At 61.2% G+C, this 220,754-nt stretch carries 232 protein-coding genes, 3 tRNA genes and 6 pseudogenes (1 of these 241 running past the window's edge); 135 read left to right on the top strand and 106 right to left on the bottom strand.

Annotation, left to right across the window (positions count from 1 at the left end; translation table 11 throughout):
* The 3 genes from AC07SI_RS04130 to rarD form a co-directional block, all read left to right on the top strand.
* A protein-coding gene (locus AC07SI_RS04130; protein ID WP_495005177.1) for a LysR family transcriptional regulator crosses the window boundary here: on the top strand, positions 1 to 584 show its 3' portion. 319 nt of this gene lie to the left of the window's left edge; only the last 584 of its 903 coding nucleotides appear in the window; the start codon falls outside the window, past its left edge; it ends in the stop codon at positions 582 to 584.
* An 81-nt stretch (positions 585 to 665) separates the two neighbouring features.
* A complete protein-coding gene (locus AC07SI_RS04125; protein WP_106803792.1) occupies positions 666 to 1,676 on the top strand; it encodes an aldo/keto reductase in 1,011 nt (336 codons plus the stop codon).
* Between the two features lie 414 nt (positions 1,677 to 2,090).
* Positions 2,091 to 2,972, top strand: a complete 882-nt coding sequence (gene rarD / locus AC07SI_RS04120; protein ID WP_065905429.1) for an EamA family transporter RarD — start codon at positions 2,091 to 2,093, stop codon at positions 2,970 to 2,972.
* Positions 2,973 to 3,026: 54 nt separating this feature from the next.
* Here the strand turns inward: rarD and hppD are convergent, their stop codons facing one another.
* Positions 3,027 to 4,103 (bottom strand): 4-hydroxyphenylpyruvate dioxygenase, encoded by a 1,077-nt coding sequence (gene hppD, locus AC07SI_RS04115; RefSeq protein ID WP_065905432.1) that lies wholly within the window; start codon positions 4,101 to 4,103, stop codon positions 3,027 to 3,029.
* A 541-nt stretch (positions 4,104 to 4,644) separates the two neighbouring features.
* Here hppD and AC07SI_RS04110 point away from each other — a divergent pair.
* Both AC07SI_RS04110 and AC07SI_RS04105 read left to right on the top strand, forming a co-directional pair.
* The gene (locus AC07SI_RS04110) at positions 4,645 to 6,186 is read left to right on the top strand and encodes an EAL domain-containing protein (protein ID WP_495005176.1); all 1,542 of its coding nucleotides are present in this window, start codon (positions 4,645 to 4,647) and stop codon (positions 6,184 to 6,186) included.
* A gap of 198 nt (positions 6,187 to 6,384) precedes the next feature.
* Positions 6,385 to 6,750 (top strand): histone-like nucleoid-structuring protein, MvaT/MvaU family, encoded by a 366-nt coding sequence (locus AC07SI_RS04105; RefSeq protein ID WP_106803789.1) that lies wholly within the window; start codon positions 6,385 to 6,387, stop codon positions 6,748 to 6,750.
* Positions 6,751 to 6,861: 111 nt separating this feature from the next.
* Here AC07SI_RS04105 and AC07SI_RS04100 read toward each other — a convergent pair whose 3' ends face one another.
* Entirely contained in the window at positions 6,862 to 7,398 is a 537-nt protein-coding gene (locus tag AC07SI_RS04100; RefSeq protein ID WP_120448664.1) for a DUF4946 domain-containing protein, read from the bottom strand.
* A 202-nt stretch (positions 7,399 to 7,600) separates the two neighbouring features.
* On the opposite strand from AC07SI_RS04100, the gene gloA reads away from it, so the two are divergent.
* Positions 7,601 to 8,122: a lactoylglutathione lyase gene (gloA, locus tag AC07SI_RS04095; RefSeq protein WP_201144555.1), complete on the top strand. Its 522-nt coding sequence runs from the start codon at positions 7,601 to 7,603 to the stop codon at positions 8,120 to 8,122.
* A 62-nt stretch (positions 8,123 to 8,184) separates the two neighbouring features.
* On the opposite strand, the gene ahpF is transcribed toward gloA, so the two are convergent.
* The 3 genes from ahpF to AC07SI_RS04080 form a co-directional block, all read right to left on the bottom strand.
* A complete protein-coding gene (gene ahpF / locus AC07SI_RS04090; protein WP_065905443.1) occupies positions 8,185 to 9,750 on the bottom strand; it encodes an alkyl hydroperoxide reductase subunit F in 1,566 nt (521 codons plus the stop codon).
* Between the two features lie 127 nt (positions 9,751 to 9,877).
* Positions 9,878 to 10,441 carry an alkyl hydroperoxide reductase subunit C gene (gene ahpC / locus AC07SI_RS04085; protein ID WP_010210361.1) on the bottom strand — a complete coding sequence of 188 codons (564 nt, stop codon included), beginning with the start codon at positions 10,439 to 10,441 and terminating at the stop codon, positions 9,878 to 9,880.
* Positions 10,442 to 10,574: 133 nt separating this feature from the next.
* Complete coding sequence (locus AC07SI_RS04080) at positions 10,575 to 11,507, bottom strand: site-specific integrase (RefSeq protein ID WP_495005175.1); 933 nt, start codon at positions 11,505 to 11,507, stop codon at positions 10,575 to 10,577.
* A gap of 170 nt (positions 11,508 to 11,677) precedes the next feature.
* Here AC07SI_RS04080 and AC07SI_RS04075 point away from each other — a divergent pair, with 170 nt between their 5' ends.
* Entirely contained in the window at positions 11,678 to 12,685 is a 1,008-nt protein-coding gene (locus AC07SI_RS04075) for a DNA-binding protein (protein ID WP_495005174.1), read from the top strand.
* On the opposite strand, the gene gorA is transcribed toward AC07SI_RS04075, so the two are convergent.
* Positions 12,686 to 14,044: a glutathione-disulfide reductase gene (gene gorA, locus AC07SI_RS04070; RefSeq protein WP_106803785.1), complete on the bottom strand. Its 1,359-nt coding sequence runs from the start codon at positions 14,042 to 14,044 to the stop codon at positions 12,686 to 12,688.
* Positions 14,045 to 14,149: 105 nt separating this feature from the next.
* Positions 14,150 to 14,989, bottom strand: coding sequence for a UTP--glucose-1-phosphate uridylyltransferase GalU (gene galU / locus AC07SI_RS04065; protein ID WP_003173830.1), 840 nt, complete (start codon positions 14,987 to 14,989; stop codon positions 14,150 to 14,152).
* 309 nt (positions 14,990 to 15,298) lie between these two features.
* On the opposite strand from galU, the gene AC07SI_RS04060 reads away from it, so the two are divergent.
* Together AC07SI_RS04060 and AC07SI_RS04055 are read left to right on the top strand one after the other, a co-directional pair.
* Complete coding sequence (locus AC07SI_RS04060) at positions 15,299 to 15,484, top strand: hypothetical protein (protein WP_016969599.1); 186 nt, start codon at positions 15,299 to 15,301, stop codon at positions 15,482 to 15,484.
* A 144-nt stretch (positions 15,485 to 15,628) separates the two neighbouring features.
* On the top strand, positions 15,629 to 15,910 hold the full coding sequence (locus AC07SI_RS04055) for a hypothetical protein (RefSeq protein WP_495005173.1): 282 nt from the start codon (positions 15,629 to 15,631) through the stop codon (positions 15,908 to 15,910).
* An 11-nt stretch (positions 15,911 to 15,921) separates the two neighbouring features.
* Here AC07SI_RS04055 and AC07SI_RS04050 read toward each other — a convergent pair whose 3' ends face one another.
* The 4 genes from AC07SI_RS04050 to AC07SI_RS04035 all read right to left on the bottom strand — a co-directional run bounded on the left by AC07SI_RS04050 (position 15,922) and on the right by AC07SI_RS04035 (position 18,303).
* Entirely contained in the window at positions 15,922 to 16,152 is a 231-nt protein-coding gene (locus tag AC07SI_RS04050; protein WP_495005172.1) for a hypothetical protein, read from the bottom strand.
* Positions 16,153 to 16,230: 78 nt separating this feature from the next.
* Complete coding sequence (locus AC07SI_RS04045; RefSeq protein ID WP_495005171.1) at positions 16,231 to 17,145, bottom strand: c-type cytochrome; 915 nt, start codon at positions 17,143 to 17,145, stop codon at positions 16,231 to 16,233.
* Complete coding sequence (locus tag AC07SI_RS04040; RefSeq protein ID WP_495005170.1) at positions 17,142 to 17,789, bottom strand: c-type cytochrome; 648 nt, start codon at positions 17,787 to 17,789, stop codon at positions 17,142 to 17,144. The genes AC07SI_RS04045 and AC07SI_RS04040 overlap by 4 nt, the downstream gene beginning before the upstream one ends.
* A gap of 163 nt (positions 17,790 to 17,952) precedes the next feature.
* Positions 17,953 to 18,303 (bottom strand): hypothetical protein, encoded by a 351-nt coding sequence (locus AC07SI_RS04035; protein WP_065905451.1) that lies wholly within the window; start codon positions 18,301 to 18,303, stop codon positions 17,953 to 17,955.
* Between the two features lie 212 nt (positions 18,304 to 18,515).
* Here AC07SI_RS04035 and AC07SI_RS04030 point away from each other — a divergent pair, with 212 nt between their 5' ends.
* From AC07SI_RS04030 to ada, 4 genes are all read left to right on the top strand, one after another.
* Positions 18,516 to 18,818: a DUF1883 domain-containing protein gene (locus tag AC07SI_RS04030; protein WP_065905452.1), complete on the top strand. Its 303-nt coding sequence runs from the start codon at positions 18,516 to 18,518 to the stop codon at positions 18,816 to 18,818.
* Positions 18,819 to 18,843: 25 nt separating this feature from the next.
* Positions 18,844 to 19,011: a hypothetical protein gene (locus AC07SI_RS04025; protein ID WP_098467678.1), complete on the top strand. Its 168-nt coding sequence runs from the start codon at positions 18,844 to 18,846 to the stop codon at positions 19,009 to 19,011.
* A 3-nt stretch (positions 19,012 to 19,014) separates the two neighbouring features.
* Positions 19,015 to 19,680, top strand: a complete 666-nt coding sequence (gene alkB, locus AC07SI_RS04020; protein WP_065905453.1) for a DNA oxidative demethylase AlkB — start codon at positions 19,015 to 19,017, stop codon at positions 19,678 to 19,680.
* A gap of 75 nt (positions 19,681 to 19,755) precedes the next feature.
* Positions 19,756 to 20,802: a bifunctional DNA-binding transcriptional regulator/O6-methylguanine-DNA methyltransferase Ada gene (ada, locus tag AC07SI_RS04015; RefSeq protein WP_495005169.1), complete on the top strand. Its 1,047-nt coding sequence runs from the start codon at positions 19,756 to 19,758 to the stop codon at positions 20,800 to 20,802.
* Here the strand turns inward: ada and AC07SI_RS04010 are convergent.
* Complete coding sequence (locus tag AC07SI_RS04010; protein WP_495005168.1) at positions 20,799 to 21,389, bottom strand: CGNR zinc finger domain-containing protein; 591 nt, start codon at positions 21,387 to 21,389, stop codon at positions 20,799 to 20,801. The two genes, ada and AC07SI_RS04010, sit on opposite strands and share 4 nt — an antisense overlap.
* 174 nt (positions 21,390 to 21,563) lie before the next feature.
* Here AC07SI_RS04010 and AC07SI_RS04005 point away from each other — a divergent pair, with 174 nt between their 5' ends.
* The 8 genes from AC07SI_RS04005 (at position 21,564) to AC07SI_RS03970 (ending at position 29,902) form a co-directional block, all read left to right on the top strand.
* Positions 21,564 to 22,442 carry an alpha/beta fold hydrolase gene (locus tag AC07SI_RS04005; protein ID WP_495005167.1) on the top strand — a complete coding sequence of 293 codons (879 nt, stop codon included), beginning with the start codon at positions 21,564 to 21,566 and terminating at the stop codon, positions 22,440 to 22,442.
* A 109-nt stretch (positions 22,443 to 22,551) separates the two neighbouring features.
* A complete protein-coding gene (locus tag AC07SI_RS04000; RefSeq protein ID WP_495005166.1) occupies positions 22,552 to 23,610 on the top strand; it encodes an NAD(P)H-dependent flavin oxidoreductase in 1,059 nt (352 codons plus the stop codon).
* 119 nt (positions 23,611 to 23,729) lie between these two features.
* Positions 23,730 to 24,488, top strand: coding sequence for a molybdate ABC transporter substrate-binding protein (gene modA / locus AC07SI_RS03995; RefSeq protein ID WP_065905458.1), 759 nt, complete (start codon positions 23,730 to 23,732; stop codon positions 24,486 to 24,488).
* Positions 24,489 to 25,169: a molybdate ABC transporter permease subunit gene (gene modB / locus AC07SI_RS03990; protein WP_065905459.1), complete on the top strand. Its 681-nt coding sequence runs from the start codon at positions 24,489 to 24,491 to the stop codon at positions 25,167 to 25,169.
* Between the two features lie 5 nt (positions 25,170 to 25,174).
* Positions 25,175 to 26,254 (top strand): molybdenum ABC transporter ATP-binding protein, encoded by a 1,080-nt coding sequence (modC, locus tag AC07SI_RS03985; RefSeq protein WP_065905460.1) that lies wholly within the window; start codon positions 25,175 to 25,177, stop codon positions 26,252 to 26,254.
* A gap of 78 nt (positions 26,255 to 26,332) precedes the next feature.
* Complete coding sequence (locus tag AC07SI_RS03980; protein WP_065905461.1) at positions 26,333 to 27,382, top strand: DNA topoisomerase IB; 1,050 nt, start codon at positions 26,333 to 26,335, stop codon at positions 27,380 to 27,382.
* 123 nt (positions 27,383 to 27,505) lie between these two features.
* Positions 27,506 to 29,128 carry an ATP-binding cassette domain-containing protein gene (locus AC07SI_RS03975; protein WP_495005165.1) on the top strand — a complete coding sequence of 541 codons (1,623 nt, stop codon included), beginning with the start codon at positions 27,506 to 27,508 and terminating at the stop codon, positions 29,126 to 29,128.
* Between the two features lie 69 nt (positions 29,129 to 29,197).
* Entirely contained in the window at positions 29,198 to 29,902 is a 705-nt protein-coding gene (locus tag AC07SI_RS03970) for a YoaK family protein (RefSeq protein ID WP_495005164.1), read from the top strand.
* A gap of 145 nt (positions 29,903 to 30,047) precedes the next feature.
* Here AC07SI_RS03970 and AC07SI_RS03965 read toward each other — a convergent pair whose 3' ends face one another.
* The 4 genes from AC07SI_RS03965 to AC07SI_RS03950 form a co-directional block, all read right to left on the bottom strand.
* Positions 30,048 to 30,401 (bottom strand): hypothetical protein, encoded by a 354-nt coding sequence (locus AC07SI_RS03965; RefSeq protein ID WP_201144579.1) that lies wholly within the window; start codon positions 30,399 to 30,401, stop codon positions 30,048 to 30,050.
* A gap of 198 nt (positions 30,402 to 30,599) precedes the next feature.
* Positions 30,600 to 30,911, bottom strand: a complete 312-nt coding sequence (locus AC07SI_RS03960; RefSeq protein ID WP_065905464.1) for an AzlD domain-containing protein — start codon at positions 30,909 to 30,911, stop codon at positions 30,600 to 30,602.
* A complete protein-coding gene (locus tag AC07SI_RS03955) occupies positions 30,908 to 31,603 on the bottom strand; it encodes an AzlC family ABC transporter permease (RefSeq protein ID WP_065905465.1) in 696 nt (231 codons plus the stop codon). The genes AC07SI_RS03960 and AC07SI_RS03955 overlap by 4 nt, the downstream gene beginning before the upstream one ends.
* Before the next feature lie 71 nt (positions 31,604 to 31,674).
* Complete coding sequence (locus tag AC07SI_RS03950) at positions 31,675 to 31,890, bottom strand: hypothetical protein (RefSeq protein ID WP_025856028.1); 216 nt, start codon at positions 31,888 to 31,890, stop codon at positions 31,675 to 31,677.
* Positions 31,891 to 32,069: 179 nt separating this feature from the next.
* Here AC07SI_RS03950 and AC07SI_RS03945 point away from each other — a divergent pair, with 179 nt between their 5' ends.
* The 9 genes from AC07SI_RS03945 to AC07SI_RS03905 all read left to right on the top strand — a co-directional run bounded on the left by AC07SI_RS03945 (position 32,070) and on the right by AC07SI_RS03905 (position 40,686).
* Positions 32,070 to 32,426, top strand: a complete 357-nt coding sequence (locus tag AC07SI_RS03945) for a metalloregulator ArsR/SmtB family transcription factor (protein ID WP_120448675.1) — start codon at positions 32,070 to 32,072, stop codon at positions 32,424 to 32,426.
* A 19-nt stretch (positions 32,427 to 32,445) separates the two neighbouring features.
* The gene (locus AC07SI_RS03940; RefSeq protein ID WP_065905467.1) at positions 32,446 to 33,729 is read left to right on the top strand and encodes an arsenic transporter; all 1,284 of its coding nucleotides are present in this window, start codon (positions 32,446 to 32,448) and stop codon (positions 33,727 to 33,729) included.
* Between the two features lie 12 nt (positions 33,730 to 33,741).
* On the top strand, positions 33,742 to 34,227 hold the full coding sequence (locus AC07SI_RS03935; protein ID WP_495005163.1) for an arsenate reductase ArsC: 486 nt from the start codon (positions 33,742 to 33,744) through the stop codon (positions 34,225 to 34,227).
* 167 nt (positions 34,228 to 34,394) lie between these two features.
* Entirely contained in the window at positions 34,395 to 35,186 is a 792-nt protein-coding gene (locus AC07SI_RS03930) for an AraC family transcriptional regulator (RefSeq protein WP_495005162.1), read from the top strand.
* A gap of 74 nt (positions 35,187 to 35,260) precedes the next feature.
* Positions 35,261 to 35,872, top strand: coding sequence for a LysE family transporter (locus tag AC07SI_RS03925; RefSeq protein ID WP_495005161.1), 612 nt, complete (start codon positions 35,261 to 35,263; stop codon positions 35,870 to 35,872).
* Between the two features lie 318 nt (positions 35,873 to 36,190).
* Positions 36,191 to 36,484, top strand: coding sequence for a hypothetical protein (locus AC07SI_RS03920; protein ID WP_201144591.1), 294 nt, complete (start codon positions 36,191 to 36,193; stop codon positions 36,482 to 36,484).
* Positions 36,485 to 36,707: 223 nt separating this feature from the next.
* Positions 36,708 to 39,422, top strand: coding sequence for a magnesium-translocating P-type ATPase (gene mgtA, locus AC07SI_RS03915; RefSeq protein ID WP_495005160.1), 2,715 nt, complete (start codon positions 36,708 to 36,710; stop codon positions 39,420 to 39,422).
* An 88-nt stretch (positions 39,423 to 39,510) separates the two neighbouring features.
* On the top strand, positions 39,511 to 39,858 hold the full coding sequence (locus tag AC07SI_RS03910) for a DUF2493 domain-containing protein (RefSeq protein ID WP_120448681.1): 348 nt from the start codon (positions 39,511 to 39,513) through the stop codon (positions 39,856 to 39,858).
* Positions 39,859 to 39,876: 18 nt separating this feature from the next.
* Positions 39,877 to 40,686, top strand: a complete 810-nt coding sequence (locus AC07SI_RS03905; RefSeq protein ID WP_495005159.1) for a PA4824 family protein — start codon at positions 39,877 to 39,879, stop codon at positions 40,684 to 40,686.
* On the opposite strand, the gene AC07SI_RS03900 is transcribed toward AC07SI_RS03905, so the two are convergent.
* Positions 40,683 to 41,375: a tellurite resistance TerB family protein gene (locus AC07SI_RS03900; protein WP_495005158.1), complete on the bottom strand. Its 693-nt coding sequence runs from the start codon at positions 41,373 to 41,375 to the stop codon at positions 40,683 to 40,685. The genes AC07SI_RS03905 and AC07SI_RS03900 overlap by 4 nt on opposite strands.
* Before the next feature lie 125 nt (positions 41,376 to 41,500).
* Between AC07SI_RS03900 and AC07SI_RS03895 the strand changes: the two genes are divergently transcribed.
* Positions 41,501 to 42,028, top strand: a complete 528-nt coding sequence (locus AC07SI_RS03895; protein ID WP_495005157.1) for a DinB family protein — start codon at positions 41,501 to 41,503, stop codon at positions 42,026 to 42,028.
* 154 nt (positions 42,029 to 42,182) lie between these two features.
* Positions 42,183 to 42,464: a hypothetical protein gene (locus AC07SI_RS03890; protein WP_065905476.1), complete on the top strand. Its 282-nt coding sequence runs from the start codon at positions 42,183 to 42,185 to the stop codon at positions 42,462 to 42,464.
* A 47-nt stretch (positions 42,465 to 42,511) separates the two neighbouring features.
* On the opposite strand, the gene AC07SI_RS03885 is transcribed toward AC07SI_RS03890, so the two are convergent.
* Entirely contained in the window at positions 42,512 to 42,703 is a 192-nt protein-coding gene (locus tag AC07SI_RS03885) for a DUF2188 domain-containing protein (protein ID WP_065905477.1), read from the bottom strand.
* Positions 42,704 to 43,043: 340 nt separating this feature from the next.
* Here AC07SI_RS03885 and AC07SI_RS03880 point away from each other — a divergent pair.
* Both AC07SI_RS03880 and AC07SI_RS03875 read left to right on the top strand, forming a co-directional pair.
* Positions 43,044 to 43,130 (top strand) — tRNA-Leu (locus AC07SI_RS03880).
* A 165-nt stretch (positions 43,131 to 43,295) separates the two neighbouring features.
* Positions 43,296 to 43,505, top strand: a pseudogene (locus tag AC07SI_RS03875) (hypothetical protein).
* A gap of 25 nt (positions 43,506 to 43,530) precedes the next feature.
* Here AC07SI_RS03875 and umuC read toward each other — a convergent pair.
* The 3 genes from umuC to AC07SI_RS03860 all read right to left on the bottom strand — a co-directional run bounded on the left by umuC (position 43,531) and on the right by AC07SI_RS03860 (position 45,529).
* On the bottom strand, positions 43,531 to 44,805 hold the full coding sequence (gene umuC, locus AC07SI_RS03870; RefSeq protein ID WP_495005156.1) for a translesion error-prone DNA polymerase V subunit UmuC: 1,275 nt from the start codon (positions 44,803 to 44,805) through the stop codon (positions 43,531 to 43,533).
* Positions 44,798 to 45,223 (bottom strand): LexA family protein, encoded by a 426-nt coding sequence (locus tag AC07SI_RS03865; protein ID WP_495005155.1) that lies wholly within the window; start codon positions 45,221 to 45,223, stop codon positions 44,798 to 44,800. The genes umuC and AC07SI_RS03865 overlap by 8 nt, the downstream gene beginning before the upstream one ends.
* A 96-nt stretch (positions 45,224 to 45,319) precedes the next feature.
* The gene (locus AC07SI_RS03860; RefSeq protein WP_495005154.1) at positions 45,320 to 45,529 is read right to left on the bottom strand and encodes a hypothetical protein; all 210 of its coding nucleotides are present in this window, start codon (positions 45,527 to 45,529) and stop codon (positions 45,320 to 45,322) included.
* An 83-nt stretch (positions 45,530 to 45,612) separates the two neighbouring features.
* Between AC07SI_RS03860 and AC07SI_RS03855 the strand changes: the two genes are divergently transcribed.
* The gene (locus AC07SI_RS03855) at positions 45,613 to 46,293 is read left to right on the top strand and encodes an SOS response-associated peptidase family protein (RefSeq protein WP_495005153.1); all 681 of its coding nucleotides are present in this window, start codon (positions 45,613 to 45,615) and stop codon (positions 46,291 to 46,293) included.
* Positions 46,294 to 46,346: 53 nt separating this feature from the next.
* Positions 46,347 to 46,417: transfer RNA gene (locus AC07SI_RS03850), tRNA-Ser, on the top strand.
* Positions 46,418 to 46,431: 14 nt separating this feature from the next.
* On the opposite strand, the gene AC07SI_RS03845 is transcribed toward AC07SI_RS03850, so the two are convergent.
* The 16 genes from AC07SI_RS03845 to AC07SI_RS03770 all read right to left on the bottom strand — a co-directional run bounded on the left by AC07SI_RS03845 (position 46,432) and on the right by AC07SI_RS03770 (position 61,979).
* Positions 46,432 to 46,977: a lysis system i-spanin subunit Rz gene (locus tag AC07SI_RS03845; protein ID WP_495005152.1), complete on the bottom strand. Its 546-nt coding sequence runs from the start codon at positions 46,975 to 46,977 to the stop codon at positions 46,432 to 46,434.
* Entirely contained in the window at positions 46,974 to 47,663 is a 690-nt protein-coding gene (locus tag AC07SI_RS03840) for a glycoside hydrolase family 19 protein (RefSeq protein ID WP_495005151.1), read from the bottom strand. The genes AC07SI_RS03845 and AC07SI_RS03840 overlap by 4 nt, the downstream gene beginning before the upstream one ends.
* 1,048 nt (positions 47,664 to 48,711) lie before the next feature.
* A complete protein-coding gene (locus AC07SI_RS03835; protein WP_495005150.1) occupies positions 48,712 to 51,804 on the bottom strand; it encodes a TipJ family phage tail tip protein in 3,093 nt (1,030 codons plus the stop codon).
* Positions 51,805 to 51,863: 59 nt separating this feature from the next.
* A complete protein-coding gene (locus AC07SI_RS03830; RefSeq protein WP_495005149.1) occupies positions 51,864 to 52,442 on the bottom strand; it encodes a tail assembly protein in 579 nt (192 codons plus the stop codon).
* A 43-nt stretch (positions 52,443 to 52,485) separates the two neighbouring features.
* Positions 52,486 to 52,884: a hypothetical protein gene (locus AC07SI_RS03825; protein WP_495005148.1), complete on the bottom strand. Its 399-nt coding sequence runs from the start codon at positions 52,882 to 52,884 to the stop codon at positions 52,486 to 52,488.
* A gap of 42 nt (positions 52,885 to 52,926) precedes the next feature.
* Positions 52,927 to 53,697, bottom strand: coding sequence for a C40 family peptidase (locus AC07SI_RS03820; RefSeq protein WP_495005147.1), 771 nt, complete (start codon positions 53,695 to 53,697; stop codon positions 52,927 to 52,929).
* Between the two features lie 2 nt (positions 53,698 to 53,699).
* Positions 53,700 to 54,383 carry a phage minor tail protein L gene (locus AC07SI_RS03815; RefSeq protein ID WP_495005146.1) on the bottom strand — a complete coding sequence of 228 codons (684 nt, stop codon included), beginning with the start codon at positions 54,381 to 54,383 and terminating at the stop codon, positions 53,700 to 53,702.
* Positions 54,384 to 54,441: 58 nt separating this feature from the next.
* Complete coding sequence (locus AC07SI_RS03810; protein WP_495005145.1) at positions 54,442 to 54,810, bottom strand: hypothetical protein; 369 nt, start codon at positions 54,808 to 54,810, stop codon at positions 54,442 to 54,444.
* Positions 54,807 to 56,069, bottom strand: a complete 1,263-nt coding sequence (locus tag AC07SI_RS03805; protein WP_495005144.1) for a hypothetical protein — start codon at positions 56,067 to 56,069, stop codon at positions 54,807 to 54,809. Before AC07SI_RS03805 ends, AC07SI_RS03810 begins: the two co-directional genes overlap by 4 nt.
* Positions 56,066 to 56,404: a phage tail protein gene (locus AC07SI_RS03800; protein ID WP_495005143.1), complete on the bottom strand. Its 339-nt coding sequence runs from the start codon at positions 56,402 to 56,404 to the stop codon at positions 56,066 to 56,068. The genes AC07SI_RS03805 and AC07SI_RS03800 overlap by 4 nt, the downstream gene beginning before the upstream one ends.
* Positions 56,405 to 56,446: 42 nt before the next feature.
* The gene (locus tag AC07SI_RS03795) at positions 56,447 to 59,509 is read right to left on the bottom strand and encodes a phage tail tape measure protein (RefSeq protein WP_495005142.1); all 3,063 of its coding nucleotides are present in this window, start codon (positions 59,507 to 59,509) and stop codon (positions 56,447 to 56,449) included.
* 27 nt (positions 59,510 to 59,536) lie between these two features.
* Positions 59,537 to 59,809, bottom strand: coding sequence for a DUF1799 domain-containing protein (locus AC07SI_RS03790; RefSeq protein WP_248731781.1), 273 nt, complete (start codon positions 59,807 to 59,809; stop codon positions 59,537 to 59,539).
* A 47-nt stretch (positions 59,810 to 59,856) separates the two neighbouring features.
* Complete coding sequence (locus AC07SI_RS03785) at positions 59,857 to 60,237, bottom strand: phage tail assembly chaperone (RefSeq protein ID WP_058419808.1); 381 nt, start codon at positions 60,235 to 60,237, stop codon at positions 59,857 to 59,859.
* A gap of 3 nt (positions 60,238 to 60,240) precedes the next feature.
* Positions 60,241 to 60,897 (bottom strand): phage tail protein, encoded by a 657-nt coding sequence (locus AC07SI_RS03780; RefSeq protein ID WP_495005141.1) that lies wholly within the window; start codon positions 60,895 to 60,897, stop codon positions 60,241 to 60,243.
* Between the two features lie 72 nt (positions 60,898 to 60,969).
* Positions 60,970 to 61,386, bottom strand: a complete 417-nt coding sequence (locus tag AC07SI_RS03775; RefSeq protein ID WP_495005140.1) for a phage tail terminator-like protein — start codon at positions 61,384 to 61,386, stop codon at positions 60,970 to 60,972.
* Positions 61,383 to 61,979 carry a hypothetical protein gene (locus AC07SI_RS03770; RefSeq protein WP_495005139.1) on the bottom strand — a complete coding sequence of 199 codons (597 nt, stop codon included), beginning with the start codon at positions 61,977 to 61,979 and terminating at the stop codon, positions 61,383 to 61,385. Before AC07SI_RS03770 ends, AC07SI_RS03775 begins: the two co-directional genes overlap by 4 nt.
* Positions 61,980 to 62,104: 125 nt before the next feature.
* Between AC07SI_RS03770 and AC07SI_RS03765 the strand changes: the two genes are divergently transcribed.
* A complete protein-coding gene (locus AC07SI_RS03765) occupies positions 62,105 to 62,449 on the top strand; it encodes a hypothetical protein (protein ID WP_495005138.1) in 345 nt (114 codons plus the stop codon).
* A 75-nt stretch (positions 62,450 to 62,524) separates the two neighbouring features.
* Here the strand turns inward: AC07SI_RS03765 and AC07SI_RS03760 are convergent, their stop codons facing one another.
* The 21 genes from AC07SI_RS03760 to AC07SI_RS03660 form a co-directional block, all read right to left on the bottom strand.
* The gene (locus AC07SI_RS03760) at positions 62,525 to 62,917 is read right to left on the bottom strand and encodes a hypothetical protein (protein ID WP_495005137.1); all 393 of its coding nucleotides are present in this window, start codon (positions 62,915 to 62,917) and stop codon (positions 62,525 to 62,527) included.
* A gap of 2 nt (positions 62,918 to 62,919) precedes the next feature.
* Positions 62,920 to 63,297: a hypothetical protein gene (locus AC07SI_RS03755; RefSeq protein ID WP_495005136.1), complete on the bottom strand. Its 378-nt coding sequence runs from the start codon at positions 63,295 to 63,297 to the stop codon at positions 62,920 to 62,922.
* 10 nt (positions 63,298 to 63,307) lie between these two features.
* The gene (locus tag AC07SI_RS03750) at positions 63,308 to 63,613 is read right to left on the bottom strand and encodes a HeH/LEM domain-containing protein (RefSeq protein ID WP_495005135.1); all 306 of its coding nucleotides are present in this window, start codon (positions 63,611 to 63,613) and stop codon (positions 63,308 to 63,310) included.
* A gap of 55 nt (positions 63,614 to 63,668) precedes the next feature.
* The gene (locus AC07SI_RS03745; protein WP_134326529.1) at positions 63,669 to 64,646 is read right to left on the bottom strand and encodes a major capsid protein; all 978 of its coding nucleotides are present in this window, start codon (positions 64,644 to 64,646) and stop codon (positions 63,669 to 63,671) included.
* Positions 64,647 to 64,649: 3 nt separating this feature from the next.
* Positions 64,650 to 65,423: a hypothetical protein gene (locus AC07SI_RS03740; RefSeq protein ID WP_183703379.1), complete on the bottom strand. Its 774-nt coding sequence runs from the start codon at positions 65,421 to 65,423 to the stop codon at positions 64,650 to 64,652.
* Positions 65,424 to 65,506: 83 nt separating this feature from the next.
* A complete protein-coding gene (locus AC07SI_RS03735; RefSeq protein WP_495005134.1) occupies positions 65,507 to 65,992 on the bottom strand; it encodes a DnaT-like ssDNA-binding protein in 486 nt (161 codons plus the stop codon).
* Positions 65,993 to 66,000: 8 nt separating this feature from the next.
* Positions 66,001 to 67,113 carry a minor capsid protein gene (locus tag AC07SI_RS03730; protein WP_495005133.1) on the bottom strand — a complete coding sequence of 371 codons (1,113 nt, stop codon included), beginning with the start codon at positions 67,111 to 67,113 and terminating at the stop codon, positions 66,001 to 66,003.
* Entirely contained in the window at positions 67,031 to 68,491 is a 1,461-nt protein-coding gene (locus tag AC07SI_RS03725) for a DUF4055 domain-containing protein (RefSeq protein WP_495005132.1), read from the bottom strand. The genes AC07SI_RS03730 and AC07SI_RS03725 overlap by 83 nt, the downstream gene beginning before the upstream one ends.
* Entirely contained in the window at positions 68,491 to 69,828 is a 1,338-nt protein-coding gene (locus AC07SI_RS03720) for a terminase large subunit (RefSeq protein WP_138725816.1), read from the bottom strand. The genes AC07SI_RS03725 and AC07SI_RS03720 overlap by 1 nt, the downstream gene beginning before the upstream one ends.
* Positions 69,825 to 70,340 carry a DUF2280 domain-containing protein gene (locus AC07SI_RS03715; RefSeq protein WP_256346308.1) on the bottom strand — a complete coding sequence of 172 codons (516 nt, stop codon included), beginning with the start codon at positions 70,338 to 70,340 and terminating at the stop codon, positions 69,825 to 69,827. The genes AC07SI_RS03720 and AC07SI_RS03715 overlap by 4 nt, the downstream gene beginning before the upstream one ends.
* A 32-nt stretch (positions 70,341 to 70,372) precedes the next feature.
* Positions 70,373 to 70,996 carry a putative metallopeptidase gene (locus tag AC07SI_RS03710; RefSeq protein ID WP_495005131.1) on the bottom strand — a complete coding sequence of 208 codons (624 nt, stop codon included), beginning with the start codon at positions 70,994 to 70,996 and terminating at the stop codon, positions 70,373 to 70,375.
* A 1,363-nt stretch (positions 70,997 to 72,359) separates the two neighbouring features.
* Positions 72,360 to 72,704 carry a hypothetical protein gene (locus AC07SI_RS03705; RefSeq protein WP_495005130.1) on the bottom strand — a complete coding sequence of 115 codons (345 nt, stop codon included), beginning with the start codon at positions 72,702 to 72,704 and terminating at the stop codon, positions 72,360 to 72,362.
* Positions 72,701 to 73,039 carry a hypothetical protein gene (locus AC07SI_RS03700; protein ID WP_003218335.1) on the bottom strand — a complete coding sequence of 113 codons (339 nt, stop codon included), beginning with the start codon at positions 73,037 to 73,039 and terminating at the stop codon, positions 72,701 to 72,703. Before AC07SI_RS03700 ends, AC07SI_RS03705 begins: the two co-directional genes overlap by 4 nt.
* A gap of 151 nt (positions 73,040 to 73,190) precedes the next feature.
* Positions 73,191 to 73,817: a hypothetical protein gene (locus AC07SI_RS03695; protein ID WP_315412971.1), complete on the bottom strand. Its 627-nt coding sequence runs from the start codon at positions 73,815 to 73,817 to the stop codon at positions 73,191 to 73,193.
* Positions 73,818 to 73,942: 125 nt separating this feature from the next.
* Complete coding sequence (locus AC07SI_RS03690; RefSeq protein ID WP_315412972.1) at positions 73,943 to 74,488, bottom strand: hypothetical protein; 546 nt, start codon at positions 74,486 to 74,488, stop codon at positions 73,943 to 73,945.
* The gene (locus tag AC07SI_RS03685) at positions 74,485 to 75,075 is read right to left on the bottom strand and encodes a recombination protein NinG (RefSeq protein ID WP_495005129.1); all 591 of its coding nucleotides are present in this window, start codon (positions 75,073 to 75,075) and stop codon (positions 74,485 to 74,487) included. Before AC07SI_RS03685 ends, AC07SI_RS03690 begins: the two co-directional genes overlap by 4 nt.
* The gene (locus tag AC07SI_RS03680; protein ID WP_065905515.1) at positions 75,072 to 75,542 is read right to left on the bottom strand and encodes a hypothetical protein; all 471 of its coding nucleotides are present in this window, start codon (positions 75,540 to 75,542) and stop codon (positions 75,072 to 75,074) included. Before AC07SI_RS03680 ends, AC07SI_RS03685 begins: the two co-directional genes overlap by 4 nt.
* Entirely contained in the window at positions 75,539 to 76,336 is a 798-nt protein-coding gene (locus tag AC07SI_RS03675; RefSeq protein ID WP_495005128.1) for a hypothetical protein, read from the bottom strand. Before AC07SI_RS03675 ends, AC07SI_RS03680 begins: the two co-directional genes overlap by 4 nt.
* Positions 76,323 to 77,300, bottom strand: a complete 978-nt coding sequence (locus tag AC07SI_RS03670) for a phage replication protein (RefSeq protein WP_495005127.1) — start codon at positions 77,298 to 77,300, stop codon at positions 76,323 to 76,325. The genes AC07SI_RS03675 and AC07SI_RS03670 overlap by 14 nt, the downstream gene beginning before the upstream one ends.
* A gap of 1 nt (position 77,301) precedes the next feature.
* Positions 77,302 to 78,150 carry a BRO-N domain-containing protein gene (locus AC07SI_RS03665; RefSeq protein WP_495005126.1) on the bottom strand — a complete coding sequence of 283 codons (849 nt, stop codon included), beginning with the start codon at positions 78,148 to 78,150 and terminating at the stop codon, positions 77,302 to 77,304.
* A gap of 213 nt (positions 78,151 to 78,363) precedes the next feature.
* Positions 78,364 to 78,543 (bottom strand): Cro/CI family transcriptional regulator, encoded by a 180-nt coding sequence (locus tag AC07SI_RS03660; protein WP_495005125.1) that lies wholly within the window; start codon positions 78,541 to 78,543, stop codon positions 78,364 to 78,366.
* A gap of 109 nt (positions 78,544 to 78,652) precedes the next feature.
* Between AC07SI_RS03660 and AC07SI_RS03655 the strand changes: the two genes are divergently transcribed.
* The 3 genes and pseudogenes from AC07SI_RS03655 (at position 78,653) to AC07SI_RS03645 (ending at position 80,274) form a co-directional block, all read left to right on the top strand.
* Positions 78,653 to 79,309, top strand: coding sequence for a LexA family protein (locus tag AC07SI_RS03655; RefSeq protein WP_495005124.1), 657 nt, complete (start codon positions 78,653 to 78,655; stop codon positions 79,307 to 79,309).
* Positions 79,309 to 79,536, top strand: a pseudogene (locus tag AC07SI_RS03650) (hypothetical protein); the annotation flags it as partial. The gene AC07SI_RS03655 and the pseudogene AC07SI_RS03650, both read left to right, overlap by 1 nt.
* Positions 79,537 to 79,842: 306 nt before the next feature.
* Positions 79,843 to 80,274, top strand: a complete 432-nt coding sequence (locus AC07SI_RS03645) for a hypothetical protein (RefSeq protein WP_495005123.1) — start codon at positions 79,843 to 79,845, stop codon at positions 80,272 to 80,274.
* 183 nt (positions 80,275 to 80,457) lie between these two features.
* Here AC07SI_RS03645 and AC07SI_RS03640 read toward each other — a convergent pair whose 3' ends face one another.
* A complete protein-coding gene (locus AC07SI_RS03640) occupies positions 80,458 to 80,862 on the bottom strand; it encodes a winged helix-turn-helix transcriptional regulator (RefSeq protein ID WP_495005122.1) in 405 nt (134 codons plus the stop codon).
* A 47-nt stretch (positions 80,863 to 80,909) separates the two neighbouring features.
* Between AC07SI_RS03640 and AC07SI_RS03635 the strand changes: the two genes are divergently transcribed.
* A complete protein-coding gene (locus AC07SI_RS03635; protein WP_495005121.1) occupies positions 80,910 to 81,641 on the top strand; it encodes an NAD(P)H-dependent oxidoreductase in 732 nt (243 codons plus the stop codon).
* 423 nt (positions 81,642 to 82,064) lie between these two features.
* On the top strand, positions 82,065 to 82,316 hold the full coding sequence (locus AC07SI_RS03630; RefSeq protein WP_495005120.1) for a DUF1654 domain-containing protein: 252 nt from the start codon (positions 82,065 to 82,067) through the stop codon (positions 82,314 to 82,316).
* Between the two features lie 424 nt (positions 82,317 to 82,740).
* On the opposite strand, the gene AC07SI_RS03625 is transcribed toward AC07SI_RS03630, so the two are convergent.
* Positions 82,741 to 83,301, bottom strand: a complete 561-nt coding sequence (locus tag AC07SI_RS03625; RefSeq protein WP_495005119.1) for a hypothetical protein — start codon at positions 83,299 to 83,301, stop codon at positions 82,741 to 82,743.
* 82 nt (positions 83,302 to 83,383) lie between these two features.
* Between AC07SI_RS03625 and AC07SI_RS03620 the strand changes: the two genes are divergently transcribed.
* Positions 83,384 to 83,767, top strand: a complete 384-nt coding sequence (locus AC07SI_RS03620) for a response regulator transcription factor (protein WP_177141818.1) — start codon at positions 83,384 to 83,386, stop codon at positions 83,765 to 83,767.
* A 7-nt stretch (positions 83,768 to 83,774) separates the two neighbouring features.
* On the opposite strand, the gene AC07SI_RS03615 is transcribed toward AC07SI_RS03620, so the two are convergent.
* Positions 83,775 to 84,188, bottom strand: a complete 414-nt coding sequence (locus tag AC07SI_RS03615) for a hypothetical protein (protein ID WP_495005118.1) — start codon at positions 84,186 to 84,188, stop codon at positions 83,775 to 83,777.
* A 211-nt stretch (positions 84,189 to 84,399) separates the two neighbouring features.
* Between AC07SI_RS03615 and AC07SI_RS03610 the strand changes: the two genes are divergently transcribed.
* From AC07SI_RS03610 to AC07SI_RS03565, 10 genes are all read left to right on the top strand, one after another.
* A complete protein-coding gene (locus AC07SI_RS03610) occupies positions 84,400 to 84,837 on the top strand; it encodes a hypothetical protein (protein WP_495005117.1) in 438 nt (145 codons plus the stop codon).
* Positions 84,834 to 85,025, top strand: coding sequence for a hypothetical protein (locus tag AC07SI_RS03605; protein ID WP_406597052.1), 192 nt, complete (start codon positions 84,834 to 84,836; stop codon positions 85,023 to 85,025). Before AC07SI_RS03610 ends, AC07SI_RS03605 begins: the two co-directional genes overlap by 4 nt.
* Complete coding sequence (locus tag AC07SI_RS03600) at positions 85,022 to 85,216, top strand: hypothetical protein (RefSeq protein WP_406597051.1); 195 nt, start codon at positions 85,022 to 85,024, stop codon at positions 85,214 to 85,216. The genes AC07SI_RS03605 and AC07SI_RS03600 overlap by 4 nt, the downstream gene beginning before the upstream one ends.
* 389 nt (positions 85,217 to 85,605) lie before the next feature.
* Positions 85,606 to 86,283 carry a hypothetical protein gene (locus AC07SI_RS03595; RefSeq protein WP_495005116.1) on the top strand — a complete coding sequence of 226 codons (678 nt, stop codon included), beginning with the start codon at positions 85,606 to 85,608 and terminating at the stop codon, positions 86,281 to 86,283.
* Between the two features lie 42 nt (positions 86,284 to 86,325).
* A complete protein-coding gene (locus AC07SI_RS03590; RefSeq protein ID WP_495005115.1) occupies positions 86,326 to 86,700 on the top strand; it encodes a hypothetical protein in 375 nt (124 codons plus the stop codon).
* Complete coding sequence (locus AC07SI_RS03585; protein ID WP_369005374.1) at positions 86,700 to 87,443, top strand: hypothetical protein; 744 nt, start codon at positions 86,700 to 86,702, stop codon at positions 87,441 to 87,443. Before AC07SI_RS03590 ends, AC07SI_RS03585 begins: the two co-directional genes overlap by 1 nt.
* On the top strand, positions 87,440 to 88,003 hold the full coding sequence (locus AC07SI_RS03580; protein ID WP_369005373.1) for a siphovirus Gp157 family protein: 564 nt from the start codon (positions 87,440 to 87,442) through the stop codon (positions 88,001 to 88,003). Before AC07SI_RS03585 ends, AC07SI_RS03580 begins: the two co-directional genes overlap by 4 nt.
* A 7-nt stretch (positions 88,004 to 88,010) precedes the next feature.
* A complete protein-coding gene (locus AC07SI_RS03575; protein WP_495005114.1) occupies positions 88,011 to 88,256 on the top strand; it encodes a hypothetical protein in 246 nt (81 codons plus the stop codon).
* The gene (locus AC07SI_RS03570) at positions 88,253 to 88,723 is read left to right on the top strand and encodes a hypothetical protein (RefSeq protein WP_495005113.1); all 471 of its coding nucleotides are present in this window, start codon (positions 88,253 to 88,255) and stop codon (positions 88,721 to 88,723) included. The genes AC07SI_RS03575 and AC07SI_RS03570 overlap by 4 nt, the downstream gene beginning before the upstream one ends.
* A gap of 69 nt (positions 88,724 to 88,792) precedes the next feature.
* Complete coding sequence (locus tag AC07SI_RS03565) at positions 88,793 to 89,278, top strand: hypothetical protein (RefSeq protein ID WP_495005112.1); 486 nt, start codon at positions 88,793 to 88,795, stop codon at positions 89,276 to 89,278.
* 120 nt (positions 89,279 to 89,398) lie between these two features.
* Here AC07SI_RS03565 and AC07SI_RS03560 read toward each other — a convergent pair whose 3' ends face one another.
* Entirely contained in the window at positions 89,399 to 90,229 is an 831-nt protein-coding gene (locus AC07SI_RS03560; protein WP_495005111.1) for a DUF3825 domain-containing protein, read from the bottom strand.
* A 119-nt stretch (positions 90,230 to 90,348) separates the two neighbouring features.
* Here AC07SI_RS03560 and yejK point away from each other — a divergent pair, with 119 nt between their 5' ends.
* Positions 90,349 to 91,356, top strand: coding sequence for a nucleoid-associated protein YejK (yejK, locus tag AC07SI_RS03555; RefSeq protein WP_495005110.1), 1,008 nt, complete (start codon positions 90,349 to 90,351; stop codon positions 91,354 to 91,356).
* Here yejK and AC07SI_RS03550 read toward each other — a convergent pair.
* Both AC07SI_RS03550 and AC07SI_RS03545 read right to left on the bottom strand, forming a co-directional pair.
* Positions 91,353 to 91,619, bottom strand: a complete 267-nt coding sequence (locus tag AC07SI_RS03550; protein ID WP_495005109.1) for a hypothetical protein — start codon at positions 91,617 to 91,619, stop codon at positions 91,353 to 91,355. The two genes, yejK and AC07SI_RS03550, sit on opposite strands and share 4 nt — an antisense overlap.
* Positions 91,620 to 91,668: 49 nt before the next feature.
* Positions 91,669 to 92,139 carry a hypothetical protein gene (locus AC07SI_RS03545; RefSeq protein WP_495005108.1) on the bottom strand — a complete coding sequence of 157 codons (471 nt, stop codon included), beginning with the start codon at positions 92,137 to 92,139 and terminating at the stop codon, positions 91,669 to 91,671.
* Positions 92,140 to 92,188: 49 nt separating this feature from the next.
* On the opposite strand from AC07SI_RS03545, the gene AC07SI_RS03540 reads away from it, so the two are divergent.
* Positions 92,189 to 94,234: a DNA cytosine methyltransferase gene (locus AC07SI_RS03540; protein ID WP_495005107.1), complete on the top strand. Its 2,046-nt coding sequence runs from the start codon at positions 92,189 to 92,191 to the stop codon at positions 94,232 to 94,234.
* A gap of 1,574 nt (positions 94,235 to 95,808) precedes the next feature.
* Here the strand turns inward: AC07SI_RS03540 and AC07SI_RS03535 are convergent.
* Positions 95,809 to 96,039, bottom strand: a complete 231-nt coding sequence (locus AC07SI_RS03535; RefSeq protein WP_495005106.1) for a hypothetical protein — start codon at positions 96,037 to 96,039, stop codon at positions 95,809 to 95,811.
* An 86-nt stretch (positions 96,040 to 96,125) separates the two neighbouring features.
* Here AC07SI_RS03535 and AC07SI_RS03530 point away from each other — a divergent pair, with 86 nt between their 5' ends.
* Both AC07SI_RS03530 and AC07SI_RS03525 read left to right on the top strand, forming a co-directional pair.
* Positions 96,126 to 96,557, top strand: coding sequence for a hypothetical protein (locus AC07SI_RS03530; protein WP_495005105.1), 432 nt, complete (start codon positions 96,126 to 96,128; stop codon positions 96,555 to 96,557).
* 52 nt (positions 96,558 to 96,609) lie between these two features.
* The gene (locus AC07SI_RS03525; protein ID WP_495005104.1) at positions 96,610 to 97,734 is read left to right on the top strand and encodes a DNA-methyltransferase; all 1,125 of its coding nucleotides are present in this window, start codon (positions 96,610 to 96,612) and stop codon (positions 97,732 to 97,734) included.
* Between the two features lie 36 nt (positions 97,735 to 97,770).
* On the opposite strand, the gene AC07SI_RS03520 is transcribed toward AC07SI_RS03525, so the two are convergent.
* A complete protein-coding gene (locus tag AC07SI_RS03520; RefSeq protein ID WP_065908359.1) occupies positions 97,771 to 98,013 on the bottom strand; it encodes a hypothetical protein in 243 nt (80 codons plus the stop codon).
* Between the two features lie 154 nt (positions 98,014 to 98,167).
* On the opposite strand from AC07SI_RS03520, the gene AC07SI_RS03515 reads away from it, so the two are divergent.
* The 4 genes from AC07SI_RS03515 to AC07SI_RS03500 all read left to right on the top strand — a co-directional run bounded on the left by AC07SI_RS03515 (position 98,168) and on the right by AC07SI_RS03500 (position 100,511).
* Positions 98,168 to 98,638: a hypothetical protein gene (locus AC07SI_RS03515; protein ID WP_083221486.1), complete on the top strand. Its 471-nt coding sequence runs from the start codon at positions 98,168 to 98,170 to the stop codon at positions 98,636 to 98,638.
* Between the two features lie 84 nt (positions 98,639 to 98,722).
* A complete protein-coding gene (locus AC07SI_RS03510; RefSeq protein ID WP_083221485.1) occupies positions 98,723 to 98,938 on the top strand; it encodes a DUF4224 domain-containing protein in 216 nt (71 codons plus the stop codon).
* Positions 98,939 to 99,973, top strand: a complete 1,035-nt coding sequence (locus tag AC07SI_RS03505; RefSeq protein WP_065908357.1) for a tyrosine-type recombinase/integrase — start codon at positions 98,939 to 98,941, stop codon at positions 99,971 to 99,973. It abuts the gene before it with no gap.
* Positions 99,974 to 100,334: 361 nt separating this feature from the next.
* Positions 100,335 to 100,511, top strand: coding sequence for a DUF3606 domain-containing protein (locus AC07SI_RS03500; protein ID WP_106803766.1), 177 nt, complete (start codon positions 100,335 to 100,337; stop codon positions 100,509 to 100,511).
* Positions 100,512 to 100,844: 333 nt separating this feature from the next.
* On the opposite strand, the gene AC07SI_RS03495 is transcribed toward AC07SI_RS03500, so the two are convergent.
* Both AC07SI_RS03495 and AC07SI_RS03490 read right to left on the bottom strand, forming a co-directional pair.
* Positions 100,845 to 101,618, bottom strand: a complete 774-nt coding sequence (locus AC07SI_RS03495) for an NYN domain-containing protein (RefSeq protein WP_495005103.1) — start codon at positions 101,616 to 101,618, stop codon at positions 100,845 to 100,847.
* 118 nt (positions 101,619 to 101,736) lie between these two features.
* On the bottom strand, positions 101,737 to 102,300 hold the full coding sequence (locus AC07SI_RS03490) for a hypothetical protein (protein WP_495005102.1): 564 nt from the start codon (positions 102,298 to 102,300) through the stop codon (positions 101,737 to 101,739).
* Positions 102,301 to 102,824: 524 nt separating this feature from the next.
* On the opposite strand from AC07SI_RS03490, the gene AC07SI_RS03485 reads away from it, so the two are divergent.
* Positions 102,825 to 103,034, top strand: coding sequence for a hypothetical protein (locus AC07SI_RS03485; protein ID WP_065908355.1), 210 nt, complete (start codon positions 102,825 to 102,827; stop codon positions 103,032 to 103,034).
* Positions 103,035 to 103,043: 9 nt separating this feature from the next.
* On the opposite strand, the gene AC07SI_RS03480 is transcribed toward AC07SI_RS03485, so the two are convergent.
* From AC07SI_RS03480 to AC07SI_RS03465, 4 genes and pseudogenes are all read right to left on the bottom strand, one after another.
* The gene (locus tag AC07SI_RS03480; RefSeq protein ID WP_065908353.1) at positions 103,044 to 103,286 is read right to left on the bottom strand and encodes a hypothetical protein; all 243 of its coding nucleotides are present in this window, start codon (positions 103,284 to 103,286) and stop codon (positions 103,044 to 103,046) included.
* A 72-nt stretch (positions 103,287 to 103,358) separates the two neighbouring features.
* Entirely contained in the window at positions 103,359 to 103,793 is a 435-nt protein-coding gene (locus tag AC07SI_RS03475; RefSeq protein WP_495005101.1) for a hypothetical protein, read from the bottom strand.
* Between the two features lie 29 nt (positions 103,794 to 103,822).
* Positions 103,823 to 104,143 (bottom strand): hypothetical protein, encoded by a 321-nt coding sequence (locus tag AC07SI_RS03470; protein ID WP_495005100.1) that lies wholly within the window; start codon positions 104,141 to 104,143, stop codon positions 103,823 to 103,825.
* Positions 104,144 to 104,596: 453 nt separating this feature from the next.
* A pseudogene (locus AC07SI_RS03465) lies at positions 104,597 to 104,785 on the bottom strand (helix-turn-helix domain-containing protein); the annotation flags it as partial.
* A 304-nt stretch (positions 104,786 to 105,089) separates the two neighbouring features.
* Between AC07SI_RS03465 and AC07SI_RS03460 the strand changes: the two are divergent.
* A complete protein-coding gene (locus tag AC07SI_RS03460; protein ID WP_177343964.1) occupies positions 105,090 to 105,866 on the top strand; it encodes a hypothetical protein in 777 nt (258 codons plus the stop codon).
* Positions 105,867 to 105,964: 98 nt separating this feature from the next.
* Here the strand turns inward: AC07SI_RS03460 and AC07SI_RS03455 are convergent, their stop codons facing one another.
* Entirely contained in the window at positions 105,965 to 106,108 is a 144-nt protein-coding gene (locus tag AC07SI_RS03455) for a hypothetical protein (RefSeq protein ID WP_226939958.1), read from the bottom strand.
* 247 nt (positions 106,109 to 106,355) lie between these two features.
* On the opposite strand from AC07SI_RS03455, the gene AC07SI_RS03450 reads away from it, so the two are divergent.
* Together AC07SI_RS03450 and AC07SI_RS03445 are read left to right on the top strand one after the other, a co-directional pair.
* On the top strand, positions 106,356 to 106,505 hold the full coding sequence (locus tag AC07SI_RS03450; RefSeq protein WP_495005099.1) for a hypothetical protein: 150 nt from the start codon (positions 106,356 to 106,358) through the stop codon (positions 106,503 to 106,505).
* 153 nt (positions 106,506 to 106,658) lie between these two features.
* Positions 106,659 to 106,940, top strand: coding sequence for a hypothetical protein (locus tag AC07SI_RS03445; protein WP_065908332.1), 282 nt, complete (start codon positions 106,659 to 106,661; stop codon positions 106,938 to 106,940).
* A 14-nt stretch (positions 106,941 to 106,954) separates the two neighbouring features.
* Here the strand turns inward: AC07SI_RS03445 and AC07SI_RS03440 are convergent, their stop codons facing one another.
* Positions 106,955 to 107,152: a hypothetical protein gene (locus AC07SI_RS03440; RefSeq protein WP_065908330.1), complete on the bottom strand. Its 198-nt coding sequence runs from the start codon at positions 107,150 to 107,152 to the stop codon at positions 106,955 to 106,957.
* Between the two features lie 179 nt (positions 107,153 to 107,331).
* Between AC07SI_RS03440 and AC07SI_RS03435 the strand changes: the two genes are divergently transcribed.
* The gene (locus AC07SI_RS03435; protein ID WP_106803756.1) at positions 107,332 to 107,937 is read left to right on the top strand and encodes a cysteine hydrolase family protein; all 606 of its coding nucleotides are present in this window, start codon (positions 107,332 to 107,334) and stop codon (positions 107,935 to 107,937) included.
* 39 nt (positions 107,938 to 107,976) lie between these two features.
* Here the strand turns inward: AC07SI_RS03435 and AC07SI_RS03430 are convergent, their stop codons facing one another.
* Entirely contained in the window at positions 107,977 to 108,168 is a 192-nt protein-coding gene (locus tag AC07SI_RS03430) for a tautomerase family protein (protein WP_495005098.1), read from the bottom strand.
* 418 nt (positions 108,169 to 108,586) lie between these two features.
* Here AC07SI_RS03430 and AC07SI_RS03425 point away from each other — a divergent pair, with 418 nt between their 5' ends.
* Complete coding sequence (locus AC07SI_RS03425; RefSeq protein WP_106803754.1) at positions 108,587 to 108,865, top strand: hypothetical protein; 279 nt, start codon at positions 108,587 to 108,589, stop codon at positions 108,863 to 108,865.
* A gap of 9 nt (positions 108,866 to 108,874) precedes the next feature.
* Here AC07SI_RS03425 and AC07SI_RS03420 read toward each other — a convergent pair whose 3' ends face one another.
* The 7 genes from AC07SI_RS03420 to AC07SI_RS03390 all read right to left on the bottom strand — a co-directional run bounded on the left by AC07SI_RS03420 (position 108,875) and on the right by AC07SI_RS03390 (position 115,498).
* A complete protein-coding gene (locus AC07SI_RS03420) occupies positions 108,875 to 109,276 on the bottom strand; it encodes a hypothetical protein (protein WP_282396099.1) in 402 nt (133 codons plus the stop codon).
* A gap of 62 nt (positions 109,277 to 109,338) precedes the next feature.
* Entirely contained in the window at positions 109,339 to 110,274 is a 936-nt protein-coding gene (locus tag AC07SI_RS03415) for a FecR family protein (protein WP_120448698.1), read from the bottom strand.
* Positions 110,271 to 110,780: a sigma-70 family RNA polymerase sigma factor gene (locus tag AC07SI_RS03410; RefSeq protein WP_105696888.1), complete on the bottom strand. Its 510-nt coding sequence runs from the start codon at positions 110,778 to 110,780 to the stop codon at positions 110,271 to 110,273. The genes AC07SI_RS03415 and AC07SI_RS03410 overlap by 4 nt, the downstream gene beginning before the upstream one ends.
* 228 nt (positions 110,781 to 111,008) lie before the next feature.
* Positions 111,009 to 112,556 (bottom strand): MFS transporter, encoded by a 1,548-nt coding sequence (locus AC07SI_RS03405; RefSeq protein ID WP_065908320.1) that lies wholly within the window; start codon positions 112,554 to 112,556, stop codon positions 111,009 to 111,011.
* Positions 112,557 to 112,569: 13 nt separating this feature from the next.
* Positions 112,570 to 113,787: a cytochrome P450 gene (locus AC07SI_RS03400; protein WP_495005097.1), complete on the bottom strand. Its 1,218-nt coding sequence runs from the start codon at positions 113,785 to 113,787 to the stop codon at positions 112,570 to 112,572.
* A complete protein-coding gene (locus AC07SI_RS03395; RefSeq protein ID WP_262133495.1) occupies positions 113,787 to 114,464 on the bottom strand; it encodes an HAD family hydrolase in 678 nt (225 codons plus the stop codon). Before AC07SI_RS03395 ends, AC07SI_RS03400 begins: the two co-directional genes overlap by 1 nt.
* Positions 114,461 to 115,498 (bottom strand): ScbA/BarX family gamma-butyrolactone biosynthesis protein, encoded by a 1,038-nt coding sequence (locus tag AC07SI_RS03390; protein ID WP_177410334.1) that lies wholly within the window; start codon positions 115,496 to 115,498, stop codon positions 114,461 to 114,463. The genes AC07SI_RS03395 and AC07SI_RS03390 overlap by 4 nt, the downstream gene beginning before the upstream one ends.
* A 285-nt stretch (positions 115,499 to 115,783) precedes the next feature.
* Between AC07SI_RS03390 and AC07SI_RS03385 the strand changes: the two genes are divergently transcribed.
* Genes AC07SI_RS03385 through AC07SI_RS03345 form a run of 9 tightly spaced genes read left to right on the top strand, consistent with a single transcriptional unit; the run spans position 115,784 to position 127,136 of the window.
* The gene (locus tag AC07SI_RS03385; protein WP_201144626.1) at positions 115,784 to 118,477 is read left to right on the top strand and encodes a TonB-dependent receptor; all 2,694 of its coding nucleotides are present in this window, start codon (positions 115,784 to 115,786) and stop codon (positions 118,475 to 118,477) included.
* A 19-nt stretch (positions 118,478 to 118,496) separates the two neighbouring features.
* On the top strand, positions 118,497 to 119,156 hold the full coding sequence (locus AC07SI_RS03380) for a class II aldolase/adducin family protein (RefSeq protein WP_065908315.1): 660 nt from the start codon (positions 118,497 to 118,499) through the stop codon (positions 119,154 to 119,156).
* A complete protein-coding gene (locus tag AC07SI_RS03375) occupies positions 119,153 to 119,971 on the top strand; it encodes a transporter substrate-binding domain-containing protein (protein WP_495005096.1) in 819 nt (272 codons plus the stop codon). The genes AC07SI_RS03380 and AC07SI_RS03375 overlap by 4 nt, the downstream gene beginning before the upstream one ends.
* Positions 119,964 to 120,707, top strand: coding sequence for an amino acid ABC transporter permease (locus AC07SI_RS03370; protein WP_065908311.1), 744 nt, complete (start codon positions 119,964 to 119,966; stop codon positions 120,705 to 120,707). The genes AC07SI_RS03375 and AC07SI_RS03370 overlap by 8 nt, the downstream gene beginning before the upstream one ends.
* The gene (locus AC07SI_RS03365; RefSeq protein ID WP_495005095.1) at positions 120,697 to 121,374 is read left to right on the top strand and encodes an amino acid ABC transporter permease; all 678 of its coding nucleotides are present in this window, start codon (positions 120,697 to 120,699) and stop codon (positions 121,372 to 121,374) included. Before AC07SI_RS03370 ends, AC07SI_RS03365 begins: the two co-directional genes overlap by 11 nt.
* Positions 121,371 to 122,585, top strand: coding sequence for a cystathionine beta-lyase (gene metC, locus AC07SI_RS03360; RefSeq protein ID WP_495005094.1), 1,215 nt, complete (start codon positions 121,371 to 121,373; stop codon positions 122,583 to 122,585). The genes AC07SI_RS03365 and metC overlap by 4 nt, the downstream gene beginning before the upstream one ends.
* Positions 122,582 to 123,616, top strand: coding sequence for an ABC transporter substrate-binding protein (locus AC07SI_RS03355; protein WP_495005093.1), 1,035 nt, complete (start codon positions 122,582 to 122,584; stop codon positions 123,614 to 123,616). Before metC ends, AC07SI_RS03355 begins: the two co-directional genes overlap by 4 nt.
* A gap of 26 nt (positions 123,617 to 123,642) precedes the next feature.
* Positions 123,643 to 125,931, top strand: coding sequence for a TonB-dependent receptor (locus AC07SI_RS03350; RefSeq protein WP_495005092.1), 2,289 nt, complete (start codon positions 123,643 to 123,645; stop codon positions 125,929 to 125,931).
* Between the two features lie 2 nt (positions 125,932 to 125,933).
* A complete protein-coding gene (locus tag AC07SI_RS03345; RefSeq protein WP_120448707.1) occupies positions 125,934 to 127,136 on the top strand; it encodes a dipeptidase in 1,203 nt (400 codons plus the stop codon).
* 55 nt (positions 127,137 to 127,191) lie between these two features.
* On the opposite strand, the gene AC07SI_RS03340 is transcribed toward AC07SI_RS03345, so the two are convergent.
* Complete coding sequence (locus AC07SI_RS03340) at positions 127,192 to 127,869, bottom strand: nitroreductase (protein WP_495005091.1); 678 nt, start codon at positions 127,867 to 127,869, stop codon at positions 127,192 to 127,194.
* Positions 127,870 to 127,964: 95 nt separating this feature from the next.
* Between AC07SI_RS03340 and AC07SI_RS03335 the strand changes: the two genes are divergently transcribed.
* A complete protein-coding gene (locus AC07SI_RS03335; RefSeq protein ID WP_495005090.1) occupies positions 127,965 to 128,864 on the top strand; it encodes a LysR family transcriptional regulator in 900 nt (299 codons plus the stop codon).
* Here the strand turns inward: AC07SI_RS03335 and treS are convergent.
* Together treS and AC07SI_RS03325 are read right to left on the bottom strand one after the other, a co-directional pair.
* Positions 128,861 to 130,927, bottom strand: a complete 2,067-nt coding sequence (gene treS / locus AC07SI_RS03330) for a maltose alpha-D-glucosyltransferase (RefSeq protein ID WP_495005089.1) — start codon at positions 130,925 to 130,927, stop codon at positions 128,861 to 128,863. The genes AC07SI_RS03335 and treS overlap by 4 nt on opposite strands.
* 85 nt (positions 130,928 to 131,012) lie before the next feature.
* Positions 131,013 to 131,792: an AraC family transcriptional regulator gene (locus AC07SI_RS03325; protein ID WP_065908295.1), complete on the bottom strand. Its 780-nt coding sequence runs from the start codon at positions 131,790 to 131,792 to the stop codon at positions 131,013 to 131,015.
* A gap of 187 nt (positions 131,793 to 131,979) precedes the next feature.
* On the opposite strand from AC07SI_RS03325, the gene AC07SI_RS03320 reads away from it, so the two are divergent.
* The 5 genes from AC07SI_RS03320 (at position 131,980) to AC07SI_RS03300 (ending at position 138,413) form a co-directional block, all read left to right on the top strand.
* Positions 131,980 to 133,605: an APC family permease gene (locus tag AC07SI_RS03320; protein ID WP_495005088.1), complete on the top strand. Its 1,626-nt coding sequence runs from the start codon at positions 131,980 to 131,982 to the stop codon at positions 133,603 to 133,605.
* 12 nt (positions 133,606 to 133,617) lie between these two features.
* On the top strand, positions 133,618 to 134,544 hold the full coding sequence (locus AC07SI_RS03315; RefSeq protein ID WP_262133509.1) for a 4-hydroxyproline epimerase: 927 nt from the start codon (positions 133,618 to 133,620) through the stop codon (positions 134,542 to 134,544).
* Positions 134,545 to 134,584: 40 nt separating this feature from the next.
* On the top strand, positions 134,585 to 135,532 hold the full coding sequence (locus AC07SI_RS03310) for a dihydrodipicolinate synthase family protein (protein WP_065908289.1): 948 nt from the start codon (positions 134,585 to 134,587) through the stop codon (positions 135,530 to 135,532).
* A 61-nt stretch (positions 135,533 to 135,593) separates the two neighbouring features.
* On the top strand, positions 135,594 to 137,165 hold the full coding sequence (locus AC07SI_RS03305) for an aldehyde dehydrogenase (NADP(+)) (protein WP_495005087.1): 1,572 nt from the start codon (positions 135,594 to 135,596) through the stop codon (positions 137,163 to 137,165).
* Positions 137,166 to 137,168: 3 nt separating this feature from the next.
* Positions 137,169 to 138,413, top strand: a complete 1,245-nt coding sequence (locus AC07SI_RS03300) for an NAD(P)/FAD-dependent oxidoreductase (RefSeq protein WP_495005086.1) — start codon at positions 137,169 to 137,171, stop codon at positions 138,411 to 138,413.
* On the opposite strand, the gene AC07SI_RS03295 is transcribed toward AC07SI_RS03300, so the two are convergent.
* The 6 genes from AC07SI_RS03295 to AC07SI_RS03270 form a co-directional block, all read right to left on the bottom strand.
* Entirely contained in the window at positions 138,410 to 139,330 is a 921-nt protein-coding gene (locus AC07SI_RS03295) for an ADP-ribosylglycohydrolase family protein (RefSeq protein WP_495005085.1), read from the bottom strand. The two genes, AC07SI_RS03300 and AC07SI_RS03295, sit on opposite strands and share 4 nt — an antisense overlap.
* 51 nt (positions 139,331 to 139,381) lie before the next feature.
* Positions 139,382 to 140,365, bottom strand: coding sequence for a GlxA family transcriptional regulator (locus AC07SI_RS03290; RefSeq protein ID WP_213553765.1), 984 nt, complete (start codon positions 140,363 to 140,365; stop codon positions 139,382 to 139,384).
* Between the two features lie 366 nt (positions 140,366 to 140,731).
* On the bottom strand, positions 140,732 to 141,340 hold the full coding sequence (locus AC07SI_RS03285; protein WP_065908275.1) for a LysE family translocator: 609 nt from the start codon (positions 141,338 to 141,340) through the stop codon (positions 140,732 to 140,734).
* A gap of 70 nt (positions 141,341 to 141,410) precedes the next feature.
* On the bottom strand, positions 141,411 to 142,355 hold the full coding sequence (locus tag AC07SI_RS03280) for an alpha/beta fold hydrolase (protein ID WP_495005084.1): 945 nt from the start codon (positions 142,353 to 142,355) through the stop codon (positions 141,411 to 141,413).
* Positions 142,356 to 142,624: 269 nt separating this feature from the next.
* Entirely contained in the window at positions 142,625 to 142,789 is a 165-nt protein-coding gene (locus tag AC07SI_RS03275) for a hypothetical protein (RefSeq protein ID WP_282396075.1), read from the bottom strand.
* A 278-nt stretch (positions 142,790 to 143,067) separates the two neighbouring features.
* On the bottom strand, positions 143,068 to 143,778 hold the full coding sequence (locus AC07SI_RS03270) for a CerR family C-terminal domain-containing protein (protein WP_065908270.1): 711 nt from the start codon (positions 143,776 to 143,778) through the stop codon (positions 143,068 to 143,070).
* Positions 143,779 to 143,878: 100 nt separating this feature from the next.
* Here AC07SI_RS03270 and AC07SI_RS03265 point away from each other — a divergent pair, with 100 nt between their 5' ends.
* The 5 genes from AC07SI_RS03265 to AC07SI_RS03245 all read left to right on the top strand — a co-directional run bounded on the left by AC07SI_RS03265 (position 143,879) and on the right by AC07SI_RS03245 (position 148,842).
* Positions 143,879 to 144,988: an HlyD family secretion protein gene (locus AC07SI_RS03265; protein ID WP_213553737.1), complete on the top strand. Its 1,110-nt coding sequence runs from the start codon at positions 143,879 to 143,881 to the stop codon at positions 144,986 to 144,988.
* The gene (locus tag AC07SI_RS03260; RefSeq protein ID WP_495005083.1) at positions 144,981 to 146,549 is read left to right on the top strand and encodes a DHA2 family efflux MFS transporter permease subunit; all 1,569 of its coding nucleotides are present in this window, start codon (positions 144,981 to 144,983) and stop codon (positions 146,547 to 146,549) included. Before AC07SI_RS03265 ends, AC07SI_RS03260 begins: the two co-directional genes overlap by 8 nt.
* Positions 146,546 to 147,964, top strand: coding sequence for an efflux transporter outer membrane subunit (locus tag AC07SI_RS03255; RefSeq protein WP_495005082.1), 1,419 nt, complete (start codon positions 146,546 to 146,548; stop codon positions 147,962 to 147,964). Before AC07SI_RS03260 ends, AC07SI_RS03255 begins: the two co-directional genes overlap by 4 nt.
* 89 nt (positions 147,965 to 148,053) lie before the next feature.
* Positions 148,054 to 148,584, top strand: coding sequence for a GNAT family N-acetyltransferase (locus tag AC07SI_RS03250; protein ID WP_282396070.1), 531 nt, complete (start codon positions 148,054 to 148,056; stop codon positions 148,582 to 148,584).
* A complete protein-coding gene (locus AC07SI_RS03245; protein ID WP_495005081.1) occupies positions 148,585 to 148,842 on the top strand; it encodes a hypothetical protein in 258 nt (85 codons plus the stop codon).
* A 79-nt stretch (positions 148,843 to 148,921) separates the two neighbouring features.
* Here AC07SI_RS03245 and AC07SI_RS03240 read toward each other — a convergent pair whose 3' ends face one another.
* Positions 148,922 to 149,704 carry a DUF4253 domain-containing protein gene (locus AC07SI_RS03240; protein WP_495005080.1) on the bottom strand — a complete coding sequence of 261 codons (783 nt, stop codon included), beginning with the start codon at positions 149,702 to 149,704 and terminating at the stop codon, positions 148,922 to 148,924.
* Between the two features lie 136 nt (positions 149,705 to 149,840).
* Complete coding sequence (locus AC07SI_RS03235) at positions 149,841 to 150,140, bottom strand: hypothetical protein (RefSeq protein WP_106803730.1); 300 nt, start codon at positions 150,138 to 150,140, stop codon at positions 149,841 to 149,843.
* A gap of 466 nt (positions 150,141 to 150,606) precedes the next feature.
* Here AC07SI_RS03235 and AC07SI_RS03230 point away from each other — a divergent pair, with 466 nt between their 5' ends.
* Complete coding sequence (locus AC07SI_RS03230) at positions 150,607 to 151,002, top strand: hypothetical protein (RefSeq protein ID WP_495005079.1); 396 nt, start codon at positions 150,607 to 150,609, stop codon at positions 151,000 to 151,002.
* A 259-nt stretch (positions 151,003 to 151,261) separates the two neighbouring features.
* On the opposite strand, the gene AC07SI_RS03225 is transcribed toward AC07SI_RS03230, so the two are convergent.
* Both AC07SI_RS03225 and pvdQ read right to left on the bottom strand, forming a co-directional pair.
* A tRNA-Cys gene (locus AC07SI_RS03225) sits at positions 151,262 to 151,335 on the bottom strand.
* Between the two features lie 212 nt (positions 151,336 to 151,547).
* Entirely contained in the window at positions 151,548 to 153,836 is a 2,289-nt protein-coding gene (gene pvdQ / locus AC07SI_RS03220) for a bifunctional acylase PvdQ (protein ID WP_495005078.1), read from the bottom strand.
* Positions 153,837 to 154,072: 236 nt separating this feature from the next.
* Here pvdQ and AC07SI_RS03215 point away from each other — a divergent pair, with 236 nt between their 5' ends.
* Complete coding sequence (locus AC07SI_RS03215; protein ID WP_065908163.1) at positions 154,073 to 154,453, top strand: fe2+ zn2+ uptake regulation protein; 381 nt, start codon at positions 154,073 to 154,075, stop codon at positions 154,451 to 154,453.
* Positions 154,454 to 154,468: 15 nt separating this feature from the next.
* On the opposite strand, the gene AC07SI_RS03210 is transcribed toward AC07SI_RS03215, so the two are convergent.
* On the bottom strand, positions 154,469 to 154,657 hold the full coding sequence (locus AC07SI_RS03210; RefSeq protein ID WP_016978057.1) for a hypothetical protein: 189 nt from the start codon (positions 154,655 to 154,657) through the stop codon (positions 154,469 to 154,471).
* A gap of 170 nt (positions 154,658 to 154,827) precedes the next feature.
* On the opposite strand from AC07SI_RS03210, the gene AC07SI_RS03205 reads away from it, so the two are divergent.
* Positions 154,828 to 154,962 carry a hypothetical protein gene (locus AC07SI_RS03205; protein ID WP_256595088.1) on the top strand — a complete coding sequence of 45 codons (135 nt, stop codon included), beginning with the start codon at positions 154,828 to 154,830 and terminating at the stop codon, positions 154,960 to 154,962.
* Between the two features lie 172 nt (positions 154,963 to 155,134).
* A complete protein-coding gene (locus AC07SI_RS03200) occupies positions 155,135 to 158,719 on the top strand; it encodes a hypothetical protein (RefSeq protein WP_495005077.1) in 3,585 nt (1,194 codons plus the stop codon).
* Between the two features lie 63 nt (positions 158,720 to 158,782).
* Here the strand turns inward: AC07SI_RS03200 and AC07SI_RS03195 are convergent, their stop codons facing one another.
* The 5 genes from AC07SI_RS03195 to AC07SI_RS03175 are packed head-to-tail and all read right to left on the bottom strand — an operon-like array spanning position 158,783 to position 163,189.
* Complete coding sequence (locus AC07SI_RS03195; protein WP_201144764.1) at positions 158,783 to 159,544, bottom strand: ABC transporter permease; 762 nt, start codon at positions 159,542 to 159,544, stop codon at positions 158,783 to 158,785.
* On the bottom strand, positions 159,541 to 160,740 hold the full coding sequence (locus tag AC07SI_RS03190) for an ABC transporter substrate-binding protein (protein ID WP_213553755.1): 1,200 nt from the start codon (positions 160,738 to 160,740) through the stop codon (positions 159,541 to 159,543). The genes AC07SI_RS03195 and AC07SI_RS03190 overlap by 4 nt, the downstream gene beginning before the upstream one ends.
* Positions 160,727 to 161,530 (bottom strand): ABC transporter ATP-binding protein, encoded by an 804-nt coding sequence (locus AC07SI_RS03185; protein WP_495005076.1) that lies wholly within the window; start codon positions 161,528 to 161,530, stop codon positions 160,727 to 160,729. Before AC07SI_RS03185 ends, AC07SI_RS03190 begins: the two co-directional genes overlap by 14 nt.
* Entirely contained in the window at positions 161,527 to 162,588 is a 1,062-nt protein-coding gene (locus tag AC07SI_RS03180; RefSeq protein ID WP_495005075.1) for an acyl-CoA dehydrogenase family protein, read from the bottom strand. Before AC07SI_RS03180 ends, AC07SI_RS03185 begins: the two co-directional genes overlap by 4 nt.
* Positions 162,589 to 162,628: 40 nt before the next feature.
* Entirely contained in the window at positions 162,629 to 163,189 is a 561-nt protein-coding gene (locus AC07SI_RS03175; RefSeq protein ID WP_065908152.1) for a carboxymuconolactone decarboxylase family protein, read from the bottom strand.
* 102 nt (positions 163,190 to 163,291) lie between these two features.
* Here AC07SI_RS03175 and AC07SI_RS03170 point away from each other — a divergent pair, with 102 nt between their 5' ends.
* Positions 163,292 to 164,194 carry a cupin domain-containing protein gene (locus AC07SI_RS03170; protein WP_495005074.1) on the top strand — a complete coding sequence of 301 codons (903 nt, stop codon included), beginning with the start codon at positions 163,292 to 163,294 and terminating at the stop codon, positions 164,192 to 164,194.
* Here AC07SI_RS03170 and AC07SI_RS03165 read toward each other — a convergent pair.
* Positions 164,191 to 165,102 carry a LysR family transcriptional regulator gene (locus AC07SI_RS03165; RefSeq protein WP_495005073.1) on the bottom strand — a complete coding sequence of 304 codons (912 nt, stop codon included), beginning with the start codon at positions 165,100 to 165,102 and terminating at the stop codon, positions 164,191 to 164,193. The two genes, AC07SI_RS03170 and AC07SI_RS03165, sit on opposite strands and share 4 nt — an antisense overlap.
* Positions 165,103 to 165,219: 117 nt before the next feature.
* On the opposite strand from AC07SI_RS03165, the gene AC07SI_RS03160 reads away from it, so the two are divergent.
* The 27 genes and pseudogenes from AC07SI_RS03160 (at position 165,220) to AC07SI_RS03030 (ending at position 198,274) form a co-directional block, all read left to right on the top strand.
* Complete coding sequence (locus tag AC07SI_RS03160; protein ID WP_495005072.1) at positions 165,220 to 166,215, top strand: aldo/keto reductase; 996 nt, start codon at positions 165,220 to 165,222, stop codon at positions 166,213 to 166,215.
* A gap of 162 nt (positions 166,216 to 166,377) precedes the next feature.
* On the top strand, positions 166,378 to 167,937 hold the full coding sequence (locus tag AC07SI_RS03155) for a M91 family zinc metallopeptidase (protein ID WP_495005071.1): 1,560 nt from the start codon (positions 166,378 to 166,380) through the stop codon (positions 167,935 to 167,937).
* Positions 167,938 to 168,110: 173 nt separating this feature from the next.
* Positions 168,111 to 170,105, top strand: a complete 1,995-nt coding sequence (locus AC07SI_RS03150; RefSeq protein ID WP_106803712.1) for a methyl-accepting chemotaxis protein — start codon at positions 168,111 to 168,113, stop codon at positions 170,103 to 170,105.
* A 78-nt stretch (positions 170,106 to 170,183) separates the two neighbouring features.
* Positions 170,184 to 170,642: an SRPBCC family protein gene (locus AC07SI_RS03145; protein ID WP_065908138.1), complete on the top strand. Its 459-nt coding sequence runs from the start codon at positions 170,184 to 170,186 to the stop codon at positions 170,640 to 170,642.
* 111 nt (positions 170,643 to 170,753) lie between these two features.
* On the top strand, positions 170,754 to 171,200 hold the full coding sequence (locus AC07SI_RS03140; protein ID WP_213553761.1) for a DUF411 domain-containing protein: 447 nt from the start codon (positions 170,754 to 170,756) through the stop codon (positions 171,198 to 171,200).
* Positions 171,201 to 171,203: 3 nt separating this feature from the next.
* Positions 171,204 to 171,647: a YqaA family protein gene (locus AC07SI_RS03135; RefSeq protein ID WP_106803710.1), complete on the top strand. Its 444-nt coding sequence runs from the start codon at positions 171,204 to 171,206 to the stop codon at positions 171,645 to 171,647.
* Between the two features lie 45 nt (positions 171,648 to 171,692).
* Complete coding sequence (locus AC07SI_RS03130) at positions 171,693 to 172,706, top strand: alpha/beta fold hydrolase (protein ID WP_495005070.1); 1,014 nt, start codon at positions 171,693 to 171,695, stop codon at positions 172,704 to 172,706.
* Between the two features lie 26 nt (positions 172,707 to 172,732).
* Positions 172,733 to 173,686, top strand: coding sequence for a D-2-hydroxyacid dehydrogenase family protein (locus AC07SI_RS03125; protein WP_495005069.1), 954 nt, complete (start codon positions 172,733 to 172,735; stop codon positions 173,684 to 173,686).
* A gap of 589 nt (positions 173,687 to 174,275) precedes the next feature.
* On the top strand, positions 174,276 to 175,829 hold the full coding sequence (gene glgA / locus AC07SI_RS03120; RefSeq protein WP_065908128.1) for a glycogen synthase GlgA: 1,554 nt from the start codon (positions 174,276 to 174,278) through the stop codon (positions 175,827 to 175,829).
* Positions 175,830 to 175,848: 19 nt separating this feature from the next.
* Positions 175,849 to 177,594: a malto-oligosyltrehalose trehalohydrolase gene (gene treZ, locus AC07SI_RS03115; protein ID WP_495005068.1), complete on the top strand. Its 1,746-nt coding sequence runs from the start codon at positions 175,849 to 175,851 to the stop codon at positions 177,592 to 177,594.
* Entirely contained in the window at positions 177,591 to 179,675 is a 2,085-nt protein-coding gene (gene malQ / locus AC07SI_RS03110) for a 4-alpha-glucanotransferase (RefSeq protein WP_495005067.1), read from the top strand. Before treZ ends, malQ begins: the two co-directional genes overlap by 4 nt.
* Positions 179,672 to 182,422: a malto-oligosyltrehalose synthase gene (locus tag AC07SI_RS03105; protein WP_495005066.1), complete on the top strand. Its 2,751-nt coding sequence runs from the start codon at positions 179,672 to 179,674 to the stop codon at positions 182,420 to 182,422. The genes malQ and AC07SI_RS03105 overlap by 4 nt, the downstream gene beginning before the upstream one ends.
* 24 nt (positions 182,423 to 182,446) lie before the next feature.
* Positions 182,447 to 182,716 carry a DUF2934 domain-containing protein gene (locus tag AC07SI_RS03100; protein ID WP_065908120.1) on the top strand — a complete coding sequence of 90 codons (270 nt, stop codon included), beginning with the start codon at positions 182,447 to 182,449 and terminating at the stop codon, positions 182,714 to 182,716.
* 120 nt (positions 182,717 to 182,836) lie between these two features.
* Positions 182,837 to 184,996: a glycogen debranching protein GlgX gene (gene glgX / locus AC07SI_RS03095; RefSeq protein WP_065908119.1), complete on the top strand. Its 2,160-nt coding sequence runs from the start codon at positions 182,837 to 182,839 to the stop codon at positions 184,994 to 184,996.
* A gap of 1 nt (position 184,997) precedes the next feature.
* Positions 184,998 to 185,996, top strand: coding sequence for an acyl-CoA dehydrogenase family protein (locus tag AC07SI_RS03090; RefSeq protein WP_213554439.1), 999 nt, complete (start codon positions 184,998 to 185,000; stop codon positions 185,994 to 185,996).
* Entirely contained in the window at positions 185,993 to 186,751 is a 759-nt protein-coding gene (locus AC07SI_RS03085) for a PIG-L deacetylase family protein (protein WP_065908115.1), read from the top strand. Before AC07SI_RS03090 ends, AC07SI_RS03085 begins: the two co-directional genes overlap by 4 nt.
* Positions 186,748 to 187,347, top strand: coding sequence for an SAM-dependent methyltransferase (locus AC07SI_RS03080; RefSeq protein ID WP_065908114.1), 600 nt, complete (start codon positions 186,748 to 186,750; stop codon positions 187,345 to 187,347). Before AC07SI_RS03085 ends, AC07SI_RS03080 begins: the two co-directional genes overlap by 4 nt.
* Positions 187,344 to 188,003: a glycosyltransferase family 2 protein gene (locus AC07SI_RS03075; protein ID WP_495005065.1), complete on the top strand. Its 660-nt coding sequence runs from the start codon at positions 187,344 to 187,346 to the stop codon at positions 188,001 to 188,003. Before AC07SI_RS03080 ends, AC07SI_RS03075 begins: the two co-directional genes overlap by 4 nt.
* Positions 188,004 to 188,182: 179 nt before the next feature.
* Positions 188,183 to 188,953 carry a PIG-L deacetylase family protein gene (locus AC07SI_RS03070; RefSeq protein ID WP_120448745.1) on the top strand — a complete coding sequence of 257 codons (771 nt, stop codon included), beginning with the start codon at positions 188,183 to 188,185 and terminating at the stop codon, positions 188,951 to 188,953.
* 238 nt (positions 188,954 to 189,191) lie between these two features.
* Positions 189,192 to 191,729, top strand: a complete 2,538-nt coding sequence (locus AC07SI_RS03065; protein ID WP_495005064.1) for an autotransporter family protein — start codon at positions 189,192 to 189,194, stop codon at positions 191,727 to 191,729.
* Positions 191,730 to 191,861: 132 nt separating this feature from the next.
* On the top strand, positions 191,862 to 192,899 hold the full coding sequence (locus tag AC07SI_RS03060) for an alpha/beta fold hydrolase (protein ID WP_120448747.1): 1,038 nt from the start codon (positions 191,862 to 191,864) through the stop codon (positions 192,897 to 192,899).
* A gap of 166 nt (positions 192,900 to 193,065) precedes the next feature.
* Positions 193,066 to 193,203, top strand: coding sequence for a hypothetical protein (locus tag AC07SI_RS03055; RefSeq protein ID WP_495005361.1), 138 nt, complete (start codon positions 193,066 to 193,068; stop codon positions 193,201 to 193,203).
* Positions 193,173 to 193,250, top strand: a pseudogene (locus AC07SI_RS03050) (Lrp/AsnC family transcriptional regulator); the annotation flags it as partial. The gene AC07SI_RS03055 and the pseudogene AC07SI_RS03050, both read left to right, overlap by 31 nt.
* Positions 193,251 to 193,434: 184 nt before the next feature.
* A complete protein-coding gene (locus tag AC07SI_RS03045) occupies positions 193,435 to 195,594 on the top strand; it encodes a TonB-dependent siderophore receptor (RefSeq protein WP_495005063.1) in 2,160 nt (719 codons plus the stop codon).
* A gap of 203 nt (positions 195,595 to 195,797) precedes the next feature.
* Positions 195,798 to 197,291: a methyl-accepting chemotaxis protein gene (locus AC07SI_RS03040; RefSeq protein WP_106803697.1), complete on the top strand. Its 1,494-nt coding sequence runs from the start codon at positions 195,798 to 195,800 to the stop codon at positions 197,289 to 197,291.
* Between the two features lie 106 nt (positions 197,292 to 197,397).
* Positions 197,398 to 197,754, top strand: a complete 357-nt coding sequence (locus AC07SI_RS03035; RefSeq protein WP_495005062.1) for a VOC family protein — start codon at positions 197,398 to 197,400, stop codon at positions 197,752 to 197,754.
* Between the two features lie 61 nt (positions 197,755 to 197,815).
* Complete coding sequence (locus tag AC07SI_RS03030; protein ID WP_495005061.1) at positions 197,816 to 198,274, top strand: hypothetical protein; 459 nt, start codon at positions 197,816 to 197,818, stop codon at positions 198,272 to 198,274.
* A 186-nt stretch (positions 198,275 to 198,460) separates the two neighbouring features.
* Here the strand turns inward: AC07SI_RS03030 and AC07SI_RS03025 are convergent, their stop codons facing one another.
* Positions 198,461 to 199,009 (bottom strand): P-loop NTPase family protein, encoded by a 549-nt coding sequence (locus AC07SI_RS03025; RefSeq protein WP_495005060.1) that lies wholly within the window; start codon positions 199,007 to 199,009, stop codon positions 198,461 to 198,463.
* Positions 199,010 to 199,192: 183 nt separating this feature from the next.
* On the opposite strand from AC07SI_RS03025, the gene AC07SI_RS03020 reads away from it, so the two are divergent.
* From AC07SI_RS03020 to dapA, 11 genes are all read left to right on the top strand, one after another.
* A complete protein-coding gene (locus AC07SI_RS03020; protein WP_262135224.1) occupies positions 199,193 to 200,146 on the top strand; it encodes an EamA family transporter in 954 nt (317 codons plus the stop codon).
* A gap of 247 nt (positions 200,147 to 200,393) precedes the next feature.
* Positions 200,394 to 201,731: an MFS transporter gene (locus AC07SI_RS03015; RefSeq protein WP_065908086.1), complete on the top strand. Its 1,338-nt coding sequence runs from the start codon at positions 200,394 to 200,396 to the stop codon at positions 201,729 to 201,731.
* 521 nt (positions 201,732 to 202,252) lie between these two features.
* On the top strand, positions 202,253 to 203,236 hold the full coding sequence (locus AC07SI_RS03010; RefSeq protein ID WP_495005059.1) for a DUF1852 domain-containing protein: 984 nt from the start codon (positions 202,253 to 202,255) through the stop codon (positions 203,234 to 203,236).
* Positions 203,237 to 203,261: 25 nt separating this feature from the next.
* The gene (locus AC07SI_RS03005; RefSeq protein WP_065908082.1) at positions 203,262 to 204,293 is read left to right on the top strand and encodes a methionine synthase; all 1,032 of its coding nucleotides are present in this window, start codon (positions 203,262 to 203,264) and stop codon (positions 204,291 to 204,293) included.
* Positions 204,294 to 204,450: 157 nt separating this feature from the next.
* Entirely contained in the window at positions 204,451 to 204,960 is a 510-nt protein-coding gene (locus tag AC07SI_RS03000; protein WP_495005058.1) for a flavin reductase family protein, read from the top strand.
* Positions 204,961 to 205,047: 87 nt separating this feature from the next.
* Positions 205,048 to 205,668 carry a LysE family translocator gene (locus AC07SI_RS02995; RefSeq protein WP_495005057.1) on the top strand — a complete coding sequence of 207 codons (621 nt, stop codon included), beginning with the start codon at positions 205,048 to 205,050 and terminating at the stop codon, positions 205,666 to 205,668.
* 42 nt (positions 205,669 to 205,710) lie between these two features.
* Positions 205,711 to 206,430, top strand: a complete 720-nt coding sequence (locus AC07SI_RS02990; protein WP_065908077.1) for an SDR family NAD(P)-dependent oxidoreductase — start codon at positions 205,711 to 205,713, stop codon at positions 206,428 to 206,430.
* Positions 206,431 to 206,445: 15 nt separating this feature from the next.
* The gene (locus tag AC07SI_RS02985; RefSeq protein ID WP_495005056.1) at positions 206,446 to 206,838 is read left to right on the top strand and encodes an ester cyclase; all 393 of its coding nucleotides are present in this window, start codon (positions 206,446 to 206,448) and stop codon (positions 206,836 to 206,838) included.
* 33 nt (positions 206,839 to 206,871) lie between these two features.
* On the top strand, positions 206,872 to 207,351 hold the full coding sequence (locus AC07SI_RS02980) for a VOC family protein (RefSeq protein WP_213553048.1): 480 nt from the start codon (positions 206,872 to 206,874) through the stop codon (positions 207,349 to 207,351).
* Positions 207,352 to 207,546: 195 nt separating this feature from the next.
* On the top strand, positions 207,547 to 208,848 hold the full coding sequence (locus AC07SI_RS02975) for a hypothetical protein (protein ID WP_495005055.1): 1,302 nt from the start codon (positions 207,547 to 207,549) through the stop codon (positions 208,846 to 208,848).
* A 308-nt stretch (positions 208,849 to 209,156) separates the two neighbouring features.
* Positions 209,157 to 210,020, top strand: a complete 864-nt coding sequence (gene dapA / locus AC07SI_RS02970; protein WP_495005054.1) for a 4-hydroxy-tetrahydrodipicolinate synthase — start codon at positions 209,157 to 209,159, stop codon at positions 210,018 to 210,020.
* 310 nt (positions 210,021 to 210,330) lie between these two features.
* Here dapA and AC07SI_RS02965 read toward each other — a convergent pair whose 3' ends face one another.
* On the bottom strand, positions 210,331 to 211,026 hold the full coding sequence (locus tag AC07SI_RS02965; protein ID WP_495005053.1) for a GntR family transcriptional regulator: 696 nt from the start codon (positions 211,024 to 211,026) through the stop codon (positions 210,331 to 210,333).
* 2 nt (positions 211,027 to 211,028) lie between these two features.
* On the bottom strand, positions 211,029 to 212,825 hold the full coding sequence (gene atzF / locus AC07SI_RS02960) for an allophanate hydrolase (protein ID WP_495005052.1): 1,797 nt from the start codon (positions 212,823 to 212,825) through the stop codon (positions 211,029 to 211,031).
* Positions 212,826 to 213,068: 243 nt separating this feature from the next.
* Between atzF and AC07SI_RS02955 the strand changes: the two genes are divergently transcribed.
* Positions 213,069 to 214,445 carry a pyridoxal-phosphate dependent enzyme gene (locus AC07SI_RS02955; RefSeq protein ID WP_106803684.1) on the top strand — a complete coding sequence of 459 codons (1,377 nt, stop codon included), beginning with the start codon at positions 213,069 to 213,071 and terminating at the stop codon, positions 214,443 to 214,445.
* Positions 214,442 to 215,608, top strand: a complete 1,167-nt coding sequence (locus AC07SI_RS02950) for a cystathionine gamma-synthase (protein WP_120448767.1) — start codon at positions 214,442 to 214,444, stop codon at positions 215,606 to 215,608. Before AC07SI_RS02955 ends, AC07SI_RS02950 begins: the two co-directional genes overlap by 4 nt.
* Before the next feature lie 106 nt (positions 215,609 to 215,714).
* On the opposite strand, the gene AC07SI_RS02945 is transcribed toward AC07SI_RS02950, so the two are convergent.
* Entirely contained in the window at positions 215,715 to 217,913 is a 2,199-nt protein-coding gene (locus tag AC07SI_RS02945) for an OsmC domain/YcaO domain-containing protein (protein ID WP_106803682.1), read from the bottom strand.
* A 163-nt stretch (positions 217,914 to 218,076) separates the two neighbouring features.
* On the opposite strand from AC07SI_RS02945, the pseudogene AC07SI_RS02940 reads away from it, so the two are divergent.
* The 3 genes and pseudogenes from AC07SI_RS02940 to AC07SI_RS02930 form a co-directional block, all read left to right on the top strand.
* Positions 218,077 to 218,343, top strand: a pseudogene (locus AC07SI_RS02940) (PAS domain-containing protein); the annotation flags it as partial.
* A 264-nt stretch (positions 218,344 to 218,607) separates the two neighbouring features.
* The gene (locus AC07SI_RS02935; RefSeq protein WP_495005353.1) at positions 218,608 to 219,642 is read left to right on the top strand and encodes a methyl-accepting chemotaxis protein; all 1,035 of its coding nucleotides are present in this window, start codon (positions 218,608 to 218,610) and stop codon (positions 219,640 to 219,642) included.
* A gap of 362 nt (positions 219,643 to 220,004) precedes the next feature.
* Positions 220,005 to 220,608, top strand: a pseudogene (locus AC07SI_RS02930) (LysE family translocator).
* The last annotated feature ends 146 nt before the right edge of the window (positions 220,609 to 220,754 follow it).

The raw sequence follows: 220,754 nt of genomic DNA, 5'->3' as shown, positions 1-220,754 counted from the left end.
TGCTGGGCTGGCTGGATGAATTCAAGGTTGAACACCCGGCTATCCGCCTGCAACTGCTGCTCAATGACAGCAATGCCGACCTGTTTCGCGACACCGTTGACATTGCCCTGCGCTTTGGCGTGCCGCAGGACTCCAGCCTGGTGGCGCTGCCGGTGGTGCCCGGCCACCACCGCATCGCGTGCGCCAGCCCCGACTACCTCGCACGCCACGGCACACCCCGCACACCGGCGGACCTGGCGCAGCACAGCACGCTGCGCTATATGCGTCGCGGCCGCGCCAACAGCACCTGGTATTTCCGCCAGGGCGCACAGTTGCAGGAGGTCGAGGTCAGCGGTGACTACCTCAGCGATGACGGTGAGATCGTGCGGCGCTGGGCCCTGGCCGGCCACGGTATCGCCTATAAGGCCAACCTGGATGTTGCCCGCGACATCAACGCCGGCCGGCTGGTGCCGTTGCTGCCTGACTGGCAGGGCGAACCCACACCGTTCAACCTGATGTGCTCGCACCGCCTGCAGGTGTCGGAGCGGGTAAAAGTGCTGCACCGGTTTTTGCAGGCACGCTGCGAGGCGTTGCTGCACGAATGAAGAAACGCGCGCAGGGCTTGTTCCAGAGCCCTCGAGTCTGGTATTGCATAGGTCACGTTTCCCTGCTTTGAGGAGCTTTGCATGATTTACCGCACATTGGGCCAGTCCGGACTGAAGGTCAGCGCCCTGACCCTGGGCACCATGATGTTTGGCGAACAGACCAACACCGAGGACTCGCTGCGCATCATCGACAAGGCCTGGGACCAGGGCATCAATTTTATCGACACGGCGGACGTCTACACCGGCGGACGCTCCGAGGAAATCGTCGGCGAGGCCATTGCGCGCCATCGTGAGGATTGGGTGCTGGCCTCCAAAGTCGCCATCGGCCCCACCGACGGCCTGCCCAATCGCAGTGGCTTGAGCCGCAAGCGTATCTTTAATGCGCTGGAAGCCAGCCTGACGCGCCTGGATACCGACTACCTCGACATCTACTACCTGCACCGCGAAGACCACGACACGCCGCTGGACGTCACGGTGTCGGCGATCGGTGACCTGATCCGCCAGGGTAAGATCCGCTATTGGGGCTTGTCCAACTATCGCGGCTGGCGCATCGCCGAAGTGATTCGCGTCGCTGAGCGCCTGGGCGTGGACAAGCCGGTGATCAGCCAGCCGCTGTACAACATCGTCAATCGCCAGGCCGAGGTCGAGCAGATCACTGCGGCCGCCGCCTATGGCTTGGGCGTGGTGCCTTACAGCCCATTGGCGCGTGGCGTACTCAGCGGCAAGTACGCGCCGGATGTAACCCCCGAGGCCGGCAGCCGCGCGGCGCGCCAGGACAAACGCATCCTGGAAACCGAATGGCGCGTGGAGTCGTTGCGCATCGCCCAGCAGATCCAGCAGTACACCCAAGGCCGTGGCGTGGGGATTGTCGAGTTTGCGATTGCCTGGGTGCTCAACAATGCTGCGGTGAGCTCGGCGATTGTCGGGCCGCGCACGGAAGCACAGTGGGATGCCTACATCGGCGCGCTCGACGTGAAGATCTCGGCGGAGGATGAAGCCTTCATCGACTCGCTGGTGACGCCCGGGCACTCGTCCACGCCGGGGTTCAATGATGTGGGGCACTTTGTGTCCGGGCGGATAGCTCGTTTGTAAGCGGGGAATAGGGCCTTGTAGCAAGCGGGGCTTTTTGTGCTGAGCTGTTTTCTGTGGTGAGCGGGCTTGTCCCGCGTTGGGTGGCGAAGCCGCCCCAAAACCAGTCGGCGAGGAGTACCTGATCCACCGCGTGCTCGCTGACTGGGGCTGCTTCGCAGCCCAACGCGGGGCAAGCCCGCTCACCACATGAAGCCCGCTCACCACAATAACCCCGCTCGCCACAACAAACTGGCCCGCCATGGGAAGTGGGTTCATCAAAGGAGGTTTGTCTCTATCGCCCCCTCCAAACCTCACCCCATGAAAATTTTCGCGCAAAACGCCCCAAAACAGCGCAACCGTCTCCCGTCAAAAGCTCCATAATCCCCTCCTGAATTTCTCTCTTCTTTTGTAGCAACCGGTTTTGGCGAGGACAGTGTGTCTAAAGGTGTTGTTTTATCCGTGGCGGCGTCGGTGTTGTTTGCTGTGATGTATTACTTCACGTCGCTGCTCACGCCGTTGAGCGGCCTGGAGATTTTCGGCTGGCGCATGTTGCTCACCGTGCCGTGCATGACGGTGTTCATGATCGTCAGCGGCGAATGGCGCCGTGTGTGGGAATTGCTGCGCAGGCTGGCGGCCAAGCCGCGGTTGATCGGCGGCGTGGTGCTGTCTTCGGCATTGCTCGGCGTGCAGTTGTGGCTCTTCATGTGGGCGCCACTGAACGGGCGCAGCCTGGATGTGTCGGTGGGTTACTTCCTGTTGCCGCTGACCATGGTATTGACGGGACGCCTGGTGTACGGCGAGCGGTTGTCGCGCCTGCAGCAGATCGCCGTCGTGTTCGCCGCGCTCGGCGTGCTCAATGAGCTGTATCAGGCCGGCGGTTTCTCCTGGGCCACGCTGGTCGTGATCATCGGCTATCCGGTCTACTTCGTGGTGCGTAAATACCTGTCCACCGATCACCTGGGCGGTCTGTGGCTGGACATGGCACTGATGCTGCCAGTGGCCTGGTGGTTCGTGCAAAGCGGCGAACAGGGGTTTGCCGTGCTCGACGCCTATCCGAAGCTGTATGCCTTGATTCCAACGCTGGGCCTGATCAGCGCATCGGCGCTGGTGAGCTACATCATCGCCAGCCGGTTGCTGGCATTCAGCCTGTTCGGGCTGCTCAGCTATGTCGAGCCGGTGCTGTTGCTGGCTGTGGCGTTACTGCTGGGTGAAGGGATCAAGGGTGGCCAATGGCTGACCTATATCCCGATCTGGCTGGCGGTAATGGTGCTGGTCTATGAAGGCTTCAAGCATCTGGTGCGTCAGCGCAAAGCCTGATCCGCAGGCAATAAAAAGCCCGGCCAGGAGCAATCCCGGCCGGGCTTTTTACCCTCAGTCGGCGGTCAGTACACCACGACGCACCTGGTCACGCTCGATGGATTCGAACAGCGCCTTGAAGTTGCCTTCGCCAAAGCCATCATCACCCTTGCGCTGGATGAACTCGAAGAATACCGGGCCCATCAGGGTCTCCGAGAAGATTTGCAGCAACAGGCGCTTGTCGCCTTCAATCGACGAGCCGTCCAGCAGGATGCCGCGCGATTGCAGTTGATCGACCGGCTCACCGTGGTTCGGCAGGCGGCCTTCGAGCATTTCGTAGTAGGTGTCCGGCGGTGCGGTCATGAAGCGCATGCCGATGCCCTTCAGCGCGTCCCAGGTCTTGACCAGGTCATCGGTGAGGAACGCCACGTGCTGGATGCCCTCGCCGTTGAACTGCATCAGGAACTCTTCGATCTGGCCGGCACCCTTGGACGACTCTTCGTTCAGCGGGATGCGGATCATGCCGTCCGGTGCACTCATGGCCTTGGACGTCAGGCCGGTGTATTCACCCTTGATGTCGAAGTAGCGCGCCTCACGGAAGTTGAACAGTTTCTCGTAGAAGTTGGCCCAGTAGACCATGCGGCCGCGATACACGTTGTGGGTCAGGTGGTCGATGACCTTGAGGCCGGCACCGACCGGGTTGCGGTCTACGCCGTCGAGGTAGACAAAGTCGATGTCATAGATCGAGCTGCCTTCACCGAAGCGGTCGATCAGGTACAGCGGCGCGCCGCCGATGCCTTTGATCGCCGGCAGGTTCAGTTCCATCGGGCCGGTTTCGATATGGATCGGCTGCGCACCCAGCTCCAGCGCGCGGTTGTAGGCTTGCTGCGAATCCTTGACGCGAAACGCCATGCCGCACACCGACGGGCCATGCTCCGCCGCGAAGTAGGAGGCAATGCTGTTGGGCTCGTTGTTGAGGATCAGGTTGATCTCGCCCTGGCGGTACAGGTGCACATTCTTGGAGCGGTGGGTCGCGACCTTGGTGAAGCCCATGATCTCGAAGATCGGCTCCAGGGTGCCCGGGGTCGGCGATGCGAATTCGATGAATTCAAAGCCCATCAGGCCCATTGGGTTGTCTAAATGGTCGGTCATGTTCGGTGCCTCATCATTCTTGTTGGGTAGCAATTGATTAGTTGCGAGCAAGGATGAGGTCGAAGGGAGGCGCGCAGGAAAGGCCTCGCACACTGCGGGCGAGGAAATCACCAAAGATGAGGGGGGAGCCGAGTAGCTTCATGGTGTCATCAGTCTCTGACGGCCGAGGCTTGCGTGAGCGCAAGTCCATATTCTTGTATGCGTAAATCGATTCTACACAGCGTAACCGTGTTTGTCCGCTGTCTTCATCAAATCCCTATTGCCTTGGCCTGCGCAAGCGGTTTGTTGCACAGGTTACCGCCCAGCAGCGTTGCCGCGCGATCTTGACCCGCGCTACGTATACCGGCGCCTGTCGCCCGGGTGTCGCGCCGTATCGACTTGGCGTGCTGGACCGCTGGCAGTCCTCGCCTGCCGCCCAGGCCTGTATCGAGATCGCAGAATCGGTGGGGCTGACGAGCATATTTGAACCGGGCCGTCTATCATCCGGGCATCCCTGACTGCCCTACCGTCACCGCCCTCTCGCGCAACAGGCCCGGAATTCATGCCCCTGACTGTCACAGGCCCTCGAAAGTCCTTCACTCGCCATTCGATCAGTGTGCTGTGCGGGCTGCTGCCCATCCTGCTCGGTGTGCTCATCCTGCACTGGCAAGCCGAACGCACCCTTGAGAAAAGCACCGCGCAGACCGCTCAGGAAGCCGTGCGCCAATTCGACCTGATGCTCGACAACACCGCCCTCGCCGCCCAGGAATTGCTGCCACTCGCCGGGCAGCCGTGCGACAGCAGTGCACAGCTGGCACTGCGCGAGCAGGTCACACGCCGGCCGTTTGTGCGCGCAACCACATTGTCCTGGCAGAAAAATATCTATTGCAGTTCGCTGTTCGGCAGCCAGTACGAGTCGCGGGTGAACCCGGATGACTACGTGGATGGGCGGCTGTGGTTGATGAACGGCAACCCGGTGACGCCGGATACGGCCTTGCTGGTGTACCGCCTGGTGGAGGGCGACAAGGCCGCGTTTGCCTCGATCGACGGCTACCACCTGACCAATGCGCTGCGCCTGATCAGCCGTTATGCGAACCTGATCCTGCAGGTCGGACCCAACTGGCTGGGTGCCGACGGCAAAGTGCGCAACACGCAGGTACCGGTGTTTGCCGTGGCCCATCATCACCTGGCGTCCGAGCGCTATCGCTACAGTGTCGACGCCGGTATGCCGGCCGGTGAGGTGTGGCGCTATATGCAGGACCGATACCCTGCGATGTTCAGCCTGGTGGTGTTTTTTGGCCTGTTGGCCGGCGTCCTTGCGCACGCCCTGCAAAAGCGCGTGACTGCGCCAACCCATGAATTACAACGGGCGCTGGGGGCGAATGAATTCATCCCGTACTTCCAACCCGTGGTACGCGGCGACACGCGGGAGTGGGCGGGCTGTGAAGTGCTGATGCGCTGGAAACACCCGAAGGAAGGCCTGGTACGCCCGGACCTGTTTATTCCACTCGCCGAGGAATGCGGGCTGATTGTGCCGATGACGCGCGCCCTACTCCGCCAGACAGCCGCGCAACTGGCACCCCACGCGACGCGCTTCAGCCCGGGGTTTCATATTGGCGTGAATATTACCGCCCGCCACTGCCAGGACCTCGCGCTGGTGGACGATTGCCGAGAGTTTCTGGCAGCCTTTCCTGTTGGCCAGGTCACCCTGGTGCTGGAGTTGACCGAGCGCGAGCTGATCGAACCCACGGATATTACCCGCCGCCTGTTCGATGCGTTGCATAAACTGGGGGTGATGATCGCCATTGACGACTTCGGTACGGGCCATTCCAGCCTGGGCTACTTGCGCAACTTCAATGTGGACTATTTGAAGATTGATCAGAGTTTTGTCGCCATGATCGGCGCCGATGCACTCTCCCGGCATATTCTCGACAGCATCATAGAACTGTCCGGCAAGCTCGATCTGGGCATCGTTGCCGAAGGCGTGGAAACAGTCGAGCAATGCGAATACCTGGCGGCGCGTGGCGTGGACTTCCTGCAGGGTTACCTGTTCGGAAAGCCTGTGCCCAGCGATGAATTGATTAAATCCCTGGGCCACCAATGAATAGCCCGGTACTAGACAGGTTGAAATAATGTAAGTAATACAAAAGACGTGATTTACTCGTAGCGCATTAACTACTACAATTTTTCCTGCCTGTGCAGAACTCGCAGGAAGGCGTCTTTCCTGAGTTGCCTTAAAGCGCTTGGCTTATAGCTTTGTCTGTAATTGATATCAGCCAACAACACTATTGGAGTACCTATTTTGTCCAGACTCGCCGAATTTCGCGCAGCAGAAAAAGCCCTTCAAGAGCAGCTCGCCCAGCTGGAATCCCTGAAGAACGACGCCGGCCTGAAAAAAGAAATCGAATTCGAAGAAAAGCTCCAGGGCCTGATGAAGACTTACGGCAAGAGCCTGCGTGACATCATCGCCATCCTTGACCCTAACCTGGGCAAGACCAGCGCTGCAGCCACCGCCGCACCAAAACAGCGCCGCGCACGCGTCGTCAAGGTCTACCAGAACCCGCACACCGGCGAGCTGATCGAGACCAAAGGCGGCAACCACCGCGGCCTCAAGGCCTGGAAAGAAGAGCACGGTGCAGCCACTGTAGAGTCATGGCTACGCAAGTGATCAGGCACTACCCATAAAGAGCCCCGCCGATGCGGGGCTTTTTTATTGGAGGGTTCGAACACAAACTTAAATAACATTTCACCGTATTCAAGATCGATCGACATAACCGATTTAAAGTTTCAGGCTGTCGCGCACCGAACTGACTTCATCCTTGCTCGCTTCGTAGGTTTGCGCCTGCCCCGCATATGAAAAAACATAGGCCTTATCGGTATCAACAGCGCCCACCAATGTTTGTGACAGCACGTGTCGCCCGTTCTCGGTAATCACACAAGTAGTTTCCAACGCGTCAAGTCGGCTCAATGTTGTTGGGTGCATCTTGGTGCAGACGCTTTGATAGCCACCTTGGGCAAAGTCCTTCTGGATGGATTTGCGCATTTCCAGCAATACGCCCTGAAGATTAACTTTATGCCCGGCCTCGATGGGGGTGCCGGTCAGTTCCATGACCATCAAGGTCGTGCCGTTTTCATCGTTCTTGATCGCCCGTTGGCGCGACACCGTGGCGGGCGCTGCCGGGGCCTGGTCGTCAGGCACGACTTCTTCCACTTGCCAGCCGCTGGGCCAATGGATTTCCGGATCGGCCGCCATGACCACGGGGCTGGCCAACAGCACGCATACGGCACTCAACAGCGGTTTACGAAATTCGATCATTGCGACAAATACCCAAGGTTCAAGCGACAAAGTGTGAGCCCGCCACCCGCAGCTCGCAAGGCTTGCAGCGGCTTTTTCATTTGGCGCCACCGCCGAGCCTTGCGTATCATGGCTCGGCTGCACGGATGCCTGCCGCAAGCCAAGGGATCGCTCCTCGCTTTTCACTGGAGCCGCGTTTGCCCCATTTTTTTCTGGAGGGCCCATGAGCCTGCACGAATTGAACACCTTCCCGGGCGTCACCGCCCAACCTGACACCGCCACTGCAAACTTTGTGTTCAACCACACCATGTTGCGGGTCAAGGACATCACCAAGTCGCTGGATTTCTACACCCGCGTCCTGGGTTTTTCCCTGGTTGAGAAACGCGACTTCCCGGAAGCCGAATTCAGCCTGTACTTCCTGGCCCTGGTCGACAAATCCCAGATCCCGGCCGATGCCGCACAACGGACCGAATGGATGAAGTCGATCCCGGGCATCCTCGAACTGACCCATAACCACGGCACCGAAAACGACGCCGACTTCGCCTACCACAATGGCAATACCGACCCGCGTGGTTTTGGCCATATCTGCATCTCGGTGCCGGATATCGTGGCCGCGTGCGAACGCTTCGAAGCTCTGGGCTGCGACTTCCAGAAACGCCTGAGCGATGGCCGCATGAAAAGCCTGGCGTTCATCAAGGACCCGGACGCGTACTGGGTCGAGATCATTCAGCCAGCGCCGCTGTAAAAGCCCCACGCAATAAAAAACCCCATGATCGCTCATGGGGTTTTTCATTTGCGGCGCCGGATTTACGCCGGGGCGGAGGTGCGGATCAGGTGATCGAAAGCGCTCAGGGAAGCCTTCGCGCCCTCGCCTACGGCAATCACGATCTGCTTGTACGGCACGGTCGTGACGTCACCGGCGGCGAATACGCCTGGCAGTGAAGTCTCGCCACGGGCGTCGACAATGATCTCGCCACGGGGCGACAGCTCGACGGTGCCTTTGAGCCAGTCGGTGTTAGGCAGCAAGCCGATCTGGACAAAGATGCCTTCCAGGTCGATGGTCTTGAACTCGCCGCTGTCACGGTCCTTGTAGGCCAGGCCGGTCACTTTCTGGCCGTCACCTTTGACTTCACTGGTCAGCGCGCTGGTGATCACATCAACGTTGGGCAGGCTGTACAGCTTGCGCTGCAGAACCGCATCGGCGCGCAGCTTGCTGTCGAACTCGAGCAAGGTCACGTGGCTGACAATACCGGCCAGGTCGATGGCCGCTTCAACGCCGGAGTTACCGCCGCCGATCACCGCCACGCGCTTGCCCTTGAACAGCGGGCCATCGCAGTGCGGGCAGAAGCATACGCCCTTGGCTTTGTATTCCTGCTCGCCTGGCACACCCATCTCGCGCCAGCGCGCGCCGGTCGCCAGGATGACGGTCTTGGACTTCAGCGTCGCACCGCTTTCGAAACGGATTTCGTGCAGGTCGCCGGCATTTTTCGCTGGTACCAGGCTGCTGGCGCGCTGCAGGTTCATGATGTCCACGTCGTACTGACGCACGTGGGCCTCGAGGGCGCTGGCGAGTTTCGGGCCTTCGGTTTCCTGCACCGAGATGAAGTTCTCGATGGACATGGTGTCCAGCACCTGGCCGCCGAAACGCTCCGCCGCTACACCAGTGCGGATACCTTTACGTGCGGCGTAGATAGCCGCCGCAGAACCGGCTGGGCCACCGCCGACCACCAGCACATCAAAGGCGTCTTTGGCGCTGATTTTTTCGGCAGCCTTTTCGATGCCGCTGGTGTCGAGCTTGGCGAGGATTTCTTCGAGGCCCATACGGCCCTGGCCAAAGTTCACACCGTTGAGGTAGACACTTGGCACCGCCATGATCTGGCGCTCGTCGACTTCAGCCTGGAACAGCGCGCCGTCGATGGCGACGTGGCGGATGTTCGGGTTGAGCACGGCCATCAGGTTCAGCGCCTGGACCACGTCCGGGCAGTTCTGGCACGACAGCGAGAAGTACGTCTCGAAGCTGAACTCGCCTTTGAGCGCACGAATCTGTTCAATCACTTCGACACTGGCCTTCGACGGGTGGCCACCGACTTGCAGCAGGGCCAGCACCAACGAAGTGAATTCATGGCCCATGGGGATGCCGGCGAAACGCAGGCTGATATCGGCACCCGGGCGGTTGATGGAGAACGAAGGCTTGCGCGCATCGTTGCCATCGGTGATCAGGGTAATCAGCGTGGAGAGGCTGGTTACATCTTGCAAAAGGGCCAGCATTTCCTGGGATTTCGCACCGTCGTCGAGGGAGGCGACGATCTCGATCGGCTGGGTGACCCGTTCCAGGTATGACTTCAACTGAGCTTTAAGATTGGCGTCCAACATACGGGCGATTTCCTATTAATTCGGTTTATTGCAGACAAAAAAACGCCCGAGCGAATCTCGCCCGGGCGTTTTGAGGGCGGATGCAGCTTACTTAAGTGCGGAAACCCGCCCTTGATACTTCACAGACTTAGATCTTGCCGACCAGGTCCAGGGACGGAGCCAGGGTGGCTTCGCCTTCTTTCCACTTGGCTGGGCACACTTCGCCTGGGTGGGCAGCAACGTACTGGGCAGCCTTGATTTTGCGCAGCAGCTCGGAAGCGTCACGGCCAACACCACCGTCGTTCAGCTCAACGATCTTGATCTGACCTTCTGGGTTGATCACGAAGGTGCCACGGTCTGCCAGGCCAGCTTCTTCGATCAGCACGTCGAAGTTGCGCGAGATGGTCAGGGTTGGGTCGCCGATCATGGTGTACTGGATTTTGCCGATGGCTGGCGAGGTGTTGTGCCAGGCAGCGTGGGCAAAGTGGGTGTCGGTGGAAACGCTGTAGATTTCGACGCCCAGTTTCTGGAATTCGGCGTAGTTGTCAGCCAGGTCTTCCAGTTCGGTTGGGCAAACGAAGGTGAAGTCGGCTGGGTAGAAGAAGACTACCGACCATTTGCCTTTCAGGTCAGCGTCCGACACGTCTACGAAGTTGCCGTTTTTGTATGCGGTAGCTTTGAACGGTTTTACTTGGCTGTTGATGATAGGCATCGTTGACTCTCCGTCAGGGGTTAAGAAGTTGATGAGGTGAATCCTACCCACCTTCTCGGCGGTTGGCTCATTGGCAAACCTGATGCTGACGATTGGTTTTCCCTATCAGGTAACTGTATTAATAGAAGAAATCTCAAAGCAGCGGTTGCGTCGCCAAGGTCATGCCGAGAAAGGGCGTCGCTTCAACATAGCGCACGGCAGATTTCATGTCGCTCCAACCGACGTAACTCATCAATGACTTCAAGTCCCAGCCGCTGCGATGCGCCCAGGTAGCAAAGCCGCGCCGCAGCGAGTGGCTGGTGTACTGCTCGGCAGGCAGGCCGGCGCGCTCCAGCGCCTGGCGCAATAGTGGAATCACACTGTTGGGGTGCAAGCCCTCCTCGCCCAGGTTGCCCCAGCGATCAATCCCGCGAAACACCGGACCACGCACCAGGGCCGAGGCGCTGAGCCATTCGCTGTAGGCCTGCACCGGGCACAGGCGCAGCAGCGCCGGGGTCTGGTAGGTTTTGCCGAGGTTGTCGCGGTCGCTTTTACTGCGCGGCAGATACAGGCTGATACCCGCGCCGGGGGTGGCGCGTACGTGTTCGATCTGCAGGCGGCATAGCTCATCGCTGCGAAAGCCGCGCCAGAAGCCCAGCAGGATCAGCGCGGTGTCGCGCTTGGCGCGCAGCAGGCGCGGCTGATCCTGATCGGCGCTGGCGCGGGCAGCCTCGGCGTCCAGAGACGCCACCACCTGCTCCAGTTGCTGGAGCTGCAGCGGCTCAGCCTGCTTTTCCTGCGCAGGGTGCACGGCGCGGATGCCCTTGAGCACCTTGCGCACTACCGACGCCTTGGTCGGGTCGGGAAACCCCTGGCTGGTGTGCCATTGCGCTAACGCCGAGAGCCGCAGCTTCAGGGTGTTGACTGCCAGCACCCCGGCATGCGCCACCAGATACCGCGCGACGCTGTCACTGGTGGCCGGCAGGAACCCACCCCAACTCACCTCGAAATGCTCGATCGCCGCGCGATAGCTGCGGCGCGTGTTATCGCGGGTCGCCGCGTTGAGGTAACGATCCAGATCGCTCATGCAGGGCCTATTCGTACGGCTATGGGGTGTGTCGGCAACCAAAACGGCTATGACACGGGATAATACGCCAATATCCCATCTGTTAAATCATGAATTTAAAGGCGATTTCATTCATGTTATAGTACGTATATACATACTACATACCACAGTATTAAATCGACGGAGACCCCATGGCTCGCGGCGGCATCAACAAAGCAGTAGTTCAAACGGCACGCCTGGCAATCCTCGCCCGTGGCGAAAACCCCAGCATCGATGCAGTACGCATCGAAATGGGCAATACCGGCTCGAAAACCACGATTCATCGCTATTTGAAGGAGCTGGACGACAGTGAAAGCCGCCTCACCATTACCGAGGCGCCGATTGATGACGAGCTTGGCGAGCTGGTCGCGCGCCTGGCCCAGCGCCTGAAAGACAAGGCCCAGGAGCCCATCGACCTGGCCCTGGCGCAGTTCGAGCAGCAGAAAACCGCCCTGCTCGCCCAAGTAGAGGCGCTTGAAGAAGCCCAAGGCCAGCTCCAGCAGCAATTTGATATCCAGGCCGCGGCCCTGGCGGAAGAAAGCGCAGCCCTGCAAACCGCCAGCACCAGCCTGCAGACTGAGCTAACCCGCAACGCCGGGCTCAGCCAGGCCTGCAGCGATTACGAGCTACGCATCAATGACAAGGACGAACAGATTCGTTCACTGGAAGAAAAGCACCTGCACGCCCGCGATGCGCTGGAGCACTACCGCAACGCCATCAAGGAGCAGCGCGAACAGGAACAGCGCCGCCACGAGGGCCAGCTGCAACAACTGCAAGCCGAATTGCGCCAGGCCCAGCAAAGCGCCATGGTGCGTCAGGATGAAATCACCCAGTTGCACCGCGACAATGAGCGGCTATTGATCGAGCACCGGGTCACGGCGAAGGAGCTGAGCGCCTTGCAGGAGCAAAGCCGCAAGGATCAGGCTCGACAGCTCGCGTTGAGCGAACAGGTCAGCCTGATTGATAGCGAACGCACGCTGCTGCAAGAGCGTTTGCGCGTAGCCGTGCTGGAAAGCCAGTCACGCCAGGACGCGCTGACCGAACAGCAACACAACCATAAAACCCTGGAACTGGACCTGATCAAGGCCCAGGCGACGATAGAGGCGTTGCGCCTGGCCGCCGTCGTTGCAACGACGCCAGAGGCAACACCCAACGCCTGATCAGTTGGCCACAGGCGTGCGCATGGTGACGAATTCTTCCGCCGCCGTAGGATGCACGCCGATGGTCTCGTCGAAATGCTGCTTGGTCGCGCCCGCCTTGAGCGCGATCGCCAGACCTTGCACGATTTCCCCGGCATCCGGGCCGACCATGTGGCAGCCCAGCACCTTGTCGGTGTCGGCATCGACCACCAACTTCATCAGGGTTTTCTCCTGGCAATCGGTCAAGGTCAGCTTCATCGGACGGAAGCGGCTTTCAAAGATCTGGACCTTATGCCCCTTGTCCCTGGCCTCCTCTTCGGTCAGGCCAACGGTGCCGATGTTGGGCAGGCTGAACACCGCCGTCGGGATCATCGCGTAATCCACCGGGCGATACTGCTCAGGCTTGAACAAGCGCCGCGCCACGGCCATGCCTTCGGCCAGGGCCACCGGCGTCAGTTGTACACGACCGATCACATCGCCGATTGCCAGGATCGATGATTCAGCGGTCTGGTACAGGTCGTCGACTTCGACAAAGCCACGCTTGTCGAGCTTCACCGCGGTGTTCTCCAACCCCAGGTTGTCCAGCATCGGGCGGCGGCCGGTGGCGTAGAACACGCAATCAGCTTCCAGGACACGGCCGTCTTTCAGCGTAGCCTTGAGGCTGCCATCGGGCTGTTTGTCGATGCGTTCGATGTCGGCATTGAATTGCAGGTCCAGGCCGCGCTTGGTCAACTCTTCCTTCAGGTGCGTGCGCACCGAACCGTCGAAGCCGCGCAGGAACAGGTCACCGCGGTACAGCAGCGTGGTCTGCGCACCCAAGCCATGGAAAATCCCGGCGAACTCGACGGCAATGTAGCCACCGCCCACCACCAGCACGCGCTTGGGCAGCTCTTTGAGGAAGAACGCTTCATTCGAACCGATTGCGTGCTCACGGCCGGCAATCTCCGGAATCTGCGGCCAGCCACCGGTAGCGATCAGAATGTGCTTGGCGGTGAAGCGCTCGCCATTGATTTCCACCTGGTGTGGATCCACCAGGCGCGCATGCCCTTCATGCAGCGTCACGCCACTGTTGACCAGCAGATTACGGTAAATGCCGTTGAGGCGATTGATCTCGCGGTCCTTGTTGGCGATCAGCGTCGCCCAGTCAAAGTTCGCCTCACCCAGCGACCAGCCGAAACCGCTGGCTTGCTCGAAATCCTCGGCAAAGTGCGCGCCGTAGACCAGCAGTTTTTTCGGCACGCAGCCGACGTTAACGCAGGTACCGCCCAGGTAGCGGCTTTCCGCCACGGCCACCTTGGCGCCAAAGCCCGCAGCAAAGCGCGCCGCGCGAACACCGCCGGAACCGGCGCCAATTACATACAGGTCAAAATCGTAGGCCATTTCACTCTCCTCGGCAGGACATCAGCATACCGACTTACATGGGGCTGAAAAACGAAAAAGCCACCCGAAGGTGGCTTTTTTAGAGCAGGCGACGCTTACCGTGAATCAGTAAGCCTTGCCAGTCTTGTAGAAGTGCTCGTAGCAGAAGTTGGTCGCCTCGATGTAGCCTTCAGCGCCACCGCAGTCGAAACGCTGGCCTTTGAATTTGTAGGCAATCACGCAACCGTCTTTGGCTTGCTTGAGCAGGGCGTCGGTGATCTGGATCTCGCCGCCTTTGCCTGGCTCGGTTTCTTCGATCAACTTGAAGATGTCCGGGGTCAGGATGTAACGGCCGATGATCGCCAGGTTCGATGGCGCATCTTCCGGTGCTGGCTTCTCAACCATGTCGCGAACGCGGATCAGGCCATCACCAATGTCGTCGCCGGCGATAACGCCGTACTTGTTGGTTTCGGTCGGGTTCACTTCCATGACTGCAACGATGGTGCAGCGGTACTTCTGGTAGAGCTTGACCATCTGGGTCAGCACACCGTCGCCTTCCAGGTTGACACACAGGTCATCCGCCAGGACCACGGCGAACGGTTCGTCACCGATCAGCGGGCGGCCAGTCAGGATGGCGTGGCCGAGGCCTTTCATCTGGGTCTGACGGGTGTAGGAGAACGAGCACTCGTCGAGCAGTTTGCGGATACCGACCAGGTATTTTTCCTTGTCGGTGCCCTTGATCTGGTTTTCCAGCTCGTAGCTGATGTCGAAGTGGTCTTCCAGCGCGCGCTTACCACGGCCAGTCACGATGGAGATTTCGTTCAGACCGGCATCCAGTGCCTCTTCGACGCCGTACTGAATCAGTGGCTTGTTCACCACCGGCAGCATCTCTTTGGGCATGGCCTTGGTCGCTGGCAAGAAGCGAGTGCCGTAACCGGCTGCTGGGAACAAGCATTTCTTGATCATATGGGTCCTTACAAAGGGCTGTGCGTACGAATTCGGCGCAGTCTAATCAGGCCGCAGTCACCTTACAATGGGTCCTGCTGGCGTTGCGATGTCAACATAGAGAAAAAATGTCAGCGTAAGTTCCGCTTATCTTACGAAGAGCGTTATCACCAACACGGCAAAAACTGCCTGCACCTTGTCGTCACCAAGGCCTGCAACCTTTTTAGCACGCTTTTCAACCCGTAACACTGACCTAGAATAACTTGCGCTGACCCGCGACATTTGGCGCTATCATTAGGCCCTTGAACCAGACCACGAGATTCTTAATAGATGTCAGAACCAAAAGGCGTGAACGGCTACTTGATCACTCAGCGAGCAGATGGCTGGCACTTGATCAACTTCCACGGAGACAGCGTCGCAGGGACGTTCGCGACCGAGCGTGAAGCGATTGCGGTAGCCGAAGTGTTTGTGGACGAAGCTGGCCACGCGTCGAGCAAGCGCCCCAAAGGCAAGTAAGGCTCGCGACACGACCAGAAGCCCCGTTGAACGGGGCTTTTTTGCGATTGTCTGTACCTAGGTGGCAGATCGCTATAATCTGCCGAAAACGCCCAACGACACTGTCAGCGCGCCCCTCCCAACACCCTTTGACGACGAACCCACATGAACAAGATCCTGGCACTGACTGCGGTACTGGCGCTGGCCGGCTGCACCACCACCTCTGACGTCTACCTGAAAAACGGTGAACAAGGCCTGACCATCGACTGCTCCGGCGAGGCCAACTCCTGGGCCAGTTGCTACGAAAAGGCTGATGCGTCCTGCGCCGGCACCGGCTACCGCATCGTCGGTACCGAAGGCACCCCTGCGCTGAGCGAGGACGACAAGACCCTGGGCAAGGATGTCGGCAACTTCAAGAGCCGCAGCGTCGTGGTGGTGTGCAAGTAGGCACGCGTGCCCTACATGTGGATTTCGGCGAACTTGATGCCCAGGCCGCGAATGGTCTCGATCAGGTCATCCAGGCGCTCGAATGACTCGACCTCATCCTGATCATCGACCAGGAAAAAACTGCGCCCGCCGCTTTTCTTGAAGAATACGATCCAATCGCCCAGGTCGGCGGGATTCTGGATGACATGGGTGGCCGAGATCTGACCCTCGGCGTGGTGAGCTCTGACGTGTTCGCGCTTCATGAGATTATTTCCAGGAAAAGACCAATGCCGCGCAAACCCAGGGGTTGCGCGGCATTTTTGCAGTGAATGGCCGACAGTTTAACGGATGCCCTGCCCGATCAGCACGCCATCTACGGTTTGCCCGTAGAGATTGACCCCATCATTGGCATGAAACTTCACCCGGGTTTTCTCCACCGAGCCCTCGATCAGGCGCGGGTCCTGCGGCCGTTCATGGCTGTTGACGTAGGCCGCCACATCCCACGCCTGCTGATCGCTCAGGCTGCCGCCCTTGCCCAATGGCATGTTGTGCTTGATGAAGGACGCCGCCGTGTTGATTCGGTGCATGCCCGCGCCCCAGTTGTAGGAATCCTTACCCCAGAGCGGCGGCATTACGTAGCTGTCACCGACTTTTTGCCCTTGCCCTTCGGCGCCATGACACACCGCACACTGCCCTTTGTACACCTGCGCGCCCTGCGCCAGGTCGTAACCTTTGGCCGGTTGCGCCACGTCGGGATAGCCGCGCCCCGGCAACTCGACGCCCAAGGGCGCCTTGCTGGCCAACCAATAGGCGTACACCGACAGCGCAGTGATCTCGGGGCTGTCCGCTGCGGGCGGCGTACCGCCATTCATGCTGAACTGAAAGCAGCCCTGCAAGCGCTCGGCAAAGGTGTTGACCTTGTCGTTCTTCTTTCGATAGGCCGGGTACATCGGGTAAGCGCCCCACAACGGCGCCGAATTGGCCAGGCGTCCCTGGTCGAGGTGGCAATTGCTGCAATTGAGGCCGTTGCCGACAAACTGTGGCGCGAGCCGCTGGGTATCGACGAACAACGCGTAGCCTTGCCGGACCAGCTTGCCGTAGGCGTTGTCAGGCAGTTCGCTTTCCTGGGGTGGCTGGAAAGGCGCGGCTGGCGGGTGGGCGGTCGCCGGTTGAAGTTGCGACTGGTCTTCCATGGCGATGGTCGCGGCATGCGCGGGCAACACGACCAGCATTCCGAGCAACATAAAGGCTTTCATGGCTTCACCTCCGGGCTGAGCGCCGCGAAATACTCGGCCACGCTCTGTACCTCTTCTGCCGTCAGCGATTTGGCGATGTGTCCCATCAGATCATTCGGATCGTTGTGTCGGGTACCGCCCTGCCAAGCCAACAATTGCGCCTTCAGGTAAGCCGCAGGCTGGCCGGCCAACGGCGGAAAGGCATCGCCGACGCCGCTGCCGGCCGGTCCATGACAACTGACACAGGCCGGAATCTGCCGCTCCCATGCGCCCTGGAGGGCGAGCTTCTGCGCGGAGTTGCTCGGCATTTCGCTGCGCTGCGCCAAGGTCGGCGCAGGCGCGGGCATCGCGGCCAAGGCCTGGCTCACCGCATCGATTTCCGCGTCAGTCAGGGCTTTCGCCACCGGCTGCATCACCGGATGACTGCGACTGGCGCTCTTGAAGTCTTCCAGCTGTTTACGCAGGTACGCTGCCGGCAAACCGGCCAAGCGGGGAAAGCCCGCAGCCGCCATGCCCAGCCCGTCAGCGCCATGACAGGCGACACAGGGCATGGCGCCCGGCTGCGATCCTCCCTCGGTAAAAATCTTGTTCCCGTCCAGCGCGTGGGCATTGCCCAACATCAACAGCAGCGCGCTGCCCATCAGCATGCGTTCCAATGACATCATCACGACTCCATTTTTATAGTTATATGCTTAGGCATTTATGGCATAAGCCTACAAATGGTAGGGGAATGAACGCGTAGGAACAACACCCAAAAAAAAGCCTGACGCTGCCAGGGGCAGGGTCAGGCTTTTATCGAATTCGAACTTGCGGGGTAAAGGGCCGGTTTCAGCCGGAAATGCACTCTTCGCCAGCCTTCTTCACGTCACCCGGACGAATAGGCACGTTGGACATGCTCTCGTAGAGCTTGATGCTGCTGCCACTGGAGCGCTCTTCGATCTCGAAAATGGCCGACGGATCCGCCGAGAACTTCTGCGGCACGATGACCTGGACACCGTCCTTATGCGGCTCAATCTGTGGCGGTCGGCGCGTGGTGGACAATTTGCGCACGACACAAGCGGCATATTCCTGCGGTTTTTTCCCTGAGATGACAGCCAATGTCGGCGGCGTCTGCTTGATATCTGCAACCGAAGCACACCCACCTATCGCCAAGGCCAGAACCAACACACTCCACTTCATATAAAACCTCCGATAAAGACCCTACGACAGCGGGGATGGTAAATTTCTCCCGCCCAAGTAGGATTTATCCCTGATAACTCGGTAAATAACTGTTTTAAATTGTCGACGCGGTCGAACACGGGCCGATAATAAACGCGCTGGGGCTGATAAACTCCATCTTAACCTACGTATCGTTCTGATTTTTCAGAAAAAGCCCTTCTGGAGACACCCGCATGAAATTCATCCACCAGCGCGAGCACCTCAACGAGGGAGACATTGTCGTCATCGAATGCTCGCAGACTTGTAATATTCGTCTGATGAGTGATGCGAACTTTCGCAGCTTCAAGAATGGCGGCCGCCATACCTACCACGGTGGCGCCTTCGACAAATTCCCTGCCAAGATCACCGCGCCGAGCACAGGGTTCTGGAACATTACCCTCGACGTGGTCACACGCCGCGCGATCAGCGTCACCAAGAAGCCCGCGCTGTCGCACAAGATTCGCATCGTGCGCCGTACCAGTTCGAAACTGAGCTGACCCGTACCCTTTCCAGGAAATGATCGTGACTGCCACTACCAAATACGTCATCAAGTACAAACTCAACGGCGAACGCCGCTTCGAATTCGCGCAACTGCACACCAATAGCGTGGAGGAGGCCAAACAAGCCCTGGCCAAAATCCACGATGCCAGTGATGAAATCACCGACATCAATGTGAGCAAGGCGTTGTAAGCCATGCCCGGCCCCACCGCCGACCTGTTCGCCGATGACGCCCTGCAGCAACCGGCTGGGCGCGAGCAGATCGGCGAAGAGTCCTACGTCCTTAGGGGCTACGCCCTGCCCTGGATTGAGCGACTGCTGCCAGAGCTGCGCCGCGTGCTGGCACAATCGCCGTTTCGGCAGATGGTCACGCCCGGCGGCTTCACCATGTCGGCGGCCTTGAGCAGTTGCGGCGACCTGGGCTGGACCACCGACGCGACCGGCTACCGCTACACCCCCCTCGATCCGCGGAGCCAGCAGCCCTGGCCGTCCATGCCGGAGACCTTGCGCCAATTGGCCATGGAAGCCGCGGCAGACGCCGGCTTCGTCGACTTCAGGCCGGATGCCTGCCTGATCAATCGCTATGTGCCCGGCGCGAAGATGTCCCTGCACCAGGACAAAAACGAACGCCGCTACAGTGAACCGGTAGTGTCGGTCTCCCTGGGGCTGCCAGCGATTTTCCTGTTTGGTGGCCATGAACGCAGCGGCAAGACCCAGAAGATTTCGCTGTTCCATGGCGACGTGGTGGTCTGGGGCGGCGTCGATCGCCTGCGCTTTCATGGGGTGATGCCGATCAAGGAAGGCGTACATCCGGTCATGGGCCCGCAGCGCATCAACCTGACCTTTCGCGCCGCCGGCTGATTTGACCGCAAGCTTCGGAGTGCCAGGCCCTCGCGGCAGGGCTAATCTGGCCAGAATCCGTCAAGAGTGCCGAGCATGACTACCGAACAAGACCCGCGCTGGGCTGCCATTCTCGCCCGCGACCCGAAGGCCGATGGGCTGTTCGTCTACGGCGTGAAGACCACCGGCGTGTATTGCCGCCCCAGCAGCGCCTCGCGGTTGCCGCGCCCGGAAAATATCGAGTTCTTCGACACTGCTGCACACGCCGAGGCTGCTGGTTATCGCCCGAGCAAACGCGCGGCCGGCGACCAGACGCAATTGGCTGCGCACCACGCGCAAGTGGTGGCCGATGCGTGCCGGCACATCGAGTCGGCCGACACCGCGCCCAGCCTCAACACGCTGGCGGCGCAGGCCGGCCTCAGCGCTTTTCATTTCCACCGCGTGTTCAAAAGCGTGACCGGCCTGACCCCCAAGGGCTACGCCAGCGCCCACCGCTCACGCAAAGTGCGCGATGGTCTCAAGGGCCAGCATTCGGTAACGGACGCGCTGTACGACGCAGGCTTCAATTCCAACAGCCACTTTTACGAGTCGGCCAACCGGTTGCTCGGTATGAAGCCCAGCGACTACAAGGCCGGGGGCACCAACAGCGAGATCCTGTTCGCCGTCGGCCAGTGCTCGCTGGGCGCCATCCTGGTGGCGCAAAGCACGCGCGGCGTGTGCGCCATTCTGCTCGGAGATGATCCGGACGCACTGGTGCGTGACCTGCAGGATCAATTCCCCAAGGCCAACCTGGTCGGCGCCGACCGCCGTTTCGAGCAACTGATCGCCCAGGTGATCGGATTTATCGAGGCGCCCGCGCTGGGCCTGGACTTACCGCTGGACCTGCGCGGCACGGCGTTTCAGGAACGGGTCTGGCAAGCCCTGCGCGAGATTCCGGTGGGCAGCACGGCCAGCTATGCGCAGATCGCCGAGCGTATCGGCGCACCCAAGTCGTTTCGTGCCGTGGCCCAGGCCTGCGGGGCCAACAGCCTGGCGGTGGCAATCCCCTGCCATCGCGTGGTGCGCAGCAATGGCGATGTGTCGGGCTACCGCTGGGGCGTCGAGCGTAAACGCCAGTTGCTTGCGCGCGAAAGCGAAGTCTAGAGCGAGTGGCGCTTGCGAAACTGCGCAACCTTATGCCGATTGCCACACAACGCCATGCTGCACCAGCGGCGCTTGTGGGCTTTGGTGCGATCGTAAAACCACAGCACGCATTCCGGATGTTCGCAGGTACGGATCAGGTTGAAATCCCCACCCACCAGCAAACCTGCAGCCGCCTCGGCAATCGGTGCGAGAAATTGTTCAGCGGTTTGCAGTTTGCGCTGACGCTCCAGCCGCAGTTCACCGGGCGCCGGCCACGCCAATTGCGGATGGCTCACGGCCTTGCGCAGGAAACCGTTGAGGGGCTCTGGGTCGCCTTGCGAACCGGCCTTGCGCTGTTCGAGTAACAGCCGAATCACTTCACGCAACTTCAAGGCCGCCGCGAGCAAAGCCCCGTGCTCGAACGTCGGCACGCGACCCTCCTCGACCCATCCCAAACGCACCAGCCAACGCTCGACATCCGCATCGTGTTGCCAGAACTCGAAAGGCTGGCCATCGACATTGGCGCGGGTATTGAGCATGTCCAGCACCGGGTCATCGGCGAGCACGTAGGGTTCCAGCGGGACGGCAGGGGGTGGGGAAATGGCCATGGTCGATCCTCTTGAGAGCGCTGGAATGGTAACCGCTATTGGCTCGTCTGGATAGTTACTAACGACAAAACACTAACCTGATAAAACTATTTGACAGGTTACATTTTTAAGCGCAGCTTCTTAAGAAGGTAACCCGTATATCAATTTTATCAAGTTACAAGAGGCGTACTCACCATGACCACGCATGCCCCCGTTGTTCACTACCATCACGTCGACGTCGATGGCGTACGCATGTTCTACCGCGAAGCCGGCGACCCTGGCGCCCCGGTGATCCTGCTGTTGCACGGTTTTCCCAGCTCGTCGCATATGTACCGCAACCTGATCCCGCTGCTCGCCAGCCGCTATCGGGTGATCGCGCCGGACCTCCCCGGCTTCGGCTTCACCGAGGTGCCGGATGAACGCGAGTACGTCTACAGCTTCGACAACCTGGCGACTACCGTGGGGGATTTTGTCGATGCGTTGGCGTTGAGCCGCTACGCGCTGTATGTCTTCGATTACGGCGCACCGGTCGGCCTGCGCCTGGCAGTCGCGCACCCTGGGCGGGTCAGCGCGCTGGTCTCGCAAAATGGCAACGCGTACCTGCAAGGCCTGGGTGATGCCTGGGCACCGATCCAGGCTTACTGGGCCGAGCCGAGCCAGGCCAATCGCGAGGTGATTCGCAATGCGGTAATCAGCCTGGAAGGCACGCGCTACCAATACCTGCACGGTGTAGACCACCCGGAATGGGTTGCCCCCGAGTCCTACATGCTCGACGTGTTGCTGATGCAGCGTCCCGGCAATGACGAAATCCAGCTGGACCTGTTCCTCGACTACCGCAACAACCTCACGCTGTACCCGGACTTCCAGGCGTTCTTCAGGGCCACTCAAGTCCCGACGCTGGTGATCTGGGGCGAGAACGATCCGTTCTTCATCCCGCCTGGCGCCCACGCGTATAAAACCGACAACCCGAACGCGGTGGTCGAACTGCTGGATACCGGCCACTTTGCCCTGGAAACCCATGCCAGCCATATCGCCGAGCGTATCCATGCCGTGCTGGGGGATGCCATCAACTGATGGCGCACCACGAAACGCCCGCTTCGTCCAGTGAATAAAACAGACTGGCCGGGTGCCAAGGGCCCTGCTAAAACAGCGCAAAGCCTCACTATCGCTGGAGACGCACCCCATGAGCACCTGGCCAGACACGCGCATTCTCGACCTGCTGGGCATCGACGTACCCATCATCCAGGCCCCGATGGCGGGAGCTACCACCACCGCCATGGTGATTGCCGCCAGCAACGCCGGCGCACTGGGCTCGATGCCTGCTGCGGCGCTGAGCATCGAGCAACTGCGCGAGGCTCTGAGCACTATCCGCCAAGCCAGTACGCGCGCCCTCAACGTGAATTTCTTCTGCCACCAGCCGCCCCCGGCCGACGCCGCCCGTGACAGGCGCTGGAAAGCGCTGCTGGAACCCTACTACCGCGAACTGGGTGCCGATTTCGATGCGCCGACACCGGTGTCCAACCGTGAGCCGTTCAACGAAGCCGCGTGCCAGGTGGTCGAAGCGTTTCGCCCCGAGGTGGTGAGTTTTCACTTTGGCTTGCCGGAAAAATCTCTGCTGGACCGGGTAAAAGCCACCGGCGCGAAAGTGCTGTCGTCTGCCACCACGGTTGAAGAAGCGATCTGGCTGGAACAGCACGGCTGCGACGCCATCATCGCCATGGGCATCGAGGCCGGCGGCCATCGTGGGTTGTTTCTCAGCGACGACCTCAATACCCAGATCGGGCTGTTCGCGCTGCTGCCGCAAATCGTCGACGCCGTCAGCGTGCCGGTGATTGCCGCCGGGGGGATTGGGGATGCGCGCGGGATTGTCGCGGCATTTGCCCTCGGTGCTTCGGCCGTCCAGATTGGCACCGCCTACCTGTTCACCCCTGAAGCCAACGTCAGCGCCTCCCACCACCATGCATTGCGCACAGCCCAGGCCAGCGAAACCGCATTGACCAACCTCTTCACCGGCCGCCCGGCGCGAGGCATCGTCAACCGCGTGATGCGTGAATTGGGGGCGATCAACCCGGCAGCGCCGGCATTTCCCACGTCCGGCGGCGCGTTGATCCCGCTCAAGGCCAAGGACGAAGCAGGGTTCAGCAACCTGTGGGCGGGCCAGGCATTACGCCTGGGCAAGGAAACCCCCACATACGAACTGACCCGCGAACTGGCCGAACAGGCCCTGGCCAAGCTCAACTAGCGGCAGCAGCTGAAGCAACTTTGCACTGTACCGGCAATGGCCAACCGCTATATATTCCCATACATAGCGGTTAAGCCTTCTCCCTATAACAAGCCGTACAATCCTCAAGGAGCTGCTTCATGAAGATTCACGCCTCACGCCTGGCCATGCTGGTCGCCGCCCTCGCCTTCGGTTCGGCCCACGCCGATGAAGTCCAGGTGGCCGTTGCCGCCAACTTCACCGCACCGATCCAGGCGATTGCCGCCGACTTCGAAAAAGACACCGGCCACAAGCTGGTCGCAGCCTACGGCGCCACTGGGCAGTTCTACACCCAGATCAAGAACGGCGCGCCGTTCGAAGTGTTCCTGAGTGCCGACGACACTACCCCGCAAAAACTTGAAACCGAAGGCGACACCGTCAAAGGCTCGCGCTTTACCTACGCCGTGGGCACCCTGGCATTGTGGTCGGCCAAGGAAGGTTACGTCGACGCCAAGGGCGAAGTGCTGAAGAAAAACCAATTCAAGCACCTGTCCATCGCCAACCCGAAAGCTGCACCTTACGGCCTTGCCGCGACCCAAGTGCTGGCCAAAGAAGGCCTGACCGACAAGGTCAAGGACAAGATCGTCGAAGGCCAGAACATCACCCAGGCGTATCAGTTTGTCTCCACCGGCAATGCCGAGCTGGGTTTCGTCGCACTGTCGCAGATCTACAAGGACGGCAAAGTCACCAGCGGTTCGGCCTGGATCGTGCCGGCGTCCCTGCATGACCCGATCAAGCAAGACGCAGTGATCCTCAACAAAGGCAAGGACAGCGCCGCTGCCAAAGCCCTGGTCGAGTACCTCAAAGGCCCGAAAGCCGCTGCGGTGATCAAGTCCTACGGCTACGAGCTGGCCCAGTAAATGCCGCTGTCGAGTGCCGATTTTTCCGCTATCTGGCTGACCATCAAACTGGCGTCACTGACCACCGTGATCCTGCTGGTCATCGGCACTCCGATTGCCCTGTGGTTGTCGCGCACACGCTCCTGGTGGCGCGGCCCCATTGGGGCAGTCGTGGCCTTGCCGTTGGTGCTGCCACCGACGGTGATTGGTTTCTACCTGCTGTTGACGATGGGCCCCCATGGCTACTTCGGCCAGTTCACTCAATGGCTGGGCCTGGGTACCCTGACCTTCAGTTTCGCCGGGCTGGTGATTGGCTCGGTGATCTATTCCATGCCGTTTGTGGTGCAGCCGTTGCAGAACGCCTTCTCCGCCATCGGCACACGCCCGCTGGAAGTGGCCGCGACCTTGCGCGCCAACCCGTGGGATACCTTCTTTACCGTGATCCTGCCCCTGGCACGCCCGGGGTTTATCACCGCGTCCATCCTCGGCTTCGCGCATACCGTCGGCGAATTCGGCGTGGTGCTGATGATCGGCGGCAATATCCCCGACAAGACCCGCGTGGTCTCGGTGCAGATCTACGACCATGTCGAAGCCATGGAATACGCCCAGGCCCACTGGCTGGCCGGCTCCATGGTGGTGTTCGCGTTCCTCGTGTTGCTGGCGCTCTACTCCAGCCGTAAATCCAAGATGGGCTGGAGCTGATACCGATGATTGATGTGCGCCTCAATGTGAAATACGCAGGCTTTGCGCTGGACGTGGACCTGCATTTGCCCGGGCGCGGCGTGACGGCGCTGTACGGGCATTCCGGCTCCGGCAAGACCACCTGCCTGCGCTGTATCGCCGGGCTGGAGCGTGCCGAAGAGGGCTTTGTGCAGATCAACGATGAAGTCTGGCAGGACAGCCGCACCGGGCTGTTCGTGCCGCCGCACAAACGGGCCCTTGGCTACGTGTTCCAGGAGGCGAGCCTGTTTGCGCATTTGTCGGTACGGGCGAACCTGGAGTTTGGCCTCAAGCGCATCCCGCGCGCGCAGCGGCGGGTCGATATGGCCCAGGCCAGCGAATTGCTCGGGATCAGCCATCTGCTGGATCGCCATCCCCAGCACTTGTCCGGCGGTGAACGCCAGCGCATCGGCATCGCCCGTGCATTGCTGACCAGCCCAAGCCTGCTGTTGATGGACGAACCGCTGGCCGCGCTCGACAGCAAGCGCAAAGGCGAGATCCTGCCGTACCTGGAACGCCTGCACGATGAACTGGACATCCCGGTGCTGTACGTCAGCCATGCCCAGGATGAAGTCGCGCGCCTGGCCGATCACATCGTGCTGCTCAGCGACGGCAAGGCCCTGGCGAGCGGCCCGATTGGCGAAACCCTGGCGCGTCTCGACCTGCCGATGGCGTTGGGCGACGACGCCGGCGTGGTCATCAACGGCAGCGTCAGCGCCTACGACGATCATTACCAATTGCTCACGCTGCAACTGCCGGACAGTGCCCAGCACCTGCGCGTGGCGCATGCGCCGCTGGCGCTGGGCAAGGCGTTGCGGGTCAAGGTGCAGGCGCGGGATGTGAGCCTCAGCCTGCAAGCCGAGGAAGCCAGCAGCATCCTCAATCGCCTGCCGGTCACGGTCACCCAGGAAATCCCCGCTGACAACAGTGCCCACGTGCTGGTGCGCCTGGAAGCCGATGGCACGCCGCTGCTCGCGCGGATCACGCGGTTCTCCCGCGATCAACTGCAACTGCACCCGGGCCAGCGGCTGTGGGCACAGATCAAGGCGGTGGCGGTGCTCGCGTAAAAAACCTTTTGGCACGACCGCAAACGGCTGCGGTCAATCAGGAATACCGGCCTGATCTGTTGCCAAGGAACCTGCACCATGCCCGACTCCGCGCTGCCCGCCGACCTGCCCCGCGACCTGCATTACGTTGATGACACCCAACCCGGCATCCGCCGCAAGCGCCTGCGCGGCAAGTTCCAGTATTTCGATGCCAAGGGCGAACGCATCCAGGATGCCGACGAGATCAAGCGCCTGAACGCCCTGGCGGTGCCCCCGGCCTACACCGACGTGTGGATCTGCGCCGACCCGCGCGGCCATCTGCAGGCCACCGGGCGCGACGCGCGTGGACGCAAGCAATACCGCTACCACACGCGCTGGCGCGAAGTGCGTGACACCGACAAATATTCACGCCTGCAGGAATTCGGCAACGCCCTGCCCAAACTGCGCAAGCAACTTGAAGCGCAATTGGCCGAGCCCGGTTTCACCCGCGAAAAGGTGCTGGCTACCGTGGTGATGCTGCTGGATGCGACCTTGATCCGCGTCGGCAATACCCAGTACGCGCGGGACAACAAATCCTACGGCCTGACCACCCTGCGCAACCGCCATGTCGACATCAAGGGCAGTGAGATCCAGTTCCAGTTTCGCGGCAAGAGCGGCGTGGAGCACCAGGTCAGCGTCAAGGACCGGCGCCTGGCCACCGTGGTCAAGCGCTGCCTGGAGTTGCCGGGGCAGAACCTATTCCAGTACCTGGACGAGGACGGCGAGCGCCACACGGTCAGCTCGCATGACGTCAACGCGTACCTGCACAGCCTCACCGGCGCCGATTTCACCGCCAAGGATTACCGCACCTGGGCCGGTACCGCGATGGCGCTGGCAGTGCTGCGCGAATTGGAGTGGCAGCCGGAATCCGACGCCAAGCGGCATGTGGTGGCGATGGTCAAGGATGTCGCCAAGCAACTCGGCAACACCCCGGCCGTGTGCCGCAAGTGCTATATCCACCCGGCCGTGCTGGAGCATTTCAGCCTGGGTGAACTGTCCCGCCTGCCCAAGCCGCGCCTGCGCAAAGGTTTGAAAGCCGAGGAAGTTGCGCTGGCCATGTTCCTGGAGAAACTGAGCGCCGACTTGCCAGAAAAAGCCAAGGCAGGTTAGGCTTTGCCTCCCTTCTGACGCCCGGGATGACCGCCGACGTGAACCACTAAGCCTTCCAAAATGTATCTGCAACGAGCCGCCTGGCGCGCTTGTTGGCCTGTCCGACATTTTTTGGAGGTGCTGATGACTGACGTCAACCGGCTGCCTGTCCTGGTTTCACTGCAACACCTGAGCTTCCAATTCGCCAATGGCGAAACCTTGCTGCACGACCTGTCCCTGTCCATCGATCACACCCCCACGGGGATCGTGGGGCGCAATGGCCGCGGCAAAAGCATCCTCGCGCAATTGATCGCCGGGGTATTGCCGCCCTCCTCCGGTTCGCTCGACTGTTCGGCCCGCGTGGCTTACGTGCCGCAGGCCGTGGTGGTGAATGCGGGGCAAACCGTCGCCGCTATCACCGGCACCGCCGAGCCCCTTGCGGCCCTCTCACGCATGGCGGCGGGCGTGGCGCGGGTCGATGACCTTGAGGTGATCGATGATCGGTGGGACCTGGTCGAACGCTTGCGCACCGCCCTGGACGCCGCAGGCCTGGCCGCGCTTGGTTTTGACACGCGTGCCGATCAGCTCAGTGGTGGCCAGCTGGCGCGGGTCGCGGTGATCGGTGCGATGCTTGCGGAACCGCAACTGCTGGTACTCGATGAACCTACCAATCACCTCGACGGCGACGGCCGAACCTGGCTGTTGCAGGTGCTGCAGGCATGGCGCGGCGGCCTGGTGGTGGTCAGCCATGATCGGCAATTGCTCAACACCCTCGGGCGCATCATTGAGCTGTCGCCGCTCGGTACCCAGGTGTATGGCGGCAACTATGCTGCCTATCGCCTGCAGCGCGACACCGAGCAGCGCGCCGCCATCGCCGCGCTGGAACACGCGCGCCTGGAGCGCAGCCGCGAACGCCGGCGCCTGCAAAAGGATCATGACAGCCTGCAGCGCAATGCCGCGCGCTCGCGCAAACATGCCGAGACGGCCAATGTCGACCGCTTTACCAAGGCACGCTGGAAAGGCGCCGCCACCGAAATCGTCAGTACTGTGCGCAGCGCGCATCACGCGCACAAAAGCGAGCTGGATGATCAGGTGCGCGAGGCTTACGCACGCGTCGAGGACGAAACACCGACCCTGCTGGCCTTGCCCGGCTCGGCGGTGCCCAATGGCCGCCGCGTGATTGCCCTGGCCGAGGTTCAATTACCCTGGCTGTCACAGCCGCCGCTGACACTCGGTTTGATCGGGCCGGTGCGCGTGGCGGTGCAAGGGCCGAACGGCTGTGGGAAATCCACCTTGCTTAAAGTGCTGGCAGGCCTGTGGCAGCCGGTCAGGGGCGAATGTTCAGTGCCGGTACCCAGCGCCTACATCGACCAGCATCTGGCGCTGCTCGACGACCAACGCTCGATCATCGACCAACTCAACCTGCTCGACACCCCCTTGGCCGAAGCCCAGTTGCGCACGCGCCTGGCCTTGCTGCAACTGGATGCATTACGGGTCACCCAGCCGGCCGGTCAACTCAGCGGCGGCGAGCGCTTGAAGGCCGCGATGGCAATTGCCCTGTGGCGAGCAACGCCCGCGCAACTGCTGTTGCTCGACGAGCCTACCAACCACCTTGACCTGGAATCGGTGCTCGCCTTCGAGCAGGCGCTGCAGGGGTTCGACGGGGCGATGCTGGTGGTCTCGCATGACCCGGCGTTCGTGCAGGCGATCCGGCCGACGCATCATTTACGCTGGCAGCCGGAGGGGTGGCGCCTGGAGAGTGTCTGAGGTCATTGCATGGCGCCGCAAAGCGTCCTACGGTAGTGGCCGGATAATCTCACCGAGGAACCCGGCCCCATGCTGCCTTCGCCGCGCAAGCCCTTCGCCAATGCCGCACTCGCCCATCAACAGCGCTGGCGGGGTCGCGTCGGCCTGATGCTGGTGGCCAGCCTGTCGGTGCTGGCGGGCATGACCGACGCCATCGGCTTCATGGCCAGCGGTGACTTTGTGTCGTTCATGAGCGGCAACACCACGCGCCTGGCGGTGGCGATCAGCGCGGGTGATCTCGGTTTGACCGCACGCCTGCTGTTGCTGGTTGCGACATTCGTGGTGGGCAACGCCTTGGGCGTGGTGGTCAGCCGCCTCAGCCGGCGGCATGCCTTGCCTTTGCTGTTGTGCATTGCCGCCTTGCTCTGCGGCGGCGCGCTGCTGCCCTTCGCCGGCACGTTGCCCGCGCTGCTGGCGGCGATCATCGCGATGGGCATGCTCAATGCGGCAGTGGAAGAGGTCAACGGCTTGCCGGTGGGCCTCACCTACGTCACTGGAGCGCTGTCACGCTTTGGGCGTGGGCTGGGTCGCTGGATGCTCGGCGAACGCCGCAACGGCTGGCGGGTGCAACTGATTCCATGGGCGGGAATGTTTATCGGCGCGGTGATTGGCGCGCTGCTGGAACAACAGCTGGGCCTGCGGGCGCTGTGGGTCAGCGGCGCATTGGCGGGGGTGCTGGGGTTGGTGTCGCTGAAGATTCCCCGTCGCTGGCACCTGGGTTTTATGCCGCGCTAAGGGTTGAAAGGATGCTCGCCCGACGTTTAGGCCTCGACGTCCGTGTACTGGTAAAGAGCCATCATGTCGGGCGAGCGCGTGCATCATAAGCGAATGTCCGGCGGCTGTCCCGCCGGGCGATTCCTAAAAGCACTAAGGCAATGGATTACAGACAGGTCGCGAGGGCCGCCAGGCGGCGTTTGGCCGGCATGTTGTCTTGCGCTGCGTAGTACTTGACGGTCGAGCCGGCGCCGGCGCTCAGCACGTCGACAAAGTAATCGCCAGCGGTGGTGTAGACGGTAAAACCACCCGCTCCGGTGGGCTCCTTGAAGCCGCCGGCGTCGACGCCAAACACACTTTCATCCTGCCAACCGAACTGAATGCACTCGGCAACCACCAGGGTGGCCTTGTCCGAGGCCATGGTCTTGTAGGGGTTGCCGGCGCGCGCCTCTTTCATCTTCGAGCCCGCGCAACCGGCCAGGGCGGCCAGTACCAATGCGCCTATTACGACCTTGTGCATGCCATCGTTCCTTGGAAAAAAACGCGACTCTACCATTAGCGGAACCGTCGAGGCGAAAGCCAGGCAGAAACCTGCCCCGCACGCAGCATGAATTTAGTTTCACTGTGAGGGGCGATCGCGCCGCCTATAGTCGGCAGGCTCATTTTTAAGAAGTCTCCCTTCTGCCCGCTCTCCCGCGGGCTTTTTTTCGCCTGTGCGTCAGAGCCACCAACGAAACAGGTAGAACAACGCCATGCTCAGCAGCACGGTGATCAACACGTTACGCGTCCAGAACATCAGCCCTACCGCGCAGATAGCTGCCAGCAGGTAAGGGTTGGACGGGCTCAGGTTGAGCTGGTGGTCGGCAAGAAAAATGATCGGCCCGCAGATCGCCGTGAGCATGCCCGGCACCGCAAACCCCAGGAACTCGCGCGCCCCGCGATTGAGGCGCACCGGCAAGCGCGGCTCGATAAACAGGTAACGATTGAGAAACACCACCAGGCCCATGGCCACAATCATCAGGTAGATCATCGCTGCCCTACTCCCAGGCGTTTGCACACAAAACCGGCACTCATGCCCAGCACGCCGGACACCACCACCGCCGACTCCCAGTGCAGAAAACTCAACCACACTGAACACAACAATGACACGGCCACACAGACCACCGTCGGCACGTCGCGCACCACCGGCGTGATCAAGGCAATAAAGGTCGCGGCAATCGAGAACTCCAGGCCCAGTTGATCCAGGCCGGGGATGCTTTTGCCGAGCACGATGCCGGCCAGGGTGAACAGGTTCCAGGCGATGTAGAACGTCAGGCCGACCCCCAGCGCATACCAGCGATTGAAGGTTTCGCGGTCGTAGTGGCTGACCAGGGCGAAGAATTCGTCGGTCAACAGAAAGCCCAGGCTCATGCGCCAGCGGCTTTTAAGCGGGGAAATAATCGGGCGCAGGTGCATGCCGTAGAGCAAGTGCTGGGATGTCAGCAGCAGCGTGGTGAGCACGATGGAGATCAGGCTGGCGCCGCTCTTGACCATGCCGATGGCGACCAACTGCGCCGCGCCGGCAAACACGATGGCCGACAAACCTTGGGCTTGCAGTGGGGTGAATTGCGCATCGATGGCCATCGAACCGGCCAACAGGCCCCAGGGCGCACAGGCCAGGGACAGGGGAATGACGGCGATTGCGCCGCGAGCGAAGGCGTAATGAGGTAAGGCAGTAGGCATGGAGACGGCTCATCGACAGACAGTCGACAAGCATGCCAGCGCAACCCAGGGCTTGTCTTGAACGATCTTGCTCAGGCCAGGCGTACCGACACCTGCTCCACCGAATCCCGCGCTTCGCGCAGTTCGTGGGCATCCTGGTTGAGGCGGTGGATGGTATTGAGCAGACGTTGGCGCAGGACTTCATCGCCGAGTTTTTCGACGGCACGCATCAGGTCGAACGCCGCGGTTTCGTTATTTTCCGCGACGGAATCCAGGGTCTTGCGCAGGTTGCGAGTGGCACGGGTCACGCGGGGTCATCCTTCATCAGCAATGGGCAGGCACTTTAGGACATTCTTGTTTCATTTTAATTTCAAACACTTGTGGCTGATTTCCACGGATTTGATCCACGTCAATTGAAACAAGGTTTGACCAGAATATATGGATATCCGTATATTCGTATTTCCACATATTACAAACAGGCCTGCGCATGTCGGACCTCTTCTCTCCACCCACATTGTTCAAATGCCTGGCTGACGCCACCCGCGCGCGCCTGACGTTGTTGATCCTGCGCGAAGGCGAACTTTGCGTCTGCGAACTGATCCATGCCTTGGACGACAGCCAGCCAAAAATTTCCCGCCACCTGGCGCAATTGCGCAGTTGCGGGCTGGTGCTGGATCGTCGCCAGGGCCAATGGATCTACTACCGCCTCAACCCGGCGCTGCCTGGCTGGGTGACCGAGGTGTTGCAGACCACCCTGCAAGCCAACCAACCCTGGTTGCACAGCGACGCACAACGCCTGGAAGCAATGGGCGACAGACCACAACGGGCCAGCGCCTGCTGCTGAGCCAACGGAGCGTTTATTCATGCTTGTCGCAGTTGCTATTTTTATCCTCACCATCGTGCTGGTCATCTGGCAGCCCAAGGGCCTCGGCGTGGGCTGGAGTGCCACGCTGGGCGCGATCCTGGCCCTGGCCTGCGGCGTGATCAGCCTGGCCGACATCCCGGTGGTGTGGCACATCATCTGGAACGCCACCGCCACGTTTGTCGCACTGATCATCATCAGCCTGTTGCTCGATGAAGCCGGCTTCTTTGCCTGGACCGCCTTGCATGTGGCGCGCTGGGGCCGTGGACGCGGCCGGCGCTTGTTTGCCTATATGGTGCTGCTCGGTGCCCTGGTCTCGGCGCTGTTTGCCAACGACGGCGCGGCGCTGATCCTCACGCCGATTGTGATGTCGATGCTGCTGGCGCTGCGTTTTTCCCCGAGCGCGACCCTGGCGTTTGTCATGGGTGCAGGCTTTATCGCCGACACGGCGAGCCTGCCGCTGGTGGTGTCGAACCTGGTAAACATCGTCTCGGCGGATTATTTCAAGATCGGCTTCAACGAATACGCCGCCGTCATGGTGCCGGTGAACCTTGTCAGCGTCGCGGCGACCTTGGCGGTGCTGCTGTGGTTTTTCCGCCGCGACATCCCGCAGACCTACGACCCGGCTGACCTGGAAGACCCTGCGAGTGCCGTGCACGACCGCGCCACCTTCCGCGCCGGTTGGTGGGTGCTGGGCATCCTGCTGGTCGGTTGCTTTGCCCTCGAACCGCTGGGCATTCCGATCAGCGCCATCTCGGCGGCGTGCGCCGTGCTGCTCCTGGTGATTGCCGCCAAGGGCCACAAGATTTCCACGCGCAAAGTACTCAAGGAAGCGCCCTGGCAAATCGTGATCTTCTCCCTGGGCATGTACCTGGTGGTTTATGGCCTGCGTAATGCCGGGCTCACCACCTACCTGGCGACCTGGCTGGATACCTTTGCGCAGCACGGCGTATGGGGCGCCGCCATGGGCACGGGCGTGCTGACCGCGTTGTTGTCGTCGGCGATGAATAACCTGCCGACAGTGTTGATCGGCGCGCTGTCCATCGAGTCCAGCCATGCCGTGGGCGTGGTCAAGGACGCGATGATCTACGCCAACGTGATCGGCAGTGACCTGGGTCCGAAGATCACCCCGATCGGCAGCCTCGCCACGTTGTTGTGGCTGCACATCCTGGCGCGCAAAGGCATCACCATCACCTGGGGCTACTACTTCAGGGTCGGGATCGTGCTGACCCTGCCGGTGCTGTTGATCACCCTCGCCGCCCTCGCCTTGCGCCTGAGTCTTTGAAGGAATCGAGCCATGAAAGTCCTGTTCATGTGTACCGCCAACAGCTGCCGCAGCATCTTGTCCGAAGCCGTGTTCAATCACCTGGCGCCGCGCGGGTTTGCAGCGATCAGCTCCGGCAGTTTCCCCAAGGGCCAGGTGCTGCCACGCAGCCTCGGCACGTTGCAGGCGGCGGGCATCAGCACCGAGGGGCTGTACAGCAAAGGCAACGAAGCCTTTGAAGGCAGCCCTCCGGACGTGGTCATCACCGTGTGTGACAAAGCCGCCGGCGAGGCCTGCCCGGTGTATTTCGGGCCGGCGGTTAAGGCGCATTGGGGTCTGGAGGATCCCTCCGATGTGCAAGGCGATGAAGCCTCGATCCAAGCCGCATTTGATGCCACGCTGGCGATTATCGCCGCACGCTGCCGTGCATTTTTCGCCCTGCCTGTCGCCGACCTCATCCCTGCTGACCTGAAAACACAACTTGAGCGCATTGCGCAGTTGTCACCGCAGAACCCATGAGCCCCCTGCCAAACCTGGATGTATCGCTGCTCCCGCCCGGCCCACTGGATTCGACCCAGGCCCCGCGCATTCTGCTGCTGCACGGGTCGACCCGCGAACAATCAACGGTCGATTTGAACCGCGCTGCCAGCGTATGCTGAGGCCCTCATTCCTAGCGAGCCACCTCGATGAGCACCATGCAACACGCCTGGCTGGGCAACTACGAACTCAGCAGCACGACCTGCACCGGCCTGACCTTTGCGCGCCACAGCCATGATGAGTGCGTGATCGGCGTGAACCTGCTGGGCGAGGAAAAAGTCTGGCTGGACCGCCGCGAGTTTGCGGCGGGGCCGGGTTCGATCACCCTGTATAACCCCGGGCAGATTCAGGGCGGCGGCGCTGCCGAGGGCGCGCCCTGGCAGTTTGTCAGCCTGTACGTGAGCGCCGACCAATTGTCCGGTGATCTGGGTCTGGTGCAGGTGGAGTTCGACCGCTCGCTGTGTGTCCAGCCGGACCTGGCCCAGCGCCTGGCGATGGCGGTGAAAGGCGCATTGAGTGGCGATGCGCGGGTGCGCGAGTTGCACGAAGAGGCTTTGCTCCTGTTGCTCGGCGAAGTGGTCGGCCTCAGTGGTGTGCGCCTGCCCGGCACCGCGGCCACCGGCAAAAGCCTGATCGGCCGCGCCCAGGAGCTGCTTGCCGAACAGCTGCATCAGTCCGTACCTTTGGAGCAGTTGGGCGATGAGCTGGGGTTGTCCAAATTCCATTTGCTGCGCACCTTCCAGAAAGAAACCGGGCTCAGCCCCCGGCAATGGGCCATGCAATTGCGCACTCGCCGTGCCAAGGGCCTGTTGCGCAACGGTGTGGCGGCCAGTGAAGTCGCACACACGCTGGGCTTTGCCGATCAGAGCCATCTGAATCGGCATTTTCGCGCGGCCTACGGCATCACTCCCGGCCGCTACCAGAGCGTAGTGAAGCGCTGAACAGCGCAATCTGGTTCAAGACTGCACACCCATCCCTGCGCACACTGCCCGGCATCATTTGAAGGAACGCGGGCATGCTGACGATCTTCTTTTACGCGCTGGTATTCGGTTTTGTGTTTTGCCTCTCTCCCGGCGCGGTGCTGGCGGAAACCCTGCGCCGTGGCCTGTTGCACGGTTTCACCCCAGCCTTGCTGGTGCAGGTCGGTTCGCTGGTGGGCGATGCCGTCTGGGCGGTGATCGGGCTTACCGGTATCGCGTTGCTGATCCAGCATGACGCGGTGCGCGTGCCGCTGACGGTGGTCTGTGCGCTGTACCTGGCCTGGCTGGGCGTGCGCAGCCTGCTCGACGCCTGGCACCTGCCCGAAGCTGACAGCAACGTAGCCCGCTCCGGTAAAAATGCGCTGGCGGTAGGCGCGGCGATTTCGTTGGCCAACCCGAAGAACATCGTCTATTGGGGCGCGTTGGGCAGCGCCTTGTCCGGCATCGTCGGCGCGACACCCAGCCACGGGCAGACGCTGATGTTTTTTGCGGGGTTCATGCTGGCCTCGGTGTTGTCGTGCTTTTTGATTGCGGCGCTGGTGAATCTGTTGCGCCAGAACGCTTCGCCGTTGTGGCAACGCATCAGTTACGGCGCCTGCGGCGTGGTCTTGATCTATCTGGCTATTCTCGCGACACAGGGCATATGAAGTTATATAACCGGCAACTTCAGAGTGCCTCTTATCTGAATGAACTCTGAACCGCGGGTTATTTAATTAATCATCCGTTGACATTTTGTAACTGTCTGAGTAGATTGCCCGTGCCCGCTACTGGGGCCTTTTTTAAACCTCACAAAAGAAGCCAATGGACACAGTATCTAGTCGCTGTCCGAGCACCGCGTTTGCGGGCATCGGGCGCCAAACCCAGAATATGACAGGACTCGCCTTCCAGGTCCGGTAAGCTGCGCTAGAGCTTGATGCTCCTCCGTAACTGCCTCGCCGGATGCGTATCCGGTCCCGAGGTGTGTTATGACCTTCCAAACCTTTGTTTTACCTGATGTACGCACACTGGCCGCCGCCCTGCGCGCCAAGCTGTGCCGCGAGCCCGTGGGTTTTTCGCCGACCCGCTCGCCGCTTGCCGTACCTTCCCCTCAAGTGCGCCCGGCCCACCCGCTGGCGCACTGGCGTATCTGCCCAGCCACTGGCCAATTGCAGCAGCACTGGGATCACGCCGACCCTCAAGACCCACAGAGACCGACCGTTTCCCGCCTGGCGCAAGCTGGCTTGATGCTCGGTCTGTATGTGAGCGCTCGCGCAGCTTAACCCCGCTGGAAACAGCAACTATCTGATCAATACCCTGGAGTTCCTCATGAACACTTCCAGATGTAATCGGCTGCGCGTTAGTTAACTAACGCCGCCATCAAAGTTAGGTAAACACCTTATTTGAACCGATCGCAAAGTTAGCGGCTCGGCCGGCTTTCACTCGCCTGTATGCAGGCAAGTAACGGGCCTGTTTTGTCGACAACTGGCGACAGGAGTACACACCATGAGCGCCGTAAAAAACACGCCACTGCAGAAGAAAAATGGCACCGACGCCGACACCAAACTGTCGATGCGTGCCGCCCGCGAAGCCCACAACGGCTTATCCGCCACCCTCGCTAACGTTCGCGCCACCCAGGATGGCCTGACCGAACTGGACGCCGCTGCCCGCCTGCAACGCGAAGGCTACAACGAAGTGGCGCACGACAAGCCGCCTCACGCCATCGTCCAGTTCCTGCAGGCCCTGAACAACCCGTTCATCTACGTGCTGCTGACCCTGGGCAGCATCAGTTTCTTCACTGACTGCTGGCTGCCGATGCAGGATGGCGAAGAGGCCGACCCCACCAAAGTCATCATCATCATGACCATGGTGCTGCTCAGCAGCCTGCTGCGCTTCTGGCAGGAGCACCGCTCGGCCAAGTCCGCCGAAGCCTTGAAGGCCATGGTGCGCACCACGGCGACCGTGCTGCGCCGCGAGCAAGTGGGCAGCCAGCCCGCCCTGCGCGAAGTGCCGATGCGTGAACTGGTGGCCGGCGACATCGTGCAGTTGTCGGCCGGCGACATGATCCCCGCCGATATCCGCCTGATCGAGTCCCGCGACCTGTTCATCAGCCAGGCCGTGCTCACCGGCGAAGCCTTGCCGGTGGAGAAATACGACACCTTGGGCGAGGTCACGCAAAAATCCGCCAGCGCCTTGGCCGCCGACCAGGGCAACCTGCTGGACCTGCCGAACATCTGCTTCATGGGCACCAATGTGGTCAGCGGCCGCGCCAAAGCCGTGGTAGTCGCCACCGGACCACGTACTTACTTTGGCTCGCTGGCCAAGGCGATTGTCGGTTCGCGGGTGCAAACCGCCTTTGATCGCGGGGTGAACAGCGTCAGCTGGCTGCTGATCCGCTTCATGCTGGTGATGGTGCCGATCGTGTTCCTGCTCAATGGTTTCTCCAAGGGCGACTGGGGCGATGCGTTCCTGTTCGCACTGGCGGTGGCCGTAGGCCTGACCCCGGAAATGCTGCCGATGATCGTCAGCGCCAACCTGGCCAAGGGCGCCACGGCCATGGCCAAGCGCAAGGTGGTGGTCAAGCGGCTTAACGCGATCCAGAACTTTGGCTCGATGGACGTGCTGTGCACCGACAAGACCGGCACGCTGACCCAGGACAAAATCATCCTCGAGCATCACGTCAATGCCTTTGGCCAGCGGGATGACGCGGTGCTGTCCCTGGCGTGGCTCAACAGCTATCACCAGAGCGGCATGAAGAACCTGATGGACCAGGCCGTGGTGCAGTTCGCCGAGCAGAACCCCAAGTTCCAAGTGCCATTTGCCTACAGCAAAGTCGATGAATTGCCCTTCGACTTTGTGCGCCGTCGCCTGTCGATCGTGGTCAAGGACGCCGCCGACGACCACCTGCTGGTGTGCAAGGGCGCCGTGGAGGAGATGCTGGGCATTTCTACCCATGTGATGGAGGCAGGCAAGGCCGTGCCGCTGGATGAGCACCGCCGCGAAGCGTTGCTGGCGATTGCCAACGACTACAACGAAGACGGTTTCCGGGTGCTGGTGGTGGCCAACCGTCACATCCCTAAATCGCTGGCGCGCCAGCAGTACACCACCGCTGATGAACGCAACCTGGTGATCCAGGGCTTCCTGACCTTCCTCGATCCACCGAAGGAAACCGCGGGCCCGGCGATTGCCGCGCTGCAACAAATCGGCGTGGCGGTCAAAGTGCTGACCGGCGACAACGCGGTGGTCACCAGCAAGATCTGCCGCCAGGTCGGGCTCGACCCGGGCCAGCCGCTGCTGGGGGTGGAAATCGAAGCGATGGACGACGCGACCCTGCTGCGCCGCGTGGAAGAGCGCACGGTGTTCGCCAAGCTCACGCCACTGCAGAAATCCCGTGTGCTCAAGGCTTTGCAGGCCAACGGTCACACGGTCGGTTTCCTCGGTGACGGCATCAACGATGCACCGGCGCTGCGCGATGCCGACGTGGGTATCTCGGTGGACAGCGGTACCGATATCGCCAAGGAATCGGCCGACATCATCTTGCTGGAAAAGAGCCTGATGGTGCTTGAAGAAGGCGTGCTCAAGGGCCGCGAAACCTTCGGCAATATCATGAAGTACCTGAACATGACCGCCAGCTCCAACTTCGGCAACGTGTTCTCGGTGCTGGTCGCCAGTGCGTTCATTCCGTTCCTGCCGATGCTGTCGATCCACTTGCTGCTGCAGAACCTGATGTACGACATCTCCCAGCTGGCCTTGCCGTGGGACAAGATGGACAAGGAATACCTGGCCAAGCCGCGCAAGTGGGATGCCAAGAACATCGGCCGCTTCATGATCTGGATCGGGCCGACCTCGTCGATCTTCGACATCACCACGTTTGCGCTGATGTGGTACGTGTTCGCCGCCAACAGTGTCGAGATGCAGACCCTGTTCCAGTCCGGCTGGTTTATCGAGGGGCTGCTCTCGCAAACCCTGGTGGTGCATATGTTGCGCACGCGCAAGATCCCGTTCTTCCAGAGCACAGCCGCGTGGCCGGTGCTGATGATGACCGCCGTGGTCATCGGGCTGGGGATCTACGTGCCGTTCTCGCCGCTGGGCACCCTGGTCGGCCTGCAACCGCTGCCGCTGGCGTACTTCCCATGGTTGGTCGGCACCCTGCTCGCCTACTGCTGCGTGGCCCAACTGATGAAAACCCTCTACATCCGCCGCTTCAAGCAGTGGTACTGAGTTTCACCCTGCCATGCCTCGTAGGAGCCGGCTTGCCGGCAAGCCGGCCCCACACCCAGGCAGCGTTTGCATTGCAAGGAAATTTCTTATGCGCGTCTTGATCTGTGCAGGTCGTCATTACGCCGACACCAAAAAGTCCCGCCAGGTGCTGGACGCTTACCACCGCCTGCGCCCGGTGCAGGTATTGATCCACGGCGGCAACCAGTTCCTGGGCAGCGACATCGAGGAATGGGCACGCGAGCTGGGCATCGACGTGGTGCGCTACCCGCCCAACTGGCAACACCACGGCAAGCAGGCGGAACGCCAACGCAACCATTTCATGCTGACCGACAGCCGCCCCGATGTGGTCATCGCCCTGCCCGGTGGCGATGACACCTTCGAGCTGGTCAGCCAGGCCAACGCCAGCGGTGTCTCGGTACTCACCGTAGAAAGCTGAATTCACGCGAGGTGCATCATGCACAAAAAACACACCCCTCAACGCCCCGACGGGTTTGCCAAATACCGTGCGCGCCACTATCGCGGTGCGCGCAATAGCCTGCTGCTGTTGCCGCCGGCGAAACGTCGGGCGCTGCGGCGCAATTTGATCTTTATCGGCCTCACGCTGGGCCTGATCCTGCTGGTGGCCCTGGTGTCGAAAGCCCACGCGGCCGGCGGTGCCTACGTGGTCGACGACGGCGCGATCAATGCGCCAGGAGCATGCAACATAGACGCCTGGTACAGCGCCAATCGCCACGATGGCAGCACCCACAGCGAGACGCTGTCGCCGGCCTGCACCTTCGCCGCCATGCCCTCTGTGCAATGGGGCGCGGCGCTGTCACGGGCCGACCATGAGACTCAGGTCAGCCCACAACTCAAGGCCCAAGTGCTGTCCCGACAAGACCTGGGCGTGGAAATCGCCGTTTCCGCTGGCGCGCACCTGGCGCTGGATCGACAACACGGGTTTGATGGCGCTGACCTGAACGTCCCGTTCACCTGGCAAGTCCTTGAAGCCTTGCGCCTGAACCTCAACGCCGGCTGGACTCATGCCTACAACGACGGCGATCAGCAACATCGCCTGACCTGGGGCAGCGGCTTGGAGTACGAGCTTGCGCACGCCCTGACGCTGATCGCCGAGCGCTATGGCCAGGCCGGCGGCGACCAGGCCTGGCAGGCCGGACCGCGCCTGCACCTGGGGGAATTTGTCGACATCGACCTGATACTGGGGCGCAGCCTGACCGGCGCCCGCGACCAGTGGCTGACCACCGGTGCGACACTGCGGTTCTAGGCTTTGGCCTGTTGTTCCAACAGCAGCTGCAACTGCGGGTCGATCTGCAACTGCCCCGCGAGGTCATCCAGGTAGTTGCGTTCGGCTTCCTGCTGGTCATCGACCAGCAGCACACTGGCCACGTACATCTCGGCCGCCACTGCCGGGTCTTTGGCAAACTCGGCGAAATCCGCCGCATCCAGGGGCTTGGCGATTTCGGCGTCGAGCCACTGTTGCAACTGTGGGTCGTCGGTATGTCGGCGTACTTCATTCGAGATCAACTGCCGCTCTTTTTCGTCGATCTCGCCGTCGGCCTTCGCGGCCGCGATCAATGCACGCAAGACCGCGTGGCTGTGGGCTTCGGCTTCGGGGCCGTCGAGCTGGTCGACGGTCTGGAATGCTGCTTGTGGCTTGGCCGCCTGCTGGCTCTGCCAGGCCTGATACGCCTGGAAAGCCATCATTCCCAGGGAGGCCAACGCCGCATAATTCATCCCGCCAGTACGCCCCTGGGCCGGGCGCGCGGCAGCTCCACCCCCGAGCATGCTGCCCAAGCCACCCAACAACCCACCGAGGCCGCCACCCGCAGGCGCATTGGCGCTGCTGGTGCCTTTCAACAGACCACCAAGCAGCCCGCCCAGACCGCCGCCCGCGGTGCCACTGCCCGGCTGCCCGGCGCGCAGCAGTTGTTCAAGTAAGTCGCTGGTGTTCATGGTTTCACCCTCCCAGGGCGTGGTGTTGGCGTCTAACAACCATAGCGCGCCACTGCGGGAACACCATGACCGCCGGGCGGCCACGCCTTATGATGGCGCGACCCCGCCAACAAGAGACACACCCCGTGAACCGTATCGAACAGATCGCGCTGATGGCGACCTACAACCAGTGGATGAATCGCAAGGTCTATGACGCGGCCGGCACCCTGGACCACGCCGCATTGCTGGAGGACCGCCAAGCGTTTTTCGGCTCGATCTTCGGCACGCTGAACCACCTGGTGCTGGGCGATACGGTCTGGCTCAAGCGCTTTGCGCTGCACCCTGCCGGCTTTTCGGCACTGGCCCCGTTGAGCGCCATCGAGGCACCACGCGACCTCAAGCACCTGGCCTTCGCCGACCTGTGCGCACTCGCGTCCCGGCGCGCCTGGCTGGATGAACTGATCATCGAGTGGGCCCACGGCTTGAGCGATGGTGACCTTGACCATCGCCTGCACTACCACAACATGCGCGGAGTCGCGGCGGACAAGCCGTTTTTCAGCCTGCTGGTGCATTTCTTCAATCACCAGACCCATCACCGCGGCCAGGTGACGACGTTGCTGACCCAGGCCGGCGCGGATGTGGGCGATACCGATCTATTGGCGCTGATCGACTAGCCGTAGCCGCGTACCTATCCGTTTGGGGGGATAAACGAACGTCACACCACCGATGGGGTCGTAACTTCAGGTGCCGGGATTTTTCCGCTCCCGCCCTCCCCGCGCGCATTGTGGGTCTACCGATGCGCGTACCCCATAAGAAGGAGACGCTTACATGGTCATTCACTTCAAGGTCGCCGGGCATCTGGCTTGCGGCCATCACGGCACCAACCTCCCGTCCAGCACCGAGTTGAACCGGGTCAAATGCCGCACCTGCCGCAACACCGAAGCCTACAAGGAAGCGCGCCGCACCCAGCGCAACGCCGCTCGACGCGCGTCACGCAAAGCCAAGACTCATACCGCAACCGACTGGCGCAGCGCGTGGACACAACGCCTGACCGACTTGCCAGGCCTGCAGCGCCTGCCACGCGGGTTCAGCGGCCAGCCTTTCGTCTAGCTCGCCCATGCAAAAGCCCCGGCCAGGCCGGGGCTTTTTCGTTGCGTTCAATCATCATTGGACACCGGCCGGTTGCGTGCCTTGTACCCTGGCAAGGTAGCGGCATACGCAAATGCCTGTTCGCGAGAATTGAAGGTCGCCAATCGGTCCTGGGGCGTACATACCCGCCACGGTCCATGGTTGACCTGCACGATGTCGTAGCCATTCAGATGCAGCTTCGTCAGCATTGGAGCGCTCATAGTCACCTCGCTTTCCTGAGATTTTCTGGCGTTGCAGCCCCACCTTACACCCGCAACGGGCTCAGGGGTCGACCATGTGTCGTACCGAAATGGCGGCATTCATGAACACCAAGCTGCAGCTGATTTACTACCTGGCCGGCGGGTATGGCAAGTAGCCAAAGCTGTCATTTATGGCTCTTGTTCTGTCGCCAGCGGAATCGTCCGATTAGCCTCAATACCCCCTGTAGATCACTGATCTGTCGAGCTTTTTCACTCAAGCCTTCAGCAATAAAGCTACCCTTCGACCTTGCGCCCAAGCGTGCGGATCTATATATTCCCAACCCTGCTACAACGCGCTGCCGCCCGAATGGCGAAACTGGTAGACGCATGGGACTTAAAATCCCCCGCTCGTAAGGGCGTCCCGGTTCGATTCCGGGTTCGGGCACCAAAGATATCAAGGGCTTGCATGATGAACTTCATGCAGGCCCTTATCTTTTGTGTTCCGCAATTTTGGGATGTGTTCCGCAATTCCCCTCTCCGGCGTTCTGCCGACTTAATTCAAATCCCCCGTTTCACCGACTGCTACGCTGTTCACTCCACCAGAGGAACGCCGATGCCAAACTCAGACCTGCTCCCTTCCCTGCTCTCCAGGCTGTACGAAAACCAGCTGGCCCTCGAAGCCTCGATCATGGAGTTATCGAACTGAGTCGAGCAACGTGGCTCAGCCGATGTGGCGGAGAACATCCGCGGCGCTCTGCACACCATCGATGAGAACGAAGAATTCATCAAGCTGACTCTGGCGGTCCTCATGTCGCCCGAGTGAAGTTGATCTGGCGCTGAGCGCTTCATTACTTGCAAGCAACCGACCACAGCTGATCGAGCTTCGTGGTGTAGCTCTGGCTCATCATTTCCCGGCGCATCCCCCACTCAGGGTTCGTCGGCACACTGGCCGACCTCAGTGTTCCCCTCCCCCATCTTTCATTGATTTGGTCCAGCACGGTCATCACCCGTGTGGCCTCGGCCGGCTGGGACACCGCGAATAGATCGTCCGTGTATTCGCCTGGCTGGCACAGGTTGAGCAACATCACCTCGGCCTTGCTGTATTTGAATCCTGGTCGGTAGATGTGGTCGAGGGCATCGACGGCGGCCTTGGTCAGCAGGCGCACGTCGTCGGTCGGGTACGGCATATCCACCACTACCCCGTTGGCATATTTCGCCTCATCCGGATTGAACATGCCGGTGCGGATGCAGACCCGGACTTTCTTGCAGAGCGAGTTTTGCGCGCGGAGCTTTTCTGAGGCCCGCATCATGTAAGTGGCCACGGCCTCCTTGATAGGCGCCAGGTCAGTCAGCCGCTTACCAAACATGCGACTGCAGCAGATCTCTTGCTTCGGTGGGTCGGGCTCATCCAACTCGAGGCAGGAGGTGCCTGCTAGTTCCCGTGCCGTCTTCTCGATCACAACACTGAATTTCTTGCGGAGCGTCCAGGGGTCGGCCTTGGCCAGGTCCATCGCTGTCTTGATGCCCATCGTGTCCAGGTGGAGCTTCATTTTTCGGCCAACACCCCAGACCTCGGACACATCGGTATTGCGCAGCACCCAGTCCCGTTTGATTGGATCAGTGATGTTTACCACGCCACCGGTTTGGGCCTGCAAGCGCTTGGCGGTGTGGTTCGCAAGCTTTGCCAGCGTCTTTGTATTGGCGATGCCGACGCCGACGGGGATGCCGGTGCACCGCAGCACCTGCGCGCGGATCTGCCGGCCGAGCGCGTCAAGCCCTCCAATACCGGTGAGGTCAGCAAAGGCTTCGTCGATGCTATAGATCTCGACTGCGGGCACCATGCTCTCTATCAGCGTCATCACTCTCTCGCTCATGTCGCCGTAAAGCGCGTAGTTCGACGAGAACGGGACGATTCCATGCTGTTTGAGCTTCTGTTTAATCTGGAAATACGGCTCGCCCATCTTGATAAAGGGCTTGGCGTCGTAGCTTCGGGCAATCACGCAGCCGTCGTTGTTGCTCAGCACGACAATCGGCGTTTTAGCGAGGTCAGGCCGGAATACACGCTCGCAACTTGCGTAGAAGCTGTTGCAGTCGATCAGAGCGAATACTGGCGAATTAGACATGGCTGCGCACAGTATTGGTGATCACGCCCCAGATCGATAGCTCGTCGCCTTCCAGCACGTATCGCGCCGGGTACTTCGGGTTTTCGGAAAGCAGTATCACCTCCTTGCCGCGCTTGCAGAGCCGCTTGCACATGGGGTCGTTATTCAGGAGTGCCACGACTATGTGCCCGTGCGCGGGCTCAATTGAGCGATCCACCACTGCCAGGTCACCTTCGAAAATCCCCGCGCCCTGCATGCTCTCACCAGTAATCATCACCAGGTAGACATGGGGCGCCCTGATATTCAGTACTTCATCTAGGGAAATGTGCTGCTCGATGTGATCGGCCGCCGGGGACGGGAAACCGGCCGGCACATGAAACGAGCAGAGAGGCAGTTTTGCACCGCCGCCCGCAATTGGACCTAGAATGTTGAAGCTCATGGTGCTGCCTTATGCAAATACTGTACGTATGTACAGTTAATATCGCATATGGCTTGCGGTCAATTTGGTGTAGGAGATATCTGACAGGCGGCCGCGTCAGCCCAACTCATCTGCGTACGCGGCGACAGCCTCTTCTGTGAGTTCTCGCCACTCGTCGCTGTCGATTATGCCGCGCTCTTTCGTGTCGTCAGCCAGCGACAGGCGCCTCTCGTATCGCTCTTCCGGCGTGGCTGAGATGAAGTCCGGATCATTGCGCAGGGAAAACCACGCCTCCATTGCGTTGATCTGATCGATGTTGATTGCCATGACGAATACCCGGGGCCAGTGTCTACAGTGTAGAGATTGGCCTGGCCCCGGCTGTTCATTGGGGCCGACGAGCGGAGACGACTATGTGCGGAAGACTTTCCCAGTACAGCGGCATCCACGACTTTGTTGCGGCTTTGAGCATGCCCAATGCCCTGATGAACTCCGTCGGTGAATTGCCGCTCGAGCGCTACAACGTCGCCCCGACAACCCAAGTTGCCCTGCTCCACCTGCAGGGCGATCTTTTGCACGCCGACCTAGTGCGCTGGGGATGGAGACCGCACTGGGCCAAAGACCGCGCCGCCCCCATCAATGCCCGCGTCGAGAAGGTGGCCCACGCCCCGTTCTTCAGGGCGATCTGGCCACACAGGGCAATCACGCCGATCGATAACTGGTTTGAGTGGGTGGACGAAGGTGGACCGAAGAAACAGCCCTACCTGATACGCCGGCGGGATGGCGAGCCCGTGCTGTGCGCCGCCATAGGCCAACTGCCCGACAGCGATGAAGGCCCAGGCGAGCATGACGGCTTCGTGATCATCACCGCCGACAGCGCCGGCGGAATGGTGGACATCCACGACCGGCGCCCGGTAGTGCTGACGCCAGAGTTCGCGCGGGAATGGCTGGACCCTGCCACGTCGAAGGAACGCGCAGAACAGATGGTGCTGCACCAGGGTGAGCCGTCGGATGTTTTTGAGTGGTTCAAGGTCGACAGTGCCGTTGGCAATGTGAAGAACAAGGGCTCGAGCTTAATTGAGCGATCAGGTTGACAGTGGCACTTTGCCTTGCTTATAGTTTTGCTACTCCGTCTTGCACGGTAAATGGGGATTTAGCTCAGTTGGTAGAGCGGCGGCCTTGAAATCCGCGCGTCGGGGGTTCGATTCCCTCAGTCCATTCAGAAGCCCTGGCTAAAATGCCGGGGCTTCGCTTTTTCGGGGTTGATTTTTGGTCAAGGGACTTATCGCTCTGACGTAAGCCTGACACGCCCGTAGCGCGATCAGTCCTTCGTCGCCGGCATCGGTGATGGCGATAATTCTTTGAGCATGCGCTGGGTCAAGTTGGGCTCGACGGGCAGCATGAACCACGCCGACGGCGCCGGGGGCGGAAGGCACGTTGCAACCACTGGCTGGATCCTCGGCAAGGAGGACTGACAGGCGCACATCAGCAGTGGCAAGGCGATCGCGCAAAAGAGCCTGGCTGCGTTGGGCATCGGATAATTCCCTGGTGTGTTGTTGGTCCTGGGCGGCGAGCTTCTGCTCTGTGGCCAGGCGCTTGTCCTGCTCGGCGCGAGCCCCAGCCGCCGCGGCATTGCCGATTGAGGTCAGGTCGGCCTCAAACTGGGCGCCCTGCTCTGCCAGTAACTTCCCGAGGCGCCAGTCCTGCACCTGCCAGGTGCCCGCGGCGCTGATCACCATCGCCAGCAGTATCGCGGCCAGGATCTGCCCGGGAGTCATGCCAGCACCTTCAGCGCCTTTTCGTACAAAGCCTTGCGATCTTCAGCTCCGTTCGGCACACGCCCAGGCTGCCCGGTATTGATGATGCTGCCGATATCCTGGAAGGCGCCAGCGTCAGCCAGTTCGTTCAGGGCACGCGCGTCCCAGTAGTGCGCTGCAGACATTGCCGCCCACTCCGCCTGCTCAAGCAGTTCGGGCTGATTCAGCAAGTCGATCTGCAGCGCCGTGCCGGCGGCCAGGTAGTTCGACTTTCCCGTAACCTGAATCAGGCCGCGGCCGCGATACTTCCAGCCGTCGCCGGTGGCCGGTGAGCCGTTGCCCATGCGCGAGGCGTAAACATTGTTTGCGATCGCCTCCGGCTTCCCGGCCAGGCTAAGCGCCAGAGCATTGGGCTTGTTCCGTGCCGTACCCTTCACATTGACCTTCAGGTAGCCCCCCTTCCCGTCCGGCTCCGCGTAACGGCCTGGCCAGCTGTTCGCCAAACCATCTGCGCTGTAGTTCAGGTTCTCGGATACGCGTGATAGCTGACCTGACTCATGCCCGGTCTGTGCGATGAATGCGGCCTGGCGTTTCGGCGTGTCGATCTTGAAGCGGAGCATCGCCCGGTTCAGCGCAGGCAAAAAAATACCGGCTCGAGGGCCGGCACTTGGGAGTATCTGCAGCAGCTGCTGCTGAGTAATCGGCATGGCTTTCTCCTTGCAATAAAAAAGCCGCTCATGGCGGCTAAACGGGGAAACGTAGATTCAGGAAACGGGTTTGGCCCATACAACGGGCGTATACAAGGTTGTCTGTATATCAACTCCGACTACCTGCATAACTAATCGGTTATTCTCATACTCCCATACGGCATATTGATTCCCCTGCCTAGAAGTACTGCCAGCAACGTCCATTGCTATGTTGTTTATCAACATGTACTCCCCTGTATTAAGCGGAGTACTCGCAGTCCAACTCAGCCTAAGAACTCCCTGCCCAGTATTTACAGCTCCCAGGTAAGACCAAGACGTAACGGTTTTTGTAAATTGAGCACAGGGATTAGAGCTGTCAAACAGCAGCGTCGAAGCCCCGTCCCATAGCCTTAGACCGAACGTTCCAACAGGAGATGCTTTAAACGCGGCGGCGAAGTAAGTTCCCGAATATACTTGGCCAGCAATACCTCGGAACGAGAACCCGGTCCAAGCGCCAGGAGATCCGTTGATAAGGCAAAAACACATAGTGCAAGACGAGCTAGGCCTCACGAATACAAGAGGCGGCTCAGATGATGTTATTACAGAAGGGAATGACACTCCCGCCCCACCCCCGCCATTGGTCCAACTTCCCTTATGGAGGACAACAAGCCTCGCGAACTCAGAATCCAGCGTCACCACATCATTATTATTTATAAACCTTAGCCCGAAAGACATTACCGATACCTCGTAACAATAAGTCTTTGAGGCCCAATCCCTAGAGGCGCCCCCTCTCTTGTTCCTGGCTGACCAAAATACAACGTCAGCCCCCCTTCAGAGACAATAGGAATGTATTGAATGGACGCAATGTTTTGGGCGCTAGTGTCGTAGGCCGCTACAGGAAAACAAACAGCTGAGTGGTTTGCTGGCGATACTCCTGGAATGGATATCCATCTAGTTCTATTTTCGCCTCCCACTTTCTGCACAGCTGCGCTGTAAACAATCCTGACAGTGAATGAACTTTCATCAAGTTCAAGGAAGCCAGTTGGCCCCCAGATTCTCATTCCAAAGCTCATGCGGTCAGATCTCCAAGCTGGACCCTCTTAACGTTGTTCTCGTCGTAGACCTTGATCGCCCGATTGGTCATTGTCAGGCGGCCGCCACCAGGCGCCGGCCCGTTGAACTCAAGATTGCCGGCTTTATCTAGGCGCCATCCCTTAACCCCAGCAACGAAATCGTCGGACTCCAAAGCCTGACCGATTTTCAGCATGGTTATGCTGCCGTCACGGATGAACGCGGTGTCGATGTAGGCTGCGTTGTCCTGCACCACGAATGGGTAAAAGACGTTTGTGGTGTTGGGATCAACGATCGCGAACCGGCTAGCGGCTATCAGCACCTGGCTGGTGATAATCCCCTCGTTGTTTTCGACACCGACGCCGATGCCAGCGAGATAGGGCTTCCCGTCGACGGTGAGCTGCGTCTTGATGCTGTACATCGCCGCCAGTTCTGACTTGAGGGCCTCAATTTCAATTTGGGCACCGCCACCCGAATCAATCTTCTCAAGCAGGTGCTGGCTGAGCTGGGTCTCGGTGATCTGATCGTTGAGGTAGTCCAGGATAGGGCCGGCATCCGAAGACGACTGGCCGGTAACCGGGCCGTAGAAGGCACCCAAGTTTCCGATTCGATCCACCAGGCGCGCCCAGAAGAAGAACCGCTTGCCGGCGGCAAGGCCCATGATCGTCAGGTCCGTCTGCGGGTTGGCGTAGTCGCCAAACTTGGCCGCGCTGGCAATATCCGAGGTCTCGCTGTACCAGATCTCCGTGCGCTGCAGGTCAGCGGTGCTCAGGTCCTGAGGGATCGACCACTGCAGCTTGATGCCGAACACGATCGATTGGGCTGTGAACGAGGATACAGTCGGTGGTGGCGTAGTCTTCCCGTTCAGCACGGTCTCAGCCGAGGTCGCAAACACCGACCCGATATCGAGCGAATTGATCGCGCGAACCTTGGCCACGTAGCGCCCTGCGTAGATTCCGCTCACATCAATCGACGTGGTGCCGGTGCGGCCCGCAAAGATCCAATCGCCATCGTTCTTGCGCCAGTAAACCTCGTAGGCGATCGCTGATTCGGGCTTCTCCCAGGCGATCGTCATAACGCTGACCGCGGTGCCCTGGTCGACGAAGTGGTCATTGCTGACTGTCACGTTGCCAGGTGGCGGCTGCACGCTGGGCGGAATCACCGTCACGGGCGGCTGCTCGATCCGGCTCCCGTTGTCGATCGCGCTGTACTTGCTGGAGTTGTGGCGAACAGCGGTGATGTTGAACTTGATCTCCGTGTCGGAGAAATCCTCAACCACCGACATCACCCGGAACTGCTGCACCGCCAGAGTTGGCGAATCGATCGCCCACATCGAATGCATGGGAGGAAGATCAGTCAGCGGCTCGGCCAGCACCACCTGCTGCACGTCCGACGGGAACCCCGTGGTATCCATGGTGATATTGCCGTTGTCCCAAGTGATACCAGCGCTGTCCCAAGTCAGTGGGTAGCCCACGGACTTGACCGCCCGGGAGATCGCCTTACCGTTCGGCATGATCAGCGTGATGGTGTCGCCCGGGTACGCGGTCACATCGGCATCGAGGACGAGCGTATCCAGTGTTGAAGAGCGCAGGCGCCCGCCAATGCGACGGCCTGCCCGGTCGTTGTCTGCGATGCGGATAATCTGCCCTGGGCGCGCCAGGGTGCCGTCCAGGCCGACCGAGAAACCAACGCTCTCCGTCTCCAGACGGTTGGTGAGCAGAGCCCACTTACCGATCCGCTGGGCCTGGGCCTGGGATGTGCAGCCTGTGGCCGTGATTTCGGTCTGCTGAATGCCGTAGCGGCTGATCCCAGCCTGATCGTCAACATACTCGACCTTCTGACGGTAGAAGTCTGTCGGGTCGTTCCAGCTGACCAAGGCTACGGTGTAGCGAGTCTTTTTCGACGATCCGAAGTAGCTGAACTTGCCGTCTATGACGTTGGCGTTTGAATATGTGTAAACCGGATCTTCCGGCATATCGCACAGGGCAGTAACAGAGCCGCCCGCCCAGTACGCCATCCCGCGAAAGGTCGTCGAAAGGTCCTGCAGCACGCGCAGGGCGTCAGCACGCACGGACAGGTAAAGGTTGCAGGTGAATCGCGGGTGGGTACCACCCTTGCCGTCCGGTACCATCTGATCGCAGTACTGGCCGATCCTGTAGAGCTCCCACTTGTCGACCTGTCCAGCGTTCAGAAGGTGGCCCAGGCCATAGCGAAAGTGCAGCAGCAGGTCGTAGAAGATCCACGCCGGGTTATCGGTCCAGGCGCTTTTGAAGCTACCGTCCCAAACACCGGAGTAAATCCGGGTCGCGGGGTCGTAATTGCTCGGCACGCGGATAATGCGCCCGTACAAATCGAACGAACGAGTCGGGATCGACTGGAATTGAGAAGCGTCGAACTGGACACCAATCACCGCCGACCCTGGGTAACGCAACTTCGCGTCGATTACTTCCGTGATTGCGTCGATGGTAGTGGTATCGGCGATTGCGGAGCTGGTCGCGTTTGGGGTGGCTCTCACCACGCGCACCTGCCAACCACTGTTGGCGGGTGGAAGGTCAACCCGATGGGACCGCTCGTATTTCGTCGATGTTTTACCGCTGAACGACGAAATGACCATAGGCACGTATGGGCCGCCGTCGGTAGAGAGCTCAATGCGGTACTGCACGGTATAGCCGCTGGTGTCGCCGTTCGAGGTGTTTGTCTGCGCGAGCCGAGGCACTGAAATTCGAACACGCTCGGCCGACAGCTGCAGGTTGGTGACAGCCCTCACCCACGGCTGGTCATAACGAAGCTCTACGCCCACCCCTACCTCGCTCTCCACCGCCGGGAAGCCAGGGATATGCGTCTGGTCCTGGCTGCCCGTCCGAAGATCGAGCGTCACTCCGCTGAAGTTCAGTGAACCATCCGCGTTGGCCAGGGGTGTTTCACCGAGAAAGACAGAGCGCATGCCATCCACCAAACCGACGATCTCACCCTCGCTCACCAGGTCGAGAATTCGGGCGTACGCAACACTTTGCAGGTTGTCAGGGGCCTCAACTGACGGGCGCGGCTTATCCTCGCCGCCCTTGCTGCCGGCGATAGCTAGATTGGTCATGGCTTTCCTTCGGGCAAAAAAAAGCCCGCTCGGTGGCGGGCCTGGTGGTGGATGGGCTGTTACATCTGGTCTTCGGAGTAAATGCCGGCGCTGATCACCGCGCTGCCAACAATCATTCGGCCGTACAGCAGCGGGACAGGGTTGCCTTGGACACTGGTATTGACTGGGCCGTTGAAGCTGTAGCTGGGTCTGTTGTTTGGGCCATCCTGGGTGCCGAGGCCTTTCGCTTGAGGGCTCAACATTTGCATCGCGCCACCGATTGTGAGGCCAATACCGAGTTGAACGGCCCACGTTTGCCCGAAGTAGCTACCGCCGGCAATTAGAACGACCCCCACTACTGTCTGGATAAGGCCTGCGCGCTTAGATCCAGCAATTACCGGAACGATGCGAATCACGTCTCGCCCGGTTGGCTTCCCGAGGTCATCCTCGCTGACGTTCTCGCTGCCATTGAATATTGCATAGCGCAGTCCTTTTTCTGAGCTATCCACCATGTGCCGCTCAAATCCAGGAAATTGCTTTAGATACCCAACTACATCACGGAACCCGCCGGCGGTTGTGACACGATGCCGACGGCCAAAAAGCCGACCTAGCGAACCTGAAAGCAGGACGGTTTGCATCTTTTCTACCGACTGAGCCATGTTTTCTCCGGGTAATAAAAAACCGCCCGGAGGCGGCTTGTTTTCATTGCATGGTGGGGGATAGGTCCAAACTCATCGCCGAGTCCATGGATATCCTGAATTTCTTGGTCGTGCCGGGCGTGATGCTCGTCTCGCGCTCTTTGAGCCCACTTCCGCAGGTGGATACTGAGACGATGTGCTCGCCTGGCGCAACGCGGAATTTCGCAGTTTCGCCAGTACCAACCTCTGCTGCGCGAACACCATCAATGCTCACTGTTCCATTGCATCCAGACCCTACAAACCCCTTGTCCCGAGTAACGATGAGAAACGAATCTCCAGGGATTGAAGCTTGATACGCAAAAAGTCTAGCTGATGGGACCGGATTGGCTTGGCTTGAGGGTACTGGCGAAGAAGCGCAACCGGCCAGTAGCGCAACGCCCAACGCGGCGACAAAAATACGCATATCGTCAACTCCATGTGATTTGGCCAGACGATAACATTTTGATCAGGGCTTGGCGTCCCGGTGCCGCCAGTAGCCGACCGTCACCTCGGACCAGTAGCCGCCGTACACGTCGCGCTTGCTGTCTCGGTTGTACAGGTGGTGCAGAATCGACCCCGGAGCGGGGTAGTGCTCCGGCTCAGTCTTGAGCGCGCCGTCGGCCAGGTAAATCGCCGCGTGGTTGGGAACCGGTGAGCGGATCTGCATCAACACCAGGTCGCCGTGCTGCAGCGTCGAGACCTTCTCGAAGCCGGCGGCCGGCAGGTTTTCCAGGTACAGGTTGCCGCCCTTGTCCCACCACCCGTCCTCGCGATCGAAGTCGCCCAGTTCAATGCCCATCTCGCGGCGGTAGAAGTCGAGGATGATACTCAGGCAGTCACTGACGCCGTGAGCAAAAGCTCGGCCAATCAGCGGGGCCTCGTACCCGCTCGGCGCAAAACTCACCAGCTCGCCGGCGCGCACCACGTCGTCGTCTCCCTTCCGTACCTCCAGAATGTGCCAGGGCAGGCCTGATGCCTCGCAAGAGATGCGATCAGCTTCGCTGGGTGCTGCTGGGTAGTCCGGGTGGCTGTGCACCACTGCCAGGATCGCGCCACGGTCCTCGGCGCCGGCGAAGTCCTCCGGCGCAAGGCGGAAATGCTCGCTGGGCGTGGTAGCTGTGTTGCGACAAGGCACGTAGACCTCCTTGCGGCCCTCGCGCACCAACAGCCCGCAGCACTCGCGGGGGTACTCGGCGATCGCGTGGGCCTCGATCGCTGCCCTGCTTGCTTTGTTCATGGTTATGCCCTGATCAGGCCGGCGGCCGGAAACGATCCGTACGGCAGCGGGTTATTGGCGCCGAAGCGAAGCTTGCAGCTGGTGAGCCGCCCTCCGCATTTATCCTTGGCGGCATCGGTCACAATGATGTCGTTCTCGTCCGCCACCGGCGGCCCGTTGTACCCGCAGTACGGGCCGCGATATCCGCCGCAGGAAAGCCACCAGCAGACGTTGGCCACGATCTGGCGTCTGGGCAGTTGAATGCCCTGAAAGTCCAACGCAGATGCCAGTTCGAACTGCACCACCTCATTGTCTTCTGAGGCCTTGCGCTCGACGTACCAGATGTCCGGCGGCAACTCCTCCTCAGGATCTGCCTCGGGCTTCCCGTCCAGGTACTTGCCCAGCGTGCGGTGCCGAATAAGCTTCGCGCCCACCAGGTCCTCGAAGTACAGCACCAGGGCGGTGATAAACCCACCGACGTTGCCGACGGAGAGCGTCGGCGTGGGCTGCGCGCCCTGACCAGTCATCTCGAAGCCGCCGGCCTTGATAGGCCAAGGTGAGTACTCCAGGCCCTGCCAGAAGATTGAGGTCTGCTGTGGGTAGCCATGGAACCGGTAAAGCTCAGCACCCAGCGACGTGGCATCGAGCTCAAATAGCTCAACCCACGCGCCGGGCTCCAGAGTTTGGATGTCGGCCGTGATCGGCATGCTTTTCTCCAGGCAAAAAAATACCCGCTCATGGCGGGTGGCGGTGTTCGGATAGTGATCAGCCGGGCGCTACGGGCCGCTTGCTGCTGTCGGGAAAATCCGGGTTCTCCGCCGTCCACTTGCGCAGGGCCAGCCAGTACTTCTGCCACTGCTGGGCAGTTCCTGGGATATCTTCCTCGCCGTACTCGATAGCGGTGACATTCTGTTGAGCCTTGGGCATCTCGCTCTCACGCCATGCATTTTCGACCAGTGCCTGTTTGGCCGTGAGGGTTTCTTGCGTGATCGCCCACGTGCCATCGGGCTGAGCTGTAAAGTCAATGGAGTCAGGGCGCTGCTCTCTCATCAGGATCCATCCTTCTGGAGCCCCATCGCCGGCTTCATCTACAAGCTGCTCATAGCCGCCTACTTTTGCGTATACGTTCATCATTTGACTTTCCAAAGTTTTACACGGCAAGGCACGGCCGCCGTCACAGTGCCGTTACCCGTTACGTTAATTGAGCCACCGGCATAAGAAGATCCGGCATAGGTGCCAGCCCCACCGACAGTAACGATAATATTGCCGTTATCCCGTTGAGCAGCTTGAACTCCGTAACCAGAGGTAGAGCCACCCACCCATCCGGTGGTACCCCATTCCCCGCCGACTAGGATTTCCGCTATGGCAATGACCTTGACCCCAGCTCCCCAGGGATTGGTGAGGGTATAACGGGCGCCTACAGTCGCGTTGGCTGGAGCGGCTTCCGTCCCGCCGTTTGGATAAAGAATAGCGTCGGCTCCACCGCTTGGCGGATCTATCCAGATCCCTCCTCCCGACAAAACTTTGTTTTGATCACCAATCGCTGGCGGGGGAACTGAACCTCGCGAACCTGCTGTAGTGGAGCTTGCGCCAATCATTAGTGGGGCATCCCCCCAAGCCCCGCTCCCGAGAAGTACTTTGTTTTGGTCTCCCGCAGCAGGGGCAATCACCAGCCCTTTTGCCCCAGCCACAGTTGCCGAAGCACCAGTGAATGTAGGTAATTCCGTATTTCTCCCGGTTCCGCCCTGGCTTACAGAAAGGGGGGTCGTCAGGCCGTTTAGCTCAGTGATGTCACTGTTCGCTCCCTTGCCAGCTTTGCCCCCAACAGAGATTGCGATATCTGTGATCTGCCTCTGCAACTTACCGAAGGCAACAAGAACGGTATCCGTTGCAGCGATCACTGCCGGGTTCGTGGTTACCAGTCCGGTGAGGACGCTGCCAAGGGTTCGCGCAAGGGTCCAGTACTTATTGACCGCGCCCTCGGGCACAGCGTCAGTAGACCCGGGCGAAGCGGTCAGCAGGACGTACTGCGTGCCGCTCCACCGATACTGGTTGTTGTTGTCGATAGTGATGTAGATCTTGCCGGTCTCGCCGGTCGCGGGCAGCGTGGCGAAACTCCCGAACTCGAGAACGTCGTCCACGTAGCTCGGCAGTTGAACAGCCGGTACCGTGCCGTTGGCATCGAGGCCAGCCACACCATTTGGCTGACCCCTTTGCGTGGCAGGGATAGCAGCATCAGCCTTGGCCTGGGCGCCCTCTGCTGCCGCCTGAGCTGTCGCGGTGCGCTGGTCGAGTTCGGCGAAATTTGCGTTGATGACCTGTCCACCTGAACGCAGATCCTGGCCATTCCCATCGTTCGGCGCGGAGCCGATGTTGAGAGGAACAATACTCATGGGTGAAATGCCTGTTCGAAGGTTGCGGCCAGGGTGTAGACGCTGCCGCCCTTGTTGCTGGACTGATATTCCTTGCACTTAATCAAAAGGTTTTCTCCGAATGGCTCGGTCCAGTTGAAGGCTGTGGCGCCTTTGTGTCGATTCAGGAAGGCCTTGATCTGAGCGATCTTCGTCTTCTGCCCCGTAAACGTAAGCGGCCATGACTCAGACTTGTTGTTGATTCCGTCCTCCGCCGTCTGCTCGTAACCGTCGCCGAATTTGGCTGACTTGATACGGAAGCTGGTGGTGCCGGTTGGCTCCTTATCTGGAGTCCACGTGAAGGTTTCCGTAGCCATACGGCTCTCCAAAAAAAGTAACCCATACCGAAGCGGTGGTTGTTATCGACCGTTGATTGCGGCCCAAATTTGACCGCCAGGCCTCAGATCTCGCGCAATCTGCTCCTGAGCGCCCTGTTTCGCTGCCTTGGCGTAAGCCTGCGCCACCGCCTGACCCTGCGCCTCGTCGGAAGCCCCGCCGCCCTGCCCATCGGCAACAGTGAAGTTCTGCTGAATAACCACCTCGGTGCTTGAGCCCTGACCACTGCCAACAGCCATGACACCCAGCTTGCCACCGGCAGTTCGTGTCAAAGGCATGATTGCCTCGTCCCCTGCCTCGCCCATGACGCCGGTCTTGCCGTTTGCCATGCCGAACGCCGTTGGCTTGCTGACCACCGAGTTCGTAAACGCCCCTCCATCGGCGAACATCTGGACGCCATTAGACCAGGCCCCTCCAAGTGCTTGCGGAAAGTAGGCGCTGGAGTAGCCCGCCGAGGACGCGCCAAGACTGGACGAAGCCGCGCCGGCAGACCCTGCGGCCATTCCGTTTCCCGCGCCGCCGCCAAAGTAAGCACTTGCCGCAGAACTCGCTGCTCCGAACAACGAACTGAGAGCCGATGACGCCGCTTGCCTGGCAGCAATGCGCGCCATGTCAGCGATGATCGACTTGGCGAAGTCGGCAAACGAGAGCTTGCCAGTCAGCGCGAAGTTGACAATCGCGTCTTCCATGGAGCTGAAGGCATTACCGAAAAGAGTTTTCGTCTGCCCTGCCACATCCTTGGCGGAGTTCAGGTAGTTATCCCACGCCGCCGTAGCGCCGTTGGTCCAGTCGCCCTGGGCGTTCTCCACATCCGCGTAGTTCTGCCGGATCTGGTCGGTGGCCTTCTTGTTCGCATCGGCAAGCGCCTGCGATTTTCGGGCGAACTCCTCTTCCGACATATTGCGCGACGGGTCGGACTTCTGGTTGGCCAGCTCCAGCGACTGCTGAGCAAATCGGTCTTGCTGGCTATTCAGTTCGCTGCTGAGCGCGTTTTGGCGATCGCCCCGCCCCACGCCGAGCACTGCGCGCTGGCCCGCCAATTCCAAAGCCCGCTGTTGCTGCCCCAACGCCTGCACGTAAGTGCTGATCGCCCGCTCCTGTTTGGCAAGGCGGCCAGTCTCGTTGGTAGCCAGCACTTCAAGCTGACTGTCGGCATCCTTCTGCGCCTTGACCATCCCTGCGCGTGCGTCGGCGATCTTCTGGTCCAGCTGGATGCTTTGCGCGGCCGACGTGGTCTTCTTGCCCTTGGCGGCTTCCAGCGCGGCAATCTCGGCCTGGTAGGCTGCTGTCGTTTGGTCGAGTTGGTTGCCGATCAGCGCCTGGCGCCGCAGCAGATAGTCCTCCTCAGACAGCAGGCCAGCCTTCTGCGCCGCCTCCAGTTCCTTCTGGTAGTTCTTGTAGGTGTCGGTGATCGCCGCCAGGTCGTTCTTGGCGTTGTTGAAGCCGGTCAAGTCGACTTGGGTGCCAGCTGCTTTCGGGTCCTTGAACTTGTCGTTGATGTTGGCGATATTTTTGTCGATCGTTGCCTGGGCCAGGCGCGGATCGTTCGGCGCTACCTTTCGGATATCGTCGAGTTGTTTTTTGTAGTCCTTGAGTGCGTCGGTCCGCTTCTGCTCATTCGTCCAAGAGGACTTGGTGAGCGCGTCAACCTTTTGCATCGAGGTGATCGCGGCTTGTTGGGCTTTTGCCTGATCGCCTTCCAGCTTTGCAATTTCAGCCTGTGCCGCCTTCTGGTCCTCAAGCATATTCAAGCGGTTTTGATAGAGATCAATCATCTCCTGCTTGTTTTGGAACAGACCAACGTCGCCGGACTGCGCGCTCGCCAGGTCTCGGCGTGCCTGCTCAATATCTGCGCCAATGTCCGGGCGCCCGATGTTCTTGAGGCTGTCAGCAGCGCGTGCGACCGCGTTGTAACCTTTCTCCCAGAAGCTCAGATTCTCCAAAATCTTCGGCGTGCGCTCGTTGATCGCGTCAGCGTAAGACTCGGTCGCAAGCTTTACGGCGCCAGCATGGTCGCGCTGCTCTTCCAGCGCGGCGATCTGTGAGAACACCGAAGCCGTAAGATAGTGATACTGCTCATTCAGAGCAGCGGAAGCCTTAACCGGGTCGTCGGCAAGCTTCACGAACTCGGCGACTGTCTCGCTGACGGCTTTACCGGTGGCCTCCTGCATCGACACGGCGGCCTGAGTGATACCCTCGAAACTCTCGCCGGCGATCTTGCCGTTGTCCGCCAGCATTGCCAGGACTGCGGCGGCCTGGCCGGTAGTGCCCACGGTTGCGCTGACCTGGCGCGCCATTTCACCCAGTTGGCCCGCACTCACACCGGCATAGTTACCGGTGAGGATCAGTGACTTGCTGTAGTTGTCCTGTTCTTCACTGCCCTTGTGGTAGGCGTAGGCCAGTCCACCGACAGCAGCTGTTGCAAGCGCCAGCGGCCCCAGGATGGCGAGCAACCCGGCAGCGCCTGCTCCAGCCCCGGCCCCCAGTTGAGCAACCGCACGCACGCCGCTACCCCAGTCACCCGAGGAAAGAGCATTACCCAACTGAACGACGTTTTCCTGCGCCTGGCGGGTGCCGAGGCGTAGCTTGTCGAAGCCCGTGGTGGTCTTTTCGAGTTTGGCGTAGTCCTTGTCGATCTTACCCAGGGCAGTGTTGTACTGATCCTGGCTGATGCGGCCGGCGTCCAGGTGTTTGCCCAGTTGCTCGACCTGCGTATCTAGCTTCGCCAGTGCAGCACGGGCCGGGTCGATGGCACCCAGAAGGCTGTTCAGGGCCTTTTGCTCGTCCATGGCGGACTTGGCCAGGGCTACCTGCTGCTTGTCGAGTTGCGCCGAGATCTTCGCTGCCTCGGCCTCACCGTAGGCGCCGATCTTGGTCAGCCTGGCGAGTGCGTCACGCTGCTTCGCTAGGTCCTGCGTGGTTTTGGCGCTGGTAGACAGCGACTTTTCCAGGGCCTGCATTTCGCTCATGAGTGAAACGGCGGACTGCTCGGCCCGGCCGCCGGCCTTCGCCATTTCATCCAGGCTCGTTTTTGCTTGGATTGCATCGGCCGAGTCGATCTTGACGCCGAGTTCTGCAATGTTCATCGACTCACCTTGAATAAGTGCCCGTGGTTACGGGCTGTTTTCCCTTTCCTCCGCCATGACGCGCAGGGCTTCGCCTTCCAGCACCTGAAGGTCAGGGAAGATTTCAGCGAGTTTCTTTTTCTTGATGCCGAGGAACCCGGCCACGTCGCGGATGCAGGTGTAGTCGAGGCCGATCGCGCCACCGGCACCCGCCCGCCACTGAGTCGACATCCGGTTGAACAGGAAGAACGCCGGCCAGTTGCAGGGCCAGACCTCGGTCACATCTTCAAGGTCACCCGGGGTGAGCCCGAACAGGCCCATCAACTCAGCAGGTGCCGCCGGCGCGTAGAGTGCGCGGGCGGCGTCCGTCAGTTTCCCAAGCGGGCCTGATTGAATGCGCTCTGGTAGGCATTCACGACCGCTTCAGCAGCGCCCTGGCAGGATGTCACCAGCGCCCGAATGCTCTTGTCGTCGAACTTGTCGTCGAAGCCCCAGCCGACTACCAGGTCCTTGATCTGCTGCGACTGCTGCTCAGTGTCAGCAGCAACGATTTCGGAAAGCGTTGGGCTTTCACCCAGGGAGGTCCGAGCTTCATCGCGCTTCAGGTTCCACTCATCAAACAGAGCGGCAAGCCCCGGGCGATCCCGATACTTGAAGGTGAACTCGATTTTCTCGGGCTCACCCCCAACGATCGGGATCGACACGAAGGCCTTGAACGTCGGGTTTTGGGCGATTCTGATCTTTGCCATGGGTTACGCCACCACAGTCAGGTAACGGGTCGGCTCGGCCTGCAGGGCCAGGTTGACGATGCGCGTCAACAGGTTGTTGCGGGAGACTGCCGGCTGCTTGGAGAACGACGTGTAGGTGCCGTACAGCAGAGTGTCATTGCCGGGCAGGTTGAGCCGCGCTGCTTCAATCTGCTTGCCGGCGTCAGCTTTCAGCAGAACGCTGTTGAATGCCTGCGCCGGGTCGTCAGCGATGGTCAGCACCATGCTTGCCGCCGATTTATCGGTGGGGATCTGTTTGCCCTGGTCATCCTCGAGGAACACCACATCCAGGTAGTTCTGTTCGCCGCCGGAGAAGGCAACGTCGGAGATCTGCGGGATCTGCACCCAGGTCAGCACTTTGCGCATAGTTCCTGCACCGCCTGCTGCCGGGAAAACCTGAGTATCGGTGGTGTCGATACCTTCCAGGGTGATCGCTGTTGCGGTTGCCGCCTTCACGCGTACAACCTTGCTATCCAACTTGCTCCAGCCGGACGTGAGCAGAACGATATCGCCGGCGGCAATGGTGCCGCCGACTACGGTAGCCACCGCCTCGCTCGCATTGCTGATGGCGGCGAACGCCAGTGCCGCGCCGTAGGTTGCGGCGTGCTGGAAGGTGCCGCCGTTCGGGAGTTTGTAGCCCATGGGTATTTCCTCTTTGCAGATATGAAAAAACCCGCTCAATGTCGGGTTTGTGGGTTTGCCCAATGGGCGGGATCAGTTGGTGTCGGCTCGGTATAAGAAAGAAACCGGGACGGTGTAGGTGGAATCGCCGGTGATGCCGGGGCCTGGATCGACTGGCGACATGGTTACCACGGTGACCGAGCCCTTCGTGTCCCTGGCGTATAGCGGGAACAGATCGGTCAGCTCAGCTGTTATAGGGTTCGTCTTGGTCTTACCGGTGCCCGCCGGCGCGATGATGCTCACTTGGAACACGCCGGTGAACAGCCGGTGATCACCGCCGAGTGTGTTGCTTGCGGTGTCGCCCGGGATTGTGAAAGCCCGCAGGTAGGTCTCGCCCGCCATCGGTGTGTAGGCCGTGTTCTCGAAGACGATCTTCAACTTCTCCGACCTGGCAGCGTTCCAGGCGATGAGCTTGGCCTCGTAGATTGAAGCGATGATTGCGTGACTCATACCTGGTTGTTCCTGATGGCCTCCAGCACGATCTGCTGGAAGCGAGCCACGGTTACCCGAACCATGCCGCCGGGGGCCTGGGTGGAATGACCGAACTCCAGCGGAATCGCATAGGGCAAGTTGTTGATGATGTAGGCCATCTGGCCGGCGGTGAAGTCGCTCATTGCTGCGACCAGCGCCGCGGTAGTCTCGGCGCCGCTCGGGTCTACCTCGTCAAAGGTGACGTTCTCGACCACGCCGAGCGATATGTGCCAGTTCGCCCGGAACCGGCCACCGACGTAGCCTTCTGGTGCCTTGATGTCCATGCCGTCGTTGAGCTTGCGGCCTTTCTTCAGCCTACCGCCCTTCGTGAGGTTAGCCGGATCACTGCGCAGCGCGCTGTTGTGATCGTCGACGGCCTTGTTGTACTGGGTCGCCACAGCGTTTTGCGCCCAGATCTCCGGGTTACCCACTGGAGACATTCGAATCAGGCTGCTGCCGACCTCGATGATGATCTCGCGCACGCCTGCCTCGATGGCTTCGCTGGCCTGGGTTGCGAACTCGGCCAGGCTGAGCGCAAAACTACCGGACTGTCCGGCGCCTGTCCGGCTCACGACCGCACCTGCAGATACAAGATCGGGTTGTTATGCAGATTGAGCTTTCTCGTGCCTCGACTGATAATTCGTGAAGCCAAGTTGGCCAATCCCTCATAGAACCATCGCATAAGGAAATCCTCTCTATGAAAAAGCCGCATACTCAACGATCTAGCATCCCTAGCCACGGACGCAATTTTGGCGAACAGGCAGCCAAAAATATCGAGAACGCAAGGAAGCAAGTACTCGCTGACACGGCCAAGGGCAAAAATCTTACTCAGAGCGTAAAAAACCTCCGAGATGCCGTTGCGGCTAGTTGTAGAGAATCTCACCCAGAATGGGTAACAAAGTTTGCAACAGGTAAAATGCCTGCTGACCTGCAACTTTCTGACGAAACCATCGAACTTTTAATTGTGCTTGAGCAAGAACTCAGGGATGGACGGGTGAATCCAGAAACGCTAGACAAGCTGGACGAAATGCTTAGTTATTAGGCTTTCAAAATCACGCGCAGATTGAGTAAGCAGCGGAAAAAGTCTAAATGAAAGGTATCAGTTTCCTATTGTCTTTCACTTCCTCAGTTGCGCCGTCCACGTTGCATCAGCAGGGTCCGCAGACACGTTCATCACCCGCAGGCCGTTGACGATATCGCCTATGGCCGGGGCAGCCGGTACCGCCGTCGGAACGCTGGCCTCCGACACGAATAGCTCGTTTTGCAGCACCAGCAGCTTCTTGTCGGTGGTCTGGATGAGGGAGCCATCGATTTCCTTGGACAGGTAGCTACTCAGGACGCCGCGGCCGGTATAAGTCACAGTGGTCTCAGGCGTCTCGCCACCCAGGTCGGGGTCATACTCGCCCGCCACCTTGCGCACGCCTGTGACCGGCTTGATTGCGTCGGCCAAGCCATCAGGATCGTTGAACGCTTCGGCCAGTTCGGCCTGGATATCTTCACGCATGCCCACGGTCAGACCCTCTTCAGCATCATCACGCCGGAGCGCTTGATCCACGGCTCCAGTAGGGCCAGGGCGAAGTTGACGCCCGCCGACTGATCAGTAGAGCCCGCCACGTAGGTTTTGCTCACCGATGTGCCGGACTGAGCCGAGACCGTCTTGCTCTGCACTTCCTTCTGCGTTGCTGTGAACAGCTTGCCCGCCGCTGCCTCTTTGGCAACCTGGGCGCCGGCTGTTTTGATCTCGGCCGGAACCGGATCAGGAACAGCCCGCTTAATCTTGGCTGTGAGCCAGGCATTGGCCATGGCCACAGCAAGGACCGGATCACCGGTGCCAGCCCAGTCAGGACCGAGCTGGGCGTCAACATCGGCAACGGTGATGAAGTCGGTCATATGCTCGTCCTTATTCCGCTGGCACCAGGGCCTGCAGGTCTTCTTTCTTGGCAGTCGCGTCGAAGGCAATGCCTTTGGCGGTCAGCCACTCTTTCAGCTCGGGGACCTTCATTTTGAGAGGTTCGGTTTCAGGTGCTTCCTGCTCCTTGCCGTCGGAAACCTTGATGCCGACGGCCTGGTAAGCATCGAAGATATCCGGCGCATCGCCATCGACGACCACCTCAGTGGCGGAACCGATGACACCGAAGAATTCGCTCAGCAGGCGGTAGCACACGCCGCGCTCTTTGCCCGGCTTGTCCGTGTAGATTACTTTCATGAGTCACCTCAAAAGCATCCCGGCGCCATAAGGGCGCCAGGCTGTGTGGGCCGGATTACGGCGTGGTGGTACCGCTGATCACAGCGGCGAACGGGACCTGCTTGCGGCTGAACACACGCTGCCAGTTCCCAGCGGCGGCGTACTGAGTCGCGGTCGGGCTAAGGTTCTGAGCCTCGGAGCCCTTCCAACTGAAGCCGGCGGGCTGGAGGATGTAGGTCTTCCGCTCCCACAGCACCTCGGCACCACCGCCGTTACCGCCGCCTGGCTTACGCTCCAGCTCTACCGGCACCTTGGGAGTTCCTTCGCCGTAGCCGAAAGCGCCCTGGCCGAAGAACACGGACAGGTACTTGCCCGCGCCATATACCAGCGCGTCGTCCATGAAGACTGGCTTGCCGAGGTAGGTGGCCAGGATGATCTTGCCGTCGGAGTCGCGCAGGTACTCGATGAGGTCCTGCTTGACCATCTGGTTCATCACCACGGAGTGCACGCCGATCGCACCGAACTGGTCAGCGGCATCGCCGGCGGTGAACGCAGCATCCTGGAAGGCGTTGGCACTGATGGTCGCGCCCGCGTCGATGACCATGTCACCGCCGTTGTTCGCGATGTTCGAGGCGATGATGCCGCGAGCCGCGCCCAGGGTGTAACGCTGCCACTGGCGGGTCCAGTAGGTGCCGAAGCGGTTGCGGATCTGCTGTTGAGGTTCGGTGTTCGCCAGCTCGGCGGTCAGGTCGGTGACGCCGTAGCCTTTGTTGAGGTACAGAACCCGGGCACGCATGCTGTCCTGGGTGACCTTGCCGACTTCACCCTGGTCGTTAGGGTCGTCGTTGCTGATATTCGGGGCTTCATCAGCGTTGAGATCCTGCCAGTAGCTGATCTCGGCGGTGCCCTGGCTGCCGGAGGCGATTGCATCCAGCACAGGCGAGCGGGTCACAATGCCCGACTCGTACACAGCGGTCTTTTCCGGGCTGTTAACCGGTGCCAGAGAGGCGTAGTAGTCGCCGACGAAGATGTCGGTCAGTTGGGTAGTTGCCATGGATTAGGTTCCTTTGGTGGCCTGGATTTTCTTGAAGAGCTCAGGGTTGTCACGGGCGATCGCAGCGCGCTCGGTTTCCGTGTACTCACCCCACTTTTTCGTGGCCTTGCCACCGTTGTCGCCGGTCTGCCCGGCACCCTGAGCCCTTGGCCACAGGTGTGTTGCTGTTTCACGCAGAGATTCCGCCCACTCGAGCGGCGACAGCGGGGTTTTTCCGTCCTTTCCGTAAACGACCTCGCCGTCACGGTCGGTTGCGATCGCCTCGCCGTCTTCACTGAGTTTGAAAGTGCCCCGGGCGCGCAGGATGATGTCCTCGGCAGCCTCAGGGAGCGCGCCGGCCTTGATGGCAGCAGCGCGGATGGAATCGGCCAGCACTTTGTCGCTGTACTTGGCGGCGAATTGCTCGGCCTTGTCGGCGCGGGTCTTCTCGGCGCTCAGCTTGGTGTCGTAGTCGCTGCGCAGGCGCTCGGTGCGGCGGGTGATCACCTCGTCCAGCTTGCCTTCAGCGATCAGCTTGGTTTCTTCGTCCTGGCCAACCTTCGCAAGCAGCCCCTTGACCGCTTCGATGTCCAGGCCTTCGAACTGCCCCTTCAGCTTGTCCAGTTCGGTTTTGATGGTCCGGTTCGAGCCCAACAACTCCTGGTTCTTGGACTTGAGGCCGGTTACTTCCTTGTCCAGATACTCCTGAACCTTTCCGCCTAGCGCCTCCTGTAGGGCTGCGGTCTGAGTTGCGTCGAGGGTGAGGCCAGCGGCGGCCGGGTCAAATTCAAATGGCATGGGTATCCCCTGGGGACTTGGTTGGCCCGCCTGACGGGCATAAAAAAACCGCCCATTGGGCGGCTTGGTGTGAATTCTGTGGTTTATCGGACTATCGAAAGCCCGCGCATGACCAGGTAATCGGCGAACTGCGTCCTGCTCGGCGCGTATGGCGGCGGCCGCATGCGAAAGCCTGGCGTATCGCGATTGAGCCGCGTGCGCCGGCCATTGGGCTCAGTGCAATGCGTTGGCTCCTCGATATGGAAGCCCTGGTCGACAGCGTATAGCTCGACCGCCAGCCGTACCTGGCCCCATTCAAGCTCAAAGGGCACGAACGTCTCGGACAACGTCTGGTATTCGATCTTGCAGTCACGCCGGGGCCAGGCCATTGCCTGCTCAGGATTGGCCTTACGACCCTTCCACTGGCGACCGTTGATGTCGGCTGCGGCGCGCAGCAGCAGTTCGACCTGGTCAGCCTCTGCTTCAGGTATCCGGAACCCGTAGTAGTTGCCGAAGAAGGTCAGCTTCTCCAGCGGCACGAAGCTATTCGCGTCTGGTCTGCCCTTCCCGTCCTCAACGATGATCTGCATGTGCTATCTCAACCTGGTTGAGCGCCGAGTGTAACGCCTGCTTGGGTGAACATGTCAGGCTCTGCATCCTTCAGTTGCGCCAGGGTCAGCGGCTTGAACGACTTGTCGAGCTGCAGCTTGGCAAACTTCTCCGGCGTCAGGCCACCATCACGGAACAACTTACCCCGGACCGGCCCGAGGGCATGATCCTGGAAGCTCGCCGGCTGCGTTGCCAGCCACTCGTAATAATTCAGGCGAGCGTCGACCTGGGCCCCGCCATTATCGCCCACCGAGGCGCGCGTGGCGTCCTTGGCGAACATCTCCGAAAGCCTGGTGGTGGGCACCGTAGTTGATCGGCAGTTGATATGCGCCGGCGGCAGCGGGCCTTTACCCAGGTCGAAACGCATCCCATCCAGGCCCTTGCACTGCTGAGAGGTCTTGCGGTCGAGCGTCGACACCCAGCGGTAGCCCAGAACCACGTCACTGTTGGCCTTCAGCGTCTCCATTCGCGCCATGGTAGCCACGTGCTGGATTGCCGTCTGCACCACGGCGGCAGCATTGCGGTTGCTCACCGCCAGGACGCCGTCAGTGAAGTTCTGCGCCGCGGTGCCGCGAATCGCCTGGATGATCTGGGTGTTGGTCTGGCCCTGGCCGAAGCCGAGCCGGATCGTGTTCGTGACGCGCATCGTCTCGGTCCGCGTCCAGCTGCTGACGAAGCTCTTCAGCAGCTTGCCGCCGTCGATGCCCTTGACCTGAAGAGGATAGGAGAACACCGCCGCACGGATCACCGTGTGGGTCGGCACCACCGCGTCGATGGAGAGCGCATTGCTCAGGCTTTTGGCCTCAAAGCTCGACTCATACAGCGCGATGTCGACCAGGTCGGCCTGCACCAGGTCGCCGTAGGCTTTGTAGATCTCCAGCAGCTTGCCGTCCACCCGGGCCAGGAATTGCTCAAGGCGGTCCCGGCTGTAGGTGGTCAGCTCCTTGCGGGTGAGTTGCTCCCGCACCAGTTTGTCGATCTGGCGCAGGTACTTCTCGAACTTCTTGACCTCGCCGGCCTTAAGTCGCTCCAGCATTACCGAGTGGCGGGTGGTCTGCTCCAGCAGTTGGCTGTCCGCCTGCGCCAGGCTTGTCGTTGGCATCGTCGTTGTCCAGGTTGATGCCGGCCGACTCGCGCTCATCGCTGATCAGGTCGGCCTCTTCGTCGTATGGGCGGTCCGGCAGCTTACCGGTGGTGAGGTACTGCCAATAAGTGTCGGCGCTTACAGTTCCAGCCATCACGCCCTTGAGAAGTTCGGCGAGCACCTGGGCGTCGACCACTGGGGTTACGAACTCGGGATTCACCTTGAACTTGACCTGCTTGGGGTCGTAGCCCTTCCACTCTGCCGCGTACCGCAGGCCCTGCTCCACCGCCTCGGCCACCGTGATAACGATGCTGTGCAGTGTCGCGTGCTGGTCGTTCTGGCGTGTTTTACGCGCTTCGCCCGACTCGGTGCCGGCCACGTCCATGACCTTGGCGCCTGCCTCAAGCGCGGCGTTCTTCTGGTCATCCATGGCTTTGCGCACGGCTTCGATGCCGGCGCCTTGGAATTCCAGGTAACCGCACTCGCCATTCGGACCGAGGTCCCATGCCGCCGATGGGCCGGTAACGCTCAGCTCCACCGCTTCATCCAGGCCAGAAACCCATGGCTGCGGGTGACTGGTCTGGTGCAGTGAGGTGAAGTAGTCAGCGCTCAACTGGTAGGACTTCAGCGCGGCCCGCGCCATGGTCAGCAGCGGCACCTCGTCGACATCCGGGGAATTGTCGGTGGAACCGCAGTAAATCACGGGCAGGTATGGCAGGCCTTTGACCAGCCGGTTATCGGTACCAGTGGTGCCCAGCGGCTTTTCGTCCTCGACCAGCTCACCGCCTTCATTCCGCACGGCGGTGTAGCAGACGTCGTTCAGCATGAAGAACTCGCGAAACACGGTGTAGCAGTCATGGCTGTAGCGATCGCCGCCCTTCTTGCGAAACTCGCGGAACACCGAGAGGACCAAGTCCTGCCGGCCGCCTTGATCAGCCGTGTCCCAGTTGATCGCATTGCGCGTGGCGTACGTCGAGAAGTATGGTTCGCCGCTATCGTCGATGTTCACCACCAGCGGCACCCGGCCATGGGAAATAGCCTGGCGTACTAGGCGGAAGAACAACTGCTTCAGGCCGAAGCCGTCGGCCGTGGCGTTGTCCTCCAGCCCCTTCAGCCCGGCGGGTAGCTCAATCTCCGGGATAAGCCGCGAGACCAGGCCCATCATCGAACGCAGCGAGTCGCGCACCCAGTGCTCGTACTGAGCCCGGTTCGTGTAGTTCTCGTAGAGGTACTTGTTGCCGGCGGCGTCGAGCTTTTCCGCCTCGACCATACCGCTCGGCTTTGGCAGGTTGCGCTCGTTGCGCTTTACGGCGCACTCACCCTCGAGCGCGTCGTCCATCATCTCCCACTCAGCGATATGCGCGTCGTAGTCGGGGTTTGTCGATTGCACTGGCATCAGGCCAAGCCTCCAATTCGGCGTGTTCCGCCTGTGCGTTTGATGCACGGCCACTCAACGTCGATGCAATAGCCAATCGCCGTGGTGATGTGCTGGTAGTCGTTTTTCTGGTCTTCCTGGAAGGTCGAACCCATTTGAAGCTGAACCGTACTCAAGCCCTTGTGGCACCAGGGCGCGGTGACCGGGTTGATGAACAGGCTGGTCTCGCCCGAAGCGGTCAGGATCTTCGCCCGGACTGCGTTCTGCCGATCCTTGATGGACGGATGAGCCGGCTTGACCTTGCGCGTGTACGTCCAACCATTGGCCTTCAGCACGCCCTCGATGTCGGTGTAGTCAGAGGCGTGGCCGTGTTTCTCACCAGCCTTACCCGCCGGATCGCCATAAATCAGAACGTGCTTGTTCTTGTGATCCTTGAACTTGTCCACGAACTCAGCGGCTGACTGCTTCGATACCGCGCTGATCAGCACGATCTCATCCAGCAGATAAAGGTCTTTGCCGTCATTGCGCCGGACACCGATCGCGGACGAGAGCGGCGTGAAGTTCTGGTCGTGCATCCACATCAGCTGCTCATGAGGCTCAATGGCTGCATTCGTGGTGTTCGCCTTGCTGTAGTCCTCGTAGATCCGGCCAGACGCTGTTTCGAACGACGCTTCGAATTCCTGCTTGAACTGCTTGGCCGACATGGCCCGCTTCATTGCGTCCATTACATCAGCCGGCAGAATCTCGGCCGACTTCCAGTGGAACACGCGAAAGTTCGGGTCATTGCCCGACTCAGCCTGCATGCAGAGGTCGTAATAGTGGTTCAGGCCGTCCGGCACCCCGAGCAACCAGCACCAGGCCCGGTAATCCGGCATGGTTGGGTTGACGGTGTTCAGCGCCGGGAGAATGTTGGCCTCCCAGGCGTCCGGCTTGATGTCGGCGAATTCGTCGATGCCACCGCCGGTCCAGGGGATACCCTCAATCCGCTGCGGCTTGTCCAGGCCGATGACGTGAATCTCGCTACCGTTGTCCAGGTAGATGATCAGGTCGGACTCGGACGGCCGGCGACTGTGCATGCAGCAGAGCGTGAAAGCCTTGAGGTCATCCCAGAAGATTTTCTTCGCCTGGGCATGCGTTGGCGCTGCCGCGAAATACATGCCGGTGTAAGCCGACGCCTGCTTCACCACGAAACGCTTGAACCGCTCAGTCTTTCCGCTACGACGGCCTGCGGGCACCAGTGGAAAACGAATTCCTTCCGACACCGCCGCCACCAGGGCGAGTTGCACTGGGTGATCCTTCAGTGGGTACCAGCGGGACAGCTGGCGATCAAGCATCAGGTTGCCGGTGTTCGCGATCATGACGGCAGCCTCGCGATTAGATCGGCCAGCAGTTGGGCGTTGGAGTTGCCGCCGCCCTTCTCTATCAGCTTGAGCTCGGCCTTACGCTTCTCGATCTCAAGCAGTTTGATTTCTTCATCCAGCGACTTGTCCGGCTCAACGCGGCGATTGACATAGACGTCACCCGTCTCTTTGGCTGCTTGCTCGTAAAGCTGGGCAGTCAGCGCCAGGTTGCGCATGTTCTCGGCCTTCTCGGCCAGCCGCCCAAGGCCGCGAAGTCGGTACGCACGATTGGCAATGGGGATATCGGTTGTCTCTTCACGGAATCGCTTGCGAGCAGCGTGGAACAGGTCCACCCAGGTCTTGCCGAGCTTCTGCCCGGCAAACTTTGTCGGGTCGTGCGTTTCACATTGCTGGCGGGTGATCTCAATCCCGAATTCTGTCTTGACCGCTGCTACCACCTGGGATGGCGTATCGAAGCAGGCCAAAGCCTGAACGATGAAGGCTTTGACCTCGCTTCGTAGTACTGCCATATGGTTGTCATCCGTCAATACCTGTCATGGAATCAGGCCGACTTGAGCAGACAGGTTCCGCAGGCCCTCGCAATGTTCAATTTCCCCACCTCAGCAGGACTGTTTGCAGCATCCACCAACGCTTGAACGTCAGCGCTTGCCCCGTAGCGGCGGACGACACCAACGAACTCTTCGACGTCGTGGCCCTGCAGCTTGATCTTCGGTGCACCGTCTTGAGTGAATGCTGGTTGACCGTACTTGTCGGTCGCGTGGGCAAGGTGATATAGCTCGTGTTCAAGGAGCGCGCAGAACTCAAGGTCGCTGCACTGGGCGCAGTAGTCAGCAGCCAGGGTGATGATGAAGGCCGGCACATCGCCGAACCAATCACGCATCTGTTGCTCCATCCGGGCTTTCTGCCAGCCACCGGCGCGGAACGCCACCTGTTCGGCCTGGCCCAGGACTGTGCGCCCCTGCTTATGGAAGCTCGACGATGCCCACATGACCCGGATGTCTGCATCCAGTAGGTGGGCATGGTCTTCGTTGTGAATGCTGCCGGTGTCGGCAAGGATCTCGGCTTGCAGCCATTCCCACACCTCGGGGGCTGGAACTAGACGTATGCCGAGATCAGAGAGACCCGAAAACTCAAGCAATGAATTAGGAGGATAGGGTCTTTCCACTGAGCACCTGATCATTCAAACACGCCCCAATCAATTTCAGACCAAAAAGTGGGGCGAATACAGCCCTAGTGGGCGAGTTAATTGTGGAGGATGGGTAGCTCTACTAGTAAACGGAGCTACAAGATGCAAAAAGCAGAGATTGCCTTGATTCTGACCCTCGCCACGCTCGCTGCTTGGCCATGGCTGAAAAGGCTCTTCACCTGGAAATCGGCACTCGTGCTTGCACTGGGAGGGGGCGCCCTATGGCGCCTAGTCAAGACTTAACCAAGAAGAAATCCGACTGGGAGGGGCTCGTTCGATAGCCTCCCAGTCGGGTTGCCTAACTGTCATGAGATCACGCTGATAGTTGAAATATTGGTTAATTGTCGGCGAATTTGGAGTGGAATCTCCCCTAGTGCAAGGAAGCTTGCAGCGGTATCTTGTTAAGAGACACCCTCATAAACGCTCAGGGACTTGCAATGACTAGGGACAATTTTTCAGACATCACAAAGCTTCGTCTGGCCTTAAACGTACGATTTATGTGCGTTTACCCACCCTGCCAGAAAGCTACTCATGGCCCGTCCCTTTCAGGCGACACTTTAATAAATATCGGCAACGCTGCTCACATCACCGCTGCATCCACCAATGGGCCTCGATACGACGCGTCCCTTACTCCAGAGCAACGCAGGGCATACGAAAATGGAGCTTGGTTATGTGCAACGCACGCCACTCTAGTGGACAGGGCTCCTGAGGATTTTCCGCCGAGTGTTCTTCAAGGATGGCAACGTAGTGCTGAGGCCAGAGCACGCAATGACGTCTATGGCGTTTCGACAGCGGCCACAACTACTCAACCTGAAATCAGCTCTGCTCTCGCGAAGTTCATCCCGCTCGCGGGTAAAGCTATTGAGTTCCGTATGACAACATTTTTTTTCGCCGGGTTTCAGGTGCCGAAGGAGTCAGTCAACGCTATGCAGCGCCTAATCCGAGAGTGCTCAGGCTATCACTGGCACCCAGGTCACCCTTGCCACTCTGGCAATCACGTGACGCTTTCAAAACAGGATTATGTAATCAGCACCATTCGGCAAATGATCGATTTGCTCTCAGATAAAAACAGATGGGTTTCTGATCACACCGGTTATTCCGTCGCGTATGCCAGCGAGTCTCATATGAACGCTGCATTCGAGTCATTGAAAAAGGCTTACGGCGAGGTAGATTCCACACTTCATGAGCTTAGGCAGTATATGAGGGGGCAACCCAACTACTCGGCGTACTGATATGCAGACTCTTTCGCTAATCTGTTGGTTGCGGCTAGTGCGACCAATTCACGGTAGCGTTTTTCCATAACGTCTCGACACAATTTGCTGACTCGCAAACGTGTCGCGACTTACCTGCCTCGCCGCTCGATTCCGCTTGGCGCCTTGTCGCAACGCATGCAGTGCTCGCAGTTCAGCGTCCGGCATAGCCAGGCCTTCACCCGCTGCCAGTACGTGACCATGAAGATGTGTCGGGCGCCGGCCAGGGCCAGGGCGACATGCAGAGTCAGGCCGGCACTGCTCGGGCCAAAGAAGATGTTCTGGCTGCGCGCCATAACGACGAAACCACTAATGGCGATGGCCGAGTAGATCAGCTTCCCAAGGATGCCGTCCCTCACCTTCCCGCTCAGTACGCACCAGGCTGCCCACAGCGCGATAAGGCCGCAGGCGATGGAGTTGATCAGTTCAAGATTCATGGTGGATTGCCTCCCCCGAACCGCTGGCGAATGAGCGCCCAGAGGTCAGCGGATTTGATGGCTCGATTGATGGCCGCCAGGAGCGAGCCGCCGAAGGCCCCCAGCAGGAAGCCGATACCGGCGACGATCTTCGGCTCGGTCACACCGAGGTAGGTGCTGACCATGCTCGTCAGGTAGATCGAGCAGGCCATGCCGGTGATGAGGAAGATCATCCAGGCACGCCAGTCGTTCAGGTCGTCCTTGTGCCACCAACTGGCGATTACCGCGCCAACGAGGCCAGCAATCAGCAATTCGAACCTGTCGATCTTGTCGAGCAGGCGCTGTAGATACTCCATGCGCTCGACTCCGTGGGGGCATGTTTGAAATAGGTCGGCTGCAGCAGCACTCCCAACTCAGAGCGATGGGTGTGGCGGGGCCGAAAACGAAAAAGCCCCGGCGAATGCCGAGGCTTGAATGTGTATCCCGCTGTAGAAAAAGGACGCCTGACTACTCAACTTCCGTCAGGCGGGGCAATGTACGCCTTATGACCTCTTTTTTGGTTTCCTTCCATGCTTGATGCAAGTCATGAAAGTCTTCATCAACACCCCAGCGATGGCCAAAGGACGGGAGGTCAAAACTTTCCCTCAATTTGCATGCCAACAAGTGGGCCTCGTAACCAAAGTAACCGACCACTTCAGCCTTATGATTGTGTACCTCGGTCGGATCGAAAGAGGACTCATAAATCCAATATAGATGCTCACTTGCCAAGGCTTTTTCAGTGGCCAGCCATGCTAGATCACTTGCATGCTCAGCATCTAAATGCTTCAGCGTGTCCTCGGTGACCTCTAGATCAGGATATGAACATCTTGGCCAGTTTTGGTAGTGAGTGTGCGGATCCATTGGACCGGTTACTTCGTGATAGTCCCGAACGTTTTGCCGAGATTGAATAACATAGAGGTCCAGCCTCGCAATGACCCCTATTGCAGCAAATTTTGCGTCTCTCACCCTGTCTCGACGCTTAAAGAGCCAGTCTTTGAACCAGCCGATCGCAGAGGCGACCACACCACTTGCCAAGACAATTTTTAGAATGTCTCCCCAGCCGAGAACGGTAGCCCCTACCTGAACCGATTCCATCACCTAATTCCTTATAAAAAAAGCCCGACTCTGTGGCCGGGCTCTCGGTATCAATCCCTAATGCGCAAGGACGACAGGATGGGTAAATACTCTCTCACTTTCTCACTCGGTGCAATGGCTTTTCGCTACGCCGCGCAACTTTCGATTAATCCTTCTGCATCGAGCAGTTCCTGAGCGGCAGTGAGCGCCTCGTTCACCTGGTCATCCAGCGTCTTGCGGATCCCTGAGCGCCACCGGTACCGGGTTGATTCCGGCTTGCCGTCGTTATCCCAGTTTGTGATGTCGTACCAGGCAGCCGGCAGGACTGCGGCGGAGCGCTTACCCTCGGTACCAGCAACCTGCGGAATGGCCCAGGTCAGCACGGCGCATTCCCGGAAGCGTTTCGGCGCCGGCGTCTTCACCGAATTCAGCAATTCCAAAATGGCGCCGTGTTTGCGCTCCTGGTGCGTCGAGTACTTGGCCACGAGCGCCCGCCAGTGCGCCGGGGTCAACGCCTTGTGTAGCCGACCGAACACCCAGCAGTCCTGGAGAAACGCCGCCTCCTTGCCGACGATCTCCCCCTTCTGCTTGGCGCACTGAACCTTCGGCTCGAAGTCGCAGCCGCCGGCCGAAGTGATGGTCTCGGCCGCAAGGGCTCGAACTACTGCTGAAACAACGTTGCGATAGGTCATGCTGCAGCCCTCTTCAGCTCTCTTGTCTTTGCCCGGTAGTAGGCCTTGATGCCCTTGATCTGCTCGACGGTGTACTTGCGCACGCTCTGGTCAGCTTCCAAGGCGTCGACGGCCTCCTGGCCGATGCGCGCGATCAGCCCGATCCGGTAATCCACGGCATTGCCCGAAAGGAAGCGGTTGTCTTGCTTGCTCTGGGCGTGGCAGTTGCGTTCATCGAAGCGCAGGTGCGGCGCGGAGCCAACGCTGCGGTAGTGGCCGGCATCGACTGCGTTGCCGCTCCAGTCCAACGGCTTGCCGCTGGAGATGCAGAGGTGGCCGGCGGCCTGGTCCCGGGTACGGACGTATTCGTTGAACGCCTGCTGAGCCTCACGCATGTGTTCGCCGCGGCTCTTCAGCTTCTCCTTACGGACCTTGATCTCGCGGCGCTCGACCTGGGCCAGTGACTTGCGCGCCTTCGCCTGATTAACGTCCTTGATGGCCAGGCCGCACTTCGGGCTGCATACGGCCTGGCCCAGGCGCTGCGGCGGGAAGCTGATGCCGCATGCCGGGTTCTTGCACTTCTTCGGTTTGGGTTGCTTGGCGATCATGCAGCCTCCTTGCTGAGTAGATCAGTGAAAACCACACCTTGGCCTGTGAAATAGGCGGCGATGCGGTCGGTGTAATTGATGCCCTGGGCGCGATTGAACAGGCTGGTCACCGGGAAACCGTCGGGGCCGAACAGATGACACTCCCCCATCATGGCCAGCTTCGTTTCGTACGGCAGATGGCGCATGACCCGGTACCACTCGGCCTGAAAGCCGGCATCCTCGTTCAGCAGGATCTGCACGCCAAAGTGCAGCTTGCAATAGCGCCGGGCGTCAGCCGCGTCACCGATCTGGGTCATTTCGGCGATGCGCTTATACATCCCGAACCACAACCGGTTCTGGTCAAGCGTGCGGTCCTTGCCAGCGCGCAGGGAGACCACCACGAACTTCTTGTCTCGGTACATGGCGCTCAACTTGGTGATAGCCTCAGAGAGCTTGGCCTGGCAGTTGACGCTGATCTTGTCGGTCATTGCACCGCCCTCTTCGCTTCCAGTTCCTGAGCTTGCTTGATGAGCAGCGCCCTGCGATCCGCCAACTCATTTGCCGCGTCAATCCGCATTTCGGTTTTCCGTTCGGCACTGGCCTTGCGCATTTCCAGCATCGAGTTTTTCACCAGTTCCAACTTCTGCCGAAGCTGGGGCTCTGGCCGTGTGACGGTGCCCGTGAGTAAGCCGGCGATGGCGCGACCGTCCTCAGTGATCGGCTCGACGCTCAGGTCCGTCAGGTACTTCTGGGCGTGTTCGCGCGGGATTCTCTTCAGCTCCATTGCCTTAGTCACAGCCTGCACGCGACGGTTTGCGTCGAAGCCCACGGACACGTGCCAGTTGACCGGTTTCGCATCCTCGCGGGCCTGCCCTACGAAACGCTGGTAGGCATCGATGAACGCCATGCGCGCACCGATCTTGTCGCCGCCATCCAAGATGGGCTTCGCAGCAGCCAGGGCCAGCTGGATCTCGTCGGTCAGCACCACTGTTTCAAATTCGTCGTTGGTGGTCATGGCGATGGCCCAGGCCTCGTCCTTGCCCGGGCGCCCGTCGGAGGACTGGACGCGTTGCAGGATGTCAGCCATTGCCAGCTTGCCCTTCACCTCGAAGCGGCAGGCCTTCAATGCGGCTTTGACGACGGGCACCGGATACGCGCAGAGGTCTTCAGCCATCATCGCGGCAGTGCCCGGGTTCATTTCCTGGCCCATGGCCTCGGCTGTGGCGCAGATGGCGGCGGCCAGCCCGGCAACCTGCTGGTCGTTCATTTCAGAGGTATTCATTGCGGTCACCTGCTTGGCGTTTGGCCAGAACCATCTGGGCGGCCTGCTCCGCTGCGGAGTGGTTAGCCTCGGTCCGTTCCATCTGGCGGGCGGTTGTGCCGTTGATGCGCTGCCCAGTGACCCACTGGGTGTGGTAGCTCTCGGCGTTGGCCAGCAGCTCGTTGAGGCTGTGGCACTTGCGCAGGACGGCGGCATCGCTGGTTTTCAGGAAGTGGGCTGCCACGTGGTGGGCTACATCGGCACCGAGGCGATCGACCAGTTGGCCGAGCTGGCCGCCGACCTTGGCATTCCACACCGGCCAGGCGCTGTAGCGTTTGCGGTAAGCCATGGCGTAATTCGCCCAAACCTTGAAGGTTTTGCAGGTCTGATCTTTGGGGCCCGGCATGTCGGCGGGGATCTCAACCCGTGGGGCATCGGTGCGATCAACCACCAGCACCAAGCCGCGGGACTGAGCCGGCTTGCCGGTGGCGTCCTGCAAGTCCTGACTGGTGTCCTGATTGGTACCCTGATGATTGGTATCCTGATTTGTCGGAGATTTATCCGACCCTTGCCCGGATTTTTTTCCGACCTTGCTCGGAGATTTATCCGAGGTAGATCGGATATTTTTCCGACCCTTGTTTTTTGGTGGGGTCGGATATTTTTCCGACCCGTCCAGCTTCTGGTTCCACTCGATTGCCTTCTCTGTGAGGCGGAAAAGCGTGATGTTCGAAGTGCTGGAAAGCTCAATCAAACCGGCCTCTTCCAGGGCCTTCAGCATGCGGTAAGCGGTGTCTGGCTTGTCAGTGAGCAGCGGTAGCTCCTCGATGATCTTGGCCTTGCTCAGCGCGAAGAAGATCCCGTCATCAGTCTTGATTGGCTTGGTCCAACTCGGGCAGCCGTAGACGAAGGCGAACAGCAGGGCTTGCTGAGAATTCAGCCCCCATTCCAGCGCCTTCACCTGGTTAATCGTGACGGTGTATTGCATGTCAGGCCTTCCTGACCTTAGCGGCCAATTCAAGGAAGCGATCCACGTACCAGTGAGGCTGCGTCTCGCGGGGGCATTGAGGGCTGGTGAGGTTCTTGCCGTAGGCCATGCCCTTCTCGGTCACGGACCAAAAATCGACCATCTCCTGCTTGGAGTTTTTGCGCTGGAGGACCTTGAGGAAGCCGTGGGCTTCAAGTGCAAGGTTGAAGGCGCGCGCGGTGCTGGCGATGGCGTGATCTTTGATCAGGGCGGTAATTGCCTTGGTGGGCATCGAAGAGCCGCCAGCGGCATCTGGCGCGGCGTCGACGGCGTAGCCTGGGAGGAACTTGGCGTCCAGGCCGTTGTTGGTGGCGATCTGGGCGAGCATCATCACTTGGCTGGATGGCGCAGGCTTCAGCATGCGTGTGAAGCATTCCAAAATGGCAAGCTCGCCGACGATCTTGGAGTTGTTCGGACCCTGGGCAGAAAAGGTGCCGGTCTTGCGGATGCTCGGCAGCACCTGCCCGACCACCCACTCTTCGAACTTCTCGGCGGCCGGCAGCTTGGACTTCATCACCAGCCGGTACAGGTCCCGCTCCGGGATGATGGTCATGAAACCACCACCCTGTTTCGGGGTAGTGGTCGCAGCCTTGCAGTGACGGGACACGGCGTTCTCTGGCTTGGAGTAGCCGAGGGCGTCGGCGACATCGCGCGCGACAAACCACGGATCGCCGAGCTTGTCGGTGATGACCCGAATTGCGGCGCCGTCGAAATCGAACGGAATCACTGCTGAATTGCGCGCCACGTTTTCAGATTGCGAAAAACGTGGCGCGAGATTGGTAGAGCTATTGATATGTGGCGGCGTTTGCATATAATCGGCCTCGCTAAGTTTTATCGAAGAAGCCGACCTCGACCGTCGGCTTTTTTATTGCCTGTAATTCGGCGCCGAAGCACCAACCACCTCGCCCTACTCCCCGCAGCGCCTCTCTCAAAACCCACTGGATAAAACACCAGCGACCTCAGGTTTCTTACTTCGCAGACCGGCTGGGCCGATACTGGCTACATGGGCAGAAGGGTTTGCCTGTCAGGCGGCTTGGTCTTTCTTTGTCGCCTTGAACTTGCCCTTGGAAAGGACCTGGATCTGGTACTGCCGGGATTCGGGGATCGTTCCCCCCCACATGGTCACGGCGCTTGGGCGGATGCCCAAGGCGAGTGCCAGCTTCGTCTTGCTGCCGAAGAATTCGGCGACTTCATGCGTATTCATTGCGCATCCTCGTTCGAGCCTGCCGCAATTTAAGCATGCTTAAGTTATGGCATCAACGGTGATTTGCACCTACTGCATGCTTAAATTCAGTTAACTTAATATTGAGTCCATGGAAAGACACGAACGTATCGCCCGCGCCATACAGGTCAGCGGTAAAAAGAAAGGGGAGATTGCATCGCTTTGCGGCGTTGCAAATTCGGCCGTCACTCAGTGGATCACCGGCGAGAGCAAAAGCCTCAGGCCGGAGAACCTTTATGCCCTGGCGAAAGCGACTGGCTTTAGGGCTGAGTGGCTAGCCATTGGCGAGGGCAATGAGCGGGAGGCTACCGAATCAAATATCTCCCCTGCCGCCCATCCCACAAAATCATTCCGCTACCCGGTTGTGAGCTGGGTTGCCGCCGGCGCCTGGGCGGAAGCAGTGGAGCCCTACCCGGCCGGAATCTCGGACACCTACGAGTTTTCGGAGTACGACTCCAAAGGCCCGGCGTTCTGGCTGACAGTTAAAGGGGACTCAATGACGGCGCCCGCCGGCCAGAGCATCACCGAGGGCACTCTGATCTTGGTGGACACAGAGGCTGAAGTTGCACCAGGTAAGCTGGTCGTGGCCAAACTGCCGGACAGCAACGAAGCCACATTCAAGAAGCTGGTCAGCGATGGCGGACGGCTGTTCCTGAAACCTCTGAACCCGAGCTACCCCATCGAGGCAGTCGACGAGAACTGCCGGATCGTGGGCGTAGTTGTGCAGGCGCTGCAGAAGTTTTACTGATGCCATCCGCCCTTGGAAAGCCATCGATCTCATGGCGAGAGCAGAGCTTTTGGAACAAGGTGTGGACCTATGCTCTGCTGGCACTCATGGTGGTTTTCACAACCGAAGCTGGCATTTGGCCGGACGGCAGTTCATCCCATCGCAAGCGAGTCTTCAGCCCAGGCTTCGTTGTGGTCTGCGTTTTCGTGGCCGTGGTTGAGCTGATAGCGCTGAACCACTTCTATGGCGCGACCGGACGAGGTGCAGGCGGGAAGGACTGTGCGGGACCGTGCAGAACCAGCCAAATGACTTGCCCGGCCCAGCGCCGGGCTTCTTGTTTCTGTCTTTTCACATACAGGCTCCCTTGGCCATCCCGAGTCATGGTGAGCCCACTTAAGCCTGCCCTCCGCCGCCAAATCCATCACGGCATATCTTGTTACAACCATTCGCCCGCAGGGACCGCCCGGAGAGAACTACAAACTTCTACTCCAGTCCTAATTCTAGGCGTGCTTTAAACCGTGAGCGCCTGCTGACAACCCATAGAGGTTCACAAAATGAAAATGACACTGCCCGCCCTATTTTTTGGTGCCCTCATCTCACAAGGAGCAATGGCAGCCGGAGATGGCACAGCCGCTCTTGGAGGCGGCGTTGGTGGTGCACTTGGCAACATCGTAGGTCAACAGCTCGGCGGCTCAACGGGAGCGGCGGTAGGCGCCGGCGTAGGTGGTGCTGCGGGCAGTGCTGTCGGCGCTCAGAGAGGCAACAGAGCTGAAGCCGCATTAGGTGGCGGTATCGGCTCGGCTGGTGGCTCACTCATTGGTAACCGCCTCGGCGGCACGACTGGCTCGACGATCGGTGCAGGTCTCGGCGGCGCTGCGGGTGGCGCGCTAGGAAACAACCTGGCTGATGATGAGAGCGGTCATCGATCGGATGGTAAGAAGCACAAAGGCAACAACAAACATAAACATAAGAACAAGCATCGTTAGTCCCTGACGCTTCTACATCGAAGCCCGGCAGCACTGCGCTGGGCTTCTTGTATCTGCCCTACCTCCCTCGCAGCACGGACCGTCTCGATTCTTGGTCGGCTGTAAGCGTCCGACGAAGTCAAGCTCTCCATCCACGCTACAAAGGTGATGGCGTCCACCCCCAAGGTACCAACAACGCCATAACTAGATTTTTGTCGAGCCGGCCGAGTCGTAACGAGCACGAGCCGCATCAAGTGCGGGAAAATGATACTCCGCCCACCGATCCAGCGCTGTTAGCGTATCAACCAGAGAAAGCGCTACCGCGGTGAGCCGATATTCAACGTGGATAGGCCTATCCGATATCTCTCGTCGCTCAAGCAATCCGTTCCGCTCAAGCTTCTTGAGGGTTTGCGTCAAAACCTTCTGAGAAATACCCTCTATTTGCCTAAGCAGTTCACCGTTGCGCATGGGGTGCTGAGCAAGAGCAGGCACTATTAACATCACCCACTTTCCAGAGATGAGTTCCAACGCGTCACGCGCTGAACAATTTTTTGAATACACGTTACCAGGGTGCGCCAAGGTGGTTACCTCCAGGTGCGTAATTGCCATGATGAGCGATACGGTACAGCATTCGTAAAACAGCTGAGGTAGACCGCATGCATGTTCTTATCGTTTTAGCGCACCCTGACAATGAGTCCTTTAACAGCCAGTTAACCGCAGCAGCCAGATCTGCTCTTGAAGCGGCAGGGCACGTGGTAACTGTATCTGACCTCTACGCCGCGAAGTTCGATCCAGTAGAAGACGGTCGGCATTACGGTGATCGCCTGAACACGCAGCAATTTGTTGCGCTAGCGGAGCAGCGCCACGCCAGCAAGAATGGCACTCTGCCGAGGGACGTACAGCTGGAAATTGAAAAACTCGAAGCTGCAGATCTCGTTATCTTGCAGTTTCCACTTTGGTGGCACGGCCCTCCCGCCGTTCTGAAAGGCTGGTTTGATCGAGTCTTTGTTTCTGGCCATCTCTACAACAGTAAAATGCGATACGAAACAGGCTATTTTCGGGGAAAGCGGGCAATCGTATCAGTCACGACTGGGGCACCTGCTTCAGCTTTCGGGCCTGGCGCCAGAGGCGGGGAAATGGGGGTAATGCTCTGGCCTATCCACTATTCTCTACATTATCTAGGATTCTCAATTCTCGCACCTGAATACCATTTCGAGGTCTCAGGGCATGGCTATAGTTATAGTGAAGAGTCTGAAAATCAGAAGCGACTACAGGCTAACATTGAGGATTGGTCTAAACGGGTAGCTCATCTGGATTACGAAAGAACACTTACTTTTTCGGGTTGGGCTGACTGGGCAGAAGACGGGAGCTCCAAATCATCTAAATGATAGAGCTACCTGCTTTCATAGACTATGCATGCTGGATAATCCCATAGCCAACATATCCTAGAACTGCAGATTATATAAGCGAATGACTAGCAAGCGACTACATCGCGCGCATATAGAGCCTGATCATGAGCTAGCCAAATTGAAATCTCACGAATAATACACTGGGAAAATTGTGCCCCGGCGCCGGTCAAGTTCCTCTTCCGGCCAATTAGCCACCAGTCAGTATTTAACACACTGGCCTTGCCCAAGGATCGGCACCTCAGGTGTCACAGAGAGCCCGCTATGGAGCGGGCTTTTTGGTATCCGTCGGAAACGCCCCCGCTTCAAAATATGCATTTATGCATGAAACTTCTCGCCACCCTATTGCCAAGATATGTCAATGCAAATACTGTGTATGCATACAGTACTCGCAAGGAGCGAAGCATGAACCAGGCACCCTCCCCCACACCCAAACCGAGAAATTCCTACGAGCTTGTGGGCCACCGCCTGCAACGCATAATTGCCTCCCCCAGAGTACAGAGGATTCAGTTGGTGGAAGTATCCAGGCGCGGCGATGAAAGCCCTGAAGCTTGGCACCAGGTCATCCAGGATATCGGCGACACCGCCGGCATAAGCATCGAGCATCTAGATGACGGCGCCGTCAGGATCGGCTGGCGCGAGTACTGCGACTCATAAAAGAGCCCGCCGTTGAGCGGGCTTTTTATCGCTCGCAAATTTCAGCAATCTGAATTTATTTATTCAGCATGCTTGACACATTAATTTCAGCTTGCTTAAACTCATCTCAAGCCAGCAGCGAACACCGCCGGCCAGCAGCGAGAGCTGCGCCGCTCTTTAGTTTCAAGTCCGGTTCGCCGGCAGGCCTCAAGAAGCCAAAACCTGTAACGCAACCCAGCACAGTGAGCCTGGGTTCACGAGGGCCTCCCTCGGTCCAGCGCGGAAGGGCTGGTAAGTGGAGTGATGACAGGAATTCGTGGTCATCGGAACAGTCAGAACAAGGCCGGCAATCGACGCCAGTAGCGGATATCCGGCCAGCAACACCAGAAGCCTTCACGTCAGCACCCGCATCGGATGCTTTCGGAAGACAACCGGACAGGGACAATTAGCGCTTGCCAAGCCCCGGAGCGCCGCCACTCACAACGTGAATCCAGCCAGTCGGAACAGAGCGGCCAGGGCTTGATGGAAGGTAGGCATCATTTACATACTTTGTGCATGCAGCGCAGAGAGTTGGAGGGTTAGCCCAGTTGGAGTAGATGTGGAATTGTTTTTTGCAGTTGAAGCATTTTTTTTCAATTCGCTCCCCTGCCGTTTTCGCCTCTTTAATAGCCGCCTTCGAGGCTTTTCGACTCAGCTTCCTGTTCCCTGCTATCTCTTGAAATTCGCGGATCTTGTTGAGGCGGGCAAACTCGCGTCTCAACTCTAGCGTTGTTTCATCAACCTCATGATCTGGAGTTGGATCATTGGAAGGTACGGATCTTTTTTCCTGCCGAAACTGGCGCGCAAGGTCGTCTCGCTTTTTTTCTGAAACCCCCGCAAAGAATTTTTCTGATTCGTCACTGAAATTTTGCCCTGGAATATGGGGAGTAGTGACTGCCTTCTGTTTCTTCAGAGACTCCATTTCTTCTTTCAGTTGCTGAAGTTTCTGAATGTTCTTGGCGTCCATTGGCGTGGGCCCATTCCTTGGATGTTTGCCAAGAGTAGCAATTCGCCTCCACCACACACCAGCTCTAGCTCGAGGGACGATTATGGAAGCAACAATCATCAACGGTTCATGGAAGGGCCACCTCGGACGTGGCCTTGCGCCGCGAGAGCTTCAGTTCCTGCTTTGGATTGCCCAGGGCTTCACCTCGAAAGAGATCGCCCGGGAGGCAGGCATTGAGGCAGGCACTGTCAAGAAGCGCTTGACCAATGCGATGTTCAAGCTGGGCGTGACGAAGCGCACTGCTTTGGTGGCCGAGGCCATGAAACGCCAGATCATCACGCCGGTGTGCTTTGTGCTGGCGGCGCTTATCGCCATGCACTCGATGATCAGTGACGACTCCTTGCGTCGTGATCGGCGGGCGCCGGAAAGGCGAATGGCTCAGGTGCGGATGGTACGCCGGGCTGAGTGCGCTGAATTGACTGTATGAGCAGGTGCTACCGATTTTGCCGAGAGCTGATTAGCTGCTGGCATCTATCAGCCATCTGAGGGAGGGACTCAGCCACATCAGACAGCACGCGGTACATCTCATGCTCGTCCGGAAACGGGTACACCTCGAGGTTGAGAGCGATCTGAATCTTGCGTAGATCTGTGCCTTCGACGAGCCAGCGCTCAGCGGTGCGAGTCATCGCTGACCCGTTGTCATCCGTCTGCCAGGCAAGAAAGTCGAAGAGCCGGGCCACCTGCATGAAAGCGATCGAATCGGGAATATCGGCAAAAAGCCGGTCAGCCAGATTTTCCTCCCCAAACTCAATCACGACTGCATGAACAGCACTAAAAGCCTCAGTGTATTCAGGCTCGTGGCTCTCTGCTGCGATCACCCTTAATGCCCTTTCAACGACCTGATGCATAGCGACCCCTTGCTCCGAGAAGGAGTGTCGATGCTACCAGCCTTCAGTGCGACCCGCTAAACGGCAAGAGCCACGGCAGCCGAAAAAAACCGACACCTACCCCTGCACATCTCTACTACGTCAGCACTCCTCCCCCGCGCCCATCGGAAACCAGCGGGAGGCATGAGTGTTGACGAATACAGGTGAACAACCCGCCACCTTGGAGGCGACCATGAACGCAGCATTGAATATTTGCCAGGAGCGTTACGACGCTCAGTTGCCTCCAGAGGTCAGCGAGAGCGACGAGGTGACGGACTGGCTCGAGCATTCGGCGGAGCGCCTGGTGTGCGGCGTCGACATCAAGTGGAAGCGCCGCTACGGCCAGTCCCAAGTGGTGACGTTCGATCGGTTCTGCACTGCTCTGCAAGGCCACCTGAACCAGCGCCAGATCGACGGCCTGGACGAGCGCGACTCACTTGCTCGACTGTTCTTGTCGTCGATCCTCGGCGGCCAGGCAGATTCACGCGGACACGCTGCTGACTTGATCGGCCAGCCCCACCCCATCGAGGCCGCCGAGCGGATCGCCATGGACCTTCTCCGGCCCTACGCCGCCGACGCAGTAGCAGCGGAACGGGAAGAGGCAGAAGACGACGTGGATACAGACCTATGAGCCCTCACATCCTGATCGATGAGGCGCTGGAGGCACTGGAGCATCCCAGTAGTGAGCCCGGCGCCCAAGCCGTCGTGGCGCGGATGATCACCAATATGCTCACCGGCGACGCGATCACCGTCGAAGAATTCAACCACTACTGCCAGCGCCTGCTGAGAATCACCAGGCACCGCAAGGAGGCTGCATGACCACCGCACCGGTTACATCATTGGTCGACGAGCAGCTCGACGACATCGAGCGCCGCATTGCCATCCTGGGCTTCGGCCTTCCCTTCAACGAGCTGATAGGTCGAAAGCGTGAGGACCTTGTGCGGGATCTGCCTCAGCGCTTGGCGCCAACCATGAAGGGCGGCCGGATTGCGGTGAGGGTTCGGCCATGACGATGATTTGCGGAAACTGCAACCAGGCCGGGATTCGTTGGGTTGGCCCATTCAGTAGCTTGGCCCATACCGAGTGCCCGCACTGCGGCGGCACTAACTGCCAACTGGCTGACCAGTCAGAGGGGGAAATCGAGGAGGAAGTTGAGTGCGGATGCGGGCGCAAATCCGGCCCCCCGAACTTTGATGATGGTCGCTACTACTGCGGCAGCCAGTGGTGTATGCCATGACCACCCACCAGCAGCACCGGCGCCGCGCCATCCGTGCCCTGTCGACCATCGTAGGCCTGACCTTCCTCACCATCGTTTTCTTTGGGCCCGCCATCGGCGGCCTGATCACCCAATAAATTATTCCGCACAGCGCCCACCGCAAGGATGGCGCGGGAGATAGTCATGCTCGCAGCAATTGCAGATCGCATTCGTTCTAAATCCTACGAACTTCCCCTGTCCCGCGATTACGTCCGCCACTGGGGCCTGAAAGAAGCCATACGGGAGCTGGTACAGAACGCGCTGGACAGCGAGTCGCCGTTTGAATATGCATTCGCCGACGGCCAGCTGTTCATCACCAGCCGCTTTGCAAGGCTGGAGGCCAGCACGCTGGTGCTGGGCAACACCTCCAAGACTGACCGCTCCGACGCAATCGGCAGCTTCGGCGAGGGCTACAAAATCGCCCTGCTGGTACTGACCCGGAATGGCTACGACGTGAAGGTGCTGAACGGCAACAAACAATGGGTACCAGAGTTCCGGCACAGCGACCAGTTCGACGCCGAAGTGTTATGCATCAACGAGACCCCGGCGCACCGGCAGAATCAGGGCGTTGAGTTCGTTGTCTCCGGTCTCACTGAGGATGACGAAGCGGAAATCCGCAGCATGTGCCTGCGCATGCAGCCGCCAATGAGCGACGTCATCGGCACCAAATACGGCCACATCCTGCCCTCCCGGCCGGGGAAGCTCTACGTCGGCACGCTCTTCGTGTGCGAAACCGACCTGACCTACGGCTACGACATCCTCCCCGAACACCTGCAGCTTGAGCGTGATCGCCAGACGGTCAGCGGTTGGGACTTGAAATAGGTATCTAAAAACGCCTGGATCGACACCGGGCGCCTGGATGAAGTGGCGGAGAAGATCGAGGCAGGAATTCCCGACGTTGAATACGTCGAGTATGGCAGCACTGAGCTTGTGAAGGAGGCCTGCTACAGGTTGTTCCAGCAGAAGCACCCCGGCGCCATTGCAGTTCAATCCCAGGAAGAGCTGAACAACCTGGTCAAGCAGGGAATGACCAACACCGTAGTGGTGAGCCGGACCTTGCACTCTCAGGTTTCAAACTCGACTTCGTACAAGCAGCAGGTCTCCCACGTCGTTGCCATCCAGACGCCCAAAGCCGCCTTGGAAGAATGGTATCGCGACCACAAAAAATACATGAGCAGGCTGCCGTCGGCTTCCTTCAAGGAGCTGGCCAAGCGTGCTGACAGCTGGAGGAACAAGTGATGTCTGAGAACACCAGGATATGGAATCAGGTCGAGACAACCGACCCCGAAGTGACCAAAAAATTTACCGGCGCGGGTGGCTTTAAGGGGACTGCTATCCGCCCCACTTACCTGATGCATCGGGCCACAGAGCTGTTTGGCCCGTGCGGGGAAGGCTGGGGCTGGACAGTTCTTGAGGATCGCTTTGACGAAGGCGCGCCCCTTCAAGCGCCAACGAAAGAATGGCCTGGAGCGCCAATGATCTGCGCGAAGGTGCATACAGTAAAGGTAGAGCTTTGGTACACGGGCAAGGCCGGGCAGAAATGCACAATCCAGCAGTACGGCCACACACCATTCGTATACCTGCAGCAGGGGAAAATCCTTACTGACTGGGATACGGCGAAAAAGTCCCTCACCGATGGCATCGGTAAGTGCCTGCAAGCCCTGGGCTTCGCAGCTGACATTTACCTGGGCATGTTCGACGACCCCACCTACGTCGACACCATCACCGAAGAATTCAAGATTGAGAAGGCTGAAGACAAAGACGCCGAAATTCTGCGCCAAAAACAGGAGCGCATTGACTGGCTCGCCTCGGCTGTCGAGACCATCGGCAAGGCGGTAACCGCCTACGAGCTGAAAACACTGAACGTGAAATACATTCGTGAGGCAACACGCCGCAACGAGCCGGCTTTCATCGCGCGGATCACCCGGGCGTTCGAAGAACGTAAAGCCACCCTGGAAAAATTGACTGAGGACGCAGCATGACTCAACTCTACGCACTGACCGGCAAGCTGGCTGAGCTCCAGGCCATGGCCGACACCGATGATGAGGGCCTGAAAGAGGCTCTTCAGCACGCCATGGACGAAGTGCAAGGTGACTTCAACGACAAGGCCGACAATATCGTTATGTTGCGCCGAAACATTGAAAGCGACGTGACGGCTATCGACAACGAAATCGAGCGCCTGGCTGAACTCAAGCGGATCAAGTCCAACAGCGTTTCGCAGATCAGCGACTACCTGCGCCGCAACATGGAAGCCGCCAACATCAAGTCGATCAAGCGTCCGCTCTTCACCATCACGCTGGCCATGGGCAGCGAACGGGTGATCGTGGACAACGAAGATGCAGTGCCGGACGAACTGACCACTGTGAAGTCGAGCATTGCTCCGGACAAAAAGGCCATTGCCGCCAAGCTCAAGGAAATCCGCGAGCATAACGAAGCGGTGCGCAAGCGCGTGGCAGCCGGTGAAGACGCTGAACACGAACTCCTACCCGAACCTACCTGGGCTCACTTGGAGCGCGGCGACAGTTCGATCCGAATCAAGTGAGGTCGCCATGTACGTCAGCAACCACCTAAGCCTGGTCGAGGAACAGCGGCAGCACGTTGATTCAATCGCGGAACGTACAGCGCGGTTCCTGGCCACCGGCGGAACCGTAGCGCAGTTACCAAGCCCGCCACGCAAACCACTACCACCGCCCCGCTCCACCAAGATCGACCCCGAAACCATTCTCAAGCGCCGCAAGCCGCCCATCACCCGGGCCGAGCGTGAAGCGCTGCGCAAACTCGCGGAGGCTTTATGAGCAAGAGAAAGCCGCATAACCTGCAGGCGCGCATTGCCCGGTCGTGCCGCTCGCTTCTGTCATCCAACCATGTCGCAGTGGTGAACATCGACCCCAGCGGCCGCCAGGGCATGATCAATTACAAGTCGCTGAAGAACATCGCGCCGGGGAAGATCGGCCAGGCCGTCTGCGGCATTCCCCACCGGTGGACGATCTACCTCAGCGCCCTCTGCATCGACGCCCGCGGCGACCGCTACAGCAAATCGGTGGAGGTGGCGCCTGATGGCGTTTACCTCTCCGACCATCTGGAAGACGTAATCGAGCATTGCTACAAGAAGCTGCGTGACGAGGCAAACCAAAGCCAGATGGTGGCTTCCGGCTGGATCGCTATCCCTGACACCCTGTCTTTGGACGAGGAGCACGCCGCGCGGATCTTCGAAGCGGTCGGCGCCTGGCACCAGGTGAAGGTCGCTGCATGCGCCGCATAGCCCGTACCCAGCAACGCAAACGACAAACCTGGCTCGCACTGCCGGCCAGCGGAATAGAAGAGGTAGGCCATGGCAGTCGAACAGAAGGAACGCACGGTCAAGCTTGCCGAGAAGCGGCTGGAGCTGGGCGAGCAGGAATTGCGGCATACGGTCCCGCACGGCACCCGGCAGATGCTCGACGAGTTGATGCTCTGGCATGGGATCGAGGAAGTCAGCGAGGCGGTGCAACTGCTGGTGCTGAATGGCCGGGCCGAGGATCTTCCTCCGGCGCCGCCGAAAGTCAAAGGACCATCTGACATCATCCGCCACTACTTCCGCCAGGGGATGCGTGACCGATTGGCAGAGCTCACCGCCGACATGGGCGAGACGAAACACCGGGCTACCGTCTGGCGACTGATCGCACATGCCCACTCAGTGGGCGCCGATGAATCCGCACGCTACTTCAAAATTAAGCGCCACGCTTTAGACGTATCCGAAAACGTGGCGCGCAAATTACGGCAAGCAGGATTCGCCGAATCGCTTCAAATGAACTCCGAAGAGGACGGCGACGAATAACCCACCCGACTCGCCGCATCCGGACGGTGGGCAGCGAAAGAGCAAGCTCATGATTCACCAGAAAGTGGTATAGCGAATAACACGCCTCTTCCCTCGATCCAAGCAAGACGAAGCTACGGGCTATTCCGCACTCTCAACTTCAGGGTTATCAATCTCAGCCTCGGTCATCTCATCAGCATGTACTTCCCACGCTGATATCAACCAGTGCGGCAATTGATCATGACGCTTAACGGCAACGCGGGAATTACCGTACGACATATGCGGAAGAAGCACCGTCCGTACAAGAAGGCTGTCTGGATTAACTTGGACGGGAGCGATCAAATCCGGAGCAGCAGTAATGTCCTCTCTTGACTGTAAATACAAAGGAACGACATAGGTCATTTTCCCAAAGTACCACTGTGGAAGGTGAAGGCCTCTATTTATAGACCATTGGATTGCACCAGAAATTGCGCACATCTGGGCAACTCTAGGCGTTTGTGCTAGCCACGGGAACCGGCCGGCATTATCACCCAGAATATGGTCATGCATCATCACGATCTCAGCCCGAGCAGGGATTTCTGGCTCGTTTGGTATATCAGGAGGTATTGGCAGTTGGGGAGCGGAAATCTTTGAGCCTGCAGCTACAACATAATAAGGCTCGCGCCCAGGGTTCCTGTTTTTGGCAAAAGCCAAATAGAGCGGGGTGCCGTAGCGAGTTTGAAGGTGCCCAGCTGTCACATAAAACTGATTAGAGCTTTCGGTATATCTGCCCTGCTCAATGCTCCATGCTACGTGTACAGCCAGATACTTTTTGAGAACGTAGTTATCCGCACCCCAGTTCTGTGAAAGCGCATCAACGGCAAGGCTGTCGATAAGGTCTTTCGGTACGAATGCAAACTTATTGAAGCGCTCGACGACCTTGTTTGTATATGGATCACCCAGCTGCTGCAGTAGCTCTTGCTGTTCAAACATTTCCAATTCCTTGTGGTTAGGCCAGACAGACTGTGGTCGGCCGCCTCGTATCAAACACCAACCCAAACCAAATTGCCACCACCGGTCACGGAGGGCGGCGCCTACCCGAGGTAAAAGCAATGCCCATCCGCCACAGCATCATCCACAAGATTGACAAGAAGCCCAACGGCAGCCCGGCCGTTCTGTTCCTGGGCACATCCGAGCAGGTCGAAAGCCAAGCCCGCGACGACTTGATGAGCCTGCTCAACGAAAGCTACAACGCCACGGCTGGCAAGGGCTGGGGGTTCTTCCACCAAGAGTCAGGCGCTTACCCATTCAGCGGCTGGCTCGGCAAGTACTTGGCTGGCGTCACCCACTTCCTGTCGTTCAGCACCACGGCCGTCGAACACCTGACCAAGCTGATGGAAGAATCGAACCTCACCACCGGCGGGCACGCCCTCTTCTGCCATTACCAACAAGGCATGACCGATTACCTGATGATTGCCCTGGTGCAGGAAACCGAAGCGGTGACCATGACCGAAGAACTGGCCCTGATGACAGTTAAGCGCCTGGACCTGGATCACATCCGCTTGGCCGCGCGCATCAACATCAGCGAGTGGCAGGCCAACCACCAGTCGAAACAGTACATCTCGTACCTGAAGGGCAAGCAGGGCCGGAAGCTCAACGACTATTTCCGCGACTTCATCGGCTGCCAGGAAGGAATCGACGGCCCAGGCGAAACCCGAACGTTGCTGAAGGCGTTCAGCGACTTTGTTGAAAGCGAGGATCTTGGCGAGGAATCGGCGCGGGAGAAGACCAACACCCTGGTCAGCTACTCCATGGCCCAGGCCAAGCTGGGCGAACCGATCACCCTGGACGAGCTGTCGGGCCTGATCGACGAAGACCGGCCGAAGAGCTTTTACGACTTCATCAAGGCGAAGGACTACGGGGTTTCCGAAACCCTCCCCCCGGACAAGAACACCCTGAACAAATTCCGGCGCTTCACTGGCCGGGCCGAGGGCATGTCGATCAGCTTCGAGGCGCACCTGCTGGGCGACAAGATCGAGTTCGACGAAGCCGGCGGCACGCTAACGCTCCGCGGGCTACCTACCCAGCTCACCGATCAGCTCAAGCGAGCTACCGCCTAAACACCCGCTTGCTGCTTGTAGGATTCCAGCTTGGCCAGAACCTTGGCCTGAATACGTTCGACGGCCTCTTCGTTCGGGTCGTCAACGGCTATCACCGCCTCCTTGATCAGGGGCTGGCCTTCAGCTTGCGGCGAGACTAGTGGTGCAATTACTTTTGCCCTGTGGATCAGGGTGGCATCTTGCGCAAGCTGATTCCCCACGTAGATGTGCGAGTAGCCATTCAGCGCGGTCTCTTCGATCTGATCTTCACGAATCACAAGCATCTATCTCTCCTTGATCCGGCTCCATGCCGGTCTCCCGTAATACCCCATATCACTGAACAGCGCCAGATGGCGGCAAGTAAGATGCGAGTGCTTTGTATGCTTCAGAAAAGTACCCCCTGAATCGCGGATCACCAGAAAACTTCACGCGGTAGTCTGCTATCTCTGGCTCATCCGTCATTTCAAATGTACTGAGAAAGGCATCCTGCTCGGAAATTAGTATCTCGGGCTGGCTGTACTCCTCAAATTGGCTGCCAGTGATATCTATCTGTAACTGTCCAAGTTTTAGCCAGACGTGAGAGCCAAGCTCGCCTCTGTGTCCACCACATGCCCCAGAGATTCTAAGGGCACCTGGAAGTCCCTTGTCCGTTAGGTACGCTGCCAACAATGCAGATGAGTCATCACAGCATCCTGCTGGAAACCTCTTGCTAATCGATATCTGGAAAAAGAAACCGCTTTTGACCAATTCGTGAAGTGCGGACCTGAAGGTTTTCACCTCTTTAAGCAGTTCATTTCGATCCATCTGACATCTCCATTTCGAATCGCTCCGAATATACCTGCGAGGATCCCCTATGTCCGCACAACAGAAGAAACACCCCTTCGATTTCAAAACCCAATACGGACTCGGCTTCAACCCTCAGGACGATGAGATCGTTGTCGACTTCTTCTGCGGCGGTGGCGGCGCCGGTACCGGGCTGGAAATGGGCCTGGGCCGCACGGTAAACGTGGCGAAGAACCACAGCCCGCAAGCGATCAGCATGCACACCGTGAACCACCCGTGCGCGAAGCACTTCACCACCGACGTGTTCGAGGGTGATCCGGACACCGAGTGCGGCGGTAAGGCCGTGGGCTGGTTCCACATGTCGCCGGACTGCACCCATCACAGCCAGGCGGCCGGCGGCCAGCCGCGTAAGCGCGAGATCCGCAACCTGTCGTGGATCGGCCTCAAGTGGGGAGGAAAGAAGCGGCCCCGGGTAATCAGCCTGGAAAACGTGAAACAGATCCTGCAATGGGGCCGACTGATCGCCAAGCGCGACAAGGTCACCGGGCGAGTGGTGAAGCTGGACGGCAATATAGCGGCACCTGGCGAGGTCGTGCCGGTGGGCCAGCAGTTCCTTATTCCCGATCCAAAGCAGCGCGGCCGCACCTGGCGCCGCTTCGTGGCTCTGCTCGAGGGCATGGGCTACGTCGTCGAGTGGAAGGTGATCAAGGCGTGCGACTTCGGCGCGCCCACCAGCCGGGAGCGCCTGTTCATGATCGCCCGGTGCGACGGCCAGCCAATTGTATGGCCGGAGCCGACCCATGCCAAGAACCCTGCCAAGGGTCAGCAAAAGTGGAAAACAGCCGCTGACTGCATCGACTTCACCGACCTGGGAAAAAGCATTTTCGGTCGCAAGAAGGACCTGGCCCCGGCCACCCTGCGCCGCGTTGCCAAGGGAATGAAGAAGTTTGTCATCGACAGCGCGTCGCCGTTCATTGTGCCGATTGCCAACTGGTCAGGTGAGACGGTGCAGTCTGCCGACGAGCCGCTGCGCACCGTCACCTCCTACCCGAAGGGCGGCGCTTTCTCGATGGTCAGTCCGATCATCGCCCCGGCAACGCACCAGGGCAGCGACAGAATCAATGACCCACTCGATCCGCTGCCGACGGTGACCTGCGCCAATCGCGGCGAGCTGACGCTTATCAGCCCGTTGATGGTTGGCGCCGGCGGCCCGGAGTACTCAGGAAAGCCGGTGGGCATGGACCAGCCGGTGGGCACGCTGATGACCCAGAACCACCGCGCGATCGCTGCGGCACACCTGGTGAAATTCCGCTTCAATGACGCGGGCAAGGCGCTGGATGAGCCATTGCCAACCATCACCAGCGGCGGCAACTATCAGCGCCCGGCCGGGGCCGCACATGCCATGGGCATCTCCACGGTGTTCATGGCCCAGATGAACGGCGGCTTCAACACCACCGCCGCCAAGAGAATCGAAGACCCGATGACCACCGTAACGAACACCGGTAGCCAGCAGCAGCTGGTGGCGGCGAACCTGGTGCACCTGCGCGGCAACTGCGACGCCCGGGATGTTAACGACCCGCTGCACACCGTAAGCGCCGGCGGCCAGCACCACGGGTTAGTCAGCGCATTCATGGAGCGGGCATTCGGCGGCAGCATTGGCCAGGGCCTGGACGATCCGGCGCCCACCATCACCGCCGGTGGCGGCGGCAAGAGCTCGCTGGTGTCGCTCACCCTGTCACCGGAACACGAAGCCGGTGCCCTGCGGGTTGCCGCGTTCCTGATCAGCTACTACGGCACCGAGAACATCAGCGCTTGCGACTCGCCGGCGCCGACGATCACCACCAAGGACCGCCTGGCCATGGTCACCGTTATGGTCAAGGGCACGCCCTACGTGATCGTCGACATCTGCCTGCGGATGCTCAAGCCGTCCGAGCTGTACAAGGCCCAGGGATTCCCGGCCGACTACATCATCAGCCACGGCGCCGACGGCAAACCGTTTACCAAGACCCAACAGGTGCACATGTGCGGCAACAGCGTCAGCCCACCGCCGATGGCAGCGCTGGCACGCGCCAACGATCCATGGCGCACGGAACAACGCCAAGCCCGAGCGGCATAACTCACCCCAGCGGAATGGCCGAGACCCACTCGGCCAACCAGCTGAGGCCGCGAAAAATGAGTTCGATCAGGACTTGGTACATCAGGTCAGCGACCAGCTGTTTCATGTGGAACCCCAGTTTTTTTTGCAAGAAGGGCCCCATCGTGCGGCATGCGTTCAAGACCGTAGTGTGGTCTCGCTTTTTTCTGAATTCACCACTCCACCGCCCGGGCATGGCCCGGCAAGGACACCAACGTCTAAGGAAGCGCGCAATTCCCTACTGGAGACCGCTTAGACGTAAACAAGCCGGGTGACAATATTCGAATCGATTATTGGGGTGGTGTAACTATCTTGTTGATCGGCTATCCATCGTCGTGCCAGGTAGATATCGAACACCCAGGAATGCTGTTTAAGTAGCGCAATTGCTGTGCCGGTAATCTGGTAGCGTCCGCAGGCAGGGCACCGATACTCCTCAATGTCCGGCAGTTCGATTGGCGCAACGTTATTTCCGCATATGTAGCAGCTCATAATTACCCTCCCCCGGTAATCACGGAACTCTAACTGCTCTGTTACTCCCTTCCAATACCGCGCATGGATTGGCAAGGGTTCCTAATGAAACTAATTTACCTCAGCGCGCCAAGACCGGCCTGGGGGACCTCAACACCCCGGCATTCGCCAAAATGACCGACAGCCCGGCAGCGCGCGACGAGACATTGCAGCCCCGATGGACTGGACCATTCAAAGGGCGCCCGCACGATCCTCCCGATCTCCGAACGCCTCGGAATGACGTTTGTGAATGCCCATGACCGAGTAACGGCCGCTACTGAACCGGCGGCGTCACATTGTCTAAAAGGCTTTCGGGGGAGTTAAGAAAGGAGTTCCATGCCTCAAAGGCATGATGGTGACGCAGAGTAGCAGCGTCCCAAATGGCCCCTGCGACCTCCTTCGATGAAACCAACATCATCATTGTGCTAGTAGCGGCATCAAGCTCAATAAGGAGATGGTGTGATTTGAATCTGAAGTCATCGATTCCGCTCATCAGTTCGCCTTGCGACAGGTCTAGCCGGAAACTCCGTGTTGTACCCGTCTAACTGAGGACTAAGCGTTAGTGATAAACGTTCCATGTCGTCGACCAGCTACCGTTTTGATTGCTTGGATCCCGCTCTGGGGAGCTTCTCGGCCTTGCGGATAGAAATTGACCGCAGAGCGTTTGGGGCATTAAGTCTCGCTATATCGAGCCCCCTAGCCAGAGCTGCTGTCATTGTCTCCCCGGGTATTGACTCAGGGGCCTCCTCAAAAAGCATTTTCTCATCTACCCCGTAAACTCCAATAAACAACTCGGTTCTTCCGAGAAGCGACATTCGCACCTGGACGTTCAGCAAGGTGCCATCTGCCTGCCGCTCATCTACGGATCGGGTATGAAGAGCGGGGTCCGCCCAGTCCCAGAAAACCTTGCCCCTGTTTCTCATCTGAATCGCTCTGATATTTAGGCGGCGATTATGCGACTTGAACGAATCTGAACGAAATACCACGCAACAAATATTTATTCATCCCTCCCCCTTCAAAGTCAGCCGCTTTAGCGGCAAGGAGCAGCTCTACGGCGAAAATTCACCCAGGTTTGCGCGAGCAGTTTGGATCGCGTACTGAAGCAATTCTAAAGGGACATCCTGCTCGAACAAGGTCACCTCAAAACGCAGCGTTTCGTCATTCCTGAATATCTCAAAGACCATATCGTTGCCGCGCCAGCACTCAATCCCTAGGCCGTCATGACCCTTGGTCACGCTTGAAGCAGTAAGAAACTCGTATTCAACTCCGTGTACGACCACATCGCACCTCCCTATCTGAGGTGGCAACGATACCTCTCCCCTCTATGAATTTGATAGCCGCTATAGCGGCAAGGACGAGCTCGACCATGGAAAAGATAAAACTCGGCCCGGACCATTATCGCTACGTCGACGAGCTCGACCCAAAAGGCCTGGAAGTCACCTGCAAAAAGTTCGTGGTGATCGGCGAAACCGAGCAGTGCTGGTACATCGTGGACGAATTCCACAACAACCTCTTCGTTGGCTCGCAGCGAGAGTCCCTGCTGAAGCAGTACCGCAAGCGTGTCCTGAAGGATGGCGGGGAGCACGGCCGGCGATTCGCCTACACCGATAAGGCCCTGGCGTTGCGCTCGTACAAGCAGCGCAAGTCCTGGCAGGTGCGTCATTCCCAACTGTCGCTCGAGCGCGCCCAGGCCGCCATTGCCTATTTCGGCGACACCAGGACCGAAAGCACGGTGCCACCCGACCGCCTGATGGTTCCGTGCGAATACATCCAGGCCATGAACTGGAGCGAGTGCTGATGATCGCCACCCTCTGGTTCGCCTACGTCTTCATCTACAAGGGGCCCAGGCCATGAAACAGCATCGCGTTTTGATCGGCGACTGCATTGAGTCGATGCGGACGCTACCGGATAAATCGGTTCAAATGTGCGTTACCAGCCCGCCCTACTACGGCTTGCGGGACTACGGTGTCGAGGGCCAGATCGGCCTGGAGGAAACGCCGGCCGAATTTATCGCGCGCTTGGTGGATGTGTTCAGCGAGGTGCGTCGAGTACTCCGCGACGACGGAACGGCATGGGTGAACATGGGTGACAGCTACGCCGGCAGTTGGGGGGCGGAAGGGCGAACCACAACCCACGGTAACAGTGGGCACAACGCCAGTGCCATGCAGAGGAATTCAATTTCCAACCATCCGAAACGGTCCAGAAAAACGACTTCTGACCCAAAGGGTTATGGCCTTAAGCCAAAGGACATGATGGGCATGCCATGGCGTCTGGCATTCGCACTGCAGGACGATGGCTGGTACCTGCGTCAGGACATCATCTGGCACAAGCCGAACCCAATGCCCGAAAGCGTCCGCGACCGTTGCACCAAGGCCCACGAGTATATTTTCCTGCTGAGTAAGTCGCCGAAATACTTCTACGACCAGTCGGCAATCCTTGAACCTTGCTCCCCCAACACCCACAACCGACTCTCGCAAGACGTTCTCGCGCAAATCGGTAGTGACCGTGCCAATGGCGGGGCCAAGAGCAACGGCAACATGAAGGCGGTTTCGAGGAAGTCAAACGGCGTGGGCTGGGGTCACGGTACCGACAGCGAAGAAAGAGCGCGGGGGCGAATCAAGGACAACGATTCAATGAACTCTGCCCTCGCCGTTATGCCCACCGAGCGAAATAAACGCAGCGTATGGACTGTGCCGACGCACAGTTTCAAGGGCGCACATTTCGCCACCTTCCCGCCTGACCTGATTCGCCCTTGCATCCTGGCCGGCGCCCCACTCGGCGGCATCGTGCTTGACCCTTTCGGCGGTGCCGGTACGACGGCGGTGGTCGCCATGCAGGAAGGTCGTAGATCAATCTTGTGCGAACTGAACCCGGAATATGCCGCAATGGCTGAACGCCGGATCGCTTCCGCCTGGCTCGACGGCGCGGCGCAGATGGATGTCTTTCGCGACACAGCGCAACACCCAGCAGCCTAACCCCCAATCCCCCGACATGCCTGCCGGTGAGCTACTTCAAGGCAGCTGGCTGTCGACCCAGCGCTCAGCAGCAGCCATCGCCTCATCAAGGGCGGCCGGGTAATCGGGCCAGGGTCCCGTCAGTTCGGCGGCGACTTCGCCAAGGCCATGGATGGGCGCCTGCTCAATGATCTTGGCAGTGACCGGAGCATTGTCGTTTGGGCGCCGCCAGACGAATTTGAGAAACATCGTTTGGCCGCGGTAAGCGTGCGCAATTGGCGCATCTAGTTGATGAGGCACGCGCCCTCCTGGCGACTGGGTGGGTTGAATACCCGTTTTACACCCATCCCAACAACACAGGTATCTAGGCATAACGCCATCACTCCATTTCCCTACATGCCTGCCGGTGAGCGGCGGGCGAGGTATCGACATGCCTGCAAACAGTGAATACAGCATGACACGCAGCGATGCCACGGACCTGGCAGGCATTGCCCAGTTCGACTTGGCGATGCGGCGAGAGGCGCTGACCAGCTACCTGCAGCGTAATGGCTCGCAGCGCCTGGTTGAGTTCACGGCGCAACTGATTGGCATGGCCAACTCGGTCGCGGAGAACTGCGCGGAGATGAGTGACCAGGTGCTGATCGAGGAATGCGGGGTCCACCCCGACAAGTTCACCAGCGTGAACCTGCCGACACTCATCGGCGCCTGCCAGGGCGTGATGATCGCCAGCAAGTGCGACCCGGCCGGCGCCTGTCACGGGTGCGCATATCGGCTGGGCTCGATTGCTAATCAGTCGCCCATCACCACTTGCGATGCGGAGTTCATGGCCCACGACCAAAAAGGATTCATGTGCCACGCCCACCTGGACGCAGAAGGCGAACCCACCAAGGTGTGCGTCGGGCACGCAAAAGCAGCAAAAACCTAACCCACCTTCTGCCGCCCAGCGCGGCAAGGCACCCCCCATGAACAACGACAAGACACTGCGCACTACGGGCAGTGGGAGGTAGAAATGGACGGAATTCAGTTCCTGTCGCACGAAGATGTTTGCGAGCTTACCGGCGCAAGAACCAAGGCCGGCCAGATTCAAGTTCTATCCCGAAACGGCATACGCCACACGATCAAACGGAACGGTTGGCCATGCGTAATATCGGCATCGCTGCTGGCCAGCCCTAAAGAACGAAAGCCCGAAAAGACCGAATGGCAACCAAGGATGGGAATTCAGTAAATGGCACGACGACCCACTAACCCCGGCAGCATCCCCCGGCTGAGAAAGCGACTGCGCTCCGGGGGAAGGGTTTATTACTACTACGATGCAGGCGACAAACCGAGAAAGGAAATCGCGCTGGGTTCCGACTACGGCGCGGCTATCGTTGAATACGCCCGACTTGAAAAGAGCCGCGCAGCGAGTGCCCTCGTCGGCGCCGTACTGACATTTGAGTACGTTGCAAACAAGTACATGGAAGAGGTTGTGCCTACTAAGTCCTCAGCCACCCAAAAAGACAACCTAAGGGAATTAAAGCAGCTTCTGATCTTTTTCAATGACCCACCTGGCCCTCTTGAGGCGATCGAGCCGAAGCACGTCGTTCAGTACCTGCGTTATCGGTCGAAAACAGCAAAGGTTCGCGCCAACCGAGAGAAGGCGCTGCTCAGCGCCATTTGGAATTTCGCCCGTCAGAGCGGCTATACCTCACTTGCCAACCCGTGCGCGGGCATCAAAGGAAATAAGGAAACAGGCCGGGACACCTACGTCGAAGACGAAATGTTTGCCGCGGTGTACCTGCACGCTGATCAGCCACTCAAGGACGCGTTAGACCTGTTCTACCTCACAGCTCAGCGCATAGGCGACACGCTGAAGATGGACGAACGTGACTTGCTGGATAACCAGTTACTGATCAAGCAAGGGAAGACCAGCGCTAAACGCCGCATTGAGGTTGTAGGAGAGCTGAAGGTGGTTATTGACCGCATTCTGGAAAGGAAAAAGGGGCACAAGATTCGATCAACCAGACTCGTCGTAATGGACAACGGCCAAGCGATGACAGTGAGCATGCTCAGAGGCAGATTTGACGCGGCCAGGATGAAGGCCGGGATTGAAAAGTCTGCGTTTCAAATGCGAGACCTTCGTGCAAAAGCGGCTACAGACAAGGAGGAATCGACAGGCAGCATTCGCGATGCGAGAGATCAGCTGGGGCACACAACTGTCGGTATGACGGAGCAATATATCCGGCGCCGTAAAGGCCTGAAAGTGCTGCCAACGAAGTGAAAACTCGTTCCGCAATAAAATATGAGCCCTTGAAAACAAAGGGCTTCAAGCGAGGCCCGCGCAAACAATTGCGGACCGATAATCGCCCTAACCTACTGTTTTCTATATCTTTGTATGTGGACTTAAAATCCCCCGCTCGTAAGGGCGTCCCGGTTCGATTCCGGGTTCGGGCACCAAAGATATCAAGGGCTTGCATGATGAACTTCATGCAGGCCCTTATCTTTTTATGCTCCGCAATTCCCATCTCCGGCGTCCTGCCGATAGTTAACCGTTCATAACTCCAACCGAACTCCACTAAACCGACAATGCTCTATCGAGAGACGCCTGGACGCCTCCAGGCCAACCCGCAGGGAGTGGAATTATGTCTGACGATCTGAAAAACCGTGGCCCTCAGGACCGAGCTCGCGTGAATACCTCTGAACCCTGGGAGGTAAAGCACTGGACCAAAGAGTTCGGCGTTACTGAGCAACAGCTTAAGGACGCCGTGAAGGCAGTGGGCCCGATGGTTACCGATGTCCGTAAGAAGCTCGGAAAATAGCCGCAATCTCGCCTCGTGCTGTCGCGGGGCGAGCTTATTTATCCCATCTACCGGCGTTCTGCTGACTCAACTCGAACCCCGTTTTCAATCGTGGCACCTGAGCGATAGTGCTTGGGAGCCTTATCCAAAAAGGCGCTGATGGTCGCCTTTCCGCTTTTGAGCTCGCCAGGCCTGGTGCATCCCGCCAGCATCACCACCGCTACCGCCGCTATCAAAATCCGTACAACGTCCCCTCTTTGGTTTGGCGGAACTGCAGCACTCGGGTGACAGATGCAAAAAGCCCAGCACCCGGCAGCCCTACTCTTGCGAAAATAGGGAGCGCTTAAAGCCAGGCTATTTGTGACGCGCATACATGACCGCTGTCCCTCCTGCCGCTGGCCGTGCCTGCAGCTCAAAGGCCTGGGGATGCCCTTTAATCGAATCACTCAGTTTTTTGAACCCATGAGTACGCGGATCAAACTCGGGCCGCAGCTTTGTTATGTTCGCGCCCAGCGTTCCTAAGTTAGCCCACCCGTCTTCATCAGCGATGTCGTCCAAGATTTTGACGATGAACCGTATAGGTGCTTTGGGTCGTTTGCGTGCCTCGCAAGCCGCTCCCGATTTGCCCGTATCAGACTCGGCCTGGGCACCTTCATTGCCAGCCAGCAAGGCATCCTCACGCAGCAACTCTGTGTAGATGAATTTATCGCACGCAGCCACGAATGGTTTAGGTGTTTTCTCTTCGCCAAAGCCATAGACCGTCAGACCCTCCTCACGCAATCGGGTCGCAAGTCGAGTGAAGTCGCTGTCGCTCGACACAAGGCAGAAACCGTCGAAGCGACGGGTATACAGCAAATCCATAGCATCGATAATCAGCGAACTGTCCGTGGCGTTCTTTCCTTTGGTATAAGCGAACTGCTGTATTGGCTGGATGGAATAGTCGAGGAGCACTTTCTTCCAGCTTACTAGCTGAGGAACGGTCCAGTCACCGTAAATACGCTTTACGCTAGCAGTTCCGTATTTTGCTATCTCCTCAAACAAGCCTTCGACGATAGCAGCAGGCGCATTATCGGCGTCAATCAGGACAGCCAGATGCTTTTGGGAGTGGTTAACTAACTGAGTTGCCATTTTTCATCCTTGAAAATACTCACAGTATTCGGGTGGGTCCTGAGTGCCTCACGGCTTATGCGAAAGCACTGCGCGGGGCTGGGCTGCCAGATCTGCCGTCGACTTTCTCGAAGGAATGCTACTTCAAGATCTCATACCAAATCCGCGCATTAACCAGCATTCTGACGGCGTTAATTTCGTCAATCGCATACTGCGGGGCTGTCTCCCAAGGTAGCGAACTGCCTGTAAAAACAAGCAGCGGCTCATCCGTGCCGCGTTCAAGCACAAGTCGAGCTTTAATCGATGTGAACTCAGGCTTGGCATTCAACGTATCGCGCATGGTTAGGCGCTGAATTGGCGGAAGCTGACTCCAGGCAACAAACTCTTTAATCGGCTCCAGCCCAGCTGGAAATGTGTCGCGATGTAAGGTATTCCCAAACGTTTTAAGAACTCGCCCCATGTCATCGGTGAAGTCCATCCATTGATTGTTATCGGCTATCCGTGCGGGCAGCATTCTATTCCGAAAATTCGGATTGGAACTCAGCATGCCTGACTCACCATCAAAGCGACTGTACTGAATGTTCGTTCGATTCAACTCATAAAAGCGCAAGGTTGCATACTTGTCGAAAGTCGACACAGAGGAGCAGCCAGCCAGCATGAGCGTTTGAATAACGAGCGACATAGCTATCAAGATTTTACGCATGGGCATCCTTGCGACTCAGGCGGATAGTGAAAATTGGAATCCAAGCACTGTACCCCGGCCCTGTCCAGGCATCCAGCGTGGATGGAATGCCAGTAACTGGAGCTCTTAGTAGCGTAGTAGCGTTGTGCCTTTCCGAAATGCCAAGGAGTGGCAATGCCGCATCGCCTGACAAAGTTAAAATCCGCGCTCAATCAGACGCCAAACAACACCTACTCACAGTTCCAGGCTCTGAGAGACGGACTCGTAGCCTCACTTATCGACTGGCCAGGGGAGAAGTGGGATATCGCTGATGAACATTTGCCGACAGATCAGCCCGCCTCCCAAAAATCTAGGGATTGGCTAGACGCGCTGACTGTGGCACTTGCCTAGGATCTCCCCACTAATAAGTCGGAAATTACACCCGAGCGACTGAAAAACGTTCTAGTGCTCGCGTCCGCAATTCCCATCTCCCGGCCTTCTGCCGACTCAAATCAAAGTCCCTGTTTCACCACCTGCTACGCTGATACATCCACGGAGAATCAGCCATGCCAAATTCAGATCTATTGCCCTCCCTGCTATCAAAACTCTACGAGAACCAACTGGCCCTCGAGGCTTCTGTCATGGAGCTATCGAACTGGGTCGAGCAACGCGGTTCCGCTGAAGTGGCAGAAAACGTGCGCAGCGCTTTGCACACCATCGACGAAAACGAAGAGTTCATTAAGCTCACCCTGGCCGTGCTGATGTCACCGGAGTGATCCTGCGTATCAGGCCTTTACTGAGTTCTTGATCACCCAAATGCCAAGCGCAACAAATACAGCTGATTTAGCCACGGCAAACAGGGTGTCTCTTCCCGCAAACAACTCGAACGCCGAAAACAGCAGTGAGAAGGTGCCTACTATCGCCAAACCATAGCCAACCGGGCGCACGTACCTGTGGAACATTTCTTTCATCTCCCTGAAAAAACAAAAAGTGTAGATTTTACCGCCCCATACGCCATCAACCGTCATGCCTCAGCGTGAAATCACCGATGCGCTCTGGCAGGGGCCGGCACACCTTAACAGGCCGCCCGCTGTCTCCGGCTAATAAACCAACCCCACACATTGATCTTTTTCAGTAGGGAAAAACTTCAGGAGAAGCGTTTTAAGGGGGTAATGCTGCGATTTCACTTCATAAACAACGTTGGTAAAGCTGTCTGCATCAGATCCATTACCCGCGTTTGATGCCTCAGACACCTTTACCAATCTAACTTCAGAAATATCACCCACCAGCGAACGCATTTGATTCCACCCCGTCAGCGGGTCATCAACAAATTCAAGGCATAACACTGACTGCCATCGCTCTTTATCGCCTCGTTCATACGCTGAAATTGCCTGTTGCGCGAGCTTGAGCGTGCCTTGTGCACCCGCAAGGTTCGGCAATGAATGTGAGTCTTTGTGCGTTGAACACCCGGTCGCGAGCATGCACATGAATAAGACGGCTTGCCCCGTCAATATCAACGACGTTTTAGAGTACATATGATGCGCTATCCTTTTTGAATCCGATCCTAGCCTGCCTTCAGGCTGCGATGCGTAGTCAGCACCCCGCTCTTATCGAACAGGAAAATCATCTGGTTTCCCCCACCATCCTGGCAAACAACGCCTTCGGTTTCTCCGTCGACGATTCCTTGGCAAGCCATGTTCCATACGTATGGACGGATTTGGCACTTGAGGGTTTTGCCATCCTGGATAATCAGGTGGTGAGTGGCGGAGACGTCTTCAGGGGCTGGTTTGGGGCAGCTTCCCTCCCCCCAATTGACACCTTGGTGATTGGGTTGCGAAGCGCAACCGGCCAATAGCAGGAGGGAAAACACGCATTTGAAATTCATGATCACCGTCCTTAGTCATGAAGAGGGAGTGGCACGACGACGAGACGCTGGCCAGGCATCTACTCAGGGTTGGATGCAAAAGGTCCTGCGCCGAACGGGTGTCCTTGTCGCCGCTGAGTGACAACGAATGGTCCGTCAGCAGGCCCACACCGGCAGCTGCGTACGCGCAGGTGGCCTAGTTTTCGTAGAAATACCAAATGACCGACACCACGGCGACTACCCAGCCGAGGGTCAGCAGAAACGAGAGACCTGCAAGTCGCTTATCCATGACGTCCTGTCATCTTGTTGAAAGTCCATAATCCTTCAAACAAAGCGTAGCAGGTGCGCCCGAGATGGGCGGTGGGTCGCTGAGACTCAATGAATCAGCTCCCTGGCCTTCTCCAGGCATTCGGTGGCGCTGTCCAACGCCTCGACGGCTTTCAGGGAATCATCAGCGCCGCTCTGCGCGCGCTGCCCGGTGATGACGAACAGTACATCAACCCCGGCTTTTGCCACCTCGGCCAGGTAATCCGCGCGTGGGTGGCGGATGCCGTTCTCGTAACGCCCCTGGGCGTTCACTTCGACGCCGCCGATTTTTCCAATCTCTGACTGCGATAGACCCAGCCTCAGTCTCTCCGCCTTCAACCTTGCACCAATGCTCATGACTCATCCCAATCGAAAAGATAAAACTGAGAGCCTGGCGGTGGTTTTTTAGTTCCAGAGTGGCGCTCGCGTCGTCATGGCCGCCTGGGCGGACTTCAGCAGCAAAACCTGTCGCCCCAGGAACCAAGATCAAGCGAGCACGCGTCGAGCCGTTTTATCGTCGCGGGTTGAACCACGGCAAGGCCCTACGGATGCTGCTTTACTGAGGCGCGTGCTGGATCAAATCAATAGTCGCACGGCACGCGCAGATCGCACTTCATGGCTCGACCCACACCCACTCGCATTGCACTTAAGGATGAGCATCATGACCGATGATTTGAAGCAATCAGGTTCGACCACAACGTCCCAGCCCACCACCACGCTGGAGCAGGTCAAGACCGGAAGGGTGCTGGATTTCACTTGGGCGCCTAACGCGAACACGACCACCACCGTCGTTTCGGCGGACTTCATCGACTACGAGGTCGATACTTCCCAGGGCAGCCCTACCGGGGCCAGTCACTCCATTGCACGGTTCACCTATGCCCAGGGCAAGGGCGGTGGCCAGATCAGCCAATTGTTCCTCGAGGAGATGCGTGCCGGTGTGCGCGCCAGCACCCAGATCGGGCTGATGGTGGGACGTAAATGGGCACTGGACGCCGACGCCGACGTCTCCGGCAGCATCGGCACCTACGTCATCGAGCAATTTGATGACATGCGCGCCAGTGTCAATTACGTCGGGACCTTCAGCCGTGTCTTTGCAGACCCCAGGATGGTCAGTTACCACGCTGGCGGGCACGTGCACACCAATGTCTCGATCACCGCCAGCAGGGCCCTGACCATGGCCGACTCGGGCAAGTCGATCCTGGTCATCAGCGACACGGACGTCACGCTGACGCTGGGCGACGATGTGATTGAAGGGTTCAAGGCCACACTGATCCAGGCGGCGGCTGGCAAGATCAACATTGCGGTGTCCAGCAGCCATGTTATCTACAGCAACGCCGGGGCCCGAACGCACACGCTCAACCCGCTGGACGAGCTGGAAGTCAGCACCTTCCCCTACGGCCCGGTATTCCTGGCCTTCCGGGTCAGGCCGACCGCCTGAAGCCAGCGTCACCTTTCTCGCAGGACGGGGTGTGAACACACGTGCACACCCCTTATCAATGGCCTCTACACCACGCTTTTGACCCGCCAGGCATTGCCTCAGGCAATCTTGCGGGCGATGTCATACACCGAATGTTTGGCCTTGCAATGCAGGTACGAGCGCCATTCCTTGAAGGCGCGCTGTTGCCTGGCGAAAGCCTCCAGCCACTCATCTCCGCCCACCAATTCGATGGGAATGGACATCATCAATTCGGTCGCAAGATCGAGTTCCTCAACGAGCTCGCGTCCATTCGGCATATCAAGAATTAGGGATCGCATAGCCACCTGTGATTATTCTTCGCAGTACATCGACCGCTCCAACTCTCTGATAGTGCTCAATTTCCGACGAGCGGTAACATCTGGTAACGGGTAAGGAAAACCGTCTGCACTGCAACCTACTGTCGCGTCATCGAGCGCGTACTCCCTTGGCAGCAGATCCGACGCACGCACGATGTCACTGGTACTCGATCAGGACCCGGAAGGTCAGGTGCAGGCCAGCATCGACTATCTGCTGCACACCCACGACATGATCGACACGCCTGCGCTGCTGCCACTGGCGATGAAAATCATCATCGAGGAAAAACTGCCCGGCGCCTTGTGACCGCCGCGGGTGATTGCAGGCGTGCGCAGCGCCTGGGCCTTTGTGTGATGTCGATTGAACGATGCGTTGGCGCACGGGCTCTATTCACTAGAGCAGCGCGCGCAGCAGAACTTCAGCGCGTAGCGTCCACGCCCACTCACAAAAGGTCAGTCCATGTCTTACGATTACCAGGGTACCGCCAGTGTCATCACGGCCTCTCGTCATCTGGGCACCGCTTCAGATGAACACCTCAATGAGTCGGTGGAAATCCAACTGACCAGCAGCGGCAAGCCGACAATCGCGCGCCTGAACTTCGACCGGCCCCTTCAATGGCCTGGGCACCCGAATTTTGTCGCGGTCAACCTGCCCGATGGCTCATCCGTAGGCGGGGTGATCGTCGAGATCGAACGAACCACGGATGGCCCTGGCTGGGTGACGTTCACCGTGGACGACTGACGGGTGTGCCGTCGTCAGGCATCCGGGTGTTCACTCGCGACCGAATCGGCGGCGTCCACGTCCGACATGTCTTCTTCAAGCGGCGCACCGTCTTCCGGCGGCAGCGGGATCTCCCCTTCCGTGCGCTTCGGGTCCGGGCCGGTTTCGTTGTCGGTGGTGCGCGTTACCACCTGTTGGGATTGGTTGCCCGGCGCTTTTTCGTCAATGTGCATGCTGTCTCTCCAGTCTGGCGCGCGGGGAATCCGGGCTTAAACATGAGAGGCAGCGGGTGCACGAGAGTGCCGGGCAATGGACGAACGGCGAGAAGCGCACTGCAGTCAAACAAATCCAGCCTCCGGGCCGCACTTGATCTACGATTAAAAGCCCACCGCCCGCCTCTCGGAGAGTCCGCATGAACCCGCACACCACCGCGCTTGTGTTGATCGAATTCCAGAACGATTTCACTACCCAGGGTGGCGTATTCCATGACGCTGTCAAAGACGTCATGCACGCCACCGACATGCTCGCCAATACCGCCACCACGGTGCAGCAAGCGCGCAAGCTCGGGGTGAAGATCGTGCATTTGCCGATCAGCTTCGCCGCGGGGTACCCCGAACTGACCACGCGCGACTATGGGATTCTCAAGGGCGTGGCCGACGGCAACGCCTTCAGTGCGGGCACCTGGGGCGCCGAGATCACTGCGACGCTGTCCCAGGACAGCAGCGATATCGTCGTCGAAGGCAAGCGCGGGCTGGATGGCTTTGCCACCACGGGCTTGGACCTGGTGTTGCGCAACAATGGCATCCAGACGCTGGTGGTGGCGGGTTTCCTGACCAACTGCTGCGTCGAGGGCACGGTGCGCTCGGGGTATGAGAAAGGCTACAACGTTGTCACCCTGACCGACTGCACGGCGACGTTTACCGAGGAACAACAGCAGGCGGCGGAAAACTTCACACTGCCGATGTTTTCGCAGACGCTGAAACACACGCAGTTTCTGCAGGCGCTGACGGCCCCATGAAAAAAACCGGCGACTCTTGGATGAGTCGCCGGTTTTTGCTTATTCGGTCGGTGCGTACTGCATTTCACCGTTGCCGAACGACCAGTCCTCGCGCTTCACGTCCACCAGGCTGATCCACACATCCTCCTTGCGCAGCCCGGTCTTGGCGTGAATGCCTTCTGCGATGAATTGATAGAAGGCCTTTTTCACCGCCACGCTGCGCCCGGCATTCCAGGTGACCTGGATAAACACGATGCTGGGGGGTGTAAGTCACGCCCAAGTAGCCAGCGGCGGGATACACCAGTTCATCGCGGGCATGCCGATTGATGATCTGGAATTTGTCGTGCTCCGGCACATTCGCAACGCTGGTCATCGCCGCGTACACCACGTCGCCAATGGCGGCAGCGGTTGCTTCGGAAGTGTCGGCGGCGAGGTCGATTCGAACTAAAGGCATGGCAAAATCCTTGGCAGGTCGGTGGCCATTCCACAGCGGCGGCCCGTGATCACTACCCTAGGCCTGTGCGAACAATTCATCAATCGCATATTCGGCAATAATAAATATGATTATTACGCATATTTAAGCCGCATGACCTGTGACGCTTGCATGAACCGAACGCGAAAAAGCCGTAACATGCGGCCTTCGTTCAACACCTCATGGAAGACATCACGCATGAACAACCTGTCTGGCGCGCTGCGCCTGGTAGTCTCCCTGCCGATTTACGCCGCGTCCATCCTCACGTCCCTGCTCACTCTCAAGCCGCTGTTCGATGCGGGGATGATCTTGCTGGCGGGCTTCCTGACCCCTTATCAAATTGGCCGCGTGCTCGGCTATTTACTTGCCAGTGCGATATTGACCACGATTGCCGCCGGTCTGTGGATGCTGGCTCGGTACGTGCGCACGTCGCGTTTTCGCAAACAGCCGGCGCCGGTGGCCAACCCGTTGCCGTGAAGCAGGTGCTTAGTTCGATGGGGCTTTGACTGTCGCGCTCTGCCCCGTCTCGACATCACGAATGTCATAGCTCCAGCGGCCCTTCGACGCCTCGCCATACAGCCCATAGGTTCGGCCACCGACCAGGCTCACCGTGGTTGCGAGGGGCGCGGTTCGGCCGTCGCCAATCGACCAGGTAGCTTGCAGGGTGTGGGTGCCGGCGCCGAGACGGTATTCGTTCTGACGACCCAGCCAGAACAGCGTCCCGTTGTTATCAATACGGGTGATCGTCAGGTGTTTGTCGAACTGCTGGATGACCGCAACCTGGTCCGCAGGTTTTCCTTCTGCGCTCTGGTGCTCGTAATGAATACAGCCGGTCAGCGCCAGGCTGAAGCCCAGCATCGAGAACGCGCGAACGTGTTTGGCAAGCATGCTTTCAATCCCTTGAAAAGGGCGTGATCCTAAAGCCATTCAGCACGCGCATCAACCGCCAATCAGGCGCGCGCGCCAATCAACACAACCACCCCACCCCATTGCCGCACCTTGATCGGCAGGCTCTGCTCGAGGGCCTCGAGGGTCTGCCGCGCATCGTCCAGGGGAAAGCGTCCGGTCACGCGCAGACCGGCTACAGCGGCGTCCAGGCGCACGATGCCGTTGCGATACGGGCGAATTGCGTCGACCACGCTGGCCAGGGTCTGGTTGCGCACCACCAGCCAGCCGTCAAGCCAGGCGGTATCGGTGGCGGCCATGGGCACCTGGGTGAGGATGCGCTGGTGATCGAACAGCGTGCTCTGGTGCATCGCCACCCGCTGCTGCGTGCCGCCTTCGAAGTGCAACACCGCGTCCGCATCCAGGGTCACCAGGCGTATCGCGGCGCCCTGCTCGCTCAGCATCAGGCGGCCGGTGCTGGCGCTGATGCGGCCGGCGCGGGTGTCGACCTGCAGCGGGCGCAGCACATTCACCAGCATTTCCCCGGCGCGCAGCTCCAGGCTGCGCGGCTCCCCCTTCAGCGTGGCGAGCACCTGGCTGCGCGCATTCAGCTTGAGTGTGCTGCCATCCGCCAGTTGCCAGGTACGCCGCTCGGCGGTACCCGTGGCATAGGACTGCCCCGCGTCTTCGAAACGCGAGACCCAGCCCGCGCCCGCCGCCAGGCCTACCGCACACAGGCTGGTACGCAGGAACGAACGCCGGCTGCTCGGCTGCTCCAGGCTGCGCAACAGCTGCGCGCTGGAGCGTCCACGCCACGGCGAGGCCTTGAGTTGGTCGAGGCCGGCGATCAATTGCGCGTACACCTGGCGATGGTGCGCCGAGGTACTGCGCCATTCATCCAGCGCTTCTTGCTGCGCGGGGCTGAAGTCGCCGGACTGGATTTGCACCAGCCAGCCGATGGCCTCTTCGGCCACCGGGTCGTTCAACGGGTGTTTGCTCACTCACTCAACCCCAGGTAACAGGCTCGCAGGGCCTGGGTCATCAATTGGTGGATGCGCCCCAGGGACAGGCCCAGCCGTTCACTGATCTGTGTGTAGGTCATGCCGTCCAGCTGGCTGTGTACGAACACCGCCTTGGCCTGCCCCGAGAGGCCATCGAGCAGCCGGTCGATGGCCAGCAGGCTCTCGATCAGGATCAACTGCTCCTGCGGCGACGGATGCACGTGTTCGGGCACCTCGGCGAGGATCTGCAGGTACGCCCTCTCCAGGTCGCGACGGCGCCAGCTCTCGTACATCAGGCGCTGGGCAATGGTGGTCAGCAGCGCGCGCGGTTCGCGGATCGCAGTGGGATCGGGCAGCATCCACACCTTGAGGAACGTCTCGGCGGCGATATCCTCAGCGCTGTGGCTGCAGCCGGTGCGGTAGGACAACCGCGCGCACAACCAGCTGTAGTGCTGCTGGAAAATCTGGCCGATGAGACGGGTCTTGAGCAAAGCATTCGGGTCCATAGGTCCATAATCTTCATGGACTGCACACGCCAGCGGACAAGTGGTGGTGGGCCTGTCGGTTTGAGGTAGACCTGCATCCGGGCAGGTGAATCCAGTTTGCCCCAGTGGGCATCACCAGATAAAAGAATAAAAAAAGCCATCAAACTGCATTTTTTGCATAACCCTGGATAAACTTCCAGGCACGTAAAGTCACCGCCCGCAACCATCGCGGGCAGTGTGAAACTGCGCTTACTGAGCGGCCAGTTGCGCCTCGCTGCGTTCCTGTTCACGCAGTGGCCGTACCAGCCAGGTCACCACCACCGTCAACACCAGCAGGATCAGCGCCAACACCCACAGCACGCCGTGGAAGGCACTGTCATAGCCGCCGATAAACAGGCTGTGCACGGTGCCGGCCTGCTCTGTGCCCAGCGCCTGCAGCGAACCGGTCAGGTTGCCGGCGGCTACCTCGTCGATCCAGCGTTGCAGGGTGCCGGGGTCCGGTGCCAGGCGGCTCAAGGTGGCGCGCAATTGGCTGTCGAGCAAGGTCGCCAGGAGCGAGCCGTACAGGGCCACGGCAATCGCCTCACTGCCCAGGCGGAACGTGTTGAGCAACCCGGCGGCCATCCCGGCCTTTTGCTCCGGGACGGTCTTCAGTGCCAGCCCATCCACCAGCCCCGCCGACAGGCCCATGCCGATGCCCACCAGCAGCAAGGGCAGCGCCAATTGCCACAGCGCCACACCCACCTGGCTGACCAGCGCCAGCGCGACCACGCCGACCAGTAAGGCAATCAGGCTGGCCTTGAGGATGCCAATCGCCGACACCCCGCGCGCCGCCCACTTGCCGGCCAGGATCGGGCAAAACAGCATCGGTACCGTGAGCAGCAACATCGCCAGGCCGGCGTGGGTCGCGCTCAGTTGCAGCACGCCGAACAGGTAGCTTGGCAGGTAGGTCAGCAACGTCACGAAGCCGAATGACGCGGCGACCGTCACCAGCGCCAGGCCGACAAAGGGCCCGCGCGCCAGCAGCGACAGGTCGAGCATCGGCTGGCGATGACGCCGCTCCTGCCAGGTGAATACCGCCAGCAACACCGCCGCCACAGCCACCAGGCCGAGGACGCCCTGGCTGCTCCAGCCCCATTGCGAGCCCTGCACGATGGCAACCATCAGCGCCAGCAACGCCAGCACGAACAGCGTCGCCCCCGGCACATCGAAGCGCGCGGTGCGCTCCGCCAATGCCCCGTCGCGGGTAATCAGCGGGCTCCCCAACAGCACAATCACCAAGGTCACCGCATGCGCCCAGAAAATCGCGCGCCAGCCGACACTGTCCAGCAACAGGCCGGACAGGGTCGGCCCCAGGCTGACGCCCAGCCCCGCCACCGTGCCGAACAGGGCAAATGCGCGCAGCCGCGCCGGGCCGCTGAAGTGGGTGGACAAAATAGCGATGCCGCAGGAGAAAATCGCCGCCGCGCCGATGCCCGCCAGCCCCCGTGCCGCGTCCAGCAGCCAGGCACTCTCGGCCACCGCAGACAGCACCGAAGCGACCACGTACAGCGATGCACCGGCGACGAAGCAGCGCTTGCGCCCGAGCCGATCCGCCAGCGCGCCCCAGGCCAGGGTAAAGCAGGCGAACGCCAGGTTGAAGGCGTTGACCACCCATTGCAGGCTGGTCAGCGGTGCCTGGATATCCGCGCCGATGGCCGGCAGCGCGAGGGCCGTGCCGGAAATGGAACTGGGCACGACAAATATCGCCAGCAGAATGATGCTCAGTAGCGCCGTATCGGCAAAGGTCGTTTTCATGGGTCCTTCCAGGTCAGGTTGAAGTAAAGCCGAGCACCGGTAAACGGGCCGGACGGCGCAGGATGATGCCGTCGATCCAGGGCACCTGGTCCGCCGGCACCGCCAGGCGCAGGTTGGGAAAGCGTTGCACGAGGATCTGCAACACCGTGGTGATTTCCAGCCGGGCGAGTGCCGCGCCCATGCAGTTGTGCATGCCATAGCCGAACTGCAAATGCCGCGCGCCCTTGCGGTCCAGGCGAATCGCCAGCGGCTCGGGGAATGCCGCCGGATCGCGGTTGGCGGCAAACGCATCGGCGTAGATGATGCTGCCCTCGGGGATCAACCCCCACGGCCCTTCCAGGTCGACACTGGCCAGGCGCGGAAAGGTCGAGATGGTGCCCAGCGGGATCAGCCGCAGCAATTCTTCGACGGCCTCCGGAATCAGCCTCGGGTCCTCCACCAATTGCTGCCACAGCTGGGGCGCAGCCAGCAAGGTGTACACCGACTTGGTCAGCACAGTGAGGATGTTCTGGTCGCCGCCGATCAACACGCCGAGCAGGATGCCCACCAGTTCCTTGTCGTTGAGCGGCGGTTCGCTGTCGGCACGGCTGGCGACGAAACGCTGGATCAACCCATCGGGATAGGTTGGCCGCGCGCCGGTGACCAGGTCGGTCAGGTAGTTGTAGACGCCCCAGAACTGGTTCAGCAGCTCCGGCACATCCGCGTCCGACGCCACCTGCACGGTATGGCTGAGGGGTCGGTAGTACTCCCGGTCGCTCAAAGGAATGCCGAGCAACTGGCAATCCACCGTCGCGGGAATGTGGTCGAGCACTTGGGCAAACAGGTCGGCACCGGGCGCCTGGCGCTGCAGCACATCCAGGCGTTCGTGGGTGGTTTGCTCGACCTTCTCACGCAGCACCGCCACGCCGCTCGGGCTGAAGTCGCGCGCGACCACTTTGCGCAGGCGGCCGTGGTCGGGAATGTCATTGTTGAGCAGCAGTTCTGGCGGCGTAATGGTCGGCAAAAAGCTCGCGCCGTCTTCTTCGTTGCACGGTGCACGAATCGCGCGGTTATCCAGCAACAGCGCCTGCACGTGTTCATAACGGGTCAGGTGAAAGGCCAGGTGGCCGCTGGGCAGCAGGATCCTCGGCAGACCATTGGCGGGGCTGGCAGGTTGATAAGCCGGCGGCGCATCCAGGTGCGGGATGCGCCCCACGGTCACTTCAGGTGTGGCGGTCACGGCGATATTCATCAGGCAGGCTCCACGGCAGGTTGCAACAGGCTCACACCGGTGACGCGCTGCAGTTGCGCGAGGGCCTGGTGGTTGTCGGTGAAGTGCAGCACTTGCCAGCCCAACGCTGCAGCGGCGTGAATATTTTCCGCCACGTCATCGATCAACAGGCTGTGCTGCGGCGCCACGCCCGAACGTGCGGTGGCCACCTCAAAAAACGCCGTGTCCGGCTTGCGGGTGCGCTCCTGGCTGGAGTCGACGATCAGGTCCACGACCTCATCCAGGCCGACCATCGCGCGCCAATGCAGCGACCACTCGACCACGTTGTTGGTGAGGATACCGACGCGAAAACCGCTACGTTTCAACGCGCGCACGGCGGCCACCAGTGGCGCATTCGCGGGCACCCCGGCGAACCATTGCTCGCCGAAGCCTTGCAGGCGCGCACGCGACAGGTCGATCTGCGGATCGCGGCGACGCAGCGCCTGCTCCAGCCGTGCGCCCCACTCGCGCTCGGTCAGCAAGGCGTTCTCGACCGGTGCGAGCATTGGCACGCCCAACTCGTCCGCCACGTCGCTCATGGCCTGCTGCAACACGCGCGGGGCCAGGCCGGTCTTGAGCTGGTACTGCTCGAACAATGCCGGGATCGGCGGCGACAGCACGCCGCCGAAATCGAACCAGATAAACTCCGGCGCGCTCATCGCACACCCCCTGCCACCAGGGCCAAGGGCTGGCTGGCCGCCACCGGCAGCAACTCCAGCTCGGCGGTGGCAATCACCACGCCGTCCTGCTCGACATCCAGCGCGAGGGTGATCTGGCCGTGTTCATCACGGGACAAGGAGGCGAGATCTGCACGCACCCGCGTCGGCAGACCGAACTCGCCGAACCGCGTGAACACCACATGGCAGCGCGACAGCAACAGTTGCTCGGGGGCGACCTGCAGTTGCCGGTCAGCCGCCACCAGCGCGACCTGGCGAAAGCCTTCGAGCAACAGCATGCCGGGGATATGATCCAGCGGATGGTCGAAGATCGCCGGGTTGTTGAGGTCGACAATCAGCGGCGCGACCAGGCTCTCGGCACCCTGCTCCAAGTCCCGGCCGAGCACCACGTTATTCAACCAGTGGCGCCCCACCGCCGAAGGGCTCAAGGGCGGCGGCAGTTGTGCCAATGGGTCGGCGTCCAACGGAATGGCCGCCAGGCCACGGGCACGCATCTTGTTCCAGGCCGCGCCGCTCATCCAGCGAATGCTCATGCGTTCGTGGCGCGCGGCGACTTCGCCATTGATGCTCAGCGACATGTTGAGGGTGACGCCGCTGCGCTCGCCATGGCGCAGGTATTCATCCACGACATACACGTCGATCGAGGCTGACGCCGGGCGATCGCCGACCACCAGCAAATGCCGTTCGGTCACGCGAGTGACACTGTCCAGGTAAATAAACTTGTCCTGGGCATTCACTTGCAGAAACGCGTGAGAGATATAAATCGACGCCTGCCGGAACACTTCAAGCAATAACAACATGTCGTAGTGCGCGGCACGGTGCGTATGTTCACTGAAGTAACTGTGGGTGCGCGGTAATTGCGCACTGCAGCGAAAGTGTCCGTCCTTGATGCGTTCGGCGCCGGTCAGGAATACTTCGCTGACGGCGGCACGGTGCACCATGCTGCGCGGAACGGTGTTTTCGCAATGCAGGCTCGGCACCGAGCCAAGCGGGTTCAAAACTGATACGTCAGACATGGGCATCTGTCTCCTGATGAGCTTTTCCGTAAGCGTGCAGACCGCCGTACATGTTCACATCGGTGAACTTTGTATGCTGTGCGCGGACAACCCGATCTGGCTGTCAGTACCCTTGTGCGAATACTCCCTTATATTTTCAGTGCGCACTTAGATCAGTTTGATCGAAGCTTATACGCACAACAAAATCATCTAGACACCCAACTAATCGTTCTAACTTAGTGGTGAAAATCCGCCCGCGAAGTTGCTCAAGGTCGTAAAGAACATCACGACCCGGAGCAGATTTGCATGTTGAAAACAGGATTCACCCTGGCGCCGCTGGCCTGCGCATTGGCCCTCGGCGGGCTGACGCTGCCGACCCTGGCGTTGGCTCAAAACGAGGCGACGTCGGTACAGACGGTGATTGATTTCAATATCCCCGCAGGGCCGCTGGATGAGGTGCTGCTGAGCATCTCCCAGCAAAGCGGCCATCCGATTGCGTTTGACCCGCCGCTGGTAGAAGGCCGCGCCAGCCGCTCGATCCAGGGCCGCTTGAGCCAGGAACAGGCGCTGGGCATTGCCTTGAGCGGCTCCCAGTTGGGCTTCAGCCAGACCGCCAGCGGTGCGGTGTTGATCCACCGACTGGCCAGCACCGCCGCCCCCGCTGCCGCCATCAACAGCGAGCCGCAGGCACCGCGATTGAAATCGGTCGAAGTGATCGGCACCCGCCGCAGCGACGTCACCGCCCTGCAAAGCGCGGCGCCGGTGGATGTGATCAGCAGCGAACAGCTGGAACGCGCCGGCACCGATAACCTCGCCAAGGCCCTGGAAACCCTGGTGCCGTCGGTGAACTACCCGCAAGTCAACGGCACCGATGGCGTGTCGTCACAGCGGCCGGTGTCGTTGCGCGGGCTGGCGGCCGACCAGGTGCTGGTGCTGGTCAATGGCAAGCGTCGGCATGCCTCGGCCTTCGTCAACACCAAGGCTACCCTGGGCCGTGGCTCCCAGGCGGTTGACCTGTCGACGATTCCGGTCAGCGCGGTCGACCATATCGAAGTGCTGCGCGACGGCGCCTCGGCGCAGTACGGCTCGGACGCGATTGCCGGGGTGATCAACATCGTGCTCAAGGAGCAGGACCACGGCGGCGCGGTGCAGAGCACTTTTGGCCAGTACACCAAGGGCGATGGCTTTCGTCGCTCGGTAGGCGGCTGGACCGGCTTCACCTTGCCTGGCGACGGTTTCCTGACCCTCAGCGGCGAAGGCCTGCGCAGCGAGCGCACCTCCACCGGCGGCACCGATGGCCGGCAGTTCTACCCCACCGGCGATGCCCGCGAAGCGGATGCCGACCGTCACTGGCGCTACGGTTCCCCGGGCCTTGAGGACTGGAACCTGGCGCTGAACAGCGGCCTGTCACTCAACGACGCAGTCGACCTGTACGGCTTTGCCACCTACCAGGACCGCACCGGTGAATCCCAGGCGACTTTTCGCCGCCCCATCGACCCCAACAACCTGGTGGCCGTGTACCCCAATGGTTTCCTGCCACTGCTGGATGTGCGCTCGCGGGATGCCTCGGTCACCGGCGGCGTGAAGATCCGCGATGAACAGCTCGGCAGCTTCGACCTCAGCGCCAACTACGGGCGCAACCGCATCGACTATCACCTCAGCGATTCGCTCAATGCCAGCCTCGGCCCCGCCAGCCCGACGAGCTTCAACGCCGGGGCGCTGGTGAATGAGCAGACCAACGTCGGCCTTGATCACGTCAAGGAATTCAAGGTCGGCTGGGGCGCCGGCCCCCTGGTGTTTTCCAGTGGCCTGGCCTGGCGCAACGAGTCCTATGAAGTGATCGCCGGCGACCTCGCCTCCTGGACCCATGGCACGGCCCTGCCCGCCCGCGCGGGTGGCGCCCAGGGTTTCCCTGGCACCCAGGACAGCGACGAAGGCCGCTATGCCCGCCACGTGTTCGGCGGCTACCTGGGCCTGGAGCAGCAGGTCACCGAAAAGCTGCAACTGGGCCTGGCCGGACGCAGCGAGCACTACGACGATTTCGGCACCACCACGACCGGCAAGTTTTCCGCGCGTTATGACTTCACCCCGCAATGGGGCCTGCGCTCGACCCTGAGCAGCGGCTACCGTGCGCCGACCCTCGGGCAGATCGGCACCTCGGCGACCCAGACCGAATTCAAGGCCGGCGACCCGACCGCCTACCAGGTCGGCACCGTCAGCGTGAACACGCCCGTGGCGCGGGCCTTGGGCGCAACTGACCTGAAGCCGGAAAAATCCACCAGCCTGTCCCTCGGCGTGGTCTGGCAACCGATTGAGCGCGCCAGCGTCAGCGTCGATGCGTACCACATCCGCATCAAGGACCGCATCGCCCTGTCGGAAACCCTCAGCGGCACCCAGGTCAGCCAGATTCTCGCCAACCAAGGCTACGGCAATTACTCCGGGGTGAGCTTTTTCACCAATGCACTGGACACCAAGACCAGCGGCGTCGACGTCGCCGCCCACTATCGCCTGGACCTGGCCGATGCCAGCCAGTTGACCCTCAACGGCGCCTTCAACTACAGCAAGACCCAGGTCACCGACATCAAGGACAACCCCGGCCCGCTGGCTGGCACCGGCATCACCCTGATCAATCGTGAAGCCTTGAGCTACGTGGAAAGCGCCTCGCCCAACAGCAAGCTGATCCTCGGTGCCGACTGGCGCAAGGGGGCCTGGCAGGCAAGCTGGAACACCATTCGCTACGGCACCTACACCCTCGATTCCAACCTCGGCGAAGCCCGCGACCAGACCTTTTCGGCGCAATGGGTGAGCAACGCCAGCGTGTCCTACGACATCAGCCAGGCACTCACCCTGACCCTGGGCGGCAACAATATTTTCGACAGCTACCCGGACAAGATCGACGTCGCCAACCGCTTTGTCGGCGGGCGCGTGGCCTACCAGAGCATCTCGCCGGCTGGTGCCGAAGGCGCCTTCTACTACGTGAAAGCCGACTACCGCTTCTGACCCTCACAAGGAGTTCCCGATGAGCTTTGATCCTGTGCGTTTTACCCAAGTATTCGAACACGAATTTGCCCTGGCCAAGCAGTTGCTGATCAAGCACCAGGCGCTGTCGAGCAACGAGGCAGGCAACATCAGCCTGCGCATTCCCGGCGAGGAGCGGCTGGTGATCGCCTCGCTCAGCGGCGCCGACAGTGGCGTGGCGGCCATCGTCGATTTCGACCTGCGCCACAGCCAGGGCAGCCTCACCGACAACCTCCAGGAAGTTGCCGCGCTGCATGTGGCGATCTACCGCGAGCGCCCGCAAGTCAATGCGGTGATCCACACCCACTCGCCGTACCTCACCGCCTTCGCCATCGCCGGGCGCCCACTGCGTGCCCACGCCGCACAGCTGCTGGGGATCCTGGCGGAAGATGAGGAAATCCCGCTGACCGCCTGGGGCCCGCGTTACGCGCCGGAGCCGGTGGTCGCGGCGCTGCGTGAGCATCCCCACGCGCCGGCGGCGTTGCTGGCCAATCATGGGCCGTTTGCCTGGTCGGAGCGTGATGTGCTCGCGGCGACGCGCTTGCTGGTGAACCTTGAAGAAGCCGCCTACCTGACCTTCCTGGCCCAGCAACTCGGCACGCCGCAGCCCTTCCCCAGCGGCGCGGCGCAGCGTTCGCGGCTGGGCTGGAGTGCGACATGAGCCGGACGGTCGCCGCCCTTGCGCTCCTGGCAGTGTTCGCCGTGCCCGCCCATGCCGAGCCCCTGCTGGAACGTGCGCAATCGCGCGGCACGCTGAACGTCTGCACCAGTGACGAATTCCCGCCGTTCAAGACCCTGGACGCCCAAGGCAAACCCGCCGGCTTGATCATGGACCTGATCGTCGACCTGCAACAGCAGCTGTCCGCCAAGGTCGGCCAGCCGCTGAAGCTGCAACTGGTGCAGGTCAACCCGTTGAACCGTTTGCTGTTCCTCGACCAGGGGCGTTGCGAAGTGCTGGTCACTTCGTTGCTCGACACCCCGGCGCGGCGACGTGAAGTGGACTTTGCCAGCCCGGGTTTCTACAGCTCGGCCGCCACGGTATTCGCGCCGAAAAGCACCGCCGTGCCGGACTGGCAAAGCCTGCGCGGCAAAACCCTGTGCGCGCCTGCCACCAGTGTGTGGGTACGCCCCTTTGAAAGCCGCTATGGCGTGCAATTCGCCTCGTTCAACGGCACCGCCGAAGTGCGCAAGGCCGTTGCCGACAGCCGTTGCCTCGGGGCGATGGGTGACGATGCGTTGTACAGCGCCCTGGCGCGCCAGCCGGAATGGGCCGATTACGAAGTCAAGTTGCCAGGCCAGGACCCGGCGCCCTGGGGCATCGCCCTGCGCAAGGGCCAGCCGGCGCTGCTGGCGGCCGTGTCGGGCATCGTCGAAGGCTGGCATGCCCACGGCGTGATCATCGACCTGGAACAGCGTTACGGCCTGGCCCCCAATGCCTGGGTCGCGCAGCAGCATGCACGGGCCAGCCATGAGTGAAATCAATCTGCGCCTATGGCTGGAACAGCATGGGCTGTCGCTGAGCATCCTGTGGGACCCGATGGACCGCCAGCGCTTCCTGCTCGGTCTGGGGCTGACCCTGTTGTTGTCGGTGGCAAGTATCGCGCTGTCGCTGGTCATGGGGATTCTCGGCGCCGCCGGCCTGGGTTCGCGCCGCCCGCTGTGGCGTCACCTGAGCGCGGCGTACATCGCGTTGTTTCGCAATACGCCGCTGTTGGTGCAGCTGTTCTTTTTCTACTTTGGCGTCGGCGCATTGTTGCCGCTGGTGGACGGCGCCAGTGTGCGCCTGCTCAATGGCACGCAGTGGGCAATCATCGTGATTGCCCTGCACAGCGGCGCATTCCAGGCCGAAAACCTGCGCGCCGGCATCGACGCGGTGCCGCGCGCCACCCTCGACGCGGCCGCCGCCCTGGGCCTGCACGGGCGCACGGTATTGCGCCACATCGTGCTGCCGCTGGCCCTGCGCAACAGCCTGCCGGCGATGGGCAATACGGTGGTGCAAACCATCAAGTCGACCTCGATCGCCTACGCGATTGCGGTGCCGGAACTGCTCTATGCGAGCAACCGGATCTGGTCGGACAACTTCAACGTCGCGGAAATGATGCAGGTACTGCTGCTGGTCTGGCTGCTGTTGATCGGCCTCAGCAGTTGGCTGCTGCGCCGCCTCGAAGACCATCTGCGCCTGCCTGGCCAGGAGCTGCCCGATGCCGCCTGAATCGAGCCTTTTCCAACTGCTGTGGCAGTGGGCACCGGCCCTGCTGCAAGGCTTTGGCCTGAACATCCTGATGGGCATCACCGCGATGCTGGTGGCGACGCTCGGCGGTGTGGCGCTCGGCAGCCTGCAGGTCAGCGCCCACCCCGGCCTGCGGCGTGGCGCCGGGCATCTGAGCCGCTTGCTGCGCAACCTGCCGTGGCTGGTGGTGATGTTCTACGTGGCCTACCTGCTGCCCTATGAAGTGCAGTGGGCCGGGCGTTGGTGGCAACTGCCGGACTGGCTCAAGGTCGCGTTGGGCCTGGCCATGCCTGCCATCGGCTACGTCTCGGAGATCGTGCGCGGCGCCGTGCGTGCAGTGCCGACCGGCCAATGGGAAGCCGCCCAGGCCCTGGGCATGCGCCACGGCCAGGCGCTGCGTAACGTGATCATCCCGCAGACACTGCCGAGCCTGGTGGCGCCGTGGATGAACCTGTATTGCGCGGTGACCATGTCCACCTCCCTCGCCAACCTGCTGGGGGTGGAAGAGTTGATGACCACCGTGCAGTCGCACCTCTCGACCCAGCTGCGCAACGACCTGCTGCTGCCCGCCTACGGCTTGGTGTTCATCGCGTTCTTTATCTACATCTACCCCCTTTCACGCTGGGCCAAGCGGCTGGAACGCGCATGAGCCCCTCCTGGAGTACGCCCCCCTTGCGCGACGATACCCGCCTGACTCACCTGGGCCGCGATCCGGCCAACCACGCCGGCACCGTCAACACCCCGGTGTACCGCAGCTCGACCTTTATCTGGCCCGACACCGGCACTCTCGAAAACCACCTGCAACAGGCCGACGACCCGCACTATCGCGGGCACATCTACGGCCGTAACGGCAACCCCACCACCGCCGCCTTCGAAGACGCCGTGGCACAGCTGGAAGGCGGCTTTCGCGGGCTGATCATGCCCAGTGGGCTGGCGGCGATTGTCGGCGCGGTGCTGGCAGTGGCGCGGGCTGGCGACCATATCCTGGTGACCGACAACTGCTACTGGCATGCCCGCCAGGTGTTTGACCAGGTACTGCCGCGCTACGGCATCCAGGCCACCTATTTCGCGCCGATGCTCGGTGCCGACATCGCCGGTTTGCTGCGCCCCAACACCCGCCTGGTCTACGCCGAAGCACCCGGTTCCAGCACCTTTGAAGTGCAGGACATTCCCGCCCTCGCAGAAGCCGCGCATGCCCACGGCGCGCTGCTGATGCTCGACAATACCTGGGCCACGCCGCTGTTCTTCAAGGCGTTCGAGCACGGCGTGGACATCTCGATCCATGCCGCCACCAAGTACCTGGTAGGCCACAGCGACGCCATGCTCGGCGTGATCGTCACCACCGAAACGCTGTACGCGTCAGTGCGCGAAACCGTGCGCCAGCTCGGCTATATCGCCAGCGCCGACGATGCCTACCTGGGCCTGCGCGGCCTGCGCACCCTGGGTGTACGCCTGCGTCAGCACCAGCGTTCGGCACTGGCGGTCGCGCAGTGGTTGCAGCAGCGCACCGAAGTCGCCCAGGTGCTGCACCCGGCCTTGCCCGAGGCCACGGGGCACGCGTTATTCAAGCGCGACTTTCTCGGCTCCACCGGGCTCTTCGGCGTGGTGCTCAAGCCCGTCTACGCGCCCCAGGCCAAGGCCTTTCTGGAAAGCCTGCAGCTGTTCGCCATGGGCGCCAGCTGGGGCGGTTTCGAAAGCCTGATCCGCCCGCAACAACGCCACCCTTCCGCGCACATCGAACCCGGCGTGTTGCTGCGCCTGCATGTGGGCCTTGAAGCGGTCGAGGACTTGATCGCCGACCTGCAACAAGGCCTGGAACGCCTGAGTGTCACCCCACCTGCCTCGAGGAATCTGTCATGAGCCATACACTGCCCACCCACTACAGCATTTGCCCGTTGTTGGTCGCGTCGAACATCGCCGTGGAATTCGGCTGGCTGGATGAGGAATACCAGCGCGTCGGCGCCGACGCCATCTATCTGCGCTCACTGCCGGAAAACCTGGGCTGGTTGCCGCACTTCACCCACGGCGAATCGCGGTTGATTCGCGACGGCGGTGCCGTGCCGGCCTTGTGGGCGCGCGCCGACCAGGCCGACACGCTCCTGGTCGCCACCACCGCCACGCAGCGCGCCGGGCAGATTCTGGTGCGTGCCGAGGGCCGCATCCGCCAGGTCGCCGACCTGTTCGGCAAGCGCATCGGGGTGCCGGTCAGCCGCAACAAAGCGCGGGTCGATGTGCTCAAGGCCCTGGCCGAACACGGCTTGTTCAATGCCCTGCAACTGGCGGGGCTGGAACCGTCGCAGGTGCGGCTGATCGAGCTTGAGGACGAAGGTGATCCGCAGACATTGCAGCCGGCGATCCGGCCTTCGGCGTTCTGGTCGCAACTGCATGGGTTGCATGGCAAGCCTGGGCATGAGGTCCAGGCGCTGGCCGAAGGGCGTGTGGACGCGGTGCATGTGGCCGCCGGGCACGTGCCGGCGCTGTTGGCCAGCGGCGAATTCACGGTGATCGAGGACCTGGAACGCTACCCGGACTGGACCTTGAAAAACCACAACGGCCCCTACGCCACCACCGTCAACCGCGCGTTTGCCGAAGAACACCCCGAGGTGGTCGTGGCATTCCTGCGCGCTGCAATCCGCGCCGGCCACTGGATCAACCAGCACCGCGATGCCGCCGCCGAGCTGTTCACGCGGGTGACCTTCCTGCCGGATGCCGGGTTTATCCGCCGCGCCATCGCCGAGCTGGATTTCGTGCCGCAACTGGCCGCGCAGAACCTCGCCGCCCTGGAGCTGAAAAAGGACTTCCTGGTGCAACGCGGTTTCCTGCAGAACGACTTCAGCGTGCACGAGTGGGCCCAGCCCGAGTTTCTCGCCCAGGCCCACGCCGGTTTTTGACGCCACCTCTTTGCCAAGGACAGACAATGATTGCTCAGTACCGTAAAACCCTGCTCGCCAGCCTGTTGCTGGCCGATTCCAGTTGGGCGGCGCAGGCCGCCAGTTCCACCGAACCGCAACTGAGCAAAGTCGAGGTGGTCGGCGCGCGCGTGACCGAGGCCAGCGCCGCCATCGGCGAAGACAAGATCAGCAATACCCTGACCATTTCACACCAGGCGTTGCTGTCGGCACCGGCCGGTACCTCGGGCCTGAAAATGCTCGAGGCGCTGCCCGGTTTTAATGTGCAGGTCAACGATGCGCTGGGCTTGTATGAATTCGGCAACTCGGTGTTCGTGCGCGCGTTCAACCTGCAGCAGATCGGTTTTTCCATCGACGGTGTGCCGTTGGGGCGCACCGACCAGTTTGGCGGCAGCCCGATCTATCGCTACGTCGACAACGAAAACACCGAGCGGGTCACCGCCTCCACCGGCGCCGGCGATGTCTCGCAATCGGGCTACGCGTCCCTGGGCCCGTATGTGGATTACCAGACCAGCAACCCCACGGTCGAGCCCGGCGCAAGCCTCTCCTACACCCTGGGCAGCGACAGCCTGCGGCGCAGTTTCGTCAAGCTGCAAAGCGGTGAGTACCAGGGCCTGTCGGCGTATTTCAGCCGTTCGAAAATCGACGGTGACCTGTGGCGCGGTCCCGGCACCATTGACCGCGAGCACCTGGAAGCCAAGGTGCGCTACCGCTTCGGTGATCGTGATGAGGTATGGCTGCGCGCGGTGCACAACGCGTTCTACGACTATGACTCGCCGTACGTGAGCATCGCCCAGTACGACGGCAGCGCCAACGACCCGTTCGGCCGCTCGGGCCGTTACTTCGCCTACCTCGGCAGCCTGCCCGACTTGCCCGAGACCGTGCCCGGCGTGCGCTACAGCAACACCAACTACAACCAGTTCTACAAGCAGGCGGTCAACCAGCGGCGCGACACCTTGTACAGCCTCGGCGGCCAGTTCGAGATTCGCCCCGACCTGCTCAACTACACCACGCTGTACTACGAGGCCAAGAAAGGCTTTGGCGTATCCCCCGAGGCCTACGCCACTTCCCTGGCGCTGCACAATGCCGAAGGCAACGTCCATGGCCTGTTCGCACCTCGCGGCGTGCAATACGGGTTGTCGTCCCTCAGCGGCCATCGATTTGGCGGCCGCACCGGCCTGCAATGGGAGGTCGGCCAGCACCAGATCGACACTGGCCTGTGGGCCGAGACCGATGTGTTCAACCGTCAACAGGCGCGCTACAACCTCACCGACGGCAGCCCGGCCGGCGAACCGTTGTTCAATGAGCCGGTGCACCTGCAAGGCGATTTCAGCTCCACTCGCGACTCACTGCAGTACCACCTCAAGGACACCTGGACACTGCTCGATGATCGCCTGCGCCTGCAGTACGGGTTCAAGAGCCTGCACCTGAAATACCGCATCGAGGGCTACCGCAATGCCGGCGACTACATCAACAACCGCCAGCCGCGTATCGCGACCCAGTGGAACGACGCGTTCCTGCCCCAGGCCGGGTTGGTCTACAACCTGACCGACGACACCCAGGTGTTCGCCTCCTACTCGGAAAACATGGCGCTGCCGCGGGGTGCCGACGATATCTTCCGCGCCGCCAGCCCCAGCGCACCACCGCCGGAAGCCGAACGCGCGAAGAACTATGAAGTCGGCTACCGCATCAATCGCCCGAGCTTCAACGCTGCGTGGGCGCTGTACCGCACCGACTTCGACAACCGCCTGCAAGCCTTCGCCTCGCCGGTCCCCGGCAGCAGCCAGGTCGAAACCTACTACCAGAACGTCGGCAAGGTGCAGGCCTACGGCAGTGAACTGAGCGGGCAATGGAAGCTGCCGTACCTGGCTGACAAAGTCGTGCTCAACGGCAACCTGACCTACAACACCTCGACGTTCCAGAACGACGCCGGCGGCCTTTCGATCAAGCACAACGAGGTACCCGACAGCCCGCGCTGGCTGGCCCAGGCCGGCGTCACCTATGAGTTGGCGCCGTGGGCAGTGCTGAATTTCTCGGCGCGCTATATCGGCGAGCGCTACAGCAACTTCACCAACAGCGAATCGGTACCCGGCTACACCCTCTACAACGCCTACCTGGACCTGGGTGGCGAGCGCCTGCATTACGGGCCGCTGAAAAATGTGAAGGTGCGCTTCAACATCGACAACCTGTTCGACAAGGACTACCTGGGCTACATCCTCACCAGCACCAGCGGCCCCGCGGTCTTCCGCCCGGGCTCGCCGCGCACCTTCCAAAGCACCCTGAGCATGGAGTTCTGAACATGAACAAGCGCCTGCTGCTGCTCGCCTTGCTGCCGTTGTTGGCCAACGCCGACACCGTGGTCAGCCCCGCGACCCTGGCCCTGCACCAACGCCTGCTGGTACTCGACAGCCACCTGGATACCCCCCTGACCCTGACCCGCCCCGGCTGGAACATTCTCGAACGCCATGACTACCGCCAGGATGGCAGCCAGGTCGACCTGCCGCGCATGCGCGAAGGTGGCCTGGACGGTGGTTTCTTCGCGGTGTACACGCCCCAGGGCCCGCGCACCGAGGAAGGCCGTGCATATGCCAGCGCCTATGGGCTGGCGACCCTGACCCGCATCCGCGATGTGATCGACCGCAATCCCGACAGCTTCGCCCTGGCCCTCACCGCCGACGACGCCCGCCGCATCGCCGCCGAGGGCAAGCGCGTGGTCTTCATCAGTATGGAAAACGCCGACCCGCTCAGCTCCGACCCCGCGTTGCTCAACACCTACTATCGCCAGGGTTTGCGCATGCTCGGCCTGGTGCATTTCATGAACAACGACCTGGCCGATTCCGCCACCGCACTGCCCGAATGGAAAGGCCTGAGCCCCAAGGGCCGCGACCTGGTGCAACGGGCCAACCGCCTGGGCATCCTGCTGGATGTGTCGCATGCCAGTGATGCGGTGTTCGACCAGATGCTGGCGTTGTCCAGCGCGCCGATCATCGCCTCGCACTCCAGCAGCCGCGCGGTCAACCCGCACCCGCGTAACCTCGACGACGCCCGCGTGCGCCAACTGGCGGCAAAAGGTGGCGTGATTCAGGTCAACGCCTACAGCGACTACCTGATCCCGCTGACACCCAACCCGGAGCGCAACAAAGCCATGGCCGCGCTCGGCGCACGCTTTCACAACCTCGCCGCCCTCAGCCCGGAACAAATCAAGGACCTCTACCAGGAACGCGACACGATCAACCAGCGCTTTGCCCAGCCCAAGGCCGACCTCGATGTCTTCATGCAGCACCTGCTGCACCTGCTGGAAGTGGCCGGCCCGGATCATGTCGGTATCGGTGCGGACTGGGATGGCGGCGGTGGCGTGAGCGGATTGGAAGACGTCAGCCAATTGCCGGTGGTAACCCAGCGCTTGCTGGATGCCGGTTACAACGAGCAGCAGGTGGCGAATATCTGGAGCGGGAATCTGCTGCGGGTGTTGCAGGCGGCGCAGGCGCGCGCGCAACCCTGAAGGCGCAACGTGCTGGAGCGCTGGCGAGCGCGCTCCAGCCGTTCACTGGCGGGGCTCAGTAATGCCTCACCACGCTGTCCTCCAACGTGGCGCGGCCCACCTCGACAAAATTGGAGGCAGAATGCGCATCGGCATAGCCGAATGAAATGCCGAACATCAGCTTCAAGTCCTCACTCACCCCCAACACCTCCCTCACCGTATCGGCATACATCCCCAACAAGGTCTGCGGAATTCCGCCTAGCCCGCGCGCCTGCAACGACAGCAGGAAGGTCTGCGCATACATGCCGATATCGCCGGCCGAACGCACGTGATCGCCGATGTGCGGCATGAACAAGAAGGCCACGTGGGGAGCATCAAAGAACGTCAAGTTGTGGCGCAGGCAGGCCAGGCGCGCGGCGTGGTCATCACGGCCGATATCAATCGCCTCATAGCGGGCGCGACCACTGTCTTGCGCACGTTGGGCGAACACGCCGGTATAGGCGTCGATGTCGAACTCGAAATCGGCGGTGAAGTGCTGGCGGTTGTCGGCGTCGAGCAATGCGGCCGAGAGACGGTCACGGGTGTGGCCACTGACGATGTGCACGTGCCACGGCTGCGTGTTGCAGTTGGACGGGCTGTGCTGGGCGTCGAGCAGCACGCGATTGATCTGTTGCTCGGTCAACGGCGTCGATAAAAACTGCCGCGTTACACGACGACTGCGGGCAATGTGCTGGAAGATTTCTGGCGGGTTCATCGGAGGTCTCCTGGAAAAGGTGCTAGCCTATTCGCCACCCTTATCAAGATAAACAGACCACTAATTGACACATTAACAACTGAAAGTGATGAATGATGGATAAATTTCGCGCCATGCACGTCTTCGTCACGGCTACAGATGCCGGCTCCTTCGCGGGCGCCGCCAGCACGCTGAGGTTGTCACCCCAGATGATCGCGCGCTACATCGATCACTTGGAACAGCACCTGCAAGTGCGCTTGTTGAACCGCACGACTCGGCGCCAGCAACTCACCGAGTTCGGTCGCGCCTACTACACGCGCTGCGTGCGCGTGCTGGCGGATGTCGAAGCCGCGGATGCGCTGGCGCTGGAGTCGCATGCCCAACCGATGGGCGCGCTGAAGATCAGCGCGCCGCAGAACTTTGGCGCGCAGAGCCTGATGCCGGTGATCAACCACTTCCTGGCGCAGCATCCGCGCGTCGAGATCGACCTCGACCTGACCGACCGCTACGTCGACCTGATTGCCGAGGGCATAGAGGCGGCATTTCGCATCGGCGATCCCGGCGTAGCCGACAGCACCAGCCTGGTGGTACGGCCATTGCGCCCCTACCAACTGCTGGTATGCGCGTCACCGGCCTACCTGCAGGCACACGGCACCCCCGCACAGCCGAGCGACCTCGCCGACCATGCCTGCCTGGGGTATGTGTTCACCGACCGCGTGATGGATAAGGAGTGGACGTTCATCCGCCACGGCAAAGCCTACCCGGTGCAGGTGGGCAGCCGGTTGCGGGTCAACAGTGCCGACGCGCAGCTCAAGGCGGCGATTGCCGGCTTTGGCGTGGTGATGGCAGCACTCGACCTGTTGGCCCCGGCACTCGCCAGCGGCCAACTGGTGCGGGTGCTGCCCACGTTTGAAGGGCCCTCCAAGCCCATGAGTCTGATTTACCCCGCCGACCGCCAGCGCACCGCCAAGCTGCGGCATTTTATTGATGAAGCGATGGCGGCATTCGGGCCTTAGAGCATCGGCGAACTGCTGACCACCCGCAACGCCAGCCCCTCATACGCATCCAGGGTGATGGTGAACTCGCCTTCGGCAGTGAGATCGCCCTCCACCCGCTCGTTGATGATGTCCACCACCATCCCGGCCGCGATGTCGGGCAGGTGCAGGGTTTCGGTGATCGGCGTGGCGCCGAAGTTCAGCGCGGTAATCTGCGTGCCTTTACCCGCCGGCAAGTCGTGGACCATCACCAGCAGGCCGGGATGCTGCACGTCCGGCACCAGGATCTGGCGGCTCGCCGCGATGTCGTAGGCGCGGCGTACGGCGAGGATTTTCTGCAGTTGCGAGGCGAATGACTCAGGGTCCTGCAACTGGCTGTTCAGGCTGCCGTAAAGGCTTTTCGCGCGCGGTATCTGCCCGGCGGACAGTTCGGCCTCAGGGTTCAGGTCTACCAGGTCATAGGCGCCGCGATGAATCCAGCGCGTGTCGCCGTCCTGCATCAAGTGCGCCACCTCATCGGCAGACAAGGGCAGCGCACCCACCAGGTCCCAACCCGACAAGGCAAATACTCCCGGCTGCATGGCGTTGTACATCACCAACAGCAAATGGATCTGGCGAATCTGCTGGATATCCGCCGGGGTAATCGCCTCCAGGTCACGAATGCCCAACGCCGCCGTGATGATGCTGGCGGTGGTACAGGACACCCCATTGGTGACGAACTTGAGGTTGTAGGGCGCATGCTCGCCGGCCAGGCGCTCGTACATCTGCTCGCGGATGTGCTCGCGCAGGATGTTGCCGGGGAAGGTCTGGCCCTGGTAGAGGAAGGTGTCGTGGGCGTGCAGGGTCCAGAAGTGCACCAGCTCGAGAGTCAGTTCATCGTGGTTTTGCAGCGCGTGGATCAGCGAGCCTGGGTCGATGCCCTGGCGATGCATTTCGCGCAGCATCAGGCGCAGGAATTCGGCATCGCCCATCAGCAGCGCATGCTGGTACGCGGGACGGGTGATGAAGTCATAGGACAGGTCGGCGCCGCCATGGGACATCGATGCGATGTCATCTACGGTGAGGTTCAATTCCTGGAAACTGAAGCCGCCCGCCTTGCGAATCGCGCCGCCAAGCAGCTGGTTGCCGGTGATCGACAGCGGATGGCTTTCCGACCAGGCCGTGCCATCGAGCTTGCGCTCCACCCCGAGGAAGCCGTTGGCATCCAGGCGCAGGATTTTCGCGCCCATCACGTCGATGGCATGCAAGGCATCGCCAATGATCATCTGCTGGGCGGCGAAGGTCGGGTCGAGCCAGTTCAGCGATGGCTGGCCTTCCTTGAAGTAATGCAGGTACACCCAGCGACGCGGCTTGCCATCCACGCCGATCACCACCTGGGTGGCGCTCCAGTCGGTCTCTTTCACGCCCGGCTCGAAGAAGATCACCCGCTGCAGCTGGCCGACGATGTAGTGCTTGTCGCGCAGCGCATCCACCTGCGCAGGGCTGAGGTTCTGCGCATCGCGCCCTTCGGCCACGTCGGGCAGCAACGGCCAGTCTTCCTCGCGGATCTCGACCATGTGGTACAGGCCGGGATAATCCTCGTAGGCCATCTCGGCCAGGCGAAAGTCCGCGCCCTTGCCGGTGTGGGACGGAATCACATCGTCGATGATCACCGCATTGTGCGCCGCGGCCATGCGCGTCAACGCCTGCAACTGCGCCTCGGTGCCCAGCTGCGGGTCGATCTCGAAGCTGATGCGGTCGAAATTGCCGTCAATGGTCGGCGTGTGCGTGCTGCCGGTCAGGCCGCCGGATTTCTTCAGCGGGCCGTTATGGATGCCCTGTATGCCGATTTTCGACAGCGCATGCCACAGGCTCTCGTCCCCCAGCGCCTCCAGCACCGTACCGCCCTCGCGGGTCACTATCGACGCCGGGTAGGCGGTAAACCACACCGACGACAACGCCGACGCATCGCGCGGCCGGGTCTGCGCGTACGGCTGCTGCCACAACCGGCCCTGCCCCGAATAGAGCTTGGCGCGCTGGCGAGCCGCATGCAGCATCGATTGTTCTACCAGCCAGTTCACATGGTTGTTTTCAGCCGCCGTCATAAGTTTGGTACCTGTCGTTGTGAAACATTACTCGTAGACATATGAGGCGTACGCGGGCCATTCGTTGCATTGCGATGTTCGGGGGCTAATCCGGTCCGCCGGTCGCCTGCCGATACTGCCTCGGCGTAAACCCCGTCGACGCCTTGAACTGGCGGGTAAACGCGCTGTGGTCGGTGTAGCCACATTGCAGCGCCACCTCGGTAATCGGCATGTCCGAGTGCAACAGCCGGTGGGCGTGTTCCAGGCGCACTTTCTGGATCATCTGCCGGGGGGTGAGGTGGAACACGCGCTTGCAGTAACGCTCCAGCTGGGCCACGGAAATACCGGCGATCCGCGTCAGTTCACCGAGGGTCACGCGGCGGTTGAAGTGCGCGCGGATGTGCTCGTCCACCGCTGCCAGGCGCTGGTAGGCCGGGTGGGTTTCGCTGGCCGATTGCAGGTCGACCGAGAGGCCGGCCAGGCCGATGATTTGGCCGGTGTGGTTGTACAGCGGCCATTTGTGGGTCAGGCACCAGCCCGGTTCGCGGGTGCCGTAGAGGTGCAGTTCAAGTTGGTCTTCGAGCACAAAGCCTTCTTGCAGCACGCGCCGATCCTGCTCGGTGTAGCCCGGCCCCAACTGCGCGGGGAACACCTCGGCGCTGGTCTTGCCCAGCAGCGGCTGCAGCTGCTTGAGGCCGCAGCGTTGCACCAGGGTGCGGTTGGCGAGGAGGTAACGGGCGTCCATGTCCTTGATGAAGATCGCGGCGTTGGGGATCACATCCAGCATCGGCAGCAGCTGGGCGACGCCGGCCAATAGCTGCTCGATGCTGTGCGGGCGGCTGGCCTCGCTCCCTTGGCAAAGGGTCGCAAATGCGCTGTGCAGCATGGTTTCTCTCCCCACTTTCTGACGCGGACGCCGAGCAGATTGCCGCATGCCCGGGGCGCTGTCGAGCGCGGAAAACTGTGCTGAATTCGTCATTCGCGCTTGCGCAAAACATCAATCGGCGCCCTGCCGATGCGTTCACGATAGCGCCACTGCATGCCTATCCAATAACTCACAAGAAGGCGACGCTATGTCAGGTCAAGGCAAGTTCAAGAAGCAACTTTCGTTGATGGACCTCACCTTTATCGGGTTGGGTGCGATCTTTGGTTCCGGCTGGTTGTTCGCGGCCAGCCACGTCTCGGCAATCGCCGGTCCGGCCGGGATTTTTTCCTGGTTGATCGGTGGTTTCGCGGTGCTGCTGCTGGGCATCGTCTACTGCGAACTGGGCGCGGCATTGCCTCGCGCCGGCGGCGTGGTGCGTTACCCGGTGTACTCCCACGGCCCGTTGCTGGGCTACCTGATGGGCTTTATCACGTTGATCGCGTTTTCCAGCCTGGTCGCCATTGAAGTGGTCGCCTCGCGCCAATACGCCGCCGCGTGGTTTCCCGAGCTGACCAAGGCCGGCTCCAGTGACCCGACCACCCTCGGCTGGCTGGTGCAATTCGCCCTGCTGTGCCTGTTCTTCGTGCTCAACTACCGCAGCGTGAAGACCTTTGCCATCGCCAACAACCTGGTGAGCGTGTTCAAGTTCATCGTGCCGTTGCTGGTGATCGGCGTGTTGTTCACCTTCTTCAAGCCGGCGAATTTCCAAGTGCACGGCTTTGCACCGTTCGGCCTCTCGGGTATCGAGATGGCGGTGTCGGCCGGCGGGGTGATTTTTGCCTACCTGGGGCTGACGCCGATCATTTCGGTGGCCAGTGAAGTGAAGAACCCGCAACGCACGATTCCGATTGCGCTGATCCTCTCGGTGCTGTTGTCGACCGCCATCTATGTGCTGCTGCAGACCGCGTTTCTCGGCGGCGTACCCACCGAAATGCTCGCCAACGGCTGGGCCGGGATCAGCAAGGAACTGGCGCTGCCGTACCGCGATATCGCCCTCGCGCTGGGTGTGGGTTGGCTGGCCTACCTGGTGGTGGCCGACGCGGTGATTTCGCCCAGCGGCTGCGGCAACATCTACATGAACGCCACGCCGCGCGTGGTGTACGGCTGGGCGCAGACCGGCACGTTCTTCAAGATTTTCACGCGCATCGATGAGAAATCCGGCATCCCGCGCCCGGCGCTGTGGCTGACCTTTGCCCTGTCAGTGTTCTGGACCCTGCCGTTCCCGTCCTGGGAAGCGCTGATCAACGTGGTGTCCGCCGCGCTGATCCTCAGCTACGCCGTGGCCCCGGTGACCGTCGCCGCGCTGCGTCGCAATGCGCCGGGAATGGCGCGGCCGTTCCGGGTCAAGGGCATGGCGGTGCTCGGCCCGCTGTCGTTCATCATTGCCGCACTGATCGTGTACTGGTCGGGCTGGAGCACCGTGTCGTGGCTGCTGGGCCTGCAGATCCTGATGTTCGTGGTGTACCTGCTGTGCGCCCGCTGGGTACCGACCGCGCACCTGAACCTCAAGCAACAAGTGCGCTCGTCGGCGTGGCTGATCGGTTTCTACGCAGTGACCATCCTGCTGTCCAAGCTCGGCAGTTTCGGCGGCATCGGCGTGCTCAGTCATCCGTTCGACACCGTCGTCGTCGCGGTCTGCGCCCTCGGCATCTACTACTGGGGCGCCGCCACCGGCGTGCCGGCCCACCTGGTGCGCCTGGAACACGAAGCGGATGAAAGCGAAGCCGTCGACGAGTCGCCGTCCCACGCACCGCTGGCCCCGGCTACCCACTGATTGGAGCGTTTTATGAAGCGACTGCATGTGATCGACTCCCACACCGGCGGCGAACCAACGCGCCTGGTGATGAGCGGTTTCCCCGCCCTGAGCGGCGCCACCATTGCCGACCAACTGGAACACCTGCGCAGCGAGCATGACCAATGGCGCCGCGCCTGCATCCTGGAACCGCGCGGCAACGACGTGCTGGTCGGTGCGCTGTATTGCGCGCCCGTTACACCGGGTGCCACCTGCGGAGTGATCTTCTTCAATAACGCCGGCTACCTGGGCATGTGCGGTCACGGCACGATTGGCCTGATCGCGTCCCTGCACCATCTGGGCCGGATCACGCCGGGCGTGCACACCGTGGACACCCCCGTCGGCCCGGTGGCCGCGACGCTGCACGCCGACGGCGCGGTGACCCTGCGCAATGTGCCCGCCTACCGCCATCGCCGCCAGGTCGCCGTGGACGTGCCGGGCCATGGTGTAGTGCTGGGCGATATCGCCTGGGGTGGCAACTGGTTTTTCCTGGTGTCCGAGCATGGCCAACGCCTGCAGATGGACAACGTCGACGCCCTCACCGATTACACCTGGGCGATGCTCAAGGCCCTGGAAACCCAGGGCATCCAGGGTGCGGATGGCGCGCCGATCGACCATATCGAACTGTTCGCCGACGACGCCGAAGCCGACAGCCGCAATTTCGTGATGTGCCCCGGCAAAGCCTACGACCGCTCCCCGTGCGGCACCGGCACCAGCGCCAAGCTGGCGTGCCTGGCCGCTGACGCCAAGCTCGCGCCCGGTGAAACCTGGGTACAAGCCAGCATCACCGGCAGCCAATTCGAAGGCCGCTATGAATGGGACGGCGAGCGAGTGCGCCCGTTCATCACCGGCCGCGCCTACATCACCGCCGACAGCACCTTGCTGATCGACGCGCAAGACCCTTTTGCCTGGGGCATTTGAGCCCATCCCTTTTGATTGAACGTGGTTAGGAGTTAACCCAATGAGCGACAACATCTTCACCGGCTGCATCCCTGCCCTGATGACCCCGTGCACCGCCGCGCGCACGCCTGACTTCGACGCCCTGGTTGCCAAGGGCCGCGAGTTGATCGATATCGGCATGAGCGCCGTGGTCTATTGCGGCTCCATGGGTGACTGGCCGCTGCTGACCGAAGCCGAGCGCCAGGAAGGCGTCGCGCGCCTGGTGGCCGCCGGGGTGCCGACCATCGTCGGCACCGGTGCGGTCAACAGCCGTGAGGCCGTTGCCCATGCTGCCCACGCGGCGAAGGTCGGTGCCCATGGCTTGATGGTGATCCCGCGCGTGCTTTCGCGTGGTGCCTCCGCCACCGCACAGAAGGCGCACTTCTCGGCGATCCTCAAGGCCGCGCCCAACCTGCCGGCGGTGATCTACAACAGTCCTTACTACGGCTTCGCCACCCGTGCCGAGCTGTTCTTCGAACTGCGCCGCGAACACCCGAACCTGATCGGCTTCAAGGAGTTCGGCGGCGGTGCCGACTTGCGCTACGCGGCAGAACACATCACCTCCCAGGACGACAGCGTGACCCTGATGGTCGGCGTCGATACCCAAGTGGTGCACGGTTTCGTCAACTGCAACGCCACCGGCGCGATCACCGGCATCGGCAACGCCCTGCCGCGCGAAGTGCTGCACCTGGTGGCGCTGAGCAAGCAAGCGGCCAAGGGCGATGCCAAGGCCCGCCGCCTGGCGCGCGAGCTGGAAGCTGCGCTGGCGGTGCTGTCGTCCTTCGACGAAGGCTGCGACCTGGTGCTGTATTACAAGCACCTGATGGTGCTCAACGGTGACCAGGGCTACGCCTTGCATTTCAACCCGAGCGATGTGCTCAGCGAAGCCCAGCGGCGCTATGCCGAGGCCCAGTACGCGCTGTTCCGCCAGTGGTACGCCGACTGGTCGGCCGAGCAGAACCGCGACTGATGCGTGACGCGCCGCCGTGGTGCTCACGGCGGCCATCCTCTCTTTTCTCCAGGAAAACCCCATGACTCTGACGGGCAAAATGCTGATCGGCCAGCAACTCCTTGGCGGCACGCGCGATGGGATCCGGGCCATCAATCCCGCCACCGACGCGCCCTTGGAGCCGGCCTACGCCGGTGGCAGCGGCGAGAATGTCGAGCAGGCGTGCGCACTGGCGTGGGCCGCCTTTGATCGCTACCGCGAGACTTCATTGGCGCAGCGCGCGCAGTTTCTCGAAACCATTGCCGAAAACATCGAAGCCTTGGGCGATGCGTTGATTGAGCGCGCGGCGGCCGAAACCGGTTTGCCGGTGCCACGGATCCAGGGTGAGCGTGGCCGCACCTGCGCGCAGCTGCGCACCTTTGCACGGACCGTGCGCGCCGGTGAATGGCTGGACGTGCGCGTCGACACTGCGCAGCCGCAACGCCAGCCACTGCCGCGTGCGGATTTGCGTCAACGCCACGTGGCGCTGGGCCCGGTGGCGGTGTTTGGCGCGAGCAATTTCCCCCTGGCCTTTTCCGTCGCTGGCGGTGATACCGCATCGGCACTGGCGGCCGGTTGCCCGGTGATCGTCAAGGCCCACGCGGCGCATCCCGGCACCAGCGAGCTGGTCGGCCGCGCCGTGGCCAAGGCGGTCAACGATTGTGGCTTGCCCGAGGGCGTGTTTTCCCTGCTTTACGGTTCGGGCCGCGAAGTGGGCATCGCACTGGTGACCGATCCGCGCATCAAGGCCGTCGGCTTTACCGGTTCGCGCAGCGGCGGCATCGCGCTGACCCAGGCGGCACAGGCGCGGCCGGAGCCGATCCCGGTGTATGCGGAAATGAGTTCGATCAACCCGGTGTACCTGTTTGCAGCGGCGCTCGAAGCACGCAGCGCCGCCCTGGCCCAGGGGTTCGTGGCGTCGCTGACCCAGGGTGCCGGACAGTTCTGCACCAACCCTGGATTGGTGATTGCGGTTCGGGGCCCGGCCCTGGATCGGTTCATCCAACAGGCGGCAGACCTGCTGTCGCGCAGCGCAGCACAGACCATGCTCACACCGGGTATTTTCAGTGCCTTCCAAGCCGGTGTCGGTGCCTTGAGCCAGCACGCCAAGGTGGTGGCACACGGCGTGCCGGCGCAAGGTCCCAACCAGGGCCAGGCGCACCTGTTTGTGACCGAAGCCAGCGCCTTCCTGGCCAATGAACACCTGCAGGCCGAAGTGTTCGGCGCGGCGTCGCTGATCGTGGCGTGCGCTGACAATGAAGAAGTGCGCCAGGTGTCCGAACAGCTCGAAGGCCAGCTCACCGCCACGCTTCAAATGGATGAAGCCGACCTGGCAAACGCCAAGGCGCTGCTGCCGGTGCTGGAGCGCAAGGCCGGGCGCCTGCTGGTCAATGGCTGGCCGACCGGCGTGGAAGTATCTGATGCCATGGTGCATGGCGGGCCATTCCCGGCCACCTCGGATGCCCGCAGCACGTCCGTGGGCACGGCGGCGATCCTGCGTTTCCTGCGGCCGGTGTGCTATCAGGACTTCCCCGACGCCTTGCTGCCGACGGCGCTGCAACAGGGCAACCCGTTGCTGCTGCGCCGCCTGCTCGATGGCCAACGGGAGGCCTGAACAATGCCAGAGCGTACAGAGATCGCCGTGGTCGGCGCCGGCATTATCGGGGTCGCCTGCGCTTTGCAGCTGGCGCGCCAAGGGCGCCAGGTGGTGGTGATCGACTTGCAGGCACCCGGCATGGGCGCCTCTTATGGCAACGCCGGCCACTTGGCCACCGAGCAGGTGTTTCCGATTGCCGACGCGTCGATCCTCAAGCGCTTGCCCGGCATGCTGATGGACCCGATGGGCCCGCTGCGCCTGGACTGGAAATACCTGCCACGCGCCCTGCCCTGGTTTATCCGCCTGCTGCTGAACCTGCGCCCGACCCACTACCGGCTTACGGTGGCGGGCATCCGCGCGTTGAACGAAGCCAGCCTGGCGGCGTGGCAACGCTTGCTGCACAGCATCGACCGCGCGCAACTGCTGCGCGAAGACGGCTCGCTGCTGGTATTTGAACGTCCGGAGTCGCGCGCGGCGCTGGAGGCGGTGCAGGAGCGCATGCGCCAGCAGCAGGTGCCGGTGACCTTCTGGACCGGCGATGCAATCCGCCAGGCGGCGCCGCAATTGAGCGATGCCATTCTGGGCGGGCTGTTTTTTCCGAGTACCGGGCACTTTCTCGATCCCTATCAGGTGGTCTGCGAGCTGGTCGAGGCGGCGAAAGCTGCGGGTGTGCAGTTTCTCCAGCGTCAGGTGCTGGACGGCCGCACAGATGATCAAGGCGTTACGCTGAGCACCGATCAAGGGCGATTGGCCGCGCGTCAGGTGCTGATCGCCTGTGGCGCCCACTCGGCCAGGCTCACTGCGGCACTGACGGGCAAAACCGTGCCGCTGGACACCGAGCGTGGCTATCACCTGATGCTGCCGCATGAGCATCAGCGCCTGCCCTTCGCGGTGACCTCCCTGGAGCGCAAATTCATCATGACACCCATGACGGGCGGCCTGCGCCTGGCCGGCACGGTGGAATTCGCCGGGCTGGAGCGCCCGGCCAACATGCAGCGCGCCTGGCAGCTGCATCGACTGAGCAAAGGCCTGTTTCGTCAGGACCTGAGCCAGGAAGGTGCGACGCCCTGGATGGGTTTTCGACCGTCGCTGCCGGATTCGCTGCCGGTGATTGATCGAGTGTGTGACGGCAAGGTGCTGCTGGCGTTTGGTCACCAGCACCTGGGGTTGACGCAGGCGGCGGTGACGGCGGAGATGGTTGGCGCGTTGGCAAGCGGCGATCAGTTGCAGTCGGGCTTGGCACCCTATCGACTGGACAGGTTTTAAGCCGCCGGGTTGTCGGTGGAGGCCTTCAACAGTGCCTCCGCCATTTCCTCGATGTCGTCACGCATGCACAATTTTTCCAGCCAGCCGGCCGGAATCCCTTGCACGCCATAATGCGCGCCGGCCAGCTGGCCGACGATGGCCGCCGTGGTGTCGGCGTCATCCCCCAGGTTGGCGGCCGCCAACACCGCCTCGGCGAAGCTGTCCGTGTTGAGGACGCACCAGAGCGCGGCTTCCAGCGACGCCACTGCGTAGCCGGAGCCGGTGATTTGCTCGCGGGTTTTTTCGCGGTAGCCGCCTTGGGCAATCGCCAGCACTTTGGGCGCCTGCAGCCCGGTACTTGGGATGGTCAGCCATTGCTCTTTGGCGGCGCCGCCTAACGCCCCGGCGATGGCCCGCGCGAGCATCACGCAACATTCGATCGCTTCCTGGGCGCCGTGTGTGGTCCGCGAGCTTTGGCGGGAAAAGTCCTCGATACGCTGAAGGTCTGGAAAGTAAAACAGCACCACGGGCGCCAGGCGCATCATCGAACCATTGCCGGCCGAAAACGGCGCGGTCGAACCGGCAAACGGGTCGCCGTGCTGTTGGAACGCCGACAGCGCCTCACGCACGGTCATGCCGATATCGAAACAATCACCCGTCGAACTCAAGTAGCCCCACGTCCACCAGTTCAGGTACCGGGCCATCTGGTCCGCCGCGTCAAAGCCGTTCTTGCGCAGGAGGCTCTCGGCCAGGCAGAGCGCCATGGAGGTGTCGTCGGTCCACTGTCCCGGCTTGAGCTGGAAAGGCCCGCCGCCGACCATATCGGTGACCGGCGCAAACGTGCCGCGCGGCATGAATTCGACTGTCGTGCCCACGGCGTCACCACACGCCAGCCCCAGCAAGCTGCCGCGATATCGATCGATAAGCGTGATGGTCATTAGCTCTCCTTGACTGAGCATTCGTGCGGATTTTTGTCTACCGCGCCCATGCTACTTGACCAACCGCTTCTCCTTCGAGGGGCGATATCCGAAATACGCGCTGTAGCACTTGCTGAAATGGCTCGGCGAGACAAAGCCGCAGGCCACCAGCACTTCCACCTGTGACAACTCGGTGTGCTGGAGCAAGCGCCGCGCTTCGGTCACGCGCAGTTCCATGTAGTAGCGCTGCGGCGTGGTGCCCAGTTGCTCCTTGAACAGGCGCTCGAGCTGGCGTCGCGAGCGCCCGGCGTAGACCGCGAGCTGGTCGAGTTCCAGCGGTTCCTCGAGGTTGGCGTCCATCAGTTTCACCACCTCACGCAGGGGGGCGCTGACGCTGACATTTTCGGTCGGCTTGATGCGCCGGTAGCGCGACTCTTCGAAGGCCAGGATGTCTTCGATGCCTTCGACCAGGGCCTTGCCGTGCAAGGCCTTGATCCAGTCCAGGGCCATGTGGAAGGCGCCGGAGGGGCTGGAGGCGGTCAGGCGGTCGCGGTCGATCACGTAGGGTTCGCTGGTGACGTGGGTGGCCTTGGACACTTCGGCGAGGGCCGGCCGATGTTCGGGGTGGATGGCGCAGCGATAGCCTTGCAACAGGCCCGCACGCCCGAGGAACCACGCGCCGTTCCACAGCCCGGCGAGTTTCACGCCCTGCTCGGCAGCGCTTCGCAGCAGGTGGATGAAGTCTTCGCTGGCCTTGAGTTCGGTGCGAAAGCCGCCGCAGATCACCAGCAGCTCCAGATCCTGCAGCACTGACGAGCCCAGGCGTGCATCAGGACGAATGACCAGCCCGAGGTCGCTGATCACTTCGTCATCCGCGCAAGCAAAGGTGCGCGTGGCGAACAGTTCAGGCCGCAGCAGGTTGGCGGTGACGAAGGTGTCGAGGGTCTGGGTGAAGGCCGGCAGCGAAAAGTGTTCGAGCAGCAAAAAGCCGACGCGGGTGAGCGGCGCCGGCTGCCGCGAGGTTTCGTTGAGGTAGCGCAGGTTCTTGCCTTGCATGCCACCGCTGAATTGGCGTCTTTCCATCGAGGGTTGGCCCACGTTTATTGTTGATGCAGTGGGCGCCATCTTAGGGGCAAATGCAGTGGCTGTCTCACGCGCTGATCTTGAGAAAAGCGCCCTCGATCAAAGCCCGTGGCAGAACGGCGGCACACGCATCTGATACGGTTTTTTCTTTGTTATCTGCATCTGTATCGAAAAGCCGCCTGGGCGGACAATAGCGCCATCCCCACTCCCTTCCCTTCGGAGGCCTTATGACCAAGATGGCACTTTTCCTGTTCGGCTTTTTGGTATTGACCATCGGCATCGGCCTGCTGGCAACCATCTCGCCGGTCTGATCCAGCCTCAATCGCGGCAGCGGCTATCTCAACCGGCAAACAGCATCGGGTACAACGACAGCACCAACAGCCCCGCCATCACGCCGTTGAAGAGCCGCACCCAGCGCGGCTCACGCAGCACATTGCGCAAGCCCGTGCCACACCCGACCCACACGCATACGCTGGGCAGGTTGACGATGGCGAACACCAGGGCAATCACCAGCACGTTGGTGACATAGCCCTCGGCCGGCGTATAGGTGGTGATGGCGCCGAGCGCCATGATCCAGGCCTTGGGGTTGACCCACTGGAACGCCGCCGCGCCGAGGAAGGTCATGGGCTTGCCGCGCTCATCGTTGCTGTCGGACATGCCGCCTGCCGTGGCGATTTTCCACGCCAAGTACAGCAGGTACGTCGCGCCCACGTAGCGCAACACCGTGTAGGCCCACGGAAAGACCTTGAACACCTCACCCAGGCCCAGGCCCACCGCAATCACCAGCAGCATGAAGCCGATGCTGATGCCCAGCGCATGGGGAATCGAGCGGCGAAACCCGAAGTTCACGCCGGAGGCAAGCAACATGGTGTTGTTCGGACCGGGGGTGATCGAGGATACGAAGGCAAACAACACAAAAGCTGACAGCAGGCTGGTAGACATGACCATGACGCGGCATCCAAACGGGGGTGGCAGGCCTGCGACAGTAAAGCCATCCGCGCGCCGCCGCCCCGTACAGCTAGGAGCGGATCGAGCTGTACACTTTGGCGCCGCCGAGAAAGTCCCGGCAATACTGCGCGGCCAGCTCGGGACATTCGACCATCGGCAAGTGCCCCACGCCGTCGATGATCTGCAGTTGCGCCTGCGCAAGGCCGGCGAGCCAGGTCTGCGCACTGGCGACAGGCACCATGCGGTCTTCGCGGCCCCACAGAATCAAGCTGGGCACGCGCACCTCGGGTAGCCACGGCTCCATGCGGGGGCTGCCTTCGAAGTCTGCGAAAATTTCTGCAAGCTCAGCACGCCGCTTGATATACACCGCCGCCTCGGCCGCCAGCAGCACCTCGGGAATCCACGGCGGCGACGCCATGGTCATGGCGAAGAACCGATCAAACTGCGCCCGCGTGTGAATCAGGAAAGGGTTGTCGCCGGCATTGACCAGCTCTTCCACTTCATTGGGCTGCGGCAATTGCACGCCGGCCGCGCCGATCAGCACCATGGACAGCACGCGTTCCGGATACTGCGCAGCCAGCCAACTGGCGATGTAGGCCCCCATCGAACTGCCGATCACGTGCACCTGCGCGACCTGGCACGCGTCGAGCAATGCCACCATCCGCCGCGCCTGGGCCGCGATGCTGTAGTCGCCGCCGGGCACAAAGGCGTTGCTGCCGTGGCCAGCGAGGTCCGGAATGATCACCCGGTAGTCATCGGTAAAATACCGCGCGAAATCCAGCCACACGCCCTTGTCCGCGCTGAAGCCGTGGATCAGCAGCAGCGCCGGCGACTGGCGATCACCGCCCTGCCAGGTGGCCAGCGTCATGCCCTTGATAGGCACCACCACGCCCTTTAGGCGCGCGCGCCGCGCCTGCACCTGTGCAATCAGCACAAACAGTAGATTGCCCGCCCGTGGGTAGGTCAACCACACCCCGAGCCCCACGAGGACGAGCAAGGCAACGATCACTAGCATCTACGCGTCTCCACCAGCAGAAATGGCTCAACGCTATAGTTGCCCAGCGTGCTTGAATCCGCGCTGAACGGATGATGAACGCCCACAGTGAAATACTTGTTGTCTTTCACGAACCTTTCACAGACGAGCGCCTATGGTCAATCCAGCTCCTAATGAACATCCCTTTAGCCCGTGCCCCCATCACGGGCTTTTCTTTGCCTGTGATTTATCGCGGGCAAAAAAAACAGGCAAGTCATGGTGCATGACTTGCCTGTCTCAGTGCCTATCGGTCAGCGCGGACCGCCACCTGGCCCACCCGGGCCGCCGCCTTGACCATGGCCACCGCCATGACCGCCACCACCGCCGCCTCCCGGTGGCATGAACATCCAGCAGCCCGACAGGGTCGACAACAGCGCGACAACCACTGCCGCCTTGGTTACGTAACTCAACTTCATTCTGCACTCTCTTGCTTGACGAGATTAACTTCTCGCAGGCTATGACCGTGCAAAATGAAGTGCGTCATGACTATCGTGTAACACGTGGGTAAGGTTTGTATGCATGGCGATACAACCCATTGTTTTTCAATAGCTTGGGCTCTGTGACCGTGACAGGAAACACTCGTCGAGGCTAGCCCTTGCGCAGATAGGCAAACATAGGCGGCACGTAATCCGCCTTGCCCAACGCCGTCATCAGGTGAACGTAGAACGGCGGCGTTGCCCAGTCGACCGCGTACTCATTCAGCGCGCAGGTCCCGGTGCCGAACCAACCCCTCCAGCGTAAACCGTGCCTGCATCAGCACCACGTCCCTGACCAGTTCCATCTCCTTGACGCTGACCTCGGTCCACTTCAATGCCTCAAGCAGCTTGGGCTTCTGCACCCGGAAGGCCAGGCCCTGGGTAAACAGCGCCATCGAATGAATGACCGTGCGTTCATCCTCCAGCGCAAACCCGGCCAGGCGCGCGATAAGCAGCCGGATGACCCGGGCGATGCGTGCCTTGAAACGCTCGTCGAACGCCGTGGTTGCACTTGCCGGGCATAAACCGGCCTGGTGGCGGTCGAGGAACGCCCGCCATGCGCTGGTCTGGGGGCTGTCCTGAATGGTCGAGACCACCGCGCCGAGGATGCCCAGTGACACCTCGATCAAGGCCGCATCAGCGGTATTTTCATCCGCAAGCGCCTGTTCAGCGGCCTCGACGGTTTCGCTCATCTTGCGCCACAGCAACGTGATCAAGTGCTCGACGCACGCCAGGTACACGCCTTCCTTGCCGTCGAAGTAGTACTGGATCGCCGGCGCGTTGACGCCGGCCGCGGTGGCGATGTCGCGGGTAGACGCACCGTCGTAGCCACGCTCGCCAAACACCACGACCGCCGCCTCGACGATGCGCGCGCGGGTTTCTTCACCGCGCTGATAGCCACCCTCGGCGGCCGGTTTATGTCGTGCCATGTGCTGCTCCCCTCGAATACCCGAAGCAAAATATACCAGTTGACAAAAATTCGCGAAAAAAGGAATTTATTCCACCTGATATAAATTCTGGAGTGACCCGATGTCCGCCGCACCTCCCTCCCCTCAGGTCATGCCTGAAGACAGCGTCACCACCCAACGCGGCAAGGCCCGGCGGATCCTGCTGACACTGGCGACCGTGGCCGTGCTGGTCGGTGTGTCATGGGCCGCCTGGTGGTGGATCTCCGGGCGCTTCATCGAGACCACCGACGACGCCTACCTGCAGGCCGACAGCATCAGCGTGGCGCCGAAGATCAACGGCTACGTCGCCGAGGTGCTGGTCAGCGATAACCAGGACGTCAAGCGCGGCGACATTCTCGTGCGCCTGGATGCACGTAAATACCAGGCCGTCAGCGACGAGGCCTCGGCAACGATTGCCGCGCGCGAAGCCGATTTCGCCAAGGCCCAGGCCGACCTGGTGCAGCAGGATTCAACCATCGCCGAAGCCCGCGCGCAGTTGCAGGGCGCGCAGGCCGATGCCCAGCATGCGCAGACCGAAGTCGCCCGCTATGCACCGCTGGCCCGCTCGGGTGCCGAACCGGAAGAACGCCTGGCGCAACTCAACAACCAATTAGCGCAGGCGCGCAGCACGGTGGCGGCCAAGCAGGCCGCCCTGCGTTCCAGCCAGACCCGCTATGGCACGCTGCAGGCCCAGCTCAAGCAGGCCCAGGCGCAACTCGGCGTGGCCAAGGCCAGCGAGGCGCAGAGCCAGCTGGATGTGGATGACGCGGTGATTCGCAGCCCGCTGGATGGCCGCATCGCCGATCGCGGTGTGCGTGTCGGCCAATACGTGCAGCCCGGCACGCGCCTGTTGACGGTGGTACCGGTCAGCGCGATCTACCTGACGGCCAACTACAAGGAAACCCAGATCGGCGCGATGCACCCCGGCCAACGCGTGAGCGTGCGCGTGGACGCCCTGCCCGGCCATGACCTGCAGGGCCATATCGACAGCCTCTCCCCCGGCACAGGCGCGCAGTTCGCGTTGCTGCCGCCGTCGAATGCCACCGGCAACTTCACCAAGATCGTCCAGCGTGTGCCGGTGAGGATTTCCCTCGATGTGCCTGAGGACATTCGCGCCGCCTTGATGCCCGGCCTGTCGGCCACCGTGGACGTGGACACCCGCACCCACGGCGCGGACGCCAACCATGGCTGAGGCACTCATGGCCGGGGTGGCCGCCGAGAAACCGCGCAACGCTTCGCTGACCGACTGGATCGCCGTCGCCGCCGGGGCGCTTGGCGCGCTGCTCGCCACCCTGGACGTCTCGATCACCAACTCGGCATTGCCGCAGATCCAGGGCCAGATCGGCGCCACCGGCACCGAAGGCACGTGGATTGCTACCGGCTACCTGATGTCGGAAATCGTCATGATTCCCCTCGCCGCCTGGCTGACCCGGGTCTTCGGCCTGCGCCGGTTCCTGATCGGCACGGCGCTGATGTTCACGCTGTTTTCGATGTTCTGCGGCCTGTCTTCCAGCCTCGGCGCGATGATCGCCGGGCGCATCGGCCAGGGGTTCGCCGGTGGTGCGATGATCCCCACCGCCCAGACCATCGTGCGCACCCGCCTGCCCCCGCATCAATTGGCGATCGGCACCACGATGTTCGGCATGACGGTGATCCTCGGGCCCCTGCTCGGCCCGGTGATTGGCGGTTGGCTGACCGAAAACATCAACTGGCGCTGGTGCTTCTTTCTCAACCTGCCCATCAGCATCGCGTTGATCACCTTGTTGATCACCGGCCTGCCCACTGAGCGCATGAACCTGCAACGCTTCATCAGCGCCGACTGGCTGGGCATTCTCGGCCTGGCCATGGGCCTGAGTTCGCTCACGGTGGTGCTGGAAGAAGGCCAACGCGAGCACTGGTTCGACTCGCTGCTGATCACCTGGTTGAGCATCGCCACGCTGGTCGGTTTTTTCCTGATCGCCGTCGGGCAATTTCGTTCGAGTACGCCGATACTGCGCCTGCGACTGGTGCTCAACAAAAGCTTCGGCAGCGTGCTGCTGATCGGCACGGCAGTTGGCGCCGGCCTGTATGGCACGGCGTATCTGGTCCCGCAGTTCCTCGGCATTCTCTCCGGCTATAACGCCCAGCAATCCGGCGCGATCATGCTGCTGTCCGGTATCCCGGCGTTCCTGCTGATGCCGATCCTGCCGAGGATGCTTGGCCGCTATGATCTGCGCTGGATGGTCGGTATCGGCCTGTTGCTGTATTGGGCCAGCTGTTTTGTCGATACCCAGCTCACCGCCGACAGCGTCGGGCATGATTTTGTCTGGTCACAGCTGCTGCGCGGTTTCGGGCAGATCCTGGTGATGATGCCGCTCAGTCAGCTGTCGATGCGTTCGGTCGAGACTCAGGATGCCGGCGACGCGGCCGGGCTCTATAACATGTCGCGCAACCTCGGCGGCACCATCGGCCTGGCGCTGCTGGGTGTGCTGATGGACCGACGCAGCCACTTCCACGACGACCGGCTGCGCGAAGGCATTCTCGCCAACAGCCAATTGGCCCAGGACCACATGGCGAGCAACGCCGCCAGCTACCTGGCGCAAACCGGCGACCCGTCCACCGCGCATTTGCAGGCGTTGACCCAACTGGCCAGCGACATCGCACGGCAAGCCTCGGTGATGGCCTACAACGACGCGTTTTACCTACTGGGCCTGGCGATGCTGGCGTGCCTGCCCCTGATCTTCATTCTGAAAAAGCGCACGGTACAACGATGATTGCTCGCTCGTTTCCCCTCCTCCTGACCGTCGGGCTGCTGTCCGCCTGCACCGTGGGCCCGGATTACCACGGCGCCCCCGACGTTGCGCCGAAAACCCTCGCCGCAGCACGTTTACCGCATGCCGACAGCGACGTGCCACACGCACCTGCCGTCGCGCAGTGGTGGCAGGGGCTGGGCGATCCGCAGCTCAACGCCCTTATCAGCCAGGCCCTGCAAAACAGCCCGGACATCGCGACCGCCCGGGCCCGACTGCGCCAATCGCGCGCCAGCCTCAGCGGCGCGCGTGCGCAGGCGATGCCCAAGGTCACGGGCGATGCGGCGATGCTCAAACTGCGCTCGCCTGATACCTCGGCGCTGGGCGGTGGCGGCGGTGGGCGCGGCCCGCTGAGCCTGTACCTCGCCGGCTTCGATGCCAGTTGGGAAGCCGACCTGTTCGGCGGCACGCGCCGCGCCGTCGAAGCCGCACAGGCCGAAGCCGACGCCTCACAGGCACAACTGGCGGATGCCCAGGTGCAACTGGCCGCCGAAATCGTGCAGGCCTACACCGACCTGCGTGACCAACAGGCGCGCCTGGCGCTGGTAGAGGCGAGTGTCGACATCGAAAACCAGGCCCTGGACCTCACTCAACAACGCCGCAACCGAGGCGTGGCCTCCCAGCTGCAACTCGAACAAGTGCTCACCCAGGCCGAAAATACCCTGGCCCAGCGCTTGCCCTTGCAAGCCGCCATCGTCGAATCCCAGGACCAGTTGAGCCTGCTGTGCGGCCTGGAGCCAGGCGAACTGGATGAGCGCCTCGCTACACCGCAGGCACTGCCTTCCATTCCCGCCCAAGTACCCGTGGCCGATCCCGCCGCTCTCTTGAAAGCCCGCCCGGACATCCGCGTCGCCGAACGCAAACTGGCCTCCAGCAACGCGCAGATCGGCGAGAAAACCGCCGACTGGTTCCCCAAGCTCAGCCTGATGGGCGACCTGTCCTTCTCGGCCGGCGACCCCGGCCACCTCGCCCGCAAGGACAACGGCACCTGGTTGATCCTGCCGCGCCTGACCTGGAACGTGCTGGATTTCGGCCGCGTCGCCGCGAGCGTCAAAGGCGCCGAAGCCGGTCGCGATGAAGCGCTCGCGCAGTACAAGAGCGTGGTCTTGAGTGCGCTGCGCGATGCCGACGTCGCCCTGGCACGCTACGGGCATCAACGCCAGAACGTGGTGCTGTTGCGCAACGTCGAATCTTCAGCGGTACGCGCGGCGGACCTGACGCGCCAACGTTATCGTGCGGGCACGGCGAGCACCCTGGATTGGCTGGATGCGGAGCGCACGCGCTACCAGGCGCAGGAGAGCCGGATTTCCGGCGATGCCGAATTACTCAAGGACTTTGCCTCGCTGCACAAGGCCCTGGGACTGGGATGGAGCCTGTGACGACGGCGTTTACACGCCCTTGCTGCCTGAGACACACTGGCGACTCGGCAGCGCAATAAAGCGCGCCGACGCGCCACTCAGGGAAGAACATGCTCACCATTCGGCAAGCGACCCAGGCCGACCTCGACGCCTTGCGCGAAGTCGGCTGCGAAACCTACCGGCAACACTTCTCGGCCATCTGGTCGCCCGCCGGCTTGCAGGCTTTTCTCGACCAGGACTTCTCAACCAGCGCGCTCAGCCGCTCACTCGCCCAGCCCGACCAGCACGCCTGGTTTATCGCCGCCGATGACAGCGGCCACCTCGTAGGCTTTGCCAAGGTCAACCGGTCCACCCCTGCCCCCGTGACCGGTGAACCCGGCGCCGAACTGCAAAAAATCTACTTCCTCACCAGCGCCGCAGGGCGCGGGTATGGCAAGCAACTCCTGCAGTTCATTCGCCAATGGGCATTGCAACGTGGAGAACGCTTGCTCTGGTTGGATGTCCTCAAGAGCAATGCCAATGCCCGTCGCTTTTACGCCGCGTCGGGTTTCCAGCAGGTTGCAGAAATTCCCTTCAGCACCGACCTGGCAGAAATCGGCATGGTGGTCATGGCGCTTGAACTCACGTCATCGGAGTCATAGATGAAAGACTTGATACAAGGCCTCGATGGCCCCAGGACGGCGCAGCAGGAACTGTTCTACGACCTGGAAGATGCGGCAGCGGTCATAGGCTGGTCCGTGGTCGAATTGACGGCCATGGCGGCCAACGCGAAAACCCCACACGAAGCGGTGGCGCTGATGAAGATCAGCGCGTTACTGACGGCGCAGCAGGCGAAAATTGGCGGGTACGCCGGGGAGGTGAAGGAGCAGCGTATTCTCAGGAACGAGGGGCCGGCTTGATGGATGGGCATTGGTGCTGGGCGATCTACTCATGTCGTCTATGAAATCAGCGGCGCAGCACTTTTACTGCGCACGGAGTTCATTCCACGTAGCGGAGCCACAAATGCGTCCGACCGGAGATCGCCTGTGCAACTGCGCAAACGCGTACTTGTAGGTCTTCATCGCGAGTGTTGTAGAGCGCACAGAAGTCTTGCGCTACGACGTTAGCCAAGGATGTATCAAGCGGCTCAGCACGAATGAAGCCGATGTAAGAAGCACCTACGCCCATCAACTCAAAGCCATGCGCTTCCGAAAAGTGACGCGCAACCGCAAAGTTCTTCGCTGGATCCAGGTCGGAAGTGAAATAGCCATTCGGAAAAGCCGCGAGTGCCTGGCAAGACTGCTGAACGGGCACCACGACAGCTGAAAGGGGCTGTTCCAGAAGAGAGACAGGGTTGTTCTGATAACCGATCCACTCCTGCAGGGCCTGCTCATCCAGCGTCAAACCATGCGCGCAAGCGTCTTCGAAAGACGTGGCTACAACCAGGTTCATGAAATTGCGAAGACAGATTGCGAACTCCGCTTTCGTAGTCGGATAGCCTATGTATTCACCATTCTCGAAGCACTCTGGCGGTAAACCCGCTATGTCCTGCTCCGATGCATCGTCCATCCCTGAATTGTTGCGCGCATGTCCCGAGGTGTAGCGGGCCTGGTGCAGATCATCGAGCGAGAACAGAGGTGTAAATCCAGGGTGCGCCTCAGCAATCTTACGATGAGCTTCGGCGAGATCGTCAAAGCTGGTAATCCCGCTCACAGCGTACTCATCGCATGTACCTACAGACGGGTTGTCACGCATGCCATTACTGCGAAATTCAATCTCCATAACCTGTTGACTGCTCCATGTTGCTACTGAATTGAGTGAGTAATCCTAAGCGTTCCAGGCTCATCAGCGGAAGATACGTTTGCAAGCGACAACAGGCCTTGGGTTACCTCCCCATGAATGGCCGATACTCCTTTTCTTATTGATGAGTATCAGCCTCCTCTGCGGGATAAAACTCGCCCTCCTTCCCGATTTTTTCCAGCCGTTCGCGCACAATTACCTCAACGCTGGCCACGGCGGCTTGATCATCAGAGTTGACCAACTGCACGCACAGGCGCCGGACATTCTGATCGTGGGTGCCCTCGCTCATCATCTCGTGGGTAAAGACCTGTTCGCCACGCCATAGGCATAACTGGGTATGCGTTTCGCCGAGCCATATTTCGTTGATTGATCTAAGGTCGATGGTAGCTAGTTGATCGACGGTGATTGTCTTATCCATTGCGCTGTACCTTACCCATGAGTAGATACAGGTAGACTTACAGGCATAGCGGGTCGTTCCACGCGTTGGCAGTCCAATCGGGCTAATGGTGGTTAAGCACGTTCCGGTTAGAGCCAGGACAATTGACGATTGGAGGCGGACAGTGCGAGCCGACAAGGGCAATCACGTGACTGATCCGGCTTTTTGACATCCAAATGGCTGTGCCTGAATCAACCTTGATCTCCCCTCCTCGGGCCGTTGCTGCCAGCTAAACAGATGGCGGGCAGACTACGGAACGGCCGACAGCTGTCGGCCAAAAGCGGGCATTGAAAACGGGGTCAAACCACAATTCTTTAACGGTGGTCTGACCCGATTTTTTTGGATGGGCTGCCATTTGAGAGCCGTGCGAGCGAAAAAATAAAACTGCCCGTTATTCCTGTGCTTGGGACAGAATGAGATCTCCCTTAGACACTCGGCCTCGCACACCATGGACGACATTCATTTCACACCGGAACAGGTGGCCTCGCGATCTGGCATTGCTCAGGTGGATAAGGAAGTGAGGCACTGGCTAGTGAGGCTTCCCATCGCTGAGAGACTCGATTTTTTAAAACAACTGTGGCCACTGAACTACCGATACACACTCAAACTGCTCCAGGCTGCACAGCTACCGAGGCAGGAAAACGAGAATATGTTCAGGCACTGGCTGCGTACGGGCCAGCACAATACGGCGCAGGAACTTATAAAGCGGTTAGAGCCGGTTTGGGGAGAGAGAAAGTTCTGGGAGATTGCTTCGCAGGAGGCGCTGATGCCGGTTATGCGGGATTTCTTAAATTACTATGGCGGTGGGCGGTTGGGCTCTCAATCCGACGTAAAGTGCGAATAAACTTATTTTTTGGTAAGCGTGACGATCGTCGATAAACCACACAAAGAAGCAGTCTTGTACACATGTGCTTTTCGTCGGCAGCTACCGCGAGGGGCTGCAATTCGAAATAACTGATCAAACCGAAGCCTGACTCAGGCGTCGGTTTAACGAACAACGAACAGGAGGGGGTTGCGGAACACATTCTAAAAATTGCGGAACGATTCCTAAATCCCAGGCAATAAAAAACCCCGCAGACGTTAATCTACGGGGTTTCTAAGAGTGGAGGCCGAGGTCGGAATCGAACCGGCGTAGGCGGATTTGCAATCCGCTGCATAACCATTTTGCTACTCGGCCTCAAACGATCAATGCCCTTACCACTGGCATTCACCGCATAAAAACTTGAGCGGGCTATAAAACCCTGCCTCTACTCTAACTCATTGAATACATTGAAGTTTTTAATGCTTCGTTGCGTTCGATGGGCGCCATTATGTACTCATTTGCTTTTGCCTGCAACCCCTTGATTTCAAAAATATTTCGCATGGGGATCAAGGGGTTGCGTGCCTGCCCTACTCCTGTACGCGCCGTTCCTGATACGCCGGGTCGGCCTTGATCTGGGCGTCGGTGAAGGGCAGCGTGCGCAGTTTTTTCTGGGAGAATAGCTGCGTCTGGTCCTTGGAATGCGCGGACGCGGGGTTGCTCGACAGGGAGAATGCCAGCACGCCCTGGGCATGGGGGCCCTGGTCGTCGAAGGTGACGATTTGCAGGTAGCTGCTGCCGCTGACCACTTCGCGCTTGCCGTCGGCGCGAGGCACGGTTTGCATGGCGTTGTAGATCCCCAACTCCTGCGGGCCACCATGCACCGGGGTCTGGCCAGACACCTGGATATCGCCCCATCGGCTGTCGGCACCCAGGCCGAGTTTGGCGACCGCTGCGCTGGAAGCCAGCATGGCTTCGCGCAGGGCTTGGGCAACAGGCGCGCGGTCGATGGCCAGGCCGCGTGGTGTGGTCAGCGGCTGGGTCGGGTCGAAAGGCACGCGCCAGGCGTCGGGGATTTGCTGCAGGTGTTCGACCAGATCGATGAAGTGCACCAGGCCCAGGCCACTGTCGAGGTTGGCGTGCCGGTCCCAGGTGTTCAGGCGGCTGCACAGCGGTTGCAACGTGGTGGCGTCGGCGCCGAGTTGCTTGGCGCAGAACTCGAGCAGGTCAAGCATGACCTGGCCCGCGAGGTAGACCTCATTGTCCATGACCATGTTCTGCAGGTCGACAACGCGGATCGGTTGCTTCTCCAGGGACTGCAGCCGCTGCAGGGCAAAACGCGCACGCGGGCCAAGGCCGATGTGGTCCTGGCTGATCACCGGTGAGAAGCCGGTCAGCGGCGCCTTGGGATTGGCCATCCAGGCCGAGTCGTTGGAGTGCTGCACGTAGTCGGTGCGCGCAAGTTGCGGCAATTGGTCGGCGGCGAAGATGCCGGCCTGGGCCGCGCGCGGGTCCACATCCCAGGCGCAGGCGCTGTGGGCGCCGTCGAGCATGATCATCTGCAGGCCGGCACGCGGGTCGCTGCATTGCGCCAGTTTCGCCGCACTGACGTTGGGCACCACCGACAGGTTCATGTACAGACTTTGGCCTTGATCATCGGCGGCCACGGTGTTGACCCATGGAATGCCTTGCAGCGTGTGGACGGAGGTTTGCAGGGCCTTGAGGTCGCTGGCCTGGTTCATCGCGTACCACTGCTGCAGCACGCGGTCGTTGCCCAGGTTGGCATCGCGCAAGCTGAATGCGTAGTGGTTGTCCCAATCGAGCTTGCCCGGCCATTGCACCACCGGGCCGAACTGCGAGCTGTAGACCGGATGCACCACGGGTTGAATGCTGCCGTCCGGCTGTTTGACCTGCACGGTCACCGTGGTTTTTTCCAGGGCAATGGATTTGCCGTCGAGCAGGTAGCGCGTGGCGTCGTTGGGATCCAGCGTCAGGCGATACAGCGTGAAGTGCTTGGAGGTATCCACCGTATGGGTCCACGCCACATGCTGGTTGAAACCGATATTGATCACCGGCAGGCCGGGCAATGCGGCGCCCATCACATCGAGCTGGCCGGGGATGGTCAGGTGCATCTCGTAGAAACGCATGCCGCCCACCCACGGGAAATGCGGGTTGGCCAGCAACATGCCACGGCCATTGAACGAACGCTCTCGGCCGACCGCGACCGCGTTACTGCCGCGGTCCAGGCTAAAGCGCTGTTGCTGGGCGTCAGCCAGTGCAAAGGCCTTGGCAGTCGGCCGCACGCTGGCGGTCGCCTGTGGCGGTGCCGCGCCTACCAGGGCTTCGGCAAACTGGCCGACACCGCCTTCGACCAACAACCTGCGCGTCAGCTTCACCAGGTCGCCAACCTCCAGCGGCCGCACCCATGCCGCCTGGCACTGCGCGGGAGCGCCCTGCTCTTTCAGGTATCGGTTGTAGCCGGCGACGTAGCCTTCCATGCGCTGGCGGATCTGCGGGCTTTGCGCGTTCCAGAACGCGGCGACGGCCTGCGGCGTGTTCAGCCAGGTGAAAAACACATCACTGGCCAGGTTGCTGCGTTCCTCCAGGGTCGACTGCTCGGGACCGAAGAATTTGGCGCGCTGGCCATTCACCGTCACCACCTCATTGGCCAGCAGGCACAGGTTGTCCTGGGCATACGCGTAACCAATGCCCAAGCCCAGGCCGCGCTCGTCGCTGGCACGAATATGTGGCACGCCGAAACTGGTCCGCCGAATATCCGCCGACGCTTGTGTCGACTGTTCCCGCGCCGATGCGGCCAGGCTCAACCCCAGCAACAGCCCCGCCACGCACACCCTGGACAACCCGTTGGAAATAATCACGCAGACTCCACAGTCAAATTGAACACCCTCACCAGGGGTAGCTACCCCACCGTAAGGACGCAAAAAGCCGCGGACAATTTAGCGCGCGCCGAGGTTTATTTAAGGCGGCGCGACTGTGACAAAACCGATACCGACAAAATTTCTACATCCGAGACTTCATGATTTTGCTCGCTCGTACGTCTTATTAACTAAGAGCGCCATCATTTTCCTGATCAGGCTCTGATAAGGAGTTTTGCATGTACAACCCGCAAGTGCCCACGGACGGACATTCACCGGCAGCCGACGCCCATTACGGCAGCGGCGCACAGACGTTCGGCAAAGCGCCCGAACAGCAAGGCAACCAGCGTATTCGCCATTTGCTCAAGTGTTTCGGTTTGCGCACCAGCCTGATTCGGCTGAAGGTCATCGACGCCCTGCTCACCGCCGCCGACAACCAGCGCACGCTGGGCGTGCGCGGCGTGCACAGCCATTTGCTCGAACTGGGCATCCCGCTGTCGTTTCTGAGTGTGCGCGAGGTGCTCAAGCGCCTGTGCAGCGAGGGCGTGATTACCCTCAATGCGGATAAAAGCTACAGCCTCCATGAAGAGGCTGCGAAGGTACTCGAAGGTCGCGCCTGACGTCGCGTCGCAGGCTTAGAGCTTGACCTTGCGGCGCATGATGCCGTTGATCACCACCACGACCACTGCAACGGCAATGGCGATGGTCTGGAACGTCTTCTCACTGATCGCCCCGATGTTCTGCAGATAGGACAGGCCAAACATCGTCGCCAGTACCGCCAGGGCGATCAGAATCGAGTATTTCAAACGTTGCTTTTGGGTCATGACGGGTTCCTGAACCTGAAAAATGTATCCACTTTGTATCGCCGAACATGCCAAGTACATACCCGGCAACGGGGATGGACGCGGGTCGGCAGGGTCCTATGTTACAGGCGATGAAAAGCTTTGGCTTGTCTGACGCCTGATTGATCCTGTAAGCCCCGGAGGACTTGGACATGCTTCGTCGTATCGCACTGCTGATCCCCTTGCTGGTCATGTTGAGCATGAGCGGCTGCTTCTTTTTCCCGCACGGAGGCGGCTGGCACGACCATCGCTATTCAGAAGGCGGGCCGGGGTACTACCACCGCTGACGCCTGAGCGGTATCAGAAAATTCTCTGATTTATCGACACTCGGTCTTACACACAGCAGTCCCCTCAGGAGGAACCTCGGCGGGTGTTTTCCACACCCAAAGAGGCGCCTGAGGAACAGGGAACCTCCTAATGACAGGCGCTTTTCTTGGCAAGTCAAAAAGGTACCCACCGATGTCAATATCTGCCTATACACCTCCCCACCAGCCCAGCGCTGAAACTCTCCCGCTTCCCACTCCCGCTGCGACACCCGCATTATTGGTCAGCCCTGCGCCGACACCTCAGCCTTCAGAGGACGCCGACCAGACACCTACAGGGCGCCAGCGGCGCTCACCCACCGACACCAGCCATACCGGGCTGGCACGGTCCCTGGCGGACAAGCAGAACCTGCGGACCTTGGGACAAAAGCTCAACGAGATAGCCGCCCGCCTGGGGGTGAACACCACGCCCCAGGCAATCATCTCGGCGCTGACGACCGCTCTCATGGATATTCATCCGGCCTCAACCTACGCCTCGCAAGTAGACACCGCATCGACGCTTGAAGACTTCATCACCGACTACGGGTTGAAAACGCCCAACAGCCATTTTGCCCTGAGCGCGCTGGCCGACGCGGTGCTCGACCGCTCCATGGAACACCCACTGGGCAACTTTGGTGGCGCGCTGTCCTGGCCAGTGCCGTTGAGTAGCCAGGCGCAGCGCACGCTGATGGAAAACGCGCGGCTCTATGTGACAGAGCATCCGAATCCCCCACCGATGGTGACAAGCCAGGGGCTTCTGGAGTATTTGAACAGCAACCAGCCACTGTCTGCCGAGGCCCTGAAGGACCCGGCAAAGGCACTGGAAGCACTCCTTGGCACCGCGCGTGCGCAAGGGTTGGGCCAAGCCTTGCAGACTCAATTGAACGGGATTGCGACCGATACCAGCGTAAACGACTACACGTTGGCGGCGATGAATTTGTTTCTGGACCCGACATCGATTGCTGAGCCCAATAAAACCAAGGTTGCTGGCTTCGATCTGGTCCAGCAAAGTCATTGGGGCAAACCCGCTTCCACGATAGTGGACAACCTCAGCAAGCATTTGGAGACCAAACGCTACACCACATCTGGAATGGCCAAGGTCGGTGCTTACCTGCTACTGGCCAGGACAGCCCCTGAACTGCTGATCAAAGATATCCCCGCCAATGTCACCTATGGCAGCCCTGCCTGGGTCAGCCTGTCGATCGCAGCGGCCACGATAGAACACCAGGCACCTGGTAAGGTGCCCAATATGACCTTTGCCCAAGTCATGCTGGAGGCCGAAAATGCCGGCCTGCAAAACCTTGCCATGACCCAACAGGCACAGACCGCTGCGCTGCGAGTCTGGGGGGTGGTCAACGGCGTGCTTTCTGAAACAGAGGCTGGCCGTTACAACACCACCGACGTTGAGAAGGTCAGGAGTGCCTTCAATCAGCAGGCACGCATGCGCGTCGACGCCAGCAGCCAGATTGAGGCCCCTATTCCCAGCCGCAAGGAAATTGCGCTGGCCAAGCTGAAAGAACGGTTTGGCGAGAACGTACCTTTTGAAGAGAAACTCCTGACGGTCAAGCAGACCGTGCAGCCTCACGCCCAGCCGCTCTACGACCCCAATCGCGCGCCCGCCGGCCCGCATTCGCTGCTGGATATCGCCATGAGCGGCCTGCACCAGTATGAATGGGAGTCCACCGATGATCGGATCGTTGAGGCGACACGAGGCAAGTCCCTCAATCTGGAGGTGAAAACCGAGTTCGACACTCAATTCACCGCTGCCATCGACCAGCGCAAACAAGGCCTCAAGACGGCCGTCAAACAGATGATTGCCCAGCTTCCTCTGCCTGACAGGGAACAATTCGAATACGGCAAGCTCGAGTTCTTTCAAAATCATACATACCAGTTGGGCCTGGGCTTTACCGATCGAACCCTCGCAGAAAAAAACCAGGCGTTGCTGGTCAAAACCACGGGGGTAGACGGCGAAAAGGTCTATGAGATCGACTTTAAACGGGGGTCCATCACCGCGGTGCCGAACACCGTCCTGACTCAAGAACGCGAGCGCGAAGCCAACCGTGTCTTCCCGATAGAGTCGTTCAAACCCTCCGATACCGTTGCCGCAGCCCTGGCTTCAGGCGGTCAAGCGAGCGAGCCACGCGCCACCCCCAACAGCTTTGCAAGCACGCGAACCCAGGCCATTGCCGATGCTTTTGTCGAACACCTGGAGATTGATAACAACGATGTGGTCAAGCAGGCCAAGGGCACCACGACGTTCGACAAGCAAATGGAAACCGAGGGGAAACTGGCGGATTTTTTTCTCGACCTGATTCCCCTCAGGTCGGCGATCGTCAACTTTCAAAACGGTAACCACCTGGACGGCGCAATCGACCTGGGCATGGATATCTTCGGGTTTGTCACCGCCGGCGCGGGGAAGGTTGCCAAGGTCGGCGCTAAAGCTGCCGGCGCGGCGAGCAAGGCCTTGAAGGTCGCGAAAATTCTCGGAACCACCGTCATCAGTGAACTCAACCCGCTGGGTGGGCTCGGCGACCTGGTGGAAGGTGGCGCCAAGCTGATCGGCAAGGGTGTGGACAAGATCAAGGGCGCGACAGACTCCTTGAACCTGGCCAATGCAATGAGCCGCGAACATGGGCCCCTGACGTACGGTTCGTTCAAGTACGGAGGCCAGACCTACGAGGCCGACACCATCCTGGCGAATGGCCAACGCTATGCCTACGATCCGGTCCAGATGAGGCCTTACGGCACCCCGTTGGACGACTTCAACCCTCTGGATGCAATGATGCCGCCCTCGCCGAGGATGGAGGGCGCCATAGGACGGCCAGGTAACGCCCGGTATAACCCCATCGACCGGCAGGGCCGTCACGTCCCCACCGCGCCTAAAACCGACCACTTGCCTGACGCAGAGTACGTAACGAGCATCAACGGTGCGCGCAATGACGCCCATTTCACCCCCAGCAGAAAAGCCGCGACCCGCGAAAAGTTTAGTCGGGAAATGGACGCCTTCTACCAACGCATGGCCTCTGGCGAACTGCCAGCGCGGCCGACCATTCCCGAGATTCCCAAAAGCGTCACACCTTCACAACTGATCGAAAAAGCGCTGGACGCGGCAGATGGGGTGGTCTTTGGTGACGTTCACAAAGACCTGGCGAGCTTCCAGACACTGTTCGACAACGTGGACACCTTCAAGCAAAAAGGCGTGAAGAAGCTGTATATGGAAGCCACGTTTTATGACGCACAGATGAAGCTCGTCGACGACGGCATCGGCTACCTTGGGGATGGCATAACCCCACGGTTTCCCTCTTTCAATCAACTGGTTAAAAAGTTTTCCGATGCAGATATAGAAGTCGTGCCGCTGGACCATTGTTACTTGACCCGGCACAAGGATGAACGCGAGCTGTACAAGCAAGCGATGAAGGCCCAGGACTTTGTGCCAAGGCTAAAGGAATTCAACTACTACGCCGCGCAGACCATCCGGCAAAACTCCGCGGGCGAAAAATGGATTGCCTTGGTGGGCAACGCCCACATGAAAACCAGCCAAGGTATCCCGGGCGTGGCAGAGTTGACGGGCAGCATCGGTGTCGGGGTGTTTAAAAGGACCGATCCGGGGCCAAGCCTCGGGCTCAGGAAAACCAATCACGTGCCTGATCCAGCCCAGCGTTTGAAACCGGATGATCTGCCTGGTGACCTGCACATCTTCAAACAGGAAAAAGCGTCACCCAGGAATTCAGTGGCGGCGTAAGCCGGGTCGATGAGCCGACCCACGAAAGCCCGGCGAAATGCCGGGCTTTCGTTTCAGGGCCTGTCAGCCCGCATGCACCCATCGCTGATGCAACCCGCGTGCAAGCGCATCCAGCGCGAACCCCAACACCCCGATCAACAGCACCATCGCCATCAGTTCCGAATAAGCCAACCGATCACGCGTATCCAGGATGTAATACCCCAGCCCCGCACTGACCCCGAGCATTTCGCACGGCACCAGCACGATCCACAGGATCCCGATGGCCAGGCGCACGCCGGTCAGCACATGCCCGACCACCCCGGGGATGATCACGCGGCGCAAGGTTTCCCAGCGCGTGGCGCTCAGGCTCTGGCTCAATTGCAACCAGCGCGGATCCAACTGACGCACGCCGGCTGCGGTATTGAGCATAATCGGCCACACAGCGGCAAAGGCCAGCAGGAAGTAGATCGGCGGGTCCCCTACCCCCATCAGCATCACCACGATGGGCATCCAGGACAACGGCGAGATCATCCGCAGGAACTGGAACGCGGGCGTGGTCGCCGCCTCCAGGTTGCGCGAACTGCCCACCAGGAGCCCGAGTGGCACCCCCACCAGCAAGGCCAGGAACAGCCCGACAAAAATGCGCTTGAGGCTGACGGCGATGTGCAGATACAGCTCACTCCGCCCGAGCAATTCCCCCAGGCTGGTGAACGTCGCCGCCAGCGAAAAGCGCGCGGACAGGCCGTCCGCGTCGCCCAGTACCTTCACCCCCAGCCACCAGAGCACCAGCAAGCCGGCCAGGCCACTCAACCCGAGCAACCAGCCCGGGACTCTGCGGTTGTTCAAACGCCAATCTCCTCGGTCCGCTCAAAGCCGTCCGGCAAGCCAAAGGTCTTCATGCCGCCCACCGCCTCGATGGCGTTGCGCACGAAGCGGTCGTCCACCAGGTCCTTGGCCACGAAGGCCGGGTCGAGGTCTGCGAGGAATTTCTTGTCGCCCTCGATCAGCGTGTCTTTCAAGCGCCGCACCAGTTCCTCGGTGTAGCTGGGGAACGGATAGGGCTGGAAGTCGATGCGGTGCTCATCCCAATTGGCGTGCTGGATAGCGCCATCGGCCAGGTAGGCCGCGCGGTCGCCGGCCGCCGGGGCGAGCACTTTGCTGAGCACCGGTTCGGCATGCGGCGTGTAGCGGTTCGGGCCGTCCTTGGACAGCAGTTTCACCGCCTCCTCGCGGTTGTCGCGGGTCCAGACCTGGGCCTTGACGATAGCGTTCACCACCTTCTGCGACCATTCCGGGCGGTTGGTCAGGTCATGTTCATGCATGAACACCACGCAGCACGCATGGTTGCGCCACACGTCACCGGTAAAGCGCTGCACGCGGCCGACCTTGAGGTTCTCCGCCAAGGCGTTGAACGGCTCGGCGACGATGTAGCCATCGATGCGCTTGCTGGCCAGGGCCGGCGGCATGTCCGAGGGCGGCAGCACGATCAGGTTGACCTCGTTCGCGGCAATCGCACTGCCGGCCGCACGGGCGACCGGGGTCAGGCCGTTGTCGCGAAACAGCTGCTGCACCACCACGTTATGGATCGAATACCAGAACGGAATCGCTACCGACTTGCCACCCAGTTGCTTCACCTCAGTAATGCCCGGTGACACGGTCAGGCCCGAACCGCCGACGTGGTTCCACGCCACCACTTTGGCCGGTACCTTGCTGCCATAGCGCGCCCACACGGTCATGGGGGACAGCAGGTGGATCACGTTGACCTGGCCCGAGATAAACGCCTCGATCACCTGCGCCCAACTGCGCAGCAGCACCGGGCGTTCGGCCTTGATGCCTTCGGCTTCGAACAGGCCGTTGTTGTGGGCCACCAGCAACGGCGTGGCGTCGGTGATTGGCAAGTAGCCGATGCGTACCGGCGCATCCGGCTCGCTGGCGGCGCGCGCCTGCAGGCTGCTCAACAGTGGCAACGCGCCGGCGGCGCTGAGTACGGCGGACAGTTTGAGAAAATCACGGCGCGAGTGAGTCAGGTCATCCAGGCACATGGCAGGGCTCCGGCAGGTCAAGGGGGTTGGGTTGGGGGCGGCTCGCCTGCCGTAGGGTTTTGAGAATCTCGATGCGCAGCGTGCCGATGGCTTCCACCTGTTCTTCACGCGGCTGCGGCAGGTCGATCAGCCATTCGCCCAGCGTCCGCGCCGGGCGGTTGCCCAGTAGCAGGATGCGGTCGGACAGCAACAGCGCTTCATCAATGTCATGGGTGATCAGCACCGCCGCCGCGCCTTGCTCGCGATTGACCTTGAGCAACAGGTGCTGCATGTCCGCGCGGGTAACCTCGTCGAGGGCGCCGAATGGCTCATCCAGCAGCAATACCTGCGGCTGGCGTGCCAGGCAGCGCGCCAACGCCGTGCGCTGCGCCATGCCACCGGACAACTGCGCCGGAAACTGCTGGCGCGCGTGCTCCAGGCCTACCGCCGCGATGGCGTGGTCGACGCGGTGGCGGCGCTCTTCAGGGCTGAGGTGCGGCTGGCGGGCGAAATCCAGGCCGAAGGCGACGTTCTTTTCCAGGCTCAGCCAAGGCAACAGGCTGGGGTCCTGGAACGCCACCGCGACGCGTGGATGCGGGCCATTCAAAGGCTCGCCGAGCACACGTACGCTGCCGCCTTGAGGCGCTTGCAAACCGGCCAGCACACGCAACAGGCTGGACTTGCCAACACCACTGGGACCCAGGATCGACACCACTTCGCCAGGCTGCAACTGCAGGTCGAATCCCTGCAATACCGGGCCACTGGAATACCCCAGGCAAATCCCCTGGGCCGTCAATACCGCCGGGCTCATAGGTTGGCCTGACGCTGCAACTCGGTGCGCAATTGCACCAGGCTCGGCGTGACGATCGGCACGAAAGCCGACTCACGCCAGCGTCGCGCAAACCCACTGCCATGCGCGGTGAGATAGGCCTTGCCGCCGCTGGCCTGCAACTCCAGCTGCACAGCGCTGGCGGCGGTTTCGGCCAGGGCGATGCGCAGCTTGAACAACGGCACCGGCTCGGCGGCAAAGCGCCCGGCCAACAGGCCGCTCTTCAGCTCGCTGACTAAATGATCGAGGGTCACGCGCGATGTCTCGAGTTCTTCACGCAACACCGTACGGCTGGCCCCCAGATGGTTGGCCACTTCAGCCAGTGAGCGCCGCGCCAGGCCGATCGACATGCCGCACTGCAGGCCAAGGAACGCCGGGCGTACCGCTGGCAAAAACTTGCGCGCATCGTCATGCAGCAACCAGTCGCGGCTCAGCTCCACGCCTTCCAGGCCCAACGCCGCGGTGTTGCTCGATTGCAGGCCGAGCAACTCCAGGTCGCGCGAGCGCTGCAAGCCGGCCACCGAGTCCGGAATCGCCAGGATAAACGGTGCGCCACCACCGGCATGTTCAATCGCCGCAGCGGCAACAAAGCCGTTCTTGCGCAGGTTGGTCACCCAGTGCAGGCGACCGTTGAGGGTCCAGCCGTGGTCGTTGGGCTCGGCGCTGATCTGCAACGTCTCGATGCCCGACAAAAACTTCATCGCATTCGACAACCCGGTCGCCCCCGCCAGCTTGCCGCTGAGCAGGTCCGGCAGCAGTTGCTCGCGCAGCCGCGCATTCGGGCTTTGCAGCAAATACTCGATAAACGACCGCTGGCCCCAGCACACGAAAGCCGCCGCCAGCGAATGGCTGGCGACATTGGCGATGGCCTCCACGGCGCCGGCCACATCACCGCCCAGCCCGCCGAGTGCCGTAGGCACACCGATACGCAATACATTGGCTTCTGCCAGCCGTGGCAGCACTTCCTGTGGATCGCAACTGCCCACATCCAGGGCCTGCGCTTGAACATCGAGCCAACGGCTCAAGATAGGGTCAAGCATTCATGTTTCTCCTTGTTAACGCAGAGGGACCATCGCCACTTCAGCTGGCCGGTTTTTCCCAACGGTATTGCGCCAGCTCCGGGTTCAGCGGGGTACGGGCAAACACGTTAGCGAAGTTGCACAGGGTTGCCAGGCTGACGCCCAAAATAACTTCCAGGGCCTGGCCTTCGGAGTAGCCTGCCGCACGGAACGCGTCATAACCGGCATCGCTGACATCGCCGCGGGTGGCGATCACTTCACGGGTGAAGGCGGCGAGTGTCTCATACCGCGCATTGGGTAATTCGCCACGCTGGCGCAGCGCCTCGATCACCGCCTCCGGCAGCTTGGCTTTGTTGCGCGCCACGGCGGTGTGACCGGCAACGCAGAAGTCGCAGCCATGGGTCGTCGCGGCAATCAATTGCACCACTTCACGATCAGCCAGGCTCAGTTCGGCCTTGGCGTTCAGGCCGGACACGGTGATGTAGGTTTCCAGCGCCGCCGGAGCATTGGCCAGCACCGCCAGCAGATTAGGAATGAACCCCGAGCCTTTCAGCGCGTTTTCGAGGAAGGGTTTGGCCGCATCCGGGGCGGTTTCGGGGGTGAGCAGCGGTACACGGGACATGGAGTGGTCTCCTGGGGGGTTGGTGTAACCAGTCTGTTGGTTATAAAAAAACCCCTCAATAGGCTAAAGTAGCGATTACTTGCTCTTGAGTCTTTCCATTAGATGAATTCGTCCAGTGCACTTGTCGATTGGTTATTAGACAGCCTCGAACTCAACACCAGCCTGTTCCACGTCGGGCGTTATTGCGGCGACTGGCACGCCAGTACCCACGGCCTGGCCCGGGCCAGTTTCCACCTGATCGTGCAGGGTCAGTGCTGGTTGCACATCGATGGCGAGCCCACCCCGGTGGCGCTGGACAACGGCGACGCGGTGTTCCTGCTGCGTGACCTTGAGTATCGACTGTCGGGTGAGGCCACGGCGGCGGGCGCGCAGGAATGCCCGCGTCGCCCAATGGAGCCGCTGGACAGCAGCGCCACCGACGGCGTGGGCTTGGTCTGCGGGTTCTTCCATTTCCAGTCCGGCCTGTCGGCGATGATTGTCGACACCCTGCCCGCCTGGATCGTGCTGCGAGCCGGCGATCCGTCACTCACGGCTGCACGCAACCTGTTCGACCTGATCCTGCAAGAATGCGCACGCACTCCGCCCTCTTCCGCCTTGCTGGAACGCCTCTGCCATCTGCTGTTCCTGTATGTGCTGCGCCAGCAGGTGCTGGATAACACCGAACTTGGCGGCCTTGCCGCGCTGGCCCGGCAGCCGACATTTGCGCATTTGCTCGAGCAATTGATCGCCCACCCCGAGCAACCCTGGAGCCTGGAAAGCATGGCCGCCTGCACCGGGCTGTCGCGCTCGGCGTTTTTCAAGCGGTTCAATGAACTGTGCGGGCAATCGCCGGGGCAAGTGCTGCTGATGATGCGCGTGCGCCATGCCTGCCAACTGTTCAAGCAGGACCAGACCGTGGCCGATGCAGCGCTGGCGGTGGGGTATCAATCAGTGGCGGCGTTTACGCGCGCGTTTCATAAGGTCACCGGGCAGCAGCCCGGCGCTTACCGCAAGGCCCAGGCTTAACGCTGCAACCCAGTGCCCGACCCGGCGCAGAGTTCCACCAGCCAATCAATGAACACCCGCACCCGTAGCGACAATTGCCGATGCGGCGGGTACAGCGCGGTCAATGCCATCGGCGGCGGCGTAAACCTCGGCAACACCTCCACCAGCCGACCTTCGGCCAGTGAGCGCCTGGCGTGATAGCACGGCGCCTGGATCAAGCCATAACCCGCCTCGCACGCGGCGAAATAGCCATCGGAACTGTTCACCGCCACAACCTTGGGCAGGTTGACCTCGCGCAGTTCGCTGCCCACCTGGAACTCCAGGCCGAAGCATTTGCCACTGGCACTGGAGACATACTCGACCATCTGGTGCCCCGCCAGGTCGTCCCATGTCACGGGTGTACCAAAGCGTTCGAGGTAACCGGGGCTGGCCAGAGTAATCTGGTCCATCATCGCCAGTGGCCTGGCGACCAGCGATTCATCCAGGGCCGGGCCACCGCGCAACACGCAATCCACGCCTTCGCGGATCAGGTCCACCGTGCGGTCGTTGAGGCCGATTTCCAACTCGATCTGCGGGTAGCGCGCCGTGAACGTCGGCAGCGCCGGGATCACGATCAACCGGCCGATACCCGAGGGCATATCAACGCTCAAGGTGCCGCGCGGGTTCTGCCGGCGCGTGGAAAACACTGCCTCGGTTTCCTCAAGGTCGGCAAGCAATTGCACGCAGCGCTGGTAGTACGCCGCACCGTCCAGGGTCGGGCTGACCTGGCGCGTGGTGCGCTGCAGCAGTTGGACGCCGAGGTGCGCTTCCAGTTGCTTGATGAGGATGGTCACCGAGGCGCGTGGCAATTGCAGGCTGTCGGCCGCCTTGGCAAACCCGCCCAATTCGACGATCCGGGTGAACACACGCATCGCATTAAAACGGTCCACGGGCCGGCTCCTGGCTGATTATTTAGAAATTACGAATAGTGATAGTGCTTTTAGCCGGTTTATCAAGGTTTTGTCGAGGATGACAATGGAGCCCTTCCCTACCCAGGAGCTGGACCCATGCACACTCGTCAACTCGGTAAAAACGGCCCGCACGTCTCCGCCATCGGCCTCGGCTGCATGGGCATGACGGATTTCTACACCACCGGCAGTGATACCCAGGAGGCCGTCGCCACGTTGCATCGCGCGCTGGAACTGGGAATCAACTTCCTCGATACCGCCGACATCTACGGCCCGCACACCAATGAGGCACTGATCGGCAAAGCCATCGCCGGCAAGCGCGACCAGGTGTTCCTGGCGAGCAAGTTCGGCATCGTGCGTGACCCGGCGAATCCGGCATTGCGCGGGGTCAATGGCCGGCCCGAATACATTCGCAATGCTATCGACGGCACCCTGCAACGGCTGGGCATCGACACCCTGGATCTGTACTACCAGCACCGTATCGACCCCGACGTGGCCATCGAAGAAACCGTCGGCGCCATGGCCGATCTGGTCACACAGGGCAAGGTGCGTTACCTGGGGCTGAGCGAAGCGTCTGCCGTCACACTGGAGCGCGCCCATCGCGTGCACCCCATCAGCGCCCTGCAAAGCGAGTATTCACTGTGGAGCCGCGACCAGGAACTCAACGGCTGCCTGGCTGCCTGCCAACGCCTGGGCATCGCCTTTGTGCCGTACAGTCCATTGGGCCGGGGGTTTCTCACCGGCGCGCTGAAAAGCCCGGATGATTTCGCTGCCGATGATTACCGCCGTTTCAGCCCGCGCTTCCAGGGCGACAACTTTGCGAAAAACCTGCTGCTGGTCCAACAGGTCCAGGCACTCGCAGCCGAAAAAGGCGTAACGGCCGGGCAACTGGCACTGGCGTGGGTGTTGGCACAGGGCGAATTCATTCTGCCGATCCCCGGCACCAAGCAGCGCAAGTACCTGGAAGAAAACGTCGCCGCCGTCTCGCTGACCCTCAGCACCCGCGAGCTGGCCGCGCTGGAGGCGATCTTCCCGGCCGATGCCACCGCCGGCCTTCGTTATCCCGAGGCGGTAATGGCGATGCTGGATATCTGACCGCCAAACCCACGGGGCGCCTGGAGGGAGGCGCCCCCACGACGAAACGTTTGGCACTCAATCGGCCCCGGGCGAGAGGAACGTTTGCAGGCGCGATGCCACGTAAGAGCAGCCCTGATGCGTCATCAGGGGCGCCTCAAGAGTCGATAAAAAGGACCTGTCATGATATCCACGCCATCCAACCCCTCGGCAACCCAGCCTTACGCCCAGCTACCCAAGCCTCCCGAGACAGCCACCTCGCCCTACACCCCACCGACCGACCTCAAGCCAGACATGGTTAACCGCCGGACACAGGTGCTGTTCGACGAAGGTGGCACCAAAATCAGCCGGTCAATCGACTGGGACCCCAGTGACCCGAAAAAGCCGCAGATCCTGAACAATTTCCTGCACGTAGAAACCGGTGATCGCGCTGACCGTGTCCATGTGCGCAATTTACCGAATGACAAGCTGCAGATCACAATCAACGATAAACCGCATGTATTCGACGTCAAAAGCAAGGAAGACCGCGAGCAGGAGCTGGCGATCGATACCCACGGCGGCGACGACACGGTCATCATCGACGATGACGTCAAGCTTCGTACAAGAGTGGAAGGCGGTGATGGTGAGGATCGCATCCAGGCTGGCGGCGGTCGCAGCAGGCTGTTCGGAGGGCGTGGCAACGATGCCCTGGTGTTGGGCAGTGGTTTGGGTTATGCCGCCGGCGGCGAGGGCGACGACACGATCATCGGCGGCAGCGGCAACGGCGTGATGTACGGCAACAAGGGCAATGACCTGCTCATTGCGGGCTCTGGCCCCGCCACCAAGCAAACCTACATGGATGGTGGCGACGGCGACGATGTGCTTTTCTCCGGCAGCGGGCACACCGTTGCACATGGTGGCAATGGCGATGACAACTTGGTCGGGAACGCACGCACGACGTTCTACACCGGCAAAGGCAAAGACAGCATTTGGAACAACCAGTCCAATGACCGCATCTACGCCAAGGCCGGGGATAGTTTCGACCGTACTCAAGGATCGGCTTTCACCGAGGTCAAACCCAGCAATGCCGGCAACCGCGGCTTCAGCGTGGACGCCCCACCAGAAGTCAACGAGGACCAGGCACAGGAGTTCAAGCAGAGCGTCGCCGACGATTTTGAATTTCTGCGCAGTTCACCCACGGGGCAACAGGCACTCAAGCGAATGGATGAGCTTGCGGCAATAAATGGCGCCAAGGTCAGCATACGGCCGATCAACCACGGCGGTAACGAATACCTGTTTGGCAGCACTGGACTGGAAAACATGACACCTGAGGAGTCCGAAAGCGCAGGCGAAGGGGCCTTCGGAACGATCACCAATGGCGTGCCCGGTGCCCGCGCCGATCGCGGCATCATTCACTTTGACTCGCCGGCTACGCTCGAAAACGCCGACCGCACCAACACACGGATACCCGCCACCGCTCTCTTCGGTCAGGTGGCCTCCGCCTACAATGGCGCAACCGGTACATTCCTGCCGGGGGAAACCCGCGAAGCGCCGGGAGAATCGGGTCTCGCCAGGAATGAAGTACGTCAAGCCATTGGCCTGCCCAGCGATGCCGAACCTTTTGATTTCGACAATGACCCCTCGACACCGCCGAGCACTGTCAATCCGAGACCGTTTACCGAAAACGCCCTGAATGAAGAGATGGGCAAACCCTTGAGGAAGACCGTCTTATGGTCACCTAGCGATCAAGGTCGTGGGACGTAGAGCGGCGCCTCAATATCGGTTCCTACACGGAGCGCGGCGGGTAGTCGGCCTCGCTCTGGTCAGCCCCAGCTATTTAGCACCATCGTACCTAAAGCTCCGCCCATCCACGCCGATAGCCCTACGAAGCTCCAAAAAGCCGCGTCGACAATAAACGCTTCGTAAGGACGAATCCCATGCCCCCACTGCGCTCCATTCAAACTCGCTACACCCTGTTTCTGGTGCTGTTCGTCCTGGTGTTATTGGTCTTGACGGTCGTGGGTATCGGCCAGTTGGTTGCGCCGAAGCTGCAGTACACCGAGGAACAGGTGGTGCTCAACCGCATCAGTGAAGTGGCCGAGCAGATCCAGGGCGAACTGAACAAGGTCCAGGCCCAGCAACGCAGCATCACCCAGACCATTGTGCTGCTCGACAGCGATGCCATCGACAAGGTCCTGCCCGGCCTGGTGGACCAGTACGGCGAGCTGAAAGTCTTCGGCGGCGGCATCTGGCCGCTGCCCAACCAGCGCACGCCGGGGCGCAACAAGCACAGCACGTTCTGGCACCGCGATGCGTCGGGCAAGCTCGTAGTGAACACGTTCTGGAACAGCGACCCTGCCCCCAATTACTACGACCAGAGCTGGTACAAGGGCGGCCTCGCCGCGCCGCGTGGCCAATGCGCCTGGGCTGCCGCCTATAAGGACGACGCCAGCCAGGAGCCGCGCACCAACTGCGCCATGGCGATCCAGCGGGACGGCGCGGCGTATGGCGTCGCCACCATTGACGTGACCCTGGGCTTTTTCAACGCGCTGGTGGCCAGCAAGGAAAAAGACATCGGCGGGCAGATGCTGATCGTCGAAGGCGACGGCAAGATCATCAGCAACAGCACGCGCCTCAGTGGCCCGGTGGTGTTGAAGAACATCAGCGAACTCACCGGCACCTCGGCATTTGCCGCCCAGGTCAGCAAAGCCCTGGCCCACCGTGACCAGGCCTTGCAGCGCAGCGAGTTCGACAACCAGGGCGTGGCCAGCACGTTCTATATGCGCCCCATCGAAGGCACGCCGTGGTTCCTGGCGACCGCCCTGCCCACCTCGTTGATCACCGCCCAGCGCGACGACGTGCTCGGCAGCCTGGCCCTGGTGCAAATCCCCATGGTGCTGCTGTTGGTGCTGCTGGCGGCCTATGCGATCCGCCAACTGGTGCAGCGCATGAACACGCTGAAAGCCAATATTGACGCGTTGTCCGCCGGTGACGCCGACCTGACGCGACGCATCACCATCCGCGCTGAAGACGAACTCGGCGCCATCGGCCACTCGGTCAACCGCTTTATCGTGTACCTGCAAAACATGATCGGCGAGGTCACGCAGGCCACCGGCGCCATGTCGTCGGGCCTTGAGCAACTGCAGAAAACCTCGGCGCACACCAACCAGATCCTGGTGCGCCACGCCTCGGAGACCGACCAGACCGTCACCGCCATCACCGAGATGAGTTCCACCGCCGACACGGTTGCGCAGAACGCAGCAGAAACCGCCTCGTTCACTCAACGCGCCAACGAACACGCCGACCGTTCCCGCGTGGTGGTCGGCGAAGCCTCCAGCAGTGTCAGCGCCCTGATCGGCGAAGTGGCCAGCGCCACCCACACCGTGGAGAACATGCGCCAGGACGCCGCGCGCATCACCGAAACCCTGGGCGTGATCGGCGCAATTGCGGGCCAGACCAACCTGCTGGCCCTCAACGCCGCAATCGAAGCGGCACGGGCCGGTGAACAAGGCAGGGGGTTTGCCGTGGTTGCCGACGAAGTCCGAGCACTGGCCGCGCGCACCCAGGCCAGCACCTCGCAGATCAACGAAATGCTCGCGCGCCTGACTACCGGGGTGAGTTCGTCGGTGGCGGCCATGGAAAACACCCAGGCCAGTTGCCAATCGGCGGCGGATGCCACCGCGCGGGTCAACACCGGCCTGGACGAGATGGCAGGCTCGGTCAGCCATATCAACAACCTCAGTACGCAGATCGCCACGGCCGCCGAGCAGCAAAGCGCGGTGACCGAGGAGATCAACCGCAGCATGGTGCAGATCCGACATATGGTCGAGGAACTGGTGCAGAGCGGCCATGCCACGCAAACCAATACGCAGACCCTGCTGGACGCCAATGGACGCGTGATTGCCTTGATGGGGCGTTTCAAGGTGAGCTGATAAATGGCCTGGATACTCCCGTGCAATGCGCGGGAGTCGGACTATTCTGACAGTTCACAGCCACACAGGAGGTGTGCCATGCGCGCTGCAGAGCAGTCAGTCCGCTTGGAGCGGATCAGTCAGGAACGCTTTATCGAGGCCCCCATCGATGCCGTCTACGACTATGTGACCCAGCCGGATCGCTGGCACGAATGGCACCCCACATCCCTGAGTGCCGACACCGGCACCACCGGTTCACTCCCCGTCGGCACGCGCTTTACCGAAATGATCGACCTCTTGGGCGTGCGCGTGCCCATGAGTTACCGCGTACAGGTCGCCCGCCGCCCCGGCGAGTTCAAGACCGTGTTTACCTCCCTCGCCGTCGATGGCTCCATTCACTACTTCCTGCAGCCGTTTCGCGGCGGCACGCTGTTCAAGCGCGTGCTGACCTATGAGACCGAATTGCAGCTGGCCACCCTGCATGAGCGCATGATCGAGTTGTCCGCGATTGCCCTGGACCAACTCAAGCATCGGCTGGAAAATCCGCCCTTCGTATAATTTTGAAACATTACCGCGAAGGTTGCTCGCCGGTGGGCGCTGGCTTGCCTGCGATGACGTCGTCATGATCGCCGCCATCCCAATCGCCACTTCCTGCTTGCGAGCCTTTTGATGAAAACCACCCTGCGCCTGGCCCTGCTGTCGGCCCTGTTCACCACCACGCTGGCCCAGGCCGCCGACCTGATCCCCATCGACGTACACCGCGACGCCAACTGCGGTTGCTGCAAGAAATGGATCAGCCACCTGGAAAGCAACGGCTTCAAGGTCAATGACCATGTCGAAGCCAATATGAGTGACGTCAAGCAACGCCTTGGCGTGGCGCCGCGCCTGGGCTCGTGCCACACCGCCGTGATCGACGGCAAGTTTGTCGAGGGCCATGTGCCCGCCGAGCAGGTCCTGGCGCTGCGCAAGCGCGACGACTTGCTGGGAATCGCCGCACCGGGCATGCCCATGGGGTCGCCGGGCATGGAAGTCGAAGGTCGCAGCGAGGCGTATCAGGTCATCGGCCTGACCCGCGACGGCCAGGATGTGGTGGTGGCCGAGTACCCGGCACACTGACCGATGCTTGCCGGTTACCTGGGGCTGTTTCTCGCCGCGTTTGGCGCCGCGACCCTGCTGCCCCTGCAATCCGAAGCCGTGCTGGTTGGCCTGCTGCTCAGCGGGCATTACAGCCTGTGGTGGCTGCTGGTAGTCGCGACGCTCGGCAATGTGCTGGGGTCGGTGCTGAACTGGCTGCTCGGGCGCGGGGTGGAGCGCTTCAAGCACCGGCGCTGGTTTCCGGTCAGCGACCCGCAACTGGCCAAAGCCCGGCACCATTACCAGCGTTGGGGGCACTGGACGCTGCTGCTCAGTTGGGTGCCGATCATCGGTGACCCGCTGACGCTGGTCGCCGGGGTGATGCGCGAGCCGTTGTGGCGTTTCCTGCTGCTGGTGACCCTGGCCAAGGGCGTGCGTTACGGGGTGCTGGCAGCCCTGACCTTGCAGTGGGTGTTAATCCCCACTTAATCGCCTCCCAACAGCATCCAAGACATCTTGTCTGGAGCCCCGCCCATGCCTCTGATCCGCACCTTTTGCCTTGCCGGCCTGCTCACCGCCAGTGTCACCCCGGTGTTCGCAGCCACTGAAGGCCCAGCCTACGGGCCTGAACTGCAAGGCTTTGCGTACCCCTATCCGCTTGAGCACTTCAACTTCCAGTCCCAGGGCAAGTCCCTGCAGATGGGCTACATGGACATCCCCGCCACCGGCAAGGCCAACGGGCGCAGCGTGGTGCTGATGCACGGCAAGAACTTCTGCGGCGCTACCTGGGAAGGCTCGATCAAGGCCTTGAGCGAGGCCGGTTACCGGGTGATCGCGCCCGACCAGATCGGCTTCTGCACCTCCAGCAAGCCTGATCATTATCAGTACAGCTTCCAGCAACTGGCGCAAAACACCCATCAACTCCTGGAAAAGCTCGGCATTCACCGGGCGACCATTATCGGCCACTCCACCGGCGGCATGCTCGCCACCCGCTACGCCCTGCTCTATCCGGCCCAGACCGAGCAGCTTGGGCTGGTGAACCCGATTGGCCTGGAAGACTGGAAAGCCCTCGGCGTGCCGTACAGCAGCGTCGACCAGTGGTACCAGCGCGAGCTTAAACTCAGCGCCGAAGGCATTCGCAAGTACGAACTCAACACCTACTATGTAGGGCGCTGGAAGCCCGAATACGACCGCTGGGTCGATATGCTCGCCGGCCTCAATAAAGGCCCGGGCCATACCCAGGTTGCATGGAACTCGGCATTGATTTACGACATGATCTTCACCCAGCCGGTGTACTACGAGTTCAAGGACCTGCAGATGCCGACCCTGCTGTGGATCGGCACCTCGGACAACACCGCGATCGGCAAGGACCTGGCGCCACCGGAGGTCAAGGCCAAGCTCGGCAACTACGCGGTACTCGGCAAGCAGGTGGCCAAGCTGATCCCGCATTCCACCCTGGTGGAATTCCCGGGCCTGGGCCATGCACCGCAAATGGAAGAACCGGCACAGTTCAATAAAGCATTGTTGCAGGGCTTGAACGCCCTTTAATCCAACCTTTTTCGAGGCACGCGTGAATGTCGGTACAGATCGCAGTCATTGATGATTGGCAGAAGGTAGCCAGTGGCGTGGTGGACTGGTCGGTGCTGGAGTCGGTAGGCCAGGTGCATTTCCTGCACGACTACCCGGCGGACACCGCCACTCTGATCGAGCGGCTGCAGGGGTTCGAGGTGATTTGCGTGATGCGCGAGCGCACCACTTTCGACAAGGCCCTGCTGCAGGGCTTGCCCCAGCTCAAGCTGCTGGTGACCGGCGGCATGCGCAACGCGGCCATCGACATCCCGGCGGCCAAGGCGCTGGGCATCCAGGTGTGTGGCACCGACAGCTACAAACAGGCCGCGCCGGAACTGACCTGGGCACTGATCATGGCCTCCACGCGCAACCTGGTGGCCGAAGCCAACTCGCTGAGAGCGGGCGGCTGGCAGGTGGGACTGGGCGGCGACCTGTATGGCAAGACCTTGGGGATCCTGGGGCTGGGCAGCATCGGCCAGAAAGTCGCGCAGTTCGCCCAGGTGTTCGGCATGCGCGTGATTGCCTGGAGTGAAAATCTCACGCCGGAACGCGCAGCCGCCTCGGGCGTGACGTGGGTCAGCAAACGCGAGTTGTTTGAACAGGCCGACATTCTCACCATTCACCTGGTGCTCAGCGACCGCAGCCGCGGCCTGGTGGATGCCGAGGCGCTGGGCTGGATGAAACCCAGCGCACGCCTGGTGAACACCGCGCGCGGTCCGATTGTGGATGAGCAGGCACTGGTACGGGCCCTGCAAAACGGCCAACTGGCCGGCGCCGCGCTGGATGTGTTCAGCGAAGAACCGCTGCCCGCCGACCATCCGTTTCGCCAACTGGACAATGTCCTGGCCACACCGCACGTGGGGTATGTCAGCGAGCAGAACTACCGGCAGTTTTACCAGCAGATGATCGAGGACATCCAGGCCTGGGCCAATCAGCCCCCCCTCCGACTGCTCAACTGACAGGGGAGCAGCAGTTCTCCCATAGCAAACACACTTGATGAGGGAACCCCTCCCCCTAAGCAAGCCGCTCCCCCCAGCAAGCCGCTCCCCCTGTGGCGAGCAGGCTTGCCCTGCGTTGGGCTGCGCAGCAGCCCCAAAACCTGCCCCCCGCCCAACCTGATGCACCCCACGCACCACATCGGAGCACTTCACCGTCACACCCTGCAACCCTACCTCCGCCTACCCGCCCACCAACCCCACCCCCGTTTTCCCAGCTTTGCATATCGTTACAAGTATTTTGTCCTACAAAAATCCCCCACAAACCCTACAGGCTCTAGGATCTGTCCTAGATTGATGACCGATGGGTCCGTTTCAAAACAAAAACCCCGCGAAAAAATCGAAACTTTCCAACTCTGCCATAGGTCAGGTATAGGGTAAGGCGCGCACAAGCGGTTCACACCAGATGCCGTCTATCCATTCTTTTTGAGCTAACCGTGCAACTGGCATACGCCTTGCCAGTTTGTCATTGCGCTTGTGCGCCTGGCCGCAGGATGCGGTCAACGGAGCTAGTGGCAGCGGGCCACTAGCCGACCAACACGTGGAGAGAACTATGATCAGTGCCGCTGCAAGTATTCAAGGAGAGCGTGTTAGTCAGCCAGTTGGCGGGTCGACAGCTTTAGTCGACCTCAACACGGTGCGGCCGGTCCCGAGTCATAATCCCAATCGCAAGAAAGTCCTGTTCGTCACCTCCGAATTCGCCGACCTGGTCAAGACCGGCGGCCTGGGCGACGTGTCTGCCGCCCTGCCCCGTGCCATGGCGCACCTGCACGATGTGCGCGTGCTGATCCCCGGCTACCCGCAGGTGATGGAGAGTGATAACCCGATCCATATCATTGGTGAACTGGGCGGCCATGCCGCACTGCCGCCGTGCAAGATCGGGCGCATGGACCTCAAGGACGGCCTGGTTATCTATGTACTGATCTGCCCTGAGCTTTATGAGCGCGAAGGCACGCCCTACGGCGCCAATAACGGCCGAGACTGGCCCGACAACCATATTCGCTTCGCCCGCCTGGGCCTGGCCGCCGCCGACATGGCCGCCAACCTCGCACAGATCCACTGGTGCCCGGACCTGGTGCACGCCCATGACTGGCCCGCTGGCCTGGCCCCGGCCTATATGCACTGGCGTGGGTCACGCACCCCGACCCTGTTCACCATCCATAACCTGGCCTACCAAGGTGTGGTCAGCCTGGCCTCGACGCCGGAGCTGGGCATTCCACCCCACGCGCTGCAACAGGAAGGCATGGAGTTCTACGGCAAGATGTCCTTCCTCAAGGCCGGCATGGCCTACTCGAGCCATATCACCACCGTGAGCGCGACGTACGCCCAGGAAATCACCACCCCGGAATTCGGCTGCGGCCTCGACGGCTTCCTTGCCGCCAAGACCCAGCAAGGCCTGCTCAGTGGCATTCCCAACGGCATTGATGAAAGCTGGGAAACCTCCACCGACACGCACCTGACCCACAACTTCAACATTGGCGACTGGGAAGGCAAGGCGATCAACGCCGGCCACGTGCGCGAATTGTTCGGCCTGCATGACTCCACCGGCCCGCTGTTCGCCGTGGTCTCGCGCCTGGTCTACCAGAAAGGCCTGGACCTGACCGAGGCCGTGTCGAGCTTTATCGTCGAAAACGGTGGCCAGATCGCGATCATCGGTCGCGGCGAGCCCGAAGAAGAGCAAGCCATGCGTGAATTGGCGCTGCGCTTCCCTGGGCAGGTCGGCGTGCGTATCGGCTTCAACGAAACCGACGCCCGCCGCATGTTCGCCGGCAGCGACTTCCTGCTGATGCCTTCACGCTACGAACCCTGCGGCCTGAGCCAGATGTACGCCCAGCGCTTCGGCTCGCTGCCGGTGGCACGCAACACCGGCGGGCTGGCGGACACCATCGAGAATGGCGTTACCGGGTTCCTGTTCAATGAATCCACGGTAGAAAGCTACGAAGAGGCGCTGAGCCGCGCGTTCCGCGTGTTCGCCAACAAGGGCCTGCTCAATGCCATGCGCAGCCGCGCCATGACCCAGCCCTTCAACTGGTGCCAGGCGGTAGAACCCTACGCCGAACTGTATGAACAACTGGTGGCCAAGGCCTTGGGGAAATCGACTAAATAATCAAGGGAGGTCTTCATAGATGCCGTTACGGACTTTGGAAACCTGGCCCCACGGCGCAATCATGCTGGACGCGCAACACACGCGTTTTGCCTTGTGGGCGCCAGACGCGTTTTATGTCAGCGTTGAATTGGAAGACGGCAAATCCATCGCCATGCTGCCGCAGGCAGAGGGATGGTTCGAGACAGAAGTGAAGTGCCCCGCCGGCACCCGCTACCGCTTCAACATCGATGGAGAAATGGATGTACCCGACCCCGCGTCCAGGGCCCAGGCTGCGGACGTGCATGGCTGGAGCGTAGTCGTCGACCCACTCGCCTACCCGTGGCGTCACAGCCACTGGCAAGGCCGCCCCTGGCACGAAGCGGTGATCTACGAGCTGCACGTGGGCGCGATGGGGGGCTACGCCGAGGTCGAAAAACACCTGCCACGCCTGGCCGAGCTGGGCGTCACCGCCATCGAATTGATGCCATTGGCGCAATTTCCCGGCGAACGCAACTGGGGTTATGACGGCGTGCTGCCGTATGCGCCCCAGTCCTCCTACGGCACCCCCGAACAGCTCAAGCACTTGGTCGATTGCGCCCACGAGCATGGCCTCGCGGTCATCCTGGATGTCGTCTACAACCACTTCGGTCCCGATGGCAATTACCTGGGCCAGTACGCGGCCGGCTTCTTTCAGGAAGACGTGCACACGCCGTGGGGCGCCGGTATCGATTTCGACCGCCGTGAAGTGCGCAATTTCTTCCTCGACAACGCGCTGATGTGGTTGCTGGAATACCGCTTCGACGGCCTGCGCCTGGACGCCGTGCACGCCATCGACAACCCAGGCTTCCTGCAGGAGCTCGCGCAGCGGGTGCGCCAGCAGGTCGACACCGGCCGGCATGTGTGGCTGGTGCTGGAGAACGAACTCAACCAGGCCAGCCTGCTCAAGCAGGATTTCGACGCGCAATGGAATGATGACTTTCATAACGTGTTGCACGTACTGCTGACCGGCGAAACCGACGCGTACTACAGCGACTTTGCCAAGGAACCTACCGCCCAACTGGCGCGTTGCCTGGGCGAGGGTTTTGTCTACCAGGGCCACACTACCCGCCACGGCCATGAGCGCGGCGAACCCAGCGGCGATCTGCCGCCCACCGCCTTTGTAGCCTTCCTGCAGAACCACGACCAGATCGGCAACCGCGCGATGGGCGAGCGCCTGCACCAGCTGTGCGCGCCCCAGGCGCTCAAGGCGGCGACCGCCCTGCTGCTGCTGTCACCGATGATCCCGCTGATGTTCATGGGCGATGAAGTGAATGCCAGCGAGCCGTTCCTGTTTTTCACCGATCACCACGGCGAACTGGCCGAAGCGGTGCGTGAGGGCCGGCGCGGCGAATTTGCCGACTTTGCCGCCTTCCAGGACCCGGAGCGTCGTGACCGCATCCCGGACCCGAACGCCCTGGCCACTTTCAAGCAATCCTCCCCGGCGCTGGCCGATCACCCCCACGCCGAGCTCTACCGGCACCTGTTGAACCTGCGCCACACGCATATCGTGCCGCACCTGCCCGGCACCGTGGCCTTGGGTGCGCAGGTATTGGCCGACGGCGCCGTCAGTGCGCGCTGGCGCCTGGGCAACAGCAGCCTGTTGCAGATCGACCTGAACCTGAGCACCACCGCCGTGGATCACCCGGCGGCCGCCCCCGTTCTGTTCCAAACGCCTGCCGAGCACGGCGCACAACTGCCGCCGTACAGCGCACGCGTGACCCTATCCCCTGTTGGAGAGCACCCTTGAGCGAAGCGAACCTGGAAATCCTCGCCAGCCGCGCGGGGCTGGCCGTCGATTGGATCGACGCAAACGGCCGCCCGCAACGAGTGAAACCCGACGCCCTGCGCGCCGTTCTCAAAGGCCTGGGCCACCCGGCCGACACCGATGCCGAGATCGACGCCAGCCTGCTTGAACTGGAGCAGGTGCAACACGACAAACACCTGCCCCCCTTGATGACCATCGACACCGGCGAAGGCCTCGACCTGGCACGTTACTTCGAGCCCGATACCCTGTGCCGGGTCAACCTCGAAGGCGGCGAAAGCCTGGAGCTGCGCCTCGACGGCAACGCGGTTCTGCCTGGCGTGATCGCCCTGGGTTATCACCAGGTGCATATCAACGACCAGAGCTTTACCCTGGCCGTCGCGCCCACGCACTGCTACAGCGTGGCCGAAGCGGTGGACACCCAGCCCGCGCGCGCCTGGGGCCTGAGTGCCCAGTTGTACGCACTACGCCGCCTGGGGGATGGCGGTTTCGGCGACACCCTGGCCCTGGAGCACCTGGCGCGTTCCGCTGCAGAACGTGGCGCGGACGCCCTGGCGATCAGCCCGATGCACGCGATGTTCAGCGCCGACACCGGCCGCTACAGCCCGTACTCGCCTTCCAGTCGCCTGTTCCTCAACAGCTTGTATGCCTCTCCGTCCTGCATCCTCGGCGAACGCGAAGTGCGCAGCACCATCGAGGCCCTTGGCCTGGAAGATGAACTGCACACGCTGGAGCAACACACGCTGATCGACTGGCCCGCCGCCGCCAACGCCAAGCAACGCCTGCTGCGCGCGCTGTATGAAGATTTCCGCCACGGCCAGCACCCGCAACAGGCCGACTTCCTCAGCTTCCGCCAGGCCGGTGGCGAAGCGCTGGAAAACCACTGCCGCTTTGAGGCCGTGCAGGCACAGCGTGCCGCCGCCGGCGAGGACCTCGACTGGCGTCACTGGCCGCAGGAGTGGCGCAATCCGCAAAGCCCGGCACTCGTACAGTTCGCTGAAGCCAACCGCGAGGAAATCGGTTACTACGCCTTCGCCCAATGGCTGATCGCGCGCTGCCTGGAGCGTGCCCAGCAAGCTGCCCGAGGCAGCGGCATGGGCATCGGCCTGATCGCCGACCTGGCGGTTGGCGCTGATGGCGGCGGCAGCCAGGCCTGGAGCCGCCAGGATGAACTGCTGGCCGACCTGACCGTGGGCGCGCCGCCGGATATTCTCAACCGCTCCGGCCAAGGCTGGGGGATTTCCGCGTTTTCACCCGAAGGCCTCAAGCGCAACGGTTTTCGCGCATTCATCGAAATGCTGCGCGCCAACTTCGCCCACGCCGGCGGCTTGCGCATCGACCATGTGATGGGCCTGCAGCGCCTGTGGGTGATTCCCATGGACGCCTCGCCGCGCGAAGGCGCCTACCTGTATTACCCGGTGGATGACCTGTTGCGGCTGCTGGCCCTGGAGTCCCACCGCCACAAAGCTATCGTCCTCGGCGAAGACCTCGGCACCGTGCCCGACGGCCTGCGCGAAAAACTCAGCGGCCGCTCGATCCTGGGCATGCGCGTGCTGTTGTTCGAACAAGGCCACGATGGCCAGTTCAACCCGATCCTCGACTGGCCGGACAACGCCTTGGCCACCACCAGCACCCATGACCTGCCGACCCTCAACGGCTGGTGGCACAGCCGTGATATCGACTGGAATATCCAGCTCGGCCTGATCGATGCGCCCACCGTGGAGCAATGGAGCGAACACCGCCTGCGCGAACGCCAGGCACTGCGCCAGGCCTTGAGCCAGGACCCGCAGAATTTCGTCGAAGAGATTCGCAATGAAACCGACCACATGATCGACGCCAGCGTGCGCTACCTCGGCCACACCCGTGCGCCGCTGGTGCTGCTGCCGCTTGAGGACGCGCTGGGCATTGAAGAACAAGCCAACCTGCCCGGCACCACCGATACCCATCCCAATTGGCGCCGCCGCCTGGCGGGCGAGGCTTCCAGCCTGCTCGACAATGCCGGCGCCGCCCGCCGCCTCGAACTGCTGGCCGTCGCGCGCAACCAAGCCTATGAGCGTGACCGATGAAAGCACTGCCCCTGCGCGCTACCCAGCGCCTGCAATTCCATAAAGGTTTCACCCTCGATGACGCGGTGCCGCTGGTGCCGTATTTCGCCCAACTGGGCATCAGCCACCTGTATGCCTCGCCGCTGCTCAGCGCACGTGCCGGTTCCATGCACGGCTACGACGTGGTCGACCCGACCAGCGTCAACCCCGAGCTAGGCGGTGAAGCCGCGCTGCGCCGTCTGATCGCGGCCTTGCGTGAGCACGGTATGGGGCTGATCCTCGATATCGTCTCCAATCACATGGCCGTGGGCGGCGCCGACAACCCCTGGTGGCTGGACCTGCTGGAATGGGGGCGCCTGAGCCCCTACAGCGAGTTCTTCGACATCCAATGGCACTCCCCCGACCCGCTGCTCAAGGGCCAGTTGTTGATGCCATTCCTCGGCAGCGACTACGGCGAAGCCTTGCAGACCGGCACCCTGACCCTGCATTTCGATGCAGCCCATGGGGCGTTCTACGTCGAGCATTACCAACACCGCTTTCCGATCTGCCCACGCGACTACGCGTTGATCCTCGGCAACGACCCATTGCTCAAGCCCCTGGCCGACCGCTTCAGCGCCCTCGCCTACCAGGATGACGCCTACGCCGAAGCCGCCTGGCTCAAGCAGGCGCTGGCCGAGCGCGCCACCGAAGTTTTGCCCGCCATCGAAAGCCGGCTGGCCGAGTTCGACGGGCGCCAGCCTGAAGGCTTCAAGCGCCTGCACCAGCTGCTCGAGCAACAGACCTATCGCCTGGCCAGCTGGCGCACCGCGGCGGACGACATCAACTGGCGGCGCTTCTTCGACGTCAACGAACTCGGTGGCCTGCGCGTGGAGCGCAGCGCCGTGTTCGAAGCCACCCACGGCAAGATCTTCGAGCTGATCCGTGAAGGCCTGGTGGACGGTTTGCGCATCGACCATATCGACGGCCTCGCCGATCCTCGCGGCTATTGCCGCAAACTGCGCCGGCGCGTGGATTCGCTATCGCCGGAGCGGCACCTGCCGATCTTTGTCGAAAAGATTCTCGGCGAAGGCGAAACCCTGCGTGAAGACTGGCGCGTGGACGGCACCACCGGCTACGAATTCATGAACCAGCTGTCGCTGTTGCAACACCACCCGGAGGGCTTTGCGCCACTGGCCGCGTTGTGGACGCAGCACAGCGAACGGCCCTCGGCGTTTATCGAAGAGGCGCGGCTGGCACGTCAGCAGATCCTCAATGGCTCCCTCGGCGGCGATTTCGAAAGCGTGGCGCGGGCCCTGCTGCAAGTCGCGCGCGACGATGTGATGACCCGCGACCTGACCCTCGGTGCAATTCGCCGTGCCTTGCAGGAGCTGATCGTGCACTTCCCGGTGTACCGCACCTACATCAGCGCGCTGGGCCGCAGCGCGGCTGACGACAAAGTCTTCCAGCACGCCATGGACGGTGCCCGCAGCACCCTCGGCGAAGGCGACTGGCCGGTGCTCGAACACCTGGAAAAATGGCTTGGCGGCCAGCCTTGGCGCCATCGCCCGGTGGGTCGCGAGCGCAAGATGCTCAAGCATGCCTGCGTGCGCTTCCAGCAACTGACGTCGCCGGCGGCCGCCAAGGCCGTGGAAGACACTGCGTTCTATCGCTCGGGCGTGCTGCTGTCGCGCAATGACGTGGGTTTCAGCACCGAGCAGTTCAGCGCGCCGCTGGCCGAGTTCCATGCGGTCAACCAGCAACGCCTGCAGACCTTCCCCGATAACCTCTTGGCCACGGCGACCCACGACCACAAGCGCGGCGAAGACACTCGCGCGCGCCTCGCGGTGCTCAGCGAGTGCGCAGCGTGGTACGTCGAGCAGGTCGAGCAGTGGCGCAGGCTCGCCGCGCCGCTGCGCACTGACGCCAGTGCGCCTTCGGCCGGCGATGAGTTGATTCTTTACCAAGTGCTGCTCGGCAGCTGGCCGCTGGACCAGGCCGATGACTTCGAGGACTACCATCAGCGCCTGTGGCAATGGCAACAGAAAGCCCTGCGCGAGGCCAAGCTGCAGAGCGCCTGGAGCGCGCCCAACGAAGCCTATGAACAGGGCGTCGAAGCCTTCCTGTCACGCCTGCTGCTGAGCGAGGAAGGCCGTCCGTTGCGCACGGCAATCGGCAACGCGGCCCAGGTGATCGCCCCCGCCGGTGCGGTGAATGGCCTGGCGCAATCCTTGCTTCGCATCACCGTGCCGGGTGTGCCGGATTTGTACCAGGGCGACGAGTTCTGGGACTTCAGCCTGGTGGACCCGGACAACCGTCGCCCGGTGGATTTCAACGCACGGCAACGCGCGCTGGATACCCCACCGGATCCCGGCGAACTGCTGTTCAACTGGCGAGACGGGCGCATCAAGCAGGCCGTGATTGCCCAGGCGCTGGCCTTGCGCAAGGCCGATCCCGGACTCTTCCGCGCAGGCAGCTATACGCCGCTGGAAGTGCTTGGCCTACACGCCGGGCGGGTGGTCGCGTTCCACCGCGAACACCAGGGCCGCCACCTGTTGGTGGTGGTGCCGCGCTGGCCGTTTGACCTGCTTGAAAACGGTGTGCATCCCCAGATCAATGCGCAGGTTTGGGGCGATACACGGGTGAAATTACCGTTCGCCGCGCCAACTCAAAACTGGAAGGGACTTTTTCATACAGGCGCAGTCACACCAGACAAGGAGCTGTTGATCAGCGCTGCCCTGGGGGATTTCCCGGTCAATGTCTTTATCAATCCTGATGATCAAGAAAGCTGAAAATTTTCTGTGAGGAGCATTGTGATGAGTACTGAAGACAAACGCATACGCGAGCTGGCGCATCAGATCTGGGAATCTGAAGGCAAACCCCATGGGGAGGACGCACGTCATTGGGAGATGGCGCGCAAGCTTGCCGAAGCCGAAGCCCTGACGCCGAGCAAGCCCAAGGCCTCGGCCAAACCCAAGACCGCGCCCAAACCGCCGGCCAAGGCCAAGCCTGCGCCACCGGCCGCGAGCAAGCCGGCAGCCCCGGCGGCGAAGAAGCCAGCGGCGCCGAAAAAGCCCAAGCCTTGACCCCCGCACCGCTTGCCGGCCCTGCCGGCAAGCGGTGATTTTTCCACCCCGATTGTCAGCTGAATATTCGTCAGCACGGCCGCGTTCGGCCCGAAAAAAGACCCTTGCAGGAGCAACACCATGAGCAAACCCCATAAAACCCCTTCGACGCCGGGCAACGAGCCGTCGCGGATTCGTGAAGGTTTGCCCTTCCCCCTCGGCGCCACCTGGGATGGATTGGGCGTCAACTTTGCGCTGTTCTCGGCCAACGCCACCAAAGTGGAGCTGTGCCTGTTCGACGACGCCGGCGAAGTTGAGCTGGAACGCATCGAACTGCCCGAATACACCGACGAAATCTTCCACGGCTACTTGCCCGACGCCCACCCCGGGCTGATTTACGGCTACCGTGTGTACGGTGCTTATGACCCGGCCAACGGTCATCGCTTCAACCACCACAAATTGCTGATCGACCCCTATGCCAAACAGCTGGTGGGCGAACTCAAATGGTCCGAGGCACTGTTCGGCTACACCATCGGCCACCCGGACGACGACCTCAGCTTCGACGAACGCGACAGCGCGCCTTTCGTGCCCAAGTGCAAGGTCATCGACCCGGCGCACACCTGGGGCAACGACCAGCCGGTACGGGTGCCGTGGGACCGCACGATCATCTACGAAACCCATTTGCGCGGCATCAGCATGCGCCACCCTTCGGTCGGCGAATCGGTGCGCGGCACCTGCGCCGGCCTGATGGAAGATGACGTGCTCAAGCACATCCGCCAGTTGGGCATCTCGTCGGTCGAACTGTTGCCGGTACACGCCTTTGTCAACGACCAGCACCTGCTGGAAAAAGGCATGACCAACTATTGGGGCTACAACAGCATCGCGTTTTTCGCCCCCGACCCGCGCTACCTGGCCAGCGGCAAGATCGCCGAGTTCAAGGAGATGGTCGCGCACCTGCACGAGCAGAAGCTGGAAGTGATCCTCGACGTGGTCTACAACCACACCGCCGAAGGCAACGAGCGCGGCCCGACCCTGTCCATGCGCGGCATCGACAACGCCTCCTACTACCGGCTGATGCCCGATGACAAGCGCTTCTATATCAACGACTCCGGCACCGGCAACACCCTCGACCTGAGCCACCCGTGCGTGCTGCAGATGGTCACCGACTCCCTGCGCTATTGGGCCACCGAGATGCACGTCGACGGCTTCCGTTTCGACCTGGCGACCATCCTGGGCCGCTACCGCGACGGGTTTGACGAGCGCCACAGCTTCCTCGTGGCGTGCCGCCAGGACCCGGTACTGCGCCAGTTGAAAATGATCGCCGAACCCTGGGACTGTGGCCCAGGCGGTTATCAGGTGGGCAACTTCCCGCCGGGCTGGGTCGAATGGAACGACCGTTTCCGCGACACCGTACGTGCCTTCTGGAAAGGCGATGACGGCCAGTTGGCGGACTTCGCCGGGCGCATGACCGCTTCGGGCGAGATGTTCAACCATCGGGGTCGCCGCCCCTACAGCTCGGTGAACTTCATCACCGCGCATGACGGTTTCACCCTGCATGACCTGGTGTCGTACAACGACAAGCACAACGAAGCCAACGACGAGAACAACCAGGACGGCAGCAACAACAACCTGTCGTGGAACCACGGCGTCGAAGGCCCGACCGAAGACCCGGAAATCAACGCGCTGCGTCTGCGCCAGATGCGCAACTTCTTCGCCACGTTGCTGCTGGCCCAGGGCACGCCGATGATCGTCGCCGGTGATGAGTTCGCCCGCACCCAGCACGGCAACAACAACGCCTACTGCCAGGACAGCGAGATCGGCTGGGTCAACTGGGAGCTGGACGATGACGGCAAGGCGCTGCTCAAGTTTGTCAAACGCCTGATCAAGCTGCGCCTGGCCTATCCGATCCTGCGTCGTGGCCGCTTCCTGGTGGGCGACTATAACGAAGACATCGGCGTCAAGGATGTGACCTGGCTGTCGCCGGATGGCAACGAGATGACCACCGAACAGTGGGAAGACAGCCATGGCCGCTGCCTCGGCATGCTGATGGATGGTCGCGCGCAGGAAACCGGGATTCGACGTGCCGGTGCCGACGCCACCTTGTTGCTGGTGGTGAACGCGCATCATGACATGGTCAATTTCCGCCTGCCGTCGGTGCCTGAAGGTGAGTTCTGGACCTGCATGCTCGACACCAACCAGCCGGCGGTACGCGGCCAGGAACGGTTTGATTTTGATCACGAGTACGCGGTTACCGGCCGCTCGCTGCTACTGTTCGAACTGCAGCGTGACGAAGAGGTGTGACATGGCACTGCATGGATTCCTTCAGAGCTTCCAGGGTTACGCGGACACGCAAGACCTGGGCAAGGCGCTGAAGGCACTTCAGGAAGAAGGCCTCGACCAACTGCCGCTGCCTGGCAGCGGCGAGACTCTGGCGCGATTCAGTCGCCTGGCGCAGGTGGCAGGCCACGACCTGCGCTTGTGCAAGTTGTTCGAAGGTCATACCGATGCATTGGCGATCATTGCCGAACTCGACAGCCCACTGCCGCCTTTGGGCAGCACATGGGGCATGTGGGCGGCCGAACCGCCGACCGCCAGGGTCCAGGTGCGCCAGGACGGGCATCGCTTGCGCCTGGACGGGCGCAAAGCCTGGTGCTCAGGCGCGGCAGTGGTCAGCCATGGCTTGTTGACGGCCTGGGATGAACAGGGCCGTCAGCAGTTGGTGGCGGTGCAGATGGATCAACCGGGCATCACCGTCACCAACGAAGGCTGGAATGCCGTGGGCATGGCGGCCACCGGCAGTGTCGAGGTGCTGTTTGACGGGGCCCTCGGGATTGCCGTGGGCGGCCCCGGCGATTACCTCGCCCGGCCGGGTTTCTGGCAGGGCGGCGTGGGCATCGCCGCGTGCTGGTACGGCGCCGCGCAACGCCTGGCCGAGTCCCTGCGCGAACACTGCAGCAAACGTCCGGAACCGCATGCCCTCGCCCACCTCGGCGCCGTCGACAGCGCCTTGAACGGGGCCGCCTGCGTACTGCGCGCCAGCGCCGAACAGATCGACCGCGACCCCAAGGCTGACGCCCAGCAACTGGCCCAGCAGACCCGCGCGTGTATCGAGGAGGCTGTCGAACAGGTCATGCGCCATGTCGGCCGCGCCGTGGGTGCGGGGCCGTACTGCAAGGATCCACACTTTGCCCAATTGATGACGGATCTGCCGGTGTATGTGCGCCAGAGCCATGCCGAGCGCGACCTGGCCGGCCTGGGCGAATTGGTGGCCGGCGAACCCACAGGGAGGTGGCAGTTATGAGACCCAACCCGATCGTCGGCCAGGGTACGCCGCTGCAACATTGGCAGGCCTCGAGCCTGATGGCGGAGCTGCCGCACATCAGTGTCGAAGAGCTGGTGCCCGAGGGCCATCGCGCCGTGATCATCGCTCCGCACCCGGATGATGAAGTGCTCGGCTGTGGCGGCCTGCTGCAAGGCCTGGCCGCGCTGGGCCGGCCCATGCAGCTGATTTCCGTTACCGATGGCAGCGCCAGTCACCCTGGATCCCGGCGCTGGCCGGTAGAACGCTTGAGCGTGGTGCGCCCGCAGGAATCGGCGCAGGCCCTGCACCGCCTGGGGTTACCGCTGCACAGCCTGAAATGGCTGCGCGCCGGCTTCAGCGACAGCCAGGTGGCAGCACGTGAGGACGAGCTGACTGCGTTTATCCAGCGCTACCTCAAGCCGACCGACGTGGTGTTCACCACTTGGCGCGAAGACGGCCATTGCGACCATGAAGCCGTTGGCCGCGCGAGCGCCCAGGCGGCCCAGGCCGTGGGCGCCACGCTGTATGAGCTGCCAGTCTGGACCTGGCACTGGGCGTCTCCCGAAGACAGCCAAGTGCCGTGGCACCGCGCCCACAAGATTCCGCTGACCTGCGAAGCCGTGGCCCGCAAGCGCCACGCCATCCATGCATTCGCCAGCCAGTTGGAAGGCGATCCGCAGATCGGCTTGCCGCCGGTACTGGCGCCGTACGTGGTCGAGCGGCTGTTGCAACCTTTTGAAGTGGTGTTTGTATGAGCGTGGCCACGCCGTATTTCGATCAACTGTTCGCTGATAACGATGACCCGTGGGCTTTTCGCCAACGCTGGTATGAGCGCCGCAAGCGCGCGCTGACCCTGGCGATGCTGACGCGCCCACGGTATGCCTCGATCTTCGAGCCCGGTTGCGCCAACGGTGAACTCAGCGCCGAACTGGCACCGCGCTGCGATCGCCTGTTGTGTTGCGACACCGCTTCAGCCGCCGTGGCCCTGGCCCGTGGCCGCCTGCTGGGCTTTGCCCATGCCCAGGTGCAACAGAGCCGTCTGCCCGAGCAATGGCCGCAGGGACAGTTCGAACTCATCGTGCTTAGCGAGTTGTGCTACTACCTCGACGCCGATGATCTCGGCGCCCTGATCGACCGCGCCCTCACCAGCCTCGCCCCCAACGGGCAAGTCCTCGCCTGCCATTGGCGCCCGCCCATCGACGGCTGCCCGCAGACCGCCGAGCAGGTGCATGCGTTGCTGCACGAACGGCTGGCGATGCCGCTGGTTGCCCGGCATCACGAACACGACTTTCTCCTCGACCTGTGGAGCCGCGACGCGACCTCGGTCGCCACGCTGGAGGGCCTGCGATGATCGGTATCCTGATCCCGGTACACAATGAAGAAGCATTACTCGGCGAGTGCCTGGACGCGGCGCTGATCGCGGCCAGCCATCCAGGCCTGGCAGGCGAAGCGGTGCAGGTGCTGGTGGTGCTCGACAGTTGCACCGATAGCAGCGCCGCGATTGCCGAAGCCTTCCAGGTGCAGCGTCTGGAAGTGCAGGCACGCAATGTCGGCCACGTACGCGGGGTGGGCGCGCGGCATCTGCTCAACCAGGGTGCGCGCTGGATCTCGTGCACCGATGCCGACAGCCGCGTGGCTCCGGATTGGCTGGTCGCACAGTTGGCCCTGGGTGCCGACGCCGTGTGCGGCACGGTCACGGTAGACGCCTGGAGCGAAGGATTCGACCCGGCCGCGCAGATCCGCTACAACCAGGCGTACCAGCCCCGCGACGGCCACCGGCATATCCACGGCGCCAACCTGGGCATCAGCGCTGGGGCCTATGTGCGGGCCGGCGGTTTCGAACCGCTGGCGTGTCATGAAGATGTGCAACTGGTGCGCAACCTGGAGCGCTGCGGCGCCTCGATCGCCTGGAGCCACTCGCCGCAGGTGATCACCAGTGCACGCTTGGAAGCGCGGGCCCAGGGCGGCTTTGGCGATTATTTGAAGAGCCTGATGCTGGCCTCTTGAAAAAAACGCCATTACTGAATGTAAAAGCAACCAAACCTTGGCTATGCTGAGGACGCCTTGCTGGCAATCCAGGATTGGATTGCCATGCAACCACCACGACGGAGCCTGTGGTGGGTAAAAAGAGCGTCGTCCCGTCAACGGAGCACGACCCAGCATCAATTGACAAGGATCTGTCACCCATGAAGCTTGCCTCATTAGGCGACGGCCGCCGTGGCCCCGCCCAAATCTGGAACAGCGCACCGCAGCTGGCGCAAATCCCGCCGATCGCCCCTCATTCACTGGTGCCTCCTGGCGCACGCGTGGTCATTATCGCCCCCCATCCCGGCGATGAAGTGCTGGCCTGCGGCGGCTTGCTGCAACTGCTCAGCACCCTGGAACACCCGCTGCAACTGATCTCCATCACCGATGGCAGCGCCAGCCACCCCGGCTCGAATGTGTGGCCGGCCAGCCGCCTGAGCGTGGTCAGGCCCCAGGAAAGCGCCGAAGCACTGCGCCGCCTGGGCATGCCGCTGCACAGCCTCAAGTGGATTCGCGGTGGCTTTTGCGATAACGCCCTCGCCGCCCGCGAACCGCAATTGAGCCAGTTCATCGCCCGCTACCTGCACCCCGGTGACGTGGTGTTTTCCACCTGGCGCAACGACGGCAATGACGACCATGACGCCGTCGGCCGTGCCAGCGCCAAGGCTTGCAGCCTGGTAGGCGCGCACCTGTATGAAGTGCCGATCTGGGCCTGGCACTGGCCCGCCCGCGAAGGAGCGGTGATCCCCTGGCAGCGCGCGCGCAAGGTACGCCTGGATACGTGGAGCGTGGCGCGCAAACTCCACGCCGCCCACGCGTATGCCAGCCAATTGGCCGGCGACCCACAGATCGGCCTGGCGCCGATTCTCGCCCAGGTGTTGTTGGAGCGAATGCGCGAACCCTACGAGATCGTGCTGCCGCCATCCTTCTGACTCGTCTATACCTGTTATTTCTAACAGTGGCGCCCTGTCCATACACGGCTATGCTGCGACAGGACTGTGCCGCTTGAAGCGCAGTCGAGAAAGCCATGCCAACCTGTTGCATTGGCCGGTGTTTTCGAACAGGTGACCGGTATTTCCTGATCTGTATCGTGCATTTCGTTGTCATGGTCTGGCCCGCGCCTGCCGTTGCAGGTGCCGGGGCAATTATCCCCTCAATCGAGGACGGATCATGCGCACACGGACCTTTGCCTGGCTGTACCTGGTCGCCCTGGCAGCGACGCCACTGAGCTCTTACGGAGCCTGCGTCATCAATAACACCGCCGGCGACGACACCTCTGCCTGTGACAGCGGCACCGCGCCGGGCTTTACCGACACTGGCGGCAACAACACCCTGAATCTTACTGCCACCGGCCGCATCACTGGGGCGGTGACCTATGGCGCCGGCAATGACCTGGTGGATGTGGAAGGCCCGAGCGCCGGCATCGACGGCAACTTGAACCAAGGCGACGGCAGCAATATCTTCCGCCTCAACCTGGGCAGCATCACCGGCTCGGTGACCCAAGGCTCGGGCAATGATGTGGCGCAGGTCACCGGCGGCCTGGCCGGCGCGATCATCCAGGGTGACGGCATCGACAGTTTCTCCATGAGCGGCGGCACCATTGCCTCATTGGCCCAGGGCGACGGGCGCGATCAGTTCTTCATGAGCGGTGGCACGATCACCGGCGCGTTCGAGGACGGCGACCAGGCACTGATGAGCGGCGGCACCATCGGCCGGGTGGACATGAAGCTCGATAACAACATTTTCGATATGCGCGGCGGCACGATCATCGGCAACCTGGTGACCGGCTTTGGCCAAGACACCATCCTGGTCTCGGGCACCAGCCTGATCGGCGGCAACATCAGCACCAGTGGCGGCGCGGATATCATCACGGTGACCGGCGGCACCATCAACGGGCAGATCCTGGCCAGTGCCGGCAATGACCTGTTCAGTTGGATCGGCGGCGGGCAAATCCGCGGGCCCATCCTGATGGGCAACGATAACGACACTGCCCTGCTGCAAAACCTGACTGAAACCCAGCTGTCATCCACCGCGTTGATCGATGGCGGCACGGGCACCGACACGCTGACGTTCGACAATACCCAGGCCAGCACGCCCGGGCGCTATGCCAACTGGGAACAGGTGATACTGGACAACAATGCCCGCTTCACACTGGGCGGCACTTTCGTGCTGGGCGATGCCGACACCGGCACCGGCACGATGTCGGTCAACGGCAGCAGCACGCTGCTGGTCAATACCGGGGTTATCAGTGCGTTCACCGCTGGCCAGTTGGTGAGCGTGAACAACCGTGGCCTGATCGACATGACCAGCGGCAGCGCCATCGCCAGCGACACGCTGACCGTGAATGGCAACTACAACGGCAACGGCGGCGGGCTCGCGCTGCAAAGCGTGCTCGGCGCTGACGGTTCCCCCAGCGATAAACTGGTGGTCAGCCAGGGCACCCTCGGCGGCACTACCGCGATCAGCGTCAGCAACCTGGGTGGGGTCGGCGGCGCTACGCTGCAGGACGGCATCCAGGTCGTCCAGGCCATCAACGGCGCCAGCGGCAGCGGCACCGCGTTCAGCCTCGCAGGGCCGGTGTCCGCCGGGGCGTTCGACTATCGCCTGTTCAAGGGCGGCGTATCGGCCGGCACGGCAGAAAACTACTACTTGCGCTCTACCGTCCCCGTGGCGCCGGCCGATCCCGTGCTCGTGCCCGTGCCGGGCCCCGGTGAGCCGCCCCTGCCATCCAACCCCGGGCTGACCCCGATCCCGATCTACCGCCAGGAAGTGCCGATCTACGCTGCGCTGTTTCCGGCGGCCGACCAAATCGTGCGGGGCATGCTGGGCACCTATCACCAGCGCATGGGGGACCAGGACCAGCCACAACCGGTCGGTACGTTCCCGGCGGGTTGGGGACGGGTGTACGGCAGCAGCAGTCGCCAGCATTCCGCCGGGACCGTCAGCCCAACGCTGGACAGTTCGGTCACGGCCTTCCAGGTCGGCAGCGACGTCTACGCCAGCAGCGGCGACAGCGGCCAGACCCAGCGCGCCGGTTTTTTTGTCGGCCACAGCACCCTCAGGGGCAACGTCAAAGGCTTCAATGGCGGCTGGGAAGACCGCGACGCCGGCAAGACCACCTTGCGCGGTGACAGCCTGGGGGTCTATTGGACGCTGATCGGCGCCAACCAGGCTTACCTCGATCTGGTCCTGATGGGCACCCGCTTCGACGGCAACAACGCGTCGGATCGCGGGGTGAAAATGGACACCCAGGGCCACAACGTAAGCGCATCCGCCGAAGTCGGTTGGCCGTTCGCGCTGGTCAACAACTGGGTGGTCGAGCCCCAGGCCCAGGTGATCGTCGGCAAGACCTGGCTGGACAAGCAAAACGACGGCATCGCGGATGTTTCGTACGATGCCGACACCCGCATTACCACGCGCCTGGGCGTGCGGCTGCGCGGCCAGTACACGGTCAGCGGCCTGCCACTGCAGCCCTATGTGCGCGCAAATGTCTGGCACTCACGCGCCGGGACTGACACCGTCACCTTCAATGACGTCACGGATATCGACACCGAGCAGAAGTCCACCACCCTCGACCTGAGTGCCGGCGCCACGCTGGAGGTGGCCAATGGCGTGAACCTGTATGGCGAAGTCGGCTATGACCGCAACCTCGACAGCAACCTGTTCAACGGGCGCCAAGGCACGTTGGGCGTGAAGGTGGCCTTCTAGGTATGTATCGCACTGTGTACGGGACCGGCGGTGATACACAGCGTTTGATTCGACGGGTTTCCTGAAACAACCCAGATACAGCGCAGCGTTCAACTGAGCATCAGGCACACATCAAGCCGTAGGAGGCTCGCCATGCACGCTCAGTTGAACCGTCGCCCCACACGTCACCCGCTGTTCCTGGCCCTGGCCCTGTTGTCCTTCGGTGCCAGTGGCCTGGCGCAGGCTGAAATGCCCGAGCCGCCCGCGCGCGCGCCGGTTGCGAGCCCTCAGGCTGGCTTGGGTGCGCTCAAGCACATCAAGGCCGGGCAACTGGAGGTGGCCTACGCCGAAGTCGGCCCGGCCACTGGCCCGGCGGTGATCCTGCTGCACGGCTGGCCCTACGATATCGACAGCTACGCACAGGTTGCCCCGCTGCTCGCCGCCAAGGGCTATCGGGTGTTGATCCCTTATGCGCGAGGTTATGGCGGCACACGCTTCCTCTCGGACACGACCCTGCGCAACGGCGAACCGGCGGCCTTGGCCCGCGATGTGATCGACTTCATGGACGCCCTTCACATCCAGCAAGCCGTGCTCGGTGGCTATGACTGGGGCGCGCGCTCGGCGGATATCGTCTCGGCCTTGTGGCCAGAGCGGGTCAAGGCGCTGGTCTCGGTGAGCGGCTACCTGATCGGCAACCAGGCCGCCGGCCAGACCCCACTGCCGCCCAAGGCCGAGCTGCAGTGGTGGTACCAGTTCTACTTCGCCACCGAGCGCGGCGCCGCCGGCTACCAGAAAAACACGCACGATTTCGCCAAGCTGATCTGGCAACTGGCCTCGCCGAAATGGGCGTTTGACGACGCCACGTTCGCACGCAGCGCCAAAGGCCTGGACAACCCCGATCACGTCGCCATCACCGTGTTCAACTACCGCTGGCGCCTGGGCCTGGTGCAGGGCGAAACGCAATATGCCGGGCTGGAGCAGCAACTCGCCCAGGCCCCCGCCATTGGCGTGCCGACCATCACCCTCGAAGGCGACGCCAACGGCGCCCCGCACCCGGCGCCCGAAGACTACGCCAAGCGCTTTACCGGCAAGTATGAGTTCCGCCTGGTCAAGGGTGGGATCGGCCACAATCTGCCGCAGGAAGCCCCGGAGGCATTTGCCAGGGCGGTGATCGATGCGGATCACCTGTGAGGCGCAACCTTTCGCTATCGCCTTTACGACATCGCGAAGGGTGATGACCTACCGCACCTGTAACGCGCCCCCGACGGCCAGACCGTGCCGACGCCCAAGGCCATAGACTTTCGGCCCGGCACGTTGCCTGGCAGTGCTTGCGGCGAAGTGGGCCTGGGCAACTACCTTGAGCAACAGCGTCGCCGAGCATCTGGTGATGAGCGTACTGGCGCTGGTGCTCAACTACCTGCCATCAACCCCGGTGGGTGCTCACGGGTGGCTGGAACATCGCCGATTGCGTCGATCCAATCGAGCCTGGCGCTGAGGGAGGTCAAGGCAACCAGCCGAGTGGCGATCGCGCGACGCGACTGACCCGTCGCCCCAAAGGTCACTGCTGCAGTGCATAGCCAAATGCCATCCGCTGCAGATGTGAAAAATTCGTTAACTAATTCTCCCCAATGGCTTTTTTGCGACAGAACCTTCTGGCACACTGATGCGAATAATTATCATCATCTTTATTATTCGCCATGGAGGGCGCTCGGGGAGAGTCAGCTTCATGTCTGTGCAACAACACGGCGGTAACGGTTTTTCATTCAACCTGATGGCCCTGGCGGTCTGCCTGGCCAGCTCCCAAGCGGTCTTTGCGGCCGACACCGAAGCGCCAGCGGCCACGCTCGAGCTGGGTGCCACGCAAATCTCCGGTGACAGCCAGCTCGGCGAAACCACTGAAGGCACGCAGTCCTACACCACCGGCGCGATGAAAACCGCGACCAAGCTGCCATTGACCATGCGTGAAACGCCACAGGCCGTCACCGTCATCACCCGTCAGCGCATGGACGACCAGGCCATGACCAGCATCAACGACGTGGTCAACGCCACGCCGGGGTTGTTCCTCAATTACTCCAGCGGCCCTGGCCGGCAGTCCTACACCTCACGCGGTTTCGACATCGACAACCTGATGTACGACGGCATCCCGAGTGGCTACAACGGCGTTAGCGTGGGTGCCCAGCCGAACCTGGCGATGTTCGATCGCGTCGAGGTCGTACGCGGTGCCACCGGCCTGGTGACCGGCGCAGGCAACCCTTCGGCCGCCATCAACCTGATCCGCAAGCGCCCGCTGGATGAGCAGAAAGTCACCCTCACCGGTGCCGCCGGCAGTTGGGACGACTACCGTGGCGAACTTGACGCCTCCAGCCCACTGAATGACAGCGGTACCCTGCGTGGCCGGGTCGTCACCTCCTACCGCGACGCCAACAGCTTCATCGACAAGGTCGAGGAAGATCACGGCCTGTTCTATGCCGTCACCGAAGCCGACCTCAGCGAAGACACCACCCTGACCCTGGGCTTCTCCAACCAGAAGGACAAGACCAACTACTTCTGGGGTTCCGCGATGATCGGCCAGGACGGCCACCACCTGAACCTGCCGCGCTCCTACAACCCCGGCACCGACTGGGAAAACAAGGACCAGGAAATCAATACGGTCTTCGCCGAACTGCGCCAGCGCCTGGCCAATGACTGGAACCTGCAGGTCAACGCCAACTACGCCCAGCAGAACGCATTATTCTCCGGGTCCTACCAGTCGCGCTGGGTCAACAACACACCGGCCCGGACGGTCTACCAGGCCGCCTTCGATGAGGACCAGGCCGGCGTCGACGCCTTTGCCAGCGGGCCCTTCCAGGCCTTCGGGCGCACCCACGAACTGGTGGTGGGGGCCAGCAAGCGGGTCTACGACCTGACCACCCACAACTACAGCCCGTACGACACCAACTGGCCGCTTACAGCCGGCAAGCCGGACTTTGTGCACACCAACAACGACCACGAAGTCACCACCCAGGACGGCGTCTATGTGACCACCCGCCTGAGCCTGGCCGACCCGCTGAAGCTGATCCTCGGCGCGCGCCTGGACTGGTACGACTACAACAACCGTGATGGCGACGGCGACTACCATGTGACCCGCAACCTGACCCGCTACGCCGGCTTGATCTACGAGCTGGACGACCATCACTCGGTCTATGTCAGCTACAGCGACATCTTCACGCCGCAGAGCGAAAAGGACACCGCGGGCACGCCGGTCAAGCCGATCGTCGGCAAGAACTATGAAGTCGGCATCAAGGGCGAATACCTCGGCGGTGCGCTGAATGCGAGCCTCGCGCTGTTCAACGTCGACCAGGAAAACCGCGCCGTCCAGATCTTCCCGCAAACCTGCCCACAGGCCACGTGCTACGAAGCCTCGGGCGAGATTCGCAGCCAGGGTATCGACGTCGAGTTGCAAGGCGCCCTGACCGAGAACTGGCAGGTCGGCGGGGGCTACACCTACGCGCGGACCCACACCATAAAGGATGACGCCAACCCGCAGAAGGTGAACAAGCAGTTCGACACCGACACCCCGGAGCAGCTGTTCAAACTGACCACCCGCTACAACTTCCAGGGCCCGCTGGAAAAACTCCGGATCGGCGGCAACATTTCCTGGCAGAGCCGCATGTACAACGACGTCCCGCTCAATGACGGTGGCAACTACCGCCTCAAACAGGGCGCCTACGCGGTCACCGACCTGATGGCCGGCTATAAGGTCAACGAGCACCTGGACCTGCAGCTCAACGCCAACAACATCTTCGACCGCCGCTACTATTCGTCCATCGCCAACTCGGTGAGCTACGGCGGCGACGCCTACGGCACCCCGCGCAACATGATGATGACGGCCAAGTACAGCTTCTGATCCAGGCTGGACGCCCACGGCGTGCCCCAATAGGCCTTGTGGGGCACGCTGTTCGCCGCGCTTAAAGTCCCCCACAGGGATGCCGATAAACTCTTGGCATCCCTGATCCTGCAAAAATCCTGATACCTGCTTTGCTCGACCTGCGGGCCCACGTGGCACGCCGCATGCTTTGTTCCTGGCCAGTCCACATGGAGTAAGAGTGAATGCCCGTCCGCACGCGTTTCCTGGAGCACTACCGCAAGGCCGACCGCATCATGCTGGCGTTGATCTGGCTGATGTTCCTGTTCTCGCTGGGCCTGGCGTTCTGGCACGACACCCTGCTGCAGGCGGTGATCGTGGGCGGCGGCACCAGCGTGGTGCTCACTGCGCTGTATCGCGCCGTTGGCGGCCGCCGCGTCATGCGTTGCGCGCTCGGGGCCGGACTGATGGTGATGGCCGCGCTGCACATCAACCAGGCGCAGGGCGTGATCGAATCCCACTTCGGCATCTTCGCGCTGTTGGCAGTGCTGACGTTTTACCGCGATTGGCTGCCGATCCTGATCGCGGCGCTGACCATCGCCGTGCACCACGTGGTCTTCCATGCGTTGCAGCATCAGGGTTTCCCGGTGTTCGTGATGGAGCATCACGGCGGCTGGGGCATGGTGTTCGTCCACGCCTTCTATGTGGTGATGGAAACCATCGCCCTGCTCTACCTGGCCGTGCACAGCCAGGCCGAAGCTGTTGAAAGCCAGGAAATGCTCGAGAAAATGCTCGCCGTCACCTCCCAATTCACCGTGGCAACCGCCCAGGGTGAAGGCAAGGTGCACGTGTCCCTCACCCAGCGTTTCGACCACTTCCTGCAGCAGATCACCCATCTGATCGACGGCGTCGCCCGCGACTCCCACGGCCTCGGCCAACTCGGCCAGGCCCTCGCCAGTACCAGCGGCACCCTGGAAACAGGCGCGCGGCACCAACTGGCCGAAATCAGCCAGATGACCGGCTCGATGCAACGCATGGAAGACGCCATGGGCCACATCGCGGTGCACGTCGAACACGCGGTGGAACACGCCGGCAAGGCCAGCCAACAGATCATTCGCGGCCAGGAAAGCGTCGGCCGCGCCCAGCAGGAAATCACCCAACTGGCCTCGCGCCTCAGCGGTGCCAACCAGACCGTGGAAGGCCTGGCGGTGCAAGCCGAGCAGATCGGCACGGTGCTGGAGGTGATCAACAGCATCGCCAACCAGACCAACCTCCTGGCCCTCAACGCCGCCATCGAGGCAGCCCGCGCGGGCGAGCAAGGCCGTGGTTTTGCCGTGGTCGCCGACGAAGTCCGCAGCCTGGCGCAACGCACCGCCGTCTCCACCCAGGAGATCAAAACCATCATCGAAAGCCTGCAACAAGGCAGCCGCGAAGCCGTCGAGGCCATGCACGACAGTCGCCAGGGTGTGGAGCGCTGCGTACAAGACAGCCAGGTCGCCGTGCAAATGCTGCAGGCGGTCGGCCTCGACATCGCGCAGATCGACCAGCTCAACGGCCACATCGTCAGCACCACCCGCGAGCAGACCTCGGCGAACCTGGAGATAGTCGGGCGATTGCAGGCCGTGCAGAGCATTGCGCAGAGCACCGCCAATGACGTGGAAACCCTGGCGCGCAGCAGCGAGCAGTTGCCACCGATTGCGGTGCGGCTGGACGCGCTGGGGCGCAAATTTCACGCTTGAGGCCCGAGCGCTCATGAACCCCAGCGTTGCCCGCGTGATCGATAGGGTCCAGGCATCAGCGGATAGGTTACACTCGCCGCCCTAAATATCGGCCAGGGAGGCGACCATGAGCGTTCGCGGTAAAGACCGACAAATCGACAATATCGAGTTCAACGTCGGCGACATTGCACGCAGCAAAGCCTTTTACGGTGGCGCATTCGGCTGGACATTCGTCGACTACGGCCCCACCTATACCGAGTTCACCGACGGCCGCCTCACGGGTGGCTTCACCACCGACGAACCGGTTCGACCGGGTGGTCCCTTGATCATCCTGTATGCGGACAACCTCGCTGAGACACAACAGCGGCTGCACACCCTCGGCGCGGTCATCACCCGCCAGACCTTCGCCTTCCCCGGCGGCAGCAGGTTCCACTTCACCGACCCCGACGGCTATGAACTGGCCGTATGGACGGCACAAGCGTAAGCCTGCCGCGTCCCTTCATCGATCATCGACTGTACTTTCTGACATGGATTCAGGTTTTGTAATGCGCAAAATTGCCCTACCGTTTTTGACCCTGCTGTGCCTTCACGGCTGCGCCGAAATGCCGGCCTACTCGAATGTGGATTCCAGTGAACCGCGCGATGAGTCTCGCTACACCATCGTCGAAACCGACACCTACGCGGGAAGGCCCAACCGCAGCTTCCTGGACCTGCAGCCGGACCTGAACATCATCCGGGTCAACGATAAAAAGGTCGGCAATATTCCGTTCTCGACCTACTACTACAAAAATGACTCACCGCAACGCGCCGTGCTGGTGCCGGGCACCTACACGATACAACTGGAGTACCGGCTGCCGCGGTACTTCATGTTTGCGGACTTGGAATTCGAGGGAAAACCCGGGCAGAAGATCATCGCGCGCTCGCAGTACATTGGACTGAATCGGCTGAAGATCTGGCTGGAGGATTCGGCGACGGGGGAAGTGGTGAGCAAGGGCATGCACTAAGGCTCCAGGCCCCCGAAAGGATCGAGCATTGCCAGGCTATTTCGGCCGTTATCAGCGAGCGCGCATGCCTGCAGCGCCATGCGTCACACCGGGTGCTCACGGCGTGGCGCTGGTGACCGCCGTGCGCGCAACGCGCTCCCAGGCCCGCACGGCTGAGGTGGCTGCCGCTGGAAACTCAATCGTGCGTTAATCAGGAGCCAGGCGCAGCGACAACGCCTCAATGACCTGCGCCACCAGGCTGTCGGTGCTGTGGGTCCCGTCAACCTGCAGCACCGCAGCGCTTTGACTGGCCAGCCATCGCGCGTGCCAGGCTCGATTGCGGCCGCCAAAGTGCGGATCGTCGTACTGCGAGGCCCATTCGCGAAAGGCCACATGGATCGCGTGCATGTCGCCGCCGGGTGCGATTCGGTCGCCAAAGCGTTGCTGTTCACGCGCGGCCAGGCGTTGAAGGCGGACTGGCGTTGCAGTGTCCACGAAGACGATCAGCTCGACCTGGGTGATCAATTCGTCGCCCCAGTTCATACACGAGCCCGTCAGCACCCAGTCTTCGTCGCCGAGTCTTTGCTGCATCAATGACACGCGCTCAGGCGCGGCACGCTTGGTGGTGAACGGTGGGTCCGTGGGCATCCAGTAAAAATCATCGACATCGACATGGAGCACGCCCAGCCGCGCTGCGAGGTTCTGGCCCAGCGTGGTCACGCCCGCGCACGAGGCACCGGTGATGTAAACGCGCATTTTTCCTCCCTGGAGACACATCGATTTCGAGGCCCGCACGATAGCCTAAATCCACCCTGATTGAATAAAACGACATCCTTGCACCTTCGCGACAAACACGTTACAAAGCCCCATCAAGTTGTACGACGTCCTAACAATAAATCGCCATCCCCGATGACGGCGCCCACTGTTCGAGCCCCTATCATGACTGCGCCTGCCCCCATTCAAACCACGCCTGCCCTGTTCTCGCGGCACATCGCCGTGTTGATTCTGCTCTGTATGGGCTGCGCCTTTGCCGGCAACCACATTGCCGCTCGCGTGGCGTTTGATGATGGGGCCGGCGTGCTGCTGGCGATTCTGATGCGCTCGGGCGGCACCTTGTTGGTACTCGCCGTGCTGGTGCTATGGCAACGCCAAAGCCTGCGCCTGCCGTCCGGTGCATGGCGCTGGCAAGTGCTGCTGGGCCTGCTCATCGCCACTCAAAGCCTGTGCCTGTACTCGGCCGTCGCCCGCGTGCCGGTCGCGCTGGCGTTACTGGTGGCGAATGTCTTTCCGATTTTGCTCGCGCTGCTCACCTGGGCATTCGGCGGCCCGCGCCCCACTGCTCGCACCGCACTGCTGATGGGTTTGATCCTGGTGGGCCTGGTGTTCGTGCTGGACGTGCCCGGGCGCCTCTCAGCCAGCGCAGAGATCGGCCCGCAATGGCTGCTCGGTGTCACCCTGGCGTTCTGCGCCGCCTTTGTATTCGCCTGCGCCCTATGGATCACCGACCACAAGTTGTCGCAGGTACGCGGTTCCGTGCGTAGCCTGCTGACGATCTTCATCGTGTTCAGTAGCGTCAACCTTGCCGGCGTGAGTGGTGCCCTCGCCGACGGCCTCAACCTGCCGGCAACCAGCACCGGCTGGCTGGCGCTCGCCACACTGGTCGTGCTCTACGGCACGGGCTTCATCGTGTTGTTCATTTCGGTGCCGCGCCTGGATATGCCGCGAAACGCGCCGGTGATGAACATCGAGCCGCTGGCGACACTGCTGATGGGCTGGATCGTGCTCGATCAAATGCTCAGCGCCGGGCAGATCGCCGGTGGCGTCATCGTGGTAACCGGGATTGTGCTGCTGACGTATCGCAAGTCTGCGCAGCCTGTCGCCAAGGCCGCGTAAGGCTTGATGCAGTCCTGAACGGCGTGTGTTGTCAGATCGACACAGGCCGTTTTTTTCGTCACGCCTGCGCGTCAACATCATCCAGCCTCGCCCATCGATAGTCCCCCCGCTGCACCTGGCCCAATTCCTGCCTTCTCCTCCGTCGACACGTCGCTGTTGACTACGCGGACGACTCTTTTGAGCCCCGCCGCCCAAGCCCCGCCCCCGATAATCAAGCATCCCCGATCCCATCCCGAGGCCTTCCCCCATGACGAGCCCCTCCACCGAACAGGTCAGCCCCCACACCCTGCGAAAGGTCATCATCGCCGCCGGCATCGGTAACTTCGTCGAGTGGTTCGACTTCGCCGTCTACGGCTTCCTCGCCACCACCATCGCGCAACAATTCTTCCCCAGCGGCGATACCAGCGCCGCGCTGCTCAAGACCTTCGCGGTATTCGCCGTGGCGTTCGCTTTCCGGCCCCTGGGCGGGGTGTTCTTCGGCATGCTCGGCGACCGCATCGGGCGCAAACGCACGCTGGCCATGACGATCCTGCTGATGGCCGGTGCCACCACCTTGATCGGCCTGCTCCCGACTTACGCCGCCATCGGCGTTGCAGCGCCGATTCTGCTGTCGCTGATCCGCTGCGCCCAGGGTTTCTCCGCTGGCGGCGAATACGCCGGGGCCTGCGCCTATCTGATGGAACACGCGCCCAGTGACAAGCGCGCCTGGTACGGCAGCTTCGTGCCGGTGTCGACGTTTTCCGCGTTCGCTGCCGCCGCCGTGGTGGCCTACGCCCTGGAGGCGTCGTTGTCCGCCGAAGCGATGGGCAGTTGGGGCTGGCGCCTGCCGTTCCTGATCGCGGCGCCGCTGGGGCTGGTGGGGCTTTACCTGCGCTGGAAGCTGGATGAGACGCCCGCCTTCCAGGCCGTCAAGCAGGAGCATGCGGTAGCCCACTCCCCGCTCAAGGAAACCTTGCGCAACCATGGTGCGGCGATCTGCTGCCTGGGCGCTTTTGTGTCACTCACGGCGCTGTCGTTTTATATGTTCACCACCTACTTCGCGACGTATCTGCAAGTGGCCGGCGGACTGAGTCGGGCGATGGCGTTGCTGGTGTCGCTGATTGCGCTGATTTTCGCCGCGGCGATTTGCCCGCTGGCCGGGCTGTACTCCGACCGGGTGGGGCGCCGGGTCACGGTGATGACCGCCTGTGCGCTGTTGATCGTGGTGGTGTATCCGTCGTTCCTGATGGCCAGCTCCGGCTCGTTCGCAGCCTCGGTGGTCGGGGTGATGTTGCTCGCGGTCGGCGCCGTGCTGTGCGGCGTGGTCACCGCCGCCTTGCTCTCGGAGACCTTCCCGACCCGCACGCGCTACACCGCTTCGGCGATCACCTACAACATGGCGTACACGATCTTCGGCGGTACCGCGCCGTTGATGGCAACCTGGCTGATCAGCACCACCGGCAGCAACCTGTCACCGGCGTTCTACCTGATTGCCGTGGCATTGCTCGCGCTGGCCGGCGGACTGGCACTGCCGGAGACCTCGCGGATTTCCCTGCATGATGTAGGCCCACAGGAAAAAGCCCCCGCGCCGCTGCTCTCGCGCTAAGCCAACCACAACCCCACAGCCAACCCCAATCCCCTGTAGGAGTTGTCGAGCCCCAGCGAGGCTGCGAAGAGGCCCTGTCAGCCGATAGAGATGTCGACTGTGAGTCCGCCTTCGCAGCCTCGCTAGGGCTCGACAACTCCCACAGGGGGCTTGCGTTTTATCAGCAGACTATCCCGCCCCATGAGAAAAATCCCAGGCGCCGCCCCACAATCAGGCCAACCCCAACCCCACAAACAACCCCAATCCCCTGTGGGAGTTGTCGAGCCCCAGCGAGGCTGCGAAGAGGCCCTGTCAGGCACTGAAGATATCAACTCTGAACCCACCCACCCCATCATGAGGAGGGCTAACGCTTCAGTGAAATCAATTCATTATCTCTAACTCTAACCCCCGGCCTAAACTACACCTCTAAGACAGATCATATAAAGACTACTGAGCCAAAACCAACAGGCCGGCGGAATAGCACTCATCAGTGCATTTCATGTCGTCGGGTTTTATCTCAGGCATCAGGGTGTCAGATCAAAATGAACAACGAGTTTACATTTACGCTTAAGCGCCTTCGCTTCGACGAGCACTATCACCCCTCGGAAAATACACGCATCACCACTAATTTCGCCAACTTGGCCCGGGGCCAGAGTCGTCAAGAGAACCTGCGCAATACACTAAGGATGATTGACAATCGCTTCAATGCCCTCGCGCACTGGGACAATCCCAAAGGCGATCGTTACACCGTTGAACTTGAAATCATCTCGGTTGAAATGGGTATTGATGTCGAACACAGTAGCCGTGCCATTCCGCTGATTGAAGTATTGAAAACCACCATCGTCGACCTGAACACCAACGAGCGCATCGACGGCATCGTAGGCAACAACTTCTCTTCCTACGTGCGCGACTATGATTTCAGCGTGGTGCTGCTGGACCACAACAAGCATCAGCCCACCTTTGGCACGCCAGAGAATTTCGGAGACTTGCACGGCAAGCTCTTCAAATACTTCGTGAACTCCAGCACCTACAAGGACAACTTCAATAAACCGCCGGTGATATGCCTGAGCGTTTCAAACACCAAGACTTATCACCGGACTGAAAACCAGCACCCGGTACTTGGGGTTGAATATCAGCAAGATGAACACTCCTTGACCGATGACTATTTCAGGAAGATGGGTTTAAAAGTCCGTTATTTCATGCCATCAAACAGTGTTGCGCCGTTGGCGTTTTATTTTTCCGGCGACCTGCTGGGTGATTACACCAACCTTGAACTTATCAGCACTATCAGCACGATGGACACGTTCCAGAAGATTTACCGGCCCGAGATCTACAACGCGAACTCTGCTGCCGGAAAGTCCTATCAACCGAGCTTGAAGCACCAGGACTACTCCTTGACGCGCATTGTTTATGACCGTGAGGAACGTAGCCGACTGGCGATTGAGCAGGGCCAGTTTGTTGAAGAGAACTTCATCAAGCCGTACCACGCCATTCTTGAACAATGGTCCGCCAACTGCGCGCTTTGACTCAGCCAATACAAGGTTATCCCGAATGAAAAAATTGTTACCCACCTCCACGGCTGGCAGCTTGCCGAAACCCTCCTGGCTCGCACAACCGGAGACACTGTGGTCACCCTGGAAGCTGCAGGATGAGGCATTGATCGAGGGCAAGCAGGATGCGTTGCGCTTGGCGCTGCAAGAGCAACAACACGCCGGCATTGACATCGTCAGTGACGGTGAGCAGACGCGCCAACATTTCGTCACGACGTTCATCGAGCACCTCAGCGGCGTAGATTTCGAGAAACGCGAGACAGTCAGGATTCGTGATCGTTATGACGCGAGCGTGCCGACGGTGGTGGGCGCGGTGAGCCGCCAAAAGCCGGTGTTTGTTGAAGATGCCAAGTTTCTGCGCCAGCAGACCCAGCAACCGATCAAGTGGGCGTTGCCAGGCCCGATGACCATGATCGATACGCTTTATGACAACCACTACAAGAGTCGCGAAAAACTCGCGTGGGAATTCGCCAAAATCCTCAATCAGGAAGCCAGGGAACTGGAAGCAGCTGGCGTCGACATTATTCAATTCGACGAGCCCGCTTTTAACGTTTTCTTTGACGAAGTCAACGATTGGGGAGTGGCAACCCTGGAAAGGGCCATCGAAGGCCTCAAGTGCGAAACCGCTGTGCATATTTGCTATGGCTACGGCATCAAGGCCAATACCGATTGGAAAAAGACCCTGGGCTCGGAATGGCGTCAATATGAAGAGGCCTTCCCCAAGCTGCAAAAATCCAGCATCGACATCATCTCGCTGGAATGTCACAACTCTCATGTCCCGATGGAGTTGATTGAACTCATCCGGGGTAAAAAGGTGATGGTCGGCGCCATCGACGTGGCAACCGACACCATTGAGACACCCGAGGAAGTCGCCAACACCCTGCGCAAAGCCCTGCAGTTTGTCGATGCCGACAAGCTCTATCCGTGCACCAACTGCGGCATGGCGCCCCTACCGCGTCGCGTAGCGAGAGGCAAACTGAACGCGCTCAGTGCAGGCGCAGAAATCGTTCGACGAGAACTCTTGAACGCGTGAGTTCACGGCTCCAGCCATAGGCTGGGTGATCCAGGCCGGTGAAAGTTTCAGGGAGATTCTGAAAAAGACTCCCTGAAGCCTGCAGCCCGCCAAACATCCAGTCGCCCCCAGGCTTTTCTCACTACGATCAAGCTGCCGCCCTTATCCAGGACCTACCATGTCACTCGCCAACATGGCTATCGAGCCATTGAGCTTTCGCGAAGCGCTCGGGCACTACGCATCCGGTATCACCGTGATTACTTCATACGTGGATGGCGAGCCCATTGGCTTCACTTGCCAGTCGTTCTACAGCGTGTCGGTGAGCCCACCGTTGGTGTCTTTCAGCGTGATGTCGAGTTCGGCCAGCTACCCCAGAATCCGCCAGGCCGGTCGGTTCGCCGTGAATATCCTGTCCGGTGAGCAAGTCACGATTTCCAACCAGTTCGCTCGCCGCGGCACTGACAAATGGCACGGCGTCGAATGGCAGGCATCGCCGCTGGGCAATCCGCTCCTTGGCGGCAGCCTGCACTGGCTTGATTGCGAAATTCACGCCGAATACGCCGCAGGTGACCACCTGATCGTGATCGGTGAAGTGAAAGCGTTGAACCTGCAAGCGACCGCTGCCACGCAGCCATTGCTGTATTTCAAAGGACAATATTGCAACCTCGCCACGCACACCGAGGTGTGAGCGTCTGCGACGGTTGCCCTTGCGCTGGCTCAACCGCACCGACTGCCGTTATCCTCCTTTTCCCCAGACCCGAGAACCGGAGCCGCCATGGACCTCGCCACCCTCGCCCTTTTCATCCCTGCCTGCTTCGCCCTGAACATGGCGCCTGGCCCGAACAACCTGCTGTCCGTGAGCAACTCCACCCGCTACGGCTACCGCACCTCGTGCCTCGCGGGGATCGGCCGCTTGCTGGCCTTCGCCGGCATGATCGCCCTCGCCTCCGCCGGCCTTGCGGTGGTGCTGCAAACCTCGGAGTTGTTGTTCTACGCAATCAAGATCGTGGGCGCTGCGTATCTGTTCTACCTGGCGTTTCAGCTGTGGCGGGCGAATCCCGAGGCAGAGGCGCAATCGACCGCGGCCAAGGTGGGATTGTGGGCGTTGGCGCGCCAGGAGTTTCTGGTCGCGGCCGGTAATCCGAAGGCAATTTTGATCTTCACCGCGTTCCTCCCGCAGTTCGTGGTGCCGGGGCAGCCGATCACGCCGCAATTTGCGCTGCTGGGTGCGTTGTTCCTGATGCTCGAATGGATTGCTATCAGCGCCTACGCCTATATGGGCCTGCATATGCGGCGCTGGTTCGCCGAGCCACGCGGCAAGCGGATCTTCAATCGTTGCTGCGCAGGGCTGTTGTCGGCAGCGGCGACGGTGTTGTTGATGGCGCGTCGGGCGTAAGCTTGCTCGCCTCAGCGGATTTCCCTGTCAAGGAGACACTCAATGAAAACCATGGTGGTCGGTGCAAGCAAAGGGTTGGGCAAGGCCCTGATCGAGGGGCTTGGTGAGCCTGGGGACACGCTGATCGGCGTGTCCCGCTCCCATCCCGGACACCTGGAGCAACGGGCCGGCGTGCAGGTGCGCTGGGTCGAGGCCAACCTCGCGGAGCCGGCCAAGGCAGCGCAGGTCATCGCAGACGCAATAGCCGATGACGGCCTGGACACGCTGATCTACAACCTCGGCATCTGGGAGGCACTGGCGTTTGACCCGGCTTACGCGTTCCTGGCTGACGACGATGACCAGTTGGAAGCCATCGTCAATTGCAACATCACCTCGACGATCCTGCTGATCAAGCGGCTGTTGCCGGTGCTGCTGAAGAGCAAAAATCCACGCATCATCCTGACCGGCTCCACTTCCGGCCTGCCGCAAAGTGGTCGGCCTGAAGTTGCCTTCGGAGCTTCCAAGTTCGCCTTGCGCGGTATCGCCGATGCCTTGCGTGAAGGCTATCGCCAGCAACGCCTGGGCGTCACCTGCCTGAACCTCGGCTACCTCAACACCGAAGACCCCTTGAGCACACCGCGTGCGGTGGCCGAGCAACGCGGTGAAGGCCACTCGATCCCCGTGCACGATGTGGTGCAGGTGGTGCGCATGACGCTGAGTCTGTCTTCCGCCAGTTTCGTCAAGGACATCACCCTGCCGGCGATCCTGGACGAGCGCTTTTGACCGAGGAGCCTGCGCATGACCCGCAACGAACTCGCCGACCTTTACCGAGGCTACATTGACTGCCTCAACCAGCAGGACTGGGATCGCCTGGGCGACTTCGTCCACCCGGACGTGACCTACAACGCCACACGGGTCGGCCTCTACGGTTACCGCGCGATGCTGGAGCGTGACTTCCGTGAAATCCCCGACCTGGTATTTCGCATCCAACTGCTGGTCGCCGACCCGCCCACGGTGGCCAGCCGGCTGAATTTCAACGTCACGCCCAGGGGCGAATTCTTCGGGCTGCCGATCAATGGCCGGCAGGTGAAATTCGATGAAAACGTGTTTTATGAAGTGCTCGACGGCCGGTTTGCGCACGTATGGTCGGTGATCGACAAGGCGGCTATCGAAGCGCAGCTCGGCGTCTAGACTCCATACACCCGTCACCTGTGGAGACCGACCATGAAACGCAAGAACACCCTCTGCCTCTGGTACCACGGCGCCGCCGAGGAGGCTGCCCGCTTCTATGCCAGCACCTTCCCGGACAGCACGGTCGATGCCGTGCACCTGGCACCCGGCGACTACCCTTCCGGCAAGCAGGGTGATGTGCTGACCGTGGAGTTCACGGTGATGGGCATCCCGTGCATCGGCCTGAATGGCGGCCCGATCTTCACGCACTCCGAGGCGTTTTCGTTTCAGGTGGCCACCGATGATCAGGCGGAAACCGACCGGTACTGGAATGCAATCATCGACAACGGCGGCCAGGCCAGCGTCTGTGGTTGGTGCAAGGACAAATGGGGGCTGTCGTGGCAGATCTCGCCGAGGGTATTGACCGCCGCCGTCTCCAATCCGGACCAGAAGATCGCCAAGCGTGCCTTCGACGCGATGATGACCATGACCAAAATCGACATTGCCGCCATTGAAGCCGCCATCAAGGGCTAAGCAACGGCGGGCCTTGGGGTTAGGTCCCTGAGGCCCCGATGCGATAACCTTAAAGATTGACACTCCCCTGCCGTCACCCTTACATCCCCGAATGGACTCAATGAGGCTCTTGTGCGCGTTTTAACTTCCCTATTGCTTGCCGGTGGCATTGCCACCTTGTCCGGTTGCGCCACCCAGGCCAACAGAGTCGACCAAATGTTCGCCGTTACCTTGGGCCAACCGCTGGTCGAGAACAGCATCGTGCGCGAAGGCGACCTGCTGAGTTTCGAATTGCTGATGCCGGAATTCAAAACCGGCATGCGCCCTACCATGCAGTTCGAAGCCGCGTGCTCGTCGCCACAACTGTACCTGCTGTACATCGACGGCTCGCAGCGTGTCTATCCGCTGAAAGCCGGGCGCTACAGCAAAGCGCGCGAGCTGTCCGCCGACCTGTATGCAAAGTTGGCCGCCAACCCGACCTTCGTGCGTGCCTGTGCCGAGACGCCCAAGCCTGACTGGCGCCTGGTCAAGAGCGACGATCGCGATAACTGGGTGCTGATCGACGCCGCCAGCGTCAAGACCGTGCAGGGTGAAACCCGCTTCTGGGCGGCGTTCGATAACCCCACGGTACTCAACGACCTGCCCTACGATGCGCCGTACGCGCAAAAACGCGAGCACTTTGCGGTGTCCTGCGCAAACGGCACCTACAAGGAACTGGCCGGGTATGACCTGGACGCACGCAATCGCGTCAGCGACGGCCGCGTCGACAGCTTCCCGACGCCACGCGCAATGGCCGGCAGCAATGACGACTACGAGTTGCTGTTCAAGCATGTCTGCGCCACCCCAGAGAAAATCGCCGCACTGCCGGTGTTCAAGCCGCGCCTGAAAGCGCCGGCCAACATCGCCTTGACCTCGGTGCAGCCACAAGTCCTCGCCGCGTTGGCGCCGTTCAAGCAGGACAAGCCGGCGCGGACCCTGAAGTACGTGCACTTCACCGGCACCTCGACCATGAAAGGCAAGACCAGCAATTCGACCATCGAGCAGTTCATCAGCCAGGACGCGGCGAGCGGCCAGCAGGCGATCGCCCTGCGTGGCGATGGCTACGAGTCGCAGTCGGTGAGCTGGCGCAACCTGATCGAACTGGTGTCCAAGTCGACCTTCTCGAGCATGGCCGAAAGCTCGACGCTGACCCAGCTGAGCCTCACCGGTAACTGGAAGGAACTGCCGGTCGGCGACACGGTGGTCTACGAGATCAACCGCTCGACCCTCAACAGCTTGCTCGGCAGCTACAACAAGCAACAGGTCACGCGCTGCGTGGTCGAGCGCGAATTGCCGGCGAGTGAACTCAATCCCAAGCTGCTGGGCAGCGCCAAGGCCTTGTCGTGCCGTACCGACGACGACAAGTACAACCGCGTCAACCACCTGTTCTACCTGACCGACTATGCGTATTTCCACGAGTCCAGCACGGACAAGAATGAGTTTTTCTACTCCGATTCGCGCATCGATCGATTCGAATAACAGCGCCGAATAAACATCGTTGACACACCCTGTAATATTCCATGAAGATGGAGGCCTTATTCAGGGTGTGTCAGTCAATGTCCGCAATGTCCTCCGTTAACCTTTCCGTCATTGGCTTGATTGCCAAGGCGCAAGGTTGCGTTGCGCACGCCCTCAAATCGAAGAAACAGTCGCTCATGTGACCGGGGCGCGCTGTCCCGTCAGATGAGCTGACAGGACATTGAGCGCGACGGACTCCCTCCCCCATTGCACAATTGCCCATGCCCTTCTGACGGTGACTCAAGCGGTCAATCATCAGGAGAAAATGCATGTCCTCGTTTCAAGGTATCTGGGTTCCCGTAGTCACGCCGTTCCATGACGGCGCCATCGATTTCATCGGCCTGCACCGGCTGGTCAGCCACCTGCTGGAACAGCACGTAGCCGGAATCATGGTGTGTACCACCACCGGCGAAGCGGCGTCGCTGAGCCGGGCGGAACAATTGGCCGTGCTCGATGCGGTGTTGCAATGGGTGCCGGCGCACCGCGTGGTAATGGGCCTGGCGGGCAATAACCAGGGTGAACTGCTGCAGTTCCAGGGCGAGGTCCTCAAGCGCCCGGTGGCTGGCCTGCTGGTGCCCGCGCCGAGCTACATCCGCCCGTCCCAGGCCGGCCTTGAGGCGTTCTTTCGCACAGTGGCCGACGCGTCCAGCGCGCCGATCATTCTCTACGACATTCCCTACCGCACCGGCGTGACCTTCGAGCAGGCAACCTTGCTCAACATCGTTGCGCACGAACGCATCGTGGCGATCAAGGATTGCGGCGGCAACCTGGAGACCACCCTGGCGCTGCTGGCCAGTGGTGCGGTGGATGTGTTGTGCGGCGAGGATATCCAGATCTTCAATGCGCTGTGCCTGGGTGCCAGCGGTGCGATTGCGGCATCGGCGCATGTGCGTACCGCAGAGTTTGTGGCGCTGTGGCAGCAGGTGCGCGATAACCAACTGACCGAGGCCCGGACGACGTTTTTGGGATTGGTGCCGTTGATCAACACGATGTTCATGGAGCCCAACCCGGCACCGGTGAAGGCAGCGCTGGCCCTTGAAGGTTTGATCATCGACGAGCTGCGCGCGCCGATGCAACAGGCCAGCGAGGCGGTGGTGACACGGTTGCGCGAGCTTCCAGGGGTTCGCGCATAAGCGCTGGTAAACAGGCCTCTTGGTGCCAGGGCCCGCATTTTTCTGGTGAGTGGGCTTTTTTTGTGGTTTGCGGGCTTTTTTGTCGTGAGCGGGCTTGCCCCGCGTTGGGCTGCGCAGCAGCCCCAAAACCATCCACCGAGAATTGCCTGACACACCGCATCTGGCGGACTGGGGCTGCTTCGCAGCCCAACGCGGGGCAAGCCCGCTCGCCACAACAAGCGCGCTCACCACAACAAAGCCTGCTTGCCACAAAAAACTCACTTGCCACAATCTGCCCACTCGCCACAACAGCTCAGCCTGATTCAGAACCTCAACCCTGCCTCGCCATATGCAACCTGTGCAGCGTGATCTCGCGCACGGCCTGTTTACTCAGTTCAATATGGCGCTTGAGCAGGTGCTGCGCCTGATCGGTCTGGCGTTGCAGGATGGCCGCAAGGATTTGCCCGTGCTCCTCGTACGTCGCCGCAATGCGTGACGCCTGGGTAAAGTCGAGCCGGCGGATGATGCGGATTTTTTCCGTGATGGCGTAATGCATACGCGCCATTTCACCGTTGCCCGTGGCATGCACCAGGTCACAATGAAAACGCTCATCCAGCGCCGAGACGGCCTGGGTGTCCTGCAAACGCTCCCCGGCTTCTACCTGCCAGATCGCCTGCAAGGCCTGCAATACAGGGCTCGGTTCGTCCATCGCGCACAAGCGGCTGACCGCTGCCAGTTCCAGCACAATGCGCACGTCATACAGCTCTTCGAAATACGCGAAGTCGAACGGCTTGACCTGCCAGCCGCTGCGAAAATACACCTGCACGTACCCTTCCTTCTCCAGGCGATAAAGCGCCTGGCGCACCGGGGTACGGCTGGCCTGCATGCGCATGGCCACGTCACCTTCGCTGAAGCGATCGCCCGGCAGCAGGCGGAACTCGAAAATATCCGCCTTGAGCTGCGCATAGACCTGTTCAGCCAGGCTGTCCGGTCGTGGCTTGGCGGTTGTCATCGTCGCCAGTTGCATGCCTACCCCCGGCTCGCAATAAAGGCGCGCCAGCCGCCAAACTCGGTGATGTCAAGGGCGTCGGCCAGGGCCCAGGGCTCGCAGATAAAACCTTTGACGCTGCGCCCATCCGCCAGCAGCAGATTGCCGATTCCCAAGGGCGCCGGGATCTCGGCGACGAATTCACCGAAGCGCGCAATCGGCATATCCCACAGCTCGACAACAATTGCACGCCCGCTGTCTGCCCTGGCCAGCCCAGGCTTGGGCGGCACGGTGCCCGGCAGGGCATAGAGCCGATAGTTGTCGGCCGTCAGGGTTTGCTCTACCAACACCGCGTTGCGCGAGGTCAGTTGCACGTTCAGCGGCATGCCGGTCAGGTGCGCGCCCACTACCGCCACCCGCACGCTGCCAGGCGCCTGCAGCGCGGTGGCCGGCGCGGGCAAATAACGTTCCGTGGCGCCCAAGGGCAGGTCCAGGCTGGCCTGCCAGCGTTTGCCCAGGTGGGCCAAGGCCGTGTCGTGCCAGGCCGGTGCCAGCAAGGTAATACCGCTGGGCAACCCATCGCTGCGCAGGCCCGCCGGGAGCGCCAGGGCCGACAGGTCGGCGAGGTTAGTGAAGTTGGTGTAATAGCCGAACTGCGAGTTGTAGCGCACCGGCTCCTGGGCCATTTCCGCCTGGGTGCGAAGGGTTGGCGACGTGGGCACCAGCAACGCGTCGAAACCCGCCAGCGTGTCGTTGATGCGCCGGCTCAGCTCGGCCCGCAAGTATTCAGCCTTGTAGGCGTCGCACGCGCTGTACTGGCGGCCACTCTCGACAATGCCGCGCACCACCGGGTTGATCGCCTCCGGTTGCTGCTCCAGCATGCGTTCCAGGGCGACGGTACGCTCGGCGACCCACGGGCCGAAATACAACTGGTCCGCGAGGGCCTTGAACGCGCTGAAGTCCACCGGGGTGATCACCGCGCCCAGGGCCTTGAAGCCTTGCACCGCATGCTCAAACACCGCCTGGTTGAGGGTATCGCCAAAAAACTCCAGGCTCGCCGGAATCGCCAGCTTGATCGCCGCCCCCACCGCGACCGGTGCGGTATGCGGGTTCACACGCGAATAGGCGTCGCTGGCATCGTAGCCCTCAGCAACGCGCATCACGCTTTCGGCGCATTCGACGGTCAACGCAAACACCGAGATGCAATCCACGGTGCGGCACGCCGGCACGAGCCCGGTATTGGACAGGCGGCCCTTGGTCGGCTTCAACCCGACGATATTGTTGAACCCCGCCGGCACGCGCCCGGAGCCTGCGGTGTCGGTGCCCAGGGAAAACGCCACCAGCCCACGCGCCACCACCGACGCCGAGCCAGAGCTGGAGCCTCCGCTGACGTAATCCGCGTCAAAGCTGTTGCCCACCGCGCCGTAGGGCGAGCGTGTGCCCACCAGGCCCGTGGCGAACTGATCGAGGTTGGTCTTGCCCATCAGGATCGCGCCGGCTTCGCGCAGCCGTTGGACTACAGATGCATCCTGCGCCGCCGTGTAGGCAAATTCGGGACAGGCCGCCGTGGTCTCCCAGCCGGCCGCATCGATATTGTCCTTGATTGCGAATGGCACGCCATACAGCGCCAGCTGGGTGATATCACCGTCCACCGCCGCCAGGCGCGCGCTCAACTGCGCCAGTTGTTCGGTCAACTGCGCCGGGGTCGCACGGGCGATCCAGGCGTTGTCATCGCCGGGGTACTCAGCCGCGAGAGTCAGCAGAATATCCGGGGTGATGCTGCCGCTACGGTAGCCGTCAAGCCACTCGCCGAGGGTCCAGCCAAACGCGTTGTGCATGGGAAACTCCATCTTGTATCCAAGTTTGAATAAGTGGAAGCAAACCCCAGGCCAACCTCGAAACCCAATGAATGCGCGGACATGCACTCAAACCCTGCCCGCTGATAGCGCACCCACCCATCGCCCATGCGCCAAAAAAAGACATTCAGCGGACCGTGCGGTTGCGACCCGCCCGATACCGGCCTATGTTCCAAGCCATGCCGTGCATTTTGCTGTCCATCCCATTCGCAATCAGGTGAAGACATGCCCACGCTTTCCCGCCCCGCCGTCCTCGAGCTGATCGGCAATACGCCGCTGGTTCGGGTCAGCCGTTTCGATACCGGCCCCTGCACACTCTTTCTCAAACTTGAATCACAGAATCCCGGCGGCTCCATCAAGGACCGCATCGGCCTGGCCATGATCGACGCCGCCGAACGCGACGGCCGCCTGCGCGAAGGTGGCACCATTATCGAGGCCACCGCCGGCAACACTGGCCTGGGCCTGGCGCTGGTCGGCCGGGCGAAGGGCTATCGGGTGGTACTGGTGGTGCCCGACAAGATGTCCACGGAAAAGGTGCTGCACCTCAAGGCCATGGGCGCCGAAGTGCATATCACCCGCTCCGACGTGGGCAAGGGCCACCCCGAGTACTACCAGGACGTGGCCGCGCGCCTGGCCAAGGATATTCCCGGTTCATTCTTTGCCGACCAGTTCAACAACCCGGCCAACCCCCTGGCCCACGAAACCAGCACAGCGCCGGAAATCTGGGCGCAGACCCAGCATGATGTCGACGCAATCGTGGTGGGCGTCGGCTCGGCCGGCACCCTCACCGGCCTGACCCGCTTCTTCAAGCGCGTCCAACCGGAACTGGAAATGGTCCTGGCAGACCCGGTGGGCTCGGTGATGGCCGAATACAGCCGCAGCGGCCAGCTGGAAACTCCCGGTTCCTGGGCCGTGGAAGGCATCGGCGAAGACTTCATCCCCTCGATTGCCGACCTCTCCAGCGTACGCCACGCCTACTCCATCAGCGATGAAGAAAGCTTCGACCACGCGCGCCAACTGCTCAAGGCCGAGGGCATTCTCGGCGGTTCCTCCACCGGCACCCTGCTCGCCGCCGCCCTGCGCTATTGCCGCGAACAGACCGAACCCAAGCGCGTGGTGACCTTTGTGTGCGACACCGGCACGCGCTACCTGTCGAAGGTCTACAACGACCAGTGGATGAACGACGCCGGCTTGTTGCAATACAAACACTACGGCGACCTGCGCGACCTGATCGCGCGGCGCTTCGAAGATGGCCGCGTGATCAGCGTGAGCCCCGACGACACCCTGCTCACCGCCTTCCAGCGCATGCGCCTGGCGGATGTCTCGCAACTGCCGGTACTGGTCGACGGCCAGACCCTGGTCGGCGTCATCGACGAGTCCGACATCCTGCTCGGCCTGCATCACGACGCGGCAGATTTTTCCATGGTCGTCGCCAGCGCCATGACCGATCACCTGCAGACCCTGGCTCCCAGCGCCAGCCTCGCCGAACTGCAGGCGGAACTGGATCGCGGCCTGGTCGCCATAATCGCCGACGCCTCGGGCTTCCACGGTCTGATCACGCGCGTCGACCTGCTTAACCACCTGCGGAGATCCCTTGTATGAGTCAGCCCGATAAAAGTGCATTTGCCACCCGTGTGATCCACGCCGGGCAATCACCCGACCCGACTACGGGCGCGCTGATGCCGCCGATCTACGCCAACTCCACCTACCTGCAAGACAGCCCCGGCGTACACAAGGGCTTCGACTATGGCCGCTCCCACAACCCCACGCGCTTTGCCCTGGAACGCTGCGTCGCCGACCTCGAAGGCGGCAGCCAGGCGTTTGCCTTCGCGTCCGGGCTGGCGGCGATTTCCACCGTGCTGGAACTGCTCGACGCCGGCGCTCATATCGTCTCCGGCAATGACTTGTACGGCGGTACCTTCCGTTTATTCGACAAAGTGCGCCAACGCAGCGCCGGGCATCGTTTCAGCTTTGTCGACCTGAGTGACCTGTCGGCTTTCGAAGCCTCGTTGCAGGACGACACGCGCATGGTCTGGGTCGAAACCCCGAGCAATCCGCTGCTGAGCCTCACCGACCTCAGCGCGATCGCACGTATCTGCCGCGACCGCGACATCATCTGCGTGGCCGACAATACCTTCGCCAGCCCGTGGATCCAGCGCCCGCTGGAGCTGGGCTTTGATGTGGTGGTGCACTCCACCACCAAATACCTCAATGGCCACTCCGACGTGATCGGCGGCATCGCCATCGTCGGCGACAACCCCGCGCTCGCCGAACGCCTGGGCTTCCTGCAGAACTCGGTCGGCGCCATCGCCGGCCCTTTCGACGCCTTCCTGACCCTGCGCGGCGTGAAAACCCTGGCGCTGCGCATGGAACGCCATTGCAGCAACGCCCTCGACCTCGCCACCTGGCTGGAACAGCAACCGCAAGTGGCGCGGGTGTACTATCCGGGGCTCACGTCCCACCCCCAGCATGAACTGGCGCGCAAACAGATGCGTGGGTTTGGCGGGATGATCTCGGTGGACCTCAACAGCGACCTGGCGGGCGCCACGCGCTTCCTGGAGAACGTCAAGATCTTCGCCCTGGCCGAAAGCCTCGGCGGCGTGGAGAGCCTGATCGAGCACCCGGCGATCATGACCCACGCCAGCATCCCCGCCGCCACGCGCGCGCAGTTGGGGATCGGCGATGGGTTGGTGCGGTTGTCGGTGGGGGTCGAGGATGTGGAGGATTTGCGCGCCGACCTGGCCCAGGCGTTGGCGCAGATCTAACCGAAGAAACGAGCCTTTGTGGGAGCTTGGCCGGCGATGCAGACACCGCGGTGCACCAGGTGCTTCGCGGTGATGCAATCGCCGGCCAAGCTCCCACATAAGTCCATCAGCTTGACGTTACATTGGCCCGTGCGCTGTGCAGTTTCTTGTAGCTGTCGATCAGGCGCAGATGCCGGTCCAGCCCTTCCAGCTTCATGCTGGTGGGCGTCAGCCCGTAGAAGCGCACGCTGCCCTCGACCGAGCCGATCACCGCGTCCATTCGCTCATTGCCAAACATGCGGCGGAAGTTGGCTTCGTAATCCGCCAGCTCCAGGTCTTCGTCCAGTTCCATCTCCAGCACCGCGTTCACCGCCTGGTAGAACAACCCACGTTCGACGGTATTGTCGTTGTACTGCAGGAACATCTCCACGCACTCCTTGGCCTCTTCGTACTGCTTGAGGGCGAGGTAGATCAGCAGTTTCAGTTCCAGGATGGTCAACTGGCCCCACGCGGTGTTGTCGTCGAACTCGATGCCGATCAAGGTGGTGATGTCGGTGTAGTCGTCCAGCTCGCTTTCCACCAGGCGCTCGGCCAGTGCCTGCAGCGCCTCGTCGTCGAGGCTGTGCAGGTTGAGGATATCGGCGCGGAAAAACAGCGCCTTGTTGGTGTTGTCCCAGATCAGGTCATCCACCGGGTAGATTTCCGAGTAGTCAGGCACCAGGATGCGGCAGGCCGTGGCGCCGAGGTGTTCGTACACCGCCATGTAGGACTCTTTGCCCATACCTTCCAGAATGCCGAACAGCGTCGCGGCTTCTTCGGCGTTGGAGTTTTCCCCCTGGCCGGAGAAGTCCCACTCGACGAATTCGTAGTCCGACTGGGCACTGAAGAAGCGCCACGAGACCACGCCGCTGGAGTCGATGAAGTGCTCGACGAAGTTGTTCGGCTCGGTCACTGCGTGGCCTTCGAAAGTCGGCTGGGGCAGATCGTTCAAGCCTTCGAAACTGCGGCCCTGGAGCAGCTCGGTGAGGCTGCGCTCCAGCGCGACTTCCAGGCTCGGGTGTGCGCCGAACGAGGCGAATACGCCGCCGGTGCGCGGGTTCATCAGGGTCACGCACATCACCGGGAATTCACCGCCCAGGGACGCGTCCTTGACCAGTACGGGGAAGCCCTGGGCTTCCAGGCCCTGGATACCGGCGAGGATGCTCGGGTATTTCGCCAGCACCTCGGCCGGCACATCCGGCAGGGCGAATTCGCCTTCGATGATTTCGCGTTTCACCGCGCGCTCGAAGATCTCCGACAGGCACTGCACCTGGGCTTCGGCCAGGGTGTTGCCGGCGCTCATGCCGTTGCTGAGGTAGAGGTTTTCGATCAGGTTGGAGGGGAAGTACACCACTTCGCCGTCCGACTGGCGCACGAAGGGCAGCGAAACGATGCCACGTGCTTCATTGCCGGAGTTGGTGTCGTACAGGTGCGAGCCGCGCAACTCGCCGTCGCGGTTGTAGATCTTCAGGCAGTAGGCATCGAGGATTTCGCTCGGCAGCTCATCCTTGCGACCCGGCTGGAACCAGCGTTCGTCCGGGTAATGCACGAATGGCGCGTTGGCCAGCTCTTCGCCCCAGAACTGGTCGTTGTAGAAGAAGTTGCAGTTGAGCCGCTCGATGAATTCGCCCAGCGCCGAGGCCAGTGCGCCCTCTTTGGTCGCGCCCTTGCCATTGGTGAAGCACATCGGCGAATGCGCATCGCGGATATGCAGCGACCAAACGTTGGGCACGATATTGCGCCACGACGCGATCTCGATCTTCATCCCCAGGCCGGCGAGGATCGCCGACATGTTGGCGATGGTCTGCTCCAGCGGCAGGTCCTTGCCGGCGATATAGGTGCCGGCTTCGGTGCCCACGCCAGGCATCAACAACGCCTGGGCGTCGGCGTCGAGGTTGTCGACTTCCTCGATCACAAACTCGGGACCGGCCTGCACGACTTTCTTCACGGTGCAACGGTCGATGGAACGCAGGATGCCCTGGCGATCTTTGTCGGAAATATCGGCGGGTAATTCAACCTGGATCTTGAAGATCTGGTTATAGCGGTTTTCCGGGTCGACGATGTTGTTCTGCGACAGGCGAATATTGTCGGTGGGGATATTGCGCGTCTGGCAATACAACTTCACAAAGTACGCCGCGCACAATGCCGATGACGCCAGGAAGTAATCGAAAGGCCCCGGCGCCGAGCCATCGCCCTTGTAGCGAATAGGCTGGTCGGCAATGACCGTGAAATCATCGAACTTGGCTTCAAGCCGGAGATTGTCGAGAAAGTTGACCTTGATTTCCATGCGGGCACACCAGAATAACGGGCTATATAAAAATGGCCGCCATTATGAAGTGTTTCACCGGGAAGTTTCAGGCTTTTGACCAGTGGCTGGCGAATTGTCGAATGTGCATTAACCTTTTGGCAGTTGGCGCCGATGGACTGAGTGCAACCAGGGAGTAGTCGGAATGCGCAACAACCAGCCTGTTACACAACGCGAGATTTCACTCGCGTCTTCGCAAAAACTCATCTCCGCCACCGATGTCCGGGGTGTGATCACTTACTGCAACGATGCCTTTGTCGCCATCAGCGGATTCAACCGCGCCGACCTGATCGGCGCGCCGCAAAACATCGTGCGTCACCCCGATGTCCCCCCCGCCGTGTTCGCGCACATGTGGAGCGCACTCAAGCAAGGCCTGCCCTGGATGGGCATCGTCAAGAACCGTGCGAAAAATGGCGACCATTATTGGGTCAACGCCTATGTCACCCCCATCTTCGAAGGTGCCAATGTGGTGGGTTTCGAGTCGGTGCGGGTCAAACCCAGCGCCGATGAAATCCGTCGCGCCGAGGCGCTGTACCGGCGTATCAGCCAAGGCAAGCCAGGCGTGCCGCGCCAGGATGCCTGGCTGCCGGTGGCCTTGAGCTGCGTGCCCTATGTGGCGACCGCCGTTGCCGGCAGCGTTGCCGGGTTGTTCCTCAGTGCACCGCTGGCTATCGCGGTGGCCGTGGCGGTCGCAGTGCCGGTGGGTGTGCTGTGCTCGCGCGTTCGCCAGGGCAGCACCTTGCGCCTGCTGGCGGGTGTCGAGCCGTCGACCTCGGATGCCTTGATCGCGCAGATGTACAGTGACGCACGCGGGCCTCAAGCCCGTTTGGAAACCGCGTTTCTCAGCCAGACTGCACGCCTGAAGACGTGCCTGACCCGCCTGCAGGACAGCGCCGAACAGCTCAGCGCCCTCGCCGGCCAATCCGATCAATTGGCCACGGCCAGCTCCAACGGCCTGGACCGTCAACGCGTCGAAACCGAGCAGGTCTCGGCCGCCGTCAACCAGATGGCCGCGACCACCCAGGAAGTCGCCAGCCACGTGCAACGCACCGCCGATGCCACCCAGCAAGCCAACGTGCTGACCGGGCGTGGCCGCGAAGTGGCGCGCGATACCCGCGAAGCCATCGAGCGCCTGTCTGCCGTGGTCGGCGAGACGGGCGTCACCGTGGCGCAGTTGGCCAAGGACAGTGACGAAATCGGCAGCGTGGTGGATGTGATCAAGGGCATCGCCGACCAAACCAACCTGCTCGCGCTCAACGCCGCGATCGAGGCCGCGCGCGCCGGCGACATGGGCCGTGGTTTCGCGGTGGTGGCCGACGAAGTACGCCAGTTGGCCCAGCGCACCACGCAATCAACCACCCAGATCCACGCGTTGATCACTCAGTTGCAGGCATCTTCCAACAATGCCGTGCAAAGCATGCAACACGGCCAGCGCCAGGCCGAGGAAGGCGTGGCCTGGGTGCTGGAAGCGGACCAGGCACTGGTGGGCATCAGCGAAGCGGTGTCGCATATCACCGACATGACCACCCAGATCGCCGCCGCGACCGAGGAACAAAGCGCGGTCGCCGAGGAGATCAGCCGCAACATCACCACCATCGCCGAACTGGCCGACCAGACCTCGATCCAAGCCCATCAATCCACGGACCTGAGCAAGGAACTGACCCATACCGCGTCCACCCAATACGCCTTGGTTGAACGCTTCAACCGCTGAGTGCGATGGGGGCATAGGACATTCCTGTGGCATAGGAAGCCCTGGGCAAAGGACCCTCCTATGGCAAAGGCGCCCTCTGTGGTAAAGGACCTTCCTATGGCAAAAGGACCTTCATGTGGCAAAGGCGCCCCCTGTGGCGAGCGGGCTTGTCCCGCGTTGGGCTGCGCAGCAGCCCCAATACCCTCGCCTGACATTGCACATTCTGCTTGATTACGGCCCCTGCGCAGCCCAACTCGAGCAGTGCAACGACTCGACAAGCCCCCCACCCCAGCAGCGCTATCCCCCAGAAGCTACCCACGCCTTTGCGACCTGGACCTGCTTGAGGTAACGTCCCCCCACGCGCCCTCATGAAGCCCCTCGCCATGTCCATTGCCGATAACCTCATCGCCTTTACCTTCGCCGCCACCCTGCTGACGCTCACGCCCGGGCTCGACACCGCACACGGTAGAAGGCAAACGCCAGGCGCTGCAGGCCACCCTGGGAATCAACGCCGGTTGCCTGCTGTGGGGCGCGGCGGTGGCCTTCGGCCTGGGCGCGTTGATTGCGGTGTCCGAGGTGGCATTCAACCTGCTCAAGTACTGTGGCGCGGCCTACCTGGCCTGGCTGGGCTTGAACATGCTGCTGCGTCCACGTCGCTCACTGGCGCCGGCTTCGCCCGAAGCGAAACCCGGCGGCAACTGGTTTATCAAGGGCATGCTGGGGAATGTGCTGAACCCCAAGGTGGGAATTTTCTACGTGTCCTTCCTGCCGCAATTCATTCCGCAAGGGCATTCGCTGATCGCCTGGACATTCGGCCTGGTGAGCATCCACGTGGTGCTCGGGCTGCTGTGGTCGCTGGTGCTGATCGGCGCCACGCAGCAACTGTCCGGCTTTCTGCGCCGCGAGCAAGTCATCCAGTGGATGGACCGCACCACCGGCGTGATCTTCGTGTTGTTTGCCGCGCGGCTGGCGTTCAGCAGGCGCTGAGCCATTCGCTCTCCGAACCACGCGCAACGCCAACATGACTGAATGCTCCGGGTGAGACAAAGCCCCCCTTGTGGGAGCCGTCGAGCCCCGGCGAGGCCGCGAAAGCGGTGTGTCAGGCACTAAATTCATTGGCAATGCCGCCGCCT

Source organism: Pseudomonas sp. GW821-FHT05D12, from assembly GCF_059419825.1.
This window is presented reverse-complemented; position numbering and strand designations above follow the sequence as displayed.

Excerpts from the sequence above, each read along its gene's own strand:
- AC07SI_RS03665 (WP_495005126.1), bottom strand. The coding sequence starts at position 78,150 with ATGCAAACGCCGCCACATATCAATAGCTCTACCAATCTCGCGCCACGT.
- AC07SI_RS03300 (WP_495005086.1), top strand. The coding sequence starts at position 137,169 with ATGCCAGAGCGTACAGAGATCGCCGTGGTCGGCGCCGGCATTATCGGG.
- AC07SI_RS03795 (WP_495005142.1), bottom strand. The coding sequence starts at position 59,509 with ATGAACATTGCAGAACTCGGCGTCAAGATCGACTCGGCCGATGCAATC.
- AC07SI_RS03295 (WP_495005085.1), bottom strand. The coding sequence starts at position 139,330 with ATGACCATCACGCTTATCGATCGATATCGCGGCAGCTTGCTGGGGCTG.
- AC07SI_RS03640 (WP_495005122.1), bottom strand. The coding sequence starts at position 80,862 with ATGGCAATTACGCACCTGGAGGTAACCACCTTGGCGCACCCTGGTAAC.
- AC07SI_RS03800 (WP_495005143.1), bottom strand. The coding sequence starts at position 56,404 with ATGGCTACGGAAACCTTCACGTGGACTCCAGATAAGGAGCCAACCGGC.
- AC07SI_RS03705 (WP_495005130.1), bottom strand. The coding sequence starts at position 72,704 with ATGAATCTTGAACTGATCAACTCCATCGCCTGCGGCCTTATCGCGCTG.
- AC07SI_RS03190 (WP_213553755.1), bottom strand. The coding sequence starts at position 160,740 with ATGTGCCTGGATGACCTGACTCACTCGCGCCGTGATTTTCTCAAACTG.
- AC07SI_RS03610 (WP_495005117.1), top strand. The coding sequence starts at position 84,400 with ATGAACGCAGCATTGAATATTTGCCAGGAGCGTTACGACGCTCAGTTG.
- AC07SI_RS03400 (WP_495005097.1), bottom strand. The coding sequence starts at position 113,787 with ATGAATATCGCCGTGACCGCCACACCTGAAGTGACCGTGGGGCGCATC.
- AC07SI_RS03935 (WP_495005163.1), top strand. The coding sequence starts at position 33,742 with ATGAAAGTCCTGTTCATGTGTACCGCCAACAGCTGCCGCAGCATCTTG.
- AC07SI_RS03335 (WP_495005090.1), top strand. The coding sequence starts at position 127,965 with ATGGATAAATTTCGCGCCATGCACGTCTTCGTCACGGCTACAGATGCC.
- AC07SI_RS03320 (WP_495005088.1), top strand. The coding sequence starts at position 131,980 with ATGTCAGGTCAAGGCAAGTTCAAGAAGCAACTTTCGTTGATGGACCTC.
- AC07SI_RS03755 (WP_495005136.1), bottom strand. The coding sequence starts at position 63,297 with ATGACCGACTTCATCACCGTTGCCGATGTTGACGCCCAGCTCGGTCCT.
- AC07SI_RS03260 (WP_495005083.1), top strand. The coding sequence starts at position 144,981 with ATGGCTGAGGCACTCATGGCCGGGGTGGCCGCCGAGAAACCGCGCAAC.
- AC07SI_RS03725 (WP_495005132.1), bottom strand. The coding sequence starts at position 68,491 with ATGCCAGTGCAATCGACAAACCCCGACTACGACGCGCATATCGCTGAG.
- AC07SI_RS03575 (WP_495005114.1), top strand. The coding sequence starts at position 88,011 with ATGTACGTCAGCAACCACCTAAGCCTGGTCGAGGAACAGCGGCAGCAC.
- AC07SI_RS03305 (WP_495005087.1), top strand. The coding sequence starts at position 135,594 with ATGACTCTGACGGGCAAAATGCTGATCGGCCAGCAACTCCTTGGCGGC.
- AC07SI_RS03790 (WP_248731781.1), bottom strand. The coding sequence starts at position 59,809 with ATGGGCCTGTTCGGGCTCACCCCGGGTGACCTTGAAGATGTGACCGAG.
- AC07SI_RS03085 (WP_065908115.1), top strand. The coding sequence starts at position 185,993 with ATGAGACCCAACCCGATCGTCGGCCAGGGTACGCCGCTGCAACATTGG.
- AC07SI_RS04125 (WP_106803792.1), top strand. The coding sequence starts at position 666 with ATGATTTACCGCACATTGGGCCAGTCCGGACTGAAGGTCAGCGCCCTG.
- AC07SI_RS03205 (WP_256595088.1), top strand. The coding sequence starts at position 154,828 with ATGCTTCGTCGTATCGCACTGCTGATCCCCTTGCTGGTCATGTTGAGC.
- AC07SI_RS03835 (WP_495005150.1), bottom strand. The coding sequence starts at position 51,804 with ATGACCAATCTAGCTATCGCCGGCAGCAAGGGCGGCGAGGATAAGCCG.
- AC07SI_RS03140 (WP_213553761.1), top strand. The coding sequence starts at position 170,754 with ATGAAAACCACCCTGCGCCTGGCCCTGCTGTCGGCCCTGTTCACCACC.
- AC07SI_RS03125 (WP_495005069.1), top strand. The coding sequence starts at position 172,733 with ATGTCGGTACAGATCGCAGTCATTGATGATTGGCAGAAGGTAGCCAGT.
- AC07SI_RS02975 (WP_495005055.1), top strand. The coding sequence starts at position 207,547 with ATGTTCGCCGTTACCTTGGGCCAACCGCTGGTCGAGAACAGCATCGTG.
- AC07SI_RS03765 (WP_495005138.1), top strand. The coding sequence starts at position 62,105 with ATGAAAAAGCCGCATACTCAACGATCTAGCATCCCTAGCCACGGACGC.
- AC07SI_RS04000 (WP_495005166.1), top strand. The coding sequence starts at position 22,552 with ATGAGCACCTGGCCAGACACGCGCATTCTCGACCTGCTGGGCATCGAC.
- AC07SI_RS03065 (WP_495005064.1), top strand. The coding sequence starts at position 189,192 with ATGCGCACACGGACCTTTGCCTGGCTGTACCTGGTCGCCCTGGCAGCG.
- AC07SI_RS03775 (WP_495005140.1), bottom strand. The coding sequence starts at position 61,386 with ATGAGTCACGCAATCATCGCTTCAATCTACGAGGCCAAGCTCATCGCC.
- AC07SI_RS03395 (WP_262133495.1), bottom strand. The coding sequence starts at position 114,464 with ATGAGCGCGCCGGAGTTTATCTGGTTCGATTTCGGCGGCGTGCTGTCG.
- AC07SI_RS03955 (WP_065905465.1), bottom strand. The coding sequence starts at position 31,603 with ATGCCTACTGCCTTACCTCATTACGCCTTCGCTCGCGGCGCAATCGCC.
- AC07SI_RS03365 (WP_495005095.1), top strand. The coding sequence starts at position 120,697 with ATGCCGCCTGAATCGAGCCTTTTCCAACTGCTGTGGCAGTGGGCACCG.
- AC07SI_RS03240 (WP_495005080.1), bottom strand. The coding sequence starts at position 149,704 with ATGGAGATTGAATTTCGCAGTAATGGCATGCGTGACAACCCGTCTGTA.
- dapA (WP_495005054.1), top strand. The coding sequence starts at position 209,157 with ATGTCCTCGTTTCAAGGTATCTGGGTTCCCGTAGTCACGCCGTTCCAT.
- AC07SI_RS03250 (WP_282396070.1), top strand. The coding sequence starts at position 148,054 with ATGCTCACCATTCGGCAAGCGACCCAGGCCGACCTCGACGCCTTGCGC.
- AC07SI_RS03645 (WP_495005123.1), top strand. The coding sequence starts at position 79,843 with ATGAAAATGACACTGCCCGCCCTATTTTTTGGTGCCCTCATCTCACAA.
- AC07SI_RS03180 (WP_495005075.1), bottom strand. The coding sequence starts at position 162,588 with ATGCTTGACCCTATCTTGAGCCGTTGGCTCGATGTTCAAGCGCAGGCC.
- AC07SI_RS03595 (WP_495005116.1), top strand. The coding sequence starts at position 85,606 with ATGCTCGCAGCAATTGCAGATCGCATTCGTTCTAAATCCTACGAACTT.
- AC07SI_RS03685 (WP_495005129.1), bottom strand. The coding sequence starts at position 75,075 with ATGATCGCCAAGCAACCCAAACCGAAGAAGTGCAAGAACCCGGCATGC.
- AC07SI_RS03145 (WP_065908138.1), top strand. The coding sequence starts at position 170,184 with ATGCGCGCTGCAGAGCAGTCAGTCCGCTTGGAGCGGATCAGTCAGGAA.
- AC07SI_RS03690 (WP_315412972.1), bottom strand. The coding sequence starts at position 74,488 with ATGACCTATCGCAACGTTGTTTCAGCAGTAGTTCGAGCCCTTGCGGCC.
- AC07SI_RS03565 (WP_495005112.1), top strand. The coding sequence starts at position 88,793 with ATGGCAGTCGAACAGAAGGAACGCACGGTCAAGCTTGCCGAGAAGCGG.
- treZ (WP_495005068.1), top strand. The coding sequence starts at position 175,849 with ATGCCGTTACGGACTTTGGAAACCTGGCCCCACGGCGCAATCATGCTG.
- AC07SI_RS03510 (WP_083221485.1), top strand. The coding sequence starts at position 98,723 with ATGGACGGAATTCAGTTCCTGTCGCACGAAGATGTTTGCGAGCTTACC.
- AC07SI_RS03310 (WP_065908289.1), top strand. The coding sequence starts at position 134,585 with ATGAGCGACAACATCTTCACCGGCTGCATCCCTGCCCTGATGACCCCG.
- AC07SI_RS03910 (WP_120448681.1), top strand. The coding sequence starts at position 39,511 with ATGCGCGTCTTGATCTGTGCAGGTCGTCATTACGCCGACACCAAAAAG.
- AC07SI_RS03680 (WP_065905515.1), bottom strand. The coding sequence starts at position 75,542 with ATGACCGACAAGATCAGCGTCAACTGCCAGGCCAAGCTCTCTGAGGCT.
- AC07SI_RS03490 (WP_495005102.1), bottom strand. The coding sequence starts at position 102,300 with ATGCGTAAAATCTTGATAGCTATGTCGCTCGTTATTCAAACGCTCATG.
- modC (WP_065905460.1), top strand. The coding sequence starts at position 25,175 with ATGATTGATGTGCGCCTCAATGTGAAATACGCAGGCTTTGCGCTGGAC.
- AC07SI_RS03515 (WP_083221486.1), top strand. The coding sequence starts at position 98,168 with ATGACACGCAGCGATGCCACGGACCTGGCAGGCATTGCCCAGTTCGAC.
- AC07SI_RS04030 (WP_065905452.1), top strand. The coding sequence starts at position 18,516 with ATGAAATTCATCCACCAGCGCGAGCACCTCAACGAGGGAGACATTGTC.
- AC07SI_RS03175 (WP_065908152.1), bottom strand. The coding sequence starts at position 163,189 with ATGTCCCGTGTACCGCTGCTCACCCCCGAAACCGCCCCGGATGCGGCC.
- AC07SI_RS03820 (WP_495005147.1), bottom strand. The coding sequence starts at position 53,697 with ATGAACAAAGCAAGCAGGGCAGCGATCGAGGCCCACGCGATCGCCGAG.
- AC07SI_RS03325 (WP_065908295.1), bottom strand. The coding sequence starts at position 131,792 with ATGCTGCACAGCGCATTTGCGACCCTTTGCCAAGGGAGCGAGGCCAGC.
- treS (WP_495005089.1), bottom strand. The coding sequence starts at position 130,927 with ATGACGGCGGCTGAAAACAACCATGTGAACTGGCTGGTAGAACAATCG.
- AC07SI_RS03090 (WP_213554439.1), top strand. The coding sequence starts at position 184,998 with ATGGCACTGCATGGATTCCTTCAGAGCTTCCAGGGTTACGCGGACACG.
- AC07SI_RS03920 (WP_201144591.1), top strand. The coding sequence starts at position 36,191 with ATGACCTTCCAAACCTTTGTTTTACCTGATGTACGCACACTGGCCGCC.
- AC07SI_RS03675 (WP_495005128.1), bottom strand. The coding sequence starts at position 76,336 with ATGAATACCTCTGAAATGAACGACCAGCAGGTTGCCGGGCTGGCCGCC.
- AC07SI_RS03730 (WP_495005133.1), bottom strand. The coding sequence starts at position 67,113 with ATGCCAACGACAAGCCTGGCGCAGGCGGACAGCCAACTGCTGGAGCAG.
- AC07SI_RS03170 (WP_495005074.1), top strand. The coding sequence starts at position 163,292 with ATGAATTCGTCCAGTGCACTTGTCGATTGGTTATTAGACAGCCTCGAA.
- AC07SI_RS03815 (WP_495005146.1), bottom strand. The coding sequence starts at position 54,383 with ATGCCGATCACGGCCGACATCCAAACTCTGGAGCCCGGCGCGTGGGTT.
- AC07SI_RS03045 (WP_495005063.1), top strand. The coding sequence starts at position 193,435 with ATGTCTGTGCAACAACACGGCGGTAACGGTTTTTCATTCAACCTGATG.
- AC07SI_RS03005 (WP_065908082.1), top strand. The coding sequence starts at position 203,262 with ATGAAAAAATTGTTACCCACCTCCACGGCTGGCAGCTTGCCGAAACCC.
- modB (WP_065905459.1), top strand. The coding sequence starts at position 24,489 with ATGCCGCTGTCGAGTGCCGATTTTTCCGCTATCTGGCTGACCATCAAA.
- AC07SI_RS04040 (WP_495005170.1), bottom strand. The coding sequence starts at position 17,789 with ATGATGTCATTGGAACGCATGCTGATGGGCAGCGCGCTGCTGTTGATG.
- ahpC (WP_010210361.1), bottom strand. The coding sequence starts at position 10,441 with ATGCCTATCATCAACAGCCAAGTAAAACCGTTCAAAGCTACCGCATAC.
- AC07SI_RS03715 (WP_256346308.1), bottom strand. The coding sequence starts at position 70,340 with ATGGCAGTACTACGAAGCGAGGTCAAAGCCTTCATCGTTCAGGCTTTG.
- AC07SI_RS03480 (WP_065908353.1), bottom strand. The coding sequence starts at position 103,286 with ATGACGGTTGATGGCGTATGGGGCGGTAAAATCTACACTTTTTGTTTT.
- AC07SI_RS03855 (WP_495005153.1), top strand. The coding sequence starts at position 45,613 with ATGTGCGGAAGACTTTCCCAGTACAGCGGCATCCACGACTTTGTTGCG.
- AC07SI_RS03630 (WP_495005120.1), top strand. The coding sequence starts at position 82,065 with ATGAACCAGGCACCCTCCCCCACACCCAAACCGAGAAATTCCTACGAG.
- AC07SI_RS04055 (WP_495005173.1), top strand. The coding sequence starts at position 15,629 with ATGAACAAGATCCTGGCACTGACTGCGGTACTGGCGCTGGCCGGCTGC.
- AC07SI_RS04080 (WP_495005175.1), bottom strand. The coding sequence starts at position 11,507 with ATGAGCGATCTGGATCGTTACCTCAACGCGGCGACCCGCGATAACACG.
- AC07SI_RS03660 (WP_495005125.1), bottom strand. The coding sequence starts at position 78,543 with ATGAATACGCATGAAGTCGCCGAATTCTTCGGCAGCAAGACGAAGCTG.
- AC07SI_RS03440 (WP_065908330.1), bottom strand. The coding sequence starts at position 107,152 with ATGCACATTGACGAAAAAGCGCCGGGCAACCAATCCCAACAGGTGGTA.
- galU (WP_003173830.1), bottom strand. The coding sequence starts at position 14,989 with ATGATCAAGAAATGCTTGTTCCCAGCAGCCGGTTACGGCACTCGCTTC.
- AC07SI_RS03885 (WP_065905477.1), bottom strand. The coding sequence starts at position 42,703 with ATGAGCGCTCCAATGCTGACGAAGCTGCATCTGAATGGCTACGACATC.
- AC07SI_RS03280 (WP_495005084.1), bottom strand. The coding sequence starts at position 142,355 with ATGCTAGTGATCGTTGCCTTGCTCGTCCTCGTGGGGCTCGGGGTGTGG.
- AC07SI_RS03420 (WP_282396099.1), bottom strand. The coding sequence starts at position 109,276 with ATGCTTGCCAAACACGTTCGCGCGTTCTCGATGCTGGGCTTCAGCCTG.
- AC07SI_RS03940 (WP_065905467.1), top strand. The coding sequence starts at position 32,446 with ATGCTTGTCGCAGTTGCTATTTTTATCCTCACCATCGTGCTGGTCATC.
- AC07SI_RS03445 (WP_065908332.1), top strand. The coding sequence starts at position 106,659 with ATGTCTTACGATTACCAGGGTACCGCCAGTGTCATCACGGCCTCTCGT.
- AC07SI_RS03340 (WP_495005091.1), bottom strand. The coding sequence starts at position 127,869 with ATGAACCCGCCAGAAATCTTCCAGCACATTGCCCGCAGTCGTCGTGTA.
- AC07SI_RS03060 (WP_120448747.1), top strand. The coding sequence starts at position 191,862 with ATGCACGCTCAGTTGAACCGTCGCCCCACACGTCACCCGCTGTTCCTG.
- AC07SI_RS03970 (WP_495005164.1), top strand. The coding sequence starts at position 29,198 with ATGCTGCCTTCGCCGCGCAAGCCCTTCGCCAATGCCGCACTCGCCCAT.
- AC07SI_RS03155 (WP_495005071.1), top strand. The coding sequence starts at position 166,378 with ATGATATCCACGCCATCCAACCCCTCGGCAACCCAGCCTTACGCCCAG.
- AC07SI_RS03030 (WP_495005061.1), top strand. The coding sequence starts at position 197,816 with ATGCGCAAAATTGCCCTACCGTTTTTGACCCTGCTGTGCCTTCACGGC.
- AC07SI_RS03625 (WP_495005119.1), bottom strand. The coding sequence starts at position 83,301 with ATGGACGCCAAGAACATTCAGAAACTTCAGCAACTGAAAGAAGAAATG.
- AC07SI_RS03270 (WP_065908270.1), bottom strand. The coding sequence starts at position 143,778 with ATGGCACGACATAAACCGGCCGCCGAGGGTGGCTATCAGCGCGGTGAA.
- AC07SI_RS03830 (WP_495005149.1), bottom strand. The coding sequence starts at position 52,442 with ATGGCTCAGTCGGTAGAAAAGATGCAAACCGTCCTGCTTTCAGGTTCG.
- AC07SI_RS03840 (WP_495005151.1), bottom strand. The coding sequence starts at position 47,663 with ATGCCGATTACTCAGCAGCAGCTGCTGCAGATACTCCCAAGTGCCGGC.
- AC07SI_RS03105 (WP_495005066.1), top strand. The coding sequence starts at position 179,672 with ATGAAAGCACTGCCCCTGCGCGCTACCCAGCGCCTGCAATTCCATAAA.
- AC07SI_RS03615 (WP_495005118.1), bottom strand. The coding sequence starts at position 84,188 with ATGCATCAGGTCGTTGAAAGGGCATTAAGGGTGATCGCAGCAGAGAGC.
- AC07SI_RS03470 (WP_495005100.1), bottom strand. The coding sequence starts at position 104,143 with ATGAATTTCAAATGCGTGTTTTCCCTCCTGCTATTGGCCGGTTGCGCT.
- AC07SI_RS03135 (WP_106803710.1), top strand. The coding sequence starts at position 171,204 with ATGCTTGCCGGTTACCTGGGGCTGTTTCTCGCCGCGTTTGGCGCCGCG.
- AC07SI_RS02945 (WP_106803682.1), bottom strand. The coding sequence starts at position 217,913 with ATGGAAATCAAGGTCAACTTTCTCGACAATCTCCGGCTTGAAGCCAAG.
- AC07SI_RS03700 (WP_003218335.1), bottom strand. The coding sequence starts at position 73,039 with ATGGAGTATCTACAGCGCCTGCTCGACAAGATCGACAGGTTCGAATTG.
- AC07SI_RS03235 (WP_106803730.1), bottom strand. The coding sequence starts at position 150,140 with ATGGATAAGACAATCACCGTCGATCAACTAGCTACCATCGACCTTAGA.
- AC07SI_RS03975 (WP_495005165.1), top strand. The coding sequence starts at position 27,506 with ATGACTGACGTCAACCGGCTGCCTGTCCTGGTTTCACTGCAACACCTG.
- AC07SI_RS03810 (WP_495005145.1), bottom strand. The coding sequence starts at position 54,810 with ATGATGAACGTATACGCAAAAGTAGGCGGCTATGAGCAGCTTGTAGAT.
- AC07SI_RS03720 (WP_138725816.1), bottom strand. The coding sequence starts at position 69,828 with ATGATCGCGAACACCGGCAACCTGATGCTTGATCGCCAGCTGTCCCGC.
- AC07SI_RS02980 (WP_213553048.1), top strand. The coding sequence starts at position 206,872 with ATGAAACGCAAGAACACCCTCTGCCTCTGGTACCACGGCGCCGCCGAG.
- AC07SI_RS03025 (WP_495005060.1), bottom strand. The coding sequence starts at position 199,009 with ATGCGCGTTTACATCACCGGTGCCTCGTGCGCGGGCGTGACCACGCTG.
- AC07SI_RS03265 (WP_213553737.1), top strand. The coding sequence starts at position 143,879 with ATGTCCGCCGCACCTCCCTCCCCTCAGGTCATGCCTGAAGACAGCGTC.
- AC07SI_RS03080 (WP_065908114.1), top strand. The coding sequence starts at position 186,748 with ATGAGCGTGGCCACGCCGTATTTCGATCAACTGTTCGCTGATAACGAT.
- AC07SI_RS03375 (WP_495005096.1), top strand. The coding sequence starts at position 119,153 with ATGAGCCGGACGGTCGCCGCCCTTGCGCTCCTGGCAGTGTTCGCCGTG.
- AC07SI_RS02965 (WP_495005053.1), bottom strand. The coding sequence starts at position 211,026 with ATGCAACTGGCGACGATGACAACCGCCAAGCCACGACCGGACAGCCTG.
- AC07SI_RS03315 (WP_262133509.1), top strand. The coding sequence starts at position 133,618 with ATGAAGCGACTGCATGTGATCGACTCCCACACCGGCGGCGAACCAACG.
- AC07SI_RS03380 (WP_065908315.1), top strand. The coding sequence starts at position 118,497 with ATGAGCTTTGATCCTGTGCGTTTTACCCAAGTATTCGAACACGAATTT.
- AC07SI_RS04050 (WP_495005172.1), bottom strand. The coding sequence starts at position 16,152 with ATGAAGCGCGAACACGTCAGAGCTCACCACGCCGAGGGTCAGATCTCG.
- AC07SI_RS04100 (WP_120448664.1), bottom strand. The coding sequence starts at position 7,398 with ATGATCGAATTTCGTAAACCGCTGTTGAGTGCCGTATGCGTGCTGTTG.
- AC07SI_RS03505 (WP_065908357.1), top strand. The coding sequence starts at position 98,939 with ATGGCACGACGACCCACTAACCCCGGCAGCATCCCCCGGCTGAGAAAG.
- AC07SI_RS03200 (WP_495005077.1), top strand. The coding sequence starts at position 155,135 with ATGTCAATATCTGCCTATACACCTCCCCACCAGCCCAGCGCTGAAACT.
- AC07SI_RS03355 (WP_495005093.1), top strand. The coding sequence starts at position 122,582 with ATGAGCCATACACTGCCCACCCACTACAGCATTTGCCCGTTGTTGGTC.
- AC07SI_RS03015 (WP_065908086.1), top strand. The coding sequence starts at position 200,394 with ATGACGAGCCCCTCCACCGAACAGGTCAGCCCCCACACCCTGCGAAAG.
- AC07SI_RS03735 (WP_495005134.1), bottom strand. The coding sequence starts at position 65,992 with ATGCAGATCATCGTTGAGGACGGGAAGGGCAGACCAGACGCGAATAGC.
- AC07SI_RS03345 (WP_120448707.1), top strand. The coding sequence starts at position 125,934 with ATGAACAAGCGCCTGCTGCTGCTCGCCTTGCTGCCGTTGTTGGCCAAC.
- glgA (WP_065908128.1), top strand. The coding sequence starts at position 174,276 with ATGATCAGTGCCGCTGCAAGTATTCAAGGAGAGCGTGTTAGTCAGCCA.
- glgX (WP_065908119.1), top strand. The coding sequence starts at position 182,837 with ATGAGCAAACCCCATAAAACCCCTTCGACGCCGGGCAACGAGCCGTCG.
- AC07SI_RS03960 (WP_065905464.1), bottom strand. The coding sequence starts at position 30,911 with ATGATCTACCTGATGATTGTGGCCATGGGCCTGGTGGTGTTTCTCAAT.
- umuC (WP_495005156.1), bottom strand. The coding sequence starts at position 44,805 with ATGTCTAATTCGCCAGTATTCGCTCTGATCGACTGCAACAGCTTCTAC.
- AC07SI_RS03780 (WP_495005141.1), bottom strand. The coding sequence starts at position 60,897 with ATGGGCTACAAACTCCCGAACGGCGGCACCTTCCAGCACGCCGCAACC.
- AC07SI_RS03130 (WP_495005070.1), top strand. The coding sequence starts at position 171,693 with ATGCCTCTGATCCGCACCTTTTGCCTTGCCGGCCTGCTCACCGCCAGT.
- AC07SI_RS03285 (WP_065908275.1), bottom strand. The coding sequence starts at position 141,340 with ATGGTCATGTCTACCAGCCTGCTGTCAGCTTTTGTGTTGTTTGCCTTC.
- AC07SI_RS03655 (WP_495005124.1), top strand. The coding sequence starts at position 78,653 with ATGGAAAGACACGAACGTATCGCCCGCGCCATACAGGTCAGCGGTAAA.
- AC07SI_RS03210 (WP_016978057.1), bottom strand. The coding sequence starts at position 154,657 with ATGACCCAAAAGCAACGTTTGAAATACTCGATTCTGATCGCCCTGGCG.
- AC07SI_RS04110 (WP_495005176.1), top strand. The coding sequence starts at position 4,645 with ATGCCCCTGACTGTCACAGGCCCTCGAAAGTCCTTCACTCGCCATTCG.
- AC07SI_RS03010 (WP_495005059.1), top strand. The coding sequence starts at position 202,253 with ATGAACAACGAGTTTACATTTACGCTTAAGCGCCTTCGCTTCGACGAG.
- AC07SI_RS04010 (WP_495005168.1), bottom strand. The coding sequence starts at position 21,389 with ATGGCCATTTCCCCACCCCCTGCCGTCCCGCTGGAACCCTACGTGCTC.
- AC07SI_RS04035 (WP_065905451.1), bottom strand. The coding sequence starts at position 18,303 with ATGAAGTGGAGTGTGTTGGTTCTGGCCTTGGCGATAGGTGGGTGTGCT.
- AC07SI_RS03370 (WP_065908311.1), top strand. The coding sequence starts at position 119,964 with ATGAGTGAAATCAATCTGCGCCTATGGCTGGAACAGCATGGGCTGTCG.
- metC (WP_495005094.1), top strand. The coding sequence starts at position 121,371 with ATGAGCCCCTCCTGGAGTACGCCCCCCTTGCGCGACGATACCCGCCTG.
- AC07SI_RS02950 (WP_120448767.1), top strand. The coding sequence starts at position 214,442 with ATGAGTCAGCCCGATAAAAGTGCATTTGCCACCCGTGTGATCCACGCC.
- AC07SI_RS03805 (WP_495005144.1), bottom strand. The coding sequence starts at position 56,069 with ATGAGTATTGTTCCTCTCAACATCGGCTCCGCGCCGAACGATGGGAAT.
- AC07SI_RS04045 (WP_495005171.1), bottom strand. The coding sequence starts at position 17,145 with ATGAAAGCCTTTATGTTGCTCGGAATGCTGGTCGTGTTGCCCGCGCAT.
- AC07SI_RS03290 (WP_213553765.1), bottom strand. The coding sequence starts at position 140,365 with ATGCAAGGCAAGAACCTGCGCTACCTCAACGAAACCTCGCGGCAGCCG.
- AC07SI_RS03230 (WP_495005079.1), top strand. The coding sequence starts at position 150,607 with ATGGACGACATTCATTTCACACCGGAACAGGTGGCCTCGCGATCTGGC.
- AC07SI_RS03410 (WP_105696888.1), bottom strand. The coding sequence starts at position 110,780 with ATGGACCCGAATGCTTTGCTCAAGACCCGTCTCATCGGCCAGATTTTC.
- AC07SI_RS03185 (WP_495005076.1), bottom strand. The coding sequence starts at position 161,530 with ATGAGCCCGGCGGTATTGACGGCCCAGGGGATTTGCCTGGGGTATTCC.
- AC07SI_RS03160 (WP_495005072.1), top strand. The coding sequence starts at position 165,220 with ATGCACACTCGTCAACTCGGTAAAAACGGCCCGCACGTCTCCGCCATC.
- AC07SI_RS03350 (WP_495005092.1), top strand. The coding sequence starts at position 123,643 with ATGATTGCTCAGTACCGTAAAACCCTGCTCGCCAGCCTGTTGCTGGCC.
- AC07SI_RS03245 (WP_495005081.1), top strand. The coding sequence starts at position 148,585 with ATGAAAGACTTGATACAAGGCCTCGATGGCCCCAGGACGGCGCAGCAG.
- AC07SI_RS03435 (WP_106803756.1), top strand. The coding sequence starts at position 107,332 with ATGAACCCGCACACCACCGCGCTTGTGTTGATCGAATTCCAGAACGAT.
- gorA (WP_106803785.1), bottom strand. The coding sequence starts at position 14,044 with ATGGCCTACGATTTTGACCTGTATGTAATTGGCGCCGGTTCCGGCGGT.
- AC07SI_RS03525 (WP_495005104.1), top strand. The coding sequence starts at position 96,610 with ATGAAACAGCATCGCGTTTTGATCGGCGACTGCATTGAGTCGATGCGG.
- AC07SI_RS03075 (WP_495005065.1), top strand. The coding sequence starts at position 187,344 with ATGATCGGTATCCTGATCCCGGTACACAATGAAGAAGCATTACTCGGC.
- AC07SI_RS03455 (WP_226939958.1), bottom strand. The coding sequence starts at position 106,108 with ATGTCCATTCCCATCGAATTGGTGGGCGGAGATGAGTGGCTGGAGGCT.
- AC07SI_RS03100 (WP_065908120.1), top strand. The coding sequence starts at position 182,447 with ATGAGTACTGAAGACAAACGCATACGCGAGCTGGCGCATCAGATCTGG.
- AC07SI_RS03695 (WP_315412971.1), bottom strand. The coding sequence starts at position 73,817 with ATGGAATCGGTTCAGGTAGGGGCTACCGTTCTCGGCTGGGGAGACATT.
- AC07SI_RS03000 (WP_495005058.1), top strand. The coding sequence starts at position 204,451 with ATGTCACTCGCCAACATGGCTATCGAGCCATTGAGCTTTCGCGAAGCG.
- AC07SI_RS03745 (WP_134326529.1), bottom strand. The coding sequence starts at position 64,646 with ATGGCAACTACCCAACTGACCGACATCTTCGTCGGCGACTACTACGCC.
- AC07SI_RS03020 (WP_262135224.1), top strand. The coding sequence starts at position 199,193 with ATGACTGCGCCTGCCCCCATTCAAACCACGCCTGCCCTGTTCTCGCGG.
- AC07SI_RS02955 (WP_106803684.1), top strand. The coding sequence starts at position 213,069 with ATGCCCACGCTTTCCCGCCCCGCCGTCCTCGAGCTGATCGGCAATACG.
- AC07SI_RS03620 (WP_177141818.1), top strand. The coding sequence starts at position 83,384 with ATGGAAGCAACAATCATCAACGGTTCATGGAAGGGCCACCTCGGACGT.
- AC07SI_RS03390 (WP_177410334.1), bottom strand. The coding sequence starts at position 115,498 with ATGTCTGACGTATCAGTTTTGAACCCGCTTGGCTCGGTGCCGAGCCTG.
- AC07SI_RS03215 (WP_065908163.1), top strand. The coding sequence starts at position 154,073 with ATGTACAACCCGCAAGTGCCCACGGACGGACATTCACCGGCAGCCGAC.
- AC07SI_RS02985 (WP_495005056.1), top strand. The coding sequence starts at position 206,446 with ATGACCCGCAACGAACTCGCCGACCTTTACCGAGGCTACATTGACTGC.
- AC07SI_RS03670 (WP_495005127.1), bottom strand. The coding sequence starts at position 77,300 with ATGCAATACACCGTCACGATTAACCAGGTGAAGGCGCTGGAATGGGGG.
- AC07SI_RS03785 (WP_058419808.1), bottom strand. The coding sequence starts at position 60,237 with ATGGCAAAGATCAGAATCGCCCAAAACCCGACGTTCAAGGCCTTCGTG.
- AC07SI_RS03965 (WP_201144579.1), bottom strand. The coding sequence starts at position 30,401 with ATGCACAAGGTCGTAATAGGCGCATTGGTACTGGCCGCCCTGGCCGGT.
- AC07SI_RS03860 (WP_495005154.1), bottom strand. The coding sequence starts at position 45,529 with ATGGCAATCAACATCGATCAGATCAACGCAATGGAGGCGTGGTTTTCC.
- AC07SI_RS03580 (WP_369005373.1), top strand. The coding sequence starts at position 87,440 with ATGACTCAACTCTACGCACTGACCGGCAAGCTGGCTGAGCTCCAGGCC.
- AC07SI_RS03570 (WP_495005113.1), top strand. The coding sequence starts at position 88,253 with ATGAGCAAGAGAAAGCCGCATAACCTGCAGGCGCGCATTGCCCGGTCG.
- AC07SI_RS03825 (WP_495005148.1), bottom strand. The coding sequence starts at position 52,884 with ATGCGTATTTTTGTCGCCGCGTTGGGCGTTGCGCTACTGGCCGGTTGC.
- AC07SI_RS02995 (WP_495005057.1), top strand. The coding sequence starts at position 205,048 with ATGGACCTCGCCACCCTCGCCCTTTTCATCCCTGCCTGCTTCGCCCTG.
- AC07SI_RS03540 (WP_495005107.1), top strand. The coding sequence starts at position 92,189 with ATGTCCGCACAACAGAAGAAACACCCCTTCGATTTCAAAACCCAATAC.
- modA (WP_065905458.1), top strand. The coding sequence starts at position 23,730 with ATGAAGATTCACGCCTCACGCCTGGCCATGCTGGTCGCCGCCCTCGCC.
- AC07SI_RS03740 (WP_183703379.1), bottom strand. The coding sequence starts at position 65,423 with ATGCCATTTGAATTTGACCCGGCCGCCGCTGGCCTCACCCTCGACGCA.
- AC07SI_RS03070 (WP_120448745.1), top strand. The coding sequence starts at position 188,183 with ATGAAGCTTGCCTCATTAGGCGACGGCCGCCGTGGCCCCGCCCAAATC.
- AC07SI_RS03600 (WP_406597051.1), top strand. The coding sequence starts at position 85,022 with ATGACCACCGCACCGGTTACATCATTGGTCGACGAGCAGCTCGACGAC.
- gloA (WP_201144555.1), top strand. The coding sequence starts at position 7,601 with ATGAGCCTGCACGAATTGAACACCTTCCCGGGCGTCACCGCCCAACCT.
- hppD (WP_065905432.1), bottom strand. The coding sequence starts at position 4,103 with ATGACCGACCATTTAGACAACCCAATGGGCCTGATGGGCTTTGAATTC.
- AC07SI_RS03900 (WP_495005158.1), bottom strand. The coding sequence starts at position 41,375 with ATGAACACCAGCGACTTACTTGAACAACTGCTGCGCGCCGGGCAGCCG.
- AC07SI_RS03500 (WP_106803766.1), top strand. The coding sequence starts at position 100,335 with ATGTCTGACGATCTGAAAAACCGTGGCCCTCAGGACCGAGCTCGCGTG.
- AC07SI_RS03845 (WP_495005152.1), bottom strand. The coding sequence starts at position 46,977 with ATGACTCCCGGGCAGATCCTGGCCGCGATACTGCTGGCGATGGTGATC.
- ada (WP_495005169.1), top strand. The coding sequence starts at position 19,756 with ATGACTACCGAACAAGACCCGCGCTGGGCTGCCATTCTCGCCCGCGAC.
- AC07SI_RS03945 (WP_120448675.1), top strand. The coding sequence starts at position 32,070 with ATGTCGGACCTCTTCTCTCCACCCACATTGTTCAAATGCCTGGCTGAC.
- AC07SI_RS03890 (WP_065905476.1), top strand. The coding sequence starts at position 42,183 with ATGGTCATTCACTTCAAGGTCGCCGGGCATCTGGCTTGCGGCCATCAC.
- AC07SI_RS03405 (WP_065908320.1), bottom strand. The coding sequence starts at position 112,556 with ATGAAAACGACCTTTGCCGATACGGCGCTACTGAGCATCATTCTGCTG.
- AC07SI_RS03495 (WP_495005103.1), bottom strand. The coding sequence starts at position 101,618 with ATGGCAACTCAGTTAGTTAACCACTCCCAAAAGCATCTGGCTGTCCTG.
- AC07SI_RS03475 (WP_495005101.1), bottom strand. The coding sequence starts at position 103,793 with ATGTACTCTAAAACGTCGTTGATATTGACGGGGCAAGCCGTCTTATTC.
- AC07SI_RS03485 (WP_065908355.1), top strand. The coding sequence starts at position 102,825 with ATGCCAAATTCAGATCTATTGCCCTCCCTGCTATCAAAACTCTACGAG.
- AC07SI_RS03905 (WP_495005159.1), top strand. The coding sequence starts at position 39,877 with ATGCACAAAAAACACACCCCTCAACGCCCCGACGGGTTTGCCAAATAC.
- AC07SI_RS03275 (WP_282396075.1), bottom strand. The coding sequence starts at position 142,789 with ATGAAGTTGAGTTACGTAACCAAGGCGGCAGTGGTTGTCGCGCTGTTG.
- AC07SI_RS03750 (WP_495005135.1), bottom strand. The coding sequence starts at position 63,613 with ATGAAAGTAATCTACACGGACAAGCCGGGCAAAGAGCGCGGCGTGTGC.
- yejK (WP_495005110.1), top strand. The coding sequence starts at position 90,349 with ATGCCCATCCGCCACAGCATCATCCACAAGATTGACAAGAAGCCCAAC.
- alkB (WP_065905453.1), top strand. The coding sequence starts at position 19,015 with ATGCCCGGCCCCACCGCCGACCTGTTCGCCGATGACGCCCTGCAGCAA.
- AC07SI_RS03865 (WP_495005155.1), bottom strand. The coding sequence starts at position 45,223 with ATGAGCTTCAACATTCTAGGTCCAATTGCGGGCGGCGGTGCAAAACTG.
- AC07SI_RS03040 (WP_106803697.1), top strand. The coding sequence starts at position 195,798 with ATGCCCGTCCGCACGCGTTTCCTGGAGCACTACCGCAAGGCCGACCGC.
- AC07SI_RS02990 (WP_065908077.1), top strand. The coding sequence starts at position 205,711 with ATGAAAACCATGGTGGTCGGTGCAAGCAAAGGGTTGGGCAAGGCCCTG.
- AC07SI_RS03930 (WP_495005162.1), top strand. The coding sequence starts at position 34,395 with ATGAGCACCATGCAACACGCCTGGCTGGGCAACTACGAACTCAGCAGC.
- AC07SI_RS03585 (WP_369005374.1), top strand. The coding sequence starts at position 86,700 with ATGTCTGAGAACACCAGGATATGGAATCAGGTCGAGACAACCGACCCC.
- AC07SI_RS04075 (WP_495005174.1), top strand. The coding sequence starts at position 11,678 with ATGGCTCGCGGCGGCATCAACAAAGCAGTAGTTCAAACGGCACGCCTG.
- AC07SI_RS04005 (WP_495005167.1), top strand. The coding sequence starts at position 21,564 with ATGACCACGCATGCCCCCGTTGTTCACTACCATCACGTCGACGTCGAT.
- AC07SI_RS03550 (WP_495005109.1), bottom strand. The coding sequence starts at position 91,619 with ATGCTTGTGATTCGTGAAGATCAGATCGAAGAGACCGCGCTGAATGGC.
- AC07SI_RS03560 (WP_495005111.1), bottom strand. The coding sequence starts at position 90,229 with ATGTTTGAACAGCAAGAGCTACTGCAGCAGCTGGGTGATCCATATACA.
- AC07SI_RS03460 (WP_177343964.1), top strand. The coding sequence starts at position 105,090 with ATGACCGATGATTTGAAGCAATCAGGTTCGACCACAACGTCCCAGCCC.
- AC07SI_RS03385 (WP_201144626.1), top strand. The coding sequence starts at position 115,784 with ATGTTGAAAACAGGATTCACCCTGGCGCCGCTGGCCTGCGCATTGGCC.
- AC07SI_RS03545 (WP_495005108.1), bottom strand. The coding sequence starts at position 92,139 with ATGGATCGAAATGAACTGCTTAAAGAGGTGAAAACCTTCAGGTCCGCA.
- AC07SI_RS03425 (WP_106803754.1), top strand. The coding sequence starts at position 108,587 with ATGAACAACCTGTCTGGCGCGCTGCGCCTGGTAGTCTCCCTGCCGATT.
- AC07SI_RS03035 (WP_495005062.1), top strand. The coding sequence starts at position 197,398 with ATGAGCGTTCGCGGTAAAGACCGACAAATCGACAATATCGAGTTCAAC.
- AC07SI_RS03255 (WP_495005082.1), top strand. The coding sequence starts at position 146,546 with ATGATTGCTCGCTCGTTTCCCCTCCTCCTGACCGTCGGGCTGCTGTCC.
- AC07SI_RS03530 (WP_495005105.1), top strand. The coding sequence starts at position 96,126 with ATGGAAAAGATAAAACTCGGCCCGGACCATTATCGCTACGTCGACGAG.
- AC07SI_RS03150 (WP_106803712.1), top strand. The coding sequence starts at position 168,111 with ATGCCCCCACTGCGCTCCATTCAAACTCGCTACACCCTGTTTCTGGTG.
- AC07SI_RS03980 (WP_065905461.1), top strand. The coding sequence starts at position 26,333 with ATGCCCGACTCCGCGCTGCCCGCCGACCTGCCCCGCGACCTGCATTAC.
- AC07SI_RS03635 (WP_495005121.1), top strand. The coding sequence starts at position 80,910 with ATGCATGTTCTTATCGTTTTAGCGCACCCTGACAATGAGTCCTTTAAC.
- AC07SI_RS03925 (WP_495005161.1), top strand. The coding sequence starts at position 35,261 with ATGCTGACGATCTTCTTTTACGCGCTGGTATTCGGTTTTGTGTTTTGC.
- AC07SI_RS03450 (WP_495005099.1), top strand. The coding sequence starts at position 106,356 with ATGTCACTGGTACTCGATCAGGACCCGGAAGGTCAGGTGCAGGCCAGC.
- atzF (WP_495005052.1), bottom strand. The coding sequence starts at position 212,825 with ATGCACAACGCGTTTGGCTGGACCCTCGGCGAGTGGCTTGACGGCTAC.
- AC07SI_RS03605 (WP_406597052.1), top strand. The coding sequence starts at position 84,834 with ATGAGCCCTCACATCCTGATCGATGAGGCGCTGGAGGCACTGGAGCAT.
- AC07SI_RS04060 (WP_016969599.1), top strand. The coding sequence starts at position 15,299 with ATGTCAGAACCAAAAGGCGTGAACGGCTACTTGATCACTCAGCGAGCA.
- mgtA (WP_495005160.1), top strand. The coding sequence starts at position 36,708 with ATGAGCGCCGTAAAAAACACGCCACTGCAGAAGAAAAATGGCACCGAC.
- ahpF (WP_065905443.1), bottom strand. The coding sequence starts at position 9,750 with ATGTTGGACGCCAATCTTAAAGCTCAGTTGAAGTCATACCTGGAACGG.